General features: G+C 71.8%; 151 protein-coding genes and 3 pseudogenes (2 of these 154 running past the window's edge). 54 read left to right on the top strand and 100 right to left on the bottom strand.

Annotated elements, in window-relative coordinates:
* From ACZ32T_RS12995 to ACZ32T_RS12980, 4 genes and pseudogenes are all read left to right on the top strand, one after another.
* A protein-coding gene (locus ACZ32T_RS12995) for an RHS repeat-associated core domain-containing protein (protein ID WP_467366777.1) crosses the window boundary here: on the top strand, positions 1-248 show its end. It extends 4396 nt beyond the left edge of the window; 248 of the gene's 4644 nt are visible here — the last part of the coding sequence; the start codon falls outside the window, past its left edge; its stop codon occupies positions 246-248.
* Positions 245-925: an SMI1/KNR4 family protein gene (locus ACZ32T_RS12990; RefSeq protein WP_467366775.1), complete on the top strand. Its 681-nt coding sequence runs from the start codon at positions 245-247 to the stop codon at positions 923-925. The genes ACZ32T_RS12995 and ACZ32T_RS12990 overlap by 4 nt, the downstream gene beginning before the upstream one ends.
* 318 nt (positions 926-1243) lie before the next feature.
* Positions 1244-1783 carry an SMI1/KNR4 family protein gene (locus tag ACZ32T_RS12985; protein ID WP_467272604.1) on the top strand — a complete coding sequence of 180 codons (540 nt, stop codon included), beginning with the start codon at positions 1244-1246 and terminating at the stop codon, positions 1781-1783.
* Between the two features lie 131 nt (positions 1784-1914).
* A pseudogene (locus ACZ32T_RS12980) lies at positions 1915-2166 on the top strand (UvrD-helicase domain-containing protein); the annotation flags it as partial.
* Between the two features lie 56 nt (positions 2167-2222).
* On the opposite strand, the gene ACZ32T_RS12975 reads toward ACZ32T_RS12980, so the two are convergent.
* A complete protein-coding gene (locus ACZ32T_RS12975; RefSeq protein ID WP_467366773.1) occupies positions 2223-2795 on the bottom strand; it encodes an adenylosuccinate lyase in 573 nt (190 codons plus the stop codon).
* Positions 2796-3140: 345 nt separating this feature from the next.
* Between ACZ32T_RS12975 and ACZ32T_RS12970 the strand changes: the two genes are divergently transcribed.
* Positions 3141-4922, top strand: a complete 1782-nt coding sequence (locus tag ACZ32T_RS12970; RefSeq protein WP_467366771.1) for a 3-hydroxyacyl-CoA dehydrogenase family protein — start codon at positions 3141-3143, stop codon at positions 4920-4922.
* Between the two features lie 91 nt (positions 4923-5013).
* The gene (locus tag ACZ32T_RS12965) at positions 5014-5829 is read left to right on the top strand and encodes a TetR family transcriptional regulator (protein WP_467272598.1); all 816 of its coding nucleotides are present in this window, start codon (positions 5014-5016) and stop codon (positions 5827-5829) included.
* 18 nt (positions 5830-5847) lie between these two features.
* Here ACZ32T_RS12965 and ACZ32T_RS12960 read toward each other — a convergent pair whose 3' ends face one another.
* Complete coding sequence (locus ACZ32T_RS12960; RefSeq protein ID WP_467272596.1) at positions 5848-6600, bottom strand: restriction endonuclease; 753 nt, start codon at positions 6598-6600, stop codon at positions 5848-5850.
* Between the two features lie 128 nt (positions 6601-6728).
* Between ACZ32T_RS12960 and ACZ32T_RS12955 the strand changes: the two genes are divergently transcribed.
* From ACZ32T_RS12955 to ACZ32T_RS12915, 9 genes are all read left to right on the top strand, one after another.
* Positions 6729-7523 (top strand): GNAT family N-acetyltransferase, encoded by a 795-nt coding sequence (locus ACZ32T_RS12955; protein ID WP_467366768.1) that lies wholly within the window; start codon positions 6729-6731, stop codon positions 7521-7523.
* 365 nt (positions 7524-7888) lie between these two features.
* Positions 7889-9226, top strand: coding sequence for a crotonyl-CoA carboxylase/reductase (ccrA, locus tag ACZ32T_RS12950; protein WP_467366766.1), 1338 nt, complete (start codon positions 7889-7891; stop codon positions 9224-9226).
* A gap of 8 nt (positions 9227-9234) precedes the next feature.
* Positions 9235-11247: a protein meaA gene (locus ACZ32T_RS12945; protein ID WP_467272590.1), complete on the top strand. Its 2013-nt coding sequence runs from the start codon at positions 9235-9237 to the stop codon at positions 11245-11247.
* The gene (locus ACZ32T_RS12940; RefSeq protein WP_467366764.1) at positions 11244-12209 is read left to right on the top strand and encodes an HpcH/HpaI aldolase/citrate lyase family protein; all 966 of its coding nucleotides are present in this window, start codon (positions 11244-11246) and stop codon (positions 12207-12209) included. Before ACZ32T_RS12945 ends, ACZ32T_RS12940 begins: the two co-directional genes overlap by 4 nt.
* Before the next feature lie 2 nt (positions 12210-12211).
* On the top strand, positions 12212-12739 hold the full coding sequence (locus tag ACZ32T_RS12935; RefSeq protein ID WP_467272586.1) for a MaoC family dehydratase: 528 nt from the start codon (positions 12212-12214) through the stop codon (positions 12737-12739).
* A 2-nt stretch (positions 12740-12741) separates the two neighbouring features.
* Positions 12742-13947, top strand: a complete 1206-nt coding sequence (locus ACZ32T_RS12930; RefSeq protein ID WP_467272584.1) for an acyl-CoA dehydrogenase family protein — start codon at positions 12742-12744, stop codon at positions 13945-13947.
* A 182-nt stretch (positions 13948-14129) separates the two neighbouring features.
* Positions 14130-14777, top strand: a complete 648-nt coding sequence (locus ACZ32T_RS12925; RefSeq protein WP_104783882.1) for a phosphatidylserine decarboxylase — start codon at positions 14130-14132, stop codon at positions 14775-14777.
* 22 nt (positions 14778-14799) lie between these two features.
* The gene (gene pssA / locus ACZ32T_RS12920; RefSeq protein WP_325749121.1) at positions 14800-15618 is read left to right on the top strand and encodes a CDP-diacylglycerol--serine O-phosphatidyltransferase; all 819 of its coding nucleotides are present in this window, start codon (positions 14800-14802) and stop codon (positions 15616-15618) included.
* 113 nt (positions 15619-15731) lie between these two features.
* Positions 15732-17867: a SpoIIE family protein phosphatase gene (locus ACZ32T_RS12915; RefSeq protein ID WP_467366762.1), complete on the top strand. Its 2136-nt coding sequence runs from the start codon at positions 15732-15734 to the stop codon at positions 17865-17867.
* Between the two features lie 38 nt (positions 17868-17905).
* Here ACZ32T_RS12915 and ACZ32T_RS12910 read toward each other — a convergent pair whose 3' ends face one another.
* The 7 genes from ACZ32T_RS12910 to ACZ32T_RS12880 form a co-directional block, all read right to left on the bottom strand.
* A complete protein-coding gene (locus ACZ32T_RS12910) occupies positions 17906-20020 on the bottom strand; it encodes an acyltransferase family protein (RefSeq protein WP_467366760.1) in 2115 nt (704 codons plus the stop codon).
* A 219-nt stretch (positions 20021-20239) separates the two neighbouring features.
* Positions 20240-20530 (bottom strand): hypothetical protein, encoded by a 291-nt coding sequence (locus tag ACZ32T_RS12905; protein WP_467272576.1) that lies wholly within the window; start codon positions 20528-20530, stop codon positions 20240-20242.
* A 312-nt stretch (positions 20531-20842) separates the two neighbouring features.
* A complete protein-coding gene (locus ACZ32T_RS12900; protein ID WP_467272574.1) occupies positions 20843-22096 on the bottom strand; it encodes an ABC transporter substrate-binding protein in 1254 nt (417 codons plus the stop codon).
* The gene (locus tag ACZ32T_RS12895) at positions 22093-23205 is read right to left on the bottom strand and encodes a branched-chain amino acid ABC transporter permease (protein WP_467272572.1); all 1113 of its coding nucleotides are present in this window, start codon (positions 23203-23205) and stop codon (positions 22093-22095) included. Before ACZ32T_RS12895 ends, ACZ32T_RS12900 begins: the two co-directional genes overlap by 4 nt.
* Positions 23198-24088 carry a branched-chain amino acid ABC transporter permease gene (locus ACZ32T_RS12890; RefSeq protein ID WP_467272570.1) on the bottom strand — a complete coding sequence of 297 codons (891 nt, stop codon included), beginning with the start codon at positions 24086-24088 and terminating at the stop codon, positions 23198-23200. The genes ACZ32T_RS12895 and ACZ32T_RS12890 overlap by 8 nt, the downstream gene beginning before the upstream one ends.
* Positions 24085-24870 carry an ABC transporter ATP-binding protein gene (locus ACZ32T_RS12885; RefSeq protein ID WP_467272569.1) on the bottom strand — a complete coding sequence of 262 codons (786 nt, stop codon included), beginning with the start codon at positions 24868-24870 and terminating at the stop codon, positions 24085-24087. The genes ACZ32T_RS12890 and ACZ32T_RS12885 overlap by 4 nt, the downstream gene beginning before the upstream one ends.
* On the bottom strand, positions 24858-25655 hold the full coding sequence (locus ACZ32T_RS12880; RefSeq protein ID WP_467272567.1) for an ABC transporter ATP-binding protein: 798 nt from the start codon (positions 25653-25655) through the stop codon (positions 24858-24860). The genes ACZ32T_RS12885 and ACZ32T_RS12880 overlap by 13 nt, the downstream gene beginning before the upstream one ends.
* Positions 25656-25916: 261 nt before the next feature.
* On the opposite strand from ACZ32T_RS12880, the gene ACZ32T_RS12875 reads away from it, so the two are divergent.
* Complete coding sequence (locus ACZ32T_RS12875) at positions 25917-26636, top strand: PucR family transcriptional regulator (protein WP_467272565.1); 720 nt, start codon at positions 25917-25919, stop codon at positions 26634-26636.
* 60 nt (positions 26637-26696) lie between these two features.
* Here ACZ32T_RS12875 and ACZ32T_RS12870 read toward each other — a convergent pair whose 3' ends face one another.
* A complete protein-coding gene (locus tag ACZ32T_RS12870; protein WP_467366758.1) occupies positions 26697-27812 on the bottom strand; it encodes a glycerate kinase in 1116 nt (371 codons plus the stop codon).
* Positions 27813-27940: 128 nt separating this feature from the next.
* The gene (locus ACZ32T_RS12865; RefSeq protein ID WP_467272561.1) at positions 27941-28402 is read right to left on the bottom strand and encodes a VOC family protein; all 462 of its coding nucleotides are present in this window, start codon (positions 28400-28402) and stop codon (positions 27941-27943) included.
* 235 nt (positions 28403-28637) lie between these two features.
* On the opposite strand from ACZ32T_RS12865, the gene ACZ32T_RS12860 reads away from it, so the two are divergent.
* On the top strand, positions 28638-29372 hold the full coding sequence (locus ACZ32T_RS12860) for an SIR2 family NAD-dependent protein deacylase (protein WP_467366756.1): 735 nt from the start codon (positions 28638-28640) through the stop codon (positions 29370-29372).
* 39 nt (positions 29373-29411) lie between these two features.
* On the opposite strand, the gene ACZ32T_RS12855 is transcribed toward ACZ32T_RS12860, so the two are convergent.
* Entirely contained in the window at positions 29412-29813 is a 402-nt protein-coding gene (locus tag ACZ32T_RS12855) for a (2Fe-2S) ferredoxin domain-containing protein (RefSeq protein WP_467366754.1), read from the bottom strand.
* A 316-nt stretch (positions 29814-30129) separates the two neighbouring features.
* Between ACZ32T_RS12855 and ACZ32T_RS12850 the strand changes: the two genes are divergently transcribed.
* Complete coding sequence (locus ACZ32T_RS12850) at positions 30130-30714, top strand: TMEM165/GDT1 family protein (RefSeq protein WP_401519128.1); 585 nt, start codon at positions 30130-30132, stop codon at positions 30712-30714.
* A gap of 51 nt (positions 30715-30765) precedes the next feature.
* Here ACZ32T_RS12850 and ACZ32T_RS12845 read toward each other — a convergent pair whose 3' ends face one another.
* Entirely contained in the window at positions 30766-31284 is a 519-nt protein-coding gene (locus ACZ32T_RS12845) for a methylated-DNA--[protein]-cysteine S-methyltransferase (RefSeq protein WP_467366752.1), read from the bottom strand.
* Positions 31285-31292: 8 nt separating this feature from the next.
* Complete coding sequence (locus ACZ32T_RS12840; protein ID WP_467272552.1) at positions 31293-32765, bottom strand: AlkA N-terminal domain-containing protein; 1473 nt, start codon at positions 32763-32765, stop codon at positions 31293-31295.
* A 293-nt stretch (positions 32766-33058) separates the two neighbouring features.
* Between ACZ32T_RS12840 and ACZ32T_RS12835 the strand changes: the two genes are divergently transcribed.
* The gene (locus ACZ32T_RS12835; RefSeq protein ID WP_467272550.1) at positions 33059-34288 is read left to right on the top strand and encodes a right-handed parallel beta-helix repeat-containing protein; all 1230 of its coding nucleotides are present in this window, start codon (positions 33059-33061) and stop codon (positions 34286-34288) included.
* A gap of 90 nt (positions 34289-34378) precedes the next feature.
* Here ACZ32T_RS12835 and ACZ32T_RS12830 read toward each other — a convergent pair whose 3' ends face one another.
* Complete coding sequence (locus ACZ32T_RS12830) at positions 34379-35932, bottom strand: alpha/beta hydrolase (protein WP_467366750.1); 1554 nt, start codon at positions 35930-35932, stop codon at positions 34379-34381.
* Between the two features lie 262 nt (positions 35933-36194).
* On the opposite strand from ACZ32T_RS12830, the gene ACZ32T_RS12825 reads away from it, so the two are divergent.
* From ACZ32T_RS12825 to ACZ32T_RS12815, 3 genes are all read left to right on the top strand, one after another.
* Positions 36195-36878, top strand: a complete 684-nt coding sequence (locus tag ACZ32T_RS12825) for a class I SAM-dependent methyltransferase (RefSeq protein ID WP_467366748.1) — start codon at positions 36195-36197, stop codon at positions 36876-36878.
* Positions 36879-37211: 333 nt separating this feature from the next.
* Positions 37212-37640: a GNAT family N-acetyltransferase gene (locus ACZ32T_RS12820; protein WP_467272544.1), complete on the top strand. Its 429-nt coding sequence runs from the start codon at positions 37212-37214 to the stop codon at positions 37638-37640.
* A gap of 176 nt (positions 37641-37816) precedes the next feature.
* A complete protein-coding gene (locus ACZ32T_RS12815; RefSeq protein ID WP_467366746.1) occupies positions 37817-38635 on the top strand; it encodes a helix-turn-helix domain-containing protein in 819 nt (272 codons plus the stop codon).
* Positions 38636-38641: 6 nt separating this feature from the next.
* On the opposite strand, the gene ACZ32T_RS12810 is transcribed toward ACZ32T_RS12815, so the two are convergent.
* Positions 38642-39010 (bottom strand): nuclear transport factor 2 family protein, encoded by a 369-nt coding sequence (locus ACZ32T_RS12810; protein ID WP_467272540.1) that lies wholly within the window; start codon positions 39008-39010, stop codon positions 38642-38644.
* Between the two features lie 148 nt (positions 39011-39158).
* The gene (locus ACZ32T_RS12805) at positions 39159-40574 is read right to left on the bottom strand and encodes a phytoene desaturase family protein (RefSeq protein WP_467366743.1); all 1416 of its coding nucleotides are present in this window, start codon (positions 40572-40574) and stop codon (positions 39159-39161) included.
* 86 nt (positions 40575-40660) lie between these two features.
* Between ACZ32T_RS12805 and ACZ32T_RS12800 the strand changes: the two genes are divergently transcribed.
* Both ACZ32T_RS12800 and ACZ32T_RS12795 read left to right on the top strand, forming a co-directional pair.
* Positions 40661-41518 carry a nucleotidyltransferase domain-containing protein gene (locus ACZ32T_RS12800; RefSeq protein ID WP_467366741.1) on the top strand — a complete coding sequence of 286 codons (858 nt, stop codon included), beginning with the start codon at positions 40661-40663 and terminating at the stop codon, positions 41516-41518.
* Positions 41519-41634: 116 nt separating this feature from the next.
* Positions 41635-42930, top strand: a complete 1296-nt coding sequence (locus ACZ32T_RS12795; RefSeq protein ID WP_467366739.1) for an LAETG motif-containing sortase-dependent surface protein — start codon at positions 41635-41637, stop codon at positions 42928-42930.
* A 58-nt stretch (positions 42931-42988) separates the two neighbouring features.
* Here the strand turns inward: ACZ32T_RS12795 and ACZ32T_RS12790 are convergent, their stop codons facing one another.
* The 17 genes and pseudogenes from ACZ32T_RS12790 to ACZ32T_RS12710 form a co-directional block, all read right to left on the bottom strand.
* Positions 42989-43840: an inositol monophosphatase family protein gene (locus ACZ32T_RS12790; protein ID WP_467272532.1), complete on the bottom strand. Its 852-nt coding sequence runs from the start codon at positions 43838-43840 to the stop codon at positions 42989-42991.
* A 45-nt stretch (positions 43841-43885) separates the two neighbouring features.
* Positions 43886-45751 (bottom strand): gamma-glutamyltransferase family protein, encoded by a 1866-nt coding sequence (locus ACZ32T_RS12785; RefSeq protein WP_467272530.1) that lies wholly within the window; start codon positions 45749-45751, stop codon positions 43886-43888.
* 410 nt (positions 45752-46161) lie between these two features.
* Positions 46162-46389 (bottom strand): hypothetical protein, encoded by a 228-nt coding sequence (locus ACZ32T_RS12780; RefSeq protein ID WP_467272528.1) that lies wholly within the window; start codon positions 46387-46389, stop codon positions 46162-46164.
* A gap of 449 nt (positions 46390-46838) precedes the next feature.
* On the bottom strand, positions 46839-48026 hold the full coding sequence (locus ACZ32T_RS12775) for a GTP-binding protein (RefSeq protein WP_467366737.1): 1188 nt from the start codon (positions 48024-48026) through the stop codon (positions 46839-46841).
* Positions 48027-48032: 6 nt separating this feature from the next.
* Entirely contained in the window at positions 48033-48203 is a 171-nt protein-coding gene (gene rpmF, locus ACZ32T_RS12770; RefSeq protein WP_467272524.1) for a 50S ribosomal protein L32, read from the bottom strand.
* Positions 48204-48392: 189 nt separating this feature from the next.
* A pseudogene (locus tag ACZ32T_RS12765) lies at positions 48393-48536 on the bottom strand (30S ribosomal protein S18); the annotation flags it as partial.
* Positions 48537-48979: 443 nt separating this feature from the next.
* The gene (locus ACZ32T_RS12760; protein ID WP_467366994.1) at positions 48980-49291 is read right to left on the bottom strand and encodes a hypothetical protein; all 312 of its coding nucleotides are present in this window, start codon (positions 49289-49291) and stop codon (positions 48980-48982) included.
* A gap of 288 nt (positions 49292-49579) precedes the next feature.
* Positions 49580-50992 (bottom strand): salicylate synthase, encoded by a 1413-nt coding sequence (locus ACZ32T_RS12755; RefSeq protein ID WP_467366734.1) that lies wholly within the window; start codon positions 50990-50992, stop codon positions 49580-49582.
* Positions 50993-51056: 64 nt separating this feature from the next.
* Positions 51057-52814 (bottom strand): ABC transporter ATP-binding protein, encoded by a 1758-nt coding sequence (locus ACZ32T_RS12750; RefSeq protein WP_467366732.1) that lies wholly within the window; start codon positions 52812-52814, stop codon positions 51057-51059.
* Positions 52811-54688: an ABC transporter ATP-binding protein gene (locus ACZ32T_RS12745; protein ID WP_467366730.1), complete on the bottom strand. Its 1878-nt coding sequence runs from the start codon at positions 54686-54688 to the stop codon at positions 52811-52813. Before ACZ32T_RS12745 ends, ACZ32T_RS12750 begins: the two co-directional genes overlap by 4 nt.
* Complete coding sequence (locus tag ACZ32T_RS12740; RefSeq protein ID WP_467264346.1) at positions 54685-55413, bottom strand: class I SAM-dependent methyltransferase; 729 nt, start codon at positions 55411-55413, stop codon at positions 54685-54687. The genes ACZ32T_RS12745 and ACZ32T_RS12740 overlap by 4 nt, the downstream gene beginning before the upstream one ends.
* A gap of 61 nt (positions 55414-55474) precedes the next feature.
* Positions 55475-56344: a thioesterase II family protein gene (locus ACZ32T_RS12735; RefSeq protein WP_467366728.1), complete on the bottom strand. Its 870-nt coding sequence runs from the start codon at positions 56342-56344 to the stop codon at positions 55475-55477.
* Positions 56341-57606 carry a cytochrome P450 gene (locus tag ACZ32T_RS12730; protein ID WP_467264343.1) on the bottom strand — a complete coding sequence of 422 codons (1266 nt, stop codon included), beginning with the start codon at positions 57604-57606 and terminating at the stop codon, positions 56341-56343. The genes ACZ32T_RS12735 and ACZ32T_RS12730 overlap by 4 nt, the downstream gene beginning before the upstream one ends.
* Positions 57603-59660 carry a Gfo/Idh/MocA family oxidoreductase gene (locus ACZ32T_RS12725; protein ID WP_467366726.1) on the bottom strand — a complete coding sequence of 686 codons (2058 nt, stop codon included), beginning with the start codon at positions 59658-59660 and terminating at the stop codon, positions 57603-57605. The genes ACZ32T_RS12730 and ACZ32T_RS12725 overlap by 4 nt, the downstream gene beginning before the upstream one ends.
* Entirely contained in the window at positions 59657-60808 is a 1152-nt protein-coding gene (locus ACZ32T_RS12720) for a saccharopine dehydrogenase NADP-binding domain-containing protein (RefSeq protein ID WP_467264340.1), read from the bottom strand. The genes ACZ32T_RS12725 and ACZ32T_RS12720 overlap by 4 nt, the downstream gene beginning before the upstream one ends.
* A complete protein-coding gene (locus tag ACZ32T_RS12715) occupies positions 60805-66378 on the bottom strand; it encodes a non-ribosomal peptide synthetase (protein ID WP_467264339.1) in 5574 nt (1857 codons plus the stop codon). The genes ACZ32T_RS12720 and ACZ32T_RS12715 overlap by 4 nt, the downstream gene beginning before the upstream one ends.
* On the bottom strand, positions 66375-73037 hold the full coding sequence (locus tag ACZ32T_RS12710; protein ID WP_467366991.1) for an amino acid adenylation domain-containing protein: 6663 nt from the start codon (positions 73035-73037) through the stop codon (positions 66375-66377). The genes ACZ32T_RS12715 and ACZ32T_RS12710 overlap by 4 nt, the downstream gene beginning before the upstream one ends.
* Positions 73038-73297: 260 nt before the next feature.
* On the opposite strand from ACZ32T_RS12710, the gene ACZ32T_RS12705 reads away from it, so the two are divergent.
* The gene (locus tag ACZ32T_RS12705; RefSeq protein ID WP_467366724.1) at positions 73298-74935 is read left to right on the top strand and encodes a (2,3-dihydroxybenzoyl)adenylate synthase; all 1638 of its coding nucleotides are present in this window, start codon (positions 73298-73300) and stop codon (positions 74933-74935) included.
* Between the two features lie 48 nt (positions 74936-74983).
* On the opposite strand, the gene ACZ32T_RS12700 is transcribed toward ACZ32T_RS12705, so the two are convergent.
* From ACZ32T_RS12700 to ACZ32T_RS12680, 5 genes are all read right to left on the bottom strand, one after another.
* Positions 74984-76573: an ABC transporter ATP-binding protein gene (locus ACZ32T_RS12700; protein ID WP_467366722.1), complete on the bottom strand. Its 1590-nt coding sequence runs from the start codon at positions 76571-76573 to the stop codon at positions 74984-74986.
* Positions 76570-77430, bottom strand: a complete 861-nt coding sequence (locus ACZ32T_RS12695; RefSeq protein ID WP_467366720.1) for an ABC transporter permease — start codon at positions 77428-77430, stop codon at positions 76570-76572. Before ACZ32T_RS12695 ends, ACZ32T_RS12700 begins: the two co-directional genes overlap by 4 nt.
* Positions 77427-78377, bottom strand: a complete 951-nt coding sequence (locus tag ACZ32T_RS12690; protein ID WP_467366718.1) for an ABC transporter permease — start codon at positions 78375-78377, stop codon at positions 77427-77429. Before ACZ32T_RS12690 ends, ACZ32T_RS12695 begins: the two co-directional genes overlap by 4 nt.
* Complete coding sequence (locus tag ACZ32T_RS12685; RefSeq protein ID WP_467366716.1) at positions 78374-79960, bottom strand: ABC transporter substrate-binding protein; 1587 nt, start codon at positions 79958-79960, stop codon at positions 78374-78376. Before ACZ32T_RS12685 ends, ACZ32T_RS12690 begins: the two co-directional genes overlap by 4 nt.
* Positions 79961-80115: 155 nt before the next feature.
* Positions 80116-80337: a ferredoxin gene (locus ACZ32T_RS12680; protein ID WP_467366714.1), complete on the bottom strand. Its 222-nt coding sequence runs from the start codon at positions 80335-80337 to the stop codon at positions 80116-80118.
* Positions 80338-80546: 209 nt separating this feature from the next.
* Between ACZ32T_RS12680 and ACZ32T_RS12675 the strand changes: the two genes are divergently transcribed.
* A complete protein-coding gene (locus tag ACZ32T_RS12675; RefSeq protein ID WP_467366712.1) occupies positions 80547-81008 on the top strand; it encodes a Fur family transcriptional regulator in 462 nt (153 codons plus the stop codon).
* A 454-nt stretch (positions 81009-81462) separates the two neighbouring features.
* On the opposite strand, the gene ACZ32T_RS12670 is transcribed toward ACZ32T_RS12675, so the two are convergent.
* From ACZ32T_RS12670 to ACZ32T_RS12650, 5 genes are all read right to left on the bottom strand, one after another.
* Positions 81463-82428: an ABC transporter ATP-binding protein gene (locus ACZ32T_RS12670; RefSeq protein ID WP_467366990.1), complete on the bottom strand. Its 966-nt coding sequence runs from the start codon at positions 82426-82428 to the stop codon at positions 81463-81465.
* A 77-nt stretch (positions 82429-82505) separates the two neighbouring features.
* Complete coding sequence (locus ACZ32T_RS12665; RefSeq protein WP_467264323.1) at positions 82506-83585, bottom strand: ABC transporter ATP-binding protein; 1080 nt, start codon at positions 83583-83585, stop codon at positions 82506-82508.
* On the bottom strand, positions 83582-84454 hold the full coding sequence (locus ACZ32T_RS12660; RefSeq protein ID WP_467264390.1) for an ABC transporter permease: 873 nt from the start codon (positions 84452-84454) through the stop codon (positions 83582-83584). The genes ACZ32T_RS12665 and ACZ32T_RS12660 overlap by 4 nt, the downstream gene beginning before the upstream one ends.
* A 14-nt stretch (positions 84455-84468) precedes the next feature.
* Complete coding sequence (locus tag ACZ32T_RS12655) at positions 84469-85422, bottom strand: ABC transporter permease (protein ID WP_467264321.1); 954 nt, start codon at positions 85420-85422, stop codon at positions 84469-84471.
* Positions 85419-86924 (bottom strand): ABC transporter substrate-binding protein, encoded by a 1506-nt coding sequence (locus ACZ32T_RS12650; RefSeq protein WP_467264319.1) that lies wholly within the window; start codon positions 86922-86924, stop codon positions 85419-85421. Before ACZ32T_RS12650 ends, ACZ32T_RS12655 begins: the two co-directional genes overlap by 4 nt.
* A 518-nt stretch (positions 86925-87442) precedes the next feature.
* On the opposite strand from ACZ32T_RS12650, the gene ACZ32T_RS12645 reads away from it, so the two are divergent.
* Positions 87443-88507, top strand: coding sequence for a lipoate--protein ligase family protein (locus ACZ32T_RS12645; RefSeq protein WP_467366709.1), 1065 nt, complete (start codon positions 87443-87445; stop codon positions 88505-88507).
* 271 nt (positions 88508-88778) lie between these two features.
* Here the strand turns inward: ACZ32T_RS12645 and ACZ32T_RS12640 are convergent, their stop codons facing one another.
* The 4 genes from ACZ32T_RS12640 to ACZ32T_RS12625 all read right to left on the bottom strand — a co-directional run bounded on the left by ACZ32T_RS12640 (position 88779) and on the right by ACZ32T_RS12625 (position 94121).
* Positions 88779-91001, bottom strand: coding sequence for an NADP-dependent isocitrate dehydrogenase (locus ACZ32T_RS12640; protein ID WP_467264316.1), 2223 nt, complete (start codon positions 90999-91001; stop codon positions 88779-88781).
* A 189-nt stretch (positions 91002-91190) separates the two neighbouring features.
* Positions 91191-91862: an enoyl-CoA hydratase-related protein gene (locus ACZ32T_RS12635; protein ID WP_467366707.1), complete on the bottom strand. Its 672-nt coding sequence runs from the start codon at positions 91860-91862 to the stop codon at positions 91191-91193.
* A gap of 230 nt (positions 91863-92092) precedes the next feature.
* Positions 92093-93583: an amidase gene (locus tag ACZ32T_RS12630; protein WP_467366705.1), complete on the bottom strand. Its 1491-nt coding sequence runs from the start codon at positions 93581-93583 to the stop codon at positions 92093-92095.
* A gap of 178 nt (positions 93584-93761) precedes the next feature.
* Positions 93762-94121, bottom strand: a complete 360-nt coding sequence (locus ACZ32T_RS12625) for a hypothetical protein (protein WP_467264310.1) — start codon at positions 94119-94121, stop codon at positions 93762-93764.
* 1092 nt (positions 94122-95213) lie between these two features.
* Here ACZ32T_RS12625 and ACZ32T_RS12620 point away from each other — a divergent pair.
* From ACZ32T_RS12620 to afsR, 4 genes are read left to right on the top strand one after another with little or no spacing between them, the layout of a single operon-like run.
* Entirely contained in the window at positions 95214-95687 is a 474-nt protein-coding gene (locus tag ACZ32T_RS12620) for a CU044_2847 family protein (RefSeq protein WP_467366703.1), read from the top strand.
* 5 nt (positions 95688-95692) lie between these two features.
* Positions 95693-97852: a VMAP-C domain-containing protein gene (locus ACZ32T_RS12615; RefSeq protein ID WP_467366701.1), complete on the top strand. Its 2160-nt coding sequence runs from the start codon at positions 95693-95695 to the stop codon at positions 97850-97852.
* On the top strand, positions 97849-98889 hold the full coding sequence (locus ACZ32T_RS12610; protein WP_467366699.1) for an AAA family ATPase: 1041 nt from the start codon (positions 97849-97851) through the stop codon (positions 98887-98889). Before ACZ32T_RS12615 ends, ACZ32T_RS12610 begins: the two co-directional genes overlap by 4 nt.
* Entirely contained in the window at positions 98886-104801 is a 5916-nt protein-coding gene (gene afsR, locus ACZ32T_RS12605) for an SARP-family global regulator AfsR (RefSeq protein WP_467366697.1), read from the top strand. Before ACZ32T_RS12610 ends, afsR begins: the two co-directional genes overlap by 4 nt.
* A 952-nt stretch (positions 104802-105753) precedes the next feature.
* On the opposite strand, the gene ACZ32T_RS12600 is transcribed toward afsR, so the two are convergent.
* The 3 genes from ACZ32T_RS12600 to ACZ32T_RS12590 all read right to left on the bottom strand — a co-directional run bounded on the left by ACZ32T_RS12600 (position 105754) and on the right by ACZ32T_RS12590 (position 107166).
* Positions 105754-106152 (bottom strand): hypothetical protein, encoded by a 399-nt coding sequence (locus ACZ32T_RS12600; protein WP_467366695.1) that lies wholly within the window; start codon positions 106150-106152, stop codon positions 105754-105756.
* Between the two features lie 54 nt (positions 106153-106206).
* Positions 106207-106413, bottom strand: coding sequence for a hypothetical protein (locus tag ACZ32T_RS12595; RefSeq protein ID WP_467366693.1), 207 nt, complete (start codon positions 106411-106413; stop codon positions 106207-106209).
* Positions 106414-106740: 327 nt separating this feature from the next.
* Positions 106741-107166 (bottom strand): Rid family hydrolase, encoded by a 426-nt coding sequence (locus ACZ32T_RS12590; protein WP_467264303.1) that lies wholly within the window; start codon positions 107164-107166, stop codon positions 106741-106743.
* Positions 107167-107272: 106 nt separating this feature from the next.
* Here ACZ32T_RS12590 and ACZ32T_RS12585 point away from each other — a divergent pair, with 106 nt between their 5' ends.
* Complete coding sequence (locus tag ACZ32T_RS12585) at positions 107273-107761, top strand: MarR family winged helix-turn-helix transcriptional regulator (protein WP_467366691.1); 489 nt, start codon at positions 107273-107275, stop codon at positions 107759-107761.
* 78 nt (positions 107762-107839) lie between these two features.
* Here ACZ32T_RS12585 and ACZ32T_RS12580 read toward each other — a convergent pair whose 3' ends face one another.
* Positions 107840-108424: a TetR/AcrR family transcriptional regulator gene (locus ACZ32T_RS12580; RefSeq protein ID WP_467366689.1), complete on the bottom strand. Its 585-nt coding sequence runs from the start codon at positions 108422-108424 to the stop codon at positions 107840-107842.
* Between the two features lie 84 nt (positions 108425-108508).
* Between ACZ32T_RS12580 and ACZ32T_RS12575 the strand changes: the two genes are divergently transcribed.
* The 5 genes from ACZ32T_RS12575 (at position 108509) to ACZ32T_RS12555 (ending at position 114494) form a co-directional block, all read left to right on the top strand.
* Positions 108509-109312: an SDR family NAD(P)-dependent oxidoreductase gene (locus ACZ32T_RS12575; RefSeq protein WP_467366688.1), complete on the top strand. Its 804-nt coding sequence runs from the start codon at positions 108509-108511 to the stop codon at positions 109310-109312.
* 161 nt (positions 109313-109473) lie between these two features.
* Positions 109474-110118 (top strand): (2Fe-2S)-binding protein, encoded by a 645-nt coding sequence (locus ACZ32T_RS12570; protein ID WP_467366686.1) that lies wholly within the window; start codon positions 109474-109476, stop codon positions 110116-110118.
* Positions 110119-110130: 12 nt separating this feature from the next.
* Complete coding sequence (locus ACZ32T_RS12565) at positions 110131-111114, top strand: FAD binding domain-containing protein (RefSeq protein WP_467366684.1); 984 nt, start codon at positions 110131-110133, stop codon at positions 111112-111114.
* On the top strand, positions 111111-113330 hold the full coding sequence (locus ACZ32T_RS12560; protein ID WP_467264291.1) for a xanthine dehydrogenase family protein molybdopterin-binding subunit: 2220 nt from the start codon (positions 111111-111113) through the stop codon (positions 113328-113330). Before ACZ32T_RS12565 ends, ACZ32T_RS12560 begins: the two co-directional genes overlap by 4 nt.
* A 402-nt stretch (positions 113331-113732) precedes the next feature.
* Positions 113733-114494, top strand: coding sequence for a hypothetical protein (locus ACZ32T_RS12555; RefSeq protein WP_467366682.1), 762 nt, complete (start codon positions 113733-113735; stop codon positions 114492-114494).
* A gap of 18 nt (positions 114495-114512) precedes the next feature.
* On the opposite strand, the gene ACZ32T_RS12550 is transcribed toward ACZ32T_RS12555, so the two are convergent.
* Genes ACZ32T_RS12550 through ACZ32T_RS12530 form a run of 5 tightly spaced genes read right to left on the bottom strand, consistent with a single transcriptional unit; the run spans position 114513 to position 120353 of the window.
* On the bottom strand, positions 114513-115544 hold the full coding sequence (locus tag ACZ32T_RS12550; protein WP_467366680.1) for a Gfo/Idh/MocA family protein: 1032 nt from the start codon (positions 115542-115544) through the stop codon (positions 114513-114515).
* A gap of 38 nt (positions 115545-115582) precedes the next feature.
* Positions 115583-116428 (bottom strand): HAD-IIB family hydrolase, encoded by an 846-nt coding sequence (locus tag ACZ32T_RS12545; RefSeq protein WP_467264285.1) that lies wholly within the window; start codon positions 116426-116428, stop codon positions 115583-115585.
* Positions 116412-117776 (bottom strand): DegT/DnrJ/EryC1/StrS family aminotransferase, encoded by a 1365-nt coding sequence (locus ACZ32T_RS12540; protein WP_467366678.1) that lies wholly within the window; start codon positions 117774-117776, stop codon positions 116412-116414. Before ACZ32T_RS12540 ends, ACZ32T_RS12545 begins: the two co-directional genes overlap by 17 nt.
* A gap of 5 nt (positions 117777-117781) precedes the next feature.
* Positions 117782-118927 (bottom strand): glycosyltransferase family 2 protein, encoded by a 1146-nt coding sequence (locus ACZ32T_RS12535; RefSeq protein WP_467366676.1) that lies wholly within the window; start codon positions 118925-118927, stop codon positions 117782-117784.
* 52 nt (positions 118928-118979) lie between these two features.
* Complete coding sequence (locus tag ACZ32T_RS12530) at positions 118980-120353, bottom strand: MATE family efflux transporter (RefSeq protein WP_467264279.1); 1374 nt, start codon at positions 120351-120353, stop codon at positions 118980-118982.
* 471 nt (positions 120354-120824) lie between these two features.
* Here ACZ32T_RS12530 and ACZ32T_RS12525 point away from each other — a divergent pair, with 471 nt between their 5' ends.
* The 5 genes from ACZ32T_RS12525 to ACZ32T_RS12505 all read left to right on the top strand — a co-directional run bounded on the left by ACZ32T_RS12525 (position 120825) and on the right by ACZ32T_RS12505 (position 127362).
* Positions 120825-121943 carry a hypothetical protein gene (locus ACZ32T_RS12525; RefSeq protein WP_467366674.1) on the top strand — a complete coding sequence of 373 codons (1119 nt, stop codon included), beginning with the start codon at positions 120825-120827 and terminating at the stop codon, positions 121941-121943.
* 23 nt (positions 121944-121966) lie between these two features.
* Complete coding sequence (locus ACZ32T_RS12520) at positions 121967-122956, top strand: glycosyltransferase (RefSeq protein ID WP_467366672.1); 990 nt, start codon at positions 121967-121969, stop codon at positions 122954-122956.
* A 23-nt stretch (positions 122957-122979) separates the two neighbouring features.
* A complete protein-coding gene (locus tag ACZ32T_RS12515; RefSeq protein ID WP_467366670.1) occupies positions 122980-123891 on the top strand; it encodes an oxidoreductase in 912 nt (303 codons plus the stop codon).
* Positions 123892-124464: 573 nt separating this feature from the next.
* Complete coding sequence (locus ACZ32T_RS12510) at positions 124465-125487, top strand: glycosyltransferase family 2 protein (protein WP_467264269.1); 1023 nt, start codon at positions 124465-124467, stop codon at positions 125485-125487.
* Between the two features lie 84 nt (positions 125488-125571).
* A complete protein-coding gene (locus ACZ32T_RS12505; RefSeq protein WP_467366668.1) occupies positions 125572-127362 on the top strand; it encodes an AfsR/SARP family transcriptional regulator in 1791 nt (596 codons plus the stop codon).
* Between the two features lie 93 nt (positions 127363-127455).
* Here ACZ32T_RS12505 and galU read toward each other — a convergent pair whose 3' ends face one another.
* From galU to ACZ32T_RS12485, 4 genes are all read right to left on the bottom strand, one after another.
* Positions 127456-128385, bottom strand: a complete 930-nt coding sequence (gene galU, locus ACZ32T_RS12500) for a UTP--glucose-1-phosphate uridylyltransferase GalU (protein ID WP_467264265.1) — start codon at positions 128383-128385, stop codon at positions 127456-127458.
* Entirely contained in the window at positions 128382-129494 is a 1113-nt protein-coding gene (locus ACZ32T_RS12495; protein WP_467264264.1) for a glycosyltransferase family 4 protein, read from the bottom strand. The genes galU and ACZ32T_RS12495 overlap by 4 nt, the downstream gene beginning before the upstream one ends.
* Complete coding sequence (locus tag ACZ32T_RS12490; protein ID WP_467366666.1) at positions 129491-130345, bottom strand: UbiA prenyltransferase family protein; 855 nt, start codon at positions 130343-130345, stop codon at positions 129491-129493. The genes ACZ32T_RS12495 and ACZ32T_RS12490 overlap by 4 nt, the downstream gene beginning before the upstream one ends.
* A gap of 116 nt (positions 130346-130461) precedes the next feature.
* The gene (locus ACZ32T_RS12485) at positions 130462-131493 is read right to left on the bottom strand and encodes an NAD-dependent epimerase/dehydratase family protein (protein ID WP_467366663.1); all 1032 of its coding nucleotides are present in this window, start codon (positions 131491-131493) and stop codon (positions 130462-130464) included.
* A gap of 244 nt (positions 131494-131737) precedes the next feature.
* Between ACZ32T_RS12485 and ACZ32T_RS12480 the strand changes: the two genes are divergently transcribed.
* Complete coding sequence (locus tag ACZ32T_RS12480; protein WP_467366661.1) at positions 131738-132919, top strand: endonuclease/exonuclease/phosphatase family protein; 1182 nt, start codon at positions 131738-131740, stop codon at positions 132917-132919.
* Between the two features lie 22 nt (positions 132920-132941).
* Here ACZ32T_RS12480 and ACZ32T_RS12475 read toward each other — a convergent pair whose 3' ends face one another.
* The 3 genes from ACZ32T_RS12475 to ACZ32T_RS12465 form a co-directional block, all read right to left on the bottom strand.
* Positions 132942-133943 carry a TIGR03842 family LLM class F420-dependent oxidoreductase gene (locus ACZ32T_RS12475; RefSeq protein WP_467366659.1) on the bottom strand — a complete coding sequence of 334 codons (1002 nt, stop codon included), beginning with the start codon at positions 133941-133943 and terminating at the stop codon, positions 132942-132944.
* A gap of 598 nt (positions 133944-134541) precedes the next feature.
* Positions 134542-134856 carry a hypothetical protein gene (locus tag ACZ32T_RS12470; RefSeq protein WP_467366657.1) on the bottom strand — a complete coding sequence of 105 codons (315 nt, stop codon included), beginning with the start codon at positions 134854-134856 and terminating at the stop codon, positions 134542-134544.
* A 174-nt stretch (positions 134857-135030) separates the two neighbouring features.
* A complete protein-coding gene (locus tag ACZ32T_RS12465; protein ID WP_467366656.1) occupies positions 135031-135234 on the bottom strand; it encodes a cold-shock protein in 204 nt (67 codons plus the stop codon).
* A gap of 244 nt (positions 135235-135478) precedes the next feature.
* On the opposite strand from ACZ32T_RS12465, the gene ACZ32T_RS12460 reads away from it, so the two are divergent.
* From ACZ32T_RS12460 to ACZ32T_RS12450, 3 genes are read left to right on the top strand one after another with little or no spacing between them, the layout of a single operon-like run.
* Positions 135479-136087, top strand: a complete 609-nt coding sequence (locus tag ACZ32T_RS12460) for a Dps family protein (protein WP_467264253.1) — start codon at positions 135479-135481, stop codon at positions 136085-136087.
* A 30-nt stretch (positions 136088-136117) separates the two neighbouring features.
* Positions 136118-136681 (top strand): DUF2243 domain-containing protein, encoded by a 564-nt coding sequence (locus tag ACZ32T_RS12455; RefSeq protein ID WP_467366654.1) that lies wholly within the window; start codon positions 136118-136120, stop codon positions 136679-136681.
* Positions 136681-137544: a cytochrome c oxidase assembly protein gene (locus ACZ32T_RS12450; RefSeq protein ID WP_467264249.1), complete on the top strand. Its 864-nt coding sequence runs from the start codon at positions 136681-136683 to the stop codon at positions 137542-137544. The genes ACZ32T_RS12455 and ACZ32T_RS12450 overlap by 1 nt, the downstream gene beginning before the upstream one ends.
* Here ACZ32T_RS12450 and ACZ32T_RS12445 read toward each other — a convergent pair.
* Positions 137528-137710: a hypothetical protein gene (locus ACZ32T_RS12445; RefSeq protein WP_467264247.1), complete on the bottom strand. Its 183-nt coding sequence runs from the start codon at positions 137708-137710 to the stop codon at positions 137528-137530. The genes ACZ32T_RS12450 and ACZ32T_RS12445 overlap by 17 nt on opposite strands.
* A gap of 52 nt (positions 137711-137762) precedes the next feature.
* Here ACZ32T_RS12445 and ACZ32T_RS12440 point away from each other — a divergent pair, with 52 nt between their 5' ends.
* On the top strand, positions 137763-139073 hold the full coding sequence (locus tag ACZ32T_RS12440) for a PP2C family protein-serine/threonine phosphatase (RefSeq protein WP_467264245.1): 1311 nt from the start codon (positions 137763-137765) through the stop codon (positions 139071-139073).
* A gap of 30 nt (positions 139074-139103) precedes the next feature.
* Here the strand turns inward: ACZ32T_RS12440 and hydA are convergent, their stop codons facing one another.
* The 21 genes from hydA to ACZ32T_RS12335 form a co-directional block, all read right to left on the bottom strand.
* The gene (gene hydA / locus ACZ32T_RS12435) at positions 139104-140501 is read right to left on the bottom strand and encodes a dihydropyrimidinase (RefSeq protein WP_467264243.1); all 1398 of its coding nucleotides are present in this window, start codon (positions 140499-140501) and stop codon (positions 139104-139106) included.
* Between the two features lie 81 nt (positions 140502-140582).
* The gene (locus tag ACZ32T_RS12430) at positions 140583-141866 is read right to left on the bottom strand and encodes an aspartate aminotransferase family protein (RefSeq protein ID WP_467264241.1); all 1284 of its coding nucleotides are present in this window, start codon (positions 141864-141866) and stop codon (positions 140583-140585) included.
* Positions 141863-142705: a nitrilase-related carbon-nitrogen hydrolase gene (locus ACZ32T_RS12425; RefSeq protein WP_401629141.1), complete on the bottom strand. Its 843-nt coding sequence runs from the start codon at positions 142703-142705 to the stop codon at positions 141863-141865. The genes ACZ32T_RS12430 and ACZ32T_RS12425 overlap by 4 nt, the downstream gene beginning before the upstream one ends.
* Positions 142706-142842: 137 nt before the next feature.
* Entirely contained in the window at positions 142843-143871 is a 1029-nt protein-coding gene (locus ACZ32T_RS12420; protein ID WP_467264239.1) for a serine hydrolase domain-containing protein, read from the bottom strand.
* Positions 143872-143875: 4 nt separating this feature from the next.
* Entirely contained in the window at positions 143876-144796 is a 921-nt protein-coding gene (locus ACZ32T_RS12415; RefSeq protein ID WP_467264237.1) for a DUF6895 family protein, read from the bottom strand.
* Positions 144793-145524 carry a hypothetical protein gene (locus ACZ32T_RS12410; protein ID WP_467366652.1) on the bottom strand — a complete coding sequence of 244 codons (732 nt, stop codon included), beginning with the start codon at positions 145522-145524 and terminating at the stop codon, positions 144793-144795. Before ACZ32T_RS12410 ends, ACZ32T_RS12415 begins: the two co-directional genes overlap by 4 nt.
* Positions 145521-145703, bottom strand: a complete 183-nt coding sequence (locus tag ACZ32T_RS12405; protein ID WP_356714424.1) for a hypothetical protein — start codon at positions 145701-145703, stop codon at positions 145521-145523. Before ACZ32T_RS12405 ends, ACZ32T_RS12410 begins: the two co-directional genes overlap by 4 nt.
* A gap of 138 nt (positions 145704-145841) precedes the next feature.
* A complete protein-coding gene (locus tag ACZ32T_RS12400; RefSeq protein ID WP_467366650.1) occupies positions 145842-147191 on the bottom strand; it encodes a hypothetical protein in 1350 nt (449 codons plus the stop codon).
* A 136-nt stretch (positions 147192-147327) separates the two neighbouring features.
* The gene (locus tag ACZ32T_RS12395) at positions 147328-147708 is read right to left on the bottom strand and encodes a PPOX class F420-dependent oxidoreductase (RefSeq protein ID WP_467264231.1); all 381 of its coding nucleotides are present in this window, start codon (positions 147706-147708) and stop codon (positions 147328-147330) included.
* Between the two features lie 19 nt (positions 147709-147727).
* Positions 147728-148021, bottom strand: a complete 294-nt coding sequence (locus ACZ32T_RS12390) for a helix-turn-helix domain-containing protein (RefSeq protein WP_467264229.1) — start codon at positions 148019-148021, stop codon at positions 147728-147730.
* Positions 148022-148127: 106 nt separating this feature from the next.
* Positions 148128-148802 carry a glycoside hydrolase family 75 protein gene (locus tag ACZ32T_RS12385; RefSeq protein ID WP_467366647.1) on the bottom strand — a complete coding sequence of 225 codons (675 nt, stop codon included), beginning with the start codon at positions 148800-148802 and terminating at the stop codon, positions 148128-148130.
* Between the two features lie 161 nt (positions 148803-148963).
* Positions 148964-150769, bottom strand: a complete 1806-nt coding sequence (gene ggt, locus ACZ32T_RS12380) for a gamma-glutamyltransferase (RefSeq protein ID WP_467366645.1) — start codon at positions 150767-150769, stop codon at positions 148964-148966.
* A gap of 91 nt (positions 150770-150860) precedes the next feature.
* A complete protein-coding gene (locus ACZ32T_RS12375) occupies positions 150861-151628 on the bottom strand; it encodes a thioesterase II family protein (protein WP_467366642.1) in 768 nt (255 codons plus the stop codon).
* Positions 151629-151754: 126 nt separating this feature from the next.
* Positions 151755-152399, bottom strand: a complete 645-nt coding sequence (locus ACZ32T_RS12370; RefSeq protein ID WP_467264221.1) for a response regulator transcription factor — start codon at positions 152397-152399, stop codon at positions 151755-151757.
* A complete protein-coding gene (locus tag ACZ32T_RS12365) occupies positions 152363-153637 on the bottom strand; it encodes a sensor histidine kinase (RefSeq protein ID WP_467366640.1) in 1275 nt (424 codons plus the stop codon). Before ACZ32T_RS12365 ends, ACZ32T_RS12370 begins: the two co-directional genes overlap by 37 nt.
* 86 nt (positions 153638-153723) lie before the next feature.
* Entirely contained in the window at positions 153724-156234 is a 2511-nt protein-coding gene (locus ACZ32T_RS12360) for an FtsX-like permease family protein (protein WP_467366638.1), read from the bottom strand.
* On the bottom strand, positions 156234-157037 hold the full coding sequence (locus ACZ32T_RS12355) for an ABC transporter ATP-binding protein (RefSeq protein WP_467264215.1): 804 nt from the start codon (positions 157035-157037) through the stop codon (positions 156234-156236). Before ACZ32T_RS12355 ends, ACZ32T_RS12360 begins: the two co-directional genes overlap by 1 nt.
* 926 nt (positions 157038-157963) lie before the next feature.
* Positions 157964-161839, bottom strand: a complete 3876-nt coding sequence (locus ACZ32T_RS12350; protein WP_467264213.1) for a type I polyketide synthase — start codon at positions 161837-161839, stop codon at positions 157964-157966.
* 14 nt (positions 161840-161853) lie between these two features.
* Positions 161854-177324 carry an SDR family NAD(P)-dependent oxidoreductase gene (locus ACZ32T_RS12345; protein ID WP_467366636.1) on the bottom strand — a complete coding sequence of 5157 codons (15471 nt, stop codon included), beginning with the start codon at positions 177322-177324 and terminating at the stop codon, positions 161854-161856.
* Between the two features lie 67 nt (positions 177325-177391).
* Positions 177392-182143 (bottom strand): type I polyketide synthase, encoded by a 4752-nt coding sequence (locus ACZ32T_RS12340; protein ID WP_467366634.1) that lies wholly within the window; start codon positions 182141-182143, stop codon positions 177392-177394.
* Complete coding sequence (locus tag ACZ32T_RS12335; protein WP_467366632.1) at positions 182143-187572, bottom strand: type I polyketide synthase; 5430 nt, start codon at positions 187570-187572, stop codon at positions 182143-182145. Before ACZ32T_RS12335 ends, ACZ32T_RS12340 begins: the two co-directional genes overlap by 1 nt.
* A 640-nt stretch (positions 187573-188212) precedes the next feature.
* Between ACZ32T_RS12335 and ACZ32T_RS12330 the strand changes: the two genes are divergently transcribed.
* Positions 188213-190993: a helix-turn-helix transcriptional regulator gene (locus ACZ32T_RS12330; RefSeq protein WP_467264206.1), complete on the top strand. Its 2781-nt coding sequence runs from the start codon at positions 188213-188215 to the stop codon at positions 190991-190993.
* A gap of 214 nt (positions 190994-191207) precedes the next feature.
* Here ACZ32T_RS12330 and ACZ32T_RS12325 read toward each other — a convergent pair whose 3' ends face one another.
* The 10 genes from ACZ32T_RS12325 to ACZ32T_RS12280 form a co-directional block, all read right to left on the bottom strand.
* On the bottom strand, positions 191208-201737 hold the full coding sequence (locus ACZ32T_RS12325) for an SDR family NAD(P)-dependent oxidoreductase (RefSeq protein WP_467366630.1): 10530 nt from the start codon (positions 201735-201737) through the stop codon (positions 191208-191210).
* Positions 201738-201862: 125 nt separating this feature from the next.
* Complete coding sequence (locus ACZ32T_RS12320; RefSeq protein WP_467366628.1) at positions 201863-212698, bottom strand: SDR family NAD(P)-dependent oxidoreductase; 10836 nt, start codon at positions 212696-212698, stop codon at positions 201863-201865.
* 121 nt (positions 212699-212819) lie between these two features.
* Entirely contained in the window at positions 212820-214073 is a 1254-nt protein-coding gene (locus ACZ32T_RS12315) for a methylaspartate mutase (protein WP_467264201.1), read from the bottom strand.
* The gene (locus tag ACZ32T_RS12310) at positions 214070-214519 is read right to left on the bottom strand and encodes a cobalamin B12-binding domain-containing protein (RefSeq protein ID WP_467264199.1); all 450 of its coding nucleotides are present in this window, start codon (positions 214517-214519) and stop codon (positions 214070-214072) included. The genes ACZ32T_RS12315 and ACZ32T_RS12310 overlap by 4 nt, the downstream gene beginning before the upstream one ends.
* A complete protein-coding gene (locus tag ACZ32T_RS12305) occupies positions 214519-215757 on the bottom strand; it encodes a type III PLP-dependent enzyme domain-containing protein (RefSeq protein ID WP_467366626.1) in 1239 nt (412 codons plus the stop codon). Before ACZ32T_RS12305 ends, ACZ32T_RS12310 begins: the two co-directional genes overlap by 1 nt.
* Complete coding sequence (locus tag ACZ32T_RS12300) at positions 215754-217280, bottom strand: AMP-binding protein (protein WP_467366624.1); 1527 nt, start codon at positions 217278-217280, stop codon at positions 215754-215756. The genes ACZ32T_RS12305 and ACZ32T_RS12300 overlap by 4 nt, the downstream gene beginning before the upstream one ends.
* Positions 217277-218845, bottom strand: coding sequence for an AMP-binding protein (locus ACZ32T_RS12295; RefSeq protein WP_467366622.1), 1569 nt, complete (start codon positions 218843-218845; stop codon positions 217277-217279). Before ACZ32T_RS12295 ends, ACZ32T_RS12300 begins: the two co-directional genes overlap by 4 nt.
* Positions 218846-218870: 25 nt before the next feature.
* Entirely contained in the window at positions 218871-219122 is a 252-nt protein-coding gene (locus ACZ32T_RS12290) for a phosphopantetheine-binding protein (protein ID WP_467264191.1), read from the bottom strand.
* A 43-nt stretch (positions 219123-219165) separates the two neighbouring features.
* On the bottom strand, positions 219166-220101 hold the full coding sequence (locus ACZ32T_RS12285) for an ACP S-malonyltransferase (RefSeq protein WP_467264189.1): 936 nt from the start codon (positions 220099-220101) through the stop codon (positions 219166-219168).
* A 65-nt stretch (positions 220102-220166) separates the two neighbouring features.
* Complete coding sequence (locus ACZ32T_RS12280; protein ID WP_467264187.1) at positions 220167-221084, bottom strand: proline iminopeptidase-family hydrolase; 918 nt, start codon at positions 221082-221084, stop codon at positions 220167-220169.
* A 360-nt stretch (positions 221085-221444) separates the two neighbouring features.
* On the opposite strand from ACZ32T_RS12280, the gene ACZ32T_RS12275 reads away from it, so the two are divergent.
* The 4 genes from ACZ32T_RS12275 (at position 221445) to ACZ32T_RS12260 (ending at position 225791) form a co-directional block, all read left to right on the top strand.
* Positions 221445-222677 carry a cytochrome P450 gene (locus tag ACZ32T_RS12275; protein ID WP_467264185.1) on the top strand — a complete coding sequence of 411 codons (1233 nt, stop codon included), beginning with the start codon at positions 221445-221447 and terminating at the stop codon, positions 222675-222677.
* Positions 222678-222732: 55 nt separating this feature from the next.
* Positions 222733-223968, top strand: coding sequence for a cytochrome P450 (locus ACZ32T_RS12270; protein WP_467264183.1), 1236 nt, complete (start codon positions 222733-222735; stop codon positions 223966-223968).
* Positions 223969-223994: 26 nt separating this feature from the next.
* Entirely contained in the window at positions 223995-224186 is a 192-nt protein-coding gene (locus ACZ32T_RS12265; protein ID WP_467264182.1) for a ferredoxin, read from the top strand.
* Positions 224187-224300: 114 nt separating this feature from the next.
* A complete protein-coding gene (locus ACZ32T_RS12260) occupies positions 224301-225791 on the top strand; it encodes a methylmalonyl-CoA mutase family protein (RefSeq protein WP_467366620.1) in 1491 nt (496 codons plus the stop codon).
* A 50-nt stretch (positions 225792-225841) separates the two neighbouring features.
* Here the strand turns inward: ACZ32T_RS12260 and ACZ32T_RS12255 are convergent, their stop codons facing one another.
* Positions 225842-226714: an SDR family oxidoreductase gene (locus ACZ32T_RS12255; RefSeq protein ID WP_467264178.1), complete on the bottom strand. Its 873-nt coding sequence runs from the start codon at positions 226712-226714 to the stop codon at positions 225842-225844.
* Between the two features lie 160 nt (positions 226715-226874).
* Here ACZ32T_RS12255 and ACZ32T_RS12250 point away from each other — a divergent pair.
* Positions 226875-227204: pseudogene (locus tag ACZ32T_RS12250) on the top strand (hypothetical protein); the annotation flags it as partial.
* Positions 227205-227674: 470 nt separating this feature from the next.
* Here ACZ32T_RS12250 and ACZ32T_RS12245 read toward each other — a convergent pair.
* The 3 genes from ACZ32T_RS12245 to ACZ32T_RS12235 form a co-directional block, all read right to left on the bottom strand.
* Positions 227675-227995, bottom strand: a complete 321-nt coding sequence (locus ACZ32T_RS12245; protein WP_467264176.1) for a DUF2795 domain-containing protein — start codon at positions 227993-227995, stop codon at positions 227675-227677.
* Positions 227996-228155: 160 nt separating this feature from the next.
* Positions 228156-228668, bottom strand: a complete 513-nt coding sequence (locus tag ACZ32T_RS12240) for a PP2C family protein-serine/threonine phosphatase (RefSeq protein WP_467366988.1) — start codon at positions 228666-228668, stop codon at positions 228156-228158.
* Between the two features lie 45 nt (positions 228669-228713).
* Positions 228714-229430, bottom strand: coding sequence for a PP2C family protein-serine/threonine phosphatase (locus ACZ32T_RS12235; RefSeq protein WP_467366618.1), 717 nt, complete (start codon positions 229428-229430; stop codon positions 228714-228716).
* A 297-nt stretch (positions 229431-229727) separates the two neighbouring features.
* On the opposite strand from ACZ32T_RS12235, the gene ctaD reads away from it, so the two are divergent.
* Positions 229728-230686, top strand: the 5' portion of a protein-coding gene (ctaD, locus tag ACZ32T_RS12230; protein ID WP_467264172.1) for an aa3-type cytochrome oxidase subunit I. It continues 787 nt past the right edge of the window; the window shows 959 of its 1746 coding nt (coding positions 1-959); its start codon is at positions 229728-229730; its stop codon lies beyond the right edge, outside the window.

Below are 230686 nucleotides of genomic sequence, written 5' to 3'. Positions count from 1 at the left end.
TCACCCAGACCCCTACCAACAGCCCGGACATGCGGGGCTACGAGAAGCAGATCTACGATGCTGTCTTCAACAACAGCGAGACCGTGACTTATAGCGTCTACCTCGAATACACGGACGACAAGAAGGACTCCGTTCCGAAGTGGATCCAGATGGAGGCCAATGGATCAGGTGGTTTCCACCTTGACAAGCAGTTTGAGAATCTTGACCACGCAGATCAGCTGAAACGACGCGCCAGAGGAATCCAGTGACCGCCTTCGCCGCCCTGACCCGACTCTGCCCGCCACCAGAGGATGCGAGTCACCGCCGCCCCATCGACTGGCACCAGGTCGAGAGCGTTCTCGGTGTGCCGCTTCCCGAGGACTACAAGCGGCTCGCATCCACGTACGGCCCGGGGTCCTTCGCCGACTACTTGCGCATCTACCAACCCGACGGGGTCACTGAATGGGTCGATCTCACCGGCCCGATGCCCGCCAGGATCCGCGAGCAGCTGCAGCTGGACCACGACCGAGGCACCTACCCTGCTCCGTACGAGCCGCGGCAACTCCTGCCGATGGGCGGCACCGACAACGGAGAGCACCTTTTCTGGATCACGGAACCACGGACTGCCCCGGACGCCTGGCGTATCGCCGTGAACGAAGCCCGCGGGCCTCGGTGGTTCACCTACGACGGAACCCTCACCGAGTTCCTCGTCTCCGTACTGAGCGGTGAGACGTCCGTGCCCCAGTTCCCCAAGGACGTCCTCGAACCGACGACGGCATTCGTCCCCTCGGACCCCACGCTGTGGGCCCCACCACAGGCTCCGGCCCGGCCACCCGTCGACAGCGAGACCATTCGGGAATGGGCTCGGGCCAACGGTCACCAAGTATCCGCCGGCGGACGCATTCCGGCCGCGATCCGCGAGGCATGGGAGAACGCCCACAGCTGACTGAACGAATCGATGCCGAACTGGCCGGTGACCACAGACGAGCCTCCACCGGTTCTCGCAGGAAGAGCCCGGCGAATGCGGGTAGGGGCGGGCGAACAAGAAGCTGAACAAGACCGGTCTGCTCGGCACGCCCCATCGGGTACTCCGTCACGCCCGTCTACCGGACGAACGACCCCACCGACGTCGTACCGATCGGCCTGACCATCGAAGGCCGGAGCGACAAGGGTTTCAGCTTCACGCCCCACGAAGGCGGCAGCAACATCGTCACTGTCCTGTACGTCACCAAACGCGTCTGACCTGGTACAGATAGAGACAATCATGCACCCCGCCGTGGAACGCCTCACCGAACTCGTCGCGCCTTCCGGTCCAGGCCGGTCCCGGGACTGGCAGGCCGTCGAGCGGGCACTCGGCACCGCGCTGCCGGGCGACTACCGGCAGCTTGTCGAGACGTACGGGGGCGGCGTCTTCGACGAGACGATCTGGCTTCTGGATCCTGCCTGCCCGGACGACGACTACGAACTGCTCGCGCAAGCAACCGAAAGGGACGAGACCCTCGAGAAGCTGTGGGAGGTCGAGCCCAGGCCTGCTCAGCTCCAGGAGTCCGGTACGAAGGTACTGCCCTGGGCCTACATCGAGGGCACAGGGGCAATGCTGTATTGGCTGGTGAAGCCGGGACAGGAGCCGGACGATTGGACGGTCATGTTCAACGAGGGCCGTGGGCCGTTGTGGGAACACCATGACGCTCAGTGCGCGTCCTTCCTTCTGGCCGTTCTCACAGGGCGAGCGGAGACTGACTACTTCCCGGCACTCCCTGTTGATCAACATCAGTTCGATTCCAACGACGAGATTCTCGGATAGCCGCGCCGAGGTCCGCCAACGCGCAGTGAGCGGAACATGGCTCGGCACAGCAGGACAGCGGAATTGCTGAACGGGCATCCCGACTGTCAGCCGCCGGATATGCGGTTGTCCGTAGATCGTCGGCTTTCGTCGGTGTCGTCCCCCTCGGGACATGTATGTTCCGCTTCAAGGGCATCGAGTACCAGCGCATGATCGTCGCCGGGGTCAGCGACGGGCTGATCCCCAGGGACGACGTGAACCGGAGACGTAGCACCGATCCGGTGCGCTACCGGCGCGAGGTCCAGCAGGCACGCTCACTGCTGTTCGTCGCCACCACGCGGGCCCGCGACAGCCTGGACATCTTCCGGCACGGCACGCCGAGCCCTTCCTGGCGCCGCCGGTGACCGCCGGGCGGTGACGGGGCGCCGGACGGCTGGGCCCTCCTCACGCCCCATATCCCTCACCCCGCTCGGAGCCGGCTGAGCGCCTCTGCCGCCGCACCACCGAGGCGCGGGTGTGGGAGGGCCGCCTCCAGGACCGAGCGGGCCCGGCCGTCCCCGAGGGTCCCCAGCCCCTCCACGCACGCGAGGGCGACGCGCCAGTGCGGCTCGTCGGGGGTCAGGAGCCGGTGCAGGGTGCTGACCAGGGCGGGCACCGACTCGGGTGCGCGCAGCGCGGTCAGCAGTCGGACCGGGTGCAGGGCGTAGGCCGTGCGCAGGGTGTTGGTGGCCAGCGCGGCGGCGGCCCGAGGGGTCCGGGGGTCACCGAGGAGTCGCAGCGCGTGCGCGGCCGATACGCAGCGCTCGGGATCGCGGTGGTTGAGGAGGAGGACCAGCGCCTCGAAGGCCCGGCGGTCGCCCTGGCAGCCGAGGCGGAACGCCGCGATCTCGCGGGCCCAGAGCGGGCGTTCGCGTTCCACGAGGACCCCGGCCAGCTCCTCGTCGTCGTCGGTGGCGATCAGCCGGCGGAAGATCTCCGATTCCCCGGCCTCGTGGCCGAGCCTGTCCGTGAGCGAGCGGAACTCCTCATCCATGACGCTGAGTTTAGAGCGGTGAACGCGCTGTGGTTGACGAACTGTGTGCCAGTGCACAGCCCGCCAGGGCTGGCGCGCTCGTTACCCGCCGGTTAAGCTCAGGTGAGCGGGACACACACCCGCCGGCTCCGATGGCCTGGTGACGCAGCCACCCGGAGTGTTCGTCGGTTCGGCAGTTCGTGAGACGTGGCTCCGGGACAGAGCCCGTCACCCTTCCCCCCGTGCGCCCAGAGCGCCCGGGACCGTGCACCACGACACGCAGTTCCCGCACACCGAGCGCCGGTCGATTCCGACCCTGCGCGCCGCCGTGCTCCTCACAGTCGTCACTCACCCTGGAGTCCCGTGATGGACACCCCGCTCACCACCATTGCCGTCGTCGGTCTCGGCACCATGGGCACCGGCATCGCCGAGGTCCTGGCCCGTGCGGGCCGCGAGGTCATCGGCATCGACACCGACGAGGCCGCCGCCCGGCAGGCCGTCGCCACTCTGGAGGCCTCCACCGAGCGCGCCGTGCGCCGCGAGCGGATCACGGAGCAGGAGCGGCGCGACATCCTCGCCCGGTTCCGTACGTTCTCCGATCTGCAGGCCGCCGCGGAGGCGGAGCTGGTCATCGAGGTCGTGCCGGAGACGTACGAGATCAAGCAGCAGGTCTTCCGGGAGCTGGACGCGGTGGTCTCCCCCACCGCGATCCTCGCGACGGGCACGAACGCCCTGTCCGTGACCCGGCTGGCCGCCGAGTCGCAGCACCCCGAGCGGGTGCTCGGCCTGCACTTCTTCAACCCGGCGCCCGCGATGAAGCTCGTCGAGGTGGTCTCCTCCGTGCTGACCGCCCCGCCCGCCGTGGAGAGCGTCACCCGGCTCGCCCGTGAGCTGGGCAAGGAGCCGGTCGCGGTCGGCGACCGTCCAGGTTTCGTCGCGGACGGTCTGCTCTTCGGCTACCTCAACCAGGCCGCGGCGATGTACGAGGCCAACTACGCCTCCCGTGAGGACATCGACGCCGCCATGAAGCTGGGCTGCGGGCTGCCGATGGGCCCACTGGCGCTGCTCGACCTGATCGGTATCGACACGGCCCGCACGGTGCTGGAGGCCATGTACTCCGCGTCCCACGACCGGCTGCACGCGCCGGCGCCGGTGCTCGGCCAGCTCAGCGAGGCCGGGCTGACCGGCCGGAAGGCGGGCCGCGGCTTCTACACGTACGACGCCCCGGGCGGCCAGTCCGTGGTGCCGGACGCCCTGACCCCGGTGGAGAGCGCGGGCGCGGTCACCGGGCGCGAGGTCTCCTCGGTGGGGGTGGCCGGTTCGGGGACGATGGCCTCGGGCATCGCGGAGGTCTTCGCGAAGGCCGGGTACACCGTGGTCCTCGCCGCCCGCAGCCAGGAGAAGGCGGAGACGGCCAAGGCGCGGATCGCCAAGTCCCTGGGCCGCTCCGTCTCCAAGGGGAGGCTCACGGAGGAGGCACGGGACGAGACCCTCGCCCGGATCACCCCGGCGGGCTCCCTGGACTCCTTCGCCGATGTCGATCTCGCGGTCGAGGCGGTCGCCGAGGACCTGGAGATCAAGCGGGAGCTCTTCCAGACCCTGGACAAGGTCTGCAAGCCGGGTGCGGTGCTCGCGACGACCACCTCGTCGCTGCCGGTCGTGGCGGTCGCCCGGGTGACCTCGCGTCCCGAGGACGTCGTCGGGATGCACTTCTTCAACCCGGCGCCCGCGATGAAGCTGGTCGAGGTGGTCCGCACCGTGCTGACCGCCGACGACGTGCACGCCACGGTCCGCGAGGTCTGCGTGAAGGTGCGCAAGCACCCGGTCGACTGCGGTGACCGGGCGGGCTTCATCGTGAACGCCCTGCTGTTCCCCTACCTCAACAACGCGATCAAGATGGTCGAGGAGCACTACGCGACGCTCGACGACATCGACGCGGCGATGAAGCTGGGCGGCGGCTACCCCATGGGCCCCTTCGAGCTCCTGGACGTCGTCGGCCTGGACGTCTCGCTGGCCATCGAGAAGGTTCTGCACAGCGAGTTCCGCGACCCGGGCCTCGCCCCGGCGCCGTTGCTCGAGCATCTGGTGGCCGCGGGCTGCCTCGGCCGCAAGACGGGGCGCGGCTTCCGCGAATATGCCCGCCGCTGACATCGGAGCGGGGTGGGGCGGGTTGCTGGGGCCCTCGGGCGACCCGCCCCCACAGGCGCACTCCCCTGCGCCGATGGGTTACGTTCACCTCATGTCCCAACCCGCCAAGTCCCCTCGTTCCTCCGCCTCCGCGGACGCCCCTGAGAGTGCCGCGAGCACCCGGGCCGCCGCCCAGCGGCTCAAGATGCGCCGCGAACTGGCCGCAGCGGCCATGGAACTGTTCGCCACGAAGGGGTACGAGGCGACGACGGTCGACGAGATCGCCGGGGCGGCCGGGGTCGCCCGGCGCACGTTCTTCCGCCACTTCCGCTCCAAGGAAGAGGCCATCTTCCCGGACCACGACGACACCCTCGTCAGGGCCGAGGCCGTCCTCAACGCCGCCCCCGCGCACGAGCACCCGCTCGACACCGTGTGCCGCGGCATCAAGGAGGTCATGAAGATGTACGCGGCGAAGCCGGCGGTCTCCGTGGCGCGCTACAAGCTGACCCGTGAGGTGCCCACGCTCCGTGAGGCCGAGATCGCCTCCGTGGCCCGCTACGAGCGGCTGTTCACACGCTATCTGCTGGGCCATTTCGACGAGCGTGACCACCAGGTGGGCAATGACGACCCGCTGCTCGCCGAGGTCGCCGCGTCCGCCGTGGTGACCGCGCACAACCATGTGCTGCGCCGCTGGCTGCGGGCGGACGGACAGGGCGACGTGGAGTCCCAGCTCGACCACGCGTTCGCGATCGTGCGGGAGACCTTCGGCACGGGGATCGGGGCGGGGCGGACCGTGGGGGGCGAGACCGGGAAGACTCCTGCGGCCTCGGTGTCCAGGGAGGGCGAGGTGCTGGTCACCGTGGCCCGTACCGACGCGCCGCTCGACGAGATCATGCGCACGATCCAGCAGGCGCTGAAGGAGCACTGAGACCCGCCCCGGCGGGGCTCACCCCTCGGTGGGCTGCACGGACGCGCTCGCGTACCAGGGCGGCGCGGCGCCCTCGCTCCACGCGGTGAGCCCGTCGAGACCGACGCAGACGATGCCGCACCGCTCGGCGTACTCGAAGGCGGGATCGGTGAATTCGCCGGTGGTGACGACGACGGCCGCCTCGGCGCCGTGCACCGCGTAACAGGTGCCGCCGAAGCGCTGGAGATCCTGCGAGCCCACCTTGTTGTCGCTCGTGTACCTCTTGCACTGCACGACCAGGCGGCGGCCGTCCGGTGTCGTGCCCACCACGTCGGCGCCGAGGTCACCGGCGCCTCCGACGACCTCGGCGTCCAGACAGCCGTCCCGCCTGCAGAGCGCGGCCACGGCCTCCTCGAAGTCGTACGGGTCCATGGCCTCGTAGTCGACCGTCCGCACCGGCTCGGGAGGCACCTCCGCCGCGTCGGCCTCCGGCGGCTCCTCCAGGGCCGCGTCCACGACCTCGTAGGCGGTCTCGACGGCTGCCGCGGCGGTCCTGGCGGCCGCCCTGCGGCTGCGGCGCAGGCGCAGGAGCACCACGACCGCGGCCACCAGGGCGACGGCCGAGACCACGGCGACCACCGGGTGCCGTTCGGCGCTCCTGAGGGCCGTGCGCACCGCGAGTCCGGCGCCGCAGAGCAGGAGCGCGAGGAACGCGAAGCCGAACGCCGTCCGCCTGACGTCGAATCCGGGCCTGCGGCCCTGCCGGGCCGTTCTGCGCGCCTGTATTCCCATCGCGTACCCACCCCTTGTCCGTTGCGGTCATCTCAAGATCACTTACGTGTGCCCCACGGCCGCCGGTTGACGCCCCGTCGGAGGAAAACCCGGTGGCCGGACCGGGACATGAGTGTTCGGATGCGCGCATGGAACCTGATGAGATGCTGGCCCTCTTCGATCACGAGATGCGCGAGCACGCCCGCCCGGACGGCCCCGGCACGCGCGTCGAGCGGGTCGGTGACGTCGTACGGCAGACCGGTGGCCCGGACGACTGGAACGGCGTCGTGTGGACCGCTCCGGACCTCTCCCCCGCCCGCGCCGAGTCGGAGATCGCGGCGCAGGTGGGGCACTACACCGCTCAGGGCGTCGGCGAGTTCGAGTGGAAGCTGTACGCACACGACGGCCCGGCCGGCCTGGGCGCCCTCCTCGCCGCGGCCGGGTTCGAGCCGGAGCCGCCGGAGACACTGCTGGTGGCACCGGTCGCGGACCAGGCCGGGGCGGTGGAACTCCCCGACGGGGTCCGGCTGCGGAACGTGACCGACGCCGCAGGGGTGGAGCTGATGGTCCGGGCCCATGAGCTGGCCTTCGGCACCGACGGTTCGCGGCTGCGCCATCAGACCCTGGCCCGTCTCGCCGACGCCCCGCCGGACACGTTCGTCGCGGTGGTCGCCCTGGCCGGCGACGAGCCCGTGAGCTCGGCCCGGATGGAGATGCACCCCGGCACCGGCTTCGCCGGGCTCTGGGGCGGTGGCACGGCGGCCGGATGGCGAGGCAGGGGTATCTATCGCGCCCTGATCGCCCATCGAGCCCGTATCGCCTCCGCGCTCGGCTACCGCTTCCTCCAGGTCGACGCGACGGACCGGTCCGCCCCGATCCTGCGGCGGCTCGGCTTCACGGCCCTGAGCACGACGACGCCGTACGTGTACCGCACCGCGCCGTAGCCGCCACAAAAGGCGGAGCAAAGCGACATACCTACCATGATGTTGCTCATGCGTGCCTACGAGATGACAACTGAGAGAAATTGTTGGCACTGGGTGCCTTGCCACCTGTCACGCAGTGCCATACGTTGAAGGTGTCCGGGCGGCCGGCGTGCAGAGATCTCTCGTACGCCGGCTGTCCCCGCAGACCACGTGTCCGCGCGCCCGGACGCCTGCGTCACAGGCACCCCTTCTGCTCCACCGAGCAGGCACAGCGCACCACCACGCCGAACCGACGGCACACCTCCACACCGCACCGCTCCCCTGACCACAGGGGCCTCCGAGCGTTTCCCTCGACGCCGGAGACCCGATCTGCCGGAGGCATCACCGTGAAGGAAATCCTGGACGCGATCCAATCGCAGGACGGTACGGCCGCGGACTTCGCGGCCCTGTCCATCCCCGAGTCGTACCGCGCGGTGACCGTGCACAAGGACGACGCCGAGATGTTCGCCGGCGTCGCCAGCCGCGACAAGGACCCCCGCAAGTCCCTGCACGTCGAGGACGTGCCGGTTCCCGAGCTCGGCCCGGGAGAGGCCCTGGTGGCGGTCATGGCCAGCTCGGTCAACTACAACTCCGTGTGGACGTCGATCTTCGAGCCCGTCTCGACCTTCGGCTTCCTGGAGCGGTACGGCAAGCTCAGCGATCTGAGCAAGCGCCACGACCTCCCGTACCACGTCATCGGCTCCGACCTCGCGGGCGTCGTCCTGCGCACCGGGCCCGGCGTCAACGCCTGGACCCCGGGTGACGAGGTCGTCGCGCACTGCCTCTCGGTGGAGCTGGAGTCCTCCGACGGCCACAACGACACGATGCTCGACCCGGAGCAGCGGATCTGGGGCTTCGAGACCAACTTCGGCGGCCTGGCGGAGATCGCGCTGGTCAAGTCCAACCAGCTGATGCCGAAGCCCAAGCACCTCAGCTGGGAGGAGGCCGCGTCCCCGGGCCTGGTCAACTCCACCGCGTACCGCCAGCTCGTCTCGCGCAACGGCGCCGGCATGAAGCAGGGCGACAACGTGCTGATCTGGGGCGCCAGCGGCGGACTCGGCTCCTACGCCACGCAGTTCGCGCTGGCCGGCGGCGCCAACCCGATCTGCGTCGTCTCCAGCGACCAGAAGGCGGAGATCTGCCGGAAGATGGGCGCCACCGCGATCATCGACCGCAACGCCGAGGACTACAAGTTCTGGAAGGACGAGCACAACCAGGACCCTCGTGAGTGGAAGCGCTTCGGCAAGCGCATCCGTGAACTGACGGGCGGCGAGGACGTGGACATCGTCTTCGAGCACCCGGGACGCGAGACCTTCGGCGCCAGCGTGTACGTCACCCGCAAGGGCGGCACGATCGTGACCTGCGCCTCGACGTCGGGCTACAACCACGAGTACGACAACCGCTACCTGTGGATGTCGCTGAAGCGGATCGTCGGCTCGCACTTCGCCAACTACCGCGAGGCGTGGGAGGCGAACCGCCTGATCGCCAAGGGCAGGATCCACCCGACGCTCTCCAAGGTCTACTCCCTGGAGGACACCGGCCAGGCCGCCTACGACGTGCACCGCAACCTGCACCAGGGCAAGGTCGGCGTGCTCGCACTCGCCCCGCGCGAGGGCCTGGGCGTGCGCGACACCGAGCTCCGCGAGCAGCACATCGACGCCATCAACCGCTTCCGTAACGTCTGAGGTCTGCCATGACCGAACGTCAGAAGGACCGGCCGTGGCTCATGCGGACCTACGCCGGTCACTCGACCGCCGAGGCGTCCAACGAGCTCTACCGCCGCAACCTCGCCAAGGGCCAGACAGGTCTCTCGGTCGCCTTCGATCTGCCCACGCAGACCGGCTACGACCCCGACCACGTCCTCGCCCGCGGCGAGGTGGGCCGGGTCGGCGTGCCCGTCTCGCACCTCGGTGACATGCGGCGGCTGTTCCAGGACATCCCCCTGGAGCAGATGAACACCTCGATGACGATCAACGCCACCGCGATGTGGCTGCTGGCGCTCTACCAGGTGGTCGCGGAGGAGCAGGGCGCGGACCCGGACAAGCTCCAGGGCACGACGCAGAACGACATCGTGAAGGAGTACCTGTCGCGGGGGACGCACGTCTTCCCGCCGGTCCCGTCGCTGCGGCTGACGACCGACATGATCACGTACACGGTCAACCGCATCCCGAAGTGGAACCCGATCAACATCTGCAGCTATCACCTGCAGGAGGCGGGGGCCACTCCGGTCCAGGAGATCGCGTACGCCATGTCGACGGCCATAGCGGTCCTCGACGCCGTGCGCGACTCCGGCCAGGTGCCGGAGGAGAAGTTCGGCGCCGTCGTCGCCCGCATCTCCTTCTTCGTGAACGCGGGGGTCCGCTTCATCGAGGAGATGTGCAAGATGCGTGCCTTCGGCCGTATCTGGGACCGGGTGACGCGCGAGCGGTACGGCATCTCGGACCCCAGGCAGCGCAGGTTCCGCTACGGCGTGCAGGTCAACTCCCTGGGGCTCACCGAGGCTCAGCCGGAGAACAACGTCCAGCGCATCGTGCTGGAGATGCTGGCCGTCACGCTCTCCAAGGACGCCCGCGCCCGCGCGGTGCAGCTGCCGGCCTGGAACGAGGCGCTCGGGCTGCCGCGCCCCTGGGACCAGCAGTGGTCGCTCCGTATCCAGCAGGTGCTCGCGCACGAGAGCGATCTGCTGGAGTACGAGGACATCTTCGCCGGTTCGCACGTCATCGAGGCCAAGGTCGACGAGCTGGTCACCGAGTCGCTGGCCGAGATCGACCGGATCCAGCAGATGGGCGGCGCGATGGCCGCCGTGGAGTCCGGCTATCTCAAGTCGGAGCTCGTCTCCTCGCACGCGACGCGGCGGGCCCGGATCGAGGGCGGCGAGGAGAAGATCGTCGGCGTCAACATCTACGAGAGCACCGAACCCAGCCCGCTCACCGCGGACCTCGACGCCGCGATCATGACGGTGGACCCCGAGAACGAGGCCCGGGTCGTCGCCGCTCTCCACGAGTGGCGCGACAACCGCGACGAGGCCCGTGCCACCGAGGCGCTGACGGCCCTGAAGAAGGCCGCGGCGGGCACCGCGAACATGATGGAGGCGACCGTCGAGTGCGCACGGGCGGGCGTCACCACGGGTGAGTGGGCCTGGGCCCTGCGCGACGTGTTCGGCGAGTTCCGGGCGCCGACGGGTGTCTCGTCGGCGCCGGTGGCCGTCGCCGCGGAAGCGGGGACGCCGCTCGCGCTGGTCCGCGAGAAGGTCACCCGCACCGCCGGGGACCTGGGCGTCGGGCGACTGCGGCTGCTGGTCGGCAAACCCGGCCTCGACGGGCACTCCAACGGCGCCGAGCAGATCGCCGTACGCGCCAGGGACGCGGGCTTCGAAGTGGTCTACCAGGGGATCAGGCTGACGCCCGAGCAGATCACCGACGCCGCGCTGGCCGAGGACGTGCACTGCGTCGGCCTGTCCATCCTGTCCGGCTCGCACGCCGAGCTGGTGCCGGACGTGCTGCGCCGGCTGCGCGAGGCCGGTGCGCCGGACATCCCGGTGATCGCCGGCGGCATCATCCCCCCGGCCGACGCGCACGCCCTCATCGAGGCCGGCGTCGCCGCCGTCTTCACCCCGAAGGACTTCGGCATCACCGAGATCATCGGCCGTATCGTCGACGAGATCCGGAAAGCGAACAAGCTCGACCCTCTGGAGGTCCCCGCATGACCCAGCCCGTGAACCGTCTGCGCCCGCGCCGCTCCTGTCTCGCCGTACCGGGCTCGAACCCGCGGTTCCTGGAGAAGGCCCAGGGCCTGCCGGCCGACCAGGTCTTCCTGGACCTGGAGGACGCCTGCGCGCCGCTGGCCAAGGAAGGCGCCAGGCACCACATCGTCGACGCCCTCAACAACGGCGACTGGGCCGGCAAGACCCGGGTCGTGCGGGTCAACGACTGGACGACCCACTGGACGTACCGCGACGTCATCACGGTCGTCGAGGGAGCGGGACCCAACCTCGACTGCATCATGCTGCCGAAGGTGCAGGACGCCCAGCAGGTCGTCGCGCTGGACCTGCTGCTGACCCAGATCGAGAAGACGATGGGCTTCGAGGTCGGCCGGATCGGCATCGAGGCGCAGATCGAGAACGCCAAGGGCCTGGTGAACATCGACGACATCGCCGCCGCCTCGCCCCGCCTGGAGACCCTGATCTTCGGCCCGGCCGACTTCATGGCCTCGATCAACATGAAGACCCTGGTGGTGGGCCAGCAGCCGCCCGGCTACCCGGCGGACGCCTACCACTACATCCTGATGCGCATCCTGATGGCGGCCCGTACGCACGACCTCCAGGCCATCGACGGCCCGTTCCTCCAGATCCGCGACGTGGACGCCTACCGCGAGGTCGCGGGCCGTGCGGCGGCGCTGGGCTTCGACGGCAAGTGGGTGCTGCACCCCGGTCAGGTCGACGCGGCGAACGAGGTGTTCTCGCCCTCGCAGGAGGACTACGACCACGCCGAGCTCATCCTCGACGCCTACGACTGGTGCACCTCGGAGGAGGGCGGCAAGAAGGGCTCGGCGATGCTCGGCGACGAGATGATCGACGAGGCCAGCCGCAAGATGGCCCTCGTCATCGCGGGCAAGGGCCGCGCCGCCGGTATGCGGCGCACCTCCAAGTTCGAAGCTCCGGAGGCCTGATCATGCAGTTCGGACGCACCTATGAGGAATTCGAGGTCGGTGCCGTCTACAAGCACTGGCCCGGAAAGACGGTCACGGAATACGACGACCACCTCTTCTGCCTGCTGACCATGAATCACCACCCGCTGCACATGGACAGCAACTACGCCGAGAAGACGACGGATTTCGGAAAGAACGTTGTCGTAGGCAACTACATCTACTCGCTGCTGCTCGGGATGTCGGTGCCGGACGTCTCGGGAAAGGCGATCGCCAACCTGGAGGTGGAGTCACTGAAGCACGTGGCCCCGACCTTCCACGGCGACACGGTCTACGGCGAGACGACCGTGCTCGACAAGACGCCGTCGAGGTCCAAGAGCGACCGCGGCATCGTTTATGTCGAAACGAGGGGATACAAGCAGGACGGCACGCTGGTCTGCGTGTTCCGCCGCAAGGTGATGGTCCCCACCGCGACGTACATCAAGGAGCGCGGCGGCGAGCAGCCGGGCCGCCCCGAGACCGATCAGCCGACGAGCAAGAACGTGGAGAAGTAGCCATGAGCCGACTCGCGCAGACCGCCGGTCTGACGGATGTCCAGCAGGAGATTCTCTCCACGGTCCGGAGTTTCGTCGACAAGGAGATCATTCCTGTCGCGACCCAGCTGGAGCACCGCGACGAATATCCGACGGACATCGTCGAAGGGCTCAAGGAACTCGGCCTGTTCGGGCTGATGATCCCGGAGGAGTACGGCGGTCTGGGCGAGTCGCTCCTCACGTACGCGCTGTGCGTCGAGGAGATCGCCCGGGGCTGGATGAGCGTGTCGGGCATCATCAACACGCATTTCATCGTGGCCTACATGCTCAAGCAGCACGGCACACAGGAGCAGAAGGACACCTTCCTGCCGCGGATGGCGCTGGGCGAGGTCCGGGGCGCGTTCTCGATGTCCGAGCCGGCGCTGGGTTCCGACGTCTCCGCAATCTCGTCCAAGGGTGTGAAGGACGGCGACGAGTACGTCCTCGACGGTCAGAAGATGTGGCTGACGAACGGCGGGACGTCCACGCTGGTCGCCGTCCTCTGCAGGAGTGACGAAGGACACCCCGAGGGCACGGCCCCGCACAAGTCGATGACCACTTTCCTGGTGGAGAAGGAGGCGGGCTTCGGCGAGGTCCGTCCCGGTCTCACGATCCCGGGGAAGATCGACAAGATGGGCTACAAGGGCGTCGACACGACCGAGCTCATCATGGACGGACTACGCATTCCGGCCAATCGTGTGCTGGGCGGCACGACCGGCCGAGGTTTTTACCAAATGATGGACGGTGTCGAGGTAGGGCGGGTGAATGTCGCCGCGCGTGGCTGTGGCGTCGCACAACGTGCGTTCGAACTGGGTGTTTCTTACGCCCAGCAGCGCCAGACCTTCGGAAAGCCGATCGCCCAGCACCAGGCGATCCAGTTCAAACTGGCTGAAATGGCCACCAAGGTCGAAGCAGCGCATGCGATGATGGTGAATGCGGCACGCAAAAAGGACTCCGGGGAGCGGAACGACCTGGAGGCAGGGATGGCGAAGTACCTCGCCTCCGAGTACTGCAAGGAAGTCGTCGAGGACGCCTTCCGTATCCACGGCGGTTACGGCTTCTCCAAGGAGTACGAGATCGAGCGCCTCTACCGCGAGGCTCCGATGCTGCTGATCGGTGAAGGTACCGCCGAGATCCAGAAAATGATCATCGGTCGCCGACTGCTCGAGGAGTACCGGTTCCAGGGCTGATATGCCCCTTACGAGGTGATTTGGTGGCGAAGAACATCACACCCGGTCACCCCCGTCGGGAGCCTTTCAGCTGTCCGACTCGGCTGCTGGCTTGCCCAGTTGCCGCTCGCACCCGATAGCATCGCCGGAAAGCCGCCGTCCCCCCGTTGCCAGCGCGGCATCATCCGCTACGAAGGTCATCCATGCCCGACAGCCAAATCTCTGCATCCCGCGGCGGGGTCCGCCTTGCGCGCGGAGCATCGCCGTGGCTCCTCCCGACCGTCGCCACCGCGGCCCTCAGCCTCGCCCGGTCCCGCAGGTCCGGGCGCTGGGCGGCCGTGGCCGTGCCCACCACCGCGCTCGCGGCGGGCATGCTGTGGTTCTTCCGCGACCCCGAGCGCGAGATCACCCAGGGCCGCGTCATCTCGCCGGCCGACGGCGTGGTGCAGAGCATCATGCCGTGGAAGGACGGGCGCACCCGCGTCGCGATCTTCATGAGCCCGCTGAATGTTCACGTCAACCGGGCCCCGCTGGCCGGCACCGTGACCTCGGTGGAGCACATCCCGGGTGGGTTCGTCCCGGCGTTCAACAAGGAGAGCGAGAACAACGAGCGCGTTGTCTGGCACTTCGACACCGAGCTCGGCGACATCGAGATGGTGCAGATCGCGGGAGCGGTCGCCCGTCGCATCGTCCCCTACATCCCGCAGGGCACGAAGGTGGAGCAGGGCGAACGCATCGGTCTGATCCGCTTCGGCTCGCGCGTGGACATCTACCTTCCGGAAGGTGTCGATGTCGCGGTCGAGGTCGGCCAGGCCACGACCGCGGGGGTGACTCGAATTGACCGTGATTGATCCTGATACCCAGGCGGGCTGGGTGCCCGAGGCGGAGGAGCAGGACGACGCCGAGGACATGCCGCTCTCGATGAGGCTGTCGATAGCGGACACGCTCACCCTCGGTAACGCCACGTGCGGCTTCATGGCGGTGTACTTCACCACCACGGGGATCCTCATCCCGCACCTCACGGGCAGCGACGAGTCGGGCATGGCCAGGCACTCCGCTGCGACCGCGGTGATCCTCATGCTCATGGCAGCGGTGTTCGACCTGTTCGACGGGCTCGTGGCGCGCAAGCTGCGCTCCTCCCCGATGGGTGCGGAGCTGGACAACCTCTCCGACCTCATCAGCTTCGGCCTCGCACCGGCGTACTTCGTACTGGTGTACGGAATGGTCGCGGACGACGCACACCAGCGGGTGTCGGCGCTCGCGGCGATCGTGGTACTGCTGGCGGTGGTGCTCCGGCTTGCGCGGTTCTCGTGCGTGACCTTGAAGGACGGCATGTTCCAGGGCATGCCGAGCCCCTTCGGAGCGCTCACGGTCGTCTCGATCGTGCTGCTGGAGCTGCCCTTCGTGCCGACGCTGCTCGCGATCGTCGGAGTGGCGTGGCTGATGGTCAGCCGGGTCGAGTACCCGAAGCCGCGAGGTGTCCTCGCGGTGGCGATGCTCAGCTGGATCGTGGCCGCGATGGGGCTTCTCGCCGCGTGGGCGTTCGACGCCCCCGGGGGCCAGCTGCTCCTCCAGACCGGCTGTGCGCTGCAGGTCGTCCTCGGGGCGGTGATCCCGCTCTTCGCCACGGCGCGGCGGGTGAACACCTTCCGTGACAACCGGCGCGAGGCACGGGCGGCGCAACTCCCGTAACCGCGCGGAACGCGTTTCGACGAGGGCCCGGATGCTCCCCGCATCCGGGCCCTCGCGCATGCCCAGGCCCTCAGCGGGTGCGTCCCCGGGTGCCAGGGGGGACGCTGGAAGGCGTGCAGGACCATGCCGCTTCCGTCGCCGCCACCGGTTCGGGCACGGAGCTGCTGGACGGCGCCGTGGACCACCTGGTGCACGAGACAGGTGCGTCGGTGGCGATGCTCTACCTGCTGCCGGAGAACGGCAGCACGCTGCATCTGGCCGTGCTCGCCGGGGTGCCGGGCCAGCTGGCCACCCCGTGGACCCGTGTGCCGCTGTCCGCGCCGATGCCGGTGGCGGACGCCGTGCGGCTGGGCTGCCTGGTCTGGCTCGGCAGCCAGGAGGAGCTGGCGCACCGCTATCCGCGTGCCGCGCTCGTCCTGCCGTACGAGTTCGCGCTGGGCGCCGCCCCCATCCGTGCCGGCGCCGTCACACGAGGCGGGCTGGTGCTGCTGTGGCCCGGGTCGCACCCCTCGCAGCTGTCGCCCGTCGAACGTGCGGCCGTCGTCAGAGGCTGCGACGGCATCGGCACACTCCTGCGACAGGCCGAGGCCGGGGGCTATCCGGTGCTTCCGGGAATCCAGCCCCGGGTGCTTCCCGCACCCCAGCCGCCCGACCCCGCTCCGGCCGAGGCGGCGGCCACGGCGGGATTCATCCAGCGGCTGCCCGGCGGGAGCTGCTCGCTGGCGCTCGACGGGACCGTCACCTACCTCAACGACGCCGCCGCGTCGCTGCTGGGAGCCCGGGCGGACGACGTATGCGGCACACTGCCCTGGGTGTCGCTCCCCTGGCTGCACGACCCCTCTGTCGAAGATCACTACCGGGCCGCCGTCATCAGCCGGCAGCACACGATCTTCACCGTTCTCCGGCCGCCGGACCAGTGGCTGGAATTCCACCTGTTCCCGGACGCCACCGGGATCAGCGTCCGGATCGTGCCCACCTCCGAGCCCGGCCCCACGGAGGTCCCGCCCCCGACGCTGCCGCCCCCCGCGGCCGTGCCCAGCCGGGCCACCGCCCTGTACCACCTGATGCACCTGGCGGCGACGCTCACCGAGGCGGTGGGCACCCAGGACGTGATCGAGCTGGCCGGAGAACAGGTGATGCCCGCCTTCCGGATCCAGACACTGATCATCATGACGTCGGCGGAGGGGCGGCTGCGGGTCGAGGGCCGCCTGGGCAGATGCCCCACCCTCATGGACCGCTTCGACGGTGCGCCCCTGAGCTCGCCCACACCCGCCGCGCACGTGCTGATGCAAGGCGTCCCCGATTTCTATCCCACCTTCGCCGAGCTGCACCGCGCCTATCCGTCGGCGGGCCTCCGCGACGCCGTGGCAGCCTGCGCCTTCCTCCCGCTGATCGTTTCCGGACGTCCGATCGGTTCCCTGGTCCTCGCCTACGACCGGCCGCATCCCTTCGAACCCGAGGAACGCGCCCTGCTCACCTCGATCGCGGGGCTGCTCGCCCAGGCACTGGACCGAGCGCGCCTCTACGACGTCAAGGACCGGCTCGCGCACAGTCTGCAGGCCCACCTCCTGCCCCACACCCTGCCCGGGATCGCCGGTCTCGACGTCGCGGCCCGCTATCTCCCGGCCACCCGGGGCATGGGGATCGGCGGGGACTTCTACGACCTGATCCGGCTCGACGACACCACGGCCGCCGCGGCCATCGGCGACGTACAAGGGCACAACGTGAACGCCGCCGCGCTGATGGGGCAGGTCCGCACCGCCGTGCACGCCTCCGCCGGCGCGCCGCCCGACGAGGTCCTCGCCCGCACCAACCGTCTGCTGACCGACCTCGATCCCGGCTTGTTCACCAGCTGTCTCTATGTGCACCTCGACCTGGCGGGGCACCGCGCCTGGCTGGCCACCGCGGGCCATCCCGGACCGCTGGTGCGCCAGCCCGACGGACAGACCGAGGTACTCGACCTGCCGCCCGGTCTCCTGCTCGGCATCGACCCGGCGTCCCGCTACCCGACAACCGAGATTCCGCTGCGTCCCGGTGCGGCGCTCGCCCTGTACACCGACGGGCTCGTCGAGGCGCCGGGGGTGGACTTCGACGACGCCACCGCGGAGCTGGCCGCGCTCTTCGCCCTGGCCCTGGACCAGGGCATGGAGTCCGTCGCCGACACGCTCGTGCGGTACGCGAAGCGGGCCACGCCCGGCACCGACGACATCGCGCTGCTGCTCATCAACGCCCTGCGGCGAGGCGTCTGAGGACGACCGGGTCCGCGCGGCGGCGGCACCGGGCCGGTTCAGGAGGCGTCCACCAGGCGGTCCAGCGTCGGCGCCAGGACCGGGGCGAGCGCCTCGGCGTAGGCCTCGGAGAGATGGCTGTCGTCGCGGTGGACGGCGGTGTCGCCGACGACCACGGGGCAGAAGCCGGTGCGGGGCGCGCAGACCCAGGGGGTGGGGTCGATGACCGCGGTGTCCGTCGCGGACGCGGCGGCCCGGACGGCTCTCCCGCGCGTCGCGTCATGGATGGCGTCCGGCAGGTGGTTCGCGCAGGCGTGCAGCTGGAGGGAGTTCCTGGCGGCGCAGTCGACCGGGTCGCCCTTGGGCCAGGGGGTGTCCAGCAGGGCGGCGACCCGGGTGCCGGAGGCGCTCAGTTCACGGAAGGTGCTCTCGAAGCCGGTGGTCCACCGGCGGAGGGGGTCGGCGGCGGGGCGCGCCGGGTCTCCGGCGTCCGAGGAGGAGGCGACGACCAGGTCGGGGCGCAGGGCCCGGATTCTCGCCACGGCGTCGGAGCGCCAGGTGTCGCAGGCCGTGTACGGCTTGTGGCCGTACACGGTGGTCAGGTCGGCGACCTTGCAGGAGGCCTTCGTCAGTGAGACCAGCTTCCAGCCGCGTGTGGTCGCGAGCCGTTGAAGGGCGGGGAACCACTGTGCCGCGTGGGAGTCGCCGAAGAGGACGACCGTGCGGGAGGAGGCCGGGTCGCCGTAGACGCAGGGCCGGGTGCCGGTGGCGGCGCGGTCGACGTGGCAGCCGTCCCGGTAGACCGCGGAGCGGGAGGACTTCATCTCCGGCAGGGACGGGGCGAGGTTGCCCGGCAGGGCGGTGGGGGCCGATGCGAGCAGTCCGGTGAGCCGGGCCTCGGGGTCCGGGGCCTCCGAGAGGGCGTGCGCCAGGTCGGGTGCCGGGCCGCCCACCTCGATCGTCGGCGGGACCGCCGCCGCCGTCAGGGACAGCGCCCAGGCTCCGGCCGTCAGCGCCGCTCCGAGGACCAGGGCCCGGCGGGGGCGTCTGCGGAAGGCCCGGTGGAAGCGGACCGGGTTCTCGACGAGGCGCAGGGTGAGCCACGCCAGGCCCAGCGCCGCCGCGCACAGCCCCAGCGCGAGGGGCACGCCGGCTGTACCGTCCGCGCGGCCCAGCGCCGCCGGGGCTATGACCAGGAGCGGCCAGTGCCACAGGTACCAGCCGTACGAGAGTCCGCCGAGCCACACCAGCGGGCGCCGCCCGAGCAGCCACCCGGCGCCGTGCGGGGCGGGCGCACAGCCGCCGGCCAGGAGGAGTACCGTGCCGGCGACCGGCAGGAGGGCGTGGTAGCCGGGGTAGGGCGTCCCTTCGTCGTACCGGACCGCTGCCAGCGTGACGCAGGCCAGGCCGAGCCACGTCAGCGGGGCCGCGAGTGCGGGGCGCAGCCGTTCCAGCCGACCGGTGACCAGCGCCAGGAGGGCGCCGGCACCCAGTTCCCAGGCCCGGGTGAGGGAGTTGAAGTACGCCCATGGCGCCGAGGCGTCCGTCACGAGGACGCCTGCCGCGAACGAACCCAGGCAGAGTGCTCCCAGCAGCATCGCGACAGGGCGGCGCCGGCCGCGGGCGACCCGCAGGACGAGCAGCAGGAGCAGCGGCCACACCAGGTAGAACTGCTCCTCCACGGCGAGGGACCAGAAGTGCTGGAACGGCGACGGCGGGCTGTTCTGGGCGAGGTAGTCCGTACCGGCCGCGGCCAGCCGGAAGTTGACCGCGTACAGCGCGCTGGCAAGAGCGTCGCCCGCGTACTCGGCGAGCCGGGCCTTGGACAGGAACAGCCACGCCCCGCCCAGTGTGACGGCGATGACCAGGGACGAGGCGGGGAGCAGCCGCAGTGCCCGGCGGGCGTAGAAGGAACGCACCGACACCCGCCCGGTGGTGGTGAGTTCCCGCAGCAGCAGCGAGGTGATGAGGAAGCCGGAGATCACGAAGAAGACGTCGACCCCGATGTAGCCGCCACCGACCTGGGTCACACCCGCGTGGGAGAGCACCACCAGCCCGACTGCCACCGCGCGCAGCCCCTGGATGTCGAGCCGCGGTGCGTGGCGACCCTGCGGTGACGGTGGTCTGCCGCTCGCCGGGGCGGTACGGGTCTCGGCGGGGGTGGTGCTCGGCATCGGGTGGCTCCTCGGGGCGGCAGACACGCTTCCGCCGGGAAGACCGCTCCGCCCGCCGCACGGGTTCCGCCCGCGTCGCCCCGCTTCGCCTGACCGGCGAAGGTTCAACCGCGGGATACCGGCGGTTCACCCTCGCGCGGCCGGGCTCCGCGGAACGTCTTCGCACGATGGGTGCCCTGAGATGCCGAGGCGGTGGGGTTCATCGGCACCCCAGGGCGTTCAGGGGGCGGTGCGGACGGCGCGGCCGTGGAAGACCGGCCCGGTCGCGTCGAAGCCGAACCGGTCGGCACAGGTGAGCCGTACCCCGTTGCCCTGCTTGTCGACGATCCGGCCGCCCTCGGTGTGGAGCCGGTCCGTGCCGGTGCCGGCCGCGGCCTCCGTACACGCCGCGGGGGCGGGGTCCTGGCCCGTCGGCTGCGCGGCGACCGGACCGGACAGCGCCATCAGCAAGGCTGTCGCGATGATGGCGGCCAGGACCGGGCCCAGCCACTTTCTCGTCGGTGACTTCATCCGTCGTCGCCCTTCAGGGGGTGAGGCGGGCACAGGCCTGGGAGCGCTCCCATGCATTACTCATATGAAGCCAGCACGATGACAGGCGTGTCAATGGACATGTCAAACTTCACTTCTTGAAGGCGCGACGCGGTAACCGCGACGGTGACGCTCACCGGGACACCGGTCCGCTACCTGCGCCTGAGGTTCACCGGGAACACCGGCTGGCCGGCGGGTCAGCTGTCCGAACTGGAGGCCTGCACGCACGGACCGCACCCCGGACACACCGACGGGCCCGGCCTCCGCGGCCGGGCCCGCCCTGGTGCGGGGAGGTCAGGGCTTGAGCGTGAACGACTCCGCGGCCGGGGCCACTTCGGCCGGGCGGACCACCTTGAGGCCTCCGGGCGTCTTGGCGTCCGGCTTCATGACGACGGTCTCACGGGTGGAGGGCGCCGACGGGTCGGTGAAGTCGTGCGAGATCCCGAAGTCGGCGCCGAAGTCCTTGATGGTGAGCAGGGCCTTGTCGACACCTTCACGGGTCAGGTCCTTCGACTCGCAGGCCTTCTTCAGTGCCTCACCGAAGACGGTCGCCGCGTTGTATCCGGCGATGACGCCGTTGTCGAGGCCGTCCTTCGGGTACTTGGCCCCGTAGGCCTTGGAAAGCTTCGCCGGGCCTGCCGCCGCATCACCGATGGGCAGGGTGGAGGAGCCGATGTAGTAGTCCTTCTGCAGGGCGGCGCCCGCCTGGGTCGCCAGGAGCTGCGGGGCGTACGCCGAGTTGTTGCCGACGACGGGGACGTCGAAGCCGGTGGCCGCGGCCACGCCGACCAGGGAGGCCGCCTGGCGCGGTCCGGCACTGATGACGACCGCCTTGACGCCGGCCTGCTTCAGTGCGGAGACCTGGGCGGTCATGTCGTTGTCGGTCGGCTTGATCTTCTGCTCGACGACGGTGAGGCCGGCTTCCTGAGCAGCGTGCTTCGAGCCGGCCAGGGCGTTCTCGCCGTAGTCGCCCTCGAAGTAGACGTGGCCGATCTTGTCGCCCTTGGCGATGCGCTTCTCGTCGAGCAGGAAGTCGATCAGGTTGATCGTCTCGACGTCGTACGTGGCGCCGATGACGCGGACGTACTTGGATCCGACCAGGTTCGCGGACCATGCCTGGGGCAGGACGATGGCCTTGTCCTGGCCGTCGATGCGCGACTCGACGGCGGAGACGAACGGGGAACCGATGAACTGGGTGAAGCCCAGCACCTCCGGTTCGAGCTCGGTGTAGGCACCGATCGCCTTCTGCGGGTCGTATCCGTGGTCACGGACGGTCAGTTCGATCTGCCGGTCGCAGATGCCTCCGGCCTTGTTGGTCTCCTCCACCCAGAGCTGCTGGGCCTGGGTGACGCTCTTGCCGAGCGAGGCGTAGACCCCGGTCATGTCGGTCAGGGCCCCGAGGGTGATCTTCGAGTCGGTGACGCCCTCCCCGGCCTTCACACCGTTCTTGTCCGCGGCGCCGTCGTCCGACGACTTCGCCTTCTCGCTGCATCCCGCGAGGGTGAGGGTGAGAGCCGCCACAACGGCTCCGACAACACGTAGCTTCATTTCTTCTTCTCCCCTGGATTCTTCAGACGCGCAATGCCGCCGGGCAGGAACAGGACGACCGCGACGACCGCGGCGCCGTACAGATAGCGGGACGCCTCGCCCGGTGCGATGCCGCCCGTACCAGGGGCGGACACCAGGGGGAGGGAGTCGCTGTAGTGGGTGAGCACCTGCGGGAGCAGCGACACGAACGCGGCGCCGATGACGGCTCCCGCGACGCTGCCCAGCCCGCCGATGACGATCATGGCGAGGTATTCGAGGGACAGGATCATGCCGAAGTACTCGGGCACGGTCCGCTGGAAGACCAGCGCGAGCAGGACACCCGCGAGGCCCGCGTACATCGAGGACAGGACGAAGACGCCCGCCCGGTACCGGGCGACCGGCACCCCCATGACGCCGGCCGCGATCCGGTGGTCCCGGATGGCGTTGAGTGCCCTGCCGGGCCTGCCGCGCAGCACCCCGCGGGCGAAGAGCCCGCCGGCCAGCAGGGCGGCCAGCCCGAGGTACCAGAGCTTCTCCGACGACTGGAAGGGCACTGCGGCGACGACCACTTCGGCGTCGTCGAAGGTGAACCCGAAGAGCGAGAGGGGCGGCACCGGACGGCCGTTGAAGCCACCGGTGAGCGAGCCCGCGTTGAACAGCACGTGCTGGCCGATGAAGATCAGCGCGAGCGTGGCGATACCGAGGTAGGCGCCGCTCAACCGCCCGGCGATGGGGCTGAAGAGCCCTCCGGCCGCGCCTGCCAGGAGCACGGCCAGGACGGCCGCGAGCCAGGTGGGCAGTCCCAGGCCGGTGAGGGCGTGCCCGTTCTCCGTGCTGCTCTCACCCCCAAGGATGCAGTAGCCGTAGGCGCCCACGGCGAGGAAGAACGCGTGCCCCATGGAGAGCTGGCCGGTGGAGCCGGTGAGCAGGTTGAGCCCGATGGCCCCGATCGCGGCGGCCATGGCGAACAGCCCGGCCTGGAGCCAGAACCTGTCCAGGTAGAACGGGAACAGGAGGAGCAGCACCGAACCGGCGAGCCAGAGGTACGGGGCGGGCCGGCGCAGCCGGCCGGTGAACGACGCTCCGGCGGCGGGTGCTGCCTCCGTGACGTCCTTGACGGCTTCAGACACGGGACAGCTCCTTCGTACCGAAGAGGCCCGCCGGCCGGACGAGCAGGACGACCACCATCACCAGGTACGGCGCGAGATCACCGATGCCGCGTCCGAGGAAGGAGAGGTCGCCCTGGTAGCCCGTGGCGAGTGACTCGGTGACTCCGACGACGAGACCACCGACGAGTGCCCCGGTCGTCGAGTCGAGGCCGCCGAGGATCGCGGCGGGGAACGCCTTGAGGGCGGCGAGTGAGGTGGCCCGTTCCAGGCCGGGGGTCGGGAACACGGTGAGGAAGAGCGCGGCGACGGCGGCGAGTGCCCCCGCGACCGCCCAGGCGGAGAGGGAGACCCGGCCGAGGCGGATGCCCATCAGCGCGGCGGTCTGCGGGTTCTCGGCGGCGGCCCGCATGGAGACGCCCCACGAGGTGAAGCGGAAGGCGAGCAGGAACACCGTGATGAGCATCCCCGCGACGAGGAAGGCCGCGATGCGGGTCTCCGCGAGGGTGACTCCCCCGATGGTGACGACGTCGTCGCCCCACGGGTCGCCCAGCGACATGACGTCCGTCCCCATGCGCCGGACGATTTCGGTGGTGAGGAGGATGTCGACGCCGATGGTGACGATGGCGAGGACGCTCTGGTCGCTCCCCCGGTAGCGGCGCATGACGAAGAACTCGACCGCCGAGCCGACGACGGCGGCGCCGGCGATGCCGACGCCCAGGGCCGGCCAGAAACCGATGTCGTCGTGGAGCACTGCGGTGACGTAACCGCCCGCCAGGAGCAGCGAGGCGTGGGCGAAGTTGACGACCTCGGTCGCCTTGAAGATGACGACGAAGCCCAGGGCGATCAGTGCGTAGACCGACCCTATGGAGAGGCCGCCGAGGAGGAGTTCGATGAAGGTGGTCATTCCTGTGCCCCCAGGTAGGCCCGCACGACGGCCGGGTCGTTCTGCACCTCGGCGGGCGTGCCACCCGCGATCCTGCGTCCGAAGTCGAGTACGGTCACGGCGTCCGCGAGCCGCATCACCACCCCCATGTCGTGTTCGACCATGACGATCGAGATGCCGAGGCTGTCGCGCACCCCCGCGACGACGGCCGCGGTGCGGCGGCGCTCGTCGGCGGTCATGCCCGCGATGGGCTCGTCCAGGAGCAGGACCTCGGGCTCCATGCACAGGGCGCGGCCGAGCTCGACGAGCTTCTGCTTCCCGTACGGGAGGGCGCCTGCGGGGAAGTCGAGTTCCTTCTCCAGGCCGATGAACTCCGCGATCTCACGCACCCGTTCGTGGTGCCGGCGGGCCTCACGCGTCGCGGAGGGCAGCCTCAGTCCCGAGGCCAGGAATCCGGCGCGGGTGAGCCGGTGCCGGCCGAGCATGAGGCTCTCGGCGACGGTGGCGTGCGGCGGCAGTGCCAGGTTCTGGAAGGTGCGGGCGACGCCGAGGTCGGCGATCGTGTGCGGGGCGAGACCGGTGAGTTCGGTGGAACCGAGGTACACGCTGCCCGAGGTGGCGCGGTAGACGCCGGAGAGCACGTTGAACGTGGTGGACTTTCCCGCGCCGTTGGGTCCGATGACCGCGTGCACGCTGCCCGGTTCGACGGTGAAGGACACCGCGTCGAGCGCGGTGAGGCCGGCGAAACGCACGGTCACGTCGCGCACGGCGAGAGGCGCCGGAGCGGTCGTCACGCGGACCACCTGCTCAGGGTGCGGGTGACGCCTTCGGCCTGTGCGGCGTCCTCGGCGGCCGTCTCGTCGACGACACCGAGATAGCGCCGGCGCACCTCGTCGGAGGCGGCGAGTTCGTCGGCCGGGCCGTCGAGCGCCACCTCGCCGACGTCCAGGACGTACGCCGTGGAGGCGAGCCGCAGTGCGATGGCCGCGTTCTGCTCGACGAGCATGACGGAGGTGCCGCCCGCGTTGATCTCCTGGATCGTCTCGGCGATCCTGGCCGCCATCAGCGGGGCGAGCCCGAGGGACGGCTCGTCGAGCAGCAGCAGGCGGGGTGCGGCCATCAGGGCCCGGCCCATCGCCAGCATCTGCTGCTCACCGCCGGAGAGCAGACCGGCCCGCTGGTGCGCGCGCTCGGCGAGCACGGGGAACAGTTCGTGTACGCGCTTCAGAGCGGCGGCCGCCGCCTTCCGGCCGCCGCGTGCCCCGAGGGCGCCCGCCCGCAGATTGTCCGCCACCGTCATCCGGGCGAACACCTGGCGCCCTTCCGGTACCTGGATCACTCCCGCCGCCACCACCTGGGCGGGGCGGAGCCCGTCCAGGGGACGGCCGTCGAAGCGGATGGTGCCCGTGCCCGTGCCGCGGTGGAAGCCGAGGGTCCGCGATACGGCCCGCAGCAGCGTGGTCTTGCCGGCGCCGTTGCCACCGAGTACAGCGGTGATCGCGCCGGCCGGCACGTCGACGGAGACGTCGCGCAGTGCCCGTACCGGGCCGTAGCCCACGGACAGTTCGCGGATCTCGAGCGTTGCCATGCGTCCTCCTCCTTCCGACTGGTCGTTGTGGTGCCACAGACCAGCAGTGGGCGCGGCGCGCGTCCACGGCCCCGGGCGCAATCGCTGCGGGTGACCAGTCTTCGAAGGGCCCGGTTGTGCGTGTGCACAGAGGGAGGTGATGCGCGGCCCTCCCCCGTGCGGCCGGTGGCATCCTCACCAGCCATGAGCGGGTCGGGTCCTGCCAACTGGGTCCGGCCTGTTCCGGACGAGGGGCCCCTGGCTGCGGAACGGAGCGAAGACATGCGGCGGCGCGGTGACGAGCAGGGCCGGGCACTGCTCGACGCCTTGCTGGAGGGCCGGTCGGAGCCGGGCCTCGCGGCGCGCGCGGCGAGCGTTCTCGGTCTGCCGGAGCGGGGGCGTTACGCGGTGGCGGTGGTGCGGGCGGGCGAGGGCGGGCCGGTGTGCGTGGCGCTGGAGGCGGAGGGGCTGCGGTGCTTCCTGCGGGGACGAGGAGACCGCGAGACGGTCGTCGTCGCGCTGGGTGACCGGGACCCGGAGGCGCTCACCGCCCTGTTGGTGCGGTGTCCGGGCCCCGGCGGTGTCGGCCCGGTGGCTGACGGCCTGACGGGGCTGGGGGCCGCGCTCCGGCTGGCGGAGGTGGCGCTGCTGACGTGCCCGCCGGGCACGGCGGAGATCGTCCGGCTGGAGGAGCGGCTGCCCGCGGCGCTGGTGGTGAGCCAGCCTGAGCTGGCCGCACGGCTGGTCGCCGATGTCTTCGGCCCGCTGCTGGCGCTCGATCCGGCGGACCGGGCGCTGCTGGTGCGGACGCTCGAGGCGTGGCTGGAGTGCGGGGGGTCGGCGGGGCGGGCGGCCGGGCGGCTGTACTGCCACCGCAACACCGTGCTCAACCGGTTGCGGCGGCTGGAGCGGCTGACCTCGCGGTCCTTGTCACGGCCGCGTGAACTGATCGAGATGACGCTGGCGCTGGACGCGTTCACGCTGACGGCACCGCAGCCGTGAGGGGTGCCGGCCGACCGGCACCGCGGCCGTGAGGGGCCGGCAGCCCCTCACGGCGGTGCGTCAGGACAGGAAGTCGCGGGCGATCGCCTCGGCCGCGCGTTCCAGCAGGGGGCCGGCCTGTGCCATGCAGACGGCGGGGTCCGGTTCCAGGTCCGTCAGTGCGTAGGCCCGGCGGATGCCCGCCTTGCCCAGGGCCTCCGGCGGCAGCGCGAGGCGCCCGCAGACGGCGACGGCCTCCACTCCCGCGGCGCGCGCCGCGGCGGCGACGCCCGCCGGAGCCTTGCCGTGCAGGGTCTGCTCGTCGAGCGAGCCCTCGCCGGTGACGACGAGCGTGGCACGGGCCAGCGCGGGGGCGAAGCCGAGGACGTCGAGCATGACCTCGATGCCGGGCCTGAAGCGCGCGCCCAGCGCGGTCAGCGCGCCGTAGCCGATGCCTCCGGCGGCGCCCGCTCCGGGCAGCTCGGCGGTCTCGGGGCCCAGCACGGACGCGTAGTGGACGAGTGCCGCGTCGAGGACCGCGATGTCGTCCTCCGTGGCGCCCTTCTGCCGCCCGTAGACCTCGGGGGCGCCCTTCGGGCCGGTCAGCGGGTTGTCCACGTCGCTCGCCAGGATCAGGTCGATGTCCGCGATCCGGGGGTCGAGGCCCGACAGGTCGGCCTCGGCCAGCTCGGCGAGTCCGCCGCCGCCGGGGCCGACGGGCTTGCCGTCGCCGTCCAGGAAGCGGGCCCCGAGCGCGGCGAGCATGCCGGCGCCGCCGTCCGTCGTGGCGCTGCCGCCGACGCCGAACACGATCGTCCGGGCGCCCGCGTCGAGCGCGGCCGCCAGCAGCTCCCCGGAGCCGTACGTGGTCGCCGTGAGCGGGGCGAACTCGCCTGCGGGGAGGTGCTGGAGGCCCGAGGCCTCGGCCATCTCCACCACGGCGGTGGTGCCGCGCACCGCGTACGCCGCCGTGACCTGGTCTCCCAGCGGGCCGGTCACCCGCGCCTCGCGGCGCTCGAACCCGGCGGCCACCGCCGCCGCGACCGTGCCGTCGCCGCCGTCCGCGACGGGCAGGGTCTCGACCCGTACGCCGGGGACGGCACGCCGCAACCCGGCCGTCACTCGCTCCGCGACCTCCACGGCCGTCAGCGAGCCCTTGAACTTGTCCGCCGCCACGAGCACGTGGGGGGTCTCCATCACTGCTCCGTCCGTCACCTTGTATCCCTTTGCTTTCGAACAGGCAGTCGCGCCGCCCCGACCTTATCCGGACCACCCCTGATCTGCCCATGGCTGTCCGAAACCGCGTGGCCGGCCCCGCGGCGCCGTCAGTCCAGGCAGAACTCGTTGCCCTCGGGGTCGGTCATCACGATGAAGCCGGCGCTCATCGGAGGAGCGGGCTCGTCGCGGCGTACCCGCGTCGCTCCCCGTGCGACGAGCCGTTCGCACTCGGCCTCCAGCGCCGCCATCCGCTCCTCTCCCTGGAGTCCGGGGGCCGCGCGGACGTCGAGGTGGACACGGTTCTTGGCGGTCTTGCCCTCCGGGACCTGCTGGAAGAACACGCGCGGTCCGTGCCCCTCGGGGTCCTCGATCGCCGATCTCGAGTTGCGCTGCTCCTCCGGTACGCCGATCCCCGCGAGGAAGTCGTCCCAGGCGGCCAGGGGGTCGGCGCCCTCCGGCAGGTCGACCCCGGGCGGGCCGGGGTGGACGTAGCGCAGTGCGTCGCGCCAGAAGGACGACAGCGCCCGCGGGTCGTGGGCGTCGAAGGTGACCTGGAAGTGGCGGCTCATCGGCTTGCTCCGTTCGTAGCGGGATGCGTGTGGAGGCAGAGGCCGCGGCAGGCAGACCTCCCGAGGCGCCACGCGGCCGCACGCTCCGGATGTCCGGCACCGTCGGCCCGTCGATGTCCTCTGCGTCCATGGAATCAGCCTGGCACCCGTGGTGGCGCCGGACGCGGAAAAGCACTGAGCCGTGCCACGCGGAAATGCCGTCGCGGGTGCCGGCAGCCGTCCGTAGGCTCGGGCCATGACTCTCGTCGCGATCCTCAGCGGCGCCGGCGTCTCCACGGACTCCGGCATCCCCGACTACCGCGGGCCGCAGGGCCTCTGGCGGAAGGACCCGGAGGCGGAGAAGCTCGTCACGTACGACTTCTACATGTCCGATCCGGACATCCGGCGCCGCTCCTGGCAGATGCGCCGCACAAGCGCGACGTGGGGCGCCGAGCCGAACGGCGCCCATCGCGCGGTGGCCGCGCTCGAACGCTCGGGCACCCCGGTCCGGGTGATCACCCAGAACGTCGACGGACTGCACCAGCGAGCGGGGCTGTCCGCCCGCAAGGTCGTCGAACTCCACGGCACGGCGCACGAGGTGGTCTGCACCCGGTGCCACGCCCGGTCGGCCATGGCGGACGCGCTTGCCCGGGTCGGGGCCGGCGAGGCGGACCCGCCGTGCACGGTCTGCGGCGGGATCCTGAAGCCGGCGACGGTGATGTTCGGCGAGCGCCTGGATCCGCAGGTGCTGGCCGACGCCATGGCGATCACCAAGGCCAGCCAGGTGTTCATCGCCGTGGGGACGACGCTCCAGGTACAGCCCGCGGCGTCGCTGGCGGGGATCGCGGTGGAGCACGGGGCCCGGCTCGTCGTGGTGAACGCCGAGCCGACCCCGTACGACGACATGGCCGACGAGACCGTACGCGAACCGATCGGGACGGCCCTGCCGGCGCTGCTGGAGCGTCTCTCCTCGAAGAGCCGCGCCCTCTGACCGCGGGTCGGTCCGCCGGCGGGGCCGCCCGGCAGGCGCTCAGTCCTCCAGCCCGGCCCGGATCCGGCGGGAAGGGCTGAAGGCGTACAGGTCCAGGATCTCCGGGGCGTCCGCGAGGCCGGGCCCGCCCTCCGCCGCCCAGGCGGCGATGTCGGCGACGGCGTGCGGATCGTTGACCAGCCCCAGCCAGACGGGGCGGCCGCCCGCTCGGCGGCCCTCGGCCGAGGGCTGCACGACGATGACGTTGCCGTGCTCGCAGGCGTCCAGGCACTCCACCGCGCGCACGGTCGCGGCACCGCCCGCCGACTGCCGCAGTTGCGCGAGCTGCCCGGCGTGGTCCACTCCCGGGATCTTCCCGGTGCCGCAGCAACAGCCCCGGCAGACGCTCACCGTGGGCCGGGACGGGCCGGGTGCGGCGGCCTTGTGCGGTCGGCGGCTCATGCGGGTGCGCTCCCGGGGACTGGGTGGCTGATCACCGTAGGACTCTACCGAGCCGCTCGCCCACGGGTCCGGTGAGGTAGTGTTGACGGCTGCGAAGGGGAGTAGCCCTGCAAACCGGTCGTCGACACACTGGAACCTCCGGGTTCCCGGTGGCCGGGTCCGTGGATTACCGCGGACGGGCGAGACCTTCGGTCAGGTATGACACGTCCGCTTCCTGTGGGCGTTGCCGTCATGCCGGGCCGAGTGGTCCTCCGAAAAGCCCGAGCGGCGCTTCGCGGAAGTCCCGGAGCCCGGCTCTCACAGAAGGCCACCCGGAATGCATCTCGACCCCCTGGCGATCCTCACCGCCTTCGGGCTGATCTTCCTCGCGGAGCTCCCCGACAAGACGATGTTCGCCTCGCTGGCCATGGGCACGCGTATGCGCCCGCTCTACGTCTGGTTCGGTACGTCGTCCGCGTTCATCGTGCACGTCGCCATCGCGGTCGGGGCGGGCGGGCTGATCGGCCTGCTGCCCGACTGGATCGTCAAGGTGGTCTCGGCCGCCCTCTTCGCCTTCGGCGCCTTCATGCTGCTGCGCAGCGGTGGCGGGGACGACGACGAGGACGGGGAGATCAAGACCGTCACCGGCTTCTGGCCGGTCTACTCGACCGCCTTCATGGCGGTCTTCATCAGCGAGTGGGGCGATCTGACCCAGATCACCACCGCGAACCTGGCCGCGAGCAACGGCACCTGGTCCACGGCCGTCGGGGCGGCTGTCGCCCTGATGTCGGTGTCGGCGCTGGCGCTGCTGGCCGGGCGGTTCATCGCCAAGCGGGTGCCGCTGAAGACGGTGCAGCGCATCGGCGGGGTGTGCATGCTCGGTCTGGCGATCTGGTCGGTCGTCGAGATCTTCACGGGCTGAGCGCGCCGCGTGGCGGGCTGAGCGGAGTGGCCGGGCCGCGGGCCGCCCCGCTCAGAACAGGGCAGGCACCTCGCACGCGCTCCCCCGTTCGAAGGCGAGCAGCCGCTGCTTGCGGTCCAGTCCGCCGCCGTACCCCGTCAGGCTCCCGGAGGCTCCGATGACTCGGTGACAGGGCACGATGATGCCGACCGGATTCCGGCCGTTGGCGAGGCCCACCGCGCGGGATGCTCCGGGCTTGCCGAGCCGGTTAGCCAGCTCCCCGTAGGAGCGGGTCTCGCCGTACGGGATGCGTACGAGCTCGGACCACACCCCGCGCTGGAAGTCGGTGCCGTGCAGGTGCAGCGGGAGGTCGAACTCCTTCAGCTCGCCCGCGAAGTAGGCGTGCAGCTGGCGGACCGTCTCACCGAAGGGCCGGGCGTCGCATACGCCGAAGGTCTCCTCCGGCGGGCGGTGCCGCTGCCCGGTCATGTAGAGACCGGACAGCACGCCCTCGGTCGCGACCAGGGTGAGCGCCCCGTACGGGCTGTCGACGACCGTGTGCTGCCTGGTCGCGGTGGGTGTGGTGGTCATGGTCGTCCTCAGGTGGGCAGGTGGTTGATGGGGTGGTCGTCGGCGGTCCACAGATACTGCACCGCGTACGCCCGCCAGGGGCGCCATCGCGTGGCGGACGCGGTGAGGGCGGCGGGGGTGGCCGGGAGTCCTAGCTGTCCTGCGGCCCTGCGGATCCCGAGGTCGGTGGGGAGGAAGGCGTCCGGGTCCCCGAGGGCCCGCATGGCGATGACCTCGACCGTCCAGGGGCCGAAGCCCGGCAGCGCGGCCAGTTCCGCGCGGGCCCGCTCCCAGTCGGTCCCCTCGCCCAGCTTCAGGGACCCGTCGGCGAGGGCGGCCACGAGGGTGGTGAGTGTGGCGCGGCGGCTGCGCGGCAGGGCGAGTGTCTCGGGATCGAGCCCGGACAGCGCCTCGGCGGTCGGGAAGAGATGGGTCAGGCCGCCTTCGGGGTCCTCCACCGGCGTCCCGTGGGCGCGGACCAGCCGGGCGGCGTGGGTGCGGGCGGCGGCTGTGGAAACCTGCTGGCCGAGCACCGCACGTACGGCGAACTCCGCCGCGTCGACCGTGCGCGGCACCCGGCGCCCCGGGGCCGCGTCGACCAGCGGGGCGAGCAGCGGATCCGAGCGGAGCCTGTCGTCCACGGCGACCGGGTCGGCGTCCAGGTCGAGAAGTCTGCGGCAGCGGCTGATGGCCTGGGTCAGGTCGCGGGGGTCCGTGAGGGAGAGCCGGCAGTCGATGTGGCCGGGCTGCGGGGACAGCGCCACGATGCCGTGTCCGTGCGGCAGGGTGAGCGTGCGGCGGTAGGCGCCGTCGCGCCATTCCTCGACGCCGGGGACGGCGGTGGCGGCGAGGTGCCCGAAGAGGTTGCTCGGGTTGAGCGGGGCGCGGTACGGGAGCCGGAGCGTTATGGATCCCGGAACGACGGGCTTACGGGCCCCGCGTTCCGCCCGGGCGCGCAGTTCGCCCGGCGCGAGCGCGAAGACCTCCCGCACGGTGTCGTTGAACGTACGGATCGATGAGAACCCGGCCGCGAACGCGACCTCGGCCATGGGGAGTCCGGTCGTCTCGATGAGGACCCGGGCGGTCTGGGCGCGCTGGGACCTGGCCAGCGCGAGCGGGCCCGCGCCGAGCTCGGCGAGGAGCTGGCGCTCGACCTGCCGGGCGGAGTAACCGAGCCGGGCGGCCAGTCCCTGGACGCCCTCCCGGTCGACGACGCCGTCCTGGATGAGCCGCATGGCCCGGGCGACGGAGTCGGCGCGGGCGTTCCACTCCGGGGAGCCGGGGCTGGTGTCGGGCCGGCACCGCTTGCAGGCGCGGAACCCGGCCTGCTGGCATGCGGCGGCGCTGGGGTAGAAGGTCATGTTCCGGGCCTTCGGTGCCACGACCGGGCAGCTGGGCCGGCAGTAGATCCGGGTGGTCAGGACCGCTGTGAAGAACCAGCCGTCGAAGCGGGCGTCCTTCGACTGTACGGCCCTCACGCAGCGCTCGGTGTCGGTGTGCATGGTCCAAGCATCGGGCACGGGAGGGCCGGCCGGCTGGCGGAAATCCGACATCGACGTCGAGCGGCGATCCGGCACGGACGCACGGCCGCCGACGGCTCACCCACCGGCCCACCCACTCCCACCTGGTTCAGATTCATGAATGCTGATCACGTACACATCTATTGACGTGACCACGACACGCGCTTACGGTCCTGGAAAGCGCTTGCCCCCCACCCAGTGTGGCCCCGGCGGCCCGCCCTGTTCAGCAGAACGAACAGACAGGCTGCCGAACCAACCCGACCTGGAGACGATCGATGCAGAAGAAGAAGTCCGTCATCGCGTGTATCAGCCTGCTCGCCGGCTCGGCCCTCGCGCTGTCCGGCACCATGGCGCAGGCCACCACCACCCCCCACACGGCCACCGCGACGGGAACGGCCGGTGTCCCGGCGGCGCCGGCAGCCGACGCCTTGTACGTGGCGCCCGAGGGCAGCGAGGACGCGGCAGGCACGGAGTCGGACCCGACGACGCTCCCGTCGGCGATCAGCCGCGTCACCCCAGGCGGGACGATCTACCTGCGCGGCGGGACGTACGAGCACTCGGAGACGGTCACCATCCCGCCGGGCAACGACGGCACGTCCAGCGCCCGCACGACGCTCGCCGCCTACCCGGACGAGACCCCCGTCCTCGACTTCGCGGCCATGAGCGAGGACCCGGCCAACCGCGGGCTCGCCGTGAACGGCGCGTACTGGCACATCGACGGCATCATCGTCGAGCACGCCGGTGACAACGGGATCTTCGTGGGCGGCAGCAACAACGTCATCGAACATGTCGTGACGCGCTTCAATCACGACTCGGGACTGCAGATCTCCCGGATCGCCTCCGACACCCCCGACGACGAGTGGCCCGCCCACAACCTCGTCCTGAGCTCGGAGTCGCACGACAACGCGGACTCCGACGGCGAGGACGCCGACGGCTTCGCGTCGAAGCTCACCTCGGGCCCCGGAAACGTCTTCCGCCACACCGTGGCCCACAACAACATCGACGACGGCTGGGACCTCTACACCAAGTCCGAGACGGGCCCGATCGGCCCGGTGACCATCGAGGACTCCCTCGCCTACGACAACGGGACGCTGTCCGACGGGACCGTGAACTCCGACGGCGACCGCAACGGCTACAAGCTCGGCGGTGACGACATCGAGGTGGACCACATCGTCCGGCGCAACATCGCCTACGACAACGGCCACCACGGATTCACCTACAACAGCAACCCGGGCTCCATGACGGTGTCGGGCAACGTCAGCATCGACAACGCCGAGCGTAACTTCTCGTTCGACAAGGGCACTTCGGTGTTCCGCGACAACGTCTCCTGCCGCAGTGACGACGGCTCCAACGACAAGACCGTGGGCGACGCGGACAGCTCCAACCAGTTCTGGACCGGCTCGAACGGCTCGTCCTGCTCGGCGTACTCCGGTGCCATGGACTGGTCGTTCGCCTCGGACGGCTCCCTGGTCGTGACCTTCGGCGGCAACAAGGTGACGCCGTAGCCGACCTGCTGATCGAAACGCGACCACCTGGACGTGTACACGGCGATGGTGCGCGTTGACGCGCGAGGGCAGGGGTGGCATGTCCGGGCCTCAGGACATGCTGCCCCCGCACACCGTCCCCGGGGCCGGGGTGCGGCCCGTGCGAAGGTATCGGTCGACCGTCTCCGTGACGCAGTGGTTCTGTGGGTACGTGCCGTGTCCCTCCTCCTCGGCCGTCAGGAGCACGCCGACACGGTCGCCCAGGGCGCGGGCCATGTGGCGGGCGCCGGGGTACGGGGTGGTCGGGTCGCCCGTGCCGCCGACCACCAGGACGGGGGCCGCGCCGTCGGCGTTCACCTGGGGCGTGACGCGCTCGCCGTCGAACGGCCAGTCGTAACAGAGGTAGACGCCGGTGGACCAGGCCGCGCCGAAGACGGGTGAGGCGGCCTCGACGCGGGCCTCGTCCCTGTCGAGGCGTTCGAAGCCGGGGCGCAGGCTGGAGTCCGCGCAGGTGATGGCGATCTGGGCGGCGCGGCTGCTGTCGCTCGGGGCCGCCGCGCGGTCGGCGGAGCCCATGTCGTCCGCGCTCTTGCTCAGCGGACGGCCGTCGTTGTGGTCGAACAGCGCGGTGAGGGCCTTGGCGAGTGACGGCCAGCCGTCTGTGCCGAGGTCGAGATGGTCGCTGACGGTGTGCGCGAGGTCGTCGGCGTCGAGGCTCCTTCCGCCGCCGGCCGGAGCGGGCTCCTTCCCCAGGCGGTCGGCCAGACGTGCCATGCGTCGCACGGCCTCCTCGGGCCCGTCCCCGGTCGGGCAGTGGCGGATACGGGCCGCGCAGTGCACAGCGAACCGGTCGAACGCCGCCTGGACCGCCTTGACCTGCGACACCTGCTCCTCGCTGAGGTCCTCGGTCGGGTCGACGGGCGCTTCGAGGACGAGCCGTCCGACGTGTGACGGGTACAGGTGGGCGTAAGCCGCACCGAGCGCCGTTCCGTACGAGACGCCGAAGTAGTGCAGCCGCTCGTCGCCGAGGAGGTAGCGCATCAGGTCGAGGTCGCGCGCGGTGTGCGAGGTGCCGACGTACGGGAGGAGCGCCCCGGAGTGCTCGGCGCAGGCCTCGGCCCCGTCGAAAGCCATGTCATCCGCGGTCTTCCCGCAGCGCACCGGGATGGTCGCGCCAACTCCGCGCGGGTCGAAGGAGACCAGGTCGTAGCGGTCGAGGAGCGGCTCGTACTGGTCGAGGCGTTCGGGCAGTCCACTCACGCCGGACACTCCGGGGCCGCCGAAGTTGAGGACGAGCGAGCCGATGCGCCGGGCGTTCGGGCCGGTGGCCCTGCGGCGGATCAGGGCGACCTCGATCGTCCTGCCGTCCGGTTTCCGATAGTCGAGGGGGACCTTCATGGCAGCGCAGTCGTAGCCCGTGCGCGCGGAGGACGACGAGGTGCAGCGGGACCAGTGGAGTTGCTGGCCGGTGGTGAGCGCGGTGGGCAGACCTGTGGGTGGGTTGTTCGCGGTGAGCTCCGTACGCGGCTCCGCACTCCGGCCGGGAGCATCGCGCTGGAGCCAGCCGCCGACAGCCCCGATCGCGGCGAGGATGACCCCCACGATGATCCACGCACCGGCCGAAAGGCCCGTTCTGCGGCTTCGTATCGGATGTGCGTCACTCATCGGAATCCCCGCGCTCCCGCCCTCTGGACGCCCGCCCCGGGCCCGCATGCCCGTACCCGTGATCGCCGTGATCGCCCGGTCGTCGAATGAGTGCAGAGTACAAGCCGCCTCCGACAGCGGTGCTCCACACCGGCGACAGCGAGCAGTGGTGACGGCCGAGAGCTCGGTCGGGGCGTCAATGGCCTGCTGGAGCGGCCGGTCCGGCCCGCCTCACCTTCGGCCCGCCACCGCAGGCGGGCCGAAGGGCTGATGGACTCACGCCATGACGACTTCGCTGCCCCGCGTCCTGCGAGCCCTCGAGCAGTTCCATGCCGCCCGCCCCTGGGACCACAACGCCCACTACCACCGGTGGATCCTGCGCCGGCTCCCCAGACGGTTCGACAGGGCTCTGGACATCGGATCAGGTAGCGGTGACCTCGCCAGGCTCCTGGCCTCACGGGCCGGAGCAGTGCACGGTATCGATGTCGATCCCACGATCGTCGATCGCGCGCGGGAGCTCACAGACCCTGACGCCCCGGTGACCTTCGCTGTCGGAGATGCCTTGAGGGAGGTGCCGCCCGGCCCCTACGACGTCGTCACATGTGTCGCCGCCATCCACCACATGCCGTTCAGCGACGCCCTCACCTGCTTGCGTCAGGAGCTGGCACCTGGCGGAACGCTGGTGGTCGTCGGCGTGTATCGCCCGCGGTCCCGGAGCGATTACCTGATCGACGTCGTGGCCGTTCCGGCGAACATCCTCATGGCCTGGGTCAGGAACAAGGGCCGCAAGGCGCCACGGCCGGCCTCGATGACCGCCCCGACCGGACCGGCGACGATGACCTTCGCGGATATCGTTCGCGACGCCCGTCAGGCGCTCCCCGGTGCACGGCTGCGCCGACGACTGTTCTGGCGCTACACGCTGGTCTGGCACCGCCACCAGGTCGGCCTCGGCTTGGCCCGGGTCTGAAGGCACCGCACGGAGAGCGCCTGTTCCGTCAGGCATCCAGTACCCATCGCGTCCCCTGAGCTGGGGTATTGCGACGGTCGCAAGAACGGAGGGAGACTGTCAGCCGGGCATTGCATCGGACACGGAGACCTCCGTGGTGTGTTCCGGAACAGCTCCACCACACCCCCCGGTCTTCGCCTTGATCAAGCCCCCGTCTGAACAACGCTCGTGACCGATACATCCAGGACAAGCCGCCGACGTGCTGCTCGCGGGAACTGAGGGACTGCACAGATGATCGACGATCTCCCCGTCGGCCTGAGGGCCCGACACCTTGCCGAGGTTGACCATCCTCGCGTGCTCGCCGTACTGGACACGTGGTGGGGTGGCCTGAAGGGGGAGGCCGGCGCTGCTGAACGTGCGTTGTTGCTGCCCCGGTTGTACTTCCAGCACTTCACCACCACCAGTTTCCTGGTCGAACGCGGCAGTGGAGAAGTCGCCGCCTTCCTGGTCGGTTTCCTGTCACAGACAGAGCCCGGGACCGCCTACGTGCACTTCGTCGGCGTCGAACCGGCGTTGCACGGGCAGGGGGTCGGCCGCGCCCTCTATCGGGCCTTCTTCGCACTCGTACGGTCGCACGGGCGCCGTTCCGTGCACTGCATCACCAGCCCGGAGAACACCGCGTCGCAGGCATTCCACACCCGACTCGGTTTCACGGCCTCAGCCGTGAAACCGGACTACGACGGACCCGGACTCGACCGGGTGGCGTTCACCATCTCCCTTTGAGTGGGGCCGATGCGCTCCACCCGAAACGTGTGACGAGGACTGTGGCCGGCGGCTGTGTCCGCAACTTCCGGTACCGCCCCGGGATCAGGTGCCTTGGACGATCAACGCCCCACTTGAACAGGAGGGATGTCCGCCCCCCACAGCCTTCTGCGACTCACTTCGGTACCGTCCTTGCCATGACGACTGCCATGACCGGGACGGTCGATGACGTGAATGCCGGAAGCCTGCTGCGGGGCTGGCGCAAGCTGCGAGGCATCACCCAGCTCGAACTGGCCCTCAGAGCCGACAGCTCCGCCCGCCATATCAGCTTCATCGAGACCGGCCGGTCCACGCCGAGCCGGTCCATGGTGCTGCATCTCGCCGAGCACCTCGACGTTCCCGTACGGGACCGCAACGCGCTGCTCGTGGCGGCGGGTTACGCCCCCTCGTACCCGGAGACAGCGCTGACCGAGCCTGCGATGACGACGCTGCGGGCCGGACTGGACCAGCTGCTGGCCGCCTACGAGCCCTTTCCCGCCCTGGTGATGGACGGGATGTACGACGTGGTGGCCGCGAACAAGGGCGTGCGGCTGCTGCTCGACGGGGTGGCCGGTCACCTCTTGCGGCCGCCCATGAACGCCATGCGACTGACGCTGCACCCGCAGGGGCTCGCCCCACGGATCCTCAATCTGGGCGAATGGCGTGGCCACCTCCTGGAGCGGATGGAGCGGCAGGCCGCGCTGCGTTCATCCGAAGCGCTGCGCGACCTGTACGAGGAGGTGGCCGCCTATCCGGCTCCGGCGGGCGACGCGCCTGCCGGCCCGGACGAACGGGGTCCGGCGGCCCACCCGTACGCACTGCCCCTCCGGATCGAGGCGGGCGGCCGTCCGCTGTCCTTCATCTCGACTGCGACGACCTTCAACACACCGATGGACGTGACCGTCGCCGAGCTGGCGGTCGAGACGTTCCTGCCCGCGGACACGGAGACCGCCGCTGCCCTTCAGGCGGCCGGCTGAGAGAGGTCACGCACCCGGCAGGCGGTCCAGGAAGCCGGCGACGCCGCTGATGCGGCCGTCGTCGGCGAGCGTGATCACGTCGAAGCCGGCGGCGGGAGCGGACCCGTCGGCGGTGGAGACCAGGTCCCATGTGAAGCGCACCAGGTTGTGGTGGGCATCGGGCGTACCGGTGAGCTGGAACTCGAATCCGGGGAACTGCTGGTGGGCGCCCGTGATCGCCGCAGCGATCCCCTCGTGCCCCTTCGCCTCACCCAACGGGTCGGTGTAGGTGCCGTCCTCGGTGAACGCGGCAGCGACTGCCTTGGCCAGGTCCTCGGGGGTGGCAGCGTTCCAGGCGGTGAAGTAGCGCTCGACGGCGTCCTCGTGGATGGTCACAGCGGTGTCCTCTCGTCTCTGCGTGTGGGCCGGACGGCGGCTCACCGTCGGTGTGCCGCCCTTCCTTGTGCTCCGCAGCCTGTCGCACTCGTCGCAGAGGGTCGATTACCGCTGAGGTAATCACGGATCGGCTGCCGGGCGTTACGACTCACGCCGACCGCAGCCGCCGCCACACCGCCTTCGCCGCGTGGTGACCCGACATGCCGTGCACACCGGGGCCGGGAGGGGTGGCCGAAGAACAGAGGAAGACCGCCGGGTGCGCGGTGGCGTAAGGCACCCGGGCGAGCTTGGGGCGGATCACCGTCTGCAGCCCGGCGAACGCCCCGGTGGCGATGTCACCGCCGACGTAGTTGGCGTTGCGCACCGCGAGGCGGGGCGGTCCGGTGACGGCGCGGGCCAGGACCAGATCGCGGAACCCCGGGGCGAACCGCTCCAGTTGGCGCTCGATGACCTCGGTGGCGTCACCCTCCCAGCCGGACGGGACATGCCCGTACACCCAGAAGACATGGCGGCCCTCGGGGGCGCGGGAGGGGTCGACGATGCTGGGTTGCGCGGAGATCAGGAAGGGGACGTCCGGGTCGCGGCCGGCGACGGCGGCGCGCAGGGCGGCGTCGATCTCGGCGGCGGAGGGGCCGACATGGACCGTGCCGGCGCGCCGGGCCTCCTCCGCCGTCCACGGCACCGGGCCCGACAGCGCGTAGTCGATCTTGAAGCAGGAGGGCCCGTAGCGGTAGTGGTCGTAGGCGCCGCCGAGTCCGGCGATCCGGGCGAGCGCGGTCGGTGAGGTGTCGAAGACGTAGGCACGAGCGGGCGGGAGTTCGTCGAGGCGTCTGACCTCGATGCCCGTACGGATGGTGCCGCCCTGTTCGCGCAGGTAGGCGGCGAGGGCGTCCGAGATGGCTTGCGAGCCGCCGCGCGGCACCGGCCAGCCGTTCTCGTGCGCCGCGAGCGCGAACAGCAGTGCGATCGCGCCGGTCGCGAATCCGCTGGGCGGCGCGATGGCATGCCCCGCGAGGCCCGCGATCAGACCGCGCGCCTTCTCCCCCTTGAAGCGCCGGGAGATCAGCGTGGCCGGCTGGACGGCGTCCAGCCCGAAGCGTGCCCAGCGGTACGGGTCCCGGGGCAGGCCGTCCCACGGGGTGCGCAGGAAGTCCGCGGCGAGGGCGTCCCAGTGGCCGGTGTACGGCGCGACCAGTCTGCGGTAGGCGCCCGCGTCCTCCGGGCCCAGCGACATGGCCGTCTCCCCGACGGACCCGGTGAGTACGGCGGCGGAACCGTCCGGGAACGGATGGGCGAGCGAGAGCGGCGCCTGAAGCCATTCGAGGCCGTGCCGGGCGAGCGGCATCGCCTTGAAGGCGGGGGAACCGATGCCCAGCGGGTGCACGGCGGAACAGGGGTCGTGACGGAAACCGGGAAGGGTCAGCTCCTCGGTGCGGGCACCGCCCCCGACGGTCTCCCCGGCCTCGAACACCTCCACGGCGAAGCCTCGGCGGGCCAGCTCGACAGCGGCTGTCAGTCCGTTCGGACCCGCCCCCACGACGACGGCATCCAGCATCGATGGCACCTTCGGACTCCTTCGTCAGCCGATGGCCAGGGCACCCAGGATATTCATGGACGCCGACAGCCTGGTCCCGGGTAGCCTCCTGTCCGATGAGTAACGCAGATCTGTCCTCCCCCGCCGTCGCCGCGATGGCGTCCCGGCTCGTCCAGGTGTCCGGTGTCGAGGCCGTCGCCCTGGGCGGAAGCCGCGCCCGTGGCACCCATCGTCCCGATTCCGACTGGGACCTGGGCGTCTACTACCGGGGCGCTCCGGATCTGGGCGCCCTCACCGCACTGGCGTCCGAGGTCCAGGGATCGCCGGCCGAGGTGGCGGGCCCCGGCGGGTGGGGCCCCTGGGTGAACGGCGGGGCGTGGCTGACGGTGGAGGGTGTCGCCGTCGACTGGATCCTGCGCGATCTGGACCGGGTGGAGGCGGTGTGGTCGGAGTGCGGGGCGGGCCGCTTCGAGGTGGGGATCCAGCCCGGCCATCCCCTGGGCTTCTGGTCTCCGTGTTACGTGGGTGAGGTCGCCCTCGGCCGGGTGCTGACGGACCCGGGCGGCGGGCTGGCGTCCCTTCAGGAGGCGACGAGGTCCTACCCCGAGCCGCTGCGCCGCGCGCTGACGGGTGCGGCGTGGGAGGCGGAGTTCTCCGTGGCCTCCGCCCGGAAGTCGGCCCCGTCCGGGGACACCCTGCATGTCGCCCTCTGCCTGTCGAAGGCCTTCGGTATCCTCGCCCAGGCTTTGCACGCCCACCACCGCACCTGGTGCCTCAACGAGAAGGGTGCGCTCGCATCCGCCGCCGCCCTGCCGGACACCCCTGCGGACTTCACGGCCCGGGTGTCGGCCGCTCTGCGCGGTCTGGACGCGCCGGCGGTGGAGACGGCGGCCGGGGTCGTACGGGATGTTCGCGTTGTCCTGGACGGCAACTCCCCTGCGGACGGTGGTGTCCAGGGGCTTTCGGGCGGGTGAACTACCGGTGGCGCGCCCATGCAACCGTTCGAGGGTCGTGAGCGTCTTCCGTTGCGGTAAGTGATTGTGCCGGAGACGGCATTTTTCCATCGCACGCCCATGACGAGGGAACCTCTATGACCTATCCCCCCACCGGCCGCCGTCCTTCGCGCGCCGTGGTCGGTGTACTCGCCGCCGCCGCGCTGACCGGGCTCGCCTCCCTGCCCACCGTCGCCTTCGCCGCGGAGCCGGACCTCGGGATCGGGCCGCTGGCGCCGATCACGGGTGCGCACCCCGGCAGCGGCGTCGACGTGCCGTTCTCGGTTCTGAACAAGGGCACCGACGAGGTCGCGAAGACTTGGGTGACCTACTCCGTGACGTCGGGTCTCGGCACGGCCGACTCCTACGGGAACTGCCTCTACTCGACACAGTCGTCGGCCGACGAGGAGCCTGAGAAGACCCTCGCGGTGTGCGCGATCGAGCAGCCGCTGAAGCCGGGCGTCGTCTACGTGCCGGAGCAGCCTGTCGGGCTGAAGGCGCTGGACAACGCGCTGTACGACAACGTCCGCATGACCGTCGAGGCCACGGAGCCCGGGACGGGCGACGGCGGCGGGACGGACCCCGTGCCGGGCACGGGCGCTCCGCTGAAGCTGGTCGAGAAGGCTCCGGCGACCGACGCCGACCGGGCGAGCCACAGCGAGGACTCCGCGACCGCCGAGGTCACCGCGGTCAACACCGCCGACTTCGCGCTGACCGGCGCGCGGCTCAAGGGCAAGGTCGGCGACGAGGTCACCGCGTCGGTGAAGTTCCTCAACGAGGGCCCGGCCTGGGTCTACCGCGAGCCGGGCCAGGGCGCCGCGACCGTCGACGTCCGGATCCCCTCGGGAACCTCGGTCGTGAAGGCGCACGACTACTGCAGCCCTGTCACCGAGACCCACTACACCTGCGGCACCTCGCAGTCGTGGGTGGACGAGGAGGGTGGCGAGACCTACCCGTTCGTCCTCCGGATCGACAAGGCCGTCGAGGGCGCGACCGGGAAGGTCTCCTTCACGGGGGCGGACAGGCCCTTCGACACGAACGCGGCCAACGACACCGCGGAGATCGTGATCGATGCCGCTGCCGGCACCACCACGGCCGGCGGTTCGACAACGGGCGGCGGTTCGACAACGGGCGGTGCCACGACGGGCGGTTCCTCGACCGAAGGCTCCTCGTCCGCCGGCTCATCGTCCGAAGGCTCTTCGTCCGAAAGCTCTTCGTCCGCCGGCGGTACGAACACCACCGGTGGCTCCGACCCGAAGACGATGTCGGCCGGCAACCTGGCGGCGACCGGCTCCGACTCCACCATGCCCATGGTGGGCGCGGCGGCGGCGGCGCTGGTCGCGGGCGGCGGCATCTTCTACGCCGTCCGGCGGCGTGCATCTGCCGGCAACTAGCACGACGAGGATCAAACGGGCTGTGGCCGGTGCGGGACTCCCGCACCGGCCACAGCTCTCAGTCCTGTCCGCCGGACCGCAGCGCCTGAAGGATCTTCTCCGCGGTCGCTCGGTCCCTGGCCGCGGTGAACGGCAGGTCGTTTCCGCCGGTGATCCGGTAACGGGCGCCGGAGAGCGTCGACTGCACGCCGCCGGCCTCGGTGACCAGGAGCAGCCCTGCAGCGTGGTCCCACGGGAACTCCCAGTTGAACGCCACCGCGTCCTGCGCGCCGCAGGCGACCGCGAGGTACTCCAGCCCGGCCGATCCGCACGCACGGGCGTCGATGCCGTCGGTCCGCAAACCGAGCAGGGCGCGCTTCTGGGCGTCGGAGGTGTAGTCGGGGTGGGACATGGCCACCTTGAGCACCGCGCCCGGGGCCGGGGAACCACTCTGCAGAGCCGTGCCGTTGAGCGTGGCGCCGTGGCCGCGTACGGCGACGGCCATCTCGTCGAGGACGGGGGCGTACGTCCATGAGGCGTACACCTCACCGTGCCGGGCGAGCGCCACCAGGGTGCAGAAGCCGGGTTCGCCGTGCACGAACTGGCGGGTGCCGTCGACCGGGTCGACGATCCACACGGGTGCGTCACCGCCCAGGGCGTCCAGGACCGCGGGGTCGGCGTGGACGGCCTCCTCGCCGACGACGAGCGAGCCGGGCAGCAGCCGGGTCAGGGACGCGGCGAGGTGCTCCTCGGCAAGCCGGTCGGCGGCGGTGACCAGGTCGTGGGGACCGCTCTTCTCGACGATCTCGTGTGCGGCCAGCTGCCGGTAGCGCGGCATGATCTCGGCGGCGGCCGCCGCCCGGACCGCCGCCTCCACCTCGGCCGTCGGCCCGGCGTGCCCGGCGTTCCCGTACAGAAAGTCATCGATCATGACTCCAGCTAAGCACGGTCCGCCGGGGGCACCCCGGGCAGGTGGTCAGCGGCCGACGGCGTAGCCCTGCATCCCGCGGGGGTTGGCGGCGGCGGACAGGACGCCGGTCTCGGGGTCCCTGGCGACGGCACACATCCGGCCCTCGGACCACGCGTCGCCCACCGTGACGTCGTGACCGCGCCGGCGCAGCTCACCGACGACCTCCGGGTCCATGCCCTCCTCGACGGTGACGCTGCCCGGCCGCATGCCGCGCGGGAAGAAGGAGCCGGGGAAGCTGTCGTTGTGCCAGTTGGGAGCGTCGATGGCGCCCTGGAGGTCGAGGCCGCCACGGACCCGGTCCCGCAGCGCCACGGCGAGGAAGAAGTGCAGCTGCCACTGGTCCTGCTGGTCACCGCCGGGGGTGCCGAACGCCATGACGGGGACGCCGTCGCGCAGGGCGAGGGACGGTGTCAGGGTGGTGCGCGGGCGGCGGCCGGGGGTCAGCGTGTTCGGCAGGCCCTCGTCGAGCCAGGCCATCTGCAGCCGGGTACCGAGCGGGAAGCCGAGCTCGGGCACGACCGGGTTGGACTGGAGCCAGCCACCGCTGGGTGTGGCGGCGACCATGTTCCCCCAGCGGTCGACGATGTCGAGGTGGCAGGTGTCGCCTCGGGTCGCGCCGTCCTTGGTCACCGTCGGCTCGCCCACGCGGTCCGCGGTGGCCGTCGGCTCCCCCGCGCCCTCCTTGGCGACCGTCGGCTCGCCCGCCCCGGCCACCGGGATGCCCATGGCGTCGAAGCCGGACTCGCCGGAGGCGACGGCGAGGGCGTGCGCGCTGAGGACCGGGGTGCGGCCCTCGGGGCTGCCGGGGCGCAGTTCGAGGGAGGCGGTGTCCTTGACCAGCGCCCGGCGCTCGTCGTTGTACGCCTCGGAGAGCAGCGCGTCGAGCGGTACGCCGGTGGCGTCGCCGTACCAGGCCTCGCGGTCGGCCATCGCGAGCTTGCAGCCCTCGATGAGCAGATGGACGTATGCCGCGGAACCGTAGGCGGGGAGCTCGGCCGGGAGGAGGGCGAGCTGCTGGAGGAAGGCGGGGCCCTGGCTCCAGCCCGCCGCCTTTGCCAGCGTCCAGCCGTTCCAGTCGTACGTGGCGGGCGCCTCGTACGTGGCGGACCAGTCCGCCAGGTCGGTGGCGGTCAGGGTGCCGGTGTGGCGGGTCCCGCTGGTGTCCATGGTGGGTACGGCGGCCTGGCGGACCAGCGCCTCGGCGATGAAGCCGGTGCGCCAGACGTCACGGGCGGCGTCGATCTGGGCGACCCGGTCCGCGCCGCCCTTCTCCTCGGCCTCGGCTGTCAGGCGGCGCCAGGTGGCGGCGAGGGCGGGGTTGCGGAACAGACGGCCGGGCTGGGGCGACTTCCCGCCGGGGAGGTAGACCTCGGCGGAGGTCGGCCACTCGGTCTCGAAGAGCTCGCGGACGGTCTCCACCGTCTGGCCGACGCGCTCGACGGGGGCGTGGCCGTCCTCGGCGTATCCGATCGCGTAGCGCAGGACCTCGGCAAGGGTCTTCGTGCCGTGGTCGCGCAGCAGCAGCATCCAGGCGTCGAAGGCACCCGGCACGGCGGCGGCGAGCGGGCCGGTGCCGGGGACCAGGTCGAGGCCGAGCGAACGGTAGTGTGCGGCCGACGCGCCGGCCGGGGCGGGGCCCTGGCCGCAGAGCACCCGCACGTCGCCGTCCTTCGGCGCGATGATCATCGGGACTTCGCCGGCCGGCCCGTTGAGATGCGGCTCGACGACGTGCAGGACGAATCCGGCGGCGACGGCGGCGTCGTAGGCGTTGCCGCCGTCCTCCAGGACGGCCATCGCGGACTGCGAGGCGAGCCAGTGGGTGGAGGACACCATGCCGAAGGTGCCCTGGAGGGTGGGGCGGGTCGTGAACATCGCGCATCACCTTGCTAGTTGTACGTGTCAAACGGGCCGATCACGGCTCACGACCGAGCCTGGGGAGAATCTGGGGAGTTTCACCCTGCACAGTCGTTCGACCTGATCGCCGAGCAGGCTATCGATCGCCTGTCGCCCCCTGCGACCCGCCTCCGGCATGAAGTGCGCATAGTGATCGAGGGTGATGGCCGGTGACGCGTGCCCCAGCCACCTGCCCAACGACTCTGCCGATTCCCCGCCTCCAGGACAACGGACGCGTATGCGTGCCGCAGAACACTGAAGCCGTGCCGGGGAGCCGCCTGCCCTGGCCAAGACTTCGCTCCCTTGGCAAGGGGCGGAATCACAGGGGCCTTGGCAAGCGTCGGCTTCCAGATTTCGGTGTTCCACGTGTTCGCCGCGACAGCGTTTCCCTACATTGCGGTCTGAGCGGAAATGCCGAACAAGCGCATCAAGTGAAGCGGAACGTCGACCTCGAATGCCTCATCGCGGATGCGGTCCTGCCGCAGCGTCGGCATGGTGAGTCCGGTGGACCGGAAGTTGGCGGTGCACGTGGTGCCGAGGGGCGAGCGAGTGGTGCCTGCCACGGTCCATTCGTTGCTCATCAGATGCGGGTTGGTCGTGAACGGTTCGGCCGACACCCTATGGCAACTGGACGAGGTTGATCCGGTACTGCTCGGCCTGGGGAAGCCGCTGCTCGGCGAGGCCGGTCAACATCCCCTGGCACTCGGCAGGCAGTCGGTCGAACGTGTCCGGGGGCAAGCTGGTGACCGTATGCGGGGCCAACAAGCTTCCGTCCGGCACCCAGTCGGCCATCTCAGGAGGATCGCCGCACACTCACCTCAATCGGGCCCGAACCTTGCTGAGTACGTCGTGCTCGTACTGGGATTCGATGATGCCGGCCCCGGCGAGGAAGTCGTGGACCCCCCGGTCGAAAAGCGCGGCCCGTAGGACCGTGCCGATCACGCTGGACGTTGCTCAGGTTCGGCAGCCACGATGCCCCCGACATCATGGGAGCAGAGGCCGGGGCGGGCCGTGCCGTACCGGACCGGGTAGTGCCGTGGCTGCGACCACCACCCGGCCCGGAGTTTCAGTGGTGAGCGGCCCTCGCGGACACCGGCGGGGGTTGCTCGTGCTCGCACGCCTCCTTGAGGCCGTACGTCTCCCACGCTGGGAACGCGTCGCCGTTCGGCACCGGTTCGCCCTCGGCCAGCAGACAGTCGGTCAGGGCAGCTTGCAGCTCGTCGACCCGTAGTCCGGTGCCGATGAACACTAACTCCTGTCCCTGTGAGGTGCCCACCTCGCGAGTCCCCGAGGGCTCGAAGCGGGCGACGGAACCGGCCTGCGACCACAGCCCCGTCACCAGCGGCCGGCTGGCCAGCCAGAAGAAGCCCTTGGAGCGAAGCACCTGCCCGTACTGTCCGCTGTCGAGCTGCTCGGTGACCAGGTCCCACAACCGGTCCGGGTGGAACGGAGCGTCGGCGCGGAAGACGGTGGAGGAGATGCCGTACTCCTCGGTCTCCGGGACACGGTCACCGTTGAGTTCTCTGACCCAGCCTGGAGCCTGCTGGGCGCGCTCGACGTCGAAGAGTCCGGTACCGAGCACGTCACGCAGACCCACCGCGCCATGGCTCGTAAGGACAATGCGGGCGACGGGGTTGAGGCGCACCAGAGCGGCCTTGAGCCGGTCGGCGTCCTCGGCGGCGGCAAGGAGGTCGCACTTGTTGAGGACGATGACGTCGGCGAACTCGATCTGATCCATGAGCAGATCGCTCACGGTACGCTCGTCGTCCTCGTACTGGTCCAGTCCGCGCTCGGCCAGTCCGTCGCCGCCGATCAGCTCCGGCAGGAAGTTGACCGCGTCGACAACGGTGACCATGGTGTCGAGCCGGGCGAGGTCGCCCAGGGTGGCGCCATCGTCGCGAGAGAAGGAGAAGGTGGCTGCCACCGGCATGGGTTCGGAGATGCCGCTGGACTCGATGAGCAGGTAGTCGAAGCGGTCCTCACGGGCCAGCCGGTCGACCTCTTCCAACAGGTCGTCCCGCAGAGTGCAGCAGATGCAGCCGTTGGTCATCTCGACCAGGCGTTCCTCGGTGCGTGACAGCGCCGCTTCGCCGCCCCGGACGAGAGCCGCGTCGATGTTGATCTCGCTCATATCGTTGACGATTACGGCGACTCGAAGACCTTCGCGGTTGCGCAGGACGTGGTTGAGCAGGGTGGTCTTACCCGCGCCGAGGAACCCGGACAGCACGGTGACAGGCAGACGGTGTTGGCTCACGCTTCTTCAGCCCTCTGGGCGCAGCAGGCCGCGCTCGTACGCCTTGGCCAGTCGCTGCGGCACAAGATAGCTGGAGCCGCCCACCGTGATCGGCACGAGCTGCGGAGTGCTGGCCTTCCACTGGGCACGGCGGTGGCGGGTGTTGCTGCGGGACATCTTCCGCTTGGGAACAGCCATGAGAGTCTCCTCGATCCTTGATGCCGATCAGGCTACATGAAAATGAATACCATTACGAACTGTTCCGCCTGCGAACGGCATACCCCTTCTTGGCAACTTGGCGACCCGGAGCCTCGCGACGACCCGACCTCCCATTGGGACGCGCGACTCGATCACTCCGTCTCGGCCACCGGTCGTCCGGGACGCCGGTCAGCGGCCGCTGGAGTTGCCGGCGTAGGACAGCAGGGCGATCCCGCGGGCGTTCTCGATGGCGGCGGCGAGTCGGCGCTGTTGCTGGACGGTGACGCGGGTGACGCGGCGGCTGCGGGTCTTGCCGCGGTCGGAGATGAACTCGCAGCAGGCGCGAGACGTTGAGGCCGACGATCACGACCGGGCCGGAGATGAACACCGCAGCGACGATCAGGTACTGCACCGCCAGGCCGAACACCTTCGCCCGGGCCTGCAGGGGCAACTTCCGCCGAACGAGATAGCCAACGGCGCCCTCCAGCCCACGTGGCCACGCCCTGGTAAGCGGGAGGTGCGACCAGCTTGCGACGTGGGCGACACAGCACCGCCCGCGTCACCGCACAGCAGCAGATCACTGCGGAGATCGAGAACGCCCGCGAGATGGTTCTCATTCCTTACTCAAGCCGGCAACCCCGGCCGGCGGAATTCTGCAGTCGCCGTGCGGCCCCGACCGACGGCACGATCAGGGGGCCGCGTTCCGAGCCGCGGGCGCTAGCGCAGAAATGCACCCCCGAGAACCGGGAGCGCATTTCTGATGGAAGCGGGGACTCTCAGTGGTCGTCCCAGTGGCCATCGTGTGCCGCGTGCCGGTGGCCGTCGTGCACGTAGTCGACGTGATCGGCATGGGGCACCGCGACATGACCACAGCCCTCGCCGTGCGCGTGAGTGTGGCTGGCGTGCTCGTGATGGCTGCCGCTCTCGCACTCGTCCGCGTGACCTTCGTGCCCACGGTGCAGGTGGCCGTCGTGCACGTAGTCGACGTGATCGTCGTGAGGGACCGCCACGTGCCCGCAGCCTTCGCCGTGCACGTGTTCGTGTCGGGAGTGAGGCCGGTGCTCAAGGGATGTTGCCACGCTACCCATCTCCACAGACTCCGGCCGCTCCAGAGGCGAAGCGGCGATGGTCACTTCTTCGGCATTTCTACCCTCGCCAGAAAGAATGCCACCGCCGACACACACCCGCAAACGAGCTACCAGCCACTAAGGAAAACGAAAACGATTCCCATGGCTGGCGAATTAACCAGCCCGCCGGATTCCACAGAGGAATACTCCACCAATAGGGGAGAAACGGAAATCACTTCCAGGTATTCACCATCGGTGGGTGGCATGACGTTGCGCCGGAGCCGAGCGGGCCGACCGTGGTCCACGACCTCACGGAGCGCCTGCGGTGAACTGGAGGTGGGGGGCGACGCTGCGGAGTTTCTCGCATGTCTCCTCTGTCTCCCGTTCGGGGCTGGATTGAGCGGTGACTCCCGCGCCCGCGCGCAGCCACGCCTCATCGCCCGCGCCGATGAGGGTGCGCAGAACGAGGGCGGCGTCGAGGGCGCCACCGGTGCTCCCCCGGAAGACCGCGCCGCCGTACAAGCCGCGTGGCCCCTCCTCGTGGCGGGCCAGCGCCCGGAGGGCGGAGCATTTGGAGACTCCGGTGGCGGTGATCGCCGGAAAGATCGAGGCGAAGGCATCCCACGGTCCGGTGTCGGGCCGCAGTCGGCCTGTCACCCGCGAGGCGAGGTGCTGCACCGAACCGCGCGGCCGGACCGCCATGAACTCCTCGACCACGACGGACCCGGGCCGGCACACCGCCGCCATCTCGTCCCAGGCGAGGCGTACGGATACGGCGTGCTCGTGCACCTCTTTGGGATCGGTGAGCAGTTCCGCGCGAAGGCGCTCGTTCTCCGTCGGGTCCGTCCCATGTGCGCGGGTGCCTGCGAGGGGCTGGGTACTGACCCGGCCGTCCTCGCCGACCTCCAGGACGGTCTCCGGGCTGAAGCCGGCCGCCCGGTAGCCACCGAGATCCAGCAGGTAGGAGCGAGCCGGGGTGTTGGCCCGGCGGCCCGTGAGATAGGTCGCGGGGAAGTCCACAGATGGCGCGGCGGGCAGCGGAACCTTCCGGGAGACGACGGCCTTCTCCAGGAGCCCGGCGCGGATGTCCTCGACCGTTCGGGACACCGCGCTGCCATAGGCGTCCGTGCCGGCCGCGATGATCCGCTCCGACACCTCCGGAGTCGTACCGTCGGAAGCGGGATGTCGCGTAGCCGGCTCCGCCAGCAGGTCGGCGATCTTGTGGAGCCATGCCTCGTCCACCGCGCGGATCACGGTCCGGTCCCCGGTGAGGGTCACCTCGACGGACGGGATCAGCGCGTGCAGCAAAGGTCCGTCACCGGTGGCCGCGGGGTCCGCGTGGAGGAGATGGGCGAGTTCGAAGGCCGCCCAGCCGTAGAAGTGACGTTCTTCGTCGTGCGCGCCGTGCGCCGCGGAGAGGGCGCTCAGTGCGTCGGCGAAAACCGTCAGGGGCCTGTCGTCGGTGGGAGACGTCCAGGTGCCCCCCGCCGCTCGCGCCGTGATGCCGGCCGCGTGCGCGGTGAGGCTCTCGGTGGAGCCCGCAGCGAAGTGCCAGACGCCGGCTGCCGCCTCGTAGACCATGTACTGGCCGGCGAGGGCGGCTCGGGCGAGGCGGGTAGCCGCGGCCGCGGGATCGTCGCAGGGCTCCAGGACGTTTGAGCGCACCAGTCGCGGGACGGCATCCGCCCACTCGTCCCAGGTGTTCCTCAGGCGGGTACTCATCGTGTCGTGCCCTCTTTCTGGCGCTCCGGCCGTGTCCGGCGGATCGCTGGTGCGTGGTGGGGAGTCATGGCCGTGCCGCCTCCAGCCGCCAGCCGTGTGCACGGGCCCGGCGCTGCCAGAAGGACGCGTAGGTGCCGCCCGCCGTGACCAGGTCGTCGTGCGTGCCTCGTTCGGTGATCCCACCGTCCTCCAGGACCAGGATCTGGTCCGCGTGGACGACGGTGCTCAGCCGGTGCGCGATGACCAGCAGGGTTTTGCGGTCGGCGAGAGCGCGTACGGCATCGGCGAACAATGCCTCGTTCTCCTGGTCGAGCGCGGCTGTGGCCTCGTCGAGGATGAGGATGGGAGCGTCCTTCAGAAGTGCGCGGGCGATGGACACGCGCTGGCGCTGTCCTCCGGACAGCTTCGCCCCGCCCTCCCCCACCTTGGTGTCCCAGCCGTCGGGAAGCTCCGCGATCACCCGGTCGAGCCCGGACAGGGCGGCGGCCGTGGCCAGTTCGTCCGGGGCGGCGTCCGGGGACGCGATCCTGACGTTCTCCTCGATGGTGCCGTCGAAGAGGTAGACGTCCTGGAAGACGAGTGAGACATGGGCGGCCAGGTCGTCGGCGGCGATTTCGCGGACGTCGACTCCGCCGATGCGGACCGTGCCGTCCGTGGTGTCACGGAAGCGGGCGATCAGCGCGGCGACCGTGGTCTTGCCGGCGCCCGAGGGCCCGACCAGGGCGGTCATGCTGCGCTCGGGCAGGCGGAACGTCACATCGCTCAGGACCGGGCGTACGGAAGACGCGTCGGCCGTCCCGTCGGTGTAGCGGAAGTCGACCCCGGAGAACTCCACGCTCGCGTCACGGGGTGTCTGCGGCTCGACCGGCTGGGGGAACGGCGGCTCGTCGAGGACGGCGCCGAGCCGTTCCAGGGTGTTACGGGCGATGCGCATGCCCGCGCCGGCCTCGGCTGCGGACGACACGCTGTCGATGAGCCGCACCAGCAGGACCAGGAGGGCCAGCAGGGTGGGGACGGTGAGCGACCCGTCGAGCTGCCAGGACACCCCGAGTGCGAGCAGCAGGGCGAACACGAGTCGGGTGGCGAAGGTGAACGAGACCAGGCCGGGGAGACCGCGCGCGATGAGCCGCCGATCGGCGCGCGCCTCGGCCACCAGGGCGTCGTCCAGCGCCCCGTAACCCTCCGCGGTCCTGCCGAACGCCCGCAGGACCGGCTGGTTGCGCGTGTACTCCAGCACGCGGTCCGCGGATTCGCCGGCCGCGGCGTCGCGGCCGAGATCGAGTCGGCGCATCATCGCGGCGCTGGCCAACTGGACGGCGAACAGCACGGGCGCGCAGACCAGGAGCACCAGGGCGGTGCGGACGTCGAAGAAGAAGGTGGCGATGACCAGCGTCACCGGGGTGAGAAGGGAGGTGAGGAACGGGCGCAGCAGGTGGGCCGGTGTACTCATCACCTGGATGACGTTCTGTCCGGCCAGCCTGCTGAACTCGGCCGTGCGGCCGGCGGTGAACCAGCCCATCGGGAGGCGCAGGGCCTGGTCGGCCAGTCGGCGGTGCAGCACCCGGGAGAGCTGGGAGCCGACGGTGAACCCGCCGCTCAGCGCGGCGCCCTGCAGCGCCGCGTAGCCGATTACGCAGCCGGTGAACGCCGTCAGCCAGGGCCAGACGTCCTCGGGGTCCGCGCCGAGCAGGGCCTGAAGAGCGGGCACAAGGAGGGCGAAGGCGACACCTTGCAGGACAGCCGCACCGGATTGGAGGACCAGGAGGCGGTTCAGGGGGCGGGAGCCTTCCGGTCCCAGGACACGGTAGAGCTGACGGATCATCGTGCACTTCCTTCTCGGATGTCGTCCGCCCTGCGGCCTGCCTTCACGGGTGCGGACCGGTGGTGCGGTATGCCGTCGCTCTCGTCCGGGCCCGCGGTTCGCTGGGCCTCCCACAGCGCGGCGTAGCGGCCCCGAGCGGCCAGGAGGTCGTCGTGGCGGCCCTGTTCGGTGACGCGTCCGTCTTCCAGCACCACGATGCGGTCGGCGGAGCGGATGGTCGCGAGCCGGTGGGCGATGACGAGGAGGGTGCGGCCGGCCGCGAGCTCGGACAGCGCGTCCTGGATCAGCGCCTCGGAGTGCGGGTCGGCGTACGCGGTCGCCTCGTCGAGAACGAGGACGGGGGCGTCGGCGAGCAGAGCCCTCGCGATGGAGAGGCGTTGGGCCTCGCCACCGGAGAGGGTGACGGCCGTGCCGAGTTCGGTGGCGTAGCCGTCCGGCAGGGCCATGATGCGGTCGTGGATGCGGGCGGCGCGGGCGCACCGCTCGACCTCCTCGTCGGTGGCCTCGGGGCGGCCCAGCCGAATGTTGTCGGCGACGCTCGCGCGCAACAGCCGCACGTCCTGGAGGACGAAGCCGACCCGGCGGTACAGCTCGGCCGCGGGGACGTCACGGAGGTCGACGCCGCCGAGGGTGACCGCACCGGCGGTGACGTCGTGGAAGCGGGGAAGCAGCGACGCCAGGGTGGACTTGCCCGAGCCGGAGGGGCCGACCAGCGCGGTCACCGTGCCGGGCGCGAGGTCGAGATCGACGCTACTGAGGACATCGGCCCGTCCGTCGTAGGAGAACGAAACCCCGCGCAGGGAAACATGATGGCCGTCAGGCAGGGCGGGGTCTGCGGGCTCGGGGAGCGTGGGGGCGTGCAGCAGTGTCGTGATGCGTACGGCGGCGGCCTGGCCGGCACGGATCTGCTGGATGCGGGGGCCCACCACGCCCATGGGGGCGGCGACAGCGGGACCGAGCAGGAGGAAGGGGACGATTTCGGCGCCGGTCATCCAGTCCTGGGTGATGAACACCGCGCCCACGACGGACAGGAGCAGCAGGACCACGGCCGGTGCCACCACCAGGATCGCGGCGGTGGAGGCCACCAGGGTGGACCGGACCCAGCCGGAGAAGAAGTCGGCGAAGCCCTCGGTCGCGCGCACGAAACGCTCGTGGGCCTTGCTCCCACGCCCGAAGCTCTTGAACACGGCGATGCCGGAGGCGAACTCCACCGCGGCTGCGGATATCCGTCCCAGGGCGGCACCGAATTCAGCCATCTGTCCCGCCGCGCCCGCCATGGCCCGGCTGAACAGGAACACGCCCAGCAGCAGGGGCACCACGCTGACGAGGGCCAGACGCCAGTCGACCGTGAACAGGTAGGCCAGTGCCAGCACCGGGGCGGTGAGGACCGCGACGACATCGAGCAGGGTGTGGGCGAACAGTGTGTGCAGCGCGCTCACGTCGTCCTGCACGGCCTGCTTGACCTCACCGGTGCCTCGGTCGGTGAGCCGGCCGAGCGGCAGCCGTCCGATGTGCCGGGCGAGCCGGCGGCGGAGGGTGAGCTGGAGGTTGTTGTCGGCGATGTGGGCGAGAGCTCCGGCCGCCGTGCCGCACACCAGGGCGACGAAGCCCGAGGAGCAGGCCAGTACCACCAGCGGCCAGAGGGCGTCGCCGTCGGCCGGGGAGCCCGCGGTGAGGCGTTCGGCGATGCGGGAGACGGCGATGAAGGGGACCACACCGGCGAGGGCGGCGACGGCCTGGAGGCCCGTGGCGAGGGCCAGTCGGCCGCGGACGGGCTCGGCGAGCGCCCGGAGCGGAGGCGAGGTCGGGGGCGCGCTCGTGCCGGCGGCAGCGGCTGCCGGGGCCGGGCCGGCCTCGGGCGGTTGTGACTTCACTTGACGAGTACTCCGATTTCGGGGATGGGCCTGCCGCCCGCCTCGGTGATGCGGCGGCTGGTCATGCCGGCCTCGCGGGCCAGCCGGGCGACGTCGAAGGTGTGCCAGTCGTAGGTGTCGGAGACCTCGCGCACGGTGCGGCCGTCGCGCAGCACCTTCCAGGTGGTGGTGAACCGCATGGCGTCGCCGTCGGCGGGTTCGCCGCCGATCCACCACTCGTACGTCTGGTGTCCGATGGTCTCCCTGAGCGACATGACGGGTGGGATGACGCGGGGCGCGGTCACTCCCATGAGTTCGACAACGATGGGCGCGCCGTCCGGAAGGCGGTCCGCGAGCCGTTTCCACAGCGCGACGCGTTCGGGGACGGTGAGGTGGCCGGCCACGCCGAAGATGACGACGGCGGAGAGCCGTTCGGGCAGGACGAGGTCCTGGGCCGCGCCGTCCACGACGGTCACGCGCTTGCGCAGGTCCGGGTCGCGGGCGACCCGGGAGGTGAGCATGGCGCGCATGGTGGGCGAGGGCTCGGCCGCGAGGATCTCCGCCTCGGGCAGGGCGGAGGCGATGACCTCCGTCACGCGTCCGGTGCCCGCCCCGATCTCCAGGACGGGTCCGTGGGATGTGTCCAGCCCCATGAGGACGCGGGTCAGCGGGGGGCCGCTGCTGGCGGTGTGCCGGGTGGCGACCAGTTCGTAGAACTCGGCCGAGGTCGAGTAGTAGTCGATCACGGCGTTCTCCGGGTGGGGGCGGGCGTGGTGGGTCGTGTGCGGGTGGCCGTGCGGTCTCGGTTCACGGGGTGCTCGGCCAGGTGTGTGCGCCGCCGATGGTCAGCGAGGGATCCAGTCGGCGCAGCACGGTGGCGACGACCTCGCGGCGTCGGGGGGTGAGGTAGAAGTGGTCGCCGGGAAAGACGCGGACTTCGGTGCGGGCGGTGGTGAGGTCCGCCCAGCCGCCTGCCCCGTCGCGGCCGCGTTCCGACCCGAGTTCGGGGTCCGTGCTGCCGGTCAGCACGTGCAGGGGGCAGGCCAGGGGCGGCCGCTCCGCCGGCCGGTACGTCTCGATGATCCGGTAGTCGTGGCGCACGGCCGCCAGGATCAGGGACCGCAGTCCGGGGTCGTCCAGGATCTCTTGGCTGGTTCCGCCGAGGCGTGCCAGTTCGGCGCCCAGGGTGTCGTCGTTCTGGCGGTGCAGTTGCCCAGTCACGGCGGTGCCGGGAGCCGCCCTGCCTGACGCGAACAGCCGGTGCGGGGCGAGGCTTCGGCGGCCGGTGAGCTCGTGGGCGAGCTCCCAGGCCACGGCGGAGCCCATGCTGTGTCCGAAGAGGGCGTACGGCCGGTCGAGCAGCGGTTCGAGGGCGTCAGCCACCGCGCTGACCAGCTCCCCCATGTCGGCCGCCCCGGGATCTTCGAGCCGGTCCTCGCGGCCGGGGTACTGGATGGCGAGGAGTTCGACCTCGGGGGGCATCAGTGGTGCCCAGGGCCGGTAGAAGCCCGCGCTTCCGCCCGCGTGCGGCAGGCATACGAGCGTGAAGCGGGGAGCGGGTCCGCCGCTCCACCGCCTGATCCAGGGGCTGTCGGCTCGGCCGGCGCGTGCGGAGGGCCGGGGGAAGTGCTGGGCGGGTTGCTGGAACGACAGGTTCGGTGAGGAGGACGCGGTCACCAGGTCACCCTCAGTTCTTCGAGGCCGAAGGTGGCCGAGTCGTGCTTGACGGCGACGTCGTCCCGGTCACCGGCGAGGCGGAGGGTGGGGACCCGGCGGATGAGCGTCTCCAGGGCGACCTCCATTTCCAGCCGGGCCAGGTGTTGTCCGACGCACTGGTGGACGCCGTAGCCGAACGCGACGTGGTGGTTGTCGGTGCGGTGGAAGTCGACCCGCTCCGGCTCGTCGAACTGCTCGGGGTCGTGGTTGGCCCCGGCGAGGAGGGCGATGACGCCGTCGTCGGCGGGGATCGTCCGGCCGGAGAGGTCGATGTCCTCGGCGGCCACGCGCAGGGGGATGGAGTCCGCGACGGACAGGACGCGCAGGAGCTCGTCGACGGCTGCGGGCATGAGGGAGGGATCGCGGAGCAGTTCCTCCTTCAGCTCCGGCCTGTCCAGGAGGAGCAGGGTGCTCAGGGCGATCATGCTCGTGGTGGTCTCGCGACCGGCGTTGATGGTGATGCCGAGGGTGGACAGCAGCTGGTCCATGGTCACGTTGCCGGTGGCGAGGTGGTCGGTGACGAGCTTGGAGATCAGGTCGTCCTGCGGTTCCTCCCGCCGTTCGGCGATGAGTTCGGCGAGCAGGCCGAAGAGCCCGCCGAGGGCTTCGGCGACCTGTTCGGCGGTGCTGTCGCGGGAGCCGGAGACCCGGGTGACGTCCCGGAAGAACTCCAGGTTCTCGCGCGGGATGCCGAGGAGTTCGCAGATCACCGAGGTGGAGACTGCGTTGGCGTACGCGGAGACGAAGTCGACGGGGCCGCCTGCGGCGAGCATGCCGTCCAGGATCTCGTCCACCCGTGCCTGTACGGCGGGGCGCATCTCCCGGACCCGGCGCACCGTGAAGACCGGCAGGAGCATGCGCCGGTACTTGGTGTGCTCGGGGGCGTCGGTGCGGATGAAGGGACGGAACCGTGCCCCGGCCTCCTGTTCGCCCTCGCCGAGGGCCGGGAAGCCAGGGCGGCGGATGTCCGCGCTGACACGGGGGTCGGAGAGCAGTTCGCGGACGTCGTCGTAGCGGGTGACGACCCAGGCTTCCTTCTTGGTCGGCAGGGTGACGCGGGCGACCGGGTCGTCGGTGCGCAGCGCGTCGTACTCCGCGGGCGCGGCGAAGGGGCAGCCGCGCTGGATGGGGAAGTCCCGGAGTGGGGCCGTGGTGTCCGCCGCGGTGTCCGTGCGGAGTGGATCGGAGGCGTGAGACGCCGTCGAGGTCTCGGAGGTGCTCATGTTGGGTCCTGGCCTTCGGAGGGAGAGGAGACGAGCGGAGTGGTCGTGCGCGGGGCGTCCGGGCCGTCGGACGGGGTCCGGGCGTGCGGCAGCCGTGGGACCGTGTCGGAGCCGCCGGGTGTCCGGGTGAGTACGGCCAGTGGGGGCGCTCCGGGGCGGGTGGGCAGGGCGCGTGCCGTCATGCCGGACTCGGCCGCCACGTCCTGCAGTCCGAAGGGCGCCCAGCGATAGGAGTCGCGCACTTCGCGTTCGGCATGGGCGGCACCGTCCCGGTAGACCCGCCAGGTGGAGTGCAGGCGCATCGCGCCGCCCTCGGCCTCGTCCGGTGCTCCGGCGAACGACCACTCATAGCGGTGGCGGCCGGCTCTGGCGGTGGCGAGCCGGGTCTCGGGCAGGGCCGAGGGCCGTTCGAACTGCATGAGTTCGACGATGACGAGCCCGCCGGGGGCCAGCCGTTGGTGCAGCCGCCGCCACAGCCTGGCCCGTCCTTCGGCGTCGAGGTGGCCGAGAACTCCGCACAGCAGGACGACGCTGATCCGGTCGGGAAGCTCCAGGTCGGGAGCGGAGTCCGCGGTGACGGTCACCCGGGTACGCAGGTCTTCGTCGCTGAAGACACGGCTGGTGAGCACGGCCCGCATGCCGACCGACGGTTCACAGGCGATGATCTGCGCGTCCGGCCTGGCCCGGGCCACGGCCTCGGTCACCAGACCGGTGCCCGCACCGATGTCGACGACCGGCCCCGCGCTCAGGTCCGCTTCGGCGAGGAGGGCGGCGACCGCCGGGACGCTGGAGGTCGCGGTGTGCTCGGCGGCGAAGAGGTCGAAGAACTCGGCCGACGGGGAGTACGGCGCGGAGTCCGCGGGACGGACCGGCACCGTCTCGGGCGACGAGCCGGGCGGCACCTCGGCGGGTGCCGGGCCCGCGAGGTGCGAGGGCGGTTCCGGGCGGGACGTGGTGTCGCCAGGGAACCCCTCCGGCACCGGGAAGACGTCGCTGACCGCCAGGGGCCGGGGGGTGGCCGGCCGGACGATCTCGGGTGGACCCAGCCGTGCCGCGAGGTCGGTCCAGATGCGGCACACGGCCAGGTCGTACTGGCCCCCGCGCAACGCGTCCCCACCCTGGGCGACAGCCTCGCGGAGGCCGTCGAGGGCCGTGCCGATCGCTTCGGGCCACAGGTCGGAGAAGACCATGCGGAAGCTTCCCGTGGCGCCGACCACGGCCGTGGTGCCGAGGCCCAGTCGCCCGGTGCCCGGACCGTCCAGCACGAACCGCCGTTCCGTGTCCCGGCCGATGTGCAGCCGGGGGCTCCACAGCACCGGGCCGTGGGTGTCGGCCAGGGTGAGCACCCCGCCTTCTGTTCCGACGGAGACGCGGTGCCAGTGCAGGGCGTGGTTGTCCCGGTCGGACGGGTCGAGCTGGTGGTGCACCCGCAGGGTGAGGGGTACGCCGGCGAACACGCCGTGCAGGGAACGGAAGGGCTGCGGTCCGATCTCAGCGGGCAGGGGCGCCGGGTCCGCGAACCGCCAGGGCCGGAGCGTGCCCATCGCCTGACCGAGGATGTCGACCAGGGGATGCATGAGGTGGACCGGGGTGGCCGCGTCCACGAAGAGCGGTCGCTGTCGTTGGACCAGCCGGCGGGCTGCCTCGATGAAGGCGCGGACGGGAGCGACGTGCGGGTAGTGGGTGTTGAGACGGTACTGCACCCCCCGCTTGCGGGCGTGTTTGAGGTTGTCCGTCAGCTCGGTGAGGTGGACGGGGTGTTCCTGGAGGACGTGGATGCCCCGGTCCATGAGCGCTCTGGCCAGCTCGGTGCCCGGGCCACCGGATATGGAGGAACTCACCGCGACACAGGCGGCGTCGATGTCCTCCGGAAGGTCGTCCACGTCCGTGTGGAACGGGACGCCCAGGTTCTGGGCGTACGCGCGTGACGCTGCCGACCCCCGGCTCAGGACGCCGGCCAGGAGGTAGCCGGGGCGCCGGCGTACCGCCTCGGCGTAGAAGCGGCCGAAGTTGGTGCCGCAGACCAGTACACGCAGGGGCGACGCTTCGCTCACAGCACGCCTTCTTCCACTTGTTCGGCTTCTGCCGCCGAGCCGGTGAGCCGGAGGTCGGCGGCGCCGTGGGCTCGCAGGTGTGTGACCACGGTGTGCGGATCCAGGACGTCGCAGGCGAAGTGCACGCCCGCCGGGACCTCACCCCGCAGTACCGCTTCCACCGCGAGGGCGCCGACGGCCGCGGTCAGGCGGTAGCTGCTGGCGGCGCGCAGGGTCACCCCCGCGGTGGCCGGATGTGCGGACGCCGTTCCCGACAGCGCGAAGTCCATGACGTAGTAGGGCTTGCGTCCGGCCAGGTCGAGGTCGGCGGCCAGGATCAGCCGCTCCGCGAGCCGGTCGGGGTCTTCTCCGGCCGCGAGACGTCCCGGCAGGACGTTGAGCAGCGCGCGTACGGCCGGGCCGGGGTGGACGTTGTACCAGTCGAGTCGGTCCAGGCCCAGGACGGTGGCGAGGCGTTCGCTCTCGCCGCTGAGATAGGGCTGCACCGCGATCCGGCCGGGGAACGCCTCGTGCTCGGTGTCCTCAGCCGTGCGCAGGGCACGTGACACCCGCCGCCCGCCGCGGACGGCCGCAAGCGCCTCACCGAATGCCGCACCGTCCGCGCCACCGGAGGTCAGGGAGAGCATGAGATCGTGCGCCACGGTCGGTGAACAGGTCTCCAGGCCACCGCAGTACGCGGTCAGCGCTGCGGCCGTGTCCGGTCCCTGCCCGGCCAGCCAGCGCGGCAGGAGGCTCGACAACCCGGGCAGGGCTCCCGCGGAGAGGACGACGGTGCGGCCGTCGAGGGTTGGATCACCGGCCTTGAGGAGGTCTTCGGCGGCAGGGTCGTCCCCGGCCACGTCGACGCAGTGCGCACCGGCGGCGAGTGCCGCGGAGGCCACTGCGGCCCGCAGCCGGTATGTGGGGCCGACGCAGTTGAGGACGATGTCGCAGCCCTCGGTGAAGGCGCGCAGGCCGTCCGGAGCGGTGGCGTCGGCCCGGACCGTCTCGTCGTGGCCGGTGGGGTCCTCATCAGCGACGGCGCTCAGGGCCGACGCGGTCCGTCCTCCCAGGCGGAGCCCGGTGTGGCCGAGCGTGCGCAGTTCCCGTACGGCGGCCCGGCCGACTGCACCGGATGCCCCGAGGACCCCGATCACAGGCTTGTTCATCGGGTGATCGCCCCCTGGGTCAGCTCACCGAGGGTCTTGAGGATGCCGGGCGCGTGCTCCACGGACAGGCAGCTGTAGTGGTCGCCGCCGATGTCGACGATGTCCAGGTCTCCCAGCGTCAGTTCCTCCCAGTAGGTGGTGACGGCGTCCTTGCTCCCGGGGAAGGGATAGGCGCCGTCGTGGCGCAGGAAGGTGATGTCGCCGGCGTAGGGCTCGGCGTCGTAGCGGGTGATGGCGAAGACGCTCTGCCGGAACGCGAGGAAGAGCCGCGTCATGTGCTCGGGTTCGTAAGTCCCCGCTGAGGCGGGAACCGCCCCGCACATCCGCTCGATGCGGGTCGCGCGGGGAACTTCCGCCAGTTCCCGGAAGCGCGCCGCGACGTCCTCGAACTCCACGGGCAGTCCGGCGAGTCCGCCGTCCGGCAGTACACCGGGACTGGCGGCGAGGACGGCGTCGGCGGCCGCTGCGACCCGGTACTGGTCGTCGGGGAAGCTGAGGTCGGCCGGGTCGATGCCCATCATGACGGCGAAGGAGTACTCGGCGAGGAGTTCGTCGTCGAGCCGGAAGCGGGGGCTGTGGCTGCTGATGACGGTGAGGCTCTCCACCTCGGCCCCGGACTCGGCCAGGTTGCGGGCCACCTCGGTGGCGATCAGGCCGCCCAGGCAGTAGCCGACGACGTGGAAGCGGCTGCGGCCGTCCGCCGTCAGGGCGCGGGCGTAGTCGGCCGCCATCTTCTCGATGAGTCCCTCAGGTGGCGCGGCGAGGAATCCGTTCAGGTCCGGGACCTCCACGCCGACGACCTCGGCGAGGCCCGGTGAGCGGCGTCTGATCTCGGTGACCAGCGCCCGGTACGGCATGATCGTCGCGGTTCCCGCGTGTACCAGGACGGTCGTCGGCTCGTCCTCGGAGCGGGCGCCGTGCAGGTGGATCACCGGGTCGGTGCGCACGGTGTCCGCCGAGGGCGCGTCCTCGGGGCCGGCCAGGCCGCGCAGGAACCCGGCGAGACCGGCGACCGTGGGGCGGCGCAGCATGTGGCGCAGGACGACCTCCCACTCCAGGTCGGCCGCCTGCGGTACGCGTTCGCGCAGGCGGCTCACCATGCGTGCGACCAGGAGGGAGTCGCCGCCGAGGTCGAAGAAGTCGTCGTTGCGGGTGACACGTCCGACAGCGAGGAGTTCCGCCCACAGGTCGGCGAGGCTGTTCTCCAGCTCGTCCTTCGGCTGCTCGTCCACGACGACCGGTGCGCTTTCGCGGGGCAGCCAGGTCCGAAGGCGAGCGCGGTCCGTCTTGCCGTTGGCCGTACGGGGCAGGGTGTCGACGACCTGCCACACCGACGGAAGCATGTACTCCGGGAGCCGGGTGGCCGCCGTGCGGGCAAGCTCACCCGTGGGAACGTGCCGGCGGTCGTCCTTCAGTGTGGCGAAGAAGACCTCCTGCCCGGTGAGGGCCAGGGGGTCCCGGGCGTCGGGGAGTGAGGTGATCTCCGACGCCCCCTGTGCGTCCAGGAGTTCGCGCCACTGGGTGTGGGTGAGGAAGGACTGTCCGGTGTGCTCGCGAACATCGGTCCAGGTCCGGCCGGCGACCTCCAGGAACTCCATGGAGACCAGCAGGGGGAGGTTCTCGTCGCGGGTGTTCTCCACGAACACCAGCTGGCCGCCCGGCACCAGCAGTTCCCGCAGCCGGCCCACGGCGGCGTCCGCGTCGGCGGCGGCGTGGAGTGTGTTGGCGCAGATCACGACGTCGAAGGTGTTGGGCAGCAGATGCTGGGCGCGGGGGTCCTCGTCGACGTCGAAGCGCTGGTAGCGGACCCAGGCATGGTCGGCGAAGCGTTCGCGGGCCTCGTTCAGGAAGAAGGCGGAGGCATCGGTGAACAGGTAGTCCACGCCGTACTCGGCGAGGACGGGCACGAGTTCGCCGGTGGTGCCGCCGACGCCGCCGCCCACTTCCAGGACCCGCATCCGCTCCTCGCCGGTATGGCCGGCGGCGATCTCGCGCAGTGCGGCGACCACCGCGCGGTTGAGGTGCCGGATGGCGAGGTTGTCGCGGTAGGCGGCGTCCGCGGCCTCGGTGGCCGCTCCGGGGAAGAGCAGCTCCTGGATGGCCGTCTCGCCCGAGATCAGCTCGGGCAGTCGCTCGGCGCACGTACGCATGACGGTGAGCAGCTCCGTGCTCCAGCCGATCTCGCCCTCCAGCGCCGCGGCCCGCTGCCAGCGGTGCCCCTTCTCGGTCTCGGACACGGGCACAAGGCCGGTGTAGGTGTCGTCCGGGCTCTGGTGGGTGAGCCGGTCGCGAACGGCCAGGGCGCGCAGCCAGCGGCGCACGATGTGCCGGTGCCGGGGCGTGGCGCGCAGGGCCGTGCCTACTTCCTGCGCTGTGCGCGACGCACCGTCGGCGAACGTTCCGGAGGCGGCGAGGACGCGGGTCATCTCGGCGACGGCCACCTCGTCGAGGGCGGTGAGGAAGTCCGTGAGCCGCGCGGTGTCGACGGCGGCGGAGGCTTGACGTACGGCGTCGGCGGCCACCGTACGCGCCTGTGTCCTGGTCGCCGCGGCGGGCTCGTAGCCGTCGCCGGTGGGTGCTCCGGGACGGCCGGCATCCCCGTCCTTGCGGGCCGTCTCCACGAACGCGGCGAGGCGCCGTCCGCCCGCCGCGGAATCGTCGACGATCACGGCGCCGGCCGCGACCGCCGGGTGGGCCTGTACGGCGGCCTCCACTTCGGCCAGTTCGACGCGGTATCCGCGGATCTTGATCTGGGCGTCCTCGCGGCCCAGGAACTCGATGGTTCCGTCGGGGAGGTACCGCCCGAGGTCGCCCGTGCGGTACAGGCGCGCTCCGGTGGCGGGGTCGGTGAGGAACCTCTGTGCCGTGCGCTCCTCGTCGCCGAAGTAGCCCAGGGCGACGCCGGCACCGCCGATGTACAGCTCGCCCGGTACCCATTCGGGGCGGGGCCGCAGGTTCCGGTCGAGGACGGCGAAGGTCTGGTTGGTCAGGGGCTTGCCGTACGGGATGCTCGGGCGGGCGGTGTCCACCTCGCCGATCGGGTGGGCGATGGACCAGATGGAGCCCTCGGTGGCTCCGCCGAGCGAGATGACGTCCAGTCCCGGGAGGAGTTCACGGGCCTGGTCGGGCAGCGAGACGGGTATCCAGTCGCCGGATATCAGCGCGAGCCGCAGCGAGGCGTCGCCGGCGGGGGGCTCGGAGCGGAGCCAGTCGCACAGCATGTGGAGCTGCCCGGGGACCGAGTTCCACACGGTCACTTCGTGGTCGCGGACGAGTTCGGCCCAGTGGGAGGGGTCCCCTCGCCGGTCGGCCGCGGGCAGGACGAGGGTGGCGCCCACCGCGAGCGGCCCGAACAGGTCGTAGACGGACAGGTCGAAGCCCAGTCCCGCGATGCCGAGGACGCGGTCGCTCGCGGTGACGGCGTAGCGCCGGTTGATGTCCTCGATGGTGTTGAGAGCTGCTCGGTGACTGATCATCACGCCCTTGGGCGTGCCGGTGGAGCCCGAGGTGTAGATGATGTAGGCGAGGTCGTCCGGAGCGCGTCGGGGTCCGGGCCCGTCCACCGTGGCCGCCGTGTCCTCGGGCACGACGAGGTCGACGGCGACGGCTGTGATGTCTTCCGGCAGGTCGTCGGTCCCGGCGAGCCAGGACTGGGTGAGGACCGTACGGACGCCCGCGTCCGCGATGATCGTGTCCCGGCGGGCCGGTGGCTGAGCGGTGTCGACGGGCAGGTAGGCGCCGCCCGCCATGAGGGTGCCGAAGACCGCGACGACCTGCTCCCAGCCCTTGTCGGCCCAGATGGCCACGGGTTCACCGGGGCGGAGCCCGGAGGCCGTGAGTGCCTGGGCCACGGCACTCGCGTGGGCCACGAGCTGTCGGTAGGTGAGAGCGAGTTCGGGGGTCCGGACGGCGATCGCGTCCGGTGTGGCCTGCGCCTGGGTGAGTACGGGTTCGTGGAGCAGGGCGTCCGGCAGGGGCCCCTCGGTCGCGTTGACCGCGCGTCGGCGTACCGCCTGCGCCTCGGGCAGAGGGATGCGGGCCGGGGTGTCCCAGGCGGCCTCTCCGGCTTCGCCCTCGGCCGACAGCGACCGTACGACTGCCGTGTACGCCTCGAACATGGCGTCGGCCACCCCGTGGGCGAGTGCGCCCTCCCGGATGTCCCAGGACAGGCTCAGCGCGTCTCCGCGGTGCATGACCTGGCAGTCGAGCCATACCTGCGGGGTCCGGGTCACGGCGTACGTCACCTCGGGAGGTACTCCCTCGGAGGTGGCGCCGGTGCCCAGGGCGCTGGTGAAGACGACCGGCATCAGCACCGGGGAGCCGGCGTGGCGGGAGAGTTCGGCGAGCACGTCCGAGCCGGTGAACGACGCATGCGCCAGGTCTTCGAGGAGCTGCTCCCCCACCGCCCTGGTCCGGTCGGTGAAGGTGGCAGGGGCGTCGAGGTCGACGGCGAGGAGTTCGAGCGAGGTGAAGTCGCCGATGAGGCGGTCGATGTCGTCGTGGAGAGCGGGTCGGTCGACGGTGGGCACGTTGAGCGTGAAGCGGCTGGTGCGGGACCAGGCGCCGACCGTCTCGGCGTACGCGGTGAGCAGGGCGGTCGACGCGGTCAGTCCTCGCCGCGCGGCCCGCCCGGTGAGGCGGTCCCGGTCGGCCGCGGACAGCAGGGTCTCCAGTCGGCGGAACGTCACCGTGCCGTCGGCAGCCGGCGTGCGGCCTGTCCCCCCGTGGTCGCCCACACCGGCTTCCCAGTGTTCGGCGAGGGGGAGTTCGGGGGCGGGCGGCAGGGTGTCGAGGCGTCCGGTCCAGTAGGTGCGGTCGCGGGTGTGTGCGTCGCTGTCGGCGAGGGCGCGGCGGGCCAGGACGTAGTCGCGGAAGGTGATCCGCGGCGCGTCGGAGAGGGCGGCACCGCCGTAGCTCCGCTGGAACTCGGCGAGCAGGATGCGCAGGCTGGCGTGGTCGACGACGAGCATGTCGAAGGAGAGGTGGAGCACAGCCTGCCCGGCGGTCCGGGTGACGTGCACGGCGAAGAGCGGCCACCGGTCGGTGGGGGCCTCGCGGGTGGACAGTCGTGCTCGCGTGCGTTCCAGCTCCGCCTCGGCGGTGTCGGACGGGAGCGCGGTCAGGTCGTCGGTCCCGACCACGAGGGCGGGCACCTCGGGCAGGACCCGCTGGTGGCCGTCGCGATGGACCACGGCACGGAGCATGTCGTGGCGCTGGACCAACTCGCGCCACGCGGCGGTCACTCGGTCCACGTCGAGGTCGGGGTAGCGCAGCTCGACGTAGGCGTGGCAGCCGATGCCGCCGTAGGCGTAGGCGTCGGTGCGGCCGATGAGGTAGGCGGCCTGGATGTCCGTCAGCGGGAACGGTTCGTGGCGGTTGTCGGGGTCGCTCCGCAGCGTGGGCTCCCCTGCCTCCAGGTGGCGCAGGATGGCGTCCTTGTGCGTGCGCAGTTCGGCGCGGTGCGTGTCGGTGAGCCGGCCCTGGGGGGCCCGGAACCGCAGTTGTCCGTCCTGGGCCCAGAGCACCACGCCCTCGTCGGCGTATCGGGCCAGCAGTTCAGCGATGTTCACAGCTCTCCGGTCTCATAGGTGGTCGCGTGGGCCGCGAGCGTGCGGGTGACGTCCGCGGCGAGCGCGGCGATGGTCGGTGCGGCGAAGAAGCGGCGGGCGGGCACGGTGGCCCCGAGACGGCGCTCGATCGCGGTCAGCAGGCGCAGTGCGGTGAGGCTGTCGCCGCCTGCGGTGAAGAAGTTGGCGTCACGGTCCGGCACCCATTGCGGCAGGTGTTCGTGCCAGAGCGCGGCAAGGGCTTCCTCGGCGCGGCCCCGTGGCGGTTCGGCGCCGGCGGACACCGCCTGCGGGCCCGCCAGGCCGGCCAGTGCTCCCCGGTCGACCTTGCCGTTCGCGGTGAGAGGCAGCGTGGGGAGCAGGAGAATGCGGGACGGGACGGCGTAGACCGGCACGCGTTCCGCCAGCAGGGCGAAGAGCCCATCGGCCAGTTCCGGTTCCTCGAAGGGCGTGCCCGGACGGGAAGGGGCGGACTCGGTGGCGGGCGTGGAGAACGTGGTGGGGTCCTGAGGTACGGCGAACGCGACCAGGCGTTTGGCGGTGCGTTCCCCCACGGCCACGACGGCGGCCCGCGCGACGGCCGGGTGCGCTTCCAGGGCGGCCTCGATCTCGCCCGCCTCGATACGGTGCCCCGAGATCTTCAGCTGGCTGTCGAGCCGGCCGAGGAACTCCAGCAGTCCGTCACCCCGGAACCGGCCCAGGTCACCCGTCCGGTACCAGCGTCGCCCGTCCTGCTCGACGAACTTCTCGGCAGTGCGGGCCGGGTCGGCCAGGTAGCCGCGAGCCAGTCCGGCACCCCCGATCAGCAGTTCGCCGGGCGTCCAGTCGGGGCAGTCCCGGCCGTTCCGGTCGACCACGCGATAGTGCTGCCCGGTCAGGGGGCGTCCGTACGGGATGGATACCCAGCGGGCATCCAGATCCGTGACGGTGAGGGTGTTGGACCAGATGGCGGCTTCCGTGGCGCCACCCATGGCGACGAACGAGCAGGGCCGCGCTGTCCGGGCCCGCAGCCGGGCGGGCAGGTCGAGGCCGATCCAGTCACCGGAGACCAGTGCGGTCCGCAGCCCCGCGATCCGGCTGCCTTCCACGCCGTCCTGTTCGTCGGCGTCGAGCAGCAGGTCGAGCAGGGCGGGCACGGTGTTCCAGACGGTCACGCGGTGCTGCTCCAGCAGGCCCGGCCAGCGGGCAGGTTCACGGCGCTGGTCCTCGGTGGGCAGCAGGAGGGAGCCTCCTGCCGCGAGCAGGCCGAAGACGTCGTACACGGAAAGGTCGAAGTCCAGCGCGGAGAGGGCGAGTACGCGGTCGTCCCCGCCGATGTCGTGGCGGGCGTTGATGTCGGCGATCGTGTTCCAGGCTGCGGCGTGGGTGATCTCGACTCCCTTGGGCTCGCCCGTGGAGCCCGATGTGAAGATCACGTAGGCGAGCGTCTGCGGAAACGCCGTACAGGGTGTGGGCAGCGGCTCGTGGTGCTGGGTGGCCGCGAAGGACAGGCTGCGGGGGCCGGTCGCCTCCGGAGCGGGCCAGGTTCCGAGGACCACCTCGAACCCGGCGGTGGCGTGCACGCGTTCCAGTCGTGCGGTGGGCTGTTCGAGGCTGAGGGGCACGTAGGCGGCTCCGGCCGCGAGGACCCCCAGGACCGCCGCGATCTGTTCCGGGCCCTTGGGCAGGGTGACCGCGACCAGGTTCCCCGGCCGTACGCCCGCGTCGCAGAGTGCCGCGGCGATGCGCAACGCCCGCCCGGCGAGGGTTCCGTAGGCAACCTCCTGCCCTGCCGTCGTGACGAGGGCGGTGCGGCCGGGCGTGGTGGTCGCGTGACTGAAGAACGCATCGTGCAGCAGGCGGGGAGCCACCGGATCGAGGGCGGCCTCCCGTGCCTCGGCAGCCCGGCGTTCGTACTGGGAGTCGGGCAGCAGGTCGGGGAGCGGGGCTTCCCAGTCGCCGGCGGCGGCGGTGTGCCGCAACAGCCGTTCGTAGGCGGCGAACATGGCGTCCAGCACGCCATCGGAGAACAGCTCCTCGACGGCGTCCCAGGTGACGACCAGGTTCCCGGACTCCTCGGTGACCTGGTTGTCCAGGCAGACCTGCGGTGACTGGGAGATGCCCCAGACCTTGGCGGGGAAGCCGGTGTCCGGTGCGGCCAGCGTCGCGTCACCGACGCCGATGGCGCTCGTGAACACGACGGGCGCGGCAGCGTCCACCGTGCCCGTGCGTCGGCCGAACTCCCGCAGCAGCCAGTCGATCGGCACGTCGGAGTGGTCGAGGTCCTCGGCCTGACGGCGTTGCAGGACCCTGGCCGCCGCCAACCAGGATGTGCCCTCGCGCCGGTATCCGGCGAGGGACAGGGAGGTGAAGTCGCCCAGCACCCGGTGGATGTCGGGATGGACGTCACGCCGGTTGAAGAGGGTGAGCGTGAGAGTCAGGGCGTCACTCCCGCTCCAGGTCGCCAGGGTTTCCGCGTACAGGGCGAGCAGGACGGTGGAGGGGGTGAGGCCGTGCCGGGCCGCGTCCCGCTTGACGGCCTGCCAGTCCTCGGCGGGTACGGTCAGCCGGCGCCGGGTGAAGACGGGCGTGTCGAGAGTCGCGGGGTCGCGGTCGAAGGGCAGGGCGGGAGGCGGCGGCAGTTCGGCCAGGCGGGACTGCCAGTGGGCACGGGCTCGCGCTGCCGCCTCCTGGTCCTCCGGGAGGCGGGTCAGATAGTCGCGGAACGTCACGTCGACGGGCGGCAGTTGCTGGTCCGGGTCGGCGTAGAGCGCGTTCAGTTCGGCGTAGAGCGTGGTGATGGAGAGCGCGTCGAGCACCAGGTAGTCCAGCCCGATGCCGATGCGGGTCCGTACCTCACCGTCCCCCTTCCCGGCATCCCCGTCCTCTCGGTAGCGCACCGCCTCGATCGCGAAGAGCGGCCACCGGGCGGGGTCACGGACCTGGCGGGACAGGCGGGCGCGCAGGTCCGCGAGCGCCTCGGTCGCATCGCCGCTGTACGCGTTCCCCACGGGGATGCGCACGGGTGGCACCTCGGGAAGGACGCGCTGACATCCGTCCTCGACGACGGCACGGAGCATGCCGTGGCGGGCGACGAGGGTGTTCCAGGCGCGCTCCAGCCGGGGCAGGTCGACGTCCGTGCCGTCGAACTCCGTGTAGTGCCAGGTGCCGACGCCGCCGAGGGTGAAGCGAGGGTCTCGTCCGGTGTGGTAGGCGGCCTGGACGTCCGTCAGGGGGAAGGGCTCGTGGGCGTGGTCCGGGTCGGGCACGAGGACGGCTGCCTGCTCGTGGGTGGTCGTCGCGGGGTGCAGCGTCTCGCAGAAGTACTGGAGCACGGGGCGGGCGAAGAGGTCGGCCACACGGGCGCCGGGGAATCCGGCGGCGCGCAGCCGGCCGATCATGCGGGTCGCGACGAGCGAGTCGCCGCCCAGCAGGAAGAAGCTGCTCTCGCGTCCCACGTCGGCTACGTCGAGCAGATCGGCCCACTCGGCCGCCACGGCCGTCTCCACGGGACCGGTCGGCGGGGAGGTGTGCGGTCCGTCCTGGCCTGCGGCCTCGGTCAGCGCCTGGCGGACGGCGGCCCGGTCGAGTTTGCCATTGGGCGTCAGCGGCAGGTCGCGCAGGACGAGGACACGCTCGGGGACCATGTAGGCGGGCAAGCGGTCCGCAGCCCTGAGCCGGACCCTCTCCGGGTCGGGTGCCTCACCGTGGACGGAGACGGCCGCGGCGAGGTGCCGCGACGGTGTGCCGAGGACGGTGGCGACGGCGTGCAGGACGGCGGGGTCGTCCTCCAGCGCGGACTCGACCTCGCCGAGTTCGATGCGGTGGCCGCCGATCTTCACCTGGTGGTCGGCGCGGCCGAGGAACTCCAGCACTCCGTCGGGCCGGTAGCGGGCCAGGTCGCCGCTGCGGTACCAGCGTTCGCCGTCGTGCTCGACGAAGCGTTCAGCGGTCCGCTCGGGGTCCCCCCGATAGCCGTTCGCCACCCCCGGGCCGCCGATCCACAGCTCGCCGGGGACGAGATCGGGGCAGTCGCGGCCGCGCCCGTCCACGACACGCGCCCGCATGTTGCGCAGCGGAACACCGTACGGGACCGACTTCCAGGCCGGGTCGGTCTCCGCCACCTCGAAGACCGTGGAGTGGACCGCGGCCTCCGTCATGCCGCCGAGTACCACGAAACGGCAGCCGGGTACGAGGGCCCGCAGTCTGCGGGGCTGGTCGAGTCCGATCCAGTCCCCGCCGAGCAACACCATGCGCAGGGAGTCGCCGAGGCCGTCGACCTCGCCGGCGGCCATCAGCAGGTCCAGCAGGGCGGGCACGCACTGCACCAGCGTGACCCCGTGTGTGCGCACCAGCCGTGCCCAGAGGTGGGCGTCGCGGCGGTGCTCCTGTCCCACGGCGACCATCTGGCCGCCGAGTGACAGCGGGGTGAAGATGTCCCAGGCGGCGAGGTCGAAGTCCAGCGCGGAGATCGCGAGCGTGCGGTCCGAGGGGCCGAGTCCGAGCTGATGCTCCATCGCCTCGATGGTGTTGACGACCGCTCGGTGCGACACCTCGACGCCCTTGGGCAGTCCGGTCGAACCCGAGGTGAACAGCACGTAGGCGGGCAGGGCGGGATCCGGCTGCACGACCTGTGCGGGTTCCGCCTTCGCCGCGTCCTCCAGGAGCAGCACCGGAGCCGTGGAAACTTCCCCGCACAGGTGGGCGTGGTCCCGGTCGGTGAGAACGGCGGACGCTTGGGCCACGGCGTGGATGCGGGCCCGTCGTACGGCGGGCTGCTCCACTCCGACGGGGGCATAGGCGGCGCCGGCGGCCAGGATGCCGAGCACCGCGGCGACCTGGTCGGCGCCCTTGGGCAGGGTCACCGCGACGGTGTCTCCCTCCCGCACCCCGTGGTCGCGCAGCAGCGCGGCGATCTGCCGTGCCGTGCGGCCGAGTTCGCCGTAGGTGAGCGTGTCGCCCGTCGTGCTGATGACCGCGGCGCGGCCGGGCTCGGTCCCCGCCAGCCGGAAGAAGCGGGTGTGCAGGGCGCGGGCAGGGACCGGCGTGGCGGGCAGGGCCGCCACGGCGCGGCGCGGCAGGACGTCGGTCGCGAGCAGGCCGTTCACCGGCCGGTCCCACGCTTCGGGGTCGGTCACGAGACGGCTGATGAGGCGGCGGTAGGCGCCGAACGCGGCGTCGGGGACTCCGGTCTCGAACACGCCGTCACGCACGTCCCAGTTGAGGAGGAGACCGCCGTCGAGTTCGGTGACCTGCGCGTCCAGGTAGACCTGCGGTCCCTGCGAGATGATCCAGGAAGGGTGGCCGAAGGACTTCTGGACGTCCTGCTCGAATATCTCGCCCAGGCCGATGGCGCTGGTGTACACGACGGGTGCCAGCACCGGGGCGCCCTCGACGCGGGCGAGGTCGCGCAGCACCTCGACGCCGCCGTACGCCCCGTGGGCGATGCCCTCCTGCAGGCGTTCCTGGAGGCCGCGGGCCTGCCGGGAGAACGGGTGCGGCGCGCTCAGGTCCGCGTCGAGCAGGACCGAGCTACTGAAGTCACCGACCAGATGGGCCACTTCGGGGGTGAACATCTCGCGGTCGAACAGCGGGAGGTTGAGCAGGAAGCGCCGGCTGTCGCTCCAGGCGGCGATGACCTCGGCGAAGGCGGTGGCGAGGGCGGCGGCGGGGGTGATGCCGTGCCGGCGGGCCGCAGCGATGAGCACGGCCTTGTCGGCGGGACCGAGCCAGTGGTGCAGCCGGCGGGAGTGGGTGAGCGCGGTGTCGTCCGCGTTGACGGGGGTGAGCGGGTCGACGGTCGTCGGCAGCCGGGGGGCGCGGGGCAGGTCCGGCAGGCGCTCTCGCCACCAGGCGGCGTGTTGTTCGCGTTCGGCTCTTCGCCGGACGTCGTGCTCCGCGAGGTACCGGCGGTAGTCCAGGCCCATCTCGCGCGGCGGAGCGTCAGGACACTCGTAGAAGCGGCGCAGGTCGGACAGGAGGACCCGCAGGCTCAGGGCGTCCCCGGCCATCATGTCCAGGTCGATCTGCAGCCGGGTCCGCCCGCCGGGGAGCAGGCACAGGGTGACACGGAAGACCTCGCCCCTGGTGATGTCCGGGCGGGCGTGGGTGTTGTTCTCGCGCAGCACCTCCAGCTCGGACTCTGCCTCGCCGGTGGTGCGTGCACGCAGATCGTGGACGGTGAGGGGCGCACCCGCGGCACCGAAGCGCTGGCGGCCCTCATCGTCGAAGACGGACCTGAGCATGCCGTGCCGCCGCACGAGGGCGCGCAGGGCGGCATCGAGCCGGTCCGGATCGACGTCCTGACCGTCCAGTTCGACGTAGAAGTGCGCGGCGACGCCGCCGAGGGGCTGTCCGTCCTGACGTCCGATCCAGTAGGCGTGCTGCATGGTGGCCAGCGGGAAGGAGCCGGACTCCTCCTCTTCGACGGCCGTCACGTCCGACGGGGTGGGACGTGCGGGGGCGGGTTCGCCGTCGGGCCGCGCCTGCCCGAGCAGGACCGTCCACGCCCGCAAGGTCGGCTCGCGCGTGAGGTCCTGGAAGGTGACGGTGCTGCCCGCCCGTCGCCAGGCGCCGACGAGGGACATCAGCATCAGTGAGTCGAGGCCGAGCTCGAAGAGGTCCCGGTCGTACGCCAGTTGCTGTGGCGTCAGCTCCAGTGCGCGCGCCACCGCCGCGCGCACCGCGGTCGGTGCGTGCGGGTCGCTGCCGGCGGGGTCGCCATCCGCTGTCCGCGCCTGGACGAGCGCTTCGTCGCTCACTGATGGGGCCTTCCGATCGGATGGGTGCGGGTCGTGTCGAGGGCGGCAGGCGGCGGGAGGTTCGTCACGCAGGTGGCCGAGCCCTAGATAGAAATGATTATCATTTCTACAGTTCACATCGTAATCACATAACGAGACCCAGCGCCAGAGCCACGAGGCTCGGCGATGAGAGGCAGAGCCCCATGAGCGAGACACAACGGACCTGGCCCGAGGCTGAGAAGGCGCGGTACAGAGCCGTCGGCCACTGGGAGGGCGTCACCTTCGGAGCCCGGTTGCGCCACTGGGGGGCCAGGCACGGAGGGCACGTCGCTCTCGTCGACGGCGACCGCCGCTGGACCTACGCCCAGCTGGACGCCGAGGCCGACCTCATCGCCCGCGGACTGTGCGGACTGGGCATCGGACGGGGCGACCGCGTGGTGGTCCAGCTCCCGAACCGCGCCGAGTTCGTACTCCTGTGGTTCGCCTTGCAGCGGCTCGGTGCGGTACCGGTGCACGCAATGCCCGGCCACCGGCGCCGGGAGATCGGCCATCTGGTGCGCGTGGCGGGTGCCGTGGCCTGTGTGGTGCCCGACCGGCACGCCAGGTTCGACCACCGCGAACTGATGCGCGAAGTGCGGGCGGAACAGGGACCGGACGACTCGCTGAGGCACGTCATCGTGGTCGGCGATCCGGGACCGGGCGAGGAGTTCGTCTCCTTCGATGCGCTCCGCACGGCGCCGCCGGCCACCTCGGGTCACGACCTCGGCGACGGCGGAGCCGACCCCTCCGACATCGCCCTCCTGTTGCTGTCCGGCGGCACCACAGGGCTCCCCAAACTCATCCCGCGCACACACGACGACTACGCCTACAACGCCCGCGTCTGCGCCGACGTCTGTGCGTTCGACGCACGGACCGTGTACCTGGCGGTACTGCCGATCGGCTTCAACTTCACCTTCGCCTGTCCCGGTGTGCTGGGCACTCTGATGGCCGGGGGCACCGTCGTCGTGGCGCCTGACCCCAGCCCGCAGACGGCGTTCGCCCTCGTCGAACAGGAGGGCGTGACCCTGACCTCCCTGACCCCGCCGCTCGTCCCCCACTGGATGGACGAGGCCGCGTCCGGCTCCTGGGACCTCGGCAGCCTCGCGGTGGTGCAGGTCGGCGGGGCCCGACTGCCGGAGGACCACGCCCGCAGGCTGGGACCGGCGCTCGGGGCGACCGTGCAACAGGTCTTCGGCATGGCGGAGGGTCTGATCAACCTGACGCGCCTTGACGACCCCGAGGACCTGGTCTGTGCCACCCAGGGCCGGCCCGTGTCGCCGGACGACGAGGTTCTCGTGGTGGACACCGACGGCAAGCCCGTGCCCGACGGGACGGCGGGCGAACTCCTCACCCGGGGTCCGTACACGCTGCGTGGCTACTACCGTGCCGAGGAATCCAACCGCACGGCGTTCACGCCGGACGGCCACTACCGGACCGGTGACGTGGTGCGGCGCCTGCCCACCGGACACCTCGTGGTGGTGGGGCGGATCAAGGACCAGATCAACCGGGGCGGCGAGAAGATCGCCGCGGTGGAGGTGGAGGAGGAGTTGCTGACGCATCCGGCGATCACGGCGGCGGCCCTGGTCGGTGTGCCGGACGAGCGGTGGGGTGAGCGGTCCGTCGCCTTCGTCGTCTGCGAGGGCTCGGCTCCCGGCGCCCGGGAGGCCGCCGCCCATCTCAAGGAACGCGGACTGGCCGGGCACAAGGCACCGGACGAGGTGGTGCAGGTCACCGCCCTCCCGCTCACCGCAGTCGGAAAAGTGGACAAGGCGGCGCTGACACAGCAGTTGCTCCTGTCCTGAGGCGCGGCCGGGAGGAGCGCCCGGTGGGCAAGGCGCTCCTCCTGCCGCTCATGAGAGGTCCCCCACGCCCTGCTCCTCCGGTACGGCGAGGACGGCGTCGCCGGCGTGGGCGAGCAGTTCCCTGGTGCGAGGATGTTCCGGGGCCACGAGCACCCGTTCGGCGGGGCCGTCCTCGACCACCCTCCCCGCGTCCAGGACGACGACCCGCTCCGCACGGCGGGCGACGGCCTTCAGGTCGTGCGTCACCATCACGACCGTCAGCCCCGTCGTCGACCGCAGCGAGTCCAGCAGGTCCAGGACTCCGCTCGCCGTGTCCGGGTCCAGCGACGAGGTGATCTCGTCGCAGACGAGTGCGCGCGGCTGAGCCGCCAGTGCCCGCGCCAAGGCGACGCGTTGACGCTGGCCGCCCGACAACTCACCCGGTCTGCGTGTCAGTACACCCTCGTCCAGACCGACCAGACCGAGTAGCCGTAGGGCTTCTTCGAGCGCGTCCTCGGCGGGTCGGCGCCCGATTCCCCTCAGAGGGCGCAGAAGCGCGGACCTCACGGATTCCCGGGGGTTGAGGGCGCCGCGGGCGTCCTGTGCGACGAGTTGTACCGCAGCGCCGCGTCCTCGCTCCGCACCCGGCTCCCGCCACTGGGCACTGCCTCGTGCGGGCCGGTGGAGCCCTGCGAGGCAGCGGGCGAGGGTGGTCTTGCCTGAACCCGAGGGACCGACGACAGCGGTCCAGGAACCTCCGGGAACCGTGAGGGTGACGTCGTGCAACACGCCGATACGACCGTGGGCGGCACTCAGCCCCCGCAGACGCAGCTCGTTGCCGGTGGTGACTTCCTGCGGAGGCTGCGGACCGGACCCACCGCGGTGGGCCGGCCGTGGCAGAACAGCCACCGGTCTCCTCACCGGCCCCGCCGTGTCGATACGCCCTCCCTCCAGACGGATCACCTCGTCCGCCACGGACGCGATCCACGCCGGGTCGTGGCTGACCAGCAACGCGGCGCGGTCACCGTCGGAGAGGACCTCGGCCAGCAGGCCGCGCATCGCGTCGGCCAGGACCGTGTCCAAACCGCTGGTGGGCTCGTCGAGGACCAGCAGGCGGGGCGTACCAGCCAGCGCCAGTGCGAGGCCGACGCGTTGGGCCTGCCCTCCCGACAGCTGCCGCGGCATCCGTCGCCGAAACGCCCTGTCGGCCGGCAGCCGCACGGACAGCAGCAGTTCCTCGACCCGCGTACGGACGTCATCCGCACGCTTCACGGCCGAGCGCAGGCGTACCGCCTCCGCGATCTGCGCACCGATCCGCAGCGCGGGGTTGAGCGCCGATGCCGGGTCCTGTCCCAGGAACGACACCACACTTCCCCGCAGCCGGCCGGCGTCCACAGGGGCGAAGGGGTCGAGTCCGGTCACCTGGACGGTTCCGGACCGTATCTCCAGGCCGGGTCGTACATGTCCGAGCAGGCTGTACGCCAGGCTGCTCTTGCCGGATCCCGACCTGCCCACGACCCCCAGCACCTGCCCCGGCGACACCGACAGGCATGCGTCCCGCAGGACAGGCGGACCGCCGGACGCCGGACCGACCGTCAGCCCGTTGACCTCGGCGAGCGGGCCCTCCGCCCCGCGAGCCGTTGTCCCATTCCCGTTCACGCGATCCCCCGTCCCACCACTTCCGCCAGCCGCCCGGCCAGCAGACCGACACACACGGAAAGCCCCACGAGCAGCAGGGCCGGTGCGAGGAACGGCGCGGCGGCCAGCGTCGCCCCCGGGACGTTCTCGCTCACCATGCGCCCCCAGTCCGGCGCCGCACCCCCCTGACCGAGGCCGAGAAAGCCCGCGGTGGCGGTGAGGTGCAAGGACGCGACCAGCCGTAGCGCTGTGTCCATGAGGGCCGGTCCGGCGATGTTGGGCAGCACGTCGTGGCGGAGCACGGCCCGCCGGGTGTCGCCGCGGGCCAGAGCCGCCTCGACGTACCCGCTGCTCAGCACCGCGTAACCCGCGGCGCGCAGGATCCTGGTGGAGAAGGGTGCGGTGGCCAGGGCGACGGCCGCCACGAGGGCCACGTCGCTGCCGGGGAACCCGGCGGCCAGGACGAGAACGACCAGCAGGGCGGGGATGACGGCGAGGGCGTCCACACAGCGGACCAGCAGGTCTCCGAGCCCGCGGGAGACCATGGCCGCCAGGACGCCGGCGGCCATCCCGATGACTCCGGCCGCAGCCGTCCCGGCCAGCGCGGTCAGCACGATGGACCGGCCTCCGCCGAGCACACGGCTCAGCACGTCCCGGCCCAGCACGTCGGTGCCGAGGAGGAACTGGCCGTCAGGTGGCTGGAAGGGCGCGGCGAGCTGGGCTGTGGGACTGTACGGCGCGGCCAGCGGCCCCAGCAGGGCGAGCAGAAGCAGGAGCAGCGTGCCCGCACAGGTGAGCAGCGGCGGCCGCCGGTGCCGGGGCGTGCCCGGAAGCGCCGGGCGAGTCCGCCTCTTCGGTGGTGTCAGGACCGTCGTCATCGTCGGTGTCCCTCCCGTGCTCCCAGCAGACGCGTGCAGAGGTCCCCCAGCAGGAGCACCGCGAGCATGACCGCGATCAGCGCGGTGGCGATTCCCTGCACCATCGGCACGTCCCGCGCCGCGACGGCCAGTTGCAGTTCACGGCCGATCCCCGGGTAGTCGAAGACGTTCTCCACCACCACCGCCGAGCCGACCAGCGCACCCGTGGTGAGGGTGAGCGCCTGTACGGCCGGTCCCGCGGCGTTGGGCAGGATGTGACGCACCGCCAGCCGCACGCCGCGGACACCGTTGAGCCGGGCCGCCTCGCAGTGCGGCGTGGCGGCGGTGTCCGCCACGGAAACCCGCAACAGCCTGGTGGCCACCGCGAGACCCACCGCGCTGAGCGTCACCACGGGCAGGACCAGTGCGTGCGGGACGTCGAGCGGCGTACCCCCGAGGGGGATGACCGAGACGCGCGGGAGGACATCCAGCCATACGGCCAGTACGGCGACGAGCAGTGCGGCGATGACGAATTCGGGTACGGCGGCCAGGATCTGCGCGGACGTGGAAACCACACGATCGGCCGCGCCGCCGCGCAACCCTGTCCACAGGCCGAGCAGCACGGCGAGCGGCGCGGTGACCGCGAGCGTCAGTGCGGCGAGGAGGAGGCTGTTGGGCAGGCGGGTCGCGATGACGTCGGTGACCGACCGCTCCCCCACGAAGCCGCGCCCGAGGTCGCCCCGGACCGCCCCGGCCGCCCAGTTCGCGTATCTCTCGGTGACGGGTCGGTCCAGGCCGAGTTCGGCACGCACTTCGGCGCGTTGCGCCGCGGATGCGTCCACGCCGGCGACCGCGCTGACGGCGTCTCCCGGCAGGACCGTCGTGGCCGCGAAGACAACGGCCGACAGCAGCACCAGGAGGACGGCGGCCCCCGCCAGGCGACGGAAGCCGAATGCGAGCAGCCTCACGCCAGTGACGCCCGGGAGAATCCGGGGAACTGTTCGAAGAGGTCGTCCCGTACTCCATCGACGCCCTCGGCCTGGGCGTTGAGGTTCGGCTTGAAGACCGGCAGCACCTGGTTGCCCTGCGTCCAGCGCGTACGCTGCGCCTGCGTGCTCAGCTTCTTCGCCTGGGCCGGGTCCCGTTCGGCACGGGCCTTCGCCACGAGTGCATCGGTCTCCGACTCCTTCCAGCCGAACGCCGACGGCGACCCGCCCGCCGTGCTCATCTGGTACGTCGACAGCGCCGGAATGGGCATCTGGTACGAAGCGGCCAGCGGCAGCGCGGCGTAGGCGGGGAAATCGGCGTAGAGCTGCCCGGCGGGCAGTTCGCGGACCGACGCCCGCACGCCGGCCTTCATCAGGTCCTCGACGAAGAGGGCGGCCATTTCCACCATGCCCGGCGTCTCGGGACCGGTGGTCAGCGTCACATTCATACCGTCGGCGCCGGCCTCCTTGAGTAGTTCACGGGCCCGCTCGGGATCGTGGGCGCGCTGGGGCACGCCTTGGGCGTAGTCGGGGAAACCCATGGAGGGCAGGTCGTTGCCGACCTGGGCCTTGCCGTAGAAGACCGTCCTGACCATGGCCTTCCGGTCGACCGCTAGCTTGAACGCCTCCCTGACCCGGGGGTCGTCGAAGGGCTTGACGCTCATGTTCATCTGGAAGGACAGGCCGACCAGGTAAGGGCTCTCCGTGGGGACCAGCTCGACCTTCGCGTTGTCCGCGAGCGTGCGCGCGGTGACGGGCGAGAGGTCGTGGGCGAAGTCGATCTCACCGCTGGTGAGCGCGCCCGCCCTGGCGGTCGAATCCGCGATCGACCGCAGTTCCAGGGCGTCCAGGTGGGGAACGTGGCCGTAGTGGTCGTCGTAGCGCTCGAACGCCGCCCCCTGACCGGCCGTGAACTCCGTCAGCCGGAAGGGACCACAACTGGGCATGCCCTGGCCGAATTTCCTGGTGCCGTCCTTGACGACGAGGAAATTGCCCTGGCACAGGATCATGCGGCCGTCGGCGATGGGCCTCAGAGTGGGCAGAACAACCTTCAGGCCCCCGTCGGCCTTGGCGCGGGCCAGGTCGAAGTTGGCGGCGGCGAGCCGGTACACGGGCAGTTTGCTCTTGGCCGCGAGGGCGCTGAGCGAGTGCAGGATGTCGGCGGAGGTGAGCTCGGAGCCGTCGGTGAAGCGGACGCCGGGTCGCACGTGCAGTGTGTACGTGGACAGGTCGTCGGAGATGTCGATGCCCTTGAGTACGCCGTAGCGCACCCCGTCGGGCCCGTTGGGGTCCAGGTTGCCCAGGGTGCCGTGCCAGGCGCGGGCGCGCACCAGATCGAGTGCTGACGGGCCGTTGAAGAAGTCGAGCGTCTCGGAGGCACCTCCTCCGACGAAAGCCGCCCGGAAGGTGCCGCCCGAGCGCGGTGAGGAGCCCGATCCCGGCTTCGGGTTCGCACCGGGCTCGTCGGTGGAGCACGCAGCCAGCAGGCCGGGTCCCACCGCGAGAGCCGCGGCGCCCGCCGCACCGCGGCGGAGGAAGGCGCGGCGATCGATCTGTCTGGACATGCTTCTCCTTGACGTTCTGCTGAGCTGAACCGAGCACCGGGGTGACATCCACGGCACGTGAAGTGCCACCCCCACGCGGGCGGGTGGCCATGTACGAACGGACGCATGCACGGCCGGGCTTCAACGCCCTCGGCGGCTGCCGACCCGGCTTCGTGCTACCGGAAGCTGAGAGCCCCGGACGGGCAGGCCCACACGGCGTCGTGCACAGCGTCCGACTGGGACGCCTCCGGCACCTCGGCGAGGACGACCACCAGCCCGTCGTGCTCGTCCTGGTCGAAGACGGCCGGTGCGGCGAGCACGCATTGCCCGGCCCCGACGCACCGACCCCGCTCCGCGCCGACTCTCCCGGCTCCTGGCACCTGGTCCGACAACGTCATGAGAGCCCCTCCCCTGCCGTCACATCCGCGACCGCCGATGCGACACAACCAGACAGTAGTAGATAATGACTTCCATATTCAATAAGCTGATCAGGTAGGTCGGCGGGTGCCCCGGCACCCAAGACCATCAGCTCCACGCAAGGTCGTTCCGTCGTCGAGGCGAACCCGGCCGACATGGCACACAGCCAACTGGCCCTGCTCTATGGGAGGTGGGCGTCCTGCGCGACGCACCGGCAACGCGGTCACCGGCGTCATGGCGTCCGACGCGGCAGCGGATGGCTGTCCTGAGCGCCCTGTACGACCGAGCCGACTTCACCTCCGCACAGGAACTGCACGAGACCCTCGAAGCCGAGGGCACCACCGTCGGCCTGACCACGGTCTACCGGACCCTGCACGCACTGGACCGCGCCGGGCAGGTCGACGTCGTGCGGGAGAAAACTGGGGAACGTCTCTACCGCCCTCGGCCCACCGACGGGCACCGCCACTACCTCGTCTGTCGCGACTGCGGCTTCAGCGCGGCGGTCGACGCCGACCCCGTGGAACGGTGGGCCGACGGCGTAGCCGAGACCATGAGATTCACAGAGGTGAAACACACCGTGGAACTCTCCGGCGTCTGCGACCGCTGCCGCGTCGACGTATCGGAGCACACTTCAGCGGAACAGCACGCCTGAGCGGGGTTTCGCCCCGCTCGGCAGCCCGCTCCCGTTCAGCGGCTCATAGCGGAGAACCGCAAGGTGCTGGCACGGGTGTGGCAGCGTCCCAGACGGAATCCAGCACCGTGATCGCACAGCTCAGCCGGCCCCATGACGCCACCGAATCCGTCCGGCGGGACCTCGTTGCATGCTGGACGAGGGTCGTCAACGCAGGAGGGGCCGTCATCCCGATGGGCTGCCCGCCTCCACCGGTGACCCAGGCCGCGCTCCGCCCGGCGGTCGGGAGGTCACTCGTGAACTGTCCCCCGACCACAGCAGACTTCTCGTGACCCGACCGCAACGAGATCCTGACGAGTCTGCCCCTGTGAGAGCTGCGGAATTCCGTTGCTCCAGACCGCGGAGGTCAGGAGCAACGGCCCGCCCTGGATCCGTCTGCGCGGTCCAGGGGCGGTTAAGGCCGCAGCGATGCAGGTCAGGCGGCCGCGTCCGGGGCGGTGCCGTCGTCGGCCACCAGATGGCAGGAGACCTGCCGCCCGCCGGGGATTTCGCGCAGGGCGGGCACCTCGGTGCGGCACCGGTCGACGGCGAGAGGGCAGCGGGTGTGGAAGCGGCACCCCGGCGGGGGGTCGAGGGGGCTGGGCAGCTCGCCGTGCAGCACGATGCGTTCGCGGGACCGCTGCTCGACCGGGTCGGGCACCGGCGCCGCGGAGAGCAGTGCCTGGGTGTACGGGTGCTTCGGTGCGGCGAACAGCTCGGTGGTGGGCGCCTGTTCCACGATCTGCCCGAGGTACATCACGGCGATCCGGTCGGCGAGGAACTCGACGGCGGCCAGGTCGTGGGTGATGAACAGACAGCCGAAGCCGCGGTCCCGCTGGAGGTCGGCGAGCAGGTTGAGCACCGATGCCTGTACCGAGACGTCGAGGGCGGACGTCGGCTCGTCGGCGACGAGGAGGTCGGGGTCGCAGGACAGTGCGCGCGCGATGGAGATGCGCTGGCGTTGGCCGCCGGACAGCTCGTGGGGGTGCCGGTCGGCGTGCTCGGTGCGCAGCCCGACCTGGCCGAGCAGCTGCTCGACCCGTTCCCGTACGGCCGCTCTGTTCGGTCGACGGTCCCGGCGGTTCAGGCGGATGGGTTCGGCGATGATCTGGCCGACGGTCATCCGGGGGTCCAGGGAGGACGAGGGGTCCTGGAAGACGAGGTGGAAGTCCTTGCGCAGGGGGCGCAGGGCGCGGCGGGAGAGGTGGCTGACGTCGGTGCCGTTGATGTGGACGGTGCCGGCGGTGGGTTCGTCGAGGCGGACGGCGCACCGGCCGACGGTCGACTTGCCGCTGCCCGACTCGCCGACGAGGCCGACGACCTCGCCGCGTCGGATGGTGATCGACACACCGTCGACGGCCCGGACGGTGCCGCCGCCGGAGGCACCGAAGTGGCGTTCCATGCCGTTGATCTCCAGCACCGGGGGGTGCGGTGCGTCCGCTCCGCCCTCGCGGGGGGCGGGGACGGTGTGCGCGGTGGTCACTTTCCGGCCTCCTGGGATTCGGTGCCAGTCGCGGGCACGGCCTCGGTATCGGTCTTCGCGTACGGGTGCCAGCAGGCGGCCCGGTGCGGCGCGTCCGCTCCGGCCTCGGGGTCGATGGCACGGAAGCCGGGGCGGCTGCCCGTGCAGGTTTCGTCGGCGCGGGAGCAGCGCGGCGCGAAGGTGCAGGCGTCGGGCTGGCTGTCCAGGCTGGGGACCAGGCCGGGGATCTCGGGCAGCCGCCGCTTGCCCTCGCCGCCCGGCCGGAGCACGGCGCCGAGCAGGCCACGGGTGTACGGGTGCCGGCCGGAGGCGAACAGGTCGTGGACCGGGGCCTGTTCGACGGCTCGTCCGGCGTACATCACGAGGACCCGGTCGGCGGCGTCGGCGACGACCCCGAGGTCGTGGGTGACCAGGACGATGGCGGTGCCGAGGCGCTCGCGCAGCGACTGGAGGACTTCGAGGATGCCGGCCTGCACGGTGACGTCCAGGGCGGTCGTCGGTTCGTCGGCGATGAGGACGGCCGGGTCGCAGGCCACGGCGATGGCGATCATGACGCGCTGGCGCATGCCACCGGAGAGCTGGTGCGGGTACTCGTCGATCCGGCGTGCCGGCGCGGGGATGCCGACGAGTTCGAGGAGTTCGACGGCGCGGGCCTTGGCCTCCTTGCGGCTCAGCCCCTGGTGCCGGCGGAGCACCTCGCCGATCTGCCGGCCGACGGTGAGGACCGGGTTCAGTGAGGTCATCGGCTCCTGGAAGATCATCGCGATGTCCTTGCCGCGAACCGCCTGGAGCTCCTTCTCCGACGCGCCGACCAGCTCGCGGCCGCCGAGCCTGATCGAGCCGCCGATGCGGGCGGTCGGCGGCAGCAGGCCCATGGCCGCCATCGAGGTGACGGACTTGCCGCAGCCCGACTCCCCCACCACGGCGAGGACCTCGCCGGGTGCCAGGTCGTAGGAGACCCCGTCGACGGCGTGCACGGTGCGGGTGTCGGAGTGGAAGGAGACCGAGAGGTCGCGCACGCTCAGTGCGGGTCCGGTCGCCGTCTTCGGCGCGGGTTCGAGAACGGTCTCGGTCATCGGGTCGCTCCTCGGGGGTCCAGGACGTCACGCAGCCCGTCGCCGAGCAGGTTGAAGGCGAGCGTCGCCGCGACGATCGCGAGGCCGGGGAAGACGGCCAGCCAGGGGGCGGGCGCCAGGAAGGACTGGGCGCCGGAGAGCATCACACCCAGCGAGGGGTCCGGGGGCTGGACGCCGAGGCCGAGGAAGCTCAGCAGCGCCTCACCGATGATCGCGGCGGGGATGCCCACGGTCGCCTGGACGATCAGGGCGGAGGTGGCGTTGGGGAGGATGTGCCGGAAGAGTACGGTGCCGTCGCCGCCCCCGTTGGCGACGGCCGCGGCGACGTAGTCGACGTGCTTGAGCCGCAGGGTCTCCGCCCGGGTGATCCGGATGACGGCGGGGATCTGCGAGATGCCGATGGCGATGGTCGCGTTGGTGAGCGACGGGCCGAGGATCGCGGCGAGGCCGACGGCGAGCACCAGGAAGGGGAACGCCAGCATGGTGTCGGTGAGGCGGGACACCGCGGTGTCCGCGAACCGGCCGTAGTACCCGGCGAGCAGACCCAGTGGTACGCCGACGAGGAAGGCCAGCACGACGGCGACGAGGCCGACCTGCATGGACGCACGCGCGCCGTGGACGATGCGGGAGAGCTGGTCGCGGCCGAGGTCGTCCGTGCCGAGCCAGTGCGAGGCGCCGGGCTGGGCCAGGACGTTCCCGAAGTCGGGCTGCGAGGGGTCGTACGGGGCGATGAGCGGGGCGAACAGGGCGGCCAGGACGAAGACGGCGGCGATGACCGCGCCGGTGAGCGCGAGCCGGTTCCGGCGCAGGGCGCGCAGCTTGCCGCCGCCGGACTTCCGCCGGCCCGCGTCGGGCGGGGTGGGGAGCACTGTGGTCGCGGTGGTCACCGGGCACCTCCGAGCCGGATGCGCGGGTCGATGACCGAATAGACCACGTCGACCAGCAGGTTGATGAGGATGTACGCGGCGGAGGTGCAGAGCACCACGGCCTGGAGAGTCGCGTAGTCACGGGTGAAGACGGCGTCGATGGTGAGCTTGCCGAAGCCGGGGAGGACGAATATCTGCTCGGTGACCACGGCGCCGGAGATCAGATGGCCGAGCTGGAGGCCGAGCACGGTCACGACGGTGACGAGCGAGTTGCGCAGCGCGTGCCCGCCGACGACGGAGCCCCGGGAAAGGCCCTTGGCCCGGGCGGTCCTGACGTAGTCGGCGGACAGCGAGTCGAGCATCGCGGCCCGCGTCTGGCGCATCACGACGGCGGCGAGGCCGGAGCCGAGCACGATCGCGGGGAGCACCATGCGGCGCAGGTTGTCGACGGGATCGGTGCCGAAGGGTACGTAACCGGAGGCGGCGAACACCGGGACGGCGATGGCGAATCCGAGGACGAGGACGATGCCGAGCCAGAAGGTCGGGATGGAGAGGCCGATCAGCGCGATGGCGTTGGCGATCCACTCCTCCGGCTTCCCGCGCCGGACCGCGGCGACCACTCCGGCGCCGATGCCGACCACGATCGCCAGCAGCAGGGAGAGCGCGGCCAGTTCCAGGGTGACGGGCAGGGCCTGCCCGATCGCGTCGGCGACGGGGAGGCCGGTACGCGAGGAGGTGCCGAGGTCGCCGGTCAGGGCGTGGCCGATGAACCGTCCGTACTGGATGACGACGTTGTCGTTCAGGCCGTAGCTCTCGCGGATGGCGGCGAGCGCCTCGGGGCTGCGTTCCTCACCGGCGAGCGCGAGCGCCGGGTCGCCGGGCAGGGCCCGGATGCCGGCGAAGACGACGACACTGACGAGGAAGAGCGTGATGAGGGACTGGCGCAGGCGCGTCAGCAGGTACTTCGTCATCGGGTGTACCCCGCATTCTTGACCCGGACCAGTCCGTCGCCGTAGACGTGGATGCCCGCGATGTCCTTGCCGGCGACGACGTAGTTCTTCTGCCGGTAGAGGTAGATCAGGGCGTGGGCATCCTGCACGCGCCGGGTGAGCTCGTCGTAGATCTCGGTGCGCCGCGCGGGGTCCGCGACACTGCGGCCCTCGGCGATCAGCTTGTCGATCTCCGGGTCGCCGAGACCGTAGGCGTTCATGGCGCCCGCCGTCTTGAGGAAGTTGGAGACGTTGCCGTCCGGGTCGAGCCGGCCGGACCAGCCGCTGGTGAAGACGTCGTAGTCGCCGGCGTCGGTCTCCGCGAGCATGGTGGCGTACTCGGTGGGACGCAGCGACAGCTCGAAGCCCGCCTCCTTGACCATGGCCTGGAGCACCTGTCCTACGCGCCCCTGCTCGGGGGTGGTGGACGTCTTCAGCTCGATCTTCACCGGGGTCTTCACCCCGGCCTCCTTCAGCAGCTTCTTCGCCCGGTCGACGTCGCGCCGGGGGCAGTCCTCCGGTGCGATGCCCGGGGCGATGGCCGACTGCGGGGAGACGGGGCCGCAGGCCGGTTCGTACATGCCCTGGAAGACGACCTTGTTGAGCAGGTCGCGGTCGATGGCCAGCTCGAAGGCCTCCCGGACCCGGACGTCACGGGCGATCGGGGTGTCGATCTTCCCGGGCTTCTGCCCGAGGCCCTTCACGTTGCCGACGTTGAGGCCGATGCCCTGGTAGCCGAGCGAGGGCGAGTTGAACAGCTGGAGCTTCGGCTCGGTCAGGGCGCTCTGTACGTCGACGGGGGCCATCTGGTCGCCGACCTGGAGGTCACCGGAGCGCAGGTTGGCGAGCCTGACGTTGCCGTCGGGTATCGGCTTGTAGACCACGCCGTCGAGGTGCACCCGGTCGGCGTCGTAGTAGTTCGGGTCCTTCCTGAGCACGATCCGGTCGCCGCCGACGCGCTCGACGAAGCGGAAGGGACCGACGCAGGAGGGGTGGTTGGTGAAGTTCTTGCCGTACTTCTCGAGTGCGGTGGGTGACATCACCATCCCGGCCCGGTCGGCGAGCACGCCGGTGAGCGGGACGTAGGGGTGGTCGAGCGTCAGCCGGACCGTGAGCGGCCCGGTGGCCTCGGCCTTGCTGACCGGTGCGAGTTCGGTGGCGCGCGCGGATCCGGGGAGATCCCGGTGGCGCCGCAGCGAGGTGACGACCGCGTCGGCGTCCAGCCGGGTGCCGTCGCTGAATTCCACGCCGGGGCGCACCTGGAAGGTGACCGTACGGCCGTCCGCCGAGGTGGTGGGGAGCGACGAGGCCAGCTGCGGCACGACGGTGCCGTCCTCGTCGATGTCGTAGAGCTTCTCGCACATGCTCGCGAAGACCGTGCGGCCTACGAGGGTCTGCGCGAGGGTGGGGTCCAGCTTGTCCGGGTCGGAGTTGAGAGCGACGGTGAGTGTCCCGCCGTCGCGTACGGACCGGTCATCGGTCATGCGCACACCACCGACTTCGGTCGCCGAGGACTGCAACGACGCACAGCCCGAGGTGAGGGACACCAACGCGACCGCCACCAGGGCAACCACTTTTCGGCGCACGGGGGCCTACCTCCCGCCTGGGGTGATCAAGGAATATCGCCGACCGTATTTCGCATACAGTCCGCAAAGCAAGACCTCGGCCCACATGGCGGACGGGTTTTACCTGACGATCGGATAACGGAGCGCGGACGGCGGCTCCTGCACGACCGCTCACCTGCGGATCCTGGGCAGCGGCGGCGCGGGTGTGGCCTCCGGTTCGTATACGGATGCCCGGAGCCTGCCGTTCCGCAATCGACGGCGGCCTGGGAAGGTCGCCACGGGACGGCGCCGTGAGTGCTGACCGGGGTCACCGCGCGTTGCGACACCTTTCTGGTCCTCTTTGCCGCAGCCTCATTACCGATGGTCACCCGCGGGGAAGACAACGAGCCCCGCGAGCGCTGACGTCAGAGGCGGTTCAACTCATCGGAGGCCCGGCAATGCACGGTGAATACAAGGTTCCTGGCGGCAAACTCGTGGTGGTGGACCTGACGAACCAGGACGGCGTCCTGCGGGACGTACGGGTCGCGGGAGACTTCTTCCTGGAGCCCGACGAGGCGATCACCGCGATCGACCAGGCGCTGGAAGGCGCCCCCGCCGACACCGACGCCGCAGGCCTGGCCGCCCGCGTCGAAGCGATGCTGCCCGAGGGCACCGTCATGTACGGGATCACCGCCGAAGGCGTCGCGGTGGCGGTGCGCCGCGCACTCGCCCAGGCCACCGACTGGACCGACTACGACTGGCAGCTCATCCACGAGGGACCGCAGTCCCCGGCGCTGCACATGGCCCTCGACGAGGTGCTCACCGCCGAGGTCGCCGCCGGGCGCCGGCCCCCGACGCTGCGCGTCTGGGAGTGGGGCGCCCCGGCCGTCATCATCGGCAGCTTCCAGTCCCTGCGCAACGAGGTCGACGCCGAGGGGGCGGCGCGTCACGGCGTGACGGTCGTGCGCCGCGTCTCGGGCGGCGGAGCCATGTTCGTGGAGGCCGGGAACACCATCACGTACTCCCTCTCGGTCCCTTCCTCCCTGGTCTCGGGACTCTCGTTCGCCGACTCCTACGCCTATCTCGACGAATGGGTTCTCGACGCGCTCGGCGACATGGGGATCAAGGCGTGGTACCAGCCCCTCAACGACATCGCGACGGACGTCGGCAAGATCGCCGGAGCCGCGCAGAAGCGCATGGTCGGCCCCGACGGCGGGCCGGGCGCGATCCTCCACCACGTCACCATGTCGTACGACATCGACGCCGACAAGATGCTCGACGTCCTGCGCATCGGCAAGGAGAAGATGTCCGACAAGGGCACCAAGTCGGCCAAGAAGCGGGTCGACCCGCTGCGCCGTCAGACCGGCCTGCCCCGGGAGGCGGTCATCGACCGCATGGTGCGGTCCTTCCGCGACCGCTACGGACTCGCCGCCGGCGGTGTCACCCGCGAGGAGCTGGCGCGGGCGGAGGAGCTGGCCGCCACGAAGTTCAGCAGCACCGAGTGGACGGCGCGGGTGCCGTAGGCGCCGGCCGCGGGCGTCCTCCCCGGCGCCGGGGAGGCGGAAAGGCTGGTCCCTGCGCCCCTCCACCGTCTTCGTCGTCGGAGACAGAACACGGACGAGATCCTGGCCGCTCGGACGAACACCGGGCGAAATCCCCTCAAGACACTTCGGTCGGGCGCACCGTCGGCACCGCGTGCGTGCGCCGCACGCACGACCGCCCCGGCGGTCGGAGTGCCTGCCGGGGCGGTCGTACGTGCCGGTGCGCGCCCTGGGAGGGGTGCGCAGGGGGGAATCAGCCCAGGGTCGCGATGGCCTTGTTGAAGGTGGCCGACGGACGCATGACGGCCTCCGCCTTCGCCGGGTCGGGCTGGTAGTAGCCACCGATGTCGGCCGGCTTGCCCTGGACGGCGGCCAGCTCGCCGATGATGGTCTGCTCCTGCTCGGCCAGCGTCTTGGCGAGCGGCCCGAACGCCTCGGCGAGCGCGGCGTCGTCGGTCTGCTTCGCCAGCTCCTGGGCCCAGTAGAGCGCCAGGTAGAAGTGGCTGCCGCGGTTGTCGATGCCACCGATCTTGCGGCTCGGGGACTTGTCCTCGTTGAGGAAGGTGCCCGTGGCCCGGTCCAGGGTGTCGGCGAGCACCTTGGCGCGCGCGTTGTCCGTGGTGGTGGCGAGGTGCTCGAAGCTGACCGCGAGGGCGAGGAACTCACCCAGGCTGTCCCAGCGCAGGTAGTCCTCCTTGACCAGCTGCTGGACGTGCTTGGGCGCGGAGCCGCCGGCGCCCGTCTCGAACAGTCCGCCGCCGTTCATCAGCGGGACGACGGAGAGCATCTTCGCGCTGGTGCCCAGTTCGAGGATGGGGAACAGGTCGGTGAGGTAGTCACGCAGCACGTTGCCGGTGACCGAGATGGTGTCCTCGCCGCGGCGGATGCGCTCCAGGGAGAAGGCCGTGGCCTCCTCCGGCGTCCTGATGGAGATGTCCAGGCCGTCGGTGTCGTGGTCGGCGAGGTAGGTGTTGACCTTGGCGATGAGGTTGGCGTCGTGCGCACGGCCCTCGTCGAGCCAGAACACGGCCGGGTTGCCGGTCGCGCGGGCGCGCGTGACGGCGAGCTTGACCCAGTCCTGGATGGGCAGGTCCTTGGTCTGGCACATCCGGAAGATGTCGCCGGCTCCGACCGCCTGCTCCAGCACGACGTCGCCCTTGCCGTCGACGACCCGCACCGTGCCGGTGGTGGGGACCTCGAAGGTCTTGTCGTGGCTGCCGTACTCCTCGGCCTTCTGCGCCATCAGGCCGACGTTGGGTACGGAGCCCATGGTCGACGGGTCGAAGGCGCCGTTGGCGCGGCAGTCGTCGATGACGACCTGGTAGACGCCCGCGTAGCTGCTGTCGGGCAGGACCGCGATGGTGTCGGCCTCGTTGCCGTCCGGGCCCCACATGTGGCCGGACGTACGGATCATCGCGGGCATGGACGCGTCGACGATGACGTCGCTCGGCACGTGGAGGTTGGTGATGCCCTTGTCGGAGTCGACCATCGCCAGGGCCGGGCCCTCGGCGAGCTCCGCCTCGAAGGACGCCTTGATCTCGGCGCCGATGTGCGGCACGGAGTCCAGGCCCTTGAGGATGCCGCCGAGGCCGTCGTTCGGGGTCAGGCCGGCCGCCGCGAGCGCGTCGCCGTACTTGGCGAAGGTGTTCGGGAAGAAGGCGCGGACCACGTGACCGAAGATGATCGGGTCGGAGACCTTCATCATCGTGGCCTTGAGGTGCACGGAGAACAGGACGTTCTCGGCCTTGGCGCGCGCGACCTGTGCGGTGAAGAACTCACGCAGCGCGGCGACGCGCATGACGGCCGCGTCCACGACCTCACCCGCGAGGACCGGGACGGACTCGCGCAGCACCGTGGTGGTGCCGTCGTCACCCGCGAGCTCGATGCGCAGCGAGCCGGCCTCGGAGATGACGACGGACTTCTCCGTCGAGCGGAAGTCGTCGACGCCCATGGTGGCGACGTTGGTCTTCGAGTCGGCGCTCCAGGCGCCCATGCGGTGCGGGTGCGCCTTGGCGTAGTTCTTGACCGACGCGGGGGCACGGCGGTCGGAGTTGCCCTCGCGCAGGACGGGGTTCACCGCACTGCCCTTGACCTTGTCGTACCGGGCGCGGACGTCCTTGTCCTCGTCGGTCTGCGGGTCGTCCGGGTAGTCCGGAAGCGCGTAGCCCTGCTCCTGGAGCTCTGCGATCGCGGCCTTCAGCTGCGGGATCGAGGCCGAGATGTTGGGCAGCTTGATGATGTTCGCGCCGGGAGTCCTGGCCAGCTCACCGAGCTCGGCGAGCGCGTCATCGATACGCTGATCGGCCTTGAGACGCTCCGGGAAGCCGGCGATGATCCGCCCCGCCAGGGAGATGTCGCGGCGCTCCACCGTGACACCCGCGGTCGAGGCGTACGCCTCGATGACGGGCAGGAACGAGTACGTCGCCAGGGCAGGGGCCTCGTCGGTGTGCGTATAGATGATGGTCGAGTCAGTCACCGGGTGCTCCGCTCCACGTCTGCAACATTGCTTGACATCAAGATATCTCGTGACCGGCCCCCTCTCCACAGTGGCCCGCGCCCATTCCGGCGGAACCGGTCACTCCTGTCCGTCGGGGCGCGGAGTACCGGGGCCGGACGGGCTTCGGCCGGCCGGAAGGGGCGACGGTGCGGCCTGCGGGGTGCCGGCTCAGCCGAGCGGGTCGGTGGTGTCGCGCAGGGTGGCCAGGGCGGGGGCGTACATGCGGGCCTTGATGGTGCCCAGCGTGTCGCCGGCCTTGTTCACCTGCGCCTGGGCGGTCTCGATCGCGGTGGAGCGCACGGCGTCCTCACTGACGGCCTGGTCGACGATGCCGACGGAAGCGGCGTCGGCGCCGCCGTAGCGGCGGGCGGTGAGCATGGCCTCGTGGGCGGTCTGCGGGGTGAGGCGGGACTGGACCAGCGCGGCCATCCCGGGGGTGAAGGGGATGTTGATGTCCGCTTCGGGCAGGCACCAGTAGCCACGGTCGGCGCGCATCACACGGAAGTCGTGGGCCAGGGAGAACATCGCGCCGGCGGCGAAGGTGTGCCCCTGCAGCGCGGCCACCGTGACGAGCGGCAGCGACAGCATCCGCGCGAACAGCTCGTGGACGGAGACGACGTAGTCCTGGTGCTGGTCCGCGTGGGCGAACAGCCAGTCCAGGTCGAGCCCGTTCGAGTAGAACTTGCCGGTGGCGGCGGTGACCAGGGCCCGGGGGCCCTCCGCCTTCTCCACCTCGTCGAGCGCGGCGCCGACGGCGGTGACCCAGTCGGGGTGGAAACGGTTCTCTCCGTCTCCGAGGTCGAGGACGAAGACGTTTTCGTGGCGGTCGAGCGTGGGCATGGCGACTCCTTCGGGCTGCGGACTGGGGCAGGGGACTGCGGGCTACGGCCTGGTGCCCCGGCGCGGCAGGCACCGGGGTGGTCGCACAGGGCAAACGTGCTACCTGTCAGTAACTTATGAGGTGTGGCAGGGAACACGCAAGGGGCGGGGACATGCGTGCACGACCGGTGGACACCGCTTCGGCCCCGCCGGACTCCGGAGGGCGTCCCGCTGCGGGGGACATACGGTGGTCAGCCCCCGTCGGCCGCTCCGAGTCCCTCCGTGGCCGGCGGCCGGTGCTCGTACCAGCGCCGGTCGGCCTCCAGCTGCGCGGCGAGCGAGATGAGCCTGGGCTCGCTGCGGGAGGGGCCGAGGAGCTGGGCGCCGAGGGGAAGGCCGTCGCGGGTGAAGCCGGCCGGGACGTTGACCCCGGGCCAGCCGAGGACGTTCCAGGGCCAGGCGTAGGGACAGGCCGAGGTCATCGCGAGGTCGGTACGCCAGGCGCTGAGCCGGTCGAACGCACCGACCCGGGGTGGCGGGGCGGCGGTGGTGGGGGTGAGCAGCACGTCGTAACCGTGACCGCCCCTGGCCGTGTCGAAGAAGGCGCCGATCCTGGCGTGCTGGCGTACCTCACGGGCACGGGCGGCCCGCACGATCCGGCCGCCGAGGCGGGTCCCGGTGCGCAGGGCGCTTCGGGTGCGCGGGTCCAGGAGGGCCGGCTCGGGGTGCAGCGCGGCGAGCTCGGCGATGCCGGCGGTGGCCCGGGGGACGAAGGAGAGGCCGATGAGCCCGTAGCGGGGGTGGGCCTCCTCGACGTGGTGCCCCAGCCGGGCGAGGATCTCGGCGAGGGCGGTGACGGCGCGCAGGACCTCCGGGTGGGGCGCGTTGCGGGTGAGCGTGAGCGGAGGCCGCAGCGAGAGGCCGATGCGCAGCCTGCCCGGGTCACGCCGGGCGGCCGCGGAGGCGTCGACGGCGGGCGGCCGGTGCGGGTCCCGGGGGTGCGGTCCCGCCGCGGCGTCCAGGAGGAGGGCGGCGTCCGCGACGGTCCGGGCCAGGGGACCGTTGACCGTGAGGCCCTGGAAGGCGTCGCTCTGGGGGTGGACGGATACGCGGCCGCGCTGGGGCTTGATGCCGACGAGGTGGGTCCAGGCGGCGGGGATACGGATGGAGCCCGCGCCGTCCGAGCCCAGTGCGGCGGGGACGAGCCCGGCGGCGACGGCCGCAGCGGAGCCGCCCGATGAGCCCCCGGGCGTGTGCGCGGCGCTCCAGGGGTTACGGGTGACGCCGAAGGCGGCCCCTTCCGTGAACGCCCACTGGCCCAGCTCGCAGGAGTTGGTCTTGCCGACGACGACGGCCCCGGCGGCCCTGAGCCTGCGGACCGCCTCGCTGTCGGCGGTGGCGGGCGGCAGCGCGCCGTCGCAGCCGAAGTAGGTGGGCATCCCGGCGACGTCGGTGTCGTCCTTGACGGCGACGGGCACCCCGAGCAGCGGAAGCCGCTCCCCCGCCTCGAGCCGCCGGTCGGCCTCGGCGGCCTCGGCGAGCGCGGCCTCCGTGCGTACCTGCCGGAAGGCGTTGAGAGTGGGACGGCTCGCCTCGATGCGCGCGAGCGCCGCGGCGACGAGCCCGGCCGAGGTCGCCCGGCCCTCGGCCAACTCCCGGGCGCTGTCGACGAGACCGGGCTGCACGGGCGGCTCCGCCGGCCTGCTCGGCCCGGTCCGCTCCGTGGGGTCTGCTGAGGACATCACCATCGCCTCCTCGCGTCCGCCGGAGCACCGGCCCCGGGGTCTGCCCGGAGTCCGCCCGAGCGGTCTACCGGAGAGTAACGAGGCCGGAAGGTCCTCTCAAGCACGCCGCACACGGGTCGGGGCCCAGGAACCCGCCTTCCGGCCGCGTGGAAGGCGGGTGTCCGGCACCCGGGTGCTACGGGCGCACGTGGATCTCGCCGATGCCCGAGCCGAGGCCCGCGCAGTGGGCGGTCGACTGCCCGGACTCGCCCGGCCGCAGCGTGACGCGCTCACCGTCCACGTCGGGCGACCAGCCGCAGACCAGGTGCACCCAGAAGACCTGCGTGGCCGAGCCGTTGTTCCGGCAGAGCGCGTAGCCGGTGTAGTCGTCGATCGCGTGCTTGCCGGTGTCGCACGACAGACCCGGCGGGATGGCGGCAGCGGGTGCGACAGCCACCGCGGCAGTGGCCGGCACGGCGAGCGCGACGGTCAGACCGGTGACGGCTGCACCCCGCACCAGCGTGCGGAGGACGTTCCCCTTGAACAGCTTCTTCATGTCTCCCCTTGATTCCGGTCGACGCTTCCGCCGAGTGCCGGTGATCTTCAAGGCTGTGATCCCCGACCCTCCGTAGCCGAAAACAGCGCCGAACCTCACCCTCCGTACACTGCACAGCCCGCGCACGCAGCCGTGCGCGGGCGTGCGCTCGCCAGGTGGGGTGACTCTCCCCGCACAGGGTCTGACCAGCGATGTTTCCGAGGGCGCGCCCCTGACAGGACGGCGCATCGACGTACGCTTCAGCGTCTGCGCAACAGGTCGTACCCTCCGGCACCGGCGACTCGGCGGCGCAGCCCGAGCGACTACTTCTAACCGCTCTGCACATGGGAGGGGCTTCTGGCGGGTCGTGGCAGCGGGAAACTGGCTGACGCAGGAGGGCTGACCAGGAGTTTCGCGTCTTTCAGCTCTGTCACGGGCTTGCCGGATTGCATGCCGGATCGTCCCGCGCAAGTCCCTCTGACAGAGCTGAAAGTCCCTGAAAAGTCCCTGAGGAGGCCCGCCACTGAGTGGCGCGATCAATGAGGGAGAGCTCCTCCGGCGGACTCCCCAGAACGGACCTTTTTCTGGGCCGAAAGCAAGCTCGATCGCCAGGCGCGGCCCCAGCCGACTGAATGAGCCGTGCCCCCCGTGGCCGGCGAGCAGCCGAACAGCGGGGCGCTGTTCCGGCCGGCGGCAATAGGCGGGAGACTTCGCGCAGGCCTGCGCGAGCATCGGTTCCCTCGGGCGGCCCAGGACCACGCACGGCGCTCTCCTGGTCGGTCACGGTGCTTGGCCCGTCCACGGATGGAGTTACCGGCCGAGTCCCTGCCGCCGCGCGGGTGCGGGCCACTGACGGTGTGCCAGGACCACGGCCGGAGCCGCTCCCTGCTTCGGCACGAGCGCAGAGACTGTGGCGAAGTGGGACCGGTCAGCGGCCGAGGAAGGTCGGAGGTACTCCTGCGCTGCCGCCTTCGCAGGTGCCCAACTATCTGTCCACAGCGACTCGCCGGCGTCGCCCGTGGCCTCAGCGGAGCAAGCAACACATCTGTCCTTTCGCGATCTGAGTGCAAGGAACGATCGGCGAACCCCCTTATGCCATGGGAGACTACGGCCATGGAGGATGTGAGACTGACCTTCGACGACGGCTCCGTCGTAAGCCTGCACCTAGCGCCGCAGACCGGCCCGCCACGCAACCCGGATTCCGACGCGCACGCAGCGGAACAAGGAGGCAACTCGGCGGACGAGCTGGACCTGCCGCCAGGATTCGGCGGAGCGCGGCCGGTAAGTTCTGACGGGCGCACGGCGAGGACTCTGACCCGAAGTGGTCAGACCCTCAGCGACGCATTGCGCCCTCTCAGCGGGGTGCTCAGCAGCATCCACAACTCCGTCAGCCACTTCGCCCAGCGACCCGACGAGGTTACGGTCGAGTTCGGTGTCACGCTGGGCAGCGACCTGAGTCTCGGTGTCTTCTCCGGAAGCGGGGAGGCCAGCTTTACCGTCTCGGCAACCTGGAACCTCAACAGCACGGAGGAAGCAGCGCCGACGCACCAGGCCGCAGGGCTGCCGAGCCAGGTCAACGGTTCCTGACCCGCATGCGGCTGGACGTGCCTGCCTCATTCGCCGACGCGCCACTGCAGCGGGCGTTCGTGTCCGTTCTGGGGCAGGATCAGCCGGTCGGTGCGGGCGTACTGCTCTCCCCCACCCTGGTCCTGACTTGCGCACATGTCGTCAACAGCGCACTCGGCCGGCACCGCTTCGACATGCCCTTGCCATCACGCGGGCAGCCGATCAGGCTGCGGTTCCCGCATGTTGACCGGGAGCGCGAGCTGGTCGGTCGGGTGCTGTCGCATTGTTGGCGGCCGCCGCGCAGCCACCCCGATGCCGACCACCCGAGCCCACCCGGAGCTGGCGCCCTTCCCTACTACGGCGATCTCGCGGTCATCGAACTTGACACCGAAGCCCCAACGGGCGCCGAACCGGCGCCCTTCCTCACCCATCGGGATGGCAACGAGGTCGTCGCGCACTGGGCGAGCGGACACTCCCTGCCCACCCTGCGGGCGATGCCACGGGTCTCCTCCCATCCATGGATCGCGCTCGACGTCCTGGGTGGAACGGTGATCGAGGGATTCAGTGGCGGGCCGCTATGGGACCGGGAGCGGCAGGCGGTAGTCGGGCTGGTCGTCGCCGCTCACGAAAGCCACGCGCGCGGAGGTCCTCCCCCATCGGCCGAGCAATACAGCCCTCCTGCAGCGATGTACGCGATCGGGCTCGCCTCCATCGAGTCCGAGCTCCCACGTCTTCCGCCTGTGTCTGTTCCCGCTGCGGGCCGCGGACGGCAACAACTCCACGATGCTCTCGAGATGTTGATGAGAACCCACAAGGAGGTCATGTCGTGCGAGGAGCGGCTCGCCAGTCGGCTTGGGCGGCGCTCCTCCGGTCCGGCTGCCGACGTCGAGCGACTGGCGGGCATGGCTATGGGAGTACGCCGAGGAGTCCCCGAACTGCTCAACATCGTCTACGAACAACTCGCCGAACTCCATGCTGGCTCCCCCACTGCCAACCCCGACTGGCAACGAGCGCTCGGAATCGCACGCATCGTCAGCCCGAGGGAACGGCTCTCGTCCGGGCAGCGGCGCAACCTCAACGCTCTGCTTGCAGAGTGCCGCACCACTGGTCCAGGCACACTCATCCGCACCGTACTGCCCTACGCGGACGAGGTTCCGCGACCCTGCGATCTCGCGGACGCAATAGATATTCTGGAGTGCTACGACCCCCAACCTGGCCAGCCCATGCCGCCGTTGTTGCAGGGCATCATCCACATCAGCGTGCAGGAGCGCGAATCGAGTGCCTATCTCGCCGACGATCTGGATGCGTGGGTGCGCAGTACCGCCCCGAGGCTAGGCGTGGCGCCCGCTGCGGTTGCCCAGTTCCGCGCAGACGTGTCGGCGCACGCCGAAGCGCGTGAAGCGCAACCGTCTCGCACCGCCCCGCCCCGGGTGCAGGTGGAGCTCCTGCCCGTGTCCACCGGCCATCTCTTCACCTACCAGATCTGGGTCTGGAGCGACGACGGACGGCACGAGGTGGTTCTGACCGAGGACACCGAGGTATCCAGCCACCGTGTCGTGGAGACCATTCGGCAGGTGCTGCGTACCGAGGTGGAGGAGCATCCGGAAACAGCTCTGGTCGAGTTCTTCGTGGCCCCCGCCTGGCTGCGGCTTGATGTGGACGCCTGGGAGTTTCCAGGAAGTGCCGACGACGGAGGCTTCCACCCCGGGGTCACCCGCCGTGTGGTGCTGCGCAGTTCGGAGCGCACACGGGAAACGCACGCAGGGTGGAAGCGTCGCAGCAGCGCGCTACCTTCTTCCCCCCGGCTACTGCTTGATCAGCGCTCCTCCAACCCGGCGGTGGCTCAGGCCAGGCTCGAAGTGAATCCGGAGGCTGGGATCGTCGTCCTCTGCTGCGAACGTCAATATCAAGGGTTGGTGCTGCGGCAGTGCATCCAGGCCGGGGTTCATACCGTGCTGTGGCACCGCGAGGAGCACGGTGGGCAGACCGCGGCGGACCTGCTGGCGCTGGTAGAGGGCGTCGATCACGCACGCATCCCCGAAGCGGTTCGTTTGGAGCGGGCCAAGGCCATCGCCGATCCGGACTGCACGACCCACCCCGGGCGTGAGCTCTCGCTCTTGCACGACGGGCCCGACTACCGACCGCCGCCCCTGGCACCCGCGCCGTGGGCCCTCACCCAGCCATGAACCCGTCCCGACTAGGAGACCGCGTCGTGCCGCATCCACGCGCCACAGCACCTGGTGACAGCAGCTCGCCCGCCGAACACTGGTGGGTGTTCCGCGGCCCGTCCGACCTGCCCGAACCACCACCGTGGCGGCGATTCCCCGCCGCCCGGCGCAGCCTCGGATCGCAGCGCTATCTCATGAACGCTGACGAGATCGCCGTCGTCAATGCCGCGCTCCACCTGCGCCGTCCCTTGCTCGTGACAGGTCGTCCCGGCACCGGGAAGAGCTCGCTGGCCCGCGCCCTCGCCGAAGACCTGGGACTGGGCGAGGTGCTCCGCTGGTCGGTGAACAGCCGATCGACGCTGCTGGACGCCCTTTACCGATACGACGCAGTCGGCCGCTTGCGCGAGGCATCGCTGCAACGTGAGCGCGAGACGCCGCGCGGACCGGCTCGGCGGCTCAAGAAGCGTGGCGCACTGAGTTCGGATATCGGCAACTACCTGCGTTTGGGGCCGCTAGGGACAGCGCTCGCCGCCGCCAGCAGCCCTCGCGTACTCCTCATCGACGAACTCGACAAGTCCGATCTGGACCTACCTAACGACCTTTTGGTGGTGTTGGAGGAAGGCGAGTTCGAGATCCCGGAGTTGGCAAGGATGCCCGAGCACCAGCAGACTGCCGATGTCCTCGTCACCGGCAGCCGCGAGCGTATCCGGGTGCAACGCGGCCTTGTGGCCTGCGAACAGTTCCCCATCGTCGTCATGACCAGCAATGGGGAGCGGGACTTCCCCCCGGCCTTCTTGCGCCGGTGCGTCAGGCTCGACCTGCGCGACCCGGACGAGGCAAAGTTGCGTGACATCATCCGGCAGAATCTGGGTGAGGCAGCCCTGGCCGCAGCCGACGACCTGATCTCCGAGTTTCTGCGGAAGGCGGCTGTGCAGAGCCTAGCCACCGACCAATTGCTCGCCGCCGTCCATCTGCGGGTCACCGGGGCAGATCTCACCCGTGACGAGCTGCTCGGGGCAGTCATGCACCGGTTGGACGAAGCGTTCCCCTCATGATCGATCGGCTGCACGTGCTCCTGCATTCCCTGGGGTACGACCTCGCGGCGCCCGAACTTCTCGACGTGCTCTGGCTTGCGCGAGCGATGCACCACGAATCGCCGACGGCCCAACCGCAGTCCGGCCCATCGGCAGTCCAGCCGAGTGTTCCACCCACCATGGAGCCGGTGGGGGGTGCCGGCCCCGAACCTCTCTTCCCACCTCCCGAAGCCTCCCCCGATCCGCGCGTCGAGGCGTCCGCCCCAGAGCCGACCGGCGGGCCGCACCGCCTGTACGCCGCCGACGGCGGCACACCGGGCGGCGCCGGGACCCGAGCACGGTCTGTTCGTGCCCCGGGCCCCCGGGCACTGTCGGGAACACAGCCGCTGGCGCGTGCGCTGCGCCCACTGCGCAGCCATCGCGACCACCGCTACCGGATGGTCGCGGACATCGAGGCTACGGTCCGGCTCACCGCCGAATCGGGGGTTCTCGACGTCGTGGACAGGCCCGAGCAGGAGCTGCAGCACACGGCAGTCTTACTCGTGGACGACTCGCCATCCATGAGACTGTGGCAACCGCTCGTGCGGGAGGTGGCACGCCTCCTGGAGCGGGCTGGAGTGTTCCGTGCAGTACGGGTGCATCGGTTCGCCTTGGGGGGCGGTCACCGCCCCACGGGGACTCCGCGAACGGAATCCCCCGTCACATTTGTACTGACGGACGGTGTTGACGCGGAGTGGCAGAGCCCTGCCGGAGACCGATTCATCGAGATGTGGGGACGCACGGGCCCTCTGATTGTGTTGCCGCCGTTGCCCCGGCGGCTGTGGCGTGGCACGGCCTTCGACGCCCAACCTCATCCCGTCGTTGCGGAGCAGCCGTTCACGCCCGCCCGCAACCTCCGGGTCCTCGATCCGCTTAGTGGCCTACCGGTCGGACGGACAGGGGAACGGCCCGCGGTCCCGGTCGTAGCGCTCACGCCGTCCTCACTGTCCGCATGGGTGCGGCTGGTCACCAGGCCCGGCACGCCCTCGCTGGTGGACATCGCCTTGGTAGACCCTGGTGGCGGGGTGCCACGGGCTTCCGATGCTCCGTCCTCGATGCTCCCCCAGCATCGTCTCGAACGCTTCCGGGCCTCCTTCTCTCCGGACGCCTACCGCCTGGCCATGCGACTTTCCGCGATCAGGCCACTCAGCCTGCCGGTCATCCAGCTGGTACGGATCGCCTCCCTGCCCGGCACCTCGCCGACGGCGGTCGCCGAGGTTTTGCTCGGTGACCTGCTGCGGCCGCTGGAAGCCAGCGCGCCAGAAGACCTTCGTCTGCCAGCGGCCGCCGATGGCAGGTCGACCGATCCGCTCTACGACTTCAGGCCCGGTATTCGAGACCTGCTGGCGAGCGGGCTCAGCGTGGAACAGTCCATCCAGGTCGTCGAAGCAGTCGGGGAGGCATTGGAGCCGTATCTCGGCCGAATGCCGGACTTCGCCGCGCTGCTCGACGATCCGAGGGGCAGCGAGATTCGGTCGGCGGGGGCGTCCGCCTTCGCGGTCCTGATGAGCCCGGTGCTGGACAGGCTGTATCGCAGGGCCACCCCGGGCGCTGATGATCAGAGCCCGTCCGAGGTGCCGCTGCGGTTCACCGTCTTCGGTCCGCATCTAGCGTGGCGGGGCGCCGACCCGGTCCCGTTGGGACCGTCACGGCAGAAGGCGGCCCTGGTAGCTCTCCTACTGCACCGAGGCCGGGCCGTGCGTGACAGAGCGCTCGTGGATGCAGTGTGGGGCGAGCAGGCGCCCAGCGACGGGGCCCTGTTGGCACGGTCCTTCATCTCCCAGCTGCGCCGAGAGCTGAATTCCTCAGGCATCGAGATCAACGACACAGCGGACGGCTATCGGCTGTCGGCGCAGGATGAGAGAGACGGGCCGGACCTGGATCTCACAGCCGCCGAGCGGCTGTACGAGGAGGCGAAGGTCGCACGGGTGGAGGGTGACCTGGTCAAGGCCCGGCGTGCGCTGACCGATGCACTCGCTCGCACCGACGGACCGCCGCTCGTAGGCGTTCCAGGCCCCTATGCCATGAGCCAGGCCACGCGTCTCACAGAGTGGCGCTTCGCACTCCTCGAATTGCGTATTGAACTCGATATGGAAGCGGGGGATCACGCCTCGATCATTACCGAACTCAGTGAACTGACCCAGGCACATCCGGTGAATGAAGCGCTACGCGCGCATCTGATGCTTGCCCTGTACCGCAGCGGACGCCAGGCTGAGGCCCTGGCGGTATACGCCGATACGCGCCGACTACTCAGCGAGGAATTTGGCCTCGACCCGGGCCCAGCTCTGACACGGCTCCAGCAGGCCATTTTGCGCGCCGACGATGCCTCCTACCTGGCTGTCAGCACCCGCTCCTTGCCCGCACGTACCATTTCACCGGTCACACCAGCACAACCAAAGGACGGGCTGAGGTTCACCGTGCTGGGGCCCGTGCGTGCCTGGCGCGACAGCGAGCTCCTGCCGTCCGGATCCCCGCAGCAGCGTGCCCTGCTGGCGGCCCTCCTCCTGCGCGACGGCCGCACCGCCACCGCCGGCGAACTCATCGACGCCCTCTGGGGCGACGACCCCCCGTCCCAGGCACTCGCCGCCGTACGGACGTACGCCTCCCGGCTCCGCAAGACCCTGGGCCAGGACACCCTGGTCAGCGAAGCCGGAGGCTACGCCATCCGGATCCCCCGCGACACCCTCGACCTAACACTCGCCCAAGACCTCGCCGGAGAAGCCGAAAGGACCCGCAGGCAGGGGGATCCCCACCTGGCCCGGACTCTGATCAACAAAGCGCTCGGCCTCTGGGACGGCGAGCCACTCGCCTCCCTCCCCGGCCCGTACGCCGAAAACCAACGCACCAGCCTGGAGGAATGGCGCCTCCAGCTCACCAAAACCCGGCTCGACCTCGACCTCGAGCTCGGCTCCCAAGCAGAGGCGGTATCCGAACTCACCGCGACGCGCCCCCTGCCCGTACGGGCGATCCGACCAGTCACGCCACAGCCAAGGGATGATGGGCTGAGGTTCACCGTGCTGGGGCCCGTGCGTGCCTGGCGCGACAGCGAGCTCCTGCCGTCCGGATCCCCGCAGCAGCGTGCCCTGCTGGCGGCCCTCCTCCTGCGCGACGGCCGCACCGCCACCGCCGGCGAACTCATCGACGCCCTCTGGGGCGACGACCCCCCGTCCCAGGCACTCGCCGCCGTACGGACGTACGCCTCCCGGCTCCGCAAGACCCTGGGCCAGGACACCCTGGTCAGCGAAGCCGGAGGCTACGCCATCCGGATCCCCCGCGACACCCTCGACCTAACACTCGCCCAAGACCTCGCCGGAGAAGCCGAAAGGACCCGCAGGCAGGGGGATCCCCACCTGGCCCGGACTCTGATCAACAAAGCGCTCGGCCTCTGGGACGGCGAGCCACTCGCCTCCCTCCCCGGCCCGTACGCCGAAAACCAACGCACCAGCCTGGAGGAATGGCGCCTCCAGCTCACCGAAACCCGGCTCGACCTCGACCTCGAGCTCGGCTCCCAAGCAGAGGCGGTATCCGAACTCACTGCCCTCACCGCAGCCCACCCTCTGCGCGAACGGCTCCGCGAGCTGCTGATGGTCGCCTTGTACCGCAGCGGCCGGCAGGCCGAGGCCCTCGCGGTGTACGCCGACACCCGCCGCCTCCTCGCCGAGGAATTGGGCGTGGACCCGCGCCCCGAGCTCGCCCAGCTCCAGCAGCGGATCCTCCGGGCCGACGAGGAACTGGCCCGCCTGACTGACGCCCCGGCGCCACCAGCAGCTCCAGCCATCCCTGCCCAGCTACCTGCCTCAGTGCCGGACTTCACTGGGCAACAAAACGAACTGCGTGAAATCACTCAGCATCTGAGCCATGGCTCGGTCACGGCGATCACCGCGTTGGGCGGACTAGGCGGCATCGGCAAGACGACCCTCGCTGTGCAGGCCGCCCATGCTGTCCGGGCGCTCTTCCCGGACGGCCAGCTCTACTACGATCTTCAAGGCACCGGAGTCCATGCGGCGACGGCAGAAGCAGTACTGGGCTCCTTTCTGCGCGCGCTCGGGACCGCTGACTCTGCCATCCCGGACAGGCTGGACGAGCGGGCCGCCTTGTACCGCTCCTCGCTTGAGGGCCGTCGTGTCCTGATTCTCCTGGACAACGCCCGTGACGCGGCCCAGATCCGCCCCCTGCTGCCCGGCACAGCGCAGTGCGCGACCCTGGTGACCAGTCGGGTCCGCATGGTCGATCTAGCGGGCGCACACTTCGTGGACCTCGGTGTGATGCCTCCCGAGGACGCCCTTCACCTCTTTACCAGGATCGTGGGAGAGGAGCGCGTGGGCGCGGAGCGCGAAGCCGCCCTGGATGTGGTGGCCGCATGCGGCTTCCTGCCCCTGGCCATCCGCATCGCCGCCTCCCGGCTGGCAGCCCGCCGCACCTGGACGGTCTCCGTCCTGGCCGCGAAGCTCGCCGACGAGCGCCGCCGTCTCGACGAACTCCAGGCCGGCGACCTCGCGGTCAAGGCCACCTTTGAACTCGGCTACGGCCAACTGGAACCCGCCCAGGCACAAGCCTTCCGCCTCCTCGGCCTCGCCGACGGCCCGGGCATCTCCCTGACTGCGGCCGCTGCCCTGCTCAACCGGGAGCCTCACCTAGCAGAGGATCTGCTGGAGGAATTGGTCGAAACAAGCTTCCTGGAATCGACCGCCACTGGACGCTACAACTACCACGACCTCGTACGTCTCTACGCGCGTGCGTGCGCAGAACGCGACGAACAGCCGCCGCATGCACGGGAAATGGCACTGACACGACTGTTGGACTTTTACCTTGCTACAGCGGCCGGGGTCTACGGGCTGGAGCACCCCGGCGACCGGCTGGTGGACCATCTGGAGCCCACAGAGCAGAGAGGGCTGACCTTCGCCAGCAGACCTGCGGCAATCGACTGGCTATATACGGAGGCGGCTAGTCTGCTCGCCTCGGTCCGGCAATCTACGGGCAGATCGCTGCGGAGCGCCGTGGACACCCTTTGGGCCACACAGGATCTGGCGGATTCGGGGGCCACGTCCCTGCAGTACGAGGCGACCGCAACGGCATTGTGGAAAGAGGCGGCGCAGCGGAGCGACCCCAGGGCCGAGGGCCGAGCCGCATTGATCGTCGCCAGGACTCACATGAGTGCGGGCAGATTCACTCCGGCTGGCGACGCGGCTACCCGTGCGCTCGCGATATCAGAAAAGTGCGGTGACGCCCTGACAGCCTGCTGGTCGCAAAACAGCCTGGGCACGATAGCCCTCTACCTGAACCGCCATGAGCAAGCTGACACCCACTTTACGGCGGCACTGATTGGTTTTCAGAACCTTGATGACCGGCCCGGCGAGGCAAGTGTCCAGTGCAACTTGTCCCGTGTCCGGCTAGCGGTAGGCGAGGTCTCCTCAGCCTTGACGCTCGCAGAGCAGGGGATGGCCGTCTACGAGAATCTCGGCTTGTCCCTGCGTGCCGCCAACGCGCGCTACATCCTCGGGCTCGCTCTTACGGCCGCCCAGCAGTTCGACAACGCCATCACCGTGTTCCGTGAAGCGCACCTGCGGTTCAGCGACAGCCGCCAGCATCTCTGGGAGGGGATGACCCTGTTCAGGATCGCTGAGGCAGAACTCGCCGCAAACCGTCCGGCACCAGCACTGAGCTTGGCCGAGCAGGCCTTGGCCGTGATGGCCGGTGTCGGCGGAGAGTGGCGGAGGGGCAACGTACTCACGGTTCTGGGGCGCGCACTCCAGGCCGTGGGACAGGTAGACCGCGCGCGGGTCTGCTGGCAGGAGGCCCTGAACATCTTCGAGGAGCTCGGTTCCCCCGAAGCGGGGCAGCTACACGAACTGATCGAAAGCAGCATCTCCTCCTCCGTCCCGAACAGCGCGTAGCCCTACCAGCACCCCTTTTCCGCCAAGCGCCGCGCGTCAGTGCGGTAAGCAGGTACGCCACTTTGGTCGGGGTCCGAAGTCGCCCTGAAGCACGCGGGACGGTTCAATGCCTGAGTGGTGAACTGGGCACAGATGTACGACTGTCGCTTCGATGTAGATCGCGTCCCTGAGCTTCTCGCTCGGGTGGAGCGCGAGTACGACTCCGAAGCGTGGGCGGAGCTGGGACACCGGCTGATCCTTGAGCATGATCTGGTGTCGCCCGCCGGCATCGCCGCCCTGCCCCGACTCGTACGTCTCGCATCGGGGAGCAGGGAGGCACGCCACCTGGCTGGCGAGATCATGGAGCGTGCGGCCGGCCACCATGGCAGCGACGAACTGCTGGCCGAGAGCGCCGACGCGATCGCCGAGTTCAGCGCCCTCCTGGACCGTCACCTGCAGTCGCGGCCATCCGACTACCTGGTTACCTTCCGCGCACTGCTCGCGGTCGAGGAGCGGTACCACTGGGCCAACGCCCTGGGAGACTTCGCGGACGACTTCTACGACCTGCAGTGCCCTCACTGCAGTGTGGAGGTGACCGTCACCATCGGCGACTACGGGTGCTATTCGGCGATCCGGGATGGGCCCTGGGCGACGTGGACAGGCGTGACCTACGGCCGAGGCCCGGCGAAGAGCTCACGGGCGTCGGCCGGTGGATGCACGAGATTGCTGTCCGCGATGAGGAAGCTGCACTCGCTGAGGGAATCGCGCATCTCTTCGGCAGAGCCGAGTGCCCGAGGTGTGCCAGCGTCTTCACCATCGCGGACGAGTATGAGGCTGCCAACTGCCCAGTCATGCGCTAGCTGTATTGCCTTGTGGGGTTGTTGGGGGCGCGGCTGGCGGGGAGAAGGCCGAGCATCGGACCGGGGACCGCCGGCGGAAGATCCTGGGCGAGGGTGACGAGGGAGGTGGCGGATCAGTCGTCGGAGAAGGAGAGACAGACCGCAGTCGGCTCCAGTGTTACTTGGTTCTGGGTGTAACAGTCCGCTTGTCGGGTGGCGACTTCGCCTCCGCAGCCCCTGCAGACCAGGTTCAGGCCGTTGCCACCTGCAGGGCCCTGGCAGCAGCCGATTGATCGCATGAGGTCGGGATGCTGTTCGGTGCCTATCAAGTCGGTGGGGTGCACGATGAAGCCCGGGACGTCGTCGCTGAACTCGCTCAGCCGGAAATTCGGGGCATAGGTTCCGCAGGGCACGCGGGCCGGACGTGTCCGGACACCCGGGATCTCCGACATCGGCACCGAAGGCGGCACTTTCACCTTGGTGACCGGTTCGGTGAGGGGGAGTCGGCAGTGGTCACACAAGAAGCGCGGCATTCTGTTGATTCTGTAGATCGAGCACTGCCGTGACCAGTGAATTTATCGCGTCGGTCACGCCTCAGGCATGCGGCCGAGGTCGGCGTGGCCGTCGAGACAGATCATCATGGCATCGGAATCCATGCCGAACGCGGCGGCGACGAGTTGGGGATCCATGGTGTTGACCAGGTAGAGCAGTCGAATGCTGCGGGCCGGAAAGCCGCAGGCGTCAAGGACATGACTGACATAGGCCCTGGACTTCGCCTGGCGGGTGACCATCACATGCGGGTTGTCAGTCCCCCGGCCTTCTCGGTGGGCCAGGCAGCGTCCCGGTCGACGCTTCCGCCGAGTGCCGGTGCTCTTCAAGGCTGTGATCCCTGACCCTCCGTAGCCTAGAACAGCACCGAACATCACCCTCCATACACCGGGCAGCGCCGACATCGCAGGCGCCTCGGTCGCCGAGCGGACCGCACAGACGCTGCGCGACGTCGGCGCCGTGTTGGAGGCGGCGCAGCGTCGCGGTGCACCTGCCCCGCCGCGTGCGGATCGGCGTCCGCGATGTCCGCCGCGGACCCGCCGGGGCGGCGGGGCAGGTCCAGGAGTTGGAGCTCAGTCCGTGGCGCCGACGATCGCGGTGACGCGGATCTCCACGCGCATGGCGGGAAGGCCGAGAACCGTCACCCCGGTCTCCGTCCAGATCGGCGCTCGGCCCTCGAAGCGCCGGCGGAACTGATCGGTCATGACGCTGTTGTGATCGCTGCCGATGGCGTCGTCTCCGGGTGCGACCTTGTGGTACGAGTTCACGTGGATGACGTCCTTCCACGTCGCGCCGACCGTGGCGAGCGTGCGTTCCACGTTGTCGAAAGCCCGGGTGATCTCTTCCTCCAGGGAGTCGGGGATGACGAGATCGTCGTCCACACCTCCCTGGCCGGAGATCTCGACCCGGTCGCCGACGCGGACGGCCTGGCTGTAACCGAGCTGCTCGAACAGCTTCTCCCCATAGCCCGGAGTGACGCCGAAGGTGACGGTGCTCATGATGCCCTCACTTCAAAGTTGAGTTCACGCTTGAAGTAACAGTACGCGCGATGAGTTCATGCGTAAAGTGATGGTGGCGGTGGAGGGCAGCGAACCGGGAGGACCCATGAGCGGCAAGGCTGAGCACGAAGACGACGAGGAGCTCCGATGGCTCGACGCGAGGGAGAAGGAGGCGTGGACGGGGCTTGTCTCCCTCGTCCTGCTGCTGCCCGGCAAACTGGAGTCGCCGCTGCGGCTGGAGCACGGCCTCACGCTCTTCGAGTACCTCGTACTCAGCCACATGTCCGAGGCTCCGCAGCGGAAGCTCCGGATGGGGGAACTCGCCTTCCTGGCCAGCGGGTCGTTCTCCCGTCTGTCCAACGTCGTCAAGCGCCTTGAGCACCGAGGGTGGGTGGCACGGAATCCGGATCCGTCCGACGGCCGCTACACCCTCGCCGAACTCACCGAAGAAGGCTTCGACGTCGTACACCAGGCGGCCCCCACGCACCTGCGCGCCGTACGAGAGCTCGTTCTCGACCGGCTCACCACAGCGGATCAGCAGGCGCTCGCCGACATCGCCGGGAAACTGCGCATCGTCCCGGCCGACTTCGCCTGATCACCCTCCTCCGGCCCGCCCGGCACCGCCGCACACCAGCGGCACCGTCCGCGACAGCTCCGAGTGCAGAACGGCTTCTCAGCCAGTGCCCCGCACCGCCGCGAGGCACTGGTCGTAGAGGTCTACCGGGTCGAGTCGCCCGTCGTGTCCGGCCCACAGCTCGGTCGCCGTGTCCGCGCAGGCGAAGACCGTGGCGATGACCGCTTTGGCACGCGGGTCGGGGGCCGGGCCGGAGGCGGTGCCCAGCCGCACCTGGATGATCGGGACCAGTGCGGCCTGCCAGCGCAGGCGCTTCTCGATGTAGCGGGCGCGCAGCGATGGGGTGTCGAAAATGAGACGGCAAAGCTCCAACGCCCGCTCAGGAGTGTGGTTGGCGGTCAGGAGGACCTCGAAGCCGGCGCGCAGCGCGTCCCAAGCGGACAAGTCGGCCGGCTGCTGCTCGACGGTCTGCTTCAGCAGCTCGCCCAGCGCGTCCTGATCCCCGCAGACCAGGTCCTCCTTGGTGCCGAAGTACCGGAACAGGGAACGCTGCGAGATCCCCGCTTCCCGGGCGATCTGCGCGATCGTCGTCTGCTCGTAACCCTGTTCGGCGAATAGGCGAACCGCCGTGTCCAGGATCGCCTCGACGGCTACCTGTCGCGAGCGGTCCCACAAAGTCGTCATGGACTTCAGACTATCGCCTCTGGACAGGAGCCGCCTACGTGGCATTAACTGCCAGGAAGACAGCGACTGAACGAGGGGCAGCACATGACAGCAGTCGACTACCAGGGACAGACCACACTGATCACCGGTGCCAGCGCCGGCCTCGGTGCCGAGTTCGCCCGCCAGCTCGCCGCCCGCGGCTCCGGTCTGGTGCTGGTCGCCCGCCGCAGGGAGCGCTTGGAGGAGCTGGCCGCCGAGCTGCGCGCCCGCCACCACGTCCAGGTCCACGTCGTGGAGATGGACCTGGCCACGGACGACCCCGGACAGGCGCTGGCCGCACAGGTGGAGCGGCGCGGTCTGCACGTCACCAGCGTGATCAACAACGCCGGGTTCGCCACCTTCGGTCCCTTCCACCAGGCGGATCCGGCACGGTTGCGCCGGGAGATCGCCGTGGACGTGACGGCTGTGGCCGACATCAGCCGCGCGTTCATCGAGCGACTGCGGGAGGAAGGGCGCGGCGTGCTGGTCAATGTGGCGAGCATGGCCGCCTATCAGCCCAACCCGCGTATGGCGCTCTACGGGGCGACCAAGGCGTTTGTCCTGAGCCTCACCGAGGCCCTGTGGGAGGAGTCACGCGGCACCGGACTGCGGGTGCTCGCCGTGTCCCCCGGCGCCACCCGGACCGAGTTCTTCGACGTCGTGGGCACCATGCAGGCCGCCGGAGGGAGCAAGCTCGCCTCGCCCGTCGATGTCGTACGCACCGCACTTGCCGCCCTGGACCGCAGGAACCCGCCCCCCAGCGTCATCGCGGGACGCATGAACCAGGTGACCGCCGCCCTCGCCCGGCGTCTGGCCACCCGACGGCAGGTCATCCGGGTCGTCAGCCGGATGACCGCGGCGGGGAGATGACGACAGGAAGGAAAGCCTGGCGCCGCCGAGATCGGCGGGTGCACTGCTGACCTGCGGAGGCCCCGACGGCGTGGGCCGAGGCCGGCCGCGACTTCCCGGCCCTCGATACCCCGGGACAGTGCGGCCCTTCATCACTCCACCACCGAGCCGGGGGTACACACATGTCCACTGAACAGACCGAGTCGGTTTCTCCTCCCCTCACCGAGTCCCCGCCGGCGCCGTCCCGGCGCACGTTCATCGCGACGACCACCGCGGTCGGCGGGGCCATGGTTGCCGGAGGCCTGATCGCGGGCACGCCCGCACTCGGCGCCGCATCGGGTGCCGCCTCCGCTCCGCCCAGCGGCCGCCTCTCGCTGACCGTCAACGGCGAGCGGCACAACGTCGCGATCGACAACCGGACTTCGCTGCTGGACCTGCTGCGCGAGCATCTCGGTCTGACCGGCTCCAAGAAGGGCTGCGACGTCGGCGCCTGCGGGGCGTGCACGGTCCTGGTCGGCGGACACCGCGTCAACTCATGTCTCACATTGGCGATACGCCTGGAAGGTGCCGAGGTCACCACGATCGAGGGGCTGACCCCGGGCGAGGCCGACCGGCTGCACCCGCTGCAGGCCGCGTTCATCCAGCAGGACGCCCTCCAGTGCGGCTTCTGCACCTCCGGCCAGATCATGTCCGGCATCGGCTGCATCCAGGAAGGCCACAGCGGCTCCGTGGAGGAGATCCGCGAGTGGATGAGCGGCAACATCTGCCGCTGCGGTTGCTACACCAAGATCGTTAAGGCGGTCGGCCAGGCCGCACACGGGAAATGAGGACCGGCAGCCATGTACCCCTTCTCCTACACCGAGGTCTCCGACATCCGAGGCGCGCTGGCCGCCGGGCGGCGTGGCGGCCGGTACGTCGCCGGCGGCACCACCCTGGTCGACCTGATGCGCGAGAACGTGGAACGCCCCCGCGCACTGGTCGGCATCAGCGACCTGCCGCTGCGCGAGATCACCGTCACCGAACGCGGGGGCCTGCGCATCGGCGCCCTGGTACGGATGGCCGAGGCCGCCGCCCACTTCAAGGTGCGCGCCACCTACCCCGTCATCTCGCAGGCACTCGAGCTCAGTGCCTCCCCACAACTGCGGAACATGGCCACCATCGGCGGCAACATCATGCAGCGCACCCGCTGCACGTACTTCCGTGACGTGACCGCCGCCTGCAACAAGCGCGACCCGGGCTCGGGATGCGCGGCACGGAACGGTTACAACCGCACCCACGCCGTCCTCGGCACCTCCGACCACTGCGTGGCCACCCACCCCTCCGACGCCGCCGTGGCCTTCGCGGCACTGGAGGCGACCGTGAACCTGCTGGACCCGGAGGGGAGCGAGCGCAGCGTGCCCTTCGCCGACTTCCTCCTCCGGCCCGGCAGCACCCCCGATCGTGAACAGGCCCTCACATCAGGGGCATTGATCACGTCAGTGGATGTTCCCGCCCATCCGCGCCCGCTCAGATCAGGCTATCTGAAGGTTCGCGACCGGCAGTCGTACGAGTTCGCCCTCACCTCCGCAGCCGTCGGGTTACACCTGCGCGGCGGAATGATCCGGGAGGCGAAGGTAGCAGCCGGCGGCGTCGGCACCGTCCCGTGGAAACTCCCCGCCGTCGAGAAATGTCTCGTCGGCGAACGCCCTACGGACGCACTGTGGACCGAGGCAGCCGAGCGGGCAGCCGAAGGAGCCCGCCCGCTGGAACACAACCGCTTCAAGGTCGAGCTGCTCAAACGCACCATCGAACGCCAGCTGCGCATCGTAGGAGGTGCCGGGTGAGCCCCCAGCCACAGGCAGCCGTCGGGGCACCGCTCTCCCGGGTGGACGGGCGCCTGAAGGTCACCGGTAAGGCCGACTACAGCGCCGACCACGAGATCGCGGGCGCGGTGCACGCGGTCGTCGTCGACAGCGGCATCGCTCGCGGTCGCATCACCGCCGTCGACACCCGCACCGCCCTGGCCCAGGCCGGCGTCCTCCGGGTGATCAGTCACCTGGACGCACCCGGACTGGAGTACCGCGACAACCCCGGCGCGTTCATGGACCCGCCGGCCGGCGAACGGCTTCATGTCTTCCAGGACGACCGGGTCCGCTTCTTCGGGCAGCCCGTCGCCGTGGTCGTGGCCCGGACGCTGGAGACCGCGCAGCACGCCGCGGGCCGGGTGAGGATCTCGTACGAGGCGGAGAAATCCTCGACCGACCTGACGGCGCCCGGGCTCCCGGTCAACGACCCCCTGCCCCCGCAGGACTACGAGCGCGGGAGCCCGGAAGAGGCGCTGGCCTCCGCGGAGGTGGGGCTGGCGGCCACCTACCGGCTCGGCCGCATGCACCACAACGCCATGGAACCGCACGCCACCATCGCCCGCTGGGACGGCGACAAGCTCACCGTCTGGGACAAGACCCAGTGGGTGCAGGGGACACAGAGCGAACTCGCCGCCGTGTTCGGCATCCCGCCGGAATCGGTGCGCGTCATCTCACCCTTCGTCGGCGGCGCGTTCGGCAACGCCGCCCGGGTCTGGCCGCACTCCACCATCGCCGCCCTCGCCGCCAGGGAGACCGGCCGCCCGGTGAAACTCGTGCTGACCCGCAAGCAGCTGTACTACGCGGTGGGGTTCCGGCCCGCCTACGAGTACACACTGCGCCTGGGCAGCAACCGGAGCGGACAACTGGACGCGATGGCCCACGACATGAGGGCCGAGACCTCCACGTACGAGCACTTCATGGAAGGCGTGGGGTCCGCGGGGCAGATGCTCTACGCCACCCCCCACGTCAGCCAGAAGTACCGGACCGTGCCGCTGGACGTGAACACGCCGACGTTCATGCGCGGCCCCGGATACGCGACCGCCGCATTCGCCATCGAATCGGCCCTGGACGAGCTCGCCCACGAACTGGGCATCGACCCGATCGAACTGCGGCTGCGCAACGAACCGGAGCAGGATCCCTCCAGAGGACTGCCGTTCTCCACCCGGCGGCTGCGCGAGTGCCTCCGGGTGGGCGCCGACGAGTTCCACTGGGACCGGCGGGACCCCACGCCGCGCTCCGCCCGCGACGGCGACCGGCTGATCGGCACGGGCGTGGCCGTCGGCTGCTACCACACCCTACGGCTCGGGGCCGGCGCCCGGGTCAGGCTGGACGCCGACGGCACGGCCTCGGTCGAGTCCGCGTCCAGTGACATGGGACCCGGCACCTACACCTCGATGACCCAGCTCGCCGCGGACGCCCTCGGCCTGCCCATGCGAAGGGTGAACTTCCGGCTCGGCGACTCCCTCCTGCCGGCGTCCCCGCCCCACTCCGGCTCCCTGACCATGGCCAGTGTCGGCTCCGCCGTCCAGGACGGCTGCGACAAGCTGCGGCAACAGGCGGTCGAGCTGGCCATCGAGGACAACGGCTCGCCCCTGTACGGCGTCGGTGCCGACGACGTCGTCGTCCTCCACGGCCGATTGCGGGTACGCGGCGACCAGGCGCGCACAGAGACCTACGGGCAGCTCCTGACGCGCAACAACCGTACCCACCTCGAGACACTCGGCTCCTTCACTCCGCCCTCGGGCCCCGCACGGTCGTCCCAGTACGCGTTCGGGGCGACGTTCGCCGAGGTCGCCGTCGACGCCCGCCTGGGCCTGGCGCGGGTCCGGCGGATGCTCGGCGTCTACGACGCGGGCCGCGTCATCAGCCCCAAGCTCGCCGAGAGCCAGGCCCTGGGCGCCATGGTCGGCGGCATCGGCCAGACCCTGCTGGAGCACACGGTCACCGACCACCGCGACGGCCGGATCGTGAACGCCGGCCTGGCCGACTACCTCGTCCCCGTCAACGCCGACGTCCCCGGCCTGCGGGCGGTCTACCTCGACAACGGCGAGGACCTCGATGCCGCCCCCATCGGCGTCAAGGGCCTCGGCGAGGTCGTCGCCGTCGGCGTGGCACCCGCCATCGCCAACGCCGTCTTCCACGCCACCGGACGCCGAGCCCGCGAACTGCCCATCACCATCGAAGCCCTGCTCTGAACGCGGGGCGGCCGGCACACCGCCGGCCGCCCCGGAGACGGGAGCGAGGCGATCCGCGCAGCGGGCCGCTACGCCACCGCCCCGGCCCGGGAGACCGACACGTGGATCACGTTCAAGGGCCGCACCCGGACCACTCCCCATGATCCGACCACCGCCCCGTCGACGGTCCGCCCCGACCCGGCGAATCCGGTCCGGCTCGTCACCGACGCAGACCTGCCGGCTGTCGCGCAGCAGGTCGTCGCCCGCTTCGTCCGCGCCGGGAGCGGCAGGTGACGACGGTCCGCGAGCTGATGTGCGCCGCCCGGCCCGCCATGCACGCGACCGTGCGTGGGCGTACGCTCGCCAAGTGGGGTGAAATCCGCTCGTGAGGGCCCTGAACAGGGACGTTTCCGAGGAGGCGCCGTGACAGGACAGCGCATCGCCACCCGTGCTGCGGCCTGTGCGGCCGTGGTCGTGTTCGCCGTCGCCGGCACCACTGCGGCCCAGGCGGACGACGACATCGAAGCGCTCCCCGCCGAGCAGATCGCCGACCGCTCGCGTGAGGCCCTGCTGGACGTCGGCTCCGTGCATCTGCGTGCGCGGGGCGACCTCGGGGAGGGGCGCCCACCGATGACGGTGAATCTCAGCGTGGACCGGAACGGCAACTGCGCGGGCGGTGTGGACCTCGGCGAGGGCAAGGGCTCTGTGGAGATCGTCAAACGGGGCGACTCGGTCTGGCTGAAGCCGGACGCGGACTTCTGGGAGAACCAGGTGCCCGTGGGCGGCTCGGCCTTCGAGGCCGTTCTCGCCGGACGGTACATGAAGGGATCGGCCTCGGACTCCAGGCTGCGGCCCGTCGTGGAGGCGTGTGATCTGGACACCTTCCGCGAGCTGGTCTCCGACAATGCCGGCAACGGCGTCGGGACCTTCACCAAGGGGGAGGTGACGACGGTCGACGGCGTACGGACCGTGCCGGTCACCAGGACACTGCACGGGCAGAAGCTGAAGGCGTACGTCGACACCGGTGGCGAGCACTACCCCGTGCGGATCACCGTGCTGGGTGACGGGGCGGATGCGGCCGTGGACTTCTCCGGCTTCGACGAGCCGGTGCCCACGGCCACTCCGTCCGCGGAGGACACCGTGGATGTCAGCGCCGTGCTGGGCAGGGCCCCGGCGCAGTCCTGACTCCCCCGGCCCCGCCGGTCACCCTGTCTTCCCCTTGCGCAGCAGTTCGTCCAGGACCCGCTGAGCCCGGTGCCCGTCGTCGAATCCCGCCAGGGCCCCCGCACGCCCGAGGCCGGCGACGGCCGCCGTCCAGTGGTGGAGCTGGGTCACGAAGGAATCGGCCCAGCCGTGGATCTCGCCGGGCGGGTCCTCGAGGCCGAGGGTGCCGAGGATCTTCACGGGCTCCCACTCCACACCTGTGCGCACGTCGAGGACAGGGCCGTCCTGCGAGTCGTACCGGAGTTCGCCCCGGGTGCCGGCGACAAGGACGCGGAAGCCGACGTCCTCGGGCATGGAGGACTTCGACGCGGTCAGTGTGAAGTGCGGGCCACCGGTCAGCCGGCCGCTCACGAAGGCGTGGTCGTCCACGCACACCGTGCGCCCCTCCTTCTCGGCCACCTTCGTCCGCAGCCCGGCCTCACAGGACCCGGTGTCGACCTCGCTGTCGAAGAGGTGGTGCAGCAGGTCGATGAGATGCACGCCCAGGTCGCCGAGGGCACCGCTGGTGAAGCGTTCGGCGGCATTGTCCCGCCAGGTGAACGTCTTCCGGGTCAGCGCGCTGCCACGCCTGAACGCCAGGTCGATGTGGAGCACACGGCCCGGTACGCCCTCGTCGATCTGCCGGCGGATCTCCCGCACCACCCCCAGACAGCGGTAGTTGAAACCCACGCAGCAGACCACGGATGCGCCGGCCGCGCGTTCCCGCATGGCGAGGGTCTCCTCGACGGAGACGGCCATCGGCTTCTCGCACAGCACGTGCCGCCCACGGTCGACCGCCTCGTAGGCGTAGGAGGCGTGCGTGCGGTTGGGGGAGGCCACGACGACCGCGTCGACCGCTTCGTAGAACATGTCCAGGGAGGTGAAGGCGGGTACGCCCAGACCGTCGGCGACCGACGCCGCCCTGGGGCCGTCCACGTCGTAGAAGCCGGCCAGCGTGGCGCCCTCGACGGCCAGGACCGCCTGTGCGTGCGTCCGGCCGATCCCTCCGGCCCCTATGATTCCCACCCGCATCGGTCCCCGTACTCCTTCGATAGCTGTGGCAGTGGTCGTCACCGTCCGGCTCGCAGTCCTGTGCGCAGCGTGGTGAGGACGGCTTCCGCATAACACCGGTCGGACACGCGTGGATGGCGGCCTCGGGCCTCTTCCGTGCAGTTGCCGACCAGGACTCCGTGGCCCACGGCGGCCAGCATCTCCAGGTCGTTGCCGCTGTCCCCGAAGGCGAACGCGTCCGCCGGATCGAGGGCGTACTTCCGGCAGACGTACCGGACGACCTGTCTCTTGCCGCACGTCAGGGGCAGGAGATCGATGTCGTAACTGTCCGCCGGGTCCCCGGCCGCGGGATTGCAGCGGCTCACGCCGGCCCCGAGTGCGGCACGCGCCGCCGCCTCCCTGACGGCGGCCAGGTCGCGTGCGTCGGTCACGGGGTCACGGGAGCGGTAGTAGTAGCTCTTCACCAGACTGTCCGGGGCACGGCCCGGCTGCGGTTCGAGACCGACCCCGGCTTCCGCCAGTTCCCGTACGACGTTCCGGGCGCCGCGTCCGAGGCTCTCCGCGTCCGGCAGCAACCGCGTCCACCCGGGGTCCGGGCGGAGCTCTCCCGCGTCCGACATCAGCAGCTCGGTGCCCAGCGAGCAGGCGACGAAGTGCGGCAGCGTACGCAGCCCGTATGCGCGGGCCTTGCTCAGCACGGAGGACAGTGAACTGCCCGTCACCCAGCCGAACAGCAGCCCGTGCTGTGCGCCCGCCTCCAGGAGGTAGTCCTCCAGGGCCTCCCGGTGAAGCCGCTCCCGCTCGGTCGGGAAGTGCGCCAGATAGGTCTCGTCGAAGTCGGAGAAGGCCACGGCCCGCACGGGTCGGGGCAGCGGCAGCGCTTCTGTCTCAGACTCCGGTGGCATGGACAGCCGCATGCAGTGCCTCGATCACTCTGTCCTGTTCGGTGACGGACAGTCCGTTGTGGAGCGGAAGGTGGAACACGGTCGCGTTCAGCTTCTCGGTGCGGGGCAGGACGACGCCTCCGAAGAGCTTCTCGTGCAGCGGTGTCCGGTGCCGGTGGGTGAGCACGGGGTAGTAGACGTCCGTCTCGACCCCGCTCTCCCGCAGGCGGTCGCGGAGTGCGTCCCGGGCCGCCTCCCCCGCCGGCACACGTACCGGGAAGAGATGCCAGGCGTGGTCCTCGGTGAAGGCGGGCAGCTCCAGCTGTCCGGCCGTGCCGAGATCCGCCAGGGCCTCGACGTAGCGGTGCGCGAGGAAGGCCCGGCGGTAGTTGTTCAGGGTGAGCCCCGGCACCAGCCCGGTCGCCACGGTCGCGGTCGAGTTGTCGATCTTGGCGTTGAGACCCCAGAGATCGGTCTTGACGTTCTTCTCGCCGGGGGCGAATCCGTGGTAGGCGAGGCTTTCCATGCGTGCGTGGAGTTCACCGTCGCCGGTGAGGACGGCGCCGGCCTTTCCGGTCAGCCCGAAGTTCTTGTACGGGTTGAAGCTCAGGACGGTCGCGTCCGCGTACCGGCCGACGCCCGAGACCCCGATCGCCTGACAGGCGTCCTCCACCACACGCAGCCCGTGTTCCCGGGCGACGCGGTGGACACCGGGGGCGTCGGCGAGCCGGCCGTACAGATGCACGGGCAGGACCGCCCGGGTCCTGGGGGTGACGGCTGCCTCGATCAGCGTGGGATCCAGGCAGTGGCGTCCGGGGTCCACATCGACGAGGACCGGCACGGCACCGCACGCGAAGACCGCGTTCTCGGTGGCGGCGAAACTGTTGGCAGGCATGATCACTTCGTCGTCCGGCCCCACTCCGACCGCGCGCAGGGCGATGACGAGGGCGTCGGTGCCGCTGCTCGTGGCGACGGCGTGGGGCAGCCCGACGAACTCGGCGAGGGCGTGCTCGAAGCGGGCCACGGCGGGCCCGCTCGTCAGTTCACCCGATGCCACTGCCCGGGCGAAGCACTCGACGGCGATCCGTTGCTCCGCCGGTGTCAGCAGGCGCTCCCGGGGCAGGAACGGCACCGCCGGACGGCCCGGTCCGCCGGCCGGTGGTTCCGGTGCGAAGACGGAGTCCGCCGTGGACGGGAGCAGGCGCGGGCTCCGCGTCCTGAGGAGCTCGGCCAGGTCGCGGTTGGCCAGGGCCGAGTCCGGGTCTCGGGCCGGGATCCCGCCGCTCCGTAGATCCAGCACCAGACGGTGGATGCCGGCGCTGTCTCCGGTGAACCTCTTCGCCGTGGGGGCCGGGGGGCGGACCGTCATGGTGCTCACGCCTCTCCGGCGATGTGGGCGAGCGCGGGGCACCCGAAGGTCTTGGCCGCTCGCTCCAGGACGCGCGTGCCGGGCCTCTTGAAGTACAGCAGTTCCCGCCCGGTGCGCAGCGTCTGCACGGTGAGCGGCAGATCCCTGTCCTCCGTCAGGTCGACCACGATCAGGTCGGCGTCCGCACCGGCGTCGGCGATCCTCTTCCCGGCTCCCGTGAGGCCGCTGTCGTCGACCACCAGCACCTCGTACGGCTCCCCGAGGGGCAGCCGGCCGGCGAGGGCCCGGCAGGCGAACTCGAGGCGGAGATACGCGTCGAACCAGCTGGGGCCGTCGTCGCGAGCGGGGTCGAAGTAGGCGTCGAGGATCCACTGGAGCCGGACCTCGGGCTCCGGGTGCTTCGCCGTGAAGTAGGCGAAGTTCTCCCGCCAGTCGGCGTGGCGCTCGCGCTGGGACTCCGGGTGGTGCTGGTGGTGGACGCGGGCGAAGGGTGTGTGCACGAAGGCGAGGCCGTGGCGGTGGAGGCGGTAGCCCAGCTCGACGTCCTCGAAGCTCCATTTCCTGATGTTCACGTCGAACGCGCCGACGGCCAGCAGGTGTTCCTTGCGTACCGAGACGTTGCAGCCGTAGAGGAAGTGCCAGGAGGTCGCCAGGTTGCCGAGGTTCTCCGAGAGCAGATCCGTGACCTCCGCCCGCTCGTCCGGCGCGGCGGAGTCCGGGAGGGCCTCCGGGTCGACGCCGGACCGCAGCCGTTCGAGGTCCACCACGCCGGGGGCCAGGTAGTCGCGGAACCCGATGGCCACGATCCCGGGGCGGTCGCGGTGGCACCGGATGTGCTCCTGGAGGAAGAGCGGGTCGATGATCTGGTCGCCGTCCGCGAAGACGATCAGTTCCCCGTCCGCCGCCTGGATTCCGGCGTTCCGGGCCGCCGAACGGCAGGATTCCGCGGTGCGCGGAAGATGGAGACGGCGCACCGGGTAGGTGAGGGGAAGCGCGTCGACCATGTCCCCGGTGCCGTCGGTCGACCCGTCGTCGACCAGGACCACCTCGAATGCGTCGGACGGGTCGAGGCGCTGGTGGTTCAGCGAGATCAGACAGGGGGCGAGAAGTTCCTTGGAGTTGTAGGTCGGAACGACCAGGCTTGCTTTCACACTGAGCTCCCGAGAATTCGTTGTTCAGCCCTGCTCACGACGTGTCGCCGCGTCAGGACCCGGACACAGAGACCTGTTCCGGCAGGTTGAGGACGCGACGGGCCCGCTCCGGCGCGGACAGATAGCGCCAGCGGGCGCTGAGCAGCAGAGCACGGAGGTTCTCGTCCACGGCCATGGCGATCATCACGCCGAGGATCGCCAGCCCGAGCGGCAGGGAGAGCAGGTAGGCCAGGGGGACGAAGACACCCCACAGGACGACGATCCCGACCACCGCCGGATACGTGACATGACCGACGGCGCGCAGAGTGCTCGCCGTGGTCATGATCAGAGCAGAGCCGGGCAGATAGAGCAGACCGCACCACAGCAGCAGTTTCCCGGCGTCGGCCACGTGTGGATCGCTGGTGAACAGGCCCATGATCCAGCCGCTGCTGAGCGCCGTGACCAGCGCCAGGGCGAGAGCGATCCCGGAGCCTGCCAGCCGGGCTCCGCGGGCACGTCGCCGGATCGCGTCGAGGTCGCCCGCCCCGGCGAGGTACCCGAGGGAGAGCTGCAGCCCCTGGGAGAGCGCGGACGGGAACATCCCGATCATGTTGGTGATGCTCAGGGTGTACGTCCGGGCGACGAGCTCGTCGGTGCCCACGACCGCGATGATCCTGGTGGTGGCTATCTGTGCCGCTTGCCAGAAGGCCGGCTCCAGCATGGTGGGCAGCGTGAAGGCCGCCAGCAGCGCACAGTGCGCGCGCAGGTCCCGCCCGTCCGCCGGGCGCCGGAATCTGATCCCGATCCGGAAGAACACCAGCCGGACGCTGTAGAGCAGGCCGGCGGCGGTGGCCAGCACGGTGGAGAGGGCGACGCCCTGGACGCCCAGACGCGGCCCGGAGTGGGACAGCACCAGAACGTAGATCAGCGCGATGTTGACCAGGTTGGCGAGGCCGCTGGCGAACATGGCCTGAAGCGTGAACCCGTTCGCCGCCATGACCCCGCCGAACATCGCCATGACCGAATGCAGGAGGGCACCCGCGGCGACGACTTCCAGGAAGACCGTCCCGTACGGGAGCAGTCGCCCGTCCAGCCCCATCAGACGAGCGGCGTCCCCGGCGAAGACGTAGACCAGGACTCCGGCGACGAGGCCCAGGACGATGTGCAGCAGCAGGGCGACGAAGTAGTACTCCTGGACCTTCGTGCCCGCGCCCTGACCGAGCGAGCGTGCGTACACGAGGCTGCCGCCCTGCCCCATGAAGGAGAACATCATCAGGACGAACGTCACCAACGTACTGACGGACCCCACCGCGCCTGCGGCGTCGTCGGAGATACGGCCCAGAGCCCATACGTCGACGACCGCCATGAAGTACGTACAGGTCAGCTGAAGAAAGATCGGCCAGCTGAGGGAGAACACCCCCATGCCACCCTTCTGCGGCGCGGACATTTCCTCCCCGTTCCCCTTGCGGCCCACCGGGCCGTACGGCCCGTTCGCGACACCGAACACTGCCGGAACGAGAGGGCATGAGAAGCCAAGAGACGCCGATCCCCCGTTCGAGCAGCGTGATGCTAACCGCACCATCAGCCCCCGGAAATGCGGAACGACCGCATCCGGAGATCGATACGAGCCACGCGGAGTGGCCGCCGAGCCGCCGCCGAAAGGGGAATCAGCGACAGCACGTGAGGCCGCGGCACGGGTCACCGATCGCCATCGCCGTGGCTGAGGCAAATGCGCCCGCTCGTCCGTGACGGAAGGTGACACGCACTCCTGGGTCAGGCGTGGCCGGACCCGTACGGCTGCCGCGGTCCGGCTCGGCCGTGAAGGGCACCCGCGAGCGGCGACAGCCAAGAACTCGCCAAGAACCGCTCCCCTACGGTCGCTCGCATGATCCAGCCGAACGATGCGGGACGGTGAGACATGGCGGACACCCAGGACCTCCAGGTCCGCGGCTCCCGCCCGGCCAGACTCCTCCAACGGGCGTTCACGGCCGTGCTGCTCGTGGGCATGGCGGTGGCGGTGACGCTGTTCGTACGTGGCCAGGACTGGTCCGTTCTCGCCACCGAGATGCGCGGCCGGCCGCCGGGGTCCTTCGCGGTGCTGGTCGGGCTGGCGATGCTCGCCAACGCCGTCGCCGTACTGGCGGCCCTGCTCGCCTGGTGGTCGATGCTGTCAGCGGTCAGCGCCGACATCGAGCCCCCGGCCGGGGGCGGTGGAGTCACCAGGGTGGGTGCGGCCCGGATCTTCTTCGTCGGCCAGTTCGCCAAATACGTGCCCGGCAAGGTCTTCGGGCTGGTGCTGAGCGTGAAGATGGGCCGGGCGATGGGTGTGCCGGCTGCCCGGATGACCACGGCGTGGCTGCTGACGCTGGTGATCGGGCTCCTCACCGCGGCCTCGGCCGGGCTGGTGGCAGGGCCTCAGGTGCTCGGTGGCTCGGAAGCGTGGCTGGCGGTCGCGTCGGCGGTGCCCCTGGCCGTGCTCATGCTGCGTCCCCGCCTGGTGAACGATGCCGCCGTCCTGGCGGCACGGCTGCGTCGGCGCCCGCCGCCCGCGGTGACGGTGCCGGGGCGGGTGATTCGCCGCAACGTGGTGATCCAGCTCCTCTCCTGGCTGTTCGGCGGAATGCAGCTGTGGTTCCTGGCGATCATGCTGGGTGCCCCGCCGCTCCGTTCGCTGCCGGTGTGCGTCGGCGCGTTCGCGCTCGGAGCGGCCGCCGGTGTCTTCGCGGTCTTCACGCCCGACGGGCTGGGCGTGCGCGAGGTGATCCTGCTGAGCGCTCTCGGCGCGGTCCTTCCGCTGCCGGCTGCGGGCGTGGTCGCCGTCCTCAGCCGGCTCGTCGTCGCCCTGAGCGAACTCGTCACCGGTGCGCTGGGTCTGGCCGTGACCGAGATACTCCGGCGGCGAGCGGCCTTCCCCGCTGCGCATACGTCCGGGCGGCCCGAAGGCGGCGACAAGCTTCGGCCAAGCGCCGCACGCCTAGGGTCACCACCGTTGCATCCCCAGTTGTTGACGACCGACAAGATGAATTCGGAGGAATGATGGCTGAGGCACCGCTGGTTTCGGTGATAATCCCGAATTACAACTACGCCCGGACGCTCGGGGCGTGCATTGAAGCCGCACAGGGCCAGACGTACCCCGCGATCGAGGTCATCGTGGCGGACGACTGCAGCACCGACGACTCCGTCGCCATTGCGCGCCGACTGGGCGTGACGGTTCTGGAGAGCCCGGTGAACCGTGGTGTCTCCACCGTTCGCAATCTCGGGGCGGAAGCGGCTCGCGGCGAGGTGCTCTTCTTCGTCGACTCCGATGTCGCCCTGGCACCCGACGCGGTGGCGAAAGCAGTGGATTTCCTTCTCGCGGACAATTCCCTCGGCGCCGTCTGCGGCATGTATCAGGCCGAATCGCTGTTCCCGGACAGCATCGTCAAGAAATACCGGGCGATCCAGCAGTACGTCTGGTTCAACGAGGTGGACGGTTTGATTCCGGGCCTGCACTCGGCCCTCTTCGCGATCCGGACCGCCGTCTTCCGTGAGATCGGCCCCTTCAACGACAAGTTGCGCTGGACCGAGGAGCAGGACTACGGATTCCGGCTCAACGCCCGTTACGACGTGTGGGCGACAGGGTCCGTCCGCGGCCGTCACGACCACGACGGCACTCTGGGAGTCATGCTGACGAAGGTGTTCCAGCGCACCCGGATCGGCGCCCCCAACTGGGTACGACTTCGCTCCCTGCCCGGCGGCGCCGGAACGAGTTACCGCGCTCTGGGCAGCGGGTTCGTGCTGGCCGCGGCCCTCAGCCTCCTCGGCGTGCCGTTCTTCGGGCCGTTGGCCCTCGTCGCGACGGCTCTCACTCTCGCTGTGGGCATTCTGCTCGACTGGCGGACGTACGCGTACGCCTATCGGCACCATGGAGTCCTGTTCGGGTTCCAGTTCACGGTGCTCCACCTTCTGGTGACGCTCACCTCCGCGCTCGCCGCCGGTGTCGGAATCCTGCAAGGACTGCTGTTCCCCCGCTCGGTGCGCCGGCTCTACGGCGTGAACACCCCTGCCTGACCATCTCCGAAGCTGAGGCACGCATGACATTCACCATCGACAGTTCCGCCGCAGACGTCCTGGCCGGCGTCGACCTGCACGGGAAGCTGGCCGTGGTCACCGGAGGCTACTCCGGCCTCGGCCTGGCCACGACCCGGGCGCTGGCGGGCGCCGGCGCGCACGTCGTCGTCCCGGCCCGTCGCCCGGAGGTGGCGCGGAAGGCGCTCGTCGGCGTGGACGCGGAGGTCGACGAACTGGACCTCGCCGACCTGGAGAGCGTGGCCGGCTTCACGGACCGCTTCCTCGGTTCCGGCCGCGGCATCGACATCGTCATCGCCGGCGCCGGTGTCATGGCTCTGCCCGAGACCCGTGTCGGGCCGGGCTGGGAGGGACACTTCGCCGTCAACCACCTCGGCCACTACGCCCTGGTCAACCGGCTCGTTCCGGCAATCGGCGAGGGCGGAAGGGTGGTCGTCGTCTCCTCGGGAGTCAGCCCGACCGGAACCGTCCAGTGGGACGACGTGCACTTCGAGCACGGTTACGACAAGTGGGCGGCCTACGCCCAGTCGAAGCTCGCCAACGCGTTGTTCGCGGCCCGGTTCGACCTGCTGGGCCGTGCCCGGGGGGTGCACGGCTACTCGGTGAACCCCGGATACATCCTCACGCCGCTGCAGCGGCACCTCACCCATGAGGAGATGGTCGCCTCGGGCTGGATCGACGACGCCGGCAATCCGCTGCTCCCCGAGTTCCGGTCGCCCGAGCAGGGCGCCGCCACCCAGGTCTGGGCGGCGACCTCTCCCGAACTCGCCGACGCGGGAGGTGCCTACTGCCTGCACTGCGCGGTGGCCCGTCCGTTCGACGAGCCGACGGACCGGGAGCAGGCCGCACGTCTGTGGGCCCTCTCGGCAGAGCTGACCGGGGTGGACGCTTTCGCTGCCGGGGACAGCCCTTCCTGAGTCATTAGTCGTCGGGGCCCGATATTTCCCGGCGACAGCGTGCAGGCGGTACCGGTGTCCTCAGGGGCGGTCTCGACGAGGCCGCCCCTGAGGCGTGCGATTCCACATCCGGAACCGGCCGCGGTGACTTCCGCATTCGACGCGATCACCACGAATGATCCCTTCGGCCGATTAACGATCGAGGCCGGCATTCCGTTTGTCCGCATCGGATCGGCCGCGTACACGAACGGCGAATTACCGGGCCGGTAACCGAATGCATAGGTCACAGGGGTCCACATAGCGGGGCAAGACCGGTGGGCCGCCTCGGCAGTTTCCAAAATCGCTTTCTGCGCGACGGACCACCGGCTACCTTTGAGACAAAATTCGGCGCACGGATCACCTGTGCCGTATGAGGTCGAACTCCTGTACCCACCGACCGAGATGAACGACCGACAGGAAGGAGAATCCGGCCATGGACCAGAGCCTCGGGCACCGCAGCACCGCGGCCGGCCCGTCCGGTGGTGTCTCACCGAACCCCATGTCTTCGCGTCGCCCTGAGGGCAGGGCGAGCGACCTCGATTCACTGGAGCTGACGTGACTGGATCCGGACACCCACTCGTGTCGGTGATCGTGCCCTGCTACAACAGCACGAAGACCGTCGCGCTCTGCCTCGAGTCCGTGCTGGAGCAGACGTACCCGCACGTCGAGCTGATCGTCGTGGACGACCGCAGCTCCGACGGGACCGCGGCGATCGCCGACACCTACGAGTGCACAGTCGTCCGACTGGCCGAGAACTCCGGGGCGGGGATCGCACGGAACCGCGGAATCGCCGCCGCCCGCGGCGATGTCCTGTTCTTTCTCGACTCCGACGTCGCGCTGGCCCCGGACGCCGTGGCGAACGCCGTCCGCAGCCTGGAGGAGAACCCCACGTGTGCCGCGGTGTGGGGCATCTACGGCGACCGGCCGCTCGTGGACGACAGCGTCGTGGAGCAGGTGCAGGTCCTGCACGGCCACTACCGCCAGATCCAGCCTCGCCCCGTGCTGACGGGGCACTTCGCGGTCGGGGCGATCCGCCGCGGGGTCGTCGACGAGCTCGGCGGCTTCGACGAGCGGCTCACCGGGCAGTGGGCCAACGAGGACCACGAGTACGGCCTGCGGATCTCCGGGCGGTTCCCGGTGACCCGTGCACTCGACGTCGTCGGCTACCACGACGACGACGACCGGATGTCGACGGTGCTGCGCAAGCGCTTCGGCCGGGCGGTGTCCCTGGTGCCCCTGATCTTCCTGCAACGCGACCTCAAGCCCGAGCGTGAGGCCCTGCACCGGCCGCCGGAGATCTTCGCGATCACCCTGACCGCGGTGACGGCGCCGCTGCCGCTCCTCGCCCCGGCGCTCGCGATCCTGCCCGTCGCCGGCCTCGCCTGGTTCCTCTGGGCGAACCACCCGCTGCTGGGTTACGTCCGGCGTGCCGCCGGCTGGCGCATGGTGCTGGTGACGACGGCGCTGAACTACTGCTACGGGCTCGCGGTTTCGGCGGGCGGCCTGACCGGTGCACTGCGCTACCTTGTCGACCCTGGGTTCCGGCGGCGCTACCGCGCCGGGCTCACGGCCACATGACTCCGACCCTTCTGAACACGACGGCATGGTGCGGCATCGAGGCGGGAGCGCTCCCACTGCGATCTCACCGAAAGACGGGGGACTATGAGAATCAGATTGCTCGGCCCGATGGAAGTGGAAGTGGCCGGCCGGCCACTGGACGTAGGACCGCATCAACGACGGCTGGTGCTGGCGGCGTTGGCGGTCGACGCAGGCAGCCCGGTGTCGATCGACGCCCTGATCCGGCGGGTCTGGGGCCAGGACACACCCGACGCGCCGCGCAGCGCCCTCTACGCCCACATAGCCCGGCTCCGTGATTTCCTGGCCAGGGCCTCCGCGGCCGAGGACGCGACCGCCGAGCCGGTGTCCCTCGTCAAGGGGGCGCAGGGATACGTGCTGCGGATCGATCCGCAGCATATCGATTTACACCGCATAGGCACCCTCGCGGAGGACGCACGCGCCACACACGGAGAAGAGCGTCTTCTCGCCCTGCGGGAGGCGATGAACCTCTGGCGCGGCAAGCCTCTGGTGAATCTGACGGGGTACTGGGCCGGCACGATACGCCGGAACGCCGAATCACAGTTCGTCGGCATCGCGAGCGCCTGGGCGTCCGATGAGCTGCGGCTGGGCAACACCCAGGCCGTCGCCGACCGGCTGGCCAAGGTCCTGGACTCGTATCCGCTGGCCGAGCCGCTGGCGGACCTCTACATGCGCGCCCTGTGCGCGCTCGGCCGCACCTCGGAGGCTCTGCAGCACTACGCCACCGTGCGTGAACAGATGGCCGAGCAGCTGGGGCACGAACCCGGCGCGCCCCTGCGTGGCCTGCACATGGCCATGCTCCGCGGCGAACTCCAGTCCCACCACCGGGGCACCGGCACCGGTTCCGCACCACTGCCCCGGCAACTTCCCATGAACGTCGCGCACTTCGTGGGCAGGACCGAGGAGCTGGCCTGGATCGAGAACGCACTCGCCACACCGCGGCCGCAGGCCGCGACACCGCTGGTGAGCATCCACGGAGCCGCCGGAGTCGGTAAGTCGGCCCTCGCGATCCACGCCGCGCACCAGCTCGCCCACCGCTATCCCGAGGGCCAGATGTATGTGGAGCTCGGCGGGAGCAGCAGTGGAGCGCAACCGCTCAGCTCGTCGGAGGCCCTGGCCCGCATGTTCCGTACGCTCGGCACCGAGCCGCCGCCTCCGGCCGTACGGGCGGACGAGGCGTCCGCCCTGCTCCGCTCCCTGGTGGCCGGGCGAAGAATGCTGGTCGTCCTCGACAACGCCTCCGACTCCGAGCAGATAAGGCCGTTGCTGTTGAACGGGGCCGGCTTCGGAGTGATCGTGACGAGCAGGCAGCCGCTGTCCGCCTTGGGTGGCGTCGGCCAACTGCCCCTGAGGCCCATGGAGGTGGACGAAGCTCTCGCTCTCCTCGGTCGGCTGACCGGCATGGACCGGGTGGCTGCCGAGCCCGCCGCGGCCGTGGCGATCGTGAAGCTGTGCCAGTGCCTGCCGCTCGCCGTGACCACTGCGGCGGCGCGTCTGGCCTCCCGCCCGAGCTGGCCCCTGGCCGAGCTGCACGCCCGCCTCGCCGACGAGGCTCGTCGCCTCGACAATCTGGAGATCGAAGGCATGGGGGTGCGGGCCAGCCTGTCCGGCTCCTACCAGCGTCTCTCCGACAACGCCGACCCCGCCATGCGGGCGGCCGCGGCAGCCTTCAAACTGCTCAGCGGCTTCAGCAAGCCGGTGGTCAGCCTCTCGGACGCCGCGCGGCTGCTCTCTGAGTCCAGCGCACGCGCGGAGCTGTGCCTGGAGCGGCTTGTCGACGCCCAGCTCCTGGAGAGCGTCTCCCCGGGCCGCTACCAGATGAACGATCTCCTGCGGCTGTTCGCCCAGGAGTGCTGACAGCGTCTCGGACGCAGACCTCGGGGAAGCGGAACGACAAGGACGTCGTCACCGCTCCCCCGGGGCCGGGCCGTCTGCCGGCGGCACCCCTCGTCACACGTCGTGGGGCATTTCCTGCTCGACGTAACCACGAAGCCAGACCCTGAAATCGGGCCCCAGATCCTCACGCTCGCAGGCCAGGCGGACGATGGCGCGCAGATAGTCGCCGCGGTCGCCGGTGTCGTAGCGGCGACCGCGGAAGACGACACCGTGTACGGGGCCGGCCAGGGAGGGGTCGGCGGCCAAGGCATGCAGGGCGTCGGTGAGCTGGACCTCGTCGCCGCGGCCGGGCACGGTCTTGCGCAGCACCTCGAAAATGCCCGGGTCCAGCACGTAGCGGCCGATGATCGCGAGGTTGCTGGGGGCTTCCCCGGGCTCGGGCTTCTCCACCAGGCCGCTGACGGTGACGAGGTCGCCGTCGCCGTCCTCGTGCGGAGCGGCCGCCGCGCAGCCGTAGAGGTGGAGCTGGGAGCGGTCGACCTCCATCAGCGCGACGACGCTGCCGCCGTGGCGTTCCCGCACCTCGATCATGCGGCTGAGCAACGGGTCACGCGGATCCGTCATGTCGTCGCCGAGGAGCACCGCGAAGGGCTGCTCGCCGACGTGCTCCTCGGCGCACAGCACCGCGTGGCCGAGGCCTCTGGGGTCGCCCTGGCGGACGTAGTGGATGGTGGCCAGCTCGCTCGACGCCTGCACCTGGTCGAGCCGGGTGATGTCGCCCTTGCGGCGCAGGGCCTCCTCCAGCTCGTGGTTACGGTCGAAGTGGTCCTCGAGGGGCCGCTTGTTCCGCCCGGTGACCATGAGGATGTCCGAGAGGCCCGCGGTGACGGCCTCCTCTATGACGTACTGGATCGCCGGTTTGTCGACGATCGGCAGCATCTCCTTGGGAGTGGCCTTGGTGGCGGGCAGGAAGCGGGTACCGAGGCCGGCCGCCGGAACGACCGCCTTGGTGATCCGGGTTCCCCGCGCGGACGATGTGCTCATGCCTGCACCTCCTTCAGGACGGCGGCGTACCGGTCGAGACAGCTGTCGAGGCCGAACAGGTTCCTGGCGCGCTCGGCACCCTCCTCCCGCGCTGCCGAATCCCAGCTCAGCGTGGACAGGAGGGCATCGCGCAGGGCCGCCGGATCACGCGGAGGGACGACCGCGCCCATGCCGGTGGCGGTCACGGGGTAGCGTCCGCCGGGCAGATCGGTCGTGACCGAGGGCACCGCGCACATCATCGCCTCGGCCTGGGCGATGCCGAACGACTCCGCGACCGAGGGCAGCGCGAAGACGTCGATCGACGCGTAGAAGTCGGCGATCTCCTGTCCCCGCAGCAGCCCCAGGATGCTGATGCGCGGGTCACGCACGGCGGCCCGGCGGATCTCGTCGATGACGCTGCCTCCCGCCACGGTCAGGTAGTCACCGCCGATGAGCAGCCGGGCGTCGGGGTCGTCGATCGCGCCGAACGCGGTGAGGAGATAGGGCAGTCCCTTGTCGGGCACGATGCGGCCGAGGAAACCGATGTGCGGCCCCGGCGTCTGCCGGTACGCGGGTGACCCGCCCCTCCGGTCGAGGCAGGGGGCCGCGATCGCGTGCCGCCTCGTGTCACGCAGCGTCGGCCACATCCGGGAGTGCTCGGCCTGGTCGTCGCTGTTGACGACGACCGCCGCGGACCGGCGCAGGGTGATCTCGGACGAGACCCTCACCGCTGCCGTCGCCGCTCGGGCCACGAGGCCGGGCGGGAGCCAGAGGTCGATGTGGTAGGTCGAGACGACGGGGATCCTCGGCCGCAGCCCGGTGATGAGTCCGGCCTCGAGCATGGGCAGGTGCAGATGCAGCACCCGGGACCGTCTGCTCACCCGACGTACCGTGCGGGCGAACGAGGGGCTGACCAGACCTCGGCCGATCGAGGCGATGACCGGGCACCGGTAGACGTCCACGCCTTGGAGCCGTTCACGCAACGGCAGGGCCGGATCGTGCCGGGTTGCGACGACGGCCACCTTCCAGCCGCGGGCCACCAGGCCCTCGGCGACGATCCGGGCGGCCTCGGTCAGGCCGCTCACGTAGGGCGCGTAGTAGTTGACCGCGATGCAGACGTCATAGGTCACAGGGAGCTCGCCAGGTAGGTCGAGGCCAGGACCGCGGTCCACAGGCCGAGGTTGAGCCGCATCTGCCGGTCGCGCAGGAGGTCGTCGACCGGGTCGCCGCCGGAACGTTCGACCATGAGCATCTGCAGATAGCGGGTGACGTGGAACGCGGCGAACGGGAAGGTGAGCGCGGCTCCCACCTTCCCGAAAGGCGGCCTCAGCTGCCACATCGTGGCCAGGTAGCACATCAGGGCCGCCACGAGGTTCAGGACGACCACGTGATCGAGGAACGGCACCGAGTACGCCGACAGAGCCGGTCTGTGTCTTTCCCCGGCCATTTTCAGGCCGGCCAGTTCGTGGCGGCGCTTTCCCAGCGACAGTGCCACGGACGCGCAGTACACACAGATGAGCAGGAGCGGCTGGACGGCGAGACCGGCGGCGACGGCTCCGGCCAGTACCCGCAGGACGAATCCGGCGGCCACCACCGAGACGTCGACGAGTGGCTGGTGCTTGAGGGCCAGGGTGTACCAGACGTTCATGAGGACGTAGCCGCCGAGGATCAGCGCCACCAGCGGCGGGACCGCCACCAGCAGCCCGGCCGTGAGGAGCAGCAGCGCGACCAGCAGGGCCACCGCACCCCGGAACCCCACCTCCCCGCTCGCGATCGGCCGCAGCCTCTTGACCGGATGCAGGCGGTCGGCCTCGTAGTCGCGGAGGTCGTTCAGGACGTACACGGTGGAGGACGCGGTGAGGAAGGCCAGCAGGGTGAGTGATATCGCGGCGACGTGCGGCAGCACCACCGACGGTGCTGTCAGCGGGGCGACCAGCACGAGGACGCCCTTGGTCCAGTGACGGGGCCGTAAGAGCGCCACGTACGCCCTCACCACTCCTGTCCGCCCGGCAGCGATCGGTCCATCCACAACGTCGAGCGCGAGCCTGTCAGGACCTATGAGGTGATCCATGAACGTCTCCCTATCGTGACGGTCGATCAGAACAATGCTTTGGCGAGCTGCAGCGCGCCCTGCCGCCACGGGTCGCGGTGGGTCCGGCCGCTGGCGCCGCGTCGCGCCCGGCCCGAGCTCCGCCACCAGTCGTACGTCCTGAGCAGCGACTGCCTGTTGCTGACCACGGGAGTGAAACCGAGCTGCTCACGTGCCTTGTCTATGGACACGTAGGAGTCGCGGGTCAGCTTGTGCACCAGGCGCCCGTACACCGGGGAGAGCCGGAGAGCGGCGAGGGCCCGCAGCGTCACGACGGCCGGTCCGACCGGAACGGTGACCACCCGCCGCCCGTGGCCCGCCGCGTCGAGGACCGCCTGGAAGTCGTCGCGGAGCGAGGTGAATTCGGCGGCGGCTATGTTGAAGGTGTCGTTCACAGCGCTGTCCGGCCCCTCGCACACGCGCCGGATCGCTTCACAGAGGTCGTCGACGTCCAGCATCTGCGCGGCGGCGTGGCCGCCGCCCATCAGCGGGAAGTCGCGCCCATCGTCCGCCCATTCGAACAGCATCGCGAACAGCCCCAGCCGTTCCGGGCCGAGGAACGTCTTGGGCCGCAGTACCGGTGCGCAGAGGCCCTGCTCCCTGGCCTCCAGTACGACGGATTCGGCGGCGAGTTTGGCGCCGGAGTACGCGTCCACCGGCTCGCAGGGATAGTCCTCGGGAGTGGGGCAGTGGCGGGGCAGTCCGTAGACGGCGGTCGACGATATGTGGACGAACCGCTGGGCACCGGCCTGCCGGGCGGCCGCCACCGCCGATGCCGTGCCGTCCACGTCGACCGATCTGATCTCGCCGGCGCGGTGACTCGGCAGGGCGGCCGCCGAATGGACGATCACGTCGGCGCCGCGGAAGGCTTTGACCATTGCCTCGGTGTCGCGGACATCGGCGTGCACGAATGCGGCTCGATCACCGGCACGGGGAGCGAGAGGGCGGATGTCGACGCCCTTCCATTCGACCCCGGGCCAGGGCCGGGCAAGGAGGGCGGTCCCGAGCATCCCGGCCGCACCGGTGACGACAATGTTCATCTCACATCCCTTTCGTCAGGCACGGGGCGCGCCCGGAGGCCCGTGGAGGAGCGGCATCCGGTCTGCCGGGACGCCAGGGGGCGGCACGTCGCCGAGACGCCCGGGCACTTCTCGCCGGGCCAGGATCCGGACCTTACCGACGGCTGATTGCGCCGGTCTTGGTGGTCACCCCAAGATCGGGGCAAGGTCGCGGTGCGAGTATCTGCAGGCGTGCAGCCCAGCCATCCGGGAGAAGTGGGAGTCCGTGAGCGAGACCGCGAACCTCGAACCATCCGTCTCCGAGCAGGACCGGCCGAAGGACGCGACGCGGGCCGGCCGCCGTCCCGGACGCCGGCGTGTGCGCCTCGCCGTGCTCGCGTGCACGTCGTGGACGGTCTTCGTCGTCCTGCACCGGCTTCTCAGCAACGAGTTCTACTGGTGGGGCCCCTTCGACGTCGCCCCGCCGCTGGTCTTCGCCCTCGTCCCGCTGGTGCTGATCGGCGTGGCCCAGCTGGCCGGGCACCTGCGGTGGCGCCTCACCGCCGCGCCGGTGCTCGCCCTGGTGCTGGGGATCGGTGGCTCCGGACTCAATTTCGGCACCCTCTGGTACACCCCGCCGCCGGCACCCTCCGACGCGGTCGAGGTCGTCACCTGGAACACCCAGTACTGGGACCAGGACCTCCAGCCCGGAGGACCGCGCAGCACCGACGAGTTCTACGACTTCCTCCGCGGCCTGAAGGCCGATGTCTACATGCTGCAGGAGTACGCGCATGTGGACATGACCAGGACACACTGGGCGCAGGCCCGCGCCGTCGACCAGGCGGAGCGGCTGCGGAAGGAGTTTCCCGGGTACGAGGTCGTGATCGAGGGCCGCAACGTCACCTTGTCCCGGCTGCCGGTCGTCGGCCACCGCTGGCTGGACACGACCAGGTGGATGCCGGAGGACCTCAGGCCCGTCCCGGCCGCGTTGCGGGACCGTCCGCTCTTCTACTCGTCGCAGACGCTGAGAACCGACATCCGGGTGGACGGCAGGACCGTCTCCTTCTACAACTCGCACCTGTTCCAGCCACCGCAGCGGCTGATGCGCCTCCAGAACGGCCCCGAGGGATCGATGTTCGAGGTCGACCGGCTCAACTTCGAGATGCGGCACGCCAGTTACGAGGCGCTGCAGTCGGACATCGCGGATAATGCCAACCGGGTCGTTCTGGGTGGCGATCTGAACACGTCGCCCGCGATGGGAATCAAGTCGATGATCCCGGACCGGCTGGTCGACCAGTCGCACGCGCTCTCGTCGCTCTACCCGGTCTCCTGGCCGGCCGGGAAGCGCGCCTGGCGGCTCGACTGGCTCTTCACGACCCCCGATGTCGCCGTGTCGCGCTACGACCTGCTCGATCCGCACGGCCTCTCCGATCACAGCGTCCAGCGCGTCACTCTCTGGCCTCGCTGAGGAGGGGCGCGGTGGGCAGCGGTCAGTCGGACAGCGCGGGGATGACCGTGGAGCCGTAGGCGTCGATGGTCGCCTCACGCGCATCGTGCATGTCGTAGACGGCGAACTGGTCGACGCCGAGTTCGCGCAGGACCCGGAGCTTCTCGATGTGGGCCTCGGCGGGTCCCAGGAGGCAGAACCGGTCCACGATCTCGTCGGGGACGAAGGCCGTGTCCGGGTTCCCGGTGCGGCCGTGATGGCTGTAGTCGTATCCGGAGCGTCCGGCGATGTACGCCGTGAGGGCCTCGGGCACGAGGCCGGAGTGCTCCCCGTAGCGGGAGACGAGGTCGGCCACGTGGTTGCCGACCATGCCGCCGAACCAGCGGCACTGCTCGCGCGCGTGGTCCAGGTCCTCGCTCACGTAGGCGGGTGCGGCGACGCAGATCGTGACCGAGTCAGGGTCACGGCCGGCCGAGGCGGCCGCGTCGCGTACTGCCTTGACCATCCATTCGGTGAGGTAGGGATCGGCCAGCTGGAGGATGAAGCCGTCCGCCTTCTCCCCGGCCAGCGCGAGCGCCTTGGGGCCGTACGCCCCCATCCAGACCGGCAGTCTGCCGTCCTTCACCCAGGGGATCCGGACCGGCTGCCCGTCGACGGTGGCCTCGCGCCCCTCGGCGAGGTCCCGGATCACCTCGATGGCCTCGCCCAGCCGGACCAGCGTGTTCGGCCTGCGGCCGGCCACCCGCATCGCGGAGTCCCCGCGGCCGATGCCGCAGACGGTGCGGTTGCCGTACATCTCGTTGAGCGTGGCGAAGGTGGAGGCGGTCACCTCCCAGGTGCGCGTCCCCGGGTTCGTCACCATCGGCCCGACGACCATCCGCTCGGTGTGCTCCAGGATCCGGCTGTAGATGACGAAGGGCTCCTGCCAGAGCACCGCCGAGTCGAAGGTCCAGCCGTAGCGGAACCCGTTCCGCTCCGCGCGGCGCATGAGTCCGACGACGGCCGAGGCGGGCGGGTCGGTCTGGAGGACGAGTCCGAAGTCCATGGCAGATACTCCTGGTCCGGTGCCGAACAGGCGCGGGGATGTGGAGGCCGGGACCGGCTGCGCCCGGGGGCCCTCCGAGCCACGGTCCTCAGGTGTCCCGGGGCACGCCGGAGCGGCTCCGCGGGCGCGTCCGTGAGCGACGTGCTCCGGTAGAGCTTTCCACATGGGGCCGCGTCGAACCGCGTACGGCGACCGGCGTTCGGACGAGTCGCGGGGAAGGGCCGGCTCCTCGGCGTTCACCTCGGTGAGGAACCGCTCGGTGCGGCTGCCGACGCGGTGACCGCCTTCCGCCAGTTCGGCCCGGTGCTCGCCACCGCCGTCCTGGGCCCGGTGCTCGCCGTACGGTTCATTCAGTGGCCGCACCGCACGGGCTCCCGCGGAGCCCGTGCGCCGTACCGACGGGGCGGTCCGGCCCCGCGCGTCAGCCGCCGTCGCCGGCCGGTGCGGCGGCTCCCCCGCCCTGACCGATGGCCCGTTCGTCCACATCGGCGGCGACGAGGCGGTCGGGGCGACCCCGGACAGCTTCGCGCACGCGATCCGTGAACTGCGCTCGCCGGTACGGGAGTCGGGCAAGCGCCCGCCGGGCTGGCAGGAGTCCTCACGCGCCGGGACCGGCCCGGACGACATCGCGCAGTTCTGGGTGGACGTGCCGATGATGGACCTGCCGGACACCCCGGAGGAGCTCGCCGGCCGCCCGGAACTCCTCGCGGCGGGCCCCACCCCCGAGCTGATCGCGGCACTCAAGCGGTTCTTCGCCCCCAGCGACCACGACCTCTCCCGCATCCTCGAAGGCGGCGGCCGCGTACTCCTGTCCCCGCAGTCCCACCTCTACCTGGACCGCGCGTACGCCCCGGAGTTCGTCCCGCCCGCCCAGGCCACGACCGCGGCGCGTGTCGGATTCCCCGTCTGCCATCCGTCGCGGCGGCCGCGTGGACCGGGAGCGCGCCCCGCTGGGACGACCACCGTGTCCGGGTCGCCCGGCACGCGCGCCTCTGGCAGCAGCGCGGGCTCACCTACCTGGCCTCGACGGAGATCCCCTGGGACGGGCCGGGCTCGCACACCGTCTGAAGCCCCCTGGTCGCCACGGCTACCGGATTCGCACGCGCTCCGCCTGCGGGCCCCGCTGGCCCTGGACGACGTCGAAACAGACGGACTGTCCCGCCGCGAGCTCCGTGCAGGTGCCTTCCAGGATCGCGGAGAAGTGGACGATGATCTCCGGCCCACCCGTACTGGGCAGAATGTAGCCATAGCCTTTTTCACTGCTGAACGCCTGCACTGTCCCGTTGAGCACACTTGCCTCCGACGCAAGGAAAGGGGAAATCCCCTTCACATTAAGGCTCGGGGGCGACGCAGACGGGTAACACGCCCCGTGGACACGGCGAGGGCGTCTCCCGGGCCCGGAGCGGCGACCAGGCAAGTGCGCAGACGGGCGTCACCCCCGCAGGTGCATTGCGGCGCGGACCACCACCCCTCGGTTAGGGGCCACGCGGGAGGGGGCAGAGGAGAACGCGTACATCACCACAGAGGGAGAAGTCATGGCAGTGTCCACCCCTGGCTACACCGTCCCCGGCCTCACCACCAAGGAGGGCAAGCAGCTCATCTCGCTCCTGAGCATGCGCCTGCACGCCCTCAACGATCTCGCGCTCACCCTCAAGCACATCCACTGGAACGTCGTGGGTCCCCACTTCATCGCCGTCCACGAGATGCTCGACCCCCAGACAGCCGCCGTGCGGGCCATGGCCGACGGCACGGCCGAGCGCATCTCCGCGCTCGGCGGTGAACCGCAGGGCACCCCGGGCGCCCTGGTGGCCGAGCGTACGTGGGAGGACTACAGCATCGGCCGCGCCGACGCGCTCGCACATCTCGGCGCCCTGGACCTCGTGTACACCGGCCTCATCAAGGATCACCGGGCGGCGGTCTCCAAGGCCGGTTCGGTCGATCCGGTCACCGAGGACCTCCTCATCGAGCATCTCCGCTCCCTGGAGCAGTTCCAGTGGTTCGTCCGGGCCCACCTGGAGAGCGCCGGCGGCTCTCTCTCCACGGCCGGCTCGGCGACCGAGCAGCAGGCCGCCAAGGCCGCGTCGCCTGCCCGCAAGACGGCTGCGAAGCGGTCGGCCGGCAGGTCCGGTAGGTCCAAGGCCTGAGCACGCCCTCTGACGCGAAGGAGACCGGTCATGGCCACCGGTACACGTGAGAGGCCACCGGGCATCGCACCCAGGAGCATCCGGTTGCCGGGGATCGTGCTGGGTGTGGGGCTCGGCGGGTTCGTCGACGGCATCCTGCTGCATCAGCTGCTCCAGTGGCACCACATGCTGACCAGTACGAACGACGACCGGATCGGGGTGAAGTACTACTCCCCGAACACGGTGTCCGGGCTGGAGATGAACACCGTGTGGGACGGCGTCTTCCACGCCGTCTGCTGGCTGGCGGTCCTGCTCGGCCTGGGCATCCTCCACAGCCGGGTGACCCACCACCGGCGCCGGGTGTGGACCTCACGGGTGCTGTGGGGCTGGGTCCTCTCGGGGTGGGGCCTGTTCAACATCGTCGAGGGCCTCCTGGACCACCAGATCCTCGGCATCCATCACGTCCACGGCGGCCCTCACCGGATCTGGTGGGACATGGGCTTCCTGCTCCTGGGTGTCGTCCTCCTCGTCATCGGCCATCTCGTGCGGCGCGGCGCCGAGCCCTTCCCTCCCGAGGTGGACGAGCCCCGCGCGAGTTCCGGGCAACGCGTCTGATGGGCGGCGACGCGCACCATGGGCACGGCCAGGGTGGAGGCGGTGAGGTGTGGGACGTCCTCCTGCCCCTCGCCGCCGTGCTTCTGCTCGCCGGCGTCTACCTCCTCCTCGCGCACCGGGCAGACGGGCTCAATCCCGCACGACGGTGGAGCCGGTGGCGGACGGCCGGCTTCCTGACAGGGTGCGCCCTGCTCGGCGCGGCTCTGCTCCCGCCCGTGACCACGTTCGCCCACGAGGACTTCCGCGGGCACATGGCGCAGCACCTGCTCATCGGCATGTACGCGCCGATCGCCCTGGTCCTCGGAGCACCGGTGACCCTCCTGCTGCGCACTCTGCCCGCCGCGCGGGCCCGGCGTCTGACCGGCCTCCTGCACAGCGGGCCGGTGCGTGCGGTGACGCACCCGGTCATCGCCCTGGTGCTGAGCACCGGCACGCTCGGGGTCCTCTATTCCACGCCCGTGTACAACGCGACGATGGACGCACCGGGTCTCCACCGACTGGTGCTCGTCCATTTCCTTCTGTCCGGGTGCCTGTTCGCCCACGCCGTCGCCGGCCCGGACCCCGCCCCCGGCCGGCCAGGCGTGCCGGCCCGCCTGGTGGTGCTCGGGGTCGCCGTCGCGGCGCACGCGACGATCTCCCAGCTGATGTACGGGGGGTTCCTGATCGACGTGCGCGCGCCCGTCAGCCAGGTGCGGGGCGGAGCGGAGATCATGTATTACGGGGGCGACATCGCCGAACTGCTGTTGGCGGCGGCCCTCGTCGCGACCTGGCGGCCTTCGCACCGCCCCGGCGCACGGACGGTCACCGTTCGCTTCCCGGCCCTGAGCCGCCTCCTGCTGAAGCCGTTCACGCGGCCTGGATGAGCTCGGCGCGCCCGCACAGCAGGGCGCATCCGGAGGAGAGCCGGGCGAGAACACGGTCGAGGAGACCGGATCCGGCGAGGCGGCCGACCGTGGCGAGGACGGCGCCGGTGTCCCACGCGGCGGCGGGGTGCCCCCGTGCGAGCGGCGAGATCGACACCTCGTCCACACCCGGTGTCGTGCGGACGCGTCCTGCGCTCGCGGACCTAAGGTGTCAATTGATGAACAGCCTGGGAGCAGCCCGCGCGCACCTGCTTGGGGACCTGATCGCCGCGAGTCATCTGATGACCCTGGAGCAGCTGCCCGGCACGGTGGCATCACATGCTGCCGGGGCGGGCTGGCCCGAGGTGCGGATCTACCTGGCCGATCTTCAGCAGGAACGGCTGTACTGGCTGGCCGGCAATGTTGACGTCAGCCATGGTGACGCCGATGTTCCGGCCGAGCTGTCGGTCGACGGGACGGTGGCCGGACGGGCCTTCCAGCTGGGAAAGGTGTTTCCGGGCTCTGCTTCCGCCAAAGGCCAGTGGTGGGTCCCTCTGCTGGACGGCGCCGAGCGTCTGGGCGTGCTGCGGGTCGGGGCGCCGGGCAGCCGCGTGGAGGCGGACGAGGACCTGAACCGACTCGCCGGACTGGTGGCCCTCATGCTCCAGAGCAAGCGTGACACGAGCGATTCCCACGCACGCCTGGTCCGCCGCCGGAGTATGAGGGTCGCAGCTGAGATGGAATGGCAGCTCATGCCGCCGCGGACCTTCGCCACCGACCGCGTCCTGGTCAGCGCGGTCATGGAACCGGCCTACCAGGTGAGCGGTGACGCCTTCGACTACGCCCTGACCGGGGAGACCGTACATCTGTCGGTCTTCGACGCCATGGGACACGACACCGCCGCGGGCCTGACCGCGAATCTCGCCCTCGCGGCAGCCCGGAACCACCGCCGCCAGGGCGCCGGTCTTCTCGAAACGGCGGAAGGCGTCGGGGAGATCCTCAACGAGCAATTCGCGGGCAGCCGCTACGCCACGAGCGTCCTGGCCGACCTGCAGCTGACCACCGGCGTGCTGACCTGGACGAACTACGGCCATCATCCCCCTGTCGTCATCCGCGGCAACCGCACGGTCGTGCACCTGTCCTGCCCGCCCGCTCCTCCCATGGGAACCGGCCTGGGTCTGGCCGGCACCCTACGCAGCGAGCAGCTGGAACCCGGGGACCGTCTGCTGCTCTACACCGACGGCATCACGGAGGCGCGCGACCGGGAAGGGCAGGAGTTCGGCCTGGACGGCCTGACCGACTTCATCATCCGCCACCACGCCGACGGCCTCCCCGTGCCGGAGACTCTGCGCCGACTGATCGGTCATCACCTGGCGTACCACCTCGGGCGCCTCGACGACGACGCCACCGTGATGCTCCTGGAGTGGCACGGCCCGACCCCGTACGAGCCGGACCAGTTGCAGGCACTGACGGGTCTGCCCCGCTCCGCCGCCCCGGAGACGATCACCTCCGCCTGGGCCCAGCAGCCCGCCGACGACGACGGCGCCTGACCACCGGACACGTCGTGGAACCCCGCCCGCTCACAAGTAGTGGCTCAACCCTCTCGGTACGTACGTACCGTGCCCGGCGTGCCCCACGTACGCGCCGCCCTCGATCACCGGGACACCGCGTGACAGCACCGTCTCGACCCGTCCGCTGACCCTCTTCCCCTCGTAGGCCGAGTAGTCGACGTTCATGTGGTGCGTCTCGGCGGAGATCGTCTGCCCTGCCTCCGGGTCGTAGACGACGATGTCCGCGTCCGCACCCGGCGCGATCGTCCCCTTTCTCGGGTAGAGACCGAACATCCGCGCCGGGGAGGCACAGGCGATCTCGATCCAGCGCCGACGGGAGATACGGCCGTCGACGACGGCCTGATGGAGGAGGTCCATGCGGTTCTCCACCCCCGGAAGGCCGTTCGGGATCTTGGAGAAGTCGCCGCGGCCCAGGTCCTTCTGCCCGGTGAAGCAGAAGGGGCAGTGGTCGGTGGAGACCACCTGGAGCTCGTTGTTGCGCAGCCCCCGCCAGAGCGCCTCCTGGTGTTCCCGGGGGCGCAGCGGGGTCGAACAGACGTACTTCGCCCCCTCGAAGCCGGGCTCGGCGAGGTTGTCCGCGGAGAGGAAGAGATACTGCGGGCAGGTCTCGCCGAACACCGGGAGCCCTTGGTGGCGGGCGGCCGCGATCTCGGCGACGGCCTCGTCGGCGGAGACGTGGACGACGTACAGCGGCGATCCGGCGACCCTCGCGAGCTGGATCGCGCGGTGGGTGGCCTCGGCCTCCAGGGCCACCTTGCGCACGTCGCCGTGGTGGCGCGGATCGGTGCGCCCCTCAGCGAGTGCCTGCTCCACCAGTACGTCGATGGCGATGCCGTTCTCGGCGTGCATCATGATCAGTCCGCCGTTGCCGGAGGCGCGTTGCATGGCGCGGAGGATCTGGCCGTCGTCGCTGTAGAACACCCCCGGGTAGGCCATGAACAGCTTGAACGAGGTGACGCCTTCCGCCACCAGGCGGTCCATCTCCTTGAGCGAGGACTTGTTCACATCCGAGAGGATCATGTGGAAGGCGTAGTCGACGGCGCACTTGCCGTCGGCCTTGGTGTGCCAGGCGTCGAGCCCCTCCTGCAGCGAGCGGCCGATGCTCTGGACGGCGAAGTCGACGATCGTGGTGGTGCCGCCCCAGGCCGCGGCCCTGGTGCCGGTCTCGAAGGTGTCGGCCGCGTAGGTGCCGCCGAAGGGCATCTCCATGTGGGTGTGCGCGTCGACGCCGCCCGGGATGACGTACTTCCCGGTGGCGTCGATCCTGCGGTCCGCGCTCCAGCCGGCCGCGACGTCGGTGCCGTGGGCGGCGAGGGCGACGACGCGCCCGCCCTCGATGAGTACGTCGGCGTGGATCTCGTCCGACGCGGTGACGACGAGGCCTCCGTGGATGACGGTGCGGCTCATGTACATCTCCTCGCGGTGACGGCACCGGCCCGCACACGCGGGTCTGGTGCGTGATGACGTACGGGAGGCGGGCTCCCGCTCTCAGGTGGCCGCGTGCAGTGCCTGGCCCAGGATCTCCGCGCCTTCCTCGGCCTCGGCGACGGTCAGCGACAGGGGCGGCGCGATCCGCAGGACGCTGGTGTCGTGGCCGCCGCCCTTCCCGATGAGCAGCCCGCCCGCGCGGGCCGCTTCGAGCACGGCCGCCGCGGCGTCCGGGGCGGCCTCGTCGGTGCCGGGCTTCACCAGCTCGACGCCGATCATGAGTCCTCTGCCGCGCACCTCGCGCACGGCCGGTGAGCCCGCGCCGACCGCCCGGAGCCGCTCGATGAGCAGCCCCCCGACGCGCCGGGCGTTGCCCTGGAGGTCGTGTTCCAGCAGGTAGGAGAGGTTGGCGAGCCCGGCGGCCATGGTGACCGGGGAACCGCCGAACGTCGAGATGGAGTTGGCGTCCAGGCAGTTCATGACGTCGGCGCGGGCGACGACTCCGCCGATGGACATGCCGTTGCCGATGCCCTTGGCGAAGGTGAGGATGTCCGGCGGCCCGCTCGCCGCGTGCGCCTGCCAGCCCCAGAAGTGGTCGCCCGTGCGCCCCCAGCCGGTCTGCACCTCGTCGGAGATCCAGAGGATGCCGTGCCGGTCGAGGACCTCGCGGAAGGCGGCGTACAGCCCGTCGGGCGGTGCGGTGAACCCGCCGACCCCCTGCACGGGTTCGGCGATCAGCGCGGCGACGCCCCGGGTGTGCCCGAGGAGGTCTTCCAGGTCGGCCACGCACGCCTTGATGAACCGGTCGTCGCTGAGCTCCGCGTACGGTCCCCTGGTGCGGACCCCGCCGTGGACGTACAGCGTCTGCAGGGGGGACAGGCTCGTCGTCGACCAGGACCTGTTGCCCGTGATGGAGACGGCCGAGAACGACCTGCCGTGGTAGCTGTTGCGCATCGCCAGGATCTGGTTCGACCCCCGGTGGGCGGTGGCGAGCAGCAGGGCGGTGTCGTTGGCCTCGGTGCCCGAAGTGGTGAAGAAGACCCGGGCGTCGGGGATGCCGGAGAGCGCGGCCACCCGCTCGGCGAGTTCGACCATCGGGCGGTTGAGGTAGAGGGTCGAGGAGTGGATGATCCGGCCGGCCTGCTCGGAGACGGCCTTGGTCACCTCGGGCAGGGCGTGCGCGGTCATCGTGGTGAGGATGCCGCCGAAGAAGTCGAGGTAGCGGTTGCCGTCCGCGTCCCAGACGTGACGGCCCTCGCCGTGGGTGAGTTCCAGCGGGTGCCGGTAGTAGAGGGCCAGCCAGTCGGGGCTGACGGCCAGGTGCCGCTCGTGCAGTCCGCTCACGGCTCCACCAGCCCGTCGTACGCGTCCGGCCTGCGGTCCCGGTAGAACGCCCATTGCTGCCGCACCTGCTCGATCAGCCCGAAGTCCAGGTCGCGTACGACGAGTTCTTCCTCCTTGTCGCTCGCCACGTCACCGACGAACTGCCCGCGCGGGTCGACGAAGTAACTCGTGCCGTAGAAGTCGTTGTCGCCGTACTCCTCCTGGCCCACCCGGTTGATCGCTGCGACGAAGTACTCGTTGGCGACGGCGGACGCGGGCTGTTCGAGCTGCCAGAGATAGCCGGAGAGGCCGCGCGAGGTGGCGGACGGGTTGTACACCAACTGAGCTCCGTTGAGACCGAGTTGACGCCAGCCCTCGGGGAAGTGCCGGTCGTAGCAGATGTAGACGCCGACCTTGCCGACGGCGGTGTCGAAGACCGGCCAGCCGACGTTGCCGGGCTTGAAGTAGTACTTCTCCCAGAACCCCTTGACCTGGGGGATGTGGTGCTTGCGGTACTTGCCGAGGTACGTGCCGTCGGCGTCGATCACGGCCGCGGTGTTGTAGTAGAAGCCGGACTGCTCGACCTCGAAGACCGGTACGACGATCACCATGCCCGTCTCCCGGGCGAGGTCACGCATGCGCACGACCGTCGGCCCGTCCGGGACGGGTTCCGCCCAGCGGTAGTGCTCGGGCTCCTGGACCTGGCAGAAGTAGGGGGCGTTGAACACCTCCTGGAAGCCGATGATCTTCGCACCCTGCCGGGCGGCCTCGCGCGCGTGTTCCTCATGCTTGGCGATCATGGATTCGGTGTCGCCGGTCCAGGTCGCCTGGACGAGTGCGGCGCGTACGACGTGGGACATGAGCTGCTCCTTCGACGCGGCGTCAGAGAGCCTCTGCGTTCTCTACGCCCGTAGACACGGTGCGTAGGAGGAGAACGTAAGCCCCGTCACACAACGGGGCAAGACCATCGTCGTGAACCGGCGGAGTCGATCATGTTTCACACCCGAGCGGTCCACACCGTCCCGGAGGGAGTGGCGTCCAGTCCCCGCAAGGCTCCGTAGGCGGACTGGACGAACGGTGCGAGCGGGGTCGGAGCCGTGTTCGTGAGCGCCACGAGTCCCGTGGCCGAGCCGGGGAGGAAGCCCGCGAAGGCGGTGAAGCCGCGGGTGCCCCCGGAGTGGTGGAGCAGCGCGCCGGACGGGCGCGGGCGGAGGTTCCAGATGAGACACAGCCGCGAACCGGTCCTGGGGACGCTCAGCCGGGGCCGCTGCACCTCGGCCAGTGCGGTGCGCAGCGCGGGGTCCGGGGCGGTGTCCGGGTCCAGGAGCGCGGTCAGGACGCGCAGCAGGTCGCGGGCGCTGGACCGCACGGCTCCGGCGCCCGTCAGTCCGGGCATGAGCAGCGCGGGGCGCGGACGGCCGTGCCAATGCCCGGTGATCTGGGGGCGGCCGGGGTCGCAGTCCGTGTCGGCGAGGCCGAGCGGGCCGGTGACGCGCTCGGCCAGCAGGGCGGGATAGTCGCTCCCGGTGCCGCCCGCCGCCCTCGCGAGTACGTGGCCCAGCAGGCCGCCGCCGAAGTTGGAGTACAGGACCCGGCTGCCGGGCCGGTGCCGTAGCCGGGTCCTGCGCAGCGAGGCGAGCAGATCGTCCTCGGAGAAACCGGCGTACGGATTGCTGAGCCATCCGCTGTGTACCGCCCGGCCGAGCAGTCCCGGGGGCAGCCGCGGCAGACCGGAGGTGTGGGTGGCGAGATGGAGGAGGGTGAACGGGGGGCCGGGGAGCCGGAAGGGCAGGTAGCGGTCGGCACGGTCGCCGTAGCGGACCTCGCCCCGGGCGGCCAGCTCGGCGAGCAGCAGGGCGGTGAACGTCTTCGTCAGGGAGCCCGTCTCGAACCGGCTCCCCTCCCCCGCCGGCCCCCGGCAGAGCATCGTGCGCTCGGCGCCCCGCACCGCCGCGACCACGGTCGCCTTCCCCCGGGCCGCGTCCAGGAGAAGCTGGAGACCGGTGGCCGGCGGCGGTGGCGTCATGCCGTCACCGCCGCCCCGCCGCCCGGGCGAGCGCGACGGAGCCGGCGACGGCCGCGACGACGACGGTGTGCTGGTGGTCCGTGAAGCGCCGCTGCGGGTCGTCGTCCACCGGGTCGCTGTCCCGGGGCACGAGCCCGTCCTCGTGCTGGAGCGCCGCGACGGCTTCCCAGTCCTCCTCCCGGCAGTAGGGGTCCTCGAGCGAGGCGCCCACGATGAGCAGTTCCGTGACCAGGTCCCACTGGCCCACCTCGCGCCAGATGTCGATCCAGACGGGGAGCCAGGTGCGCACGTAGTCGGCGAGTGCGGGCGGGAGTCCGCCCGGGTTGCCGCCCCAGTCGGTGAGGTGGAAGACGGTGTGGGTCATCGCGTAGGCGGTGATCCAGTTGATGGCCCACGGCTCGGGCCGGGCGCCCAGCCAGGTGGCTCCGGCCAGCGCGTCCAGGTCCTCGGTGTGCTCCAGGCCCACGACCCGGGCGGCGTTGGCGACGGCGAGCCGCCGGTTCGGCAGGACCTCGACGGCACCCACGGACCGCATGCGGGCGCGGTGGACGAGCAGGCGGTCCAGCGCTTCGTGGCGGTAGCCGCAGCGGACGAAGGGGGCGTACATCTCCAGCGGGTCGGTCATCAGCGTGTGGCGGAGCTGGCGTTCGTAGATCATGTCGCCGCGCCTGAACTGTTCCCAGGTGAAGTCCATCAGGCTCTGGGCGGCGGCGAGTCGGCCGGGGCCGGCGACACCGTCGCGCAGGATCAGGGAGGCGGCGAGGGTGGTCTCCCCCAGGGGCTTGTAGACGCTGTCGGGGTCGGCCATGGTCTCGGTGGTGCCGGGCGGCAGGCCGCCGAGCTTCCGGTTGGCGTGCAGCCACGACAGGGCCCGGTCCGCCATGGCGCGGGCCGCCCCGGTGACCGGCTCGGGGATCGTCGTCATGTGTGTGCCGCCTCCTTGGGAGCCGTGCCGGGCCGCTGCCCGAGGAAGTGACGGGCGATCGCCAGGTCGAGGGCGGCGCGCGGACCCGCCCCGCCCACCAGCCATACGTGTTCGGCCGCGACCTCCGGGTCCAGAGGCAGGTCCACACCCTCGTGGTGCAGCCAGGCCAGCCAGCGGACGAGGCGCACGGCGGTGGGGAAGTCGCGGCGGAGGATCGAGCGGCTGACTCCGCGGCTCAGCGGCAGGGCGCCGCGGCGGGCGGCCTCGTGGACCGGGCCGTCGAGACCGAGCGTGGCGAGCGGGGCGAGCTGTGCCATCCGCACGGACCAGCCGCTCCAGTCCGCGGCAGGACCGGGCGCGTCCTCGTCCGCGGGCGCGGGCGCGACAGCGCTCAGCGTGTCGTCCCCGGAGAGCCGGGCGAGCAGGGCCGCGGTGGCGTGGTCGCGCCGGGCCACCGCTGCTTCTTCGGGGGCGTCGGACGGCGGGAAGGCGTCGAAGGCCTTGACCACGACGGCGGCGTCCTGCGCCGGGAGCGGGTGGCCGGCCAGGAGATGAGGGCTGAAGACGTCGGCCCCCAGCACCCGGACGGCCGCGAGCGCCGCGAGGGTGTCGGGGGCGTCGTCGACGTACCGCGCCAGCTGCACAGCGCCCCCGGTGCCGCCGAGGGCACCGAGGACACTGTCTGCCAGGGCGTCGGCCGCCTCGGCGAATGCGGAGTGGGAACTCACTTGCCCCGGGGCTCCTTCGGCTCCTTGGGAGACAGGAGGAGGAGCGCGAGCAGGACGCCCGCGGCCTCGGGGGTGTAGAGCGGGGCGTCGCTGACGGCCGCCTCGGGCTCCGCCATCAGGGCGCTCAGCGTGGTGGTCTGGGCCGGTGTCGCGGTGAGGGTGATCTCCTGGGTAAGCATGGGTGCCTCCACATCACTGGGGGGACATGTGCCACGTGTGCGGCGCTGCCTCGACCGACGATAAAGGGTGATTTCGGATTTATCTCGCCGAGCCCACGCCCACTGGTGACGTGCATGGGCCACAGCGTGCGAGGGCCTCTACGGTGCCGCGATGCCCGCGACCCGCAGCGCGTGGACCACGTCCCACTCCCGCGCCTCCGACACCTCCCGCGCCGCGGCGAGCAACTGGGGGACGAGATGGCGCGGGCCGCCCTCGGCGACGCGTGCCGCGTCCTGCGGGGTCCGTACGCGGACGAACGCGCCCAGCAGCGCCCGCGCTTCGGGCTCCCGTCCCGCCCGGTCGAGTGCGACCACGGCGTCGGCGATCTCGCCGGCGGGGCGGGAGACGCCCTGCCTGAGCAGCTGCCCGCAGTCCTCGGCACGGCCGGCGGCGGCCAGCGCGCCCGCGGCGGCGGCGAGTCCGGCGGGCGGCAGCGAGGACACCTCCCACAGCAGGGTCGCCCAGTCGGCGTCCAGGCCGGACCCGTGCAGCGCGACGGCGAGGACCGGCAGATGCCCGGCCGGCCATGCGGCGGCCTCGCAGAGCACGGCGTGCGCCTCTCCGCTGCGGCCCTCGGCGCGCAGCCGTACGAGGAGCGCGACGGCGTCCTCGGCGGCGCGGCGCGCGGCGGGGTCGGGTTCCGCCGCACGCGGTGCGGTCCGGCGGGCGCCGTCCTCGGCCGTGGCGCCGCCGAAGCGGGCCCCGCGCGGGACGGAGACGGCCGGCGGAGGGACCGGCAGCGCGGGCACGCCCGACGCGACGGGCCCGGCTGCCGTGTCGTCGTCGAGGTCCAGGCCCGCGAAGCGAGCCCCGCGCGGCTTCCCGCGCTTCCTCGCCGGTGCCTCTGCGCCACGGACGCCGGACGCCTCCGGGAGGCGTGGGCCGGTGACCGCGTGCGCGCTGCCGGGGCCCGGCAGGCCCGCGTCCTCCCGGCCGCGGAACCAGCTGTCCGGGACCGTCGCCTCCACCGCCGCCAGCCGGTTGCGGAGCTCGGCGCAGCGGGCCGTGGCACGGGTGTGATCGTCCCGCGCCCAGGCCATCGCCTCCGTCTCCCCGTACGCCTCACGCGCCCCGTCCGCCCCGGCCGCCCGCATCCGCCGGGCCGCGTAGGACTGCTCCCGGAGCATCACGCCGAGCCGGTCGACGAGGGCCTGCCGCCCGCCCGGCCGCCTGTCGAAGGCGGCGGCGGACGCGGCACACAGCGCGGCGGCGCGTACGGATTCCCGTGCGGCGAACGCGGTTCCACGCACCGCGGCGAGGTCCTGGAGCAACGACTCGACCACGTCCCAGGGCGGGACCTCCGAACCGTCGAGGCAGGCACGCATGCCGTCGGGGTCGCGTGCGCGGAAGACCCCGTACCAGCCCTGCCCGGGATCGAGCTGGTCAGCCAGACCTCGTAGGTACTCCGCGAACGCCCGTACGTCCACCGTGTGCTGATCCACCGTCACCGTCGCCCTCACCGGTCGCCAGGGACTGGGACGTTCCAGTCCGCGGGCATTCGACCGCAGGCGTGTTACGGGCGGACTACGCACGCTTTTCCGGCAGGGTGCGTCCGGAGCGCGGCCGGAGCCGGGCGCGCCCCCGTCAGAGGGTGACGGCGATCCCGGTGTGGGGCCGCTTGCCGAGTCGGGCGATCATGGCGGGCCGGTCCACGAGCCAGAACTTCCAGGTGTACTTGCGGGCCAGCACCTTGCGGACCGCCGCCGTCCCGGGGGCGTCGAGCAGCCGGGCCGTGCCCTCGGCGCTCGGCGCGCCCTCGGCGACGCGGCCGCGGACGTCGCAGACGGTGACGAGGACCCGGCTGTCGTTGCGCAGCCGCTTGACCTTCCAGGAGTCGGACCGTGTCCAGACGTACAGCACGCCACCGTCCGCCGCGGCCCAGACGGGCGTGGCGACGGGCGTGCCGTCCTTCCGGTACGTGGTCAGGCTGACGTACTCACTGCGGGCGAAGTCCTGGAGGGTCACGGGCGCGACCCTACTCGGCCTACGCCGTGAGCGGCAGCTCCCCCGGTTCCGGCAACGGCCCGCGGACGGGTGTCGGCACACACGACGCGAGCAGTTCGTCCATCGACAGTCCGAGAGCTCCCGCCAGCGCCGCGACCGTGAAGAAGGCGGGGGTGGGCGCCCGGCCCGTCTCGATCTTGCGGAGCGTCTCGGCCGAGATTCCCGCGCTCGCCGCGACCGCGACCATGCTGCGTCCGCCGCGCGCCTCACGCAGCACTTCACCGAGCCGCTCGCCGCGACGGCGCTCTTCGGGTGTCAGGGGATTCCGTACCATGCCGTCATTCTAATACCGCCCTGACCGGTATTGTAATTGGCGTGCCTCGATCCGGGCCGGCGGACGACCAGCCGGGCGTCCTGACGGCGCCCTGTCCGCACGCCGCTCAGGCTCCCCCGGCGAATTTCCGGGCGAGCGCCTCACCGGCACTCGTCGCCGCGGCGGGGCTCTCGATCGGCGACGCCGTGGAGTTCCTGAAGAGGATGTAGGTGACACCGGACGCCGTGCCCCCGGTCCTGGGGTCCGGATCGATGCCGAGCGCCTCGGCCAGGGCGTACGAGCCCTCGCCGATGATCCCGGTGGGCCCCGTGTCCCCCACGACGGCGTAGCGGACCTTGCCGTCGTGGATGACGGCGGCCACACCGCCGCCCCTGATCCCCGACTTCGTGTAGTTCCAGAGCGGCCCGGGGCCGGGGACGACGACGTACGGCACACCGGCCGAGTTCAGGGGCTTGCCGTCCGACCCCTGGAACGCCGTCCGGGGCTGGAACGCGGGGTCGGTCCTGGTGTTGCAGGCGGTCGTGATCCGGCCGTCGCAGTCGATGTCCATGTCGGCCTCCCAGAAGACGGCCTCGTCGGTCCCGCAGACCGGGACCGTGGCGGCGGCGTCCTGGTCGGTGCGGTACTTCCCCTGGGAGATCCGGGTGCAGTTCTTCACCTTGGCCAGCAGTTCGGCCGCGCCGACCGGGCTCCCCCCGCCCCCGGCCGCGGCGGCGGGAAGTGCCGAGGCGAGCAGAGCGGCGCCGGAGAGCGCGGAGAGGACCAGCATTCGCGTACGCACGGTCGTGGTTGCCCTTTCACTGGACGCGAGGAACCCCGGTGGGTTCTTCCTTGCGGACGGCGGCGCGCATGAAGGCGGCCGGCCGCGCAAAGCCCTCGGGGCCGGTACGACGCTGCTGGGCGCGACATACCGGCCCCGAGGCCACTGCTACCGCCGGCCGGTCACGAACGACCGCCCGGATGCACCACCATGGCCGAGCCACCGCCGCGCCGCACCTTTTCGGCGGCCGCGAGCCAGCGCCCGTCCGGGAGCCGCTGGACGCCGGTGGCCGCCCCGATCTCCGGATTCGCCTTGAACACGTGCCCGAGGGCCTCCAGCTCCCCGCGCACCGGGCTGTTCCACAGCCCCGGCTCGATCTCGGTCGTCGGCGAGTTGCGCTGGCTGGCACGGGGCGCGGCGATCGCGTCGACCAGTGGCAGCCCCCGGTCCAGGTGGCCGGTCAGCGACTGCAGGACGGTGGTGATGATCGTGGCACCGCCCGGCGACCCCAGGGCCAGCACGGGCTTCCCGTGCTCCAGGACGACGGTCGGCGAGATCGAGGAGCGCGGGCGCTTGGACGGGCCCGGCAGGTTCGGGTCGTGGACCGCCGGGTCGGCGGGCGCGAACGAGAAGTCGGTCAGCTCGTTGTTGAGCAGGAAGCCTCGCCCCGGGACGGTGATACCGCTGCCGCCCGTCGACTCGATCGTCAGGGTGTAGGCGACGACGTTGCCCCACTTGTCGGCGGTCGTCAGGTGCGTCGTGTTCTCACCCTCGTACGTCGTGGGCGCGGCCTCGCCCCCGGTGGCGCAGCGGGCCGGGTGGCGCGGGTCGCCGGGAGCGAGCGGGCTGGTGAGGACCGCGTCGTCCTTGATGAGGCACTCCCGCGAGTCGGCGAAGCGCTGGCTGAGCAGCTCCCGCGTCGGTACGTCCTCGAAGGCGGGGTCACCCACCCAGCGTCCCCGGTCGGCGAAGGCGATCCGGCTCGCCTCGATCAGGCGGTGGAGGTACTGCGTCCCGCTCGCCTTCGAAAGGTCCGTCGACTCCAGGATGTTGAGGGCCTCGCCCACGCTCGTACCCCCTGACGAGGACGGCGCGATGCCGTACACGTCCAGGCCCCGGTAGGTGGTCTTCGTCGGAGCCTGACGCAGTGCGCGGTAGGACTTCAGGTCCCCGGTCGTCAGATCTCCGGGACGCACCACACGCGTGGCCGCCGGGTCCACGGGCGGCTTGCGTACCGTCGACACGATGTCCCGGGCCAGGTCGCCCCGGTACAGCTCGTCGACGCCCTCGCGGCCCAGTGTCCTGTACGTACGGGCGAGGTCGGGGTTCTTGAACACCGACCCGGTCACCGGCAACTCCCCGCCGGGCAGGAAGAGTTCGGCGGTCGCGGGGAAGTCGGCGAACCTCGCCTCGTTGGAGGCGGTCTGGGAGCGGAAGGTCTCGTCCACGACGAAGCCGTCGCGGGCCAGCCGCTCGGCCGGTTCGAGCAGCCGCCCGAGCGGCTTGCTGCCCCAGGCGTCGAGGGCCTTCTCCCAGGTGGCGGGCGTGCCGGGCGTGCCGACCCCGAGCCCGCTGGTGACGGCGTCGGCGAAGGGCACCGGCTTCCCGTTCTCCAGGAAGAGCGAGGCGTCCGCACTGCGGGGGGCGGTCTCGCGGCCGTCGATGGTTCCCACCCGGCCCGTCCTCGCGTCGTAGTGGACGAAGTACCCACCGCCTCCGATGCCCGCCGAGTAGGGCTCGGTGACGCCCAGAGCGGCGGCGGTGGCGACAGCCGCGTCGACGGCGTTGCCGCCCTTGCGGAGCACCTCGATACCGGCCGCCGATGCGTCCGCGTCGACGCTCGACACCGCTCCCCCGTACCCCACCGCCACCGGGGACTTGGGCGGCGGCACGGGTGGCGCCGAGGCCGCGGGGGCCGCCGCGCCGAGCGAACCGATGACGGCGATCGCGAGTGGGAACGACACATTCCGGCCGACGGAACGACGCATCCGTACCTCCTGTGAGGGATCGTCCGCGCAGGGTAACGCCCTGACACCCGCATCGTCAGGACCGCCTCGGCCACATGTACGGACGGGCCTGTCAGGCCGTGCCCGCCGGTACGGCCGCCCGTTCGGCGATCAGTTGGAGGATCTCCCGCCGGTGCGCGGCCAGGTAGAAGTGACCGCCCTCGAAGACGCGGAACTCGAAGGCCGCGTCCGTGTGCCTCGACCAGGCCTGTGCCTCATCGACGCTGACCTTGGGGTCGTCGTCGCCCACGAGGCTCCACACGGGGCAGTGCAGCGTCGGGCCCGGCTCGTAGACGTAGGTCTCGGCGGCCCGGTAGTCGGCCCGGATCGCCGGCAGGGCCATGCGGATCAGTTCCGGATCGTCGAGGATGGCCGAGTCCGTACCGCTCAGCAGCCTCATCTCCTCGACGATGCCGTCGTCGTCACGCAGGTGGACGACCTCCGTGCGGGGTGCGGACGGCGCGCGCCGCGCGGAGGCGAACAGGGCGTGCGGCACGACGCCGTGGTCGCGTTCGAGCCGGCGCGCGATCTCGAAGCCGAGGGTCGCGCCCATGCTGTGCCCGAACAGGACCAGCGGGCGGTCCGTCCACTCCAGGAGCACGGAGGTCACCTGGTCGGCCAGTTCGGCGATCGTGGCGACGCAGGGCTCGGCCCGCCGGTCCTGGCGCCCCGGGTACTGCACGGCGAGCACGTCGGTGCCGGCGGGCAGGCCCGCCGACACCGGCTGGTAGAAACTCGCCGAGCCGCCCGCGTGCGGCAGACACACCACCCTGACCGCCGCGTCCGGGCGGGGGTGGTAGCGGCGTATCCACAGGCGGTTGTGTTCGGCCGACGTGGTCATGGGGCGCGTGTTCCCTTCGTGGCGGCGGCGCGGACGGGCCGCGTCGGGCGTGCCCGGGAAGTCTCACCGCTCGGGCGCTGCGGCGCACACCCCTACCGCCCCCAGGTCCGGGGGCGGCAGGCGGGATCACGCGTTGAGGTAGGCCAGCACCGCCAGGACTCGGCGGTTGTTGTCACTCGACGGGGGGAGCATCAGCTTGGAGAAGATGTTCGAGATGTGCTTGGCCGCCGCGCCCTCGGTGACCGTCAGCCGTTGGGCGATGGCCGTGTTGGAGCACCCTTCCGCCATGAGTTCCAGCACGGTGCGCTCCCGCGCGGTGAGCGCGGACAGCGGCTCGTCACGGGAGTGGGACGTCATCAGCTGGGCCACGACGGTGGGGTCCATGGCCATTCCCCCTGCCGCGACCCGGCGGACGGCGTCGATGAACTGCCTGTCGTCCAGGACGCTGTCCTTGAGCAGATAGCCGATGCCGCCGGTGCCGTCGGCCAGCAGTTCGCGGGCGTACATCTGCTCGACGTGCTGTGACAGGACGAGGATCGGTAGACCGGGCCGCTCACGGCGGGCCAGAAGGGCGGCCTGCAGGCCCTCGGTGGTGAAGGTCGGCGGTAAGCGGACGTCCACCACGGCCACGTCGGGGCTGTGTTCGGCGATGGCTCGTCCCAGGTCCGTCCCGTTGTCGACGGCGGCGACCACCTCGCAGTCGTAGGCCTCGAGCAGTTGGATGATTCCCTGCCTCAGGAGGAAGAGGTCTTCGGCGAGGACAACGCGCACGGCAACTCCATTTTCATGACGGTCGGCCCGCCCGGGGGACTGTCGATCTCCAGGACGCCGTCAAAGGATGCCAGCCGCCGACGGATCCCCTCCAGGCCGCTCCCGGCCGACATCTCGGCCCCGCCACGGCCGTCGTCGGTGACCTGCCCGTGCAGGGCGCCGTCCGCGTAGTGCAAGGTCACCTCGACCCGTCGGGCGTCAGCGTGCTTGAGGGCGTTGGTGAGCAGTTCCGACACCGAGAAATAGATGGCGGACTCCACCGGATCGGGCAGTTTTCCGGGAAGGGCCGCGGCGACCGTGACGGGCAGTGGGCTGGCCAGGCCCAAAGCCCTTACGGCGTCGGCGAGTCCGCGCTCGGCGAGCACCGGGGGGTGGATGCCCCGGACGAGGCCGCGCAGCTCACGCAGAGCCTGCACGGAGGAACTGCGCGCGTCGTTCAGCAGCCGGCGTGCCTCGTCGGTGTTCCGGTCCAGCTGCCGGTCGACGGCGCCGAGGGTGAGGCCGAGACTGACCAGCCTGGCCTGGGCGCCGTCGTGCAGATCCCGTTCGATGCGGCGCACCTCGGCGGCCTGGATGTCCAGAGCGCCGGAGCGCGTCTCCGCCAGGTGCTGGACCCGGGAGGCCAGTCGGGCGCCCTGGGTCGGGCCCAGCAGGAACAGGACGAAGTAGGCGTGGCCCTTCAGGATCCAGGGGCTGAGATGGAGCCAGCCGACGAGCACGGCGAGGGCCGCCAGGGCTGCGGCGAGGGCGGCGGGCCAGCTGTCGACGGTGATGAGCGCGTACCAGCGGCCCACTCCGTCGGAGGCGACGGGCCGCCACAGGCCGCAGGCCAGCACCAGCCCCTCCCCCGCGTAGTACAGAAGCGCGGCCGGGGCGCTGCCGAGCAGCAGGCCGACGACGCTGTTGAGGAGCAGCCACAGCAGGTCCCGCCAGCTCGCCGGATCGGCCAGGATCCATTTGCAGCGGCGCACCCAGCCGACGATGTCCCGTTCGATCTCCTCCGGTTCGGGCCGGTAGGGCCGTTCCACCGGGACTCCGGAGCGGGCGGCGGCACGCCGGTTCAGGTCGCAGATCCAGCGCACCGCGGTGGTCAGGTGGGGCAGCGCGAGGAAACCGATCCCGATGAGGCACAGGATGACGAAGTACGTGGTCGTGACGAAGAGCACGACCGAGGCCAGGGCTCCGGCGGCGATCAGTGCGCCGACCAGTGTGTCCTGGGCGGCCCGGCTCAGTCGCATGCGCCCATCCTCCCACTCGCGGGGACGGGCGGGGGGAGGACCGTCCCCGGACGGGGGTGCCGGGGACGGTCCCGTTCGCGGAAGGCTCACGCGGCCTTCACCGTGTCGACGGCGGGCGTGCGCATCCCGCGCCACGAGGGAAGGAGCGTGGCGCCGAAGACCAGCACCAGGGACCCTCCGACGATGGCGAGGTAGATCCCGGGGGATCCGGAGGGCAGATAGGAGTCGGACTTGACCATGCTGTACGGCACGATGGTGGTCGCCGCGGCGATCGTGCCGAGGACGGTGGCGATGATTCCGATGAGGACGCCCTCGACGGTGAGCATGCCGAGCACCTGGCGGCGCGTCGCGCCCGTCAGCTGCTGGAGGCCGAACTCGGCACGGCGCTTGCGGGTCACCGCCACGAGGGTGTTGACGACGGTGATGGCGGCGTATCCGACGATCATGGCGACGATCGTATAGTTCGCGGCGACCAGGATCTGCTGGATCTGGTTGTTCCGGCCGGCCAGTGAGTCCCCGTCGTCCAGTTCGGTGCCGGGCACGCTCGCGGCCAGCCCGGCCAGTGCCTCACGGAGTCCGGCGGGGCCGCCCTGTTCGGAGCGGACCAGGATCTGGTGCGGAAGCCCGTCACTCGTGTGCGGGGCCAGGGTCGCCGCGGGCAGGGTCACGTACTGCTGCTTGGGGTTGTCGGCGTAGAGGGCGACGACGGTGGGACGCACGGCGGTGCCGTCGCCGAGGTGCAGCGGAAGCCGGTCCCCGACTCCCACGCCGTATTCCTCGGCCTTCTTGTCGGAGAGGGCGACCGTGTCTCCGCGCAGGCCGGACAGGGATCCGGCGACGGGCCGCAGATCGAGGCTCTCCCGCACGCCTTCGGCGGACACGCCCCGCAGTTCGGTGTCGGTACGCCCGTCGGGGGCGTCGACGAAGCCGCGGCTGGTGACGAACTCCGAGGCGGCCGCCACGCCGGGGGTCGCCCGTACCTGGTCGACGACGGCGGGGGCGAATCCGCCCGTGGTGGAATCGAGGACGTAGTCGGCCAGGACGTTCTGGTCGTAGGAGCTCTGGGAGACGTGGTCCTCGGTGGCCTGCATGTAGAGGGTGCCGGTGGCGATGCCGATGAGCAGGACGATGGGCGCGACGGCTCCCGCCATACGGACGTTGGCCGTGGTGGCGTTGCGCAGGGCGAGCATGCCGGGGATGCCGGAGAATGCGCGCACCGGCAGGTGCAGCAGGAGGACCATCACCTTGGTGATGCCGGGGGCGAGCAGCGCCAGGCCGATGCAGAACAGCACGGAGGCGGGTCCTGCGGTGCTGGCCAGGGTGGGGCCGTCCTCCATCACCGTGGCGGTGGCGACGGCGAGGCCGATGCCGTTGGCGAGGAAGAACAGCGCGATCAGCAGGCGCGGCACGCTGAACCAGCGGGTGCCCGCGGCGGACTCGGCCAGAGCGGCGACCGGTTCGGTGCGGGCGGCGCGGCGGCCCGCGAAGCGGGTGGCACCGGCCGCGGCGAGCACCGTGACGACGGCGCCGACGGCCATCGGCACCCAGCCGGCGTGGTAGACGATCGCCGACGAGACGACGCCGCTGGAGGTGAGCACGCCGAAGAGCAGCCGGCCCAGCAGATATCCCGGGTACAGGGCGAGCAGTACCGAGGCGACCGAGAGGACCGCGGTCTCGATGAGGATCATCCGGCGCAGTTGCTGCGGGGTGGAGCCCACGGCCCGCAGGAGGGCCATCTCCCGGGTTCGCTGCTGGAGAGACAGTCCGAGCGTGGAGGCGACGCCGAACATCACGATCAGCACCACGGACGAGCCGAAGATGGCCGCGAGGATCACGACGGTGCGCTGGCTGGAGAGGGTGCCGGGCAGTTCCGCCAGGCCGCGCCGCTCGCCGGTGAGCACCTCGGCCCGGTCGCCGACGACGGACCGCACCGCGCCGGCCACCGCCGCCGTGTCCGCGCCCTTCTCCGGCAGCACGCCGATCGAGTCGATCCGGCCGCCGGCCAGGGTGCGTGCCTGCTCGTCGCTGAAGAACAGCGCGGCGTCGGGGTTGCCGTCGCCGCGCTGGCCGGCGACACCGCTGACCGTGAACCGCCGGGTGTCGCCGCCCACGACGATCTCGACGACGGAGCCCGGTCCCGCACCGGCGCGCTCGGCGAGCCCGGAGTCGAGTACGACCTCGCCGCCGGCGACGGGGGAGGCGCCGGCGGCGAGGGTATAGGGGGTGAGCCGGGCACCGGCCCAGCCGTGGCCGTACGAGGCGTCCTCGCCGGTCAGCGCCTTGCCGTCCTTGAGGACGGTGGCGGGGAATGACACGTCGCCGACGGCGTCGCGGACGCCGTCCGCACGCGCCACCTCACCGGCCAGCTCCGGGTCGATACGGTGCCGTTCGGTCAGGGCGGCACCGTCGTAGGACTGTTCGCCGGTGACCACGACCGGGGCGCTGTTCAGGCGCAGCGGGTCGGCGGCCATCCGGACGCCGGTCTCCATCAGGCCGCCGCAGCCGATGACGATCGCGGCGCCGAGGAACATGGCGAGGAAGGTCGCGACGAAACTGGTCCGCCGGAACTTGAGGGTGCGCAGAGCGAGCCGCCACATCAGTACAGCCCTCCGGACGTCATCGGTGCGGCCTGCCGGCGGTTCTCGTCCTCCCAGGCACCGAGCCGTGTCATCCGCGCCGCGACCGCGTCGGCCGTCGGCCGGTCCAGTTCGCCGGCGAGGGCGCCGTCGGCGAGGAAGACGACCCGGTCGGCGTACGAGGCGGCCACCGGGTCGTGGGTGACCATGACCAGGGTCTGGCCGGCCGTGTCGACGGACTCGCGCAGCAGGGAGAGCACGGCCGAAGCGGTACGGGTGTCCAACGCTCCGGTGGGCTCGTCGGCGAAGACCACGGCGGGCTGGGTGACCAGGGCGCGCGCGATGGCGACGCGCTGCTGCTGACCGCCGGACAGCTCGGACGGCAGGTGGCCGAGGCGGTCGGCCAGGCCCACGCGCTGGACGACGGTGCGGATCAGGTTCTTGTCGGGGCGCTTTCCGGCGAGTTGCAGCGGCAGGGTGATGTTCTGCATCACCGTCAGGGCAGGCAGCAGGTTGAACGACTGGAAGATGAAGCCGATCCGGTCGCGGCGGAGCATGGTCAGCTGGGTGTCGTCCAGGCCGGCGAGGTCGGTGCCACCGACGGTCACGGATCCGGACGTGGGCCTGACGAGGCCCGCGGCGCAGTGCAGGAAGGTGCTCTTGCCGGAACCGGACGGTCCCATCACCGCGGTGAAGGTGGCGTCGGCGAAGCTCATGGAGAGTTCCCGGAGTGCGGCCACCTGGCTGTCCGCTCGTCCATAGATCTTCGACACGGTGTCCAGTCGTACCGCCTCCGTCCGACGGAGGTCGTGTGATGTGTGCATCGTGCTCCCCAATGAAATGACGCGCTTCCCACGCGGTGTCTGTGGATCAGATTAGGAGCGGCGAGGCCGTCGCACATTGGCCTTGTACCGCCGATTCGAGGTAGAGGTTTCTCTACCTCCGTAGGCATGTAAGTGGAGTCGCGCAGCAGTTCCCTACCATGGAGCTTTTTGCGAGTTCACGTCGAAACGTCGCGAAGAGGGGACGACGGGCTCCGGTATTTCGGTGACCCTGGGGGCGCCTGCGGCGGTTTCCGCAGCAGGCGCCGGGCGCCTTCGGGCCGGTGCGCGCACCTCTGCCCCGGACCGGACCCGGAACATCATTTTCCCGAAAGAAATACCGGCTCCTTGTCAAGGGGGCAGAAATACCCGCAGGACAGTGCACTCGCCATACGTTTGTCCGAATCGTTTACCCCACCGTAAAAGTGCGGCCATTGCCAGTGCCACAATGCGAATGAGCGGGTAACGTCTCAGTATCCGAAAACACGTCGAGGGATTGGATTCCATGTGTCCAGGACAGCCGGCCTCCCCACGGCCGAGAGGCATGACGGCGCCGCATACGCGAGGCCGGTGCGGCATGGGGCGTGACCACGGGCTCATCGCCAGCGTGCGGCCCGACGGGTACCTGGACCTGTTCGTGCCGCTCACCGGGAAACGCCACAGGTGCGGTCCTCGTGGTACGACGATGTGGCTCGCGCTGCAGCGCAGTGATTGGCAGACGGAACTCGCCGCGGAAGACGTCGCTGTGCGACTGGGGGTACATCCGGACAGTATTCGATGTGATATCCAGGCATGGATGTCGCATTTCCGTGAGGCGAGTCGGTGACGAAGCCGTGGAGCGGCGGCCTTCCGGCCACCGCGTCCCGCCGCAGGTCCGGCGGCCGGTGCGGGACGCACGGCCGCCGGTACCCTTCCCGGTGCTCCCGGCGTCAGGCCGCAGCGATGTCGGAGAGCCACTTCTCCACCGCTCCGGCGGTGGATTCGGCCCGGTCCTCCATGACCGTGAAGTGGGTGCCGGGTACTTCGGCGAGCTCGTGCGCGCCCTCCCAGACCGCCTGCCAGCCGTCGAGACCGGGGGCGAAGGGCTCCTCGGGCCGGACGAACAGCACCGGAGCGGTCAGCGGGCCCGGCAGGCAGTCCCCGATCAGGTCGCTGTAACGGCTCATCGCCGCGAGGCGCGCGGTGCCGAAGCCGCCCACTGACGATTCGCGGTCCAGCATGCCGTTGAACATCTCGCGCCGGAGCTGTTCGGTGCCGTCGTCCGCGAGCAGGTAGGTGTCCAGCAGGACCACGCCGGAAGCCGGCCGTCCGGCCTTCTCCATCGCCTCGGCCGCCGCGTGGGCGAACTGCCCGCCGGAGGAGTAGCCGAGGAGCACATAGGGCCGCCCGTCGGCGCAGGCACGCAGGATGCCGTCGACGACGACCTCCACGACCGCGTCGACGGAGCGCGGCAGCGGTTCCCCGGGCACGAAGCCGGGAACGTCCGGGACCAGCACGTCGCGTCGGCCGTGGAAGTGCCGGGCGAAGCGGGCGTACTGGTGGGCGCCGCCCAGCGCCATCGGGGAGGGCAGGCAGAGCAGTCGGGGTCCCTCGTCGCCCGTCGCCAGGCGCACGGGGTCGCGCACATCGCCGAACTCGGATGCCGAGGAGAAGCCCGGCAGGATGTCCGCCGCGCTGTGCAGCAGCGTCATGGCCCGTTCCCAGTTGCCGTCGGCCGCCGCGCGCCGCACCAGCCCGCTGACCGATTCGATGTCGTCGTCCGCCGGCTCGGCGCCGTCCCCGGCGAGGTGTCCGCGCAGGTGGGCGGCGAGCGCGGTGGGCGTGCGGTGGTCGAAGACGACCCCGGCCGCGACGGTGACGCCGAGGGCGTCGGCGAGGGCTCCGCGCAGTTCGGCGGCGGAGACCGAGTCCATGCCGATCTCCAGGAAGGCGTCGTCGGGTTCGACGGCCTGCGGTCCCGCGTGTCCGAGGATCGCGGCGGTCTGCGCCCGTACCAGGTCGGTGAGCAGGGCCTCCTGCTCGGCCTCCGGGGCCGCCGCCAGCCGCTCCCGCAGACCCTGCGCCGCCGGGACCGCGGCGGGGGCGACGGAATCGGCCGGTCCGGCGGCCGGCCGTGCGGTGGGCCGGTCCATGGTGAGAGGGACGTCGGCGTCCAGCCAGTAACGTTCGTGGAGGAACGCGTACGTGGGCAGCTCGGCGCGGGCCGTACCGGGGAAGAGCGCCGCCCAGTCCAGGGGCAGGCCGTCGGCGTGCAGCCGGGCGAGCCCGGACAGCAGGGCCGCAGGTTCGGCGCCGTGGCGTCGGCCGAGGGCCACGAAGGCGGCGTCGTCCTCGCCGACGCACTCCCGGACGAGACCGGTCAGGACGGCGTCGGGACCGACCTCGACGTAGCGGGTGACGCCCGCCCCGGCGAGGGCGGCGACGGCGTCGGAGAAACGGACGGTGCCGCGCACGTGCCGTACCCAGTAGCGCGGGTCGCACAGTTGCTCCCCGGCGGCAGGAAGCCCGGTGAGCGCCGAGACCACGTCCACGCGGGGTTCGTGGAAGGTGAGCTGCGCGACGACCGCGTGGAAGTCGTCGAGCATGGCGTCCATCAACGGTGAGTGGAAGGCGTGCGAGACGCTGAGCCGCTTGGTCTTCTCGAATCCCGCGGCTGCGGAGAGGACCGCCTCACGCTCTCCGGACAGGACGACCGCCGACGGCCCGTTGACCGCCGCCAGGCCCACCCGTTCGTCCAGCAGCGGGCCGACCTCGTCCTCACCGGCCCGCACGGCGACCATGGCGCCGCCCTCGGGCAGGGCCTGCATGAGTCGGCCGCGCGCGGCGACCAGGGTGCAGGCGTCGGCCAGGTCCAGCACTCCGGCCACATGGGCGGCGGCGATCTCGCCGACGGAGTGCCCCGACAGCACATCGGGCCGCACCCCCCAGGACTCCAGCAGCCTGAAGAGGGACACCTCGTAGGCGAACAGGGCGGTCTGCGCGTACTGCGTGCGGTGCACCGCCTCGGTGTCCTCGCCGCTCAGTACGCCCGCCAGGTCCAGGCCGAGGTGGGCGTCGATCGCGTCGAACGTCTCGGCGAACACCGGGTAGTGGGAGCGCAGTCCGAGCCCCATGCCGGGCCGTTGGGCTCCCTGGCCGGTGAACAGGAACGCTGTGCGGCCACCGGTTCGGGCCCGGCCGGTGACGGCGGTGGCCGAGGCGCCTCCGACGGCGAGAGCGTCCAGCCCTGCCCTGACCTGCTCCCGGTCGCCACCGACGACCACGGCCCGGTGGCCGAAGGCCGCGCGCCGGGTGCCCAGGGCCCTCGCGACGGCGGACACCGGCAGTCCGGGGCGGGCGTCGAGGAAGTCGCGCAGCCGCGCGGCCTGCGCGGGAAGGGCTCGCGCCGAACGGGCGGACAGGGGCAGCATGACGGCCGGTGCGGGGGGTTCGGGCTCCGACCGGTGGGAGGTGTCGTCGTCGGGTGCCTCCTCCAGGATCACGTGCGCGTTCGTACCGCTGATCCCGAACGACGACACCCCCGCACGACGCACCCGCTCACCCCGCACCCACGAACGCTCCTCATCCAGCAACCGCACCCGCCCCGCACCCCACTCCACCTTCCGCGACGGCTCACCCACATGCAGCGTCCGGGGCAACACCCCCTCCCCCAACGCCAACACCATCTTCATCACACCCGCCACACCCGCAGCCGCCTGCGTATGCCCGATATTCGACTTCACCGACCCCAGCCACAACGGCACCTCACGCTCAGCCCCGTACACCGCCAACAACGCCTGCGCCTCGATCGGATCACCCAACTCCGTCCCCGTACCATGCGCCTCCACCACATCCACATCACCCGCCGACACACCCGCCGACACCAACGCCTGCCGCAACACCCGCTGCTGCGACGGACCATTCGGCGCCGTCAGACCATTCGACGCACCATCCTGATTCACCGCACTCCCCCGCACCACCGCCAACACCCGATGCCCCAACCGCCGCGCATCGGACAACCGCTCCAACACCAGCACACCGAGGCCTTCGGAGAACCCGGTGCCGTTCGCGTCGTCGGAGAAGGACCGGCACCTGCCGTCCGGGGAGAGGGCGCCCTGGCGGCTGAACTCGACGTAGGTGCCCGGTGAGGCCATGACCGTCACTCCGCCGGCCAGGGCGAGGGTGCACTCCCCCTGGCGCAGCGCCTGCGCGGCCAGGTGGAGTGTGACCAGGGAGGAGGAGCACGCGGTGTCGACGGTGAGGGCCGGGCCCTCCAGGCCGAGGGCGTAGGCGACCCGGCCCGAGACGACGCTGCCGGAGCCGAAGCTGCCGAAGTAGTCGTGGTACATGACGCCCGCGAACACCCCGGTGGGGCTGCCGCGCAGCGACGACGGATCGATGCCGGCGTGCTCCAGTGCCTCCCAGGACCCTTCCAGCAGGAGCCGCTGCTGCGGGTCCATCACCAGGGCCTCGTGCGGGGAGATGCCGAAGAACGCGGCGTCGAAGTCCCCCGCGTCGTAGAGGAATCCACCCTCGCCGGTGGAGGAGCGGCCCGGGGTTCCCGGTACCGGGTCGTGCAGGTCCGGATCCCAGCCGCGGTCGTCGGGGAACACGCCGATGCCATCGCGGCCTTCGGCGACGAGGCGCCACAGGTCCTCGGGCGAACGGACTCCGCCCGGGTAGCGGCACGCCATGCCCACGATCGCGATCGGTTCCCGGGCCGCGGCGGTCTGCGCCCGGTTGCGCTCCCGCAGCCGCTCGATCTCCTTGAGCGAGGCGCGCAGCGCCTCGATCATCCTGGTGTCGGGCTTCTCGGACTCGGCCATGGTTCTCTTCCTTCTCACAGGGCGTCGTCGTCGCCGACGAGGTCGTCGAGCGCCAGGGTGATCAGACTCTCGGCATCCATGGCGTCGATCGCGGGGCGGCCGGACTCGCCGTTCGCGGACCGCTCGCGGGCGGGCCGCAGTCCGGCGAGTTCGAGCAGGCTGTCCAGCAGTCCGGCTTCGCGGAGTCTGGCCACCGGAAGGGCGGCCAGTGCGGCACGGACGGTCTCCTCCTCGCGCGGGCCTTCCGCGACGGACGGCGCCAGTTCGGCAGCGAGGTGCTCGGTGAGGACGGCCGGGCTCGGGTGGTCGAAGACGAGCGTGGCGGACAGGCGCAGCCCGGTCGCCTCGTTGAGCCGGTTGCGGAACTCGACGGCGGTCAGTGAGTCGAAGCCGAGGTCCTTGAAGGCCGCCTCTGCCTCGAACTCCTCCGTCCCGAGTACCTGTCGGGCCTCGTCCCGCACCAGTTCGAGCAGGCGCGCGGTCCGCTCCTCGGGCGTACGGGCGGCCAGGTCGCGGCGGAGCGCCGCCGAGGCCACGGACGCGGTGGCACCGCTGCGGCGGGGCGCGCGCACCAGGCCGCGCAGCAGTGGGGCGACGTGGCCGGCGTCCCGCGGGGTGCCGAGGTCCAGGCGGGCGGGCAGCAGGACCGGCTCCCCGCGTCCCACCGCGGTGTCGAAAAGGCCCAGGCCCGCCGCCGTGTCGAGGGCGAGTACGCCCCCGGAGGCCATGCGGCGCGCGTCGTTGTCGCCCAGGCGGTCGGCCATGCCTCCGCTGCCGGCCCAGGCACCCCAGGCGAGCGAGACGGCCGGCAGCCCCAGGGAGCCACGGTGCGCGGCGAGGGCGTCGAGAAAGGCGTTGCCCGCGGCGTAGGCGGCCTGGCCCGGACTGCCGAACAGGCCGGCCGCGGACGAGAACAGCACGAACGCGGTCAGCGGACGGTCCGCGGTAAGTTCGTGCAGGTTCCAGGCGGCGTCCAGCTTGGGCCGCAGCACCGTGTCCAGCTGCTCGGGCGTGAGGGAGGTGAGGACGGCGTCGGCGAGGACACCGGCGGTGTGCACCACCGCGGTGACGGGGTGGTCCTCCAGTACGCGGGCGAGGGCGGAGCGGTCGGAGGCGTCGCAGGCGACGAGGGTGACCCGCGCACCGAGGGCGGTCAGTTCCTCCCGCAGTTCCCCGGCGCCGGGGGCCTTGTCGCCGCCGCGGCTGAGCAGGACGAGCCTGGTGGCGCCGTGCTCGGTGGCCAGGTGGCGGGCCACCTCCCGGCCGAGAGCGCCGGTGCCGCCGGTGATCAGCACGGTGCCCGTCCAGTCGGCCGGTACGTGCCCGTCCCGGCGCGGTGCGCGGACGAGGCGCGGTGCGCTCACCGTGCCCTCCCGGAGCACCAGTTGGGGTTCGCCGGAGGCGACGGCGGAGGGCAGCAGGCGGCGGGAGGCGTCGGTGTCGTCGAGGTCGGCCAGGGCGATCCGGTCGGGGTGTTCCGACTGGGCCGAGCGGATCAGACCCCACGCGGTGGCGGCACCGGGGTCGGTGACCGCCGCGGCGTCGGGGCCGACGGCCCCCCGGGTGGTGACGACCAGGCCGGTGCCGGCGAACCGCCCGTCGGCCAGCCAGTCCTGGACCACGGCGAGCAGCCGCCGGGCCCCGGCGCGGATCTCTTCGGGGTTTTGTCCGCCGGGGTGCGGAACGACCAGGGTGTCGGGGGCCAGGGCTGCGGCCTCGGGCAGTCCGGTGACGGTCGTGACCTCGGCGATCTCCCCGCCGAGCGCGGCGGTCAGGTCCTCGTGGCCGGAGCCGAGGACGGCCCACCGGCCCGCCTGCGGGGCGGTGGGCACCGCGACGGGCACCCAGTCGAGGGCGAACAGGTCCTCGTGCCCGCCGTCGGCCGCCGCGGCGATCCTGGCGGGGTCGACCTCCCGCAGCGCCAGCGACGCGACCCGTGCGACGGGCCGGCCGGCGGCGTCGGCGGCGTCGATGCGTACGGCGCCGGAGTCCAGGGGTGCGATCCGCACACGCAGGGCGGTCGCGCCCGCGGCGTGCAGTTCGACGCCGCTCCAGGCAAACGGCAGCGCCATCCGCTCCAAGGCTCCGGCGCGCAGGCCGACGGCGTGCAGCGCGGAGTCGAGCAGCGCCGGGTGCAGTCCGAAGGGGGCACCGTCCGTGTCGACGGCGACCTCGGCGTACACCTCGTCACCGAGGCGCCAGGCGGCGCGCAGTCCCCGGAAGCGGGGCCCGTACTCGGCTCCCAGCGCCGCGAGCCGGTCGTAGACGTCGTCCAGGTCGACGGCTTCGGCGCCGGCCGGCGGCCAGGACGTCAGGTCGTGGGCGGGCAGCGGGTCCGCCGGCCGCAGGACGCCGGTGGCGTGGGTGGTCCAGGGGTCGTCGTCGGCCGCCGCGTACACGGTGAAGTCCCGGGCGCCGGTGGCGTCCGGCTCACCGGCGGTGGCCTGGAGGCGGATGCCGCCGTGCTCGGGCAGCACCAGCGGTGCGGAGACGGTCAGTTCCTCCACCACGGGGCAGTCCAGTCGGGCCCCTGCGGCGAGGGCCATCTCGACGAACGCCGTGCCCGGCAGCAGCGGAACGCCGCCGACGCGGTGGTCGGCCAGCCACGGCTGGGCGGAGAGCGAGAGCCGGCCGGTGTGCAGGGTCGCGTCGGCGTCGGCGCGCTCGACGGCGGCACCGAGCAGCGGGTGGCCGACGGCGGGCCCGGGCTGCCCGGGGTCGCCGGTCATCCAGTAGCGGTCCCGCTGGAAGGCGTAGGTCGGCAGGTCCGAGCCGTCGCGGTGGGGCAGCAGGCCCGTCCAGTCGACGGTGGCGCCGTGCACGTGCAGCGCGGCCAGCCCGGTGACCAGGGCCTCGGTCTCCTCGCGGTCCTTGCGCTGGAGCGCGACCACCGTGGCCGTGTCCTCGGGCAGGCAGTCACCGGCGGCCGCGGTGAGCGCGCTGCCGGGCCCGACCTCGGCGAAGTGCCGGGCGCCCGCGTCGTGCAGGGCGGACACGGCGTCGGCGAAGCGGACCGCCTCACGGGCGTGCCGTACCCAGTAGTCGGGGGTGGACAGTTCGCCGGCGGCCGCGGGGGCGCCGGTGAGGGTGGACACCAGCGGGAGGCGCAGCGACCCGTACGACAGCGACTCCGCGACCTCGCGGAACTCGTCGAGCATCGGTTCCATCAGGGCCGAGTGGAAGGCGTGGCTGACGGCCAGTTCCTTGCTCCGGTCGAAGCGGGCGGCGAGCGCGCGGGCCGGGCCGGCGGGGCCGGAGACCACCACGGACGTGGGGCCGTTGACTGCGGCGAGGCCGACCTCGTCCCCGAGCAGCGGCGTGACCTCGTCCTCCGCCGCGCGTACGGCGATCATGACCCCGCCGTCGGGGAGCGCCTGCATCAGCCTTCCCCGGGCGGCGACGAGCCGGCACGCGTCCTGAAGGCCGAGGACGCCCGCCACATGGGCGGCGGCGATCTCGCCGACGGAGTGCCCGGCGAGCAGGTCCGGCCTGACGCCGAACGACTCCAGCAGCCGGAACAGGGCCACCTCGAAGGCGAACAGGGCGGGCTGGGTGTACTCGGTGCGCTCCAGCAGTCCGGCGGAGTCGAGGACGTCGCCGAGCGGCCGTTCCAGCAGCGGGTCCAGGTGGGCGCGGACCTCGTCGAAGGCGGTGGCGAAGGCGGGGAACGCGATGCCGAGCCGGGTGCCCATGCCGGGCAGTTGGGATCCCTGGCCGGAGAAGAGCAGGGCCAGCTTGCCGTCGGTCGCCGGGCCGGCCGTGCCGACCGGGGGTGTGCGTCCCTCGGCCAGCGCCCGCAGCCCGGCGGTCAGGTCCTCGCGGGTGTGCCCGACGACGGCGGCACGGTGGCCGAGTGCGGTACGGGCGTGGGCGAGGGCGCCGGCGATCCGGCGCGGGTCGGCGTCCAGGTGGCCGTTCAGGTGGTCCAGCAGCCGACCGGCCTGTGCCCTCAGTGCCTGGGGCGTGCGGCCGGACAGCATCCACGGCACGGCACCCGCCGCGGCAACTGCGGGCGCCGTGGGGGTGCCGGCCGGCGGCGCGGCCGGTGGTGCCTCCACGATCACATGGGCGTTGGTGCCGGAGATGCCGAAGGAGGAGATGCCCGCCCGGCGCGGCCGGCCGGGGTCCGGCCACGGCAGGGACTCGGTCAGCGGGCGGACGTGGCCGCCCTCCCACTCCACGTGCCGGGAGGGCGTGTCGATGCCGAGGCTGGCAGGCAGGGTCTCGTGGTGGATCGCCTGAACCATCTTGATGACACCGGCGACACCGGCGGCGGCCTGGGTGTGGCCCAGGTTGGACTTGACCGAGCCGAGCCACAGCGGGCGTTCCTCGGTGTGCTCCGCGCCGTAGGTGGCGATCAGGGCCTGGGCCTCGATGGGGTCGCCGAGGGTGGTGCCGGTGCCGTGGGCCTCGACCACGTCGACTTCGGCCGCCCCCACTCCCGCCGCTTCCAGGGCGCGGCGGATGACGCGCTGTTGCGCGGGGCCGTTGGGGGCGGTGATGCCGTTGGAGGCGCCGTCCTGGTTGACGGCGGTGCCGCGGAGCACGGCGAGGATCGTCCGGCCGTTGCGGCGGGCATCGCTGAGCCGCTCCAGCAGCAGCACGCCGGCTCCCTCGCCGAAGCCGGTTCCGTCGGCGGCGTCGGCGAAGGGGCGGCAGCGGCCGTCGCTGGAGAGGCCGCGGTGCCGGCTGAACTCCACGAAGGTGCCGGGGGTGGCCATGACGGTCACTCCCCCGGCCAGGGCGAGGGAGCAGTCGCCCTGGCGCAGCGCCTGCGCGGCCAGGTGCAGGGCCACCAGAGAGGACGAGCAGGCGGTGTCGACGGAGAGTGTCGGACCCTCGAGGCCCAGGGTGTAGGCGACCCGGCCGGAGACGACGCTGCCGGAGCCGAAGCTGCCGAAGTAGTCGTGGTACATGACGCCCGCGAAGACGCCGGTGTCGGAGCCGCGCAGGGTGGCCGGGTCGATGGAAGCCCGCTCCAGGGCCTCCCAGGAGGTCTCCAGCAGCAGCCGCTGCTGGGGGTCGGTGACGAGAGCCTCCTCCTCGTCCATGCCGAAGAAGGCCGGGTCGAAGTCGGCCGCGTCGTACAGGAAGGCGCCGTGTCGTGTGTAGCTGGTGCCCGGCCTGTCCAGGGTGGGGTCGTGGAGGGTCTCGACGTCCCAGCCACGGTCCGCGGGGAACTCCCCCACGGCGTCGCGGCCTTCGGCCACGAGGCGCCACAGCTCCTCCGGGGAGGAGACGTCGCCGGGGAAGCGGCATCCCATGCCGACGATGGCGATGGGCTCGTCGGCGGCGGCGCGTACGGCGGTGGCGGGCGCGGCCCGGTCGAGGGCACCGGTCAGTTCACCCAGCAGGTACCGGGCGAGTTCGGCCGGCGTGGGGTGGTCGAAGACCAGGGTGGCGGGCAGCCGCAGTCCGGTCGTCGCGGCGAGTCCGTTGCGCAGTTCGACCGCGGCCAGGGAGTCGAAGCCCAGCTCGCGGAAGGGCAGCGTACGGCTGACCTCCTGGGCGGAGCGGTAGCCGAGGATGGTGGCGACCCGGCTCTGCACGAGTTCGGTGAGGAACGGCTCGCGTTCCGGCTCCAGCAGCCCGGCGAGCCGGACGCGCAGCGAGTCGGCCCCGCCTGCGGCCGCGTGGCCGGCGGTCGCGCGGCGTACGGGTACCAGGCCGCGGAAGAGCGGGGACAGAGCGTCCGCCTGGCCCCGCAGCGCGGCGGTGTCCAGCCGGACCGGGAGGACGACGGGGTCGGTGCCGCGCAGGGCGGCGTCGAACAGTGCCAGTCCTTCCTCGGTCGCCAGCGGGGCGACACCACCGCGGGCGATGCGCGCCCGGTCGGATTCGTCGAGGGTGCCGGTCATGCCGCTCGCCTGGGCCCAGAGGCCCCAGGCCAGGGAGTGCGCGGGCAGGCCGAGGGAGTGCCGGTGGACGGCGAGGGCGTCGAGGTAGGCGTTGGCGGCGGCGTAGTTGCCCTGGCCCGGGGAGCCGAGGGTGGCGGCGGACGAAGAGAAGAGCACGAACGCCGACAGGCTGAGGTCCGCGGTGAGTTCGTGCAGGTTCCAGGCGGCGTCGACCTTCGGCCGGAAGACCGCGTCGACGCGTTCGGGGGTGAGGGAGGCGAGCACGCCGTCGGCCAGCACGCCGGCCGCGTGGATCACGGCGGTCAGCGGACGGTCGGCGGGGATCCCGTCCAGCACCCCGGCGAGGGCCTCGCGGTCGGCGGTGTCGCAGGCGACGCCGGTGACCTCGGCGCCCAGCTCGGTCAGCTCGGTGATCAGGCCGTCGTCGGCGCCGCTCCGGCTGAGCAGCAGCAGGTGGCGTACGCCGAGGGGGCCGGCCAGATGGCGGGCGATGATCCCGCCCAGGGCGCCGGTCGCGCCGGTGAGCAGGACGGTTCCGGAGCCGAGGCCGGAGTCGGCGGCGGTGGAGGAGCCGGCGTCGGTGTCGGCGGCTCCGGCGTCCGTACCCGGGACACGGGCCAGACGCGGCACGTACCAGGTGCCGTCGCGCAGCGCGAGGTGCGGTTCGCCGCTCGCGAGAGCCTCGGCGAGACGGTCCGGGCCAACGTCCGTCGCGCTCTCGACCAGGACGATGCGGCCGGGGTTCTCCGACTGTGCCGAGCGGACCAGCCCGCCGACCGCGGCGCCGGCCGGGTCGGTGCCGGTGACGACGACGAGGGCGCGGTCGCCGTCCTGTTCGTCGGCGAGACGGTCGCGCAGCCGGCCGAGGACGGTGGCGACGGCGCCGCGCGTCTCGGCGGCGCCCACACCCGCCGGGGCGCGCAGCACTTCCCCGTCCCACGGTGTGAGCTCGGTCCCCGCCGGGGCCGGTGCGGTGACCCAGTCGACGTGGTGCAGCGCGCCGGACCGGGCGGACCGGGCGGCCGTGTCCACCACGTCGGCGCGCAGCGGGCGAAGGGTGAGGGAGTCGACCGTGGCGACGGGGGCCCCGGCCGGGTCGGCCAGGGTGAGGGCGACGGTGCCCTCGCCCGTGGCGCGGACCTTCACGCGCAGCGCGGTGGCTCCGGTGGCGTGAAGTCGTACCCCGGACCAGACGAAGGGCAGCAGAGCCTGGTCGCCGGCGGCGTCGGTGAGGCCGACGGTGTGCAGGACGGCGTCGGAGAGAGCCGGGTGCAGTCCGAAGCCGTCGACGGGCGCCTCGGTGGCGACCTCGGCGTACACGGCGTCCTCGGTGCGCCAGGCGGCGCGCAAACCCTGGAACAGCGGGCCGTAGCCGAGCCCGAGGGCGGCGAGTTCGTCGTACAGGCCGTCGAGGGGCACCGGTTCGGCGTCACGCGGCGGCCAGGAGGTGAGTGGTTCGACGACGGCCGGGAGGGTGCCGGTCGGAGCGAGCAGGCCGTCGGCGTGCCGCGTCCAGGGGAGGTCCTCGTCGGTGCTCTCGGGACGGGACCACAGGGTAAGCGGGCGGGTCCCCCCGTCGGGCGGTCCGACGACGGCCTGGAGCTGGACGGCTCCGTGGTCGGGCAGGACCAGCGGGGCGTGGAGCGTGAGCTCGGCGAGGTCGCCGCAGCCGACCTGGTCGCCCGCGCGCAGGGCGAGTTCGAGGTGTCCGGTGCCGGGGAACAGCAGCCGGCCCCCGACGCGGTGGTCGTTCAGCCAGGGGTGCGTGCCCGCCGAGAGCCGGCCGGTGAGTACGGCCTCCTCGCTGCCGGCCCGTGCGATGGCGGCGCCGAGCAGGGAGTGGTCGGTGGCCGAGAGGCCGGCGGAGGTGACGTCGGCTCCGGTGGCGGTGCTGTCGAGCCAGTACCACTCACGCTGGAAGGCGTACGCCGGCAGGGGGACGAGGCGGGCGCGACGGCCCTCGGCGACCGCGGCCCAGTCGACGTCCGCGCCGTGGGTGAAGGCCTCGCCCAGACCGACGAGCAGCCGGTCCCGGTCGCCTTCGTCGCGGCGCAGCGAGCCGACGGCGGCGACCGTGTCGTCCGTCTCCTGGATTCCGACGGTCAGCACCGGGTGGGGGCTGGACTCCACGAACAGGGTGTGGCCGCCGGTGACGGCGCCGCGTACGGCCTGCTCGAACAGCACAGTGCTGCGGAGGTTGGTGTACCAGTACTCGGCGCCGAGCTCGGCGGTGTCGATCGGGGCGCCGGTGACGGTGGAGTAGAAGGGCACGTCGGTGCTGCGCGGCTCGATGCCCGCGAGGTCCTCGGCGAGGCGTTCACGCAGGGACTCGACGTGTGCGCTGTGGGAGGCGTAGTCGACGGGCAGCCGTTTGGCGCGGACCTTGTCGGCGCGCAGCCGCAGAAGGAGTTCGTCGAGGGCGTCGGAGTCCCCGGAGACGACGGTGGAGGCGGTGCCGTTGACCGCGGCGACCGAGAGCCGGCCGTCCCACTCGGCGAGCCGTGCGCGGACCGCGTCGGCGCCCTCGGCCACGGACATCATGCCGCCGGAGCCGGACAGCAGTTCGGCGATGGCCTGGGAGCGCAGGGCGACCACGCGCGCGCCGTCCGCCAGGGAGAGCGCGCCGACGGCGCAGGCGGCGGCGATCTCGCCCTGGGAGTGGCCGATGACGGCGGCCGGGGTGACGCCGTAGCCGCTCCAGGTGTGTGCCAGGGACACCATCACGGCCCACAGCAGGGGCTGGACGACGTCGACCCGGTCGAGCCCGCCGCGCAGTTCGGTGGCGAAGTCCCAGTCGGTCCAGGGCTCCAGGGCGGCGGCGCACTCGGCCATGCGGGCCGCGAACACCGGTGATCCGTCGAGGAGTTCCGTGGCCATGCCGGACCACTGGGAGCCCTGGCCGGGGAAGACGAAGACGGGGCGGGCCCGTCCGCCGGCGGTGCCCACGGCGAGGTTGCGGGCGGTGCCGCCGTCGGCCAGTGCGGCGAGTGCCCCGCGCAGTCCGGCGGGGTCGGTGCCGGTGACGGCGGCACGGTGCGCGAAGTGGGCGCGGCCGGTCGCCAGCGACCAGCCGACGTCGCGGGGGTCGAGCTCGGGGTGCGCGTCGAGGTGACCCAGCAGCGCGGCGGCCTGTCCGGCGAGCGCTGCGGGCGACTTCGCCGTGAGCAGCCACGGGACGGCGTGTCCCGGGGTGTCGGAACCCGGCGCCGCGGCGGGCTCCGGGGCCGCCGGGGCCTGTTCGAGGATGACGTGGGCGTTGGTGCCGCTGATCCCGAAGGAGGACACCCCGGCCCGGCGCGGCCGGCCGGCCTCGGGCCAGGTCCGCTCCTCGGTCAGCAGGCGTACCTGCCCCGCCTCCCAGTCGACCTTGCCCGACGGTTCGTCGACGTGCAGGGTCCTGGGCAGGCTGCCGTGCCGCATCGCCATGACCATCTTGATCACGCCGGCGACGCCGGCCGCGGCCTGGGTGTGCCCGATGTTGGACTTGACCGACCCCAGCCACAGCGGCCGGTCCTCGGGCCGGTCCTGGCCGTACGTGGCCAGCAGGGCCTGCGCCTCGATCGGGTCGCCGAGGGTCGTACCGGTGCCGTGCGCCTCGACCACGTCGACGTCGGCGGTGGTGAGGCGTGCGTTCTCCAGGGCCTGGAGGATGACGCGTTCCTGCGCGGGGCCGTTGGGTGCGGTCAGGCCGTTGGAGGCGCCGTCCTGGTTGACGGCGGTCCCGCGGACGACGGCGAGGACCGGGTGGCCGTTGCGGCGGGCGTCCGAGAGACGTTCCACCACCAGGACGCCGACGCCCTCGCCCCACACGGTTCCGGCTGCCGCGTCGGCGAACGCGCGGGTACGGGCGTCGGGAGCGAGGGCGCCCTGCCGGCTGAACTCGATGAAGGTCTCCGGCGTGGCCATGACGGCGACGCCGCCGACCAGGGCGAGGGAGGACTCGCCCTGCCGCAGCGACTGCCCGGCCAGGTGCAGCGCCACCAGCGAGGAGGAGCAGGCGGTGTCGACGGAGAGCGAGGGGCCCTCGAGGCCGAGGGTGTAGGCGACCCGGCCGGAGATGATGCTGCCGGAGCCGAAGCTGCCGAAGTAGTCGTGGTACTGCACGCCCGCGAACACACCGGTCGGGCTGCCCTTGAGGGAGTGCGGGTCGATGCCGGCGTGCTCCAGCGCCTCCCAGGAGGCCTCCAGCAGCAGCCGCTGCTGCGGGTCGGTGACGAGTGCCTCCTTGGGGCTGATGCCGAAGAACGCGGCGTCGAACGCGCCCGCGTCGTGGAGGAACCCGCCCTCGCCGACGTAGGAGGTGTCGGGGCGCTGCCGGGTGGGGTCGACGACACGGTCGACGTCCCAGCCGCGGTTGGCGGGGAACGGGGCGATGGCGTCGGTGCCCTCGGCGACCAGCCGCCACAGGTCCTGCGGCGTGCGGACGTCGCCCGGGTAGCGGCAGGCCATGCCGACGATCGCCAGCGGTTCGTCGGTGCGGCCCCGTCCGGTGCGCCGAGTGCGGCGGACGGACGCGGAGGCCCCGGCGACCAGGGTGCCGAGGTGCGTGGCGAGCGCCTCGGGCGAGGGATGGTCGAAGACGAGGGTGGCGGGCAGTCGCTGCCCCGTCTCGGCGGACAGGGAGTTGCGCAGTTCGATCGCGGCGAGCGAGTCGAAGCCGAGGTCCTTGAAGGCCCGGTCGGTCTCCACGGTGCCCGGTCCGGCGTGTCCGAGGACGGCGGCCACATGGGCGCGGACGGTGTGCAGCAGGGTCTCGGCACGCTCCGCCTCACCGAGGGACGCCACGCGTTCGGCGAATCCGGACCCGGTGTCCCCGGTGGCGGCCTCCCGGCGGGCCGGGCGCCCCACCAGGGCACGCAGGACGGGGGCGAGTTCGCCGCCCTGGGCGCGCAGCGCGGACAGGTTCAGGCGTACGGGGGCCACAGCGGGGCGGCCGGTGCCCATTGCCCGGTCGAACAGGGCGGCGCCCTCCTCGGCGGACAGCGGGACCATGCCGCCGCGGGACATCCGGGCGAGGTCGGTCTCGTCCAGTGCGCCGGTCATGCCGCCGGCAGGGGCCCAGGGGCCCCACGCCAGGGCGAGGGCGGGTGAACCGTTCGCGCCGCGGTGGGCTGCGAGCGCGTCGAGGCAGGCGTTGGCGGCGGCGTAGTTGCCCTGGCCGGGGGCGCCGACGGTACCGGCGACGGAGGAGAACAGCACGAACGCCGACAGGTCGTGGTCACGGGTCAGTTCGTGCAGGTGGAGGGCGCCGAGCGCCTTGGGGGCGAGGACGGCGTCGAGGCGCTCGGGCGTCAGGGACGCCACCACGCCGTCGTCGAGGACACCCGCGGCGTGGACGACCGCGGTGAGCGGACGGTCCTGTCCGAGGCCGGCGAGCAGCTCGGAGACGGCGTCGCGGTCGGCGACGTCGCAGGCGTGCACGGAGGCGCTCGCGCCGAGCGCGGCGAGTTCGGCGACCAGGCCGTCGGCCCGGCCGCCGCGGCTGACCAGCGCGAGGTGGCGCACGCCGTGGGCGGTGACCAGATGCCGGGCGAGCACGGGCCCGAGTCCGCCGGTGGCACCGGTCAGCAGCACGGTGCCCTCGGGGTCGAGGGCCGGGGCCGCCGCGCCTTCGAGAGGCTCGGCGCGTACCAGCCGGGCCGCGCGGGCGGTGCCGGAGCGGACGGCCACCTGCGGTTCGCCGGAGGCGAGGACCGCGGGCAGCAGGGTGCCGGGGTCGGCGCCGGGTTCGAGGTCGAGCAGGACGCACCGGCCGGGGTTCTCCGACTGCGCGGAGCGCGCGAGGCCCCACACCGCCGCGCCGGCCAGGTCGGGCACGTCCTCACCGGCGGTGGAGACGGCGCCCCGTGTGACGAGGGCCAGCGGCCGGGCGTCGTCGTCCTGGAGGGCGGTGAGCGCGGTGTGCAGCGCGGCGCGTACCGTGCCGGCGTCCGCGCCGGACGGGATCTGCAGCAGGCGGTGGTCGGCGGCGGGAGCGTCGTGGTCGAGCGCGAGCGGCTGCCAGTCGAGGACGAACAGGGCCTCGCCGGCGGTGTCCTGCTCGCCGCGCAGCCGCGTCAGCGGACGGGAGGCCAGGGAGTCGACGGTGGCGACGGGAGCGCCGGTGGCGTCGGCCAGGTCGACGGCGAAGGTGTGGTCGCCGGCGGGTGTCATGCGGGCCCGCAGGACCGACGCGCCCACGGCGTGCAGGGTGACGCCCGCGAACATGAAGGGCAGCCGGGCGGTGTCCTCACCGGAACCGTCGCCGAGCAGGGCCAGGGAGTGCAGGGCGGCGTCGAAGGCTGCGGGGTGGAGGCCGAAGCGGGGGGCGTCCGCCGCGGGCCCCTCCGGAAGGCGCACCTCGGCGTGGACCGTGTCGCCGTCGCGCCAGGCGGCGGTCAGGGCGCGGAAGGCGGGCCCGTAGTCCAGGCCGGCGGCCGCGTGCCGCTCGTACAGGCCGGTGAGGTCGAGCTCCTCGGCGTCCTGCGGCGGCCAGTCGTCCAGCCGGGCGCCGGTCGGTGCGGTGCCGTCGGTGAGCAGACCGGAGGCGTGCAGGGTCCAGGGTTCGTCGGCGGCCTGGTTCTCGGCGCGGGCGTAGATCTGGACCGTGCGGGCCCCGGACGGGTCGGGGGTGCCGACGGCTACCTGGACCCGGACACCGTCGGCGGGCGGCAGCACCAGGGGTGTCTCCAGGGCCAGTTCCTCCAGCCGGCCGCAGCCGACCTGGTCGCCGGCGCGGACCGCGAGTTCCACCATCGCGGTGCCGGGGACCACGACGGAACCGCCGACGACGTGGTCGGCGAGCCAGGGGTGGGTCCGCACCGACAGCCGGCCGGTCAGGACGGCCCCGTCGGAGTCGGCGAGCACGGTGGCGGCACCGAGCAGCGGGTGGTCGGCGGAGTCAAGTCCCACGGAGCCGACGTCGCCGGCCGGGGCGGCCGTCTCGGGCCAGAACCGCTCGCGCTGGAAGGCCGTGGTGGGCAGGTCGACGGTGCGGGCCCCGGTGAACAGCTCCTCCCAGCGCGGGCCGGCGCCACCGGCGTGCAGTTGGGCGAGGGCGGTGAGCAGGGTCTCGGTCTCGTCCCGGCCGCGGCGGGTGGCGGCGGCGAGGACGGCGTCGCCGTCGGTGTCGGCCAGGCACTCGCGGGCCATGGCGGTCAGCACCGCGTCGGGGCCGATCTCCAGGAAGCGGGTGACGCCCTCCGCGGCGAGGGTGCGTATCCCGTCGTGGAAGCGGACGGCCTCGCGCACGTGCCGTACCCAGTAGTCGGCGGTGCCGATGTCCTGGGTCGCGAGCCGGCCGGTGACGTTGGAGACCACGGGGACGGTCGCCCGGTGGAAGGTCAGGGAGGCGACCACGGACCGGAAGTCGGCCAGCATGGGTTCCATCAGCGGGGAGTGGAAGGCGTGCGACACCTTCAGCCGACGGCTCTTCTCGAAGTGCGCGGCGACCGCCTCGGCCTCGGCGGCGTCGCCGGAGACGACGACGGAGTCCGGCCCGTTGACGGCGGCAACGCCGACCCGGCCGGTGAGCAGGGGGCGTACGGCCTCCTCGGTGGCGCGCAGGGCGATCATGGCGCCGCCCTCGGGGAGGGCCTGCATGAGCCGGCCGCGCGCGGCCACCAGCGTGACGGCGTCCGCGAGGTCCAGCACGCCCGCGACGTGGGCGGCGGCGATCTCCCCGATGGAGTGGCCCGCGACGTAATCGGGGGCGAGGCCCCACGACTCCACCAGCCGGTACAGCGCGACCTCGAAGGCGAACAGCGCGGTCTGGGTACGGGCCGTGCGGTTCAGCGGCCCGGGATCGTCACCGAGGACCAGCTCGCGCAGGTCACCGTCGCCGGACAGCTCGCAGATCTCGTCGAACACGCGGGAGAAGACCGGGAAGTGGGCGTGCAGCTCGCGGCCCATGCCTGGCCGCTGGGAGCCCTGGCCGGTGAACAGGAAGGCGGTCTGGCCCTTGCGGACGCGGCCGAGCGCGGTGGCACGGCCGCCCTCCGCGAGGCGGGTCACGGCGTCGAGCAGTGTGTCCCGGTCGGCGCCGAGGACAACGGCCCGGTACGGGTGGGCGGTGCGGGTGACGGCCAGCGAGTGCGCCACGTCCACGGGGTGGGCCTCGCTGACGGCCGCGGCCAGGAGGGCGGCCTGCTCGCGCAGGGCTCGCTCGCTGCGGCCGGAAAGCACCCACGGCACCAGTGGCGGCGCGGTGCGCGGAGCGGGGGCCGCGGCGGGTTCCCCGGAGGGTTCTGCGGCGGGTTCTTCGGCCGGGGCCTCTTCCAGGATGGTGTGGGCGTTGGTCCCGCTGGCGCCGAAAGAGGAGACCGCGGCCCGTCGCGGGCGCCCCGGGTCGGTCCAGGGGCGGTTGGCGGTGAGCAGGCGGACGTTGCCCTGGCTCCAGTCGACCTTGTCGGACGGCTCCTCGGCGTGCAGGCTCCGCGGCAGTACGCCGTGCCGCATCGCCATGACGACCTTGATGATTCCCGCGACGCCTGCGGCGGCCTGGGTGTGGCCGATGTTGGACTTCACCGAGCCCAGCCACAGCGGTGCGTCCTGCGGCCGGTCCTGCCCGTAGGTGGCGAGCAGGGCCTGTGCCTCGATGGGGTCGCCGAGCGTGGTACCCGTGCCGTGCGCCTCCACCAGGTCGACATCGGCGGGGGTGAGCTGCGCGCCGGCCAGCGCGGCGCGCACGACCCGCTGCTGGGAGGGGCCGTTGGGGGCGGTCAGGCCGTTGGAAGCACCGTCCTGGTTGACGGCCGAGCCCCGGATGACGGCGAGGACCTCGTGGCCGTTGCGGCGGGCGTCGCTCAGCCGTTCCAGCAGCAGCATGCCGGCGCCCTCGCCCCAGCCGGTGCCGTCGGCCGAGTCCGCGAAGGACTTGCAGCGGCCGTCCGGGGCCAGGCCGCGCTGGCGGCTGAAGGCGACGAACGAGTTGGGGGTGGACATGACCGTGGCGCCGCCCGCCAGAGCGAGGGTGCACTCCTTGCCGCGCAGCGCCTGCACGGCGAGGTGCACCGCGACGAGCGCCGACGAGCAGGCGGTGTCGATGGTGACGGCCGGGCCCTCGAGCCCGAGGGTGTAGGAGATCCGGCCGGAGATCACGGCGGCCAGGGCACCCGTGCCGAGCGCCGCCTCGGAGTCCTGCGGCATCCGCGCCAGCAGGTCCCGGTAGTCCTGGCCGTTGGTCCCGGCGAACACCCCGACCCGGGCGCCGTGCACCGAGTCGGGAGCGATACGGGCGCGTTCCAGCGCCTCCCACGACACCTCCAGCAGCAGGCGCTGCTGGGGGTCCATCGTGACGGCTTCCCGCGGGCTGATGCCGAAGAAGTCCGGCTCGAACCCCGCGGCGTCGCGCAGGAAGCCGCCGCGCGTGGAGTACGTCTTCCCCGTGGCGTCCGGGTCCGGGTCGTACAGCGCGTCGACGTCCCAGCCGCGGTCCCCGGGGAAGTCCCCGATGGCGTCGGTGCCCTCGTGGACCAGCTGCCAGAACTCCTCGGGGGTGGTGACCCCTCCGGGGAAGCGGCAGCTCATTCCGACGATGGCGATGGGTTCCCGGTCCTGGGTCTCCACCTCGCGCAGCCGCTGACGGGTCTGGTGCAGATCGGCGGAGACCCGCTTGAGGTAGGAGAGCAGCTTTTCGTCGTTGGTCATCGGGTGTCGCCACTCCTGTGCGAAGAGGTGGGCTGCGGGTGGGCCGGGGTGTCGTGGGAGTGCCGGGTCACGCCGAGCCGAGTTCTTGGTCGATGAACGCGAAGACGTCGTCGGCGGAGGCCTCTTCCAGCCGGCCGGTGACGGCTGCCGCGTCCTGGCCGAGGGTCTTGTCCAGGTCGTTGAGCAGGGTCTGCAGCCGGGTGGTGACCCTGCTCTGCTCCAGGTCCTCGGCGGTGAGGTCGCCGAGCCGGGCGGCGACCCGTTCGAGCTCGGCGACCACGGCGTCCACGGAGGTGTCCGCGCCGGCGAGTTCGGTGCCCAGGTACTTGGCGAGGGCGGCGGGTGTGGCGTAGTCGAAGATGAGCGTGGCCGGCAACGGCACTCCGGCGGCGCCACTGATCCGGTTGCGCAGGTCGACCGAGGTCAGCGAATCGAAACCGAGGTCGCGGAACGCGGTGGTCGGTTCGACGGCGGAGGCGTCGCCGTATCCGAGGACGGTGGCCGCCTGGCCGCAGACCAGGTCGTGCAGGGCGCGCTCGCGCTCCCCTCCGGTGAGTCCCGCGAGCTTCTCGGCGAAACCGTCGGCCGCGTTCGCGCCGTCCGGGCCGCTCGTGGTGCGCCGCGCCTCGGGCAGTGCGGACAGCAGCGGGCTGGGGCGGGTGGAGGTGAACGCGGGGGCGAAGACCGACCAGTCGACGTCGGCGACGGTGACGGTGGTGTCGCCGCCGTCCAGGGCGCGGCGCAGCGCGGTGAGGGCGGTGTCCGGGTCGAGCAGGGACATGCCCATCGCCTTGGCCGAGGCGCGCACCGTGCCGTGCGCCGCCATGCCGTCGCCGCCCCAGGGGCCCCAGGCCACGGAGGCGGCGGGCAGTCCCGCCGCGTGACGGTGCTCGGCCAGGGCGTCCAGGTAGGCGTTGGCGGCGGCGTAGTTGGCCTGGCCGGCGCCGCCGACGGTGGCGGTCAGGGAGGAGAACAGCACGAACGCCGACAGGTCGAGCCCGGCGGTCAGTTCGTGCAGGTGACGGGCGGCGTCCGCCTTGGGACCGAGGACGCGGGCGAACCGGTCGGCGTCCAGGGCGTCCAGGACGCCGTCGTCGAGGGCACCGGCCAGGTGCACGACGGCCGTCAGGGGGTGCTGCGCCGGTACGGAGTCCAGCAGGCCGGCCAGTGCGGACCGGTCGCCGGTGTCGCAGGCGGTCAGGGTGACGCCTGTACCGGTGGCGGTGAGTTCGCGGACCAGGTCGGCGGCGCCGGGTGCGTCGGGGCCCCGGCGAGAGGTGAGCAGCAGGTGCTCGGCTCCCTCGGCCGCGAGCCGGCGGGCCACGACCGCGCCGACCGCGCCGGTGGCGCCGGTCACCAGCACGGTGCCGGACGGCTTCCAGGGGGCGCCCGCGCGGGCCGGGGCGTGCTCCAGCCGGCGTCCGTGGGCGCCGGACTCGCGGATCACGACCTGGTCCTCGCCGCCGGCGTCACCGAGCAGCGCGGCCAGGCGCGCCACGGTCCGCGGGCCGGCCTCGGCGGGCAGGTCGACGAGGCCGCCCCACCGGTCGGGGTGCTCCAGGGCGGCGACCCTGCCGAGGCCCCACAGGGCGGCCTGGGCGAAGCCGGTGACGGTGGCGCCCGCTCCGTGTGCGACGGCGTCCCGGGTGGCGCACCACAGCGGGGCGTCGGCGCCGGTGTCGCCGAGTGCCTGGACGAGTGCGGCGAGGGCGTCCGGCGGCGTCGCCGGGGCGGGCAGGTACAGGATGCCGTCGACCGGGGTCCGGCCGGTGAGCGCGTCGGCCAGTGCGGCGCGGTCGGCGGTGTCCGGCACGGTGAGGATCTCGACGTCCAGCCCGTGGCCTGCCAGACCTTCTGTCACCGCGCGGGTCCACGGGTCCTCTGCGGTGGACGCGGGGACGACGGCCAGCCAGGCACCCCCGAGGGCCGGGGTGGCGGGAGGTGCCAGGGGTTCCCAGGTGACGCGGTAGCGAAGCCCGTCCGCCGCGGCGTGCGCCTGTCGCCGGCCGTGCCAGGTGGCGAGTGCGGGCACGACTGCGGCGACGGAGCTCTCGTCGTCGAGACCTAGAGTGGCGGCGACGGCACTCACGTCCTGCTCGCGTACCAGGTCCCAGAACGGGTCGCCGGCGTCGCCGCCGGAGCCGGCCTGCCGCTCGGCCTGCAGGATGGGGGCGTCCTCCCAGTGCCGGTCCCGGCGGAACGGGTAGGTGGGCAGATCGACGGTGCGGCCTCCGGTGAAGACCGTCGGCCAGTCGGGGCCGGTGCCGGTGAGGTGAAGACGGCAGAGGGCGTCGACGAGGGCGGTGTCCTCGGCTCGGTCGCGCCGCTGGGTGCCGATGGCGTCGGGGACCACGTCCTGCGCCATGGTGCTGAGCACCGAGTCGGGGCCGATCTCCAGGAAGCGGGTGGCGCCCTCGGCGGCGAGCGTGGTGGCCCCGTCATGGAAGCGGACGGCCTCACGGACGTGCCGTACCCAGTAGTCGGCGTCGGCCAGGTCGTCGGCGATCCGTCCTGTCACGTTGGAGACGACCGGGAGCGCGGGCTCGTGAAAGGTGAGGCCGGCCAGTACCTCGCGAAAGGGGTCGAGCATGGGGTCCATGCGGTGCGAGTGGAAGGCGTGCGACACCTTCAGCCGGGTGCTCTTCTCGGCTCGGGCCGCGACGGCGAGGACGGCCTCCTCGTCGCCGGAGACCACGACGGAGCGCGCGCCGTTGACGGCGGCGATGTCGACACCGTCGGTGAGGAGCGCGACGACGTCCGCCTCGGTGGCGCGCAGGGACACCATCGCGCCGCCGGCCGGCAGGTCCTGCATGAGGCGGCCCCGTGCGGCGACCAGGGTGACCGCGTCCTTCAGGCCCAGTACGCCGGCGACGTGGGCGGCGACGATCTCGCCGATCGAGTGTCCGGCGAGCAGGTCGGGGCGGACGCCCCAGTGCTCCAGCAGCCGGTAGAGAGCGGTCTCGAAGGTGAACAGCGCCGCCTGGGTGTACACGGTGCGGTGCAGCGGCGCGTCGGCGCCGTCGGCGTCCTCGTCGAACATGACGTCGCGCAGCGGCCGGTCGAGGTGCTCGTCGAAGGCGGCGCAGATGTCGTCGAAGGCCGCGGCGAACACCGGGAAGGCGGCGTGCAGTGTGCGGCCCATTCCGGGGCGCTGCGAACCCTGTCCGGAGAAGAGGACGGCGAGGCGGCCGGGTTCCGGTGCCACGACGGGCCGGCGGGTGCCGTCGGCGACCTCACGCAGGGCGGCCAGCAGCTCGTCCCGGTCGCGTCCCGTGACGGCGGCGCGATGGGTGAACAGGGAGCGGGTGGTGGCCAGCGAGTGGCCGACGTCGTACGGGTCGAGGTCGCCGGCGACCGCCAGCAGCCGTTCCGCCTGGCGCTGTACGGCGTCGGCGCCCTTGCCCGAGAGCAGCCACGGCACGACGGGCAGCTCGGTGCGGTGGGGGGTGTTCCCGTCGGACCCGGTGGGCGGGGCCTCCTCCAGGACGGTGTGCGCGTTGGTGCCTGAGATGCCGAAGGACGAGATCCCCGCGCGGCGCGGCCGGCCGTCGCCGCCCCAGGGGCGCGGCTCGGTGAGCAGTTCGACGTCGCCCGCGCTCCAGTCGACGGCGGTGCTGGGGGTGCCGACGTGGAGGGTCCTGGGAAGGGTGCCGTGGCGCATCGCCATGACCATCTTGATGACGGCGCCGACTCCGGCGGCGGCCTGGGCATGGCCCATGTTGGACTTGATGGAGCCCAGCCACAGGGGCCGGCCCTCGGGGCGGTCCTGCCCGTAGGCGGCGATGACGGCCTGGGCCTCGATGGGGTCACCGAGCGTGGTGCCGGTGCCGTGGGCCTCCACCGCGTCGATGTGGTGCGGCGCCAGTTGGGCGTCGGCGAGCGCCTGCTGGATGACGCGGACCTGGGCCGGCCCGCTGGGCGCGGTCAGCCCGTTGGAGGCGCCGTCCTGGTTGACGGCGCTGCCGCGGACGACCGCGAGCACCTTGTGGCCGTTGCGGCGGGCGTCCGACAGCCGCTCGACGAGGAGCATGCCCGCGCCCTCGGCCCAGGCGGCGCCGGCGGCGGCGTCGGAGAAGGAGTGGCAGCGGCCGTCCGGCGACAGGGCGCGGCGCTCGCTGAACTCGACGAACATCTCGGGGCTGGCCATGACGGCGGCGCCGCCGGCCAGCGCGAGGGAGCACTCCCCCTTGCGCAGTGACTGGATCGCCGAGTGGAGGGCTACCAGGGAGGAGGAGCAGGCGGTGTCCATGGTGACCGCCGGGCCCTCGAGTCCGAGGGTGTAGGCGATCCGGCCGGAGACGATGCTGCCGGAGATGGTGCCACCGACGTAGTCGTGGTGCATCAGCCCGACGAAGACACCGGTCCGGGTGCCCTTCACGCCCGTGGGGTCGATGCCGGCCCGCTCGAAGGCCTCCCAGGTGACCTCCAGCAGCATGCGCTGCTGAGGGTCCGTGCCGGGCGCGTCCTTGGGGCTGATGCCGAAGAAGGCGGGGTCGCACTCGGCGGCGTCGTGGAGGAATCCGCCGTGGCGCACGTAGGTCTTGCCGGGTGCCCCGGGCTCGGGATCGTAGAGGGCGTCGACGTCCCAGCCGCGGTCGGTGGGGAAGTCCGAGACGACGTCGATGCCTTCGTCGACGACGCGCCACAGGTCCTCGGGGGTGCGTATGCCTCCGGGGTAGCGGCAGCCCATACCGATGATGGCGACGGGCTCGTGGGCCTGCTCCTCCAGTTCCCTCACGCGGCGCCGGCTGCGCTCCAGCTCGGTCGTGGCCCGCTTCAGGTAGTCGCGGAGCTTGTCGGCCGTTGCCGGGTCTTCCATCACAGGGCTCCCAGTTCGTTGTCGATCGTCGCGAAGAGTTCCGCGTCGCTGGCCTCGCCGAAGTCCTGCGCCGGCGCAGGCGTGGCGTCGTCTCCACGGGCGTCCTGCCAGCCGCGGAGGAGGGCTTCGAGGCGTGCGGTGACGCGGGTGTGGCTGCCCTCCTCGTCGGGCAGGCCGAGCAGCACGGCCTCGAGCCGGTCCACGTCGGCCAGGGCGGTCCGGGCGAGGTCGGCCGGACCCGGGACCAGTTCGGTCCTGAGGTGGGCGGCGAGTGTGCGGGGCGAGGGCTGGTCGAAGACCAGCGTCGCGGGGAGGGTGAGGCCGGTGGCGCCCGCGAGGAGGTTGCGCAGTTCGACGGCGGCGAGCGAGTCGAAGCCCATCTCCTGGAAGGCGCGTCCGGGGTCCACCGACTGCGGTGAGGGGTGCCCGAGCACGCCCGCGACATGGGTGCGGACCAGATCGAGCAGGGCGCGGTCGCGTTCGGTGTCGGGCAGGCCGGCGAGCCGCTCGCGCCAGGAGGCGGACGACGTGCCGTCGGCGGTCCCCGCGCCCGCCTTGCGGGCCGCGGGGCGGACGAGCCCGCGCAGGAGCGCGGGGACGCCGTCGGGCCGGGCCCGGACGGCGGCGCCGTCCACCCGGACGGGGACCACGAGGGCGTCCTCGGCGCCGAGGGCGGCGTCGAACATGCGCAGTCCCTGGGCGGGAGTCAGGGGCGGCAGGCCGAGACGGCGCAGCCGCTCCAGGTCGGCCGCTTCGATGCCGGCGCTCATGCCGCCGCCGGATGCCCACAGGCCGTAGGCCAGGGAGACGGCGGGCAGTCCGAGGGAGCGGCGATGGGCGGCGAGGCCGTCGAGGAAGGTGTTGGCGGCCGCGTAGTTGGCCTGGCCGCCGCCGACGAGGAGGCCCGCGGTGGAGGACAGCAGGACGAAGGCGGACAGGTCCGACTCCCGGGTCAGGTCGTGCAGGTGCCAGGCGGCGTCCAGCTTGGGCCGCAGGACCCGCTCGACCCGGTCCGCGTCGAGGGTGGCCAGGACGCCGTTGTCGACGACGCCGGCGGCGTGCACCACGGCGCGGACCGGGTGCCGGCCGAGCAGTGCGGCGAGGTCGGCGCGGTCGGCGACGTCGCAGCGGGCGAGGGTGACCTCGGCGCCGAGTGCGCCGAGTTCGGACCGGAGGTCGGCCGCGCCGGGGGCGTCCGCGCCGCGCCGGCCGGCCAGCAGCAGACGTCGTACGCCGTGCTCGGTGACCAGATGACGGGCGATCAGGGCGCCCAGGCCGCCGGTTCCGCCGGTGACGAGGACCGTGCCGTCCGGGTCCCAGACGTGGGGGCCGCCGGGCTTGGCGCGGGCCAGGCGCGGCACGCGTACCTCGCCGTCGCGGACCGCGGTCTCCGGCTCGTCGGAGGCCAGCGCGGTGGCGAGTGCCGCGTTCGGGGCGGCGCTGCCGTCGGTGCCGATCAGCAGGAAGCGGCCGGGGTTCTCGGCCGCCGCGGCGCGCACCAGGCCGAACAGCGGGGTGTGCGTGAGGTGGTCGCCACGCAGCAGTACGGCGAGCCGGCGGCCGGTGAAGCGTTCGTCGTCGAGCCAGAGCCGCAGGGTGTCCAGGGTGGAGCCCACCAGGTCACGTGCCCGCTCCGGCAGGCCGGCGCCGGTGCCGGGGTCGGCGGGTACGGCCAGGACGACCGTGCCGGGCACGTCGCCCGCGTCCGCCAGTGCGGCCGGATCGGCGTACCGGGGTGCGTCGAGGCCGGCGTCGGCACCGCACACCGCCAGGTCGGACGGGTCCAGGCGCGCGGCGCCGGGGACCGGGACGAGGTCGACCCGGTACAGGGGGTCGTCCGCGTCCGCGGTGAGCTGCTCGGCCGTTACGGGTCGGGCCACGAGGCCGCGGACGGTGGCGACGGGTGCGCCGTCGCCGTCGGCCAGGTCGAGGCGTACGGCGTCGTTGCCCTCCGGGGACAGGCGCAGGCGCAGGCGGTCGGTGCCGGCCCGGTGCAGCGTGACGCCGCTCCAGGCGAACGGCAGCACGGCCTGTCCGCCGGGCAGGTCCAGCAGGTTGACGTGGAGGGCCGCGTCCAGCAGGGCCGGGTGGAGGCCGAAGGCGCCGGCGTTGGTGCGTGCTCCGTCGGGCAGGGCTGCCTCGGCGTACAGCTCCTCGCCCCGGCGCCACATGGCGCGCAGGCCCTGGAAGACCTCGCCGTAGCCGTATCCGGTGCGGGCCAGCCGGTCGTAGAGCCCTTCCAGGTCCACGGGTTCGGCACCGGCGGGCGGCCAGGCCGCGGGGTCTGCGGGTGCTTCGCCGTCGGAGGGCACGGTGGTGAGGACGCCACCGGCGTTGCGGGTCCACGGAGTGCCGGGGGCGTCGGTGCCACGTGACCAGACGGTCAGTTCACGGCGTCCGTCCCGCTCGGCGTCGACGGCGACCTGTACGGCCACGGAGCCTTCTTCGGGCAGGGTGAGGGGGGCGTGCAGGGTGAGTTCCCCGACGGTGTCGCAGCCGGTCTGCGCCGCGGCCAGCAGCGCCATCTCGACGAAGGCGGTGCCGGGCAGCAGGACGGTGCCGTGGACGGCGTGGTCGCGGAGCCAGGGGTGGGAGGACAGGGACAGCCGTCCGGTGAGGACCGCGCCCTGGGTGTCGGGCAGTTCGGTCGCGGCCGTCAGCAGCGGATGGCCGGTGGCCTGCTGTCCGAAACCTTCGGCGTCGCCGGTGCCCCGCGCGGCGGCTTCCAGCCACAGGCGGGTCCGCCGGAAGGCGTAGGTGGGCAGGTCCGTGCGCCGTGCGTGGTGCGGTGCGTGGAACGCCTCCCAGTCGACGGTTCCACCCGCGGCGTGGAGCCGGGCTACCGCGGTGACGAAGTCGTGCGGTGCTTCGCCTTCACGGCGCATGACGGGCAGGCAGACGCTGTCCGGAGGGAGGAACTCGGCGGCCATGGCGGTGAGCGCCGCGTCCGGACCGACTTCGAGAAACGCCCGTACGCCCAGGTCGTGCAGGGTGGTGAGAGCGGGAGCGAACCGGACGGGGCGGCGGACGTGATCCACCCAGTAGCCGGGGGTGGTGAGCTCGCCGGGGGCGGCGAGGGTGCCGGTGAGGGCGGAGACCACCGGGATCCGGGGCTCCTCGTAGGCGCACCGGGAGGCGGCCTCGGCGAAGGCTTCGAGCATCGGGTCCATCAGCGGCGAGTGGAAGGCGTGGGAGACCTTGAGCCGCTTGCCGCCTCCGAAGCGGGCGGCGAGTGCGTCGACGGCCTCCTCGGTTCCCGAGACCACCACGGAGCGGGGGCCGTTGACGGCGGCGAGGCCGACCCGCTCGTCGAGGTACGGGGTGACCTCCTCCTCGGTGGTCCGCAACGCGGCCATGGCACCGCCGGCCGGGAGCGCCGCCATCAGGCCGCCCCGGGCGAGGACGAGGGAGACCGCGTCCGGCAGGGAGAGCACTCCGGCGACGTGGGCGGCGGCCAGTTCGCCGACGGAGTGGCCTGCCAGGTAGTCCGGCACCGCGCCCCACGACTCCAGCAGCCGGTACATGGCCACCTCGGTGGCGAAGATCGCGATCTGCGCGTAGTCGGTGCGGGTCAGCAGCGCGGGGTCGCCGTCGGTCACCTCGGCGAGCGGACGCTCCAGACGGGGGTCGGCGAGGGCGCAGACCGCGTCGAACGTCTCGGCGTAGACCGGGTAGGCGCGGCGCAGTTCGCGGCCCATGCCGGGGCGCTGGGCGCCCTGTCCGGTGAACAGGTAGGCCGTTCTGCCGCCGGCCGGGGTGAGCGGGGTCGCGGTGGCCAGGGCGTCCAGCAGTGCGCCGGACTCGCTGCCGACGGCCACGGCGCGGTACTCGAAGTGAGTGCGGGTGGTGGCCAGTGAGAGCGCCACGTCCGCCGGAGCGGCGCCCTCGCGTCCGGTGAGGTGATCGCGCAGGCGGGCGATCTGACCGGCGAGGGCCTCGGGGCTGCGGCCGGTGACGATCCAGGGCACGGGTGTGACGGCACGGGGTTCCGCCGATGTGGCGGCCGGTGTCGCCTGCCCGTCGGGGGTGGCCGCCTCCTCTTCGAGGGGGGCCTGCTCCAGCACCACGTGGGCGTTGGTGCCGCTGATGCCGAAGGAGGAGACGGCCCCGCGGCGCGGGCGGCCGGTGTCGGGCCAGGGGCCTCGCTCCAGGGCGAGTTCGACGGCTCCCGCGTTCCAGTCGACCTGGTCCGTGGGGGCGTCGACGTGGAGGGTGGGCGGCACCTCGCCGTGGCGCATGGCCATGACCATCTTGACGACCCCGGCGACGCCCGCGGCGGCCTGCGTGTGGCCGAGGTTGGATTTGACGGAGCCCAGCAGCAGCGGCCGGTCGGCAGGGTGTTCGCGGCCGTACGTCGCCAGCAGCGCCTGTGCTTCGATCGGGTCGCCGAGCGAGGTCCCCGTGCCGTGCGCCTCCACCACGTCGACGTCGGCGGCGGTGAGACCCGCGCCGGCCAGCGCCTGACGGATGACCCGTTGCTGGGAGGGGCCGTTGGGTGCGGTCAGCCGGCTGCTGGCGCCGTCGGAGTTGACGGCGCTGCCACGCACCACGGCGAGCACCGGATGGCCGTTGCGCCGCGCGTCGGCCAGGCGTTCCACGAGCAGCATGCCGGCGCCCTCGCCCCAGCCGGTGCCGTCGGCGGCGGTGGAGAAGGCCTTGCAGCGGCCGTCGGGGGCGAGCCCGCGCTGCCTGCTGAAGTCGACGAACGTCTCCGGGGTGGACATCACGGTGACCCCGCCCGCCAGCGCGAGGGAGCACTCGCCGGCCTGCAGGGCGCGCACCGCCCAGTGCAGGGCGACCAGTGAGGAGGAGCAGGCGGTGTCGACGGTGACGACCGGGCCTTCCAGGCCGAACGTGTAGGCGATGCGCCCGGACGCGATGCTCGCGGCGCTGCCGTTGGCGAGGTAGCCGTCGAGGTCCTCGGGGACGGTGTCGAGCCGGGTGGCGTAGTCGTTGTACATCACGCCGGCGAACACGCCCGTGCGGCTCCCCCGGAGGGAGGCCGGGACGATGCCGGCCCGCTCGAACGCCTCGAAGGAGGTCTCCAGCAGCAGACGTTGCTGCGGGTCCATGGCAAGGGCCTCACGGGGGCTGATGCCGAAGAAGTCGTAGTCGAAGTCGGCGGCGTCGTGCAGGAATCCACCGGTGCGTGCGTAGGTCGTGCCGGCCCGGTCCGGGTCGGGGTCGTACAGGACGTCAATGTCCCAGCCGCGGTCGACGGGGAACTCCGACACGGCGTCGGCCCCCGACGCCACCAGGTTCCACAGGTCCTCGGGCGAGGTGACACCGCCCGGGTAGCGGCAGCCGATGCCGACAATGGCCACGGGGCCGTGTGCGCGTTGTTCGTTCTCGCGCAGCCGGCGTCGCGCCTCCCGCAGATCCGCGGTCGTCCGCCTGAGGTAGTCGAGCAGCTGCTCTTCGTTGTTCACCAGCGCGCCATCCGATCGGGATCGAAAGTGGGCCTCGGTCCTGCGGACTGTCTCCGGACGGGATCCCGGTCCGCTTCCCCCTCCGCTGACGGAGGCTAGGTAGGGGACGGGTGCGCCTGATACCCCTACGGCCCCCAGGGGCCACGGCGGGCACACGGGTGGCCGTACGATGTGCCCGAACGGGCAGCGCCGCGCGGATACGTGCCCGGGTGCCGCGTGCGGCAGCCCGCTTCTTTTCTTTACTTCCCGGTAAATCAACCGACCACGAAAAGTCGCCCCGGACCGGCATCGTGAGTGAGAAGTAACTTCCGAAAAGGCCCGGTTGACAACGTTGACAAGGGCCTATAACCTCGCTGTTTGTTTGATCGAGTAGCTATTTTTACTCCCCCCGGAAAGACCTGCCGGACCGATCAAATCGCGCCGCAAACGACCGACTTTCATTCTTACTGTGCTCACACCAGGAGCAGCCGTAGGGGGTTGGACCGCGACATCAAGGGCTGCCTCCTCAGCGCTGCGGCAACAGCCCTCGAACAGAAAAAAGATGCAGTTCAGACGGGGACTCGGACCGATCCCGTGCAACAGCACCTCACCTTGGACGGGCGCGAATCCATGGGCGTCAACTGGACACAGGGGGAACACCTTGCGCCTTTACGACCGCTCCAAAGAATTACACATACTTAACGAAGCGTTTACCGAAAGCACTCGAAGATCCGGGCGGTTCGTGATAGTCACGGGTGGGCCTGGCTCCGGGAAGACCCAGCTTCTGCACGAATTCCTGGTGACTGCGGGCCGGGCAGGCGCACACATACTCCAGGGCACGGCACACCCGGCCGAGCGTGACCGGCCGATGAGCCTGTTAGGGCAATTGCTGCGCAACGGTGAGGTACTGCCCGTTCCGCCGGACCCCGCTCGTCCGTCGGGCAGACGTGCGGAGCCTCTCCCCCGGAATTCCGAGCGCCGGGCCGACACGGGATCCGGCGATCCGCACACCGCGACGACGGAGGCACTGCTGCGGCTCGCGGACGGTGAACGCCCCTTGGTGGTGGCCGTCGACGACGCCCATCTCACGGACGATGCCTCGCTGGGCGCCGTCGTCCACCTGCTCGACAGGAGCCGCTTCCGGCCCGTACTCGTGGTGTGCACCACATCCGGCCACCCGGGCACCGGCCACGCCTCCCACGCCGGACTGATCCGCCGGCCGCACCGCCGGGCCCGGCTCGGCCCCCTGTCGGAACAGGGCGTCGGCGAACTCATCACCGCCCAGTCGGCAGTCGCCCGGGCCGCCGGGGTGGATCGCGCCTTCCACCGGGCCACAGCGGGCAACCCCCTGCTGGTGCATGCTCTGCTGGACGACAGCACCCGCCTCGGCCGCGCCATGGACCGGCCCATCGCCAGCACCGCCTACCGCCAGGCGGTGCTGTCACTCGTGCACCGCGGCGAACCGCGCCACCTACGGGTGATCCGGGCGCTCGCCGGCCTTGGCGCACCGGCTTCCGCCTGCGTCCTGGCGGAGCTGGCCGACACCACGCCCGCCGGTGTCGAGGAGGCCGTCGAGGCTTTCGACTCCGTGGGGCTGCTCGACGGGCACCTTTTCCGGCTGCCGGCCGCGGCGACCGCAGTGCTGGAGGACATGGACGCCACCGCGCGTGCCGCACTGCACGAGCGCATCGCCGTCCTGCTGTACCGCAGCGGCGCGCCGGTGGGCGACATGGCCAGGCACCTGCGCGCCGCCGACCGGGTCCCGCAGCCGTGGGGTCCCGGCGTGCTGCGCGCCGCCGCGGAACAGGCCCTGGCCGCGGACGACGTGGAACTGTGCTGCGCCTACCTGAATCTGGTGCTGCGCGACTGCGCCGACCCACAGGAGCGCAACGCCCTGTCGGCCGCCCTCGCCCGAGCGGAGTGGCGGGTGAATCCCGCAGCCGCGGGCGCTCACCTGGAGCCGCTGCGCCGGCCCGCGTTGGACGGCGAGCTGAGCATGCGCGACACCGCCACCGTCCTGCGGCACATGCTGTGGCAGGGCGACACCGAACTGGCCGCCGAGACGGTGGCCACACTGGTGCCCGCGCACTCCCCCCGTGACGCGCAGATCCTCCTCGAGGTCGAGTTCGTACGACAGTGGTTCTACGGCGTCGCGCTGCCCGCACGGAGCCTGCGTGGCTCCGGTGGCGACCCGCGCCGGCGGACTCCCGCCGACCGGTACGGCGGGCTTGCCGCGCAGGTGGCGGTCCTCGTCGGCGGAGTCGCGACGGACGACTCCGCGGCGGCCGTGGCCCAGGCGCTGCAGGGCCGCGAACTCAACCACCTCAACCTGGAACTGGTGGCGATGGCGCTCCTCGCGATCGCCCACGCCGACCGGCCCGCGGTGGCCGCCGAAGCCTGCGACGCGCTGCTGGAGTCCGCGGTCGAGCGCCGTGCCACGACGTGGCAAGCGCTGCTCGGCAGCGTACGGGCGGAGATCGCGCTGCTCCGCGGGGACATGACGACCGCGGCCGAGGGCGCCGACAGGGCGCTGAGCAGCCTGCACGAAGGGAGCTGGGGAGTCCTCGCCGGACTCCCGCTGTCGACGGCGGTCTTCGCCCACACCGCCACGGGCGCCTACGACGAGGCCGAGCGGGTGCTCAAACGGGACGTCCCCGAGCCGATGTTCCGCACCGTCTTCGGCATTCAGTACCTGCGGGCCCGGGGGCACCACTACCTCGTCACCGACCGGCCGTTCGCCGCGCTCAACGACTTCGAGACGTGCAGCAGCCTGATGCGGGAGGGGAACTCCAGCCTGCAGAAGGGCATTCCCTGGCGGTCCGACCTGGCCCTGGCCAATCTCCGGATCGGCAAGGCCCGTACCGCCCGGGAGTGTGCCGAGGAGCAGTTGCGGCTGCCCGGCGGTCACAGCTCCCGCGCGCGTGCGATGGCGTTACGGATGCTGGCGGCCACGAGCAAGCCGCACCGCCGGGCCTTGCTGCTGCGGGAGGCGATCGACCTGCTCAAGCTGTGCGGCGACCAGCACACCCTCTCCCAGGCCTACGCCGATCTCTCCGCGGCGCACTACGAACTGGGCGAGTACGCCCGCGCCCGGCTGGTCGCCCGCCAGGCGGCCCTCGAGGCGGAGGCGTGCAGCGTCGACTCACCGGTCGACGCACATCTGCTGGAGGATCCCGGCCAGTCCGAGGGATCCGAGGCGGAGGGCTCGGCCATCCTGAGCGACGCGGAGTGCAGGGTCGCGGGTCTCGCCGCGCTGGGGTACACCAACCGCGAGATCAGTGGCCGGCTGCACGTCACGATCAGCACGGTGGAACAGCATCTCACCAGGGTCTACCGCAAGTTGCACGTGGCCAGCCGGTCCGAACTGCCGCCGAAGATGCTGGAGCACCGCATCCCGAAACTCTCGGACCGATGGGCGGCCGGCCACTCCTCGGCGGGCTGAACCTCCGGCACCTCTCCGCCGCACGGCCCCCTCCACGAGTCCCCACGGGCTCCGGAGGGGGCCGTGCTGCCGACCGGGCCCACCCGGACAAGGCCAAGGACGCGTGCCGGGACAGGCCCCCGCACCGGCGCCCGGCACAGGGCGGGACGGGCACGGGTGAGCCCGGGGCGCGGTGCACGCGCGCCCCGGGCTCACCCGTCCGTGCGTCCGCCGGTCAGTCGAAGCTGCCGAGTTCGCCGTCGAGGATGCCGAAGAGCTCGTCGGCCGTGGCCGCTTCCAGCCCCTTCTCCCCGGTGTCGCCGGCCTTCCCTGGTTCCTGCCACTGAGCCGAGCCGTCCCACCGGGCCGTGAGGGACCTGAGCCGCGCGGCCACCCGGGCGCGGCGCTCGTCGTCGAGCCCGTCGGAGCCGAGCACGGTACCCAGCAGCGCCTCCAGGCGTACCACCTCCCCCTCCACGTCGACGAGTTCCTCGTCGGTCCCGGTCCCGCCCATTTCCTCGAACAGGTGCTGGGCGAGGGCCTCGGAGGTCGGGTAGTCGAAGGTGAGGGTGGTGGAGAGCCGCAGACCCGTCTCGGCGCTCAGGCGGTTGCGCAGCTCCAGCGCGGCGAGCGAGTCCACGCCGAGGTCGCCCAGCGGACGTTCGGCGTCGACGGCGCCCGCGGAAGCGTGTCCGAGGACACCGGCCACGTGCCGGCACACCGTGTCGACCAGCAGCCGCCTGCCGTCCGCGGCGCCGAGCCCGGCCAGCCGCCGCGCCATCGGCTCCGCCTCCTCCGGGGCGCTCTCCACCGCCCGGACGGCCCGCCGGGCGGGCGTCGACGCCGGTTCCAGGGCGCGGACCAGGGCCGGGGCGTCCTCGGTGACCTGGACGCGGATCGGCAGCAGCGACGGTGCGTCGGTGGTCAGGGCCCGGTCGAACAGCGACAGCGCCCGGCCGGCGGGCAGCGGCAGGATGCCGTCGCGGGCCAGCCTGCGCATCTCGGCCCCGCCGAGGCCGGCCGCCATGCCGTCACCGGTGTCCCACAGCCCCCAGCCCAGTGACAGGGCGGGCAGCCCCTCCGCCCGCCGCCGGACGGCGAGGGCGTCGAGAAAGGCGTTGCCCGCCGCGTAGTTGGCCTGCCCCGCCGCTCCCAGCGTGCCGGCGGCCGAGGAGAAGAGGACGAAGGCGGCCAGGCCCAGATCGCGGGTGAGTTCGTGCAGGTGCCAGGCGGCATCGGTCTTGGGCCGCATCACCGTCTCCGTGCGCGTCGCGGTTAGGTCGGTGAGCAGACCGTCGTCCAGGACGCCGGCTGCGTGCACGACGGCGGTCAGCGGGTGGGCTTCGGGAACGGAGGCCAGCAGCTCGGCCAGCGCGGCGCGGTCGGTGGTGTCGCAGGCGGCGACGGTGATCCGCGCGCCGGAGGCGACGGACTCCTCGTACTCTCGCGCGTCCGGTGTCCGGCCGCCGCGGCCGACCAGCAGCAGGTGCCGGACCCCGTGGTGCTCGGCCAGGTGCCGGGCCACCAGGCGGCCGAGACTGCCCGTGCCGCCGGTGATGAGGACGGTGCCCTCGGGGTTCAGCGGGATGCCCGGCCCGGTCCTGGCCCCGTCGGCCCGGGTCAGCTCCGGGGTGTACACCGTGCCCGCGCGCAGGGCGAGTTCGGGCGCGCCGGTCGCGACGGCGGCCGGCAGGGCCGTGGACGAGGCGGCGTCACCGTCGGTGTCGGCCAGCACGAACCGGCCGGGGTGCTCGACGGCGGCGGACCGGACCATGCCCCAGATGACGGCCTGGGCCGGGTCCGGCACCCCGTCGGGGGTGACGGCGACCGCGGACCGGGTGACGACCACCAGGGGGGTGCCGTCCGCCGGTTCGGCCAGGTGTTCCTGGAGCGCTGCGAGGGTGCGCACGGCGGTGCCGCGGGCGCGGGCCGGCAGGTCGCCGTCCGCGGCGTCGTCCAGGGTCACGGTCAGAGTGCGGGGCTCGGCCGTCACCCCGTCCGCGGTCACGTCCGACGGGGTCCAGCGCAGGGCGAACAGGTCTCCGGAGGCGGGCGCGGCCGCGTTCAGCTGCTCGGCCGTCACCTGGCGGATGCGCAGCGACGCCGCCTCGGCGACCGGTGCGCCCGAGGCGTCGTACAGCCCCAGGGTCATGTGGTCCGTGCCGTGCGGGGTGAGCCGCAGTCTCAGGGCCGTGGCACCTGTGGCGTGCAGGGTGACCCCCTCCCAGGCGAAGGGCAGGGTCATGACGGTCGGGTCCTGGCCGTCCAGCAGGTCGATGGCGTGCAGCGCCGAGTCGAGGAGCGCGGGGTGCAGTCCGAATCCGTCGGCCGCGTCGGCGTCGGGAAGGACGAGCTCGGCGCAGACCTCGTCGCCGAGCCGCCAGGCGGCGCGCAGGCAGCGGAACAGCGGGCCGTAGCCGTACCCCTGCTCGGCGAGGTGGTCGTACAGTCCGCTCACCTCGACGGGGACGGCACCTTCCGGCGGCCAGACGCCGACGGGGGCCGGCTCGGGCGCGGTCCGTGGGGTGAGGACGCCGGTGGCGTGGCGGGTCCAGTCGCCGCCGGTTCCCTCGGGCCGGGCGTGCACGGCCAGTTGCCTGCGCCCGTCGGCGTCGGGAGCCGCGGCGGTGACCTGGAGGTGCACGGAACCCCGCGTGGGAAGAACCAGCGGCCGTTCCAGGGTGATCTCCTCCACGTGCGGGCAGCCGGCGCGGTCGCCGGCCTGGAGGGCGAGTTCCACGAAGGCGCTGCCGGGCACCAGGACGACTCCCGCGACGGCGTGGTCGGCCAGCCAGGGGTGGGTGGCCAGGGAGAGGCGGCCGGTCAGCGCGACGGTGTCGGCGGCGGCCAGGGTGAGGGCGGCGCCGAGCATCGGGTGCCCGGCGGGCGTCTGGCCGAGCCCGCCGGCGTCGGTGGCCGCCCCGGGCCCGTCGTCCAGCCACAGCCGCTGCCGCTGGAAGGCGTACGTCGGCAGGTCGACACGCCGGGCGTCGGTGGCGGCGTGAATCCGCTGCCAGTCGACGGGCACGCCTCGGACGTGAGCGGCGGCGACGAGCGCGGCGAACGTCATCTCCTCGTCGCGCTCGCGGCGCAGGGCCGGTACGAACACCGACCGTTCCGGGTCGGCGAGGGCGTGCGTGCCCATGGCCGACAGGACGGCGTCGGGGCCCAGTTCGAGGAAGGTGCGGACGCCGTCGTCCTCCAGGGCCCGGATCACGTCCCCGAAGCGGACCGCCTCCCTGACGTGACGCACCCAGTACTCGGGCGAGCACAGCTCGTCCTCGGTGGCGTACGTGCCCGTGACGTCGGAGACGACGGGGATCGCGGGCGCGGCGTAGCTCAGTTCGCGAGCGGCCTTCTCGAACTCGGCGAGCATCGGTTCCATCAGGGGCGAGTGGAAGGCGTGGCTGACTTTCAGCCGCTTGGTGCGGCGGACGGCGAAGGCGGCGGCGACCGCGTCCACGGCCGCCCGCGTACCGGAGACCACGACGGCGCGCGGGCCGTTCACGGCTGCCAGGGACACGTCGGGCCCGAGGTGCGGCAGCACCTCGGCCTCGGTCGCGTCCACGGCGAGCATGGCGCCGCCGGCGGGGAGGGCCTGCATGAGGCGGCCACGGGCGGTGACCAGCCGGGCCGCGTCCGCGAGGTCCCATACGCCGGCGACGTGAGCGGCGGTCAGTTCGCCGATGGAGTGCCCGGCCAGGCGGTCAGGACGGATGCCGTAGGACTCCAGCGTGCGGTACAGGGCCGTCTCCACCGCGAACAGGGCGCTCTGGGTGTAGAGCGTGTGATCGAGCGACTCGGCCGCGTCGGTGCCGGGTCCGGCCCACATGACCTCGCGCAGCGGCCGGTCCAGGTGGGCGTCGAGCGCCTCGCACACCTCGTCGAGGGCCTGCCGGAAGGCCGGGTGGGTGTCGTACAGGCTGCGGCCCATGCCGGGGCGCTGGGCGCCCTGGCCGGTGAACAGGAACGCGGTGCGGCCGGCGACGGGCCGGCCGCGTACGACGTGGTCGGTGGCGGCGCCGTCGGCCAGCGCGGTCAGGCCGGCCAGCAGTCCGTCCCGGTCACGGGCGACGATCGCGCCCCGGTGAGTGAGGGAGGCGCGGCCCGTGGCCAGCGAGCGGACGAGGTCGGTGATCCGCTCGTCGGCGACGGCGCGCAGCCGGCCGGCCTGGGCGGCCAGCGCCTCGGGGGTGGCCCCCGAGACGACGACGGGCATGAGGGGGGCCGGGATCCGCGCGTCCGACCGGTGGGAGGTGTCGTCGTCGGGTGCCTCCTCCAGGATCACGTGCGCGTTCGTACCGCTGATCCCGAACGACGACACCCCCGCACGACGCACCCGCTCACCCCGCACCCACGAACGCTCCTCATCCAGCAACCGCACCCGCCCCGCACCCCACTCCACCTTCCGCGACGGCTCACCCACATGCAGCGTCCGGGGCAACACCCCCTCCCCCAACGCCAACACCATCTTCATCACACCCGCCACACCCGCAGCCGCCTGCGTATGCCCGATATTCGACTTCACCGACCCCAGCCACAACGGCACCTCACGCTCAGCCCCGTACACCGCCAACAACGCCTGCGCCTCGATCGGATCACCCAACTCCGTCCCCGTACCATGCGCCTCCACCACATCCACATCACCCGCCGACACACCCGCCGACACCAACGCCTGCCGCAACACCCGCTGCTGCGACGGACCATTCGGCGCCGTCAGACCATTCGACGCACCATCCTGATTCACCGCACTCCCCCGCACCACCGCCAACACCCGATGCCCCAACCGCCGCGCATCGGACAACCGCTCCAACACCAGCACACCGGCGCCCTCGGACAGAGCCGTGCCGTCCGCCGAGTCGGCGAAGGACTTGACCCGGCCGTCCGCGGCGAGGTTGCGCTGCCTGCTGAAGTCGACGAACGTGTCGACGGTCGACATCACGGAGACGCCGCCGGCCATGGCCAGGGTGCACTCGCCCTGGCGCAGCGCCTGCGCGGCCAGGTGCAGCGCGACCAGGGACGAGGAGCACGCGGTGTCGACGGTGAGGGCCGGGCCCTCCAGGCCGAGGGCGTAGGCGACCCGGCCCGAGACGACGCTGGCGAGGCTGCCGTTGCCGAGGTAGTCGCGGACGGCCTCGGGGACGTCGCGCAGCCGGCTGCCGTAGTCGTGGTACATGACGCCCGCGAACACCCCGGTGCGGCTGCCGCGCACACTGTGCGGATCGATGCCGGCGCGTTCCAGGGCCTCCCAGGAGGTCTCCAGCAGCAGCCGCTGCTGCGGGTCCATGGCGAGGGCCTCACGGGGGCCGATGCCGAAGAAGTCGTGGTCGAAGTCGGCGGCGTCGTAGAGGAATCCGCCCGAGCGGGTGCTGCAGTGGCCGGGCTTGCCTGGTTCCGGGTCGTACAGGGTGTCCAGGTCCCAGCCGCGGTCGTCCGGGAAGTCTCCGATGCCGTCCGCGCCGTCGGCCAGCAGCCGCCAGAACTCCTCGGGCGTGGTGACACCGCCGGGGTAGCGGCAGGCCATGCCGACGATCGCCACTGGCTCGTCCGCCGCGTGCCCGGTCCCCGGCACCACGGCGCCGGGAGCTTCCGCGGCGTCGGCGCCGAGGAGTTCCGTCCTCAGATATCTCACCAGGGCGTCGGCGTCGGGATGGTCGAAGACGAGGGTGGCGGGCAGCCGCATACCGACGGCGCCGCCCAGACGGTTGCGCAGTTCGACCGCGGTCAGCGAGTCGAACCCGGCCTCACGGAAGGAGCGGCGCGGGTCAAGCACCATGTCGGCACCGTGACCGAGGACCGCGGCTACCTGTGTGCGAATCAACTCCACCAGTTCCGCGTCCTGTTCGGCTCGGCCCAGGGCGGCCAGCCGGTCGGCGAGCGAGGGCCCGGCGGTCCGGGCGGCGGCGGCCCGGCGGACGGGGGCGGGCACGAGGCCGCGCAGCAGGGTGGGTACGCCGTCGGCGCCGCGCAGGGCACGCAGGTCCAGGCCGATGGGCAGCAGCAGCCGCTCGTCGGCGGCGAACGCGGCGTCGAGCAGCCGCAGTCCCTCCTCGGTGGGCAGGGGCCGGACTCCCGCACGCGTCATGCGCTCGACGTCGGCGTCGGTGAGGTGGGCGGTCATGCCGGTGCGCTGCTCCCAGAAGCCCCAGGCCAGCGAGAGCGCCGGCAGCCCCAGGGAGCCACGGTGCGCGGCGAGGGCGTCGAGGAACGCGTTGGCGGCGGCGTATCCGGACTGTCCGGCTCCGTCGACGGTGCCGGCGGCCGAGGAGAACAGCACGAACACCGCGAGGTCCATGTCCCGGGTGAGTTCGTGCAGGTTCCAGGCTGCGTCCGCCTTGGGCCGCAGCACGGCGTCCAGGCGCTCGGGGGTCTGGTCGGTGACCAGCCCGTCGTCGAGCACGCCGGCGAGGTGCACCACGGCGGTCAAGGGATGCGCGGCGGGTACGTCGGCCAGGAGTGCGGCCAGGTCGTCGCGCTCGGCGGCGTCGCAGCGGGCGACGACGACCTTGACGCCCGACTCGGCGAGGTCGGCGAAGTCGTCCGCCGAGGTGCCGCTGCGCCCGGCCAGGACCAGACGGCGCACGCCGTGTCCGGTGGCGAGGTGCCGGGCGACCACGGCGCCGAGCACGCCGGTTCCGCCGGTGATCAGTACGGTGCCGTCGGGATCGAGCGTGGCGGCGCTCCCGCGTACGTCGGCGCGGGCCAGTCGGGGCACCCGGACGGTGTCACCCCGCAGGGCCAGTTGCGGCTCGCCGCTCGCGGCGGCGGCGCGCACGGCGGCGGCGATCCGATCGTCGTCCGCCGTCCCGGGGGCGGTGTCCACGAGGACGATGCGGTCGGGGTGTTCGCCCTGGGCGGCGCGGACGAGGCCCCAGACGGCGGCGCCCGCCAGGTCGACGGGGGCCTCCTCACCGGTGGTGACCGCGCCGCAGGTGAGGACCAGCAGGCGGGCCTCGGCGGTCCGTTCGTCCGCCAGCCAGTCCTTCAGGGCGGTCAGGACCAGTCCGGTCGCCTCGCGCACCGATGCCGCCGGGTCTTCGCCGCCGGCCACCGGCAGGACCACCCAGCCGGGCAGCGGTGCGAGCTCGGCCGTGCCGCCCTTTGCCAGGACGGTGTGCGCGGGGGCCGCGGCATCCGGTACGGGCACAACGGGCCAGTCCAGCCGGTACAGGTCGTCGGCGCGGACCTGGGAGGCCAGTGCCCCGCCGTCGGCCGGGCGGGAGACCAGGGCCTCGACGGCGGCGACCGGAGCGCCGGTGGGGTCGGCCAGCTCCAGGGAGAGCGTGTCGCCGCCGCGGAGGCGGACCCGCAGGGCGGTGGCCCCGGCCGCGTACAGCGACACACCGGTCCAGGCGAAGGGCAGCCGGGCCGTCTCCTGGCCGTGCGCGCCGAGGCCGTCGGCGTGCAGGGCGGCGTCGAAGAGGGCCGGGTGCAGACCGAAGCCTTCCGCCTCGGCGGGCAGTTCGACCTCGGCGTACGTCTCGTCGCCGCGCCGCCAGACCGCGCGCAGGCCCTGGAAGGCCGGACCGTAGTCGTAACCGAGGGCCGCCAGTTCGGTGTAGGCGTCGTTCACCGGGACCGGCTCGGCGCCGGGGGGCGGCCAGGCCGCGAGATCGAAGGCGGGCGGCGCGGACTGCGGTGCGAGGAGACCCGAGGCGTTCTGGGTCCAGGCGGCCTCGTCGGCGCTCTCGGGACGGGAGTGGACGGTCACCGCGCGGTGCCCCTGGCCGTCGGCGGCGGCCACGTGGAGCTGGAGCTGGACGGCGCCCCGCTCGGGCAGCAACAGAGGTGCCTGCAGGGTGAGTTCGGTGACGTGCCCGCAGCCGAGGTCGTGGCCGGCGCTCAGCGCAAGCTCGACCAGTGCGGTGCCGGGCAGCAGGGTGGTGCCGGAGACCGCGTGGTCGGCCAGCCAGGGCGTGGTGGACAGCGAGAGCCGGCCGGTGAACAGCGTGCCGCCGCCGGCGACCGGGACGGCCGCGCCCAGCAGCGGGTGACCGGTGCCCCGGAGGCCTGCGGCGGTGACGTCGCCGGCGGCCGCCGACCGGCCGAGCCAGTAGCGCTCACGCTGGAAGGCGTAGGTGGGCAGGTCCGCGGTCCGCACCGGCATCCCGGCGAACACCGGAGACCAGTCGACCGGGACGCCGGCCACGTACGCCTCGCCCAGCGAGGTGAGGAGCCGTTCGGCACCTCCGTCGTCACGGCGCAGTGAGCCGAGACCGGTGACGGCCGCGTCGGCCGCGTCGGCGGTCTCCTCGATGCTGTTGAGCAGGACCGGATGCGGACTGCACTCGACGAACACCCCGTAGCCTGCGGCCAGCAGGGTCCGGGTGGTCGGCTCGAACAGGACGCTCCGGCGCAGGTTGGTGTACCAGTAACCGGCGTCCAGCGTGGTGGTGTCCAGCACGCTGTCGGTGACGGTGGAGTAGAAGGGCACGTCGGCGGGACGCGCCCGTACGTCCGCGAGGTCGGTGAGGAGCCGTTCGCGGATCGACTCGACGTGGGCGCAGTGCGAGGCGTAGTCCACGGGCAGCCGTTTGGCGCGTCCGCCGTCCGCGACGATCGTCTCGCGCAGGGCGTCGAGGGCGTCCGTGTCCCCGGAGAGCACCACGGAGGAGGCGCCGTTGACCGCGGCCACGGCGACCCGCCCGTCGTGGGCGGCGACGAGTTCGCGTGCCCTCGACTCGGGCAGGGCCACCGACATCATGCCGCCCTGGCCGGAGAGCGCCTCGGCGATCGCCTGGCTGCGCAGGGCCACGACGCGGGCTCCGTCGGAGAGACTGAGCGCGCCGGCCACGCAGGCGGCGGCGATCTCCCCCTGGGAGTGGCCGATGACGGCGGCGGGACGCACACCGTGCGCACGCCACACCTCGGCCAGGGACACCATGATCGCCCACAGCGCCGGCTGCACGACGTCCACCCGTTCCAGCGGGCGGCGTTCGCGCACGGTCCCGAGGAGATCCCAGTCGGTGAAGGGCGCGAGGGCCTCGGCGCAGTCGGCCATGGTGGCGGCGAACACCGGGGAGGCGTCCAGCAGGTCGGCGGCCATACCCGCCCACTGGGAGCCCTGTCCGGGGAAGACGAACGCGATGCGGGACTCCCCCGCCGGTGCGCCGCGCACCACGCCGGACGCCGGGTCGCTCTCGGCCAGGGCGGTGAGGCCGGCGGTCACCGCGGCCAGGTCCGCGCCGACCACGACGGCCCGCCGGTCCAGGGCGGCGCGGGTGGTGGCCAGGGTGTGGGCGACGTCGGGCACCGGATCGGTGCCGGCCTCCAGGTGGTCCAGGAGGCGGCGCGCCTGCGCGGCCAGTCCCGGCTCGTCACGGGCGGACAGCACCAGGGGGAGGGGGCGGTCCCAGACCGGTTCCTCGTCGCGCGGCTCGGGGTCGGGGGCCGCCTCGACGATGACGTGGGCATTGGTGCCGCTGATCCCGAAGGAGGACACGGCGGCGCGGCGGAGCTCTCCGGGGGCGGGCCACTCACGTGGCTCGGCGAGCAGTTCGACGGCACCGGCCTCCCAGTCGACCTGGGTGGTGGGCCGTCCGGCGTGAAGGGTACGGGGCAGCCGGCCGTGGCGCATGGCCATCACCATCTTGATGACTCCGGCGACTCCGGCGGCGGCCTGGGTGTGCCCGATGTTGGACTTCACCGAGCCCAGCCACAACGGCTCCTCGCGGTCCTGGCCGTAGGTGGCCAGGAGAGCCTGGGCCTCGATCGGGTCACCGAGCGGGGTGCCGGTGCCGTGTGCCTCCACGGCATGGACCTGGCGGGGTTCCAGGCGGGCGTCGGCGAGGGCGGCGCGGATGACGCGTTGCTGGGAGGGGCCGTTGGGAGCGGTCAGGCCGTTGGAGGCGCCGTCCTGGTTGACGGCGGTGCCCCGTACGACGGCGAGCACGCGGTGGCCGTTGCGTCGGGCGTCGCTCAGCCGTTCCAGGAGCAGCATCCCCACGCCCTCGCCCCAGCCGGTGCCGTCCGCGCCCTCCGCGAACGACTTGCAGCGGCCGTCCAGGGCGAGGCCTCGCTGGCGGGAGAAGTCGATGAAGGTGTCGGGGGTGGACATGACGGTCACGCCGCCGGCCAGGGCGAGGCCGCACTCACCGGTGCGCAAAGCCTGCACGGCCAGGTGGAGGGCGACCAGCGAGGAGGAGCAGGCGGTGTCGATGGTGACGGCCGGGCCCTCCAGCCCGAGGGTGTAGGACACGCGGCCGGAGGCGACGCTGCCGAGGTTGCCGTTGCCGAGGTAACCCTCGACGCCTTCGGGAACATCCGTGAGCCAGCTGCCGTAGTCGTGGTACATGACGCCGGCGTAGATGCCGGTGCGGCTGCCGCGCAGGGTGTGCGGGTCGATGCCGGCGCGTTCGAACGCCTCCCAGGCGGTCTCCAGCAGCAACCGCTGCTGCGGGTCCATGGCGACGGCCTCGCGCGGGCTGATGCCGAAGAACCCCGGGTCGAACCGCGGTGCGTCGTGGAGGAATCCGCCCTCTCGCACATGGGTGCGGCCCGGCGCGTCGGGGTCGGGGTCGTAGATCGCGTCGACGTCCCAGTCCCGGTCCGCGGGGAAGTCACCCACGGCGTCCACTCCGGCGTCGACCAGCTGCCACAGCTGTTCGGGCGTGCTGACGCCGCCGGGGTAGCGGCAGCTCATGGCGACGACGGCGACGGGCTCGTGCGCCGCTTCGGAGATCCGGTCGTTGTTCCGGCGCAGCCGCTCGTTCTCGAGCATGGCCTCGCGCAGCGCCTCGACGATCTGCTCGACAGATGTGTCCACGGTCGGTGTCGCTCCCTGCTGACTCGGCGGCGCTGATGATGCGGTGAAGGTGGAGATGCGGTCGTGGTGCGCCGGAAGCGGATCGCCGGTGCCGGACGCGGCGCGGCGTCCGGCACCGGGGCGGGTCACTCGGGGGTGCTGCGGTTCAGGGCGGCCCGCACCAGGTCCGCCACGCCCATGGACTTGATGTCCATGGGCTGCTCGGCGGCGGCCTCGGCCGGTGCGGACCCGGACAGTCTCAGCAGTCCGTCGAGCAGTCCCGCCTCGCGGATCCTCGCGACCGGGATGCGGGCGATGAGGTTCCGCACCTCGTCGTCGGCCCGCGGGTCGGCGGGCTCCTGGGCGGCGTCCGGGGCGAACCGTTCGAGCAGGTGGTCCGCCAGGGCCGACGGGGTGGCGTAGTCGAAGATGAGGGTGGAGGGCAGACGCAGCCCGCTGACGGCGTTGAGCCGGTTGCGCAGTTCGACGGCGGCGAGCGAGTCGAAGCCCAGCTCGGTGAAGGCGCGCCGGGGGTCGACGGCCGCGGGTCCGTCGTGGCCGAGCACGGCGGCGACCTCGGTGCGGACCGCTTCGAGCACCGTGTGCCCGTGGTCGGCCTCCGGCAGCCCGGCCAGGCGCTCGCCGAGTGTGCGGGTCCGGTCGTCCTGCGCCGCGCGGGCGGTGACACCGGCCAGGGTGCGCAGCACGGCGGGTACGTCGTCACCGCGGCGGCGCAGCGCGGCGGTGTCCAGCCGGACCGGCACCAGGGCGGGGAGCCCGGACTCCAGGGCCGCGTCGAACAGTTCCAGCCCTTCGGCCGGGTCGAGCGCGCCGATGCCGGACCGTTCGATGCGCTGCACGTCGTCCCGGTCGAGGCCGGCTCCCATGCCGCTGCCGGCCCAGAGTCCCCAGGCGAGCGAGGTCGCCGGGAGGTTCCGGTCGGCGCGGTGGGCCGCCAGGGCGTCGAGGAAGACGTTGGCGGCGGCGTAGTTGCCCTGGCCCGTGGCGTCGATGGTGCCGGCGGCCGAGGAGAACAGCACGAAGTGGGAGAGGTCCCGGTCGAGGGTGAGCTGGTGCAGGTGCCAGGCGGCGTCCGCCTTGGGCCGGAGCACGGTGTCCAGGCGCTCGGGGGTGAGGGAGAGGACCAGCCCGTCGTCGAGCACGCCGGCGGTGTGCACGACGCTGTCGACGGGGTGGGCGGTGAGCAGGGCGGCGAGTGCGGCCCGGTCGGCGACGTCGCAGGCGACGAGGTCGGTGCGGGCGCCCAGGGCGGCCAGTTCCTGCGCCAGTTCGGCGGCGCCGGGGGCGTCGGGCCCCCGGCGGCCGGCGAGGACGAGGCGGGTGACGCCGTGCCGGGTGACGAGGTGGCGGGCCACGAGGGCGCCGAGCCCTCCGGTGCCGCCGGTGACCAGGACGGTGCCCCAGGGGCGGCGGGTGCGCGGGGCGTCCGGTTCCGCGGCGCGGGTCAGGCGCGGTGCGTGGGCCCGGCCGTCCCGCCACAGCACCTCCGGCTCACCGGAGTCGAGGACGGCGGCCAGCGCGGCGCGGTCGGGCAGGGAGCTGTCGGGCCCGGTCCGGCCGACGAGGACGATCCGGCCCGGGTCCTCGGCCTGGGCGGCCCGTACGAGTCCGTGCACGGCGGCGTCGACGAGGGTGCCGGCGGTGAGGACCAGCAGCACCGAGCCGGCCCACCGCTCGTCGCCCAGCCACTCCTGGACGGTCGCGAGGGTCGCGTCCAGCGTGCTGCGCACCGCCCCCGGCACCTGCTCCGCGTCGTGGTGCGGGGCCTGTACCGGGAGGACGACGACATCGGGCGCGGGGCCGTCGACCGCGGCCAGTCCGGGGTGGGCGGGGGCGCCGAGACCGGCGTCGTCCGGGCCGAGCACGGCCCAGGTGCGGCGCTCGGGGCGCCCTGCGGCGTCCGGCAGCGGTTCGCCCTCGGTGACGTAGAGGGAACGCACACGTCCGGTGAGCCGGTCGGCGTCGACGGGGCGGGTGACGTAGGACTCGACGGTGGCCAGCGGCCTGCCCTCGGTGTCCGTCAGCTCGATCCGGGTGCCCTCCTGCCGCGGGGTGACCCGGACGCGTGCGGTGAGCGCACCCCGGCCGTGCGCGGTGACCCCTGTCCAGGCGAAGGGGAGGGCGATCGTGCCGGCGGGCGTGTCGTCGCCGGAGTCCTCCCCGGCGAGGGACGTGGTGTGCAGGGCGGAGTCCAGCAGTGCGGGGTGCAGGGTGTGCCGGGCGGCGTCCTGCCGTGCGTCGGCGGGCAGCTCCAGCTCGGCCAGGACGGTGTCGCCGAGCCGCCAGGCGGTTCGTAGGCCGCGGAAGACGGGCCCGTAGTCGTAGCCCTCGCCGTGCAGACGGGGGTAGAGGCCGGCGGTGTCGATCGGGACGGCGCCCGGTGGCGGCCAGACACCGTCCGGTGCCGTCTCCGTGCCGGTGAGGGCGCCGGCGGCGGTGAGGGTGCCCGTCGCGTGCCGCGTCCAGTCCTCGTCCTCGGGTGCGTTCCCGGGCCGGGAGTGGATCTCCACGGAGCCGTCGGGCCGCGCGGCGACCTGGAGATGCACGGCCCCGTCCCCGGGGAGCGCCAGCGGGGCCTGGAGGGTGAGTTCCTCCAGGACGGGCCGGCCGGTCAGCCGGCCGGCGTGCAGGGCGAGGTCGACCAGGGCGGCGCCCGGTACCAGCACCGATCCGAGGACGGCGTGCTGGGTGAGTACCGGGTGGGTGGCGGTGGAGATCCGTCCGGTGAGCAGCGTGCCGCCGTCACCGGGCAGGTCCAGCCGGGCGCTGACGAACGGGTGGTCGGCGGTAGCGAGCCCGTGCCCGGCGGCGTCGCCCCGGGCGGCGGTCGTCGGCAGCCAGTAGGGGCGGTGCTCGAAGGCGTAGGTGGGGAGTTCGGTGCGGCGGCCCGCGTAACCGTCGTACAGGACCGGCCAGTCGACGTCCGTGCCCCGGGTGTGCACGGCGGCCAGCGCGGCGAGCAGGCCGGGGACCTGGGCGGTGTCCTTGCGGGCCGTGGGGACGAACGCGGTGCCCTCGGCGTCGGGGAGGCAGTCCGGTCCCATGGCCGTCAGGACGGGTGCGGCGCCCAGTTCGAGGAAGGTGTCGACGCCCTGCGCGGCCAGCGTCCCGACGGCGTCAGCGAAGCGCACGGTCTGCCGTACGTGCCGCACCCAGTAGTCGGCGGAGCCGAGTTCGGCGGCCGTCGCCTGGGCGCCGGTGAGGGTGGAGACGATCGGCAGGGCCGGTTCCGCGGCCGGGAGCGCCGCCATGACCTGGCGGAACTCCTCCAGCATGGGCTCCATGCGAGGGGAGTGGAAGGCGTGCGAGACGCGCAGCCGCCGGGTGGTGGCGAAGCGCGCGGCGACGGCGGTGACGGCGTCCTCCTCGCCGGAGACGACCACGGCGCGCGGGCCGTTGACCGCGGCGATGCCGCACCGTTCGTCAAGCAGCGGCCTCACCTCCTCCTCCGAGGCCTGTACGGCGATCATCGCGCCGCCCGTGGGCAGCGCCTGCATGAGCCGCCCGCGTGCGGCGACGGCGGTCACGGCGTCCTGGAGTGACCAGACCCCGGCGACGTGCGCGGCGGCGAACTCGCCGACGGAGTGACCGGCCAGCCAGGCGGGCCGCACCCCGAAGGACTCCAGCAGGCGGTGGAGGGCGACCTGAGTGGTGAAGAGGGCGGCCTGTGTGTAGGCGGTCCGCTCCAGGATGTCGGGGTGGTCGCCGAGGACCACCTCGGCGAGCGGCCGTTCCAGGTGTTTGGCGAAGAGTTCGGCGACGCGGTCGAAGTGTTCGGCGTAGACCGGGTAGCCGTCGTACCAGTCGCGGCCCATGCCGGGCCGCTGGGCGCCCTGCCCGGAGAACAGGTGGGCGAGGGTTCCGTCGGTGGCGGCACCGGTGACGAGCAGGCCGGGCGCCTCGTGGCCCCGGGCCAGGGCGTCCAGTGCTTCCGCGGTCCGCGCCTCGTCGGTGGCGAGGACGACGGCGCGGTGCGGATGGGTGGTGCGGGTGGTGGCGAGGGCCAGGCCGAGGTCCGCGGGTGCGACGCCGGTCAGGTCGCGCAGCCGGGCGGCCTGGCCGCGCAGTGCCCCGGGCGAGCGCGCGGAGACCGCGAGGGCGGGCACGGGCGGCACGGTGGCCGGGTCGGGCTCCGCGGTCTCCGGCTCCCCGGCGGTGAACTCCTCCAGGATGACGTGGGCGTTGGTCCCGCTGATCCCGAAGGAGGAGACACCGGCGCGGCGCGGCCGGTCCGGCGCGGGCCAGGGCCGCTCGTCGGTGAGCAGCCGCACCGCGCCCGCCGTCCAGTCCACCTGGGGCGAGGGCGCGTCGACGTGGAGGGTGCGCGGCAGGGTGGTGTGCCGCATCGCCATGACCATCTTGATGATGCCGGCGACTCCGGCGGCGGCCTGGGTGTGCCCCATGTTGGACTTGACGGAGCCCAGCCACAGCGGCTCGTCGTCCGGGCGCTCCTGTCCATAGGTGGCCAGCAGCGCCTGAGCCTCGATCGGGTCGCCGAGGGTCGTACCGGTGCCGTGCGCCTCGACCACGTCGACGTCGGCGGTGGTGAGCCCGGCGGCGCTCAGCGCGGCGCGGATGACACGCTGCTGGGAGGGACCGTTGGGAGCGGTCAGGCCGTTGGAGGCGCCGTCGGAGTTGACGGCGGAGCCGCGCACCGTGGCCAGCACCCGGTGGCCGTTGCGGCGGGCGTCGGAGAGGCGTTCGACGACGAGCATGCCGACGCCCTCGCCCCAGCCGGTGCCGTCCGCCGCCGCGGCGAACGACTTGCAGCGGCCGTCGGCGGCCAGGCCGCGCTGCCGGGCGAAGTCGACGAAGGTGTCCGGGGTCGACATGACGGTGACGCCGCCGACCAGCGCGAGGTCGCACTCGCCCTGTCGGAGGGCCTGCGCGGCCAGGTGCAGGGTGACCAGCGAGGAGGAGCAGGCGGTGTCGACGGTGACGGCCGGTCCCTCCAGTCCGAGGGCGTAGGCGACACGGCCGGAGACGACGCTGCCGAGGCTGCCGTTGCCGAGGTAGGCGGCGAGGTCGTCGGGGACCTCGGTCAGCCAGGTGCCGTAGTCGTGGTACATGACGCCCGCGAAGACACCGGTGCGTGAGCCGCGCAGGGCCGCCGGGTCGATGGCGGAGCGCTCCAGCGCCTCCCAGGAGACCTCCAGCAGCAGCCGCTGCTGCGGATCCATGGCGGTGGCCTCGCGCGGACCTATGCCGAAGAAGCCGGGGTCGAAGTCGGCCGCGTCGTAGAGGAAGGCGCCCTCGCGGGTGTAGGTGCGGCCGGGGGTGCCGGGCTCGGGGTCGTACAGCGTGTCCGTGTCCCAGCCCCGGTCGGCGGGGAAGTCGCCGACCGTGTCGACGCCATCGGCGACAAGGCGCCACAGGTCCTCCGGGGAGCGGACGCCACCGGGGTAGCGGCAGCCCATGCCGACGATGACGACGGGGTCGTCGCTGTCGGCGGGGCGCGGTCCGGGGGCGGGTTCGCCGGCCGGCCGCGAGGTCCCGAAGAGGGCGTCCCGGACGTGGTCGGCGAGGGCGCGCGAGGTGGGGTGGTCGAAGACGAGGGTGGCCGGCAGCCGCAGTCCGGTGACGGTGTTGAGCCGGTTGCGCAGTTCGACGGCGGCCAGGGAGTCGAATCCCAGCTCGGTGAAGGCCCGCCCGGGGTCGACGGCGGACGGGGAGTCGTGCCGCAGGACCGCGGCCACCTCGGTGCGGACCAGGTCCAGCAGGGCGCGTTCCCGGTCGGCGGCGGGCAGTTGCGCCAGTCCGCGCTCCTGGTGGGGCGCCGTGTGGGCGGCGGCCCGGCGGGTGACGGGGCGGACGAGGCCGCTCAGCAGCGGTGGCGGGCCGCCGGGCCGCCGGCGTACGGCTGCGGCGTCGATCTCCACGGGGACGAGGTGGGGGCTGCCGGAACGGATCGCGGCGTCGAAGAGCCGCAGAGAGTGTCCGGCGGACAGCCCGGGGACCCCGTACGCGGCGACGCGCTCCAGGGCCGCGGCGTCCAGTGCGGCGCCCATGCCGGTGCCGGTGGCCCAGAGGCTCCAGGCGAGGGCGGTGGCGGGCAGTCCGTGCGCCGCGCGGTGGGCGGCGAGGGCGTCCAGGTAGGCGTTGGCGGCGGCGTAGTTGCCCTGGCCCGGTCCGTCGAGGACGGCGGCGAGCGAGGAGAACAGCACGAAGTGGGACAGGTCCCGGTCGAGGGTGAGTTCGTGCAGGTGCCAGGCGCCGTCGACCTTGGCGTGGAAGACCTCGTCGACCATGTCGTCGGTGAGGCTCTCGACGATGCCGTCGCGCACGGTGCCCGCGGCGTGGACGACGGAGTCGACCGGGTGCCGGGCCAGCAGGTCGCGCAGCGCCTCCCGGTCGCCGACGTCGCAGGCGGCGACGGTCACCTCGGCGCCCAGCGAGGTCAGTTCGGCGTGCAGTTCGGGGGCGTGTCCCCGGCGGCCCACCAGAACCAGACGGGTGACACCGTGGGCGCGCACCAGGTGCTGGGCGAGCAGAGCGCCGAGACCGCCGGTGCCGCCGGTGATCAGGACGGTGCCCCACTCGGCCGTCGGCCGGGGTGTGGCAGCCGGCTCGGCGGCCAGCCGGGGCACGGCGAACCGGCCTCCGCTGAGGGAGAGTTCGGGCTCCCCGGTGGCGAGCGCCTGGCGCAGCTCCGCCTCGGAGGGCAGGCCGTCGTGCTCGACGAGGACGTAACGGCCCGGGTTCTCGGCCTGTGCCGAGCGGAACAGACCGCGTACGGCCGCGTGGGCGGGGCCGGCGGGCGGGGTGACGAGGACGAGGCGGGTTCCGGATGCCCGTTCGTCCGACTGCCAGGTCTGCAGCAGGCGCAGGGTGCGAAGGACGTGGGCGCGGGCCTCGGTGGCCTCGGCTCCTGCGGGGCCGGCCGGGCGGTACACCACGGCGTCCGCGGCGGGGGCGTCGAGCAGCGCGTCCACGGCACGGGCGAGCGCGTCCCCGGCCGGACCGTCGTCGGACGGGCCGGCCGGGTGGGCTCCGTCGAGGACGGCGGTGCGCAGGGGCTCGGTGGCCGCCGGCCGGGGGTGCGGCGACCACTGCACGGCGTACAGGACGTCCTCGTCGGGCACGGGCAGGGAGGTCATGGCCTCGACGTCTGCCACGGGGGCACCGGTGGTGTCGGACAGGTGCAGGCCTATGGTGTCGCCGTCGCCACGGGTGATGCGTACGCGCAGGGCCGAGGCGCCGGTGGCGTGCAGGCGTACACCGGTCCAGGCGAACGGCAGCAGTACCTCGCCGCGCGGCGGGGCGTCGAGGTCGGCGGCGTGCAGCGCGGCGTCCAGCAGCGCGGGGTGGAGTCCGAAGCGCGCGGCGTCCCCCGCGGCCTCCCCGGACAGGGCGACCTCGGCGATGACGTCCTGGCCGTGCCGCCAGGCGGCACGCAGGCCCTGGAAGGCTTGGCCGTAGGCGTAACCCTGGTCGGCGAGGTGCGCGTAGACCTCCGTGGTGTCCAGGGGTACGGCGTCCGGCGGCGGCCAGGCCCCCGGCTCGGCGGGGGCGGCCGGCTCGGCGGGGGCGGCGTCGGTGAGCAGGCCGGCCGCGTGCCGGGTCCAGGGCGCGTCCTCGTCGGCGCGCGAGTGGACGGTGACGGTGCGGCGGCCGGAGTCGTCGGGTTCCCCGACGGCCACCTGGACGGCGACGTGCTCGTCCGCGGCGAGCACCAGCGGGGCGCCGAGGGTGAGTTCCTCCAGCTCGGTGGCGCCGACGTGGTCGCCTGCCCGCAGGGCGAGTTCGACGAAGGCGGTGCCGGGCATCAGTACGCGCCCGGCGATCACGTGGTCCGCGAGCCAGGGGTGCGTGCGGGTGGAGAGGCGTCCGGTCAGGACGACGCCCTCCGCGCCGACCGCGACCACGGCTGCCAGCAGCGGGTGTCCGGCCGCGATCTGCCCCAGGCCGGCCGCGTCGGCGGGGGTGCCCGGCTCCAGCCAGAAGCGGCGCCGCTGGAAGGGGTAGCCGGGCAGTTCGACGCGGCGGGCGTCCCGGCCGGCGTGGTGTCGGGCCCAGTCGACGGGAACGCCGCGGGCGTGGGCCGTGGCGAGCGCGGTGACGGCCTCGCGGGCCTCGGGCCGATCGCGCCGAAGCACCGGCAGGAAGGCTGTGCCGGGAGCGTCCGCGCAGTCCGGTCCCATGGCGGTGAGCACCGCGTCCGGGCCGATCTCCAGGAAGGTCCGGACTCCGGCGTCGGAGAGCCACCGCACGGCGTCGTGGAAGCGGACCCGGGCGCGGACGTGTGCCACCCAGTACTCGGGATCGCACAGTTCGCGGCCGACGGGGGCGCCGGTCACGGTCGAGACGACCGGCACGGTGGGTTCGGTGTAGTCCAGTACCCGCGCCACCCGGCGGAACTCGTCCAGCATCGGTTCCATCAGCGGCGAGTGGAAGGCGTGGCTGACGCGAAGGCGCTTGGTGTCGTGCCCGCGGGCGGCGAGTTCACCGGCGATGCGCTCGACGTCGTCCAGGTCGCCGGAGATCACGACGGAGGCCGGGCCGTTCACGGCCGCGATGCCCGTGCGCTCGGTGAGCAGCGGCGCGACATCGCTCTCGCCGGCGCGGACAGCGACCATGGCGCCGCCTTCGGGCAGCGCCTGCATGAGCCGGCCTCTCGCGGCCACCAGGATGGTGGCGTCCTGCAGGGTGAGGACCCCGGCCACGTGCGCGGCGGCGATCTCGCCGACGGAGTGACCGGCCAGGTGATCGGGGCGCATCCCCCAGCTCTCCAGCAGGCGGTGGAGGGCGACTTCGACGGCGAACAGGGCCGGCTGCGCGTACTCGGTGCGGTGCAGGAGCTCCGCGTCGGGTGTGTCCGGACCGGCGAACAGGACGCTCTTGAGGGGCTTGGGGAGCTGGAGGTCGAAGTGGGCGCAGACGTCGTCGAGGGCGTCGGCGAACGCGGGGTACGCGTCGGCCAGTTCGCGGCCCATGCCGGGGCGCTGACTGCCCTGCCCGGTGAACAGGAAGCCGAGCTCGCCGCCCGTCCGCCCGGTTGCCGGGGTGCTGCCCGAGGCCACGGCGGTGAGCGCCGCCCGCAGTTCGGCGCGGTCGGCGGCGACGAGGACGGCCCGGTCGGGCAGGGCGGCGCGGGTGGTGGCCAGGGCGTGGGCGAGGACGGCCGGTTCCGTGGTGCCGGCCAGTGGCAGCAGGTCGGCGGCACGGGCCCGCAGGGCGGCCCCGCCACGGGCGGACAGCGGGAAGACGAGCGGGACCTGGACACCGTCGGGGGCGTTCCCCGCATCGCTCCCGTGGGTGAGGTGCGCCGCCTCCGGGTCCGGGGCCCGGACACCGGCCGGGTCCTCGGCGTGGTCCTCGGGGCCCGGCTGCTCCAGGATGACGTGGGCGTTGGTGCCGCTCACGCCGAAGGAGGAGACACCCGCCCGGCGGGGGCGGCCGGTCCGGGGCCAGGGCCTCGGCTCGGTGACCAGTTCCACGCTGCCGGACGCCCAGGCGGCGTGCGGAGTGGGGGCGTCGACGTGCAGGGTCGCCGGGACCTGACCGTGCCGCATGGCGAGGACGGTCTTGATCACGCCGGCCACGCCCGCGGCGGCCTGGGTGTGGCCCAGGTTCGACTTGACCGAGCCGAGCAGCAGCGGGGCTCCGGCCGGGCGGCCCTGCCCGTAGGTGGCCAGGAGCGCGGTCGCCTCGATGGGGTCGCCGAGGCGGGTGCCCGTGCCGTGTGCCTCCACCACGTCGACGTCGGCGGGTCCGAGTCCGGCGACGGCCAGCGCCCGGCGGATCAGCCGTTGCTGCGCGGTGCCGTTGGGGGCGGTGAGCCCGTTGGAGGCACCGTCCTGGTTGACGGCGGAGGACCGTACGACGGCAAGCACCTGGTGGCCGTTGCGGCGGGCGTCGGAGAGCCGTTCCAGGACGAGGACGCCGACGCCCTCGGCGAAGCCCGTACCGTCCGCGGCGGCGGCGAAGGCCTTGCAGCGGCCGTCCGCGGACAGACCGCGCTGCCTGCTGAACGCGGTGAAGACGCCGGGCCCGCCCATCACGGCGACCCCGCCGGCCAGCGCCAGTGACGACTCGCCCTGCAGGAGCGAGCGGCAGGCCAGGTGGATGGCGACCAGGGAGGCGGAGCAGGCGGTGTCGACGGTGACGGCCGGTCCCTCGGTGCCCAGCACGTAGGCGACGCGGCCCGAGATGACGCTGGAGGCGTTGCCGGCCAGCAGATGGGCGTCGAGTCCGTCCGGCGCGTCGTGCAGGCGCGGACCGTACTCCTGGACCTCGGCCCCGAAGAACATGCCGGCCGCGGTGCGGCGCAGGGCGGTGGGGTCGATGCCGGCGTCCTCCAGGGCCAGCCAGGAGGTCTCCAGGACCAGTCGCTGCTGCGGGTCCATGGCCATCGACTCGCGCGGGCTGATGCCGAAGAACTCGGCGTCGAACTCGGTTGCCGTGTCGAGGAATCCGCCGGTGCGGGCGTAGGTGCTGCCGGGGACGTCCGGGTCCTCGTCGAACAGCTGCTTCAGGTCCCAGCCCCGGTCCCGGGGGAAGTCCGAGAGCACTTCGCCACCGTCGGTCAGCAGGCGCCAGAGGTCGGCCGGGGTCTCGATGCCCCCGGGGAAGCGGCAGCCGATGCCGACGATCGCCACGGGTTCGTCGGTGTGGCCGTCACCGGCCGGCTCCGGCGGGGCCCCGTCGGCGGCACCGTCCCCGGCCAGCAGCCGGTCGGCCAGATCGCGCACGGTGGGGCAGTCGTAGGCGAGGCCGACCGGCAGGTCGAGGCCGGTCCGCTCGGTCAGCCTCCGGTGCAGGTCGACGGCCGCGAGCGAGTCGAGCCCTTGTTCCGCGAGCGGTACGGACGGGTCCAGGGTCTGCGAGGTGCCCGGCCTGGCCGCCTCGACCGCCTCGGTCACGGCGGTGCGCACCAGATCCGTCACGAGTCTGCGGTGCTGCGTCGGTGCGGCCTCGGCGAGCAGTCGTGCCAGGGCTGATTCGGATCCGTGCCCGTTCATCCACGCATCTCCACTTTCGACCGACACCGTTTTTCCACCTTTTTTTCTCACGGTAATGACGATCCCTGGAGGCCCACACCCTTAGGCACCCCTAGGAACCGGTCCTGACTGAATACCCGGCTTACGGAAAGGCGTTGTGGTCGTCGAACGAACGCCGGACGTAGGACAGGGAGGCGAGCAGCTCCGCGGAGGTGACGGTGTGGGCCGGGCGCGCGTCGACGGCACCGGACAGCGGCATCTTTCCCACGTCGGACCAGCACAGCCGGCCGTCCTCGGCGATATAGCTCCGGCTCAGTCCGGCATTGTCGGGATGCAGGCAGTAGGGCACGTCGAGCCGGCCCTCCGAGAACGCCTTCAACAGGGCGGTGCCGAGGTCGTCGTCCAGGTTCAGCACCGCGTCGACCAGCGCGTACGCCTCGGCGTACGTCTCCGTCCCGGTGCCCTCCAAGGGGTCCCGGGCGGTGTGCGCGGCGACCGCGGACGCGTATTCCAGGGCGGACACGTTCTCCGCCACCGACGGAATACGCCGGGATTCCGCGACGGTTTTCACGATGAGACGCTCGGAGCCGCTCCCGACGGCCAGTTCGGCGGCCTGGGCGAGCAGCCGGCGGGCACCGTACTCGGTTTCCGGGAACAATCCCATGTAGGCGTAGACGACCACGTGCCATTCGGCGTCCGAAAGGAACCGCGTGCACAGACTGCGTAACGCCGCGACCGCTTCGGAGTCCTGACGCCGATTCGTCTGCTGGGCGTAACTCACCGAAATGCTCCGGATGCCGTGCCGGCGGAAGAACAGCGCCTCGAGCACGCTCACCGCGACGAGCAGGCCGGGCGGGCAGAGCTGGCCGAGCACGCATCCCCCGAAGGTCTCCAGGTGCGGTTCGACGCCGGTTTCCCGGAGCGTGGCGAAGTGTTCGCAGGATTCCGTCCAGTGGGCGACGGACTCGCGCAACGGGACTCTGCCGTACGGGAGGCAGTAGGAGACGGGCCCGCCCTCCGAGGCGTCGAGCCCCACGGCCGTCAGTGCCCGGAAGATGTGCTGGGGCGCCGCCGAGCCGTGCCGCACCTGCACCGGGAACTCCGGCCCGTGGATGCCGTCCAGGACCCGTCGCGTGGTGGCCGTTTCATGGCTCACCAGTGGATAGCCGTTGAGGTCGACCCCTTCGAGGACGGCGAGTTGCGCCGACTCCAGGTCGCCGACCCGCGTGTAGCTGTCCAGGGTGAGAGTGCCGACGGTCGTCGCGTCGGCGTTCCGGGTGGCGAGCAGCCCGGCGCGCATGCGCTGCGGGCTGCTCATTCCCATCCGGGGCTGCACCACCAGCCGGCCGGCGTCGTGGGCCCGGCGCACGAACGCGCCGAATCCGGCACCGGTCACACCAGGGCTCGCTGGGGCAGGGCGTCGAGCATCCGGCGGAAGGCCGCGATGCCGTCGGCCGACTCCTCGAACACCTCGTCGTAGCCGGCCGCGCGCAGTGCGGCCGCCTCCTCGTCGCCGCAGGGCCCGGCGATGCCGAGCTTGCCGCCGATGACGACGGACACGGCGCCGAGGCCGGGGTGCTCACGCAGCCGGGTGACGGTGCGCATGCCGTCGTGGTAGCCGTGTCCGTTGACGCTGCTGATCACGATCAGTGCGGGGTCGTGCGCGAGGGCCTCGCCGATCAGCAGGTCCTCGGGGACGCAGGGGCCGAGGTTGACGACGCGGTGGCCGTGCTCCTCGACGAGGAGCTGGAGGTAGACCAGGTTCCAGGTGTGCGAGTCGGAGATACCGCCCGCCACGAGGACAAGCTGGTCGCCGGGGGCGGGGGTGAGGGGATGGCTCATCACAGGGCCTGTCCGTGTTCGTAGGTTCGGGTGTGCTCGATGCGGGACACGGAGACGAGGTCGTCGCCGCGGACGACGATCTCCGTGGGGGCGGGCCTGCCGAGGAACATCAGGAGGCTGGCGGTGGGCCCGTAGGAACCGGCGTTGGGAACGGTCAGCAGGTCGCCGGGGGCCGGGTCGGACAGCGGGACCTGGCGTCCGAGCAGATCGCCGGGCGTGCACAGCGGTCCGGCGAGCTGGACCGGGACTCCGTCGGTGCCGACGGACTCGTGCGGCTCGATGGAGACCGGCAGGATGCGGCCCAGGCCGGACATACCGCCGAAGGTGTTGATGCCGGCGTCGAGGACGACGTAGCGGGTGCCCCGGCTGTCCTTGACGTTGACGACGCTCGTGAGCAGGGTGCCGCTGTCGGCCACCAGATACCGTCCCGACTCGCAGGCGATGCGTGGGGCGCCGTCGCGCCAGCCCGGGAAGTGCTCGTCGAGCGACGTGGCCAGGGCCTCGCGCAGCTCGCCGTAGAGCGGCCGCCGCCCCTGGACCGCGTACGGTGCGGCGAAGCCCCCGCCGAGGTCGACGACGCGGAAGTCGACGCCCAGCTCCCACTGGAGTGCGGCGGCGGTGGCGATGGTGTGCTGGAACTCGGCGATGAGGCTCGCCTCGTCCTTGGCGTTGCTCAGCGGGAAGAAGTGCAGGCCGACCAGGGTGGTGCCGGGTACGTCGCGCAGTTCCGCGGCGAGGCCGGCCAGGGTCTCGCCGTCGAACCCGAACTGTGAGGGCACCCCGGTCATGCGGATGCTGGTGGCGGCGGCCCCGGTGGGGTTGTTGACCCGGATCAGGCAGTCGGCCGTGATGCCGAGCCGTACGGCCGTGTCGCCGACGTTCCTCAGGTCGCCGGGCGACTCCACGGAAAACGTCCGCACGCCCCGGGCCATGGCCTCGGCCAGCTCCTCGGTGGTCTTGCCGGGGCCGGTGTACAGAATCTCGGTCCCCTCGTAGCCGGCCCGCAGGACGGCGTCGAGTTCCCCCACGGAGCTGATCTCCGCGCGGCAGGCCCGGGGTCCGCCGGCCCTCATCTCACGAAGGATCTCGGGGTGCGGGTTGGCCTTGGCCGCGTAGTACACGGCCACCTCGTCGGGCAGCGCGGCGAACAGCTCGTCCCGCGCCGCCGCGACCCGGTCGAGGTCGTAGACGTAGGAGGGGGTCCCGAAGCGCCGGGCGAGGTCGGTGGTGCCGGTCACGGCGTGGTTCCTTCCAGAAGGCTGAGGAGCTGCTTGCGGTCGTGCTTGCCGTGTGCGGTCAGCGGCAGTTCGTCGACGACACGGCTGACACCGGGCACCTTGGCGGGCTCCAGCCGGAGGGACAGCTCCCGGAGCAGCACGTGCGGGTCGATACCTCCCTCGGCGAACACCGCGAGATCGCGGCCGGGGGCGGGCGGCAGGACCGCGGCGGCCCGGACACCGGGAACGTCCGTGGCCGCGGCCTCGATCTCGGTGGTGCTCATGCGGACGCCCTTGTGCTTGAACATGTCGTCCCGGCGGCCCTCGTAGTACAGGTACCCTTCCTCGTCGACGTGCCCGAAGTCGCCCGTGTGCAGGCGCAGTCCGCCGTCGGGTGCGGGCCGGAAGGCGCGTGCGGTCTGCTCGGGCGCGCGCCAGTAGCCGGGCATGACGTGGGGGCCTTCGACGACGATCTCCCCGGTCTGCCAGGGCGGCAGCGCGTTGCCGTCGTCGTCGACGGTGAAGGCCCGGGTGCCGGGCAGCGGCCGGCCGACGGACTCGGGCCGGGCGTCCTGCTGGTCGGGCGGCAGGACGGAGACGCGCTTGCACTCGGTCTGGCCGAACTGGAGGACCACCTCGGATCCGGGGAAGGCCGTGCGGAGCCCGTCGGCGGTGGACTTCGGCAGCGCGGCCCCGGTGTTGGTGAACATGCGGACGGTGGAGTCCTGCCGCGGTTCGCGTTCGGCCAGCGCGCAGATCATGGTGGCCAGGGACGGCACGATGGGGACGACGGTGGCCCCGGTCTCCCGGATGCGGCGCAGCAGCACCAGGTCGGACTCGCCGTCGGCGAGCACGATCTCGCTGCGGCCGGCCGCGGTGAGCAGCACCTTGTAGAGGCCGTAGTCCCAGGAGATGGGGAATCGGCAGAAGACCACGTCGTCGGGGCGGTAGCCGAGTTCGATGTTGATGGCCTCGGTGGCGAAGACCATCCGGCCGTGCGGGCAGACCACGGCCTTGGGGGCCGCCGTGGAGCCGGACGTGTAGACGAGGACGGCGAGGTCGTCGCTGTGGACGGGAGCGCCGTCGCCCCGGGCGTCCTTGTCGCGCAGGTCGGTGACCGCCTGCCAGACCTCGTCCAGGCCGAGGACGGAGACCGGCTCGGCGAGCGTGGAGACGCGAGACACGGCGGATGCGTCGACGACCACCAGTGACGGCTCGGAGTTCTCGACGACGGCCCCGAGGTGGTAGTCCTTCATTCCGGTGTTGACGGGGACGAGGACGGCGCCGCGGCGGGCGGTGCCGTACAGCAGGGCGACGAGCTCGCGGGTGCTGGCCAGTTGCACCAGGACGCGGTCGCCGTGGCCGATCCCCTGGGCTTGGAGCCACGCGTCGACGGCGTGGCTCCAGGCGGTGAGTTCCCGGTAGGTCCATCGCCCGGTGCCGTCGGTGACGGCCGCCGCGTCGGGGTGCTCGGCGGTGGCCTCGTCGAGCAGGTCGTGTATCCGGGCGTCGGTGCGGGCCTGCGCTGTCGGTTCACCGTTCACTGCGTCTCCTGCCGTCCTTCGGTCCTGGTCCCGGATACGGCGGGCTGCTGTCGCAGGGCCGCGGCACGGGAGGTGAGCTTCCTGCGATCGGTCTTGCGGTTGGGGTTGAGCGGAAGTGTGTCCAGGTGGTGGTAGGCCCGGGGGACGACCGCGGCCGGCAGCAGATCCCGCAGGTGACGGGCGAGGCGGGCGGCCGGCACCAGGGCGCCGGTGTGGAAGACGGCGAGTTCGACCGTGCCGTCCACGGGCACGGCTACGGTCACCGCGTCCTCGACGCCCGGGCAGGCGCGTACCGCGGCGTCGACCTCGGCCAGTTCCGTCCGGACGCCGTGCACCTGTACCTGGGCGTCCTGGCGGCCCAGGTACAGCAGCCCGTCGTTCTCGGTGCCGCGGACCCGGTCGCCGGTGCGGTAGTAGCGCAGGCCGTCGCGTTCCAGGAAGCGTCCGGTGTCGTCGGCCGGGTCGAGGTAGCCGGGTGTCAGCTGGGGTCCGGCGACGCACAGTTCGCCCTCGCCGGTCGTGCTCGGCGAGCCGGTGGCGTCCAGCAGCAGGACCGTGTGGCCCGGGTGCACGGTGCCGATCGGCACCATTCCGTGCAGGTGCCGGTGGCCCGGCCGCCAGCGGTGCGCGGTGACGGTGATGGTCAGCTCGGTCGGCCCGTAGATGTTCTCCAGCACCGTGCCGGAGGCCGCGGACGCCCAGTCCTCGGCGTCCCGGCAGCTGAGTGCCTCCCCCGCGAAGAAGCTCCAGCGCAGTGAGGACAGCGCACCGGGTGCGAGGCCGCCGGTGCGCCGCACCAGGGAGATCGCGCTGGGCGTGGAGAACCACACGGTCATGCCCTGCTCGGCCACGAACTCGGGCAGGCGCGCGTACTCCCGTGCGGGGACCGGTACGACGGTGGCTCCGGCCCCCCAGGCGCAGAACAGGTCGAACATCGCGCAGTCGAAGTTGAGGTCGAAGGTCTGCGAGAAGACGTCCTCGGGGCTGAAGTCGTACCGCTCGTCGAGGAGGGAGAAGTAGTGCGCGGTGTTGGCGTGGGTGACCGGCACGCCCTTGGGCCGTCCGGTGGAGCCGGAGGTGAACAGCACGTAGGCGGTGTCGTCCGGGCGGGCGGGCATCGGTGCCTTCAGCACGCTGTCGGGGTCGACCGCGAGTGCCGGCATCGGATGCCCGCCGGGGGCGAACAGGGTGGGCAGGGTGACGCCGTCCTCGTGCAGCGCGGTCAGCGCGGGCAGGGCGTCGTCGTCGGCGAGCAGGGCGCCCACTCCGGCGGCCTCGATCATCTGCCGGGTGCGGGCGGCGGGGAAGGCCGGCTGCAGGGGGACGACGGTGACCCCGCTGTAGAGGCCCGCCAGCAGGCTCGTGTACGCCGACGCTCCCTTGCCCGCCAGCACGCCCACGGGGGGCGGCCGGCCGGGAAGGCCGGACAGCAGGGAGCCGGCGAGCAGCAGGGCCCGCTCGTGCAGCGCGCGGTAGGTGTGGGCGGCGCCGTCGGCCCGCAGCGCGGGCCGGTCGGGCGCCAGGGCCAGCCCGCGCAGGAACCGTCCGGACAAAGCTCCGTCCATGGTGGCGTCCAAGGGGTCCGTCCCGTCAGCTCGTGGTGCGCTGGAGCATGCCCTCGACGGTCTCCCACAGCGTGCCCGCGCTGCGGAAGGTGCCCATGGTCAGCGCGCTGTCACGGAAGCGCACCTGGTAGGCGTCCTCCAGCGTGCCGAGCAGCTGGACCATGCCCAGCGAGTCCAGGCCGAGGTCCTTCAGCTCGTCGTCGGTGGTCAGCGGCTCCCGCGGGGGCAGGAACGGCAGGAAGGTGCGGAGTATCTCTTCGAACTGGTCGTCCCACATGGGTGTCTCCTGCGGATAGGGCGGATAGGGCGGATCGGACGGTTCAGGCGGCGCGTGAACGGCGCCGGGGGGTCATCGCCAGGCGGGGGTGCGCGGCGACGACCTCGAAGGAGCGAGTGGTACAGGGGACCCGGCCGAAGAGACTGTCGGGACCTGCGACGCACATGCGCCGGACTCCGGCGTCCCGCAGGGCCGTGGTGACGCTCGGCCAGTTCATGGCGTGGTCGAAGCCGTCGAGCAGCATGGTGCGCAGTTCCGCGCCGGTGTGCAGCAGCCTGCCGTCCTGGTCGGCGACGACCGGCAGGGAGGGATCGGCGAAGGTGTGGCGCGAGATGACCTCGCGCTCCGCCCTCGCACGCAGCGGCGCGAACGCCGACGCGTGCATGGGGGGACGCATGGTGTACAGGGGAAGGCTGCCGATGCCGCGCAGCCGCTCCCGCATCCACTCCACGCGGTGTTCGGCCAGCGAGACCATCCAGAAGCCGTCGTCGATGCGGCAGGAGATCTCGTGCCACTCACCGGCTTCGTCGAGTTCGGCGAGGATCGGGTCCAGTTCCTCGCTCGGCGCACGGACGAAGGACAGGGTGACGATGTCCTTGTGGTGTTCGGCGAAGTACGACTCGAGGCATCGCGCGATCTCGGCGGTGAGCCGGACCGCGTCGGGCAGTTCGAGGGCGCCGGTGAAGGCGAGGGCGGCCTTCTCCCCGAAGCTGGGGCCGGCCACGATGTCGGGGACGACGTCCAGGTGCTCGGTCGCCCAGTACGCGCTGGCCAGGCAGTTCACGAGGAAGGCGACCTGGGCGGCCTCCGAGTAGTCGCCCTCGGAGCGGCGGAAGGCATCCACCAGCGAGTAGCCGAGGGCGTCGTCGGCGACGGCGACCAGGTTCCGGGCCACGGGGTTGGCCACCATGAAGCGGCCCACCTCGGCGAACGGGACAGGCCCCATGCCGGGGAAGACGAGAGCGGTGTCGTACGCCATGGCGGTGTCCCCGCCCCCTCTCACGGTGGTCTGCGACGCCCGGGCCGGCGTCGTGGCACGGCGTGTCACAGGCCGGCGAGGAAGTCGGTCAGCACCTCGAAGAACCGGTCCGGTTCCTCCAGGTGCGGAAGGTGGCTGGACTCCTCGAAGATCTCCCAGCGGGCCCCCGGAACACGGTCCATGTAGGGCTGCACGACGGCCGGGGTGGCCTCGTCGTGACGTCCGCTCAGGAGCAGCGTGGGCGTGCGGATGGTGTCCAGTTCGTCGACGATCGACCAGTCCTTCAGGGAGCCGATCACGTGGAACTCGGTGGGGCCGTTCATCGCGTAGTAGACCGTCGGGTCGTTGTAGATCTCCATGAAGGAGGAGAGGAAGTCGCGGGGCCACGGGGTGAGGCGGCACACGTGGCGGTCGTAGAAGACCCGCATCGCGGCCAGGTACTCCTCGGATTCGTAGGTGCCGTCCCTCTCGTGCCGCACGAGGGCGTCCTGCACGTCCGGCGGCAGTGCGGCCCGCAGCCGGGCCATCTCCTGGAGCCAGATGGGGTACGAGGCGGGCGCGTTGGCGACGACGAGACCGCGGAGGCCGGGGGGGCGGCCCATGGCGTGCCGTGCGCTCAGCGGGCCGCCCCAGGACTGGCCGAACAGGACGTAGTCGTCGGCGATGCCCAGTTCCCGTACGAGATTGCCGAGTTCGTCGAGGAACAGGTCGACCGTCCAGAAGTCCGGGGCGCTGCCGGGAAGATGGGTGGAGCCACCGTTGCCCAGCTGGTCGTAGTGGACGACCGGCCAGCCGTCCTCGGCCAGGCGGGCGAGCGGCAGCAGGTAGTCGTGCGTGCTGCCGGGGCCGCCGTGTACGACGACGACCGCGGGGCGCCCCGCCCCGAGTTCCCCGGTCACGCGGTACCAGGTCCGGTACTCCCCGAAGGGGACGGTGCCCTTGACGCCGGGTACCGGACCCTGCGCACTGGGTTTCGGGGACACGCTGATCACCTCTAGTCGGCTGCGGAGTGCGGCGGCCGTCCGGTCAGGAGATCCGGCCGGGACCGCGGAGCGTGTGGTGCTGGGCGAACCGTGCTTCCGCCGTGGTCCGCAGCCGACGCTAACCGTCGCCCAGACGTTCGACGGACCCCTAACCGCCCCTAGTGGTACGGGGAGTGACGGGGGCCACGGACGCACCCCTCAGCAGGGTCGCGCCGCTAGGGGCACATAGGGGTGGGCCATCCCGGGCGCCGCTCCTTAGCGTGCGGGAAACAGCCGGCGGAAACCGCGCCGGCGCCGGGCCCGGAGCCCTCCACCGGGGTGAACGGCGCGGCCCGCTCCCTCCCGTGCGAAGAGGACACCATGACTGCACCTGCCGAAGCGGCCGCCGAGGGCGCCCTCCCGGACTTCCCGATGCGTAGGGCCTGCCCCTTCAGCCCGCCGGCCGCCTACACCGGGCTGCGCGAGAACGAACCGGTCTCCCGGGCGCAGCTGAAGGTCAACGGCAAGCCGACCTGGCTGGTCACCCGCCACGACCTGTACAAGAAGCTGCTCGGCGACGCGCGGGTGAGCGCCAATCTGAAGCTGCCGGGCTATCCGCTCCAGGTGCCGGTGCCGGAGGAGATCCTCCAGTCGGTCCCCCTCACCTTCCTCTCCATGGACCCGCCCGACCACACCGTGCAACGCCGCATGCTGGCACCGGAGTTCAGCGTGCGTCGCATGCGCGAGCTGCGCGCCCGGGTGCAGGAGCTCGTGGACGAGCAGATCGACGAGATGCTCGCCAAGGGCTGCGAGAGCCCGGTGGACCTCGTGACGGCACTCGCGCTGCCGGTGCCGTCCCTGGTGATCTGCGAACTGCTCGGCGTCCCCTACGAGGACCACGCACGGTTCGAGCAGTGGGCGTGGGCCATCATGAACCACGAGGTCAGCGACGAGGACCGGGGCATGGCCCACTACGAGCTGGACCGCTACGTCGACGGGCTGGTCACCGCGAAGGAGAGCGAGCCAGGCGACGACATGATCAGCCGGCTGATCGCGTTCAACCGGGAGACCCCGGCGGTGGAGCACTCCGACATCGCCAGCATGTCCAAGCTGATGCTGGTCACCGGTCACGAGACCACGGCGAACATGATCGCGCTCGGTGTGCTGGCCCTGCTGGAGCACCCGGACCAGCTGGCCGCCGTGCGCGACGATCCCGAGCTGATGCCGGGCGCGGTGGAGGAACTGCTGCGCCTGTTCTCCATCTCGGACGCCGGGACGGCGCGTGTGGCCATGGAGGACATCGAGCTCGGGGACGTCACCATCCGTGCCGGCGACGGCATCCTGCCGCTGAACAACGCCGCCAACCACGACGAGACGGTATTCCCCGACGCGGACCGGCTGGACCTGCGCCGCGAGGCCCGCAGCCACGTGGCCTTCGGCTACGGCGTCCACCAGTGCGTCGGCCAGAACCTGGCCCGGATGGAGCTCGACGTCGTCTACTCCACGCTGCTCCGCCGGGTGCCGACCCTGCGCCTGGCCACGCCGGCCGACGAGCTGCGCTTCAAGGACGACGCCATCGTCTGGGGCCTGTACGAGCTGCCCGTCACCTGGTGACGCCGGACACCCCGATGAGCATCCCTTCCCCCACCGTTCCGTTCGAGAGGCAGTCATGACCCGGTCCGCAGACCCGGCACACGAGACGGCGTCGCCGTATCCGCAGTTCCCGATGCGACGCACCTGCCCGTTCAGCGAGCCGGCCGAGTACGCGGGGCTGCGCGCGGACGAGCCCGTGTCGCGTGCCTCGCTCAAGGTGAACGGCAAGCCGACCTGGCTGGTGACCCGGCACGAGCACGTCAAGCAGGTGCTCGGCGACCCGCGGGTGAGTTCCAACCTCAAGCGTCCCGGCTACCCGCACCAGTTCCACATCTCCGAGGAGATGCTGGCCCACGTCCGGCTGATGATGCTGTCCATGGACCCGCCGGACCACACCGCACAACGCCGCATGCTGATACCGGAGTTCACGGCCCGGCGGACGAAGGAGATGCGCCCGCGGATCCAGGAGATCGTCGACGAGCGCATCGACGCCATGCTCGCCGCGGGCGGCCCGGTGGACCTGGTCCAGGCCCTCGCCCTGCCGGTGCCGTCCCTGACCATCTGCGAGCTGCTCGGGGTCCCCTACGAGGACCACGCCCAGTTCGAGGAGTGGTCGGGGGCCCTCATGAACCACGACCTCAGCCCCGAGGAGTACGGGGCGGCGGTGCAGGCGCTGGACACGTACCTCGACAAGCTGGTCACCCTCAAGGAGACCGAGCCGGGTGACGACCTGATCAGCCGGTTCCTGGAGAAGAACCGCATCGAGCAGGCCGCCGACCACGTGGACGTGGTGACCATGGCCCGGATGATGCTCGTGGGCGGCCACGAGACGACGGCCAACATGATCGCGCTCGGTGTGCTGGCCCTGCTGGAGCACCCGGACCAGCTGGCCGAGCTCCGGTCGGACCACACGTTGCTGCCGAACGCGATCGAGGAGCTGCTCCGGGTCTTCTCCATCTCGGACTCGGGCACCGCCCGCGTCGCGGTCGAGGACATCGAGGTGGGTGGTGTCACCATCCGCGCCGGTGAGGGCATCCTCGCGCTGAACAACGCGGCCGACCACGACGAGGCGGTCTTCGCCGACCCCGGCACCCTCGACTTCCACCGCAAGGAGGCGCGCAGCCACCTCGCCTTCGGGTACGGGATCCACCAGTGCATGGGCGCGAACCTCGCCCGCGCGGAGCTGGAGATCGTCTACGGCACCCTGCTCCGCCGTATTCCGGGCCTCCGGCTGGCCGTGCCCGTGGAGGAACTGCGGTACAAGGACGACGCCATGGTCTACGGCGTCTACGAACTGCCCGTCACCTGGTGACGGCCGACCCGATCGGAATCCCTGTCATGCATGTCACCACGGACCTCGACCGGTGTGTGGGCTCCGGCCAGTGCGCGATGCTCAGCCCTGAGGTCTTCGACCAGGACGACGACGGTCTCGTCGTCGTCCTCCAGGAGAAGCCGGCCGCGGAGCTGCTGGAGGACGTCCACCGCGCGGTTGACCTGTGCCCCTCACGGTCCATCCACGTCACCGGCTGATCCGGCCGCGCCTCGGCGCTCCCGCGCCGTGGTGCCGTGCGGGACGACGCCCGGCACCACGGCGCGCGAGCCGGGCGCCACGGCACGCACGACGACGACTGAGGACGTGAACCCGTGGTGACGAACCGACCTCGCTTCCCCGGACCGGGAGTACCCGTCGAACCGGTCCACGGGCCCGGCGCCCGCCCGGGCCCGCCGTGGACCACGCGTCGGTTCACCGGATCCGGCACCGCGCGGGAGTCCAACACCCGGTACGGACGGCTGATCGCCGACGGCACGACGGACCTGTCGGTCACGTTCGACCTGCCCACCCGGACGGGACACGACTCGGACTCCCCCGCGGCCTCCGGCGAGGTCGGCAGGACCGGCGTGGCCATCGACTCCGTCGACGACATGCGTGTCCTCTTCGCCGGGATCCCGCTGGACACGGTCTCCACGTCGTTGGTGGTCGACGCCCCCGCGTCCCTGATGCTCCTGCTCTACCAACTGGTCGCGGAGGAGCAGGGGGTCGGCGCCGGCATGCTGAGGGGCGCGATCCGGAACGACGTGCTGCAGGAGTACGTCGCGCGCGGGACGTACATCTTCCCGCCGAAGCCGGCGCTGCGGCTGGCCGTGGACGTCTTCACGTACTGCGGGGCCGAGATCCCGCGGTGGAACACGCTCTCGGTCTCCGGCCACCTCATGGCCGAGGCGGGCGCGTCGCCGGCGCAGGAGATCGCGTTCACCCTGGCCGACGGCATCGAGTACGTGCGGGCGGCGGTCGCGGCCGGGCTGGACGTCGACGCATTCGCACCGCGGCTCTCCTTCGTCCTCATGGCCCGTGCGACGGCCGAGGAGGAGGCCGCCGGATTCCGGACCGCGCGCCGGATCTGGGCGCGGGCGATGCGGGAGGAGTTCGGGGCGAGGAATCCCGCGTCCCTGGCGCCTCGCTTCCGCACGCAGGCGGGAGGCGCGCGGCACGGGGCGGATCCGGTCGGGGGCGCCCATTCGGGGAAACCCGGCGGCGCCCCGTCACCACGCCTGCGGTCGTTCGAGCGTGCCGTCACCCCGTCGGCGGACGGGTCCGCGCGTCCGGCCCCGGGCGGCCGACGGGCTCCGGCGTACGAGACGGACGTTCCGGCGACGGCCGGGCACTTCTCCGGGTCCTGCGCCATCGGGAGGACGGCCGACGACATCGAGGCGGCGGCGGTCGAACTCATGCGGAGGGTGGAGGACTTCGGCGGGGCCGTCGCGGCCATCGAGCACGGCTACCAGACAGGTGAGATGGCGGGCAGGGCCGGCCGTTCCTCCCGGGCGGCCGGCTCCCGGGGGCCGGCCGCCGCCGGAGACGACGGCTTCCGGATCGACGAGGAGGCAGCCCACGAACCCCTCCACGTCTCCTCCTCCATCGGGACCCGGCAGGCCGAACGCCTCGCCAAACTCCGCGCCTGGCGGGACCAGGACCGGGTGGACCGCCATCTCGCCGGATTGCGGAAGGCGGCGGCCGGCGACGACAACGTGCTGTACCCCATGAAGGAGGCCCTGTCCGCCGGGGCGACCGTGGGCGAGGTCTGCGGCGCGTTACGCGATATCTGGGGTACGTACACGCCCGGCGGGCCCTTCTGAGCGGACCTCCGGACGGCCCGTACGGCCTGCGCCGCCGGCCCGGAGGCACCTCACTCCGGGCCGGCTCCGGGCCGGGGGCCGGCGAGGGACTGGGCCTGCTGGAGGAAGAGCGGCAGCCACTGCTCGTAGGAAACCGGTCCGAGGTGCTCCAGCGCCGTTCGAGCGTCCTCGCCGACGGGTGTGTGCAGCGGCGTCCCGGGGTCGTCGACAGCGGCGAGGACCGCCTCGGCCACTTCACCGCAGTCGCCGGCGCCCTCCTGGACCCGTGCGAGGAACCGCGCCGTCCACGCCCGGTCGGCGGTGTACGGGTCGGCTGCGGACAGCTCCGACGGAACCGCGGTCGCGGAGTTGTCTCGGTTGATGCGGGAGGCGAAGCTGCCGGGCTCCAGGCACACCACGCGGATCCCGAAGGGTCGCACCTCGGCGGACAGCGCCTCGCTGAGCGTGCCCAGGGCAGCCTTGCCGGCGGCGTAGAAACCGCCGTGCGGCACGGCGAACGTGCGGCCGGCGAGGGAGGACACGTTGACGATGACGCCGCTGCCGCGGGCCCGCATCGCGGGAAGCACCGCGCGCGCGGTGCGTACCGGCCCCCAGAAGTTGGTCTCCAGCACCGCCCGCGCCTCGTCCTGCGGCATGGTCTCCACGGGCCCGGTGCGGTCGATGCCGGCGTTGTTGACCAGCACGTCGATGGCGCCGTGCCGTTCCTGCACCCCGTCGACCGCGGCGGCGACCGAGGCGTCGTCGGTGACATCGAGCCGGGGCACGTCCAGGGTGAGGTTCTCCGCCCGGGCACGGGCGAGCAGTTCACCGGCGCCGGCGGGATCGCGTACGCAGGCGTGGACGCGGTCGCCCCGGCGGGCGAACGCCAGCGCGGTCTCCAGGCCGATCCCGCTGCTGCAACCGGTGATGAGGACCGACGGCATGATGAGCTCCCTGCTTTCCGGCGTCGTACGTAGGTGACCGGCGGGTAGCGTACGAACACGCCTCCGGGAGCCGCATCCCCTATGGCCCCCTAGGCTCTCCCGCTCCTGGCCCTTGACGGCCACGGTCACACGTCCGAAAGGACCGCTGCTATGCCCGCTCATGCATGACGACGTGCGCAACATCGTGCCCGGCCTCATAGCCGCCGGAACCAGCGCCGCCCTCGGCCGGCTCGCCCGGACGTCCCTGTGGCAGCGCGGACTCCGCCGCGAGCAGGCCTTCTTCGGGCTGCCGGGGAACAGCGAATGCCTGCTCGTCGTCAACCGCGACGCCGGCGGCGTCGGCGCGGTCCACCGTCAAGACGGCTTCGCGCTGCTCGAACTCTCGGCACTCATCAAGGATTGCTCGGCACACGCCCGGATCGTGTCGCACGACACCGCCCAGCAGGGCTTCGGTGAACGTACGGAGTTCTGCGTCGGCGCCGGCAACTCGACAGGACATGATCAGGGACCGCGCGTCGGGCAGGGGCAGACCGGCTTCGGACGATGACCGCAAAGCAAGATCAACAGCGCGGCTTGTCGGGAAGAGCGGCCCGGCCGGCCACGTGCACGCCCGGCCACCACGGCAGACCCCAAAGGGCTCGCGCCACGCATGGACACCATGCCGGACCTCGCGACCGAGCTCAACAACGTGCTTCCGGAAGGACAGGCACGCCGGAACAGGTCGTCGCCGTCATCCCCGCTGAGACTCCCGAAGGGCCGACACCTTCGTTTCAGGAACCAGCCAGAGCAAGCTCACACCTGCGCAGGTCAATCAGCCCGATCACGCGCTCGTCGGACTGGTCACACGGACTCGGCGGGCTGCACGCGTCATCGTCGGTCATGCTCCCACGTTCGCACGCCGTGTCACTCCCTGCCGGACATGACGTGCCCGGTCTTCAGGGCGTCATGCGAAGGGGGCTCTCACCGCTCCAGCTCTTCGTCCACCGGAGGCTTCGGAGCGTCCCGCAGATGCTGCGACAGGCCGGGCTTGCCGCCCTGGCGCGCCTGCTCGCCCTTCTGGCCGGGCGTCCGGTGCAGGTCCGAGTCGGGATCGAGGCGCACGGAGTGCGCGACGTCGTCACGGTTGTCGTACTGCTCTGCCGGAATACCTTGAAGGGCCTTGATGACCTCGTCCCGCGCGTTGGCACCCTGCGCGGCAGTCAGCAGATCGTCCTTCCCTGCGGGGAAGTCCACAGCGTCCAGGGCTCGCAGTACTTCCTGCATGGTGGTGTGCGCTGCCATCGAACCACTCCTCGGTCTCGTCGGGCAGGCCCCCGCGACCTGCCGTGCCGCCTGCTCCGCGCCCCCGCTGCCCACGGGGGCCCCTGAATATCTTCTCCTCCCGGACGCTGATCCGCACATGCGCCCGGAGAGAGGCGGTGCGGTCCACGGAGACGGTCCTTCAGGCGTTTCCGTGGGACGCGGCGGGTTCGTCCGGGTGCGAGCGCAGCTCTCCGGGCGCGTCCGTGCAGGTTGGGCGCGGGCCGTGCCGTTCCAGAAAGAGCACGGTCGCGTCGTCCTGGAGCCGGCCTTCCTGGTACTCCAGAATGCTGTGGATGAGGCGGCGCAGGGTTTCGGGGACCGGGAGCCCTTCGGCGTTGTGGGCCAGGACGAAGTCCATGAAGCGCTGAAGGCCGAATTCGTCGCCGGCGGGGCTGCGGGCTTCGGTGATGCCGTCGGTGTAGAGGACCAGCCGGTCGCCGGGGTTCAGCTGTTCGCGGCACACGGTGGCGCCGATCCCCAGGTCGGTGCCCAGCGGATGGGACGGCGGGCACGGCAACAGGTCCGTCCAGGTGCCGTGGCGGACCACGACCGGGGAGTGGTGGGCATGGCTGGTCCAGGTGATCTCACCGGTGCGGGTGTCCAGATCGACGAGGGCCGCGGTGACGTAACGATCGGCGCCGAGCTGCTCGATCAGCGTGCGTTCGATGAACTCGCCGGTCTCGATCAGGGTGGCGTTCTACCGGCGGGCGTTGCGGCAGGCGGCCACCGCCATGTTCGCGGTCAGCCCGGCTCCGACGTCGTGGCCCATCGCGTCGAAGACGCCGAGGTGCACCACGTCGTCCGCCAGCGCGTAGTCGAAGGCGTCCCCGCCGATCTCGTAGGCGGGCTCGAGGGCGGCGCTGATCGTCACCTGACCGTTGGCGAAGGCTCGCGGCGGCATCAGGTTCCACTGCAGTTCGGCTGCCACCGTCATCGGCCGGGTGCGGACCAGCCGTGCGTAGGAGTCGCTCTGGGAGCGCACCGAGAGGATCAGCAGAGTGACCAGGGTCGCCAGCCGCTGCACCACCCGCACCGTCTGCTCGTCGGTGTCGTCCGCTGTGACACGCAGGACGCCCACCCGTTCGGCTCCGTTCAGCAGCGGTGTCCACCAGCAGCCTGCTTGCGCTCCTTCGCCGCGCTGCGGTGTCAGACGGGTGAAGGCCCGGCCGGCTGGTGTGTCGTCGATGGGCAGCTCGTCGGCCACATGCCCGAGGGCACCGTCTCCCGCGTTCAGGCCCTGCCCGGTCACCAGGCGCAGTACGTCCTCCTGCAGGTCGGCCAGGTAGATGGACGCCCCGTGCAGGCCGGCGTGTGCTGCCTGGGCACGTACCGCTGCCGGCAGTTCCTCCAGGGACATGCCATGACTGGCGTCGAGAAGTCCTGCGAAGACGCCCTCGCGGTCACGCATCGCCATCGTCCCTGTCCTCGTGTGACTGCCGCGTCCGTCCGCCCCTCATCGGGGAGGGCCTGGCTCCGCTACGACGGCGCGAAACCGGGAGCCCGCCGTTGCCATGCGCTCCTACCACCGTAATCGGATCACGGCGCGAGCCGGAACAGGACCGGCGGCGGTCTTGGAGATGCAGGGCGGGGGCAGTCTGTAACCGTTGGCACGGCACGGCCCTCCAGGTCCTCGGAACGGCTGACCGTAATGCGAAGGTTGGCGGGCAGCGACCGCCATGCCGGTCGCGGTGACTCCGGACAGGGAGGACACATGACGTCGCCGGGCGCGCGGACAGGGACTGCCGAGGAGGACGCGAGGGAGGAGAGGCGTGAAACCGGAAGGCGGGTCGGACAGGGCTCGAAGCTGCTGAGTCCGCTCTCGACGACCGATCACAAGGTCATCGGCAACATGTACCTGGTCACCGCTTTCGGGTTCTTCCTGTTCGCCGGTGGGCTGGCGATGCTGATGCGGGCCGAGCTGGCACGTCCGGGCATGCAGATCGTCTCGCCCGAGCAGTACAACCAGCTGTTCACCGTGCACGGCACGATCATGATGCTGCTGTTCGCCACCCCGACCTTCACGGGCTTCGCCAACGCGATCATGCCGTTGCAGATCGGCGCGCCCGACGTGGCCTTCCCCAGGCTGAACGCCTTCACCTACTGGGTCTATCTGTTCGGTGGCCTGCTGGTCGTCTCCGGCTTCCTCACCACTGACGGTGCGGCGGCGTTCGGCTGGTTCGCGTACGCGCCGCTGAACGGCGCCCTGTTCTCGCCGGGAACGGGTGAGGACCTCTGGGTGATGGGGCTGGTGGTCTCCGGCCTGAGCACCATTCTCGGCTCGGTCAACTTCATCACCACGATCGTCTGCCTGCGCGCTCCAGGAATGACCCTGTTCCGTATGCCGATCTTCACCTGGAACGTGCTCTTCACCTCCATCCTGGCCCTCCTGGCCTTCCCGGTGCTGACGGCCGCGCTGCTCGCGCTGGAGGCGGACAGGAAATTCGGCGCGCACATCTTCGACGCGTCCAACGGAGGTGCGCTGCTCTGGCAGCACCTGTTCTGGTTCTTCGGGCATCCGGAGGTGTACATCGTGGCGCTGCCGTTCTTCGGTGTCGTCAGCGAGATCCTCCCGGTGTTCAGCCGGAAGCCGGTCTTCGGCTATGTGGGTCTCGTGGGCGCCACCATCGCCATCACCGGTCTCTCCGCCACCGTCTGGGCGCACCACATGTT

Source organism: Streptomyces sp. NPDC023573, from assembly GCF_055559735.1.
The sequence above is the reverse complement of the archived record's forward strand: the minus strand, read 5'-3'. Positions and strand labels throughout refer to the sequence as shown.

What these genes read in the sequence shown, in the direction of transcription:
- ACZ32T_RS12760 (WP_467366994.1), bottom strand. Translation starts at nt 49,291, where the DNA reads ATGGGTAGCGTGGCAACATCCCTTGAGCACCGGCCTCACTCCCGACAC.
- ACZ32T_RS12790 (WP_467272532.1), bottom strand. Translation starts at nt 43,840, where the DNA reads ATGATCGATGACTTTCTGTACGGGAACGCCGGGCACGCCGGGCCGACG.
- ACZ32T_RS12505 (WP_467366668.1), top strand. Translation starts at nt 125,572, where the DNA reads ATGAGAATCAGATTGCTCGGCCCGATGGAAGTGGAAGTGGCCGGCCGG.
- ACZ32T_RS12530 (WP_467264279.1), bottom strand. Translation starts at nt 120,353, where the DNA reads ATGTCCGCGCCGCAGAAGGGTGGCATGGGGGTGTTCTCCCTCAGCTGG.
- ACZ32T_RS12545 (WP_467264285.1), bottom strand. Translation starts at nt 116,428, where the DNA reads ATGCCACCGGAGTCTGAGACAGAAGCGCTGCCGCTGCCCCGACCCGTG.
- ACZ32T_RS12965 (WP_467272598.1), top strand. Translation starts at nt 5,014, where the DNA reads ATGTCCCAACCCGCCAAGTCCCCTCGTTCCTCCGCCTCCGCGGACGCC.
- ACZ32T_RS12610 (WP_467366699.1), top strand. Translation starts at nt 97,849, where the DNA reads ATGAACCCGTCCCGACTAGGAGACCGCGTCGTGCCGCATCCACGCGCC.
- ggt (WP_467366645.1), bottom strand. Translation starts at nt 150,769, where the DNA reads ATGCGTCGTTCCGTCGGCCGGAATGTGTCGTTCCCACTCGCGATCGCC.
- ACZ32T_RS12960 (WP_467272596.1), bottom strand. Translation starts at nt 6,600, where the DNA reads ATGGGAATACAGGCGCGCAGAACGGCCCGGCAGGGCCGCAGGCCCGGA.
- ACZ32T_RS12415 (WP_467264237.1), bottom strand. Translation starts at nt 144,796, where the DNA reads ATGACGACGATCCCCGAGCCGGTCACCGGGGCGGCCCGCGCCATGGCG.
- ACZ32T_RS12340 (WP_467366634.1), bottom strand. Translation starts at nt 182,143, where the DNA reads ATGGAAGACCCGGCAACGGCCGACAAGCTCCGCGACTACCTGAAGCGG.
- ACZ32T_RS12310 (WP_467264199.1), bottom strand. Translation starts at nt 214,519, where the DNA reads ATGAGCCATCCCCTCACCCCCGCCCCCGGCGACCAGCTTGTCCTCGTG.
- ACZ32T_RS12575 (WP_467366688.1), top strand. Translation starts at nt 108,509, where the DNA reads ATGACAGCAGTCGACTACCAGGGACAGACCACACTGATCACCGGTGCC.
- ACZ32T_RS12390 (WP_467264229.1), bottom strand. Translation starts at nt 148,021, where the DNA reads ATGGTACGGAATCCCCTGACACCCGAAGAGCGCCGTCGCGGCGAGCGG.
- ACZ32T_RS12590 (WP_467264303.1), bottom strand. Translation starts at nt 107,166, where the DNA reads ATGAGCACCGTCACCTTCGGCGTCACTCCGGGCTATGGGGAGAAGCTG.
- ACZ32T_RS12285 (WP_467264189.1), bottom strand. Translation starts at nt 220,101, where the DNA reads ATGGCGTACGACACCGCTCTCGTCTTCCCCGGCATGGGGCCTGTCCCG.
- ACZ32T_RS12630 (WP_467366705.1), bottom strand. Translation starts at nt 93,583, where the DNA reads ATGTCCTCAGCAGACCCCACGGAGCGGACCGGGCCGAGCAGGCCGGCG.
- ACZ32T_RS12670 (WP_467366990.1), bottom strand. Translation starts at nt 82,428, where the DNA reads ATGGAACGCCACTTCGGTGCCTCCGGCGGCGGCACCGTCCGGGCCGTC.
- ACZ32T_RS12985 (WP_467272604.1), top strand. Translation starts at nt 1,244, where the DNA reads ATGCACCCCGCCGTGGAACGCCTCACCGAACTCGTCGCGCCTTCCGGT.
- ACZ32T_RS12830 (WP_467366750.1), bottom strand. Translation starts at nt 35,932, where the DNA reads ATGAGTGACGCACATCCGATACGAAGCCGCAGAACGGGCCTTTCGGCC.
- ACZ32T_RS12850 (WP_401519128.1), top strand. Translation starts at nt 30,130, where the DNA reads ATGCATCTCGACCCCCTGGCGATCCTCACCGCCTTCGGGCTGATCTTC.
- ACZ32T_RS12930 (WP_467272584.1), top strand. Translation starts at nt 12,742, where the DNA reads ATGAGCCGACTCGCGCAGACCGCCGGTCTGACGGATGTCCAGCAGGAG.
- ACZ32T_RS12825 (WP_467366748.1), top strand. Translation starts at nt 36,195, where the DNA reads ATGACGACTTCGCTGCCCCGCGTCCTGCGAGCCCTCGAGCAGTTCCAT.
- ACZ32T_RS12275 (WP_467264185.1), top strand. Translation starts at nt 221,445, where the DNA reads ATGACTGCACCTGCCGAAGCGGCCGCCGAGGGCGCCCTCCCGGACTTC.
- ACZ32T_RS12815 (WP_467366746.1), top strand. Translation starts at nt 37,817, where the DNA reads ATGACGACTGCCATGACCGGGACGGTCGATGACGTGAATGCCGGAAGC.
- ACZ32T_RS12800 (WP_467366741.1), top strand. Translation starts at nt 40,661, where the DNA reads ATGAGTAACGCAGATCTGTCCTCCCCCGCCGTCGCCGCGATGGCGTCC.
- ACZ32T_RS12905 (WP_467272576.1), bottom strand. Translation starts at nt 20,530, where the DNA reads ATGAAGTCACCGACGAGAAAGTGGCTGGGCCCGGTCCTGGCCGCCATC.
- ACZ32T_RS12970 (WP_467366771.1), top strand. Translation starts at nt 3,141, where the DNA reads ATGGACACCCCGCTCACCACCATTGCCGTCGTCGGTCTCGGCACCATG.
- ACZ32T_RS12860 (WP_467366756.1), top strand. Translation starts at nt 28,638, where the DNA reads ATGACTCTCGTCGCGATCCTCAGCGGCGCCGGCGTCTCCACGGACTCC.
- ACZ32T_RS12580 (WP_467366689.1), bottom strand. Translation starts at nt 108,424, where the DNA reads ATGACGACTTTGTGGGACCGCTCGCGACAGGTAGCCGTCGAGGCGATC.
- ACZ32T_RS12235 (WP_467366618.1), bottom strand. Translation starts at nt 229,430, where the DNA reads ATGGCGATGCGTGACCGCGAGGGCGTCTTCGCAGGACTTCTCGACGCC.
- ACZ32T_RS12475 (WP_467366659.1), bottom strand. Translation starts at nt 133,943, where the DNA reads ATGGACTTCGGACTCGTCCTCCAGACCGACCCGCCCGCCTCGGCCGTC.
- ACZ32T_RS12845 (WP_467366752.1), bottom strand. Translation starts at nt 31,284, where the DNA reads ATGACCACCACACCCACCGCGACCAGGCAGCACACGGTCGTCGACAGC.
- ACZ32T_RS12705 (WP_467366724.1), top strand. Translation starts at nt 73,298, where the DNA reads ATGAGCGAGACACAACGGACCTGGCCCGAGGCTGAGAAGGCGCGGTAC.
- ACZ32T_RS12615 (WP_467366701.1), top strand. Translation starts at nt 95,693, where the DNA reads ATGCGGCTGGACGTGCCTGCCTCATTCGCCGACGCGCCACTGCAGCGG.
- ACZ32T_RS12755 (WP_467366734.1), bottom strand. Translation starts at nt 50,992, where the DNA reads ATGAGTACCCGCCTGAGGAACACCTGGGACGAGTGGGCGGATGCCGTC.
- ACZ32T_RS12550 (WP_467366680.1), bottom strand. Translation starts at nt 115,544, where the DNA reads ATGCGGGTGGGAATCATAGGGGCCGGAGGGATCGGCCGGACGCACGCA.
- ACZ32T_RS12420 (WP_467264239.1), bottom strand. Translation starts at nt 143,871, where the DNA reads ATGACGCCACCGCCGCCGGCCACCGGTCTCCAGCTTCTCCTGGACGCG.
- ACZ32T_RS12565 (WP_467366684.1), top strand. Translation starts at nt 110,131, where the DNA reads ATGTACCCCTTCTCCTACACCGAGGTCTCCGACATCCGAGGCGCGCTG.
- ACZ32T_RS12720 (WP_467264340.1), bottom strand. Translation starts at nt 60,808, where the DNA reads ATGAACAAGCCTGTGATCGGGGTCCTCGGGGCATCCGGTGCAGTCGGC.
- ACZ32T_RS12570 (WP_467366686.1), top strand. Translation starts at nt 109,474, where the DNA reads ATGTCCACTGAACAGACCGAGTCGGTTTCTCCTCCCCTCACCGAGTCC.
- ACZ32T_RS12890 (WP_467272570.1), bottom strand. Translation starts at nt 24,088, where the DNA reads ATGACCACCTTCATCGAACTCCTCCTCGGCGGCCTCTCCATAGGGTCG.
- ACZ32T_RS12650 (WP_467264319.1), bottom strand. Translation starts at nt 86,924, where the DNA reads ATGACCGATGACCGGTCCGTACGCGACGGCGGGACACTCACCGTCGCT.
- ACZ32T_RS12620 (WP_467366703.1), top strand. Translation starts at nt 95,214, where the DNA reads ATGGAGGATGTGAGACTGACCTTCGACGACGGCTCCGTCGTAAGCCTG.
- ACZ32T_RS12875 (WP_467272565.1), top strand. Translation starts at nt 25,917, where the DNA reads ATGCGGCGGCGCGGTGACGAGCAGGGCCGGGCACTGCTCGACGCCTTG.
- ACZ32T_RS12540 (WP_467366678.1), bottom strand. Translation starts at nt 117,776, where the DNA reads ATGACGGTCCGCCCCCCGGCCCCCACGGCGAAGAGGTTCACCGGAGAC.
- ACZ32T_RS12270 (WP_467264183.1), top strand. Translation starts at nt 222,733, where the DNA reads ATGACCCGGTCCGCAGACCCGGCACACGAGACGGCGTCGCCGTATCCG.
- ACZ32T_RS12350 (WP_467264213.1), bottom strand. Translation starts at nt 161,839, where the DNA reads ATGGCCGAGTCCGAGAAGCCCGACACCAGGATGATCGAGGCGCTGCGC.
- ACZ32T_RS12375 (WP_467366642.1), bottom strand. Translation starts at nt 151,628, where the DNA reads ATGACCACGTCGGCCGAACACAACCGCCTGTGGATACGCCGCTACCAC.
- ACZ32T_RS12680 (WP_467366714.1), bottom strand. Translation starts at nt 80,337, where the DNA reads ATGACGTTGTCGGACCAGGTGCCAGGAGCCGGGAGAGTCGGCGCGGAG.
- ACZ32T_RS12625 (WP_467264310.1), bottom strand. Translation starts at nt 94,121, where the DNA reads ATGAAGAAGCTGTTCAAGGGGAACGTCCTCCGCACGCTGGTGCGGGGT.
- ACZ32T_RS12665 (WP_467264323.1), bottom strand. Translation starts at nt 83,585, where the DNA reads ATGACCGAGACCGTTCTCGAACCCGCGCCGAAGACGGCGACCGGACCC.
- ACZ32T_RS12945 (WP_467272590.1), top strand. Translation starts at nt 9,235, where the DNA reads ATGACCGAACGTCAGAAGGACCGGCCGTGGCTCATGCGGACCTACGCC.
- ACZ32T_RS12290 (WP_467264191.1), bottom strand. Translation starts at nt 219,122, where the DNA reads ATGTGGGACGACCAGTTCGAAGAGATACTCCGCACCTTCCTGCCGTTC.
- ACZ32T_RS12940 (WP_467366764.1), top strand. Translation starts at nt 11,244, where the DNA reads ATGACCCAGCCCGTGAACCGTCTGCGCCCGCGCCGCTCCTGTCTCGCC.
- ACZ32T_RS12245 (WP_467264176.1), bottom strand. Translation starts at nt 227,995, where the DNA reads ATGGCAGCGCACACCACCATGCAGGAAGTACTGCGAGCCCTGGACGCT.
- ACZ32T_RS12695 (WP_467366720.1), bottom strand. Translation starts at nt 77,430, where the DNA reads ATGACGACGGTCCTGACACCACCGAAGAGGCGGACTCGCCCGGCGCTT.
- ACZ32T_RS12750 (WP_467366732.1), bottom strand. Translation starts at nt 52,814, where the DNA reads ATGATCCGTCAGCTCTACCGTGTCCTGGGACCGGAAGGCTCCCGCCCC.
- ACZ32T_RS12795 (WP_467366739.1), top strand. Translation starts at nt 41,635, where the DNA reads ATGACCTATCCCCCCACCGGCCGCCGTCCTTCGCGCGCCGTGGTCGGT.
- ACZ32T_RS12955 (WP_467366768.1), top strand. Translation starts at nt 6,729, where the DNA reads ATGGAACCTGATGAGATGCTGGCCCTCTTCGATCACGAGATGCGCGAG.
- ACZ32T_RS12600 (WP_467366695.1), bottom strand. Translation starts at nt 106,152, where the DNA reads ATGCCGCGCTTCTTGTGTGACCACTGCCGACTCCCCCTCACCGAACCG.
- ACZ32T_RS12525 (WP_467366674.1), top strand. Translation starts at nt 120,825, where the DNA reads ATGGCGGACACCCAGGACCTCCAGGTCCGCGGCTCCCGCCCGGCCAGA.
- afsR (WP_467366697.1), top strand. Translation starts at nt 98,886, where the DNA reads ATGATCGATCGGCTGCACGTGCTCCTGCATTCCCTGGGGTACGACCTC.
- ACZ32T_RS12785 (WP_467272530.1), bottom strand. Translation starts at nt 45,751, where the DNA reads ATGTTCACGACCCGCCCCACCCTCCAGGGCACCTTCGGCATGGTGTCC.
- ACZ32T_RS12585 (WP_467366691.1), top strand. Translation starts at nt 107,273, where the DNA reads ATGAGCGGCAAGGCTGAGCACGAAGACGACGAGGAGCTCCGATGGCTC.
- ACZ32T_RS12470 (WP_467366657.1), bottom strand. Translation starts at nt 134,856, where the DNA reads ATGGCAGACGGGGAATCCGACACGCGCCGCGGTCGTGGCCTGGGCGGG.
- ACZ32T_RS12935 (WP_467272586.1), top strand. Translation starts at nt 12,212, where the DNA reads ATGCAGTTCGGACGCACCTATGAGGAATTCGAGGTCGGTGCCGTCTAC.
- hydA (WP_467264243.1), bottom strand. Translation starts at nt 140,501, where the DNA reads ATGAGCCGCACCGTCATCCACGGAGGCCTCGTCGTCACCGCGTCGGAC.
- ACZ32T_RS12685 (WP_467366716.1), bottom strand. Translation starts at nt 79,960, where the DNA reads ATGTCCAGACAGATCGATCGCCGCGCCTTCCTCCGCCGCGGTGCGGCG.
- ACZ32T_RS12460 (WP_467264253.1), top strand. Translation starts at nt 135,479, where the DNA reads ATGGCAGTGTCCACCCCTGGCTACACCGTCCCCGGCCTCACCACCAAG.
- ACZ32T_RS12485 (WP_467366663.1), bottom strand. Translation starts at nt 131,493, where the DNA reads ATGAACATTGTCGTCACCGGTGCGGCCGGGATGCTCGGGACCGCCCTC.
- ACZ32T_RS12835 (WP_467272550.1), top strand. Translation starts at nt 33,059, where the DNA reads ATGCAGAAGAAGAAGTCCGTCATCGCGTGTATCAGCCTGCTCGCCGGC.
- ACZ32T_RS12450 (WP_467264249.1), top strand. Translation starts at nt 136,681, where the DNA reads ATGGGCGGCGACGCGCACCATGGGCACGGCCAGGGTGGAGGCGGTGAG.
- ACZ32T_RS12655 (WP_467264321.1), bottom strand. Translation starts at nt 85,422, where the DNA reads ATGACGAAGTACCTGCTGACGCGCCTGCGCCAGTCCCTCATCACGCTC.
- ACZ32T_RS12320 (WP_467366628.1), bottom strand. Translation starts at nt 212,698, where the DNA reads ATGAACGGGCACGGATCCGAATCAGCCCTGGCACGACTGCTCGCCGAG.
- ACZ32T_RS12635 (WP_467366707.1), bottom strand. Translation starts at nt 91,862, where the DNA reads ATGCCCACGCTCGACCGCCACGAAAACGTCTTCGTCCTCGACCTCGGA.
- ACZ32T_RS12405 (WP_356714424.1), bottom strand. Translation starts at nt 145,703, where the DNA reads ATGCTTACCCAGGAGATCACCCTCACCGCGACACCGGCCCAGACCACC.
- ACZ32T_RS12975 (WP_467366773.1), bottom strand. Translation starts at nt 2,795, where the DNA reads ATGGATGAGGAGTTCCGCTCGCTCACGGACAGGCTCGGCCACGAGGCC.
- ACZ32T_RS12900 (WP_467272574.1), bottom strand. Translation starts at nt 22,096, where the DNA reads ATGAAGCTACGTGTTGTCGGAGCCGTTGTGGCGGCTCTCACCCTCACC.
- ACZ32T_RS12440 (WP_467264245.1), top strand. Translation starts at nt 137,763, where the DNA reads ATGAACAGCCTGGGAGCAGCCCGCGCGCACCTGCTTGGGGACCTGATC.
- ACZ32T_RS12425 (WP_401629141.1), bottom strand. Translation starts at nt 142,705, where the DNA reads ATGTCCCACGTCGTACGCGCCGCACTCGTCCAGGCGACCTGGACCGGC.
- ACZ32T_RS12265 (WP_467264182.1), top strand. Translation starts at nt 223,995, where the DNA reads ATGCATGTCACCACGGACCTCGACCGGTGTGTGGGCTCCGGCCAGTGC.
- ACZ32T_RS12645 (WP_467366709.1), top strand. Translation starts at nt 87,443, where the DNA reads ATGCACGGTGAATACAAGGTTCCTGGCGGCAAACTCGTGGTGGTGGAC.
- ACZ32T_RS12730 (WP_467264343.1), bottom strand. Translation starts at nt 57,606, where the DNA reads ATGAGCACCTCCGAGACCTCGACGGCGTCTCACGCCTCCGATCCACTC.
- ACZ32T_RS12455 (WP_467366654.1), top strand. Translation starts at nt 136,118, where the DNA reads ATGGCCACCGGTACACGTGAGAGGCCACCGGGCATCGCACCCAGGAGC.
- ACZ32T_RS12255 (WP_467264178.1), bottom strand. Translation starts at nt 226,714, where the DNA reads ATGCCGTCGGTCCTCATCACCGGTTGCAGCAGCGGGATCGGCCTGGAG.
- rpmF (WP_467272524.1), bottom strand. Translation starts at nt 48,203, where the DNA reads ATGGCTGTTCCCAAGCGGAAGATGTCCCGCAGCAACACCCGCCACCGC.
- ACZ32T_RS12295 (WP_467366622.1), bottom strand. Translation starts at nt 218,845, where the DNA reads ATGGACGGAGCTTTGTCCGGACGGTTCCTGCGCGGGCTGGCCCTGGCG.
- ACZ32T_RS12925 (WP_104783882.1), top strand. Translation starts at nt 14,130, where the DNA reads ATGCCCGACAGCCAAATCTCTGCATCCCGCGGCGGGGTCCGCCTTGCG.
- ACZ32T_RS12355 (WP_467264215.1), bottom strand. Translation starts at nt 157,037, where the DNA reads ATGCACACATCACACGACCTCCGTCGGACGGAGGCGGTACGACTGGAC.
- ACZ32T_RS12880 (WP_467272567.1), bottom strand. Translation starts at nt 25,655, where the DNA reads ATGGCAACGCTCGAGATCCGCGAACTGTCCGTGGGCTACGGCCCGGTA.
- ACZ32T_RS12910 (WP_467366760.1), bottom strand. Translation starts at nt 20,020, where the DNA reads ATGCCGAGCACCACCCCCGCCGAGACCCGTACCGCCCCGGCGAGCGGC.
- ACZ32T_RS12360 (WP_467366638.1), bottom strand. Translation starts at nt 156,234, where the DNA reads ATGTGGCGGCTCGCTCTGCGCACCCTCAAGTTCCGGCGGACCAGTTTC.
- ACZ32T_RS12840 (WP_467272552.1), bottom strand. Translation starts at nt 32,765, where the DNA reads ATGCACACCGACACCGAGCGCTGCGTGAGGGCCGTACAGTCGAAGGAC.
- ACZ32T_RS12865 (WP_467272561.1), bottom strand. Translation starts at nt 28,402, where the DNA reads ATGAGCCGCCACTTCCAGGTCACCTTCGACGCCCACGACCCGCGGGCG.
- ACZ32T_RS12515 (WP_467366670.1), top strand. Translation starts at nt 122,980, where the DNA reads ATGACATTCACCATCGACAGTTCCGCCGCAGACGTCCTGGCCGGCGTC.
- ACZ32T_RS12870 (WP_467366758.1), bottom strand. Translation starts at nt 27,812, where the DNA reads ATGGAGACCCCCCACGTGCTCGTGGCGGCGGACAAGTTCAAGGGCTCG.
- galU (WP_467264265.1), bottom strand. Translation starts at nt 128,385, where the DNA reads ATGAGCACATCGTCCGCGCGGGGAACCCGGATCACCAAGGCGGTCGTT.
- ACZ32T_RS12365 (WP_467366640.1), bottom strand. Translation starts at nt 153,637, where the DNA reads ATGCGACTGAGCCGGGCCGCCCAGGACACACTGGTCGGCGCACTGATC.
- ACZ32T_RS12855 (WP_467366754.1), bottom strand. Translation starts at nt 29,813, where the DNA reads ATGAGCCGCCGACCGCACAAGGCCGCCGCACCCGGCCCGTCCCGGCCC.
- ACZ32T_RS12345 (WP_467366636.1), bottom strand. Translation starts at nt 177,324, where the DNA reads ATGACCAACGACGAAAAGCTGCTCTCCTACCTCAAGCGGGTCTCCGCC.